Annotated in this window: 214 protein-coding genes, 1 pseudogene and 4 riboswitches (2 of these 219 running past the window's edge); of the genes and pseudogenes, 103 read left to right on the top strand and 112 right to left on the bottom strand. The window is 70.7% G+C overall.

Annotated features, from left to right (window positions below):
- Positions 1-541, top strand: partial view of an HDIG domain-containing metalloprotein gene (locus ACIA1L_RS16635; protein WP_396073570.1) — the 3' portion only. The gene continues 29 nt to the left of window position 1, outside the view; only the last 541 of its 570 coding nucleotides appear in the window; its start codon lies off the left edge, out of view; it ends in the stop codon at positions 539-541.
- Here ACIA1L_RS16635 and ACIA1L_RS16630 read toward each other — a convergent pair.
- Positions 517-1,881 (bottom strand): APC family permease, encoded by a 1,365-nt coding sequence (locus ACIA1L_RS16630; RefSeq protein ID WP_396073569.1) that lies wholly within the window; start codon positions 1,879-1,881, stop codon positions 517-519. The two genes, ACIA1L_RS16635 and ACIA1L_RS16630, sit on opposite strands and share 25 nt — an antisense overlap.
- Positions 1,882-1,960: 79 nt before the next feature.
- On the opposite strand from ACIA1L_RS16630, the gene ACIA1L_RS16625 reads away from it, so the two are divergent.
- Positions 1,961-2,377 carry a universal stress protein gene (locus tag ACIA1L_RS16625; protein WP_396073568.1) on the top strand — a complete coding sequence of 139 codons (417 nt, stop codon included), beginning with the start codon at positions 1,961-1,963 and terminating at the stop codon, positions 2,375-2,377.
- Between the two features lies 1 nt (position 2,378).
- On the opposite strand, the gene ACIA1L_RS16620 is transcribed toward ACIA1L_RS16625, so the two are convergent.
- The 3 genes from ACIA1L_RS16620 to ACIA1L_RS16610 all read right to left on the bottom strand — a co-directional run bounded on the left by ACIA1L_RS16620 (position 2,379) and on the right by ACIA1L_RS16610 (position 5,537).
- Positions 2,379-2,711, bottom strand: a complete 333-nt coding sequence (locus ACIA1L_RS16620; protein ID WP_396073567.1) for an STAS domain-containing protein — start codon at positions 2,709-2,711, stop codon at positions 2,379-2,381.
- A gap of 67 nt (positions 2,712-2,778) precedes the next feature.
- Positions 2,779-4,281 carry a serine/threonine-protein kinase gene (locus ACIA1L_RS16615; protein WP_396073566.1) on the bottom strand — a complete coding sequence of 501 codons (1,503 nt, stop codon included), beginning with the start codon at positions 4,279-4,281 and terminating at the stop codon, positions 2,779-2,781.
- An 83-nt stretch (positions 4,282-4,364) separates the two neighbouring features.
- A complete protein-coding gene (locus tag ACIA1L_RS16610; RefSeq protein WP_396073628.1) occupies positions 4,365-5,537 on the bottom strand; it encodes an aminotransferase class V-fold PLP-dependent enzyme in 1,173 nt (390 codons plus the stop codon).
- A 120-nt stretch (positions 5,538-5,657) separates the two neighbouring features.
- Positions 5,658-5,774: riboswitch (SAM riboswitch) on the bottom strand.
- A gap of 115 nt (positions 5,775-5,889) precedes the next feature.
- Here ACIA1L_RS16610 and ACIA1L_RS16605 point away from each other — a divergent pair.
- The 3 genes from ACIA1L_RS16605 (at position 5,890) to ACIA1L_RS16595 (ending at position 8,946) form a co-directional block, all read left to right on the top strand.
- Entirely contained in the window at positions 5,890-6,123 is a 234-nt protein-coding gene (locus ACIA1L_RS16605; RefSeq protein ID WP_396073565.1) for a chaplin family protein, read from the top strand.
- 166 nt (positions 6,124-6,289) lie between these two features.
- On the top strand, positions 6,290-7,894 hold the full coding sequence (locus tag ACIA1L_RS16600) for a methyl-accepting chemotaxis protein (RefSeq protein WP_396073564.1): 1,605 nt from the start codon (positions 6,290-6,292) through the stop codon (positions 7,892-7,894).
- 8 nt (positions 7,895-7,902) lie between these two features.
- Positions 7,903-8,946, top strand: a complete 1,044-nt coding sequence (locus ACIA1L_RS16595) for a BMP family protein (RefSeq protein WP_396073563.1) — start codon at positions 7,903-7,905, stop codon at positions 8,944-8,946.
- Here ACIA1L_RS16595 and ACIA1L_RS16590 read toward each other — a convergent pair.
- Positions 8,943-9,914 (bottom strand): DUF6461 domain-containing protein, encoded by a 972-nt coding sequence (locus ACIA1L_RS16590; RefSeq protein WP_396073562.1) that lies wholly within the window; start codon positions 9,912-9,914, stop codon positions 8,943-8,945. The genes ACIA1L_RS16595 and ACIA1L_RS16590 overlap by 4 nt on opposite strands.
- Positions 9,915-10,075: 161 nt before the next feature.
- Positions 10,076-11,152: a glutamate-cysteine ligase family protein gene (locus ACIA1L_RS16585; RefSeq protein WP_396073561.1), complete on the bottom strand. Its 1,077-nt coding sequence runs from the start codon at positions 11,150-11,152 to the stop codon at positions 10,076-10,078.
- A gap of 127 nt (positions 11,153-11,279) precedes the next feature.
- On the opposite strand from ACIA1L_RS16585, the gene ACIA1L_RS16580 reads away from it, so the two are divergent.
- From ACIA1L_RS16580 to ACIA1L_RS16560, 5 genes are all read left to right on the top strand, one after another.
- Complete coding sequence (locus tag ACIA1L_RS16580) at positions 11,280-12,977, top strand: ABC transporter substrate-binding protein (RefSeq protein WP_396073560.1); 1,698 nt, start codon at positions 11,280-11,282, stop codon at positions 12,975-12,977.
- Positions 12,974-13,864, top strand: coding sequence for an ABC transporter permease (locus ACIA1L_RS16575; RefSeq protein WP_396073559.1), 891 nt, complete (start codon positions 12,974-12,976; stop codon positions 13,862-13,864). The genes ACIA1L_RS16580 and ACIA1L_RS16575 overlap by 4 nt, the downstream gene beginning before the upstream one ends.
- Positions 13,861-14,850, top strand: a complete 990-nt coding sequence (locus ACIA1L_RS16570; RefSeq protein WP_396073558.1) for an ABC transporter permease — start codon at positions 13,861-13,863, stop codon at positions 14,848-14,850. The genes ACIA1L_RS16575 and ACIA1L_RS16570 overlap by 4 nt, the downstream gene beginning before the upstream one ends.
- A complete protein-coding gene (locus ACIA1L_RS16565) occupies positions 14,847-16,445 on the top strand; it encodes a dipeptide ABC transporter ATP-binding protein (protein WP_396073557.1) in 1,599 nt (532 codons plus the stop codon). Before ACIA1L_RS16570 ends, ACIA1L_RS16565 begins: the two co-directional genes overlap by 4 nt.
- 69 nt (positions 16,446-16,514) lie before the next feature.
- Positions 16,515-16,661 (top strand): hypothetical protein, encoded by a 147-nt coding sequence (locus ACIA1L_RS16560; RefSeq protein ID WP_396073556.1) that lies wholly within the window; start codon positions 16,515-16,517, stop codon positions 16,659-16,661.
- Here the strand turns inward: ACIA1L_RS16560 and ACIA1L_RS16555 are convergent.
- Together ACIA1L_RS16555 and ACIA1L_RS16550 are read right to left on the bottom strand one after the other, a co-directional pair.
- Entirely contained in the window at positions 16,658-18,385 is a 1,728-nt protein-coding gene (locus tag ACIA1L_RS16555; protein ID WP_396073555.1) for a DUF6114 domain-containing protein, read from the bottom strand. The genes ACIA1L_RS16560 and ACIA1L_RS16555 overlap by 4 nt on opposite strands.
- An 86-nt stretch (positions 18,386-18,471) precedes the next feature.
- Entirely contained in the window at positions 18,472-19,104 is a 633-nt protein-coding gene (locus ACIA1L_RS16550; RefSeq protein ID WP_396073554.1) for a DUF6230 family protein, read from the bottom strand.
- A gap of 437 nt (positions 19,105-19,541) precedes the next feature.
- On the opposite strand from ACIA1L_RS16550, the gene ACIA1L_RS16545 reads away from it, so the two are divergent.
- From ACIA1L_RS16545 to ACIA1L_RS16535, 3 genes are all read left to right on the top strand, one after another.
- Complete coding sequence (locus ACIA1L_RS16545) at positions 19,542-21,176, top strand: ATP-binding protein (protein ID WP_396073553.1); 1,635 nt, start codon at positions 19,542-19,544, stop codon at positions 21,174-21,176.
- A gap of 10 nt (positions 21,177-21,186) precedes the next feature.
- Entirely contained in the window at positions 21,187-23,097 is a 1,911-nt protein-coding gene (locus tag ACIA1L_RS16540) for an ATP-binding protein (RefSeq protein ID WP_396073552.1), read from the top strand.
- Positions 23,098-23,195: 98 nt separating this feature from the next.
- Positions 23,196-23,861, top strand: coding sequence for a hypothetical protein (locus ACIA1L_RS16535; RefSeq protein ID WP_396073551.1), 666 nt, complete (start codon positions 23,196-23,198; stop codon positions 23,859-23,861).
- Between the two features lie 76 nt (positions 23,862-23,937).
- Here the strand turns inward: ACIA1L_RS16535 and ACIA1L_RS16530 are convergent, their stop codons facing one another.
- The 4 genes from ACIA1L_RS16530 to ACIA1L_RS16515 form a co-directional block, all read right to left on the bottom strand.
- On the bottom strand, positions 23,938-24,852 hold the full coding sequence (locus tag ACIA1L_RS16530) for a carbohydrate ABC transporter permease (RefSeq protein WP_396073550.1): 915 nt from the start codon (positions 24,850-24,852) through the stop codon (positions 23,938-23,940).
- Positions 24,849-25,790 carry a carbohydrate ABC transporter permease gene (locus ACIA1L_RS16525; RefSeq protein ID WP_396073627.1) on the bottom strand — a complete coding sequence of 314 codons (942 nt, stop codon included), beginning with the start codon at positions 25,788-25,790 and terminating at the stop codon, positions 24,849-24,851. The genes ACIA1L_RS16530 and ACIA1L_RS16525 overlap by 4 nt, the downstream gene beginning before the upstream one ends.
- Before the next feature lie 110 nt (positions 25,791-25,900).
- Positions 25,901-27,268, bottom strand: a complete 1,368-nt coding sequence (locus ACIA1L_RS16520) for an ABC transporter substrate-binding protein (RefSeq protein WP_396073549.1) — start codon at positions 27,266-27,268, stop codon at positions 25,901-25,903.
- A gap of 379 nt (positions 27,269-27,647) precedes the next feature.
- Positions 27,648-28,622 (bottom strand): MHYT domain-containing protein, encoded by a 975-nt coding sequence (locus ACIA1L_RS16515; RefSeq protein ID WP_396073548.1) that lies wholly within the window; start codon positions 28,620-28,622, stop codon positions 27,648-27,650.
- A 209-nt stretch (positions 28,623-28,831) separates the two neighbouring features.
- Here ACIA1L_RS16515 and ACIA1L_RS16510 point away from each other — a divergent pair, with 209 nt between their 5' ends.
- The 12 genes from ACIA1L_RS16510 to ACIA1L_RS16455 all read left to right on the top strand — a co-directional run bounded on the left by ACIA1L_RS16510 (position 28,832) and on the right by ACIA1L_RS16455 (position 42,799).
- Positions 28,832-29,632 (top strand): SDR family NAD(P)-dependent oxidoreductase, encoded by an 801-nt coding sequence (locus ACIA1L_RS16510; protein ID WP_396073547.1) that lies wholly within the window; start codon positions 28,832-28,834, stop codon positions 29,630-29,632.
- A gap of 146 nt (positions 29,633-29,778) precedes the next feature.
- Positions 29,779-29,855, top strand: a riboswitch (S-adenosyl-L-homocysteine riboswitch).
- 19 nt (positions 29,856-29,874) lie between these two features.
- Entirely contained in the window at positions 29,875-33,513 is a 3,639-nt protein-coding gene (gene metH / locus ACIA1L_RS16505; protein ID WP_396073546.1) for a methionine synthase, read from the top strand.
- 3 nt (positions 33,514-33,516) lie between these two features.
- Positions 33,517-34,251, top strand: a complete 735-nt coding sequence (locus ACIA1L_RS16500; RefSeq protein ID WP_396073545.1) for a hypothetical protein — start codon at positions 33,517-33,519, stop codon at positions 34,249-34,251.
- Positions 34,252-34,284: 33 nt separating this feature from the next.
- Positions 34,285-34,917: a response regulator transcription factor gene (locus ACIA1L_RS16495; protein WP_396073544.1), complete on the top strand. Its 633-nt coding sequence runs from the start codon at positions 34,285-34,287 to the stop codon at positions 34,915-34,917.
- 172 nt (positions 34,918-35,089) lie between these two features.
- Entirely contained in the window at positions 35,090-36,232 is a 1,143-nt protein-coding gene (locus ACIA1L_RS16490; protein WP_396073543.1) for an inositol-3-phosphate synthase, read from the top strand.
- Positions 36,229-37,077 carry an SCO3242 family prenyltransferase gene (locus ACIA1L_RS16485; protein WP_396073542.1) on the top strand — a complete coding sequence of 283 codons (849 nt, stop codon included), beginning with the start codon at positions 36,229-36,231 and terminating at the stop codon, positions 37,075-37,077. The genes ACIA1L_RS16490 and ACIA1L_RS16485 overlap by 4 nt, the downstream gene beginning before the upstream one ends.
- Positions 37,074-37,919 (top strand): sugar phosphate isomerase/epimerase family protein, encoded by an 846-nt coding sequence (locus tag ACIA1L_RS16480; protein WP_396073541.1) that lies wholly within the window; start codon positions 37,074-37,076, stop codon positions 37,917-37,919. Before ACIA1L_RS16485 ends, ACIA1L_RS16480 begins: the two co-directional genes overlap by 4 nt.
- Positions 37,916-38,512: an EboA domain-containing protein gene (locus ACIA1L_RS16475; RefSeq protein ID WP_396073540.1), complete on the top strand. Its 597-nt coding sequence runs from the start codon at positions 37,916-37,918 to the stop codon at positions 38,510-38,512. The genes ACIA1L_RS16480 and ACIA1L_RS16475 overlap by 4 nt, the downstream gene beginning before the upstream one ends.
- The gene (locus ACIA1L_RS16470) at positions 38,512-39,360 is read left to right on the top strand and encodes a TatD family hydrolase (protein WP_396073539.1); all 849 of its coding nucleotides are present in this window, start codon (positions 38,512-38,514) and stop codon (positions 39,358-39,360) included. The genes ACIA1L_RS16475 and ACIA1L_RS16470 overlap by 1 nt, the downstream gene beginning before the upstream one ends.
- Positions 39,360-40,496 (top strand): metabolite traffic protein EboE, encoded by a 1,137-nt coding sequence (gene eboE, locus ACIA1L_RS16465; RefSeq protein WP_396073538.1) that lies wholly within the window; start codon positions 39,360-39,362, stop codon positions 40,494-40,496. Before ACIA1L_RS16470 ends, eboE begins: the two co-directional genes overlap by 1 nt.
- Positions 40,493-41,863 (top strand): nucleotide pyrophosphatase/phosphodiesterase family protein, encoded by a 1,371-nt coding sequence (locus ACIA1L_RS16460; RefSeq protein ID WP_396073537.1) that lies wholly within the window; start codon positions 40,493-40,495, stop codon positions 41,861-41,863. The genes eboE and ACIA1L_RS16460 overlap by 4 nt, the downstream gene beginning before the upstream one ends.
- 252 nt (positions 41,864-42,115) lie before the next feature.
- On the top strand, positions 42,116-42,799 hold the full coding sequence (locus tag ACIA1L_RS16455; protein WP_396073536.1) for an MBL fold metallo-hydrolase: 684 nt from the start codon (positions 42,116-42,118) through the stop codon (positions 42,797-42,799).
- Between the two features lie 53 nt (positions 42,800-42,852).
- On the opposite strand, the gene ACIA1L_RS16450 is transcribed toward ACIA1L_RS16455, so the two are convergent.
- Positions 42,853-43,005 (bottom strand): hypothetical protein, encoded by a 153-nt coding sequence (locus ACIA1L_RS16450; protein WP_396073535.1) that lies wholly within the window; start codon positions 43,003-43,005, stop codon positions 42,853-42,855.
- Between the two features lie 71 nt (positions 43,006-43,076).
- Between ACIA1L_RS16450 and ACIA1L_RS16445 the strand changes: the two genes are divergently transcribed.
- Positions 43,077-43,448 carry a hypothetical protein gene (locus ACIA1L_RS16445; protein ID WP_396073534.1) on the top strand — a complete coding sequence of 124 codons (372 nt, stop codon included), beginning with the start codon at positions 43,077-43,079 and terminating at the stop codon, positions 43,446-43,448.
- Positions 43,449-43,453: 5 nt separating this feature from the next.
- On the opposite strand, the gene ACIA1L_RS16440 is transcribed toward ACIA1L_RS16445, so the two are convergent.
- Positions 43,454-44,656 carry an aminotransferase class V-fold PLP-dependent enzyme gene (locus tag ACIA1L_RS16440; RefSeq protein WP_396073533.1) on the bottom strand — a complete coding sequence of 401 codons (1,203 nt, stop codon included), beginning with the start codon at positions 44,654-44,656 and terminating at the stop codon, positions 43,454-43,456.
- A gap of 108 nt (positions 44,657-44,764) precedes the next feature.
- Between ACIA1L_RS16440 and ACIA1L_RS16435 the strand changes: the two genes are divergently transcribed.
- Complete coding sequence (locus ACIA1L_RS16435; RefSeq protein WP_396073532.1) at positions 44,765-46,117, top strand: rhodanese-like domain-containing protein; 1,353 nt, start codon at positions 44,765-44,767, stop codon at positions 46,115-46,117.
- A 3-nt stretch (positions 46,118-46,120) separates the two neighbouring features.
- On the opposite strand, the gene ACIA1L_RS16430 is transcribed toward ACIA1L_RS16435, so the two are convergent.
- Positions 46,121-46,558: a CoxG family protein gene (locus ACIA1L_RS16430; protein WP_396073531.1), complete on the bottom strand. Its 438-nt coding sequence runs from the start codon at positions 46,556-46,558 to the stop codon at positions 46,121-46,123.
- Between the two features lie 182 nt (positions 46,559-46,740).
- On the opposite strand from ACIA1L_RS16430, the gene ACIA1L_RS16425 reads away from it, so the two are divergent.
- From ACIA1L_RS16425 to ACIA1L_RS16410, 4 genes are read left to right on the top strand one after another with little or no spacing between them, the layout of a single operon-like run.
- A complete protein-coding gene (locus ACIA1L_RS16425; protein WP_396073530.1) occupies positions 46,741-47,019 on the top strand; it encodes a hypothetical protein in 279 nt (92 codons plus the stop codon).
- Between the two features lie 14 nt (positions 47,020-47,033).
- Entirely contained in the window at positions 47,034-48,434 is a 1,401-nt protein-coding gene (locus tag ACIA1L_RS16420; RefSeq protein ID WP_396073529.1) for a DUF4331 domain-containing protein, read from the top strand.
- 5 nt (positions 48,435-48,439) lie between these two features.
- On the top strand, positions 48,440-48,781 hold the full coding sequence (locus ACIA1L_RS16415) for a phospholipase (RefSeq protein ID WP_396073528.1): 342 nt from the start codon (positions 48,440-48,442) through the stop codon (positions 48,779-48,781).
- Positions 48,782-48,817: 36 nt separating this feature from the next.
- Complete coding sequence (locus tag ACIA1L_RS16410; RefSeq protein ID WP_396073527.1) at positions 48,818-49,840, top strand: AraC family transcriptional regulator; 1,023 nt, start codon at positions 48,818-48,820, stop codon at positions 49,838-49,840.
- A 13-nt stretch (positions 49,841-49,853) separates the two neighbouring features.
- Here ACIA1L_RS16410 and ACIA1L_RS16405 read toward each other — a convergent pair whose 3' ends face one another.
- Both ACIA1L_RS16405 and glgC read right to left on the bottom strand, forming a co-directional pair.
- Positions 49,854-50,729, bottom strand: coding sequence for an acetyltransferase (locus tag ACIA1L_RS16405; RefSeq protein WP_396073526.1), 876 nt, complete (start codon positions 50,727-50,729; stop codon positions 49,854-49,856).
- Positions 50,730-50,947: 218 nt separating this feature from the next.
- Entirely contained in the window at positions 50,948-52,180 is a 1,233-nt protein-coding gene (gene glgC, locus ACIA1L_RS16400) for a glucose-1-phosphate adenylyltransferase (RefSeq protein WP_396073525.1), read from the bottom strand.
- 59 nt (positions 52,181-52,239) lie between these two features.
- Between glgC and glgA the strand changes: the two genes are divergently transcribed.
- Complete coding sequence (glgA, locus tag ACIA1L_RS16395; RefSeq protein ID WP_396073524.1) at positions 52,240-53,448, top strand: glycogen synthase; 1,209 nt, start codon at positions 52,240-52,242, stop codon at positions 53,446-53,448.
- Here glgA and ACIA1L_RS16390 read toward each other — a convergent pair.
- Positions 53,430-54,338 (bottom strand): NAD(P)/FAD-dependent oxidoreductase, encoded by a 909-nt coding sequence (locus tag ACIA1L_RS16390; protein WP_396073523.1) that lies wholly within the window; start codon positions 54,336-54,338, stop codon positions 53,430-53,432. The genes glgA and ACIA1L_RS16390 overlap by 19 nt on opposite strands.
- Before the next feature lie 17 nt (positions 54,339-54,355).
- Here ACIA1L_RS16390 and ACIA1L_RS16385 point away from each other — a divergent pair, with 17 nt between their 5' ends.
- On the top strand, positions 54,356-55,978 hold the full coding sequence (locus ACIA1L_RS16385; RefSeq protein ID WP_396073522.1) for a glycoside hydrolase family 10 protein: 1,623 nt from the start codon (positions 54,356-54,358) through the stop codon (positions 55,976-55,978).
- Here the strand turns inward: ACIA1L_RS16385 and ACIA1L_RS16380 are convergent.
- Together ACIA1L_RS16380 and ACIA1L_RS16375 are read right to left on the bottom strand one after the other, a co-directional pair.
- The gene (locus ACIA1L_RS16380) at positions 55,968-57,602 is read right to left on the bottom strand and encodes an ABC-F family ATP-binding cassette domain-containing protein (protein WP_396073521.1); all 1,635 of its coding nucleotides are present in this window, start codon (positions 57,600-57,602) and stop codon (positions 55,968-55,970) included. The two genes, ACIA1L_RS16385 and ACIA1L_RS16380, sit on opposite strands and share 11 nt — an antisense overlap.
- 24 nt (positions 57,603-57,626) lie before the next feature.
- A complete protein-coding gene (locus ACIA1L_RS16375; protein ID WP_396073520.1) occupies positions 57,627-58,466 on the bottom strand; it encodes a PhzF family phenazine biosynthesis protein in 840 nt (279 codons plus the stop codon).
- Between the two features lie 99 nt (positions 58,467-58,565).
- Here ACIA1L_RS16375 and ACIA1L_RS16370 point away from each other — a divergent pair, with 99 nt between their 5' ends.
- From ACIA1L_RS16370 to ACIA1L_RS16320, 11 genes are all read left to right on the top strand, one after another.
- Positions 58,566-59,990 carry a sigma 54-interacting transcriptional regulator gene (locus ACIA1L_RS16370; RefSeq protein ID WP_396073519.1) on the top strand — a complete coding sequence of 475 codons (1,425 nt, stop codon included), beginning with the start codon at positions 58,566-58,568 and terminating at the stop codon, positions 59,988-59,990.
- 3 nt (positions 59,991-59,993) lie between these two features.
- Complete coding sequence (locus ACIA1L_RS16365) at positions 59,994-61,955, top strand: VWA domain-containing protein (protein ID WP_396073518.1); 1,962 nt, start codon at positions 59,994-59,996, stop codon at positions 61,953-61,955.
- Between the two features lie 168 nt (positions 61,956-62,123).
- Positions 62,124-62,741, top strand: a complete 618-nt coding sequence (locus tag ACIA1L_RS16360; protein ID WP_396073517.1) for a CDP-alcohol phosphatidyltransferase family protein — start codon at positions 62,124-62,126, stop codon at positions 62,739-62,741.
- Positions 62,738-63,625 carry a DUF881 domain-containing protein gene (locus ACIA1L_RS16355; RefSeq protein WP_396073516.1) on the top strand — a complete coding sequence of 296 codons (888 nt, stop codon included), beginning with the start codon at positions 62,738-62,740 and terminating at the stop codon, positions 63,623-63,625. The genes ACIA1L_RS16360 and ACIA1L_RS16355 overlap by 4 nt, the downstream gene beginning before the upstream one ends.
- A complete protein-coding gene (locus ACIA1L_RS16350) occupies positions 63,622-63,954 on the top strand; it encodes a small basic family protein (protein ID WP_071803906.1) in 333 nt (110 codons plus the stop codon). Before ACIA1L_RS16355 ends, ACIA1L_RS16350 begins: the two co-directional genes overlap by 4 nt.
- Positions 63,955-64,650: 696 nt before the next feature.
- Positions 64,651-65,301: a DUF881 domain-containing protein gene (locus ACIA1L_RS16345; RefSeq protein ID WP_396073515.1), complete on the top strand. Its 651-nt coding sequence runs from the start codon at positions 64,651-64,653 to the stop codon at positions 65,299-65,301.
- Positions 65,302-65,329: 28 nt separating this feature from the next.
- Complete coding sequence (gcvH, locus tag ACIA1L_RS16340; RefSeq protein WP_396073514.1) at positions 65,330-65,710, top strand: glycine cleavage system protein GcvH; 381 nt, start codon at positions 65,330-65,332, stop codon at positions 65,708-65,710.
- 220 nt (positions 65,711-65,930) lie between these two features.
- On the top strand, positions 65,931-66,383 hold the full coding sequence (locus ACIA1L_RS16335) for an FHA domain-containing protein (RefSeq protein WP_067499957.1): 453 nt from the start codon (positions 65,931-65,933) through the stop codon (positions 66,381-66,383).
- A gap of 59 nt (positions 66,384-66,442) precedes the next feature.
- Positions 66,443-67,123: a MerR family transcriptional regulator gene (locus ACIA1L_RS16330; protein ID WP_396073513.1), complete on the top strand. Its 681-nt coding sequence runs from the start codon at positions 66,443-66,445 to the stop codon at positions 67,121-67,123.
- A 268-nt stretch (positions 67,124-67,391) separates the two neighbouring features.
- On the top strand, positions 67,392-67,856 hold the full coding sequence (locus ACIA1L_RS16325; protein ID WP_396073512.1) for a bifunctional nuclease family protein: 465 nt from the start codon (positions 67,392-67,394) through the stop codon (positions 67,854-67,856).
- Between the two features lie 152 nt (positions 67,857-68,008).
- On the top strand, positions 68,009-68,560 hold the full coding sequence (locus ACIA1L_RS16320; RefSeq protein ID WP_396073511.1) for a MerR family transcriptional regulator: 552 nt from the start codon (positions 68,009-68,011) through the stop codon (positions 68,558-68,560).
- Positions 68,561-68,565: 5 nt separating this feature from the next.
- On the opposite strand, the gene ACIA1L_RS16315 is transcribed toward ACIA1L_RS16320, so the two are convergent.
- Positions 68,566-69,432, bottom strand: coding sequence for a LysR family transcriptional regulator (locus tag ACIA1L_RS16315; RefSeq protein ID WP_396073510.1), 867 nt, complete (start codon positions 69,430-69,432; stop codon positions 68,566-68,568).
- Between the two features lie 83 nt (positions 69,433-69,515).
- On the opposite strand from ACIA1L_RS16315, the gene ACIA1L_RS16310 reads away from it, so the two are divergent.
- Positions 69,516-70,400, top strand: a complete 885-nt coding sequence (locus ACIA1L_RS16310; RefSeq protein ID WP_396073509.1) for an EamA family transporter — start codon at positions 69,516-69,518, stop codon at positions 70,398-70,400.
- Positions 70,401-70,466: 66 nt separating this feature from the next.
- Complete coding sequence (locus ACIA1L_RS16305) at positions 70,467-71,228, top strand: DUF3152 domain-containing protein (RefSeq protein WP_396073508.1); 762 nt, start codon at positions 70,467-70,469, stop codon at positions 71,226-71,228.
- Positions 71,229-71,236: 8 nt separating this feature from the next.
- Here ACIA1L_RS16305 and ACIA1L_RS16300 read toward each other — a convergent pair whose 3' ends face one another.
- The gene (locus ACIA1L_RS16300) at positions 71,237-72,025 is read right to left on the bottom strand and encodes a DUF3152 domain-containing protein (RefSeq protein WP_396073507.1); all 789 of its coding nucleotides are present in this window, start codon (positions 72,023-72,025) and stop codon (positions 71,237-71,239) included.
- A 173-nt stretch (positions 72,026-72,198) separates the two neighbouring features.
- Here ACIA1L_RS16300 and ACIA1L_RS16295 point away from each other — a divergent pair, with 173 nt between their 5' ends.
- Complete coding sequence (locus ACIA1L_RS16295; protein ID WP_396073506.1) at positions 72,199-72,846, top strand: nucleotidyl transferase AbiEii/AbiGii toxin family protein; 648 nt, start codon at positions 72,199-72,201, stop codon at positions 72,844-72,846.
- A 308-nt stretch (positions 72,847-73,154) separates the two neighbouring features.
- Positions 73,155-75,641 carry a DEAD/DEAH box helicase gene (locus ACIA1L_RS16290; RefSeq protein WP_396073505.1) on the top strand — a complete coding sequence of 829 codons (2,487 nt, stop codon included), beginning with the start codon at positions 73,155-73,157 and terminating at the stop codon, positions 75,639-75,641.
- Positions 75,642-75,658: 17 nt separating this feature from the next.
- Here the strand turns inward: ACIA1L_RS16290 and ACIA1L_RS16285 are convergent, their stop codons facing one another.
- From ACIA1L_RS16285 to ACIA1L_RS16265, 5 genes are all read right to left on the bottom strand, one after another.
- Entirely contained in the window at positions 75,659-77,353 is a 1,695-nt protein-coding gene (locus tag ACIA1L_RS16285) for a M16 family metallopeptidase (RefSeq protein WP_396073504.1), read from the bottom strand.
- Positions 77,350-78,303 (bottom strand): hypothetical protein, encoded by a 954-nt coding sequence (locus ACIA1L_RS16280; RefSeq protein ID WP_396073626.1) that lies wholly within the window; start codon positions 78,301-78,303, stop codon positions 77,350-77,352. Before ACIA1L_RS16280 ends, ACIA1L_RS16285 begins: the two co-directional genes overlap by 4 nt.
- 71 nt (positions 78,304-78,374) lie before the next feature.
- Positions 78,375-78,725 (bottom strand): hypothetical protein, encoded by a 351-nt coding sequence (locus ACIA1L_RS16275; RefSeq protein WP_396073503.1) that lies wholly within the window; start codon positions 78,723-78,725, stop codon positions 78,375-78,377.
- An 84-nt stretch (positions 78,726-78,809) separates the two neighbouring features.
- Positions 78,810-79,574 (bottom strand): DNA polymerase beta superfamily protein, encoded by a 765-nt coding sequence (locus ACIA1L_RS16270; RefSeq protein WP_396073502.1) that lies wholly within the window; start codon positions 79,572-79,574, stop codon positions 78,810-78,812.
- Positions 79,571-80,239, bottom strand: a complete 669-nt coding sequence (locus tag ACIA1L_RS16265; protein WP_396073501.1) for a DNA polymerase beta superfamily protein — start codon at positions 80,237-80,239, stop codon at positions 79,571-79,573. The genes ACIA1L_RS16270 and ACIA1L_RS16265 overlap by 4 nt, the downstream gene beginning before the upstream one ends.
- A gap of 59 nt (positions 80,240-80,298) precedes the next feature.
- Positions 80,299-80,392: riboswitch (glycine riboswitch) on the top strand.
- Positions 80,393-80,467: 75 nt separating this feature from the next.
- Here ACIA1L_RS16265 and gcvP point away from each other — a divergent pair.
- The gene (gene gcvP / locus ACIA1L_RS16260; protein WP_396073500.1) at positions 80,468-83,272 is read left to right on the top strand and encodes an aminomethyl-transferring glycine dehydrogenase; all 2,805 of its coding nucleotides are present in this window, start codon (positions 80,468-80,470) and stop codon (positions 83,270-83,272) included.
- A 76-nt stretch (positions 83,273-83,348) separates the two neighbouring features.
- Here the strand turns inward: gcvP and ACIA1L_RS16255 are convergent, their stop codons facing one another.
- Complete coding sequence (locus tag ACIA1L_RS16255; RefSeq protein ID WP_396073499.1) at positions 83,349-83,549, bottom strand: DUF5999 family protein; 201 nt, start codon at positions 83,547-83,549, stop codon at positions 83,349-83,351.
- Between the two features lie 122 nt (positions 83,550-83,671).
- Here ACIA1L_RS16255 and ACIA1L_RS16250 point away from each other — a divergent pair, with 122 nt between their 5' ends.
- Together ACIA1L_RS16250 and ACIA1L_RS16245 are read left to right on the top strand one after the other, a co-directional pair.
- Positions 83,672-84,943, top strand: a complete 1,272-nt coding sequence (locus tag ACIA1L_RS16250) for a chorismate-binding protein (protein WP_396073625.1) — start codon at positions 83,672-83,674, stop codon at positions 84,941-84,943.
- Positions 84,944-84,982: 39 nt separating this feature from the next.
- On the top strand, positions 84,983-85,483 hold the full coding sequence (locus tag ACIA1L_RS16245; RefSeq protein ID WP_396073498.1) for a peptide deformylase: 501 nt from the start codon (positions 84,983-84,985) through the stop codon (positions 85,481-85,483).
- Positions 85,484-85,489: 6 nt separating this feature from the next.
- On the opposite strand, the gene ACIA1L_RS16240 is transcribed toward ACIA1L_RS16245, so the two are convergent.
- The 5 genes from ACIA1L_RS16240 to ACIA1L_RS16220 all read right to left on the bottom strand — a co-directional run bounded on the left by ACIA1L_RS16240 (position 85,490) and on the right by ACIA1L_RS16220 (position 91,568).
- On the bottom strand, positions 85,490-85,927 hold the full coding sequence (locus ACIA1L_RS16240; protein ID WP_396073497.1) for an NUDIX hydrolase: 438 nt from the start codon (positions 85,925-85,927) through the stop codon (positions 85,490-85,492).
- Entirely contained in the window at positions 85,927-87,072 is a 1,146-nt protein-coding gene (locus ACIA1L_RS16235; protein WP_396073496.1) for an alanine racemase, read from the bottom strand. Before ACIA1L_RS16235 ends, ACIA1L_RS16240 begins: the two co-directional genes overlap by 1 nt.
- On the bottom strand, positions 87,059-88,675 hold the full coding sequence (locus ACIA1L_RS16230; protein WP_396073495.1) for an IucA/IucC family protein: 1,617 nt from the start codon (positions 88,673-88,675) through the stop codon (positions 87,059-87,061). The genes ACIA1L_RS16235 and ACIA1L_RS16230 overlap by 14 nt, the downstream gene beginning before the upstream one ends.
- Before the next feature lie 234 nt (positions 88,676-88,909).
- Positions 88,910-90,451 carry an IucA/IucC family protein gene (locus tag ACIA1L_RS16225; RefSeq protein WP_396073494.1) on the bottom strand — a complete coding sequence of 514 codons (1,542 nt, stop codon included), beginning with the start codon at positions 90,449-90,451 and terminating at the stop codon, positions 88,910-88,912.
- A 133-nt stretch (positions 90,452-90,584) separates the two neighbouring features.
- On the bottom strand, positions 90,585-91,568 hold the full coding sequence (locus ACIA1L_RS16220) for an NAD-dependent epimerase/dehydratase family protein (RefSeq protein ID WP_396073493.1): 984 nt from the start codon (positions 91,566-91,568) through the stop codon (positions 90,585-90,587).
- Positions 91,569-91,646: 78 nt separating this feature from the next.
- On the opposite strand from ACIA1L_RS16220, the gene ACIA1L_RS16215 reads away from it, so the two are divergent.
- From ACIA1L_RS16215 to ACIA1L_RS16195, 5 genes are all read left to right on the top strand, one after another.
- Positions 91,647-92,063 carry a VOC family protein gene (locus ACIA1L_RS16215; protein WP_396073492.1) on the top strand — a complete coding sequence of 139 codons (417 nt, stop codon included), beginning with the start codon at positions 91,647-91,649 and terminating at the stop codon, positions 92,061-92,063.
- A 199-nt stretch (positions 92,064-92,262) separates the two neighbouring features.
- A complete protein-coding gene (locus tag ACIA1L_RS16210; RefSeq protein ID WP_396073491.1) occupies positions 92,263-93,120 on the top strand; it encodes a sigma-70 family RNA polymerase sigma factor in 858 nt (285 codons plus the stop codon).
- Between the two features lie 211 nt (positions 93,121-93,331).
- Entirely contained in the window at positions 93,332-94,924 is a 1,593-nt protein-coding gene (locus ACIA1L_RS16205) for an ABC-F family ATP-binding cassette domain-containing protein (protein ID WP_396073490.1), read from the top strand.
- A 12-nt stretch (positions 94,925-94,936) separates the two neighbouring features.
- Complete coding sequence (locus ACIA1L_RS16200) at positions 94,937-95,905, top strand: tyrosine-type recombinase/integrase (protein ID WP_396073489.1); 969 nt, start codon at positions 94,937-94,939, stop codon at positions 95,903-95,905.
- Positions 95,906-95,961: 56 nt separating this feature from the next.
- A complete protein-coding gene (locus ACIA1L_RS16195; RefSeq protein WP_396073488.1) occupies positions 95,962-96,807 on the top strand; it encodes an undecaprenyl-diphosphate phosphatase in 846 nt (281 codons plus the stop codon).
- A 58-nt stretch (positions 96,808-96,865) separates the two neighbouring features.
- On the opposite strand, the gene ACIA1L_RS16190 is transcribed toward ACIA1L_RS16195, so the two are convergent.
- The 4 genes from ACIA1L_RS16190 to ACIA1L_RS16175 form a co-directional block, all read right to left on the bottom strand.
- Complete coding sequence (locus ACIA1L_RS16190) at positions 96,866-97,228, bottom strand: GntR family transcriptional regulator (RefSeq protein WP_396073487.1); 363 nt, start codon at positions 97,226-97,228, stop codon at positions 96,866-96,868.
- A gap of 105 nt (positions 97,229-97,333) precedes the next feature.
- Entirely contained in the window at positions 97,334-97,882 is a 549-nt protein-coding gene (locus ACIA1L_RS16185) for a hypothetical protein (RefSeq protein WP_396073486.1), read from the bottom strand.
- Positions 97,879-99,714, bottom strand: coding sequence for a dynamin family protein (locus ACIA1L_RS16180; protein ID WP_396073485.1), 1,836 nt, complete (start codon positions 99,712-99,714; stop codon positions 97,879-97,881). The genes ACIA1L_RS16185 and ACIA1L_RS16180 overlap by 4 nt, the downstream gene beginning before the upstream one ends.
- Positions 99,711-101,141: a dynamin family protein gene (locus tag ACIA1L_RS16175; protein WP_396073484.1), complete on the bottom strand. Its 1,431-nt coding sequence runs from the start codon at positions 101,139-101,141 to the stop codon at positions 99,711-99,713. Before ACIA1L_RS16175 ends, ACIA1L_RS16180 begins: the two co-directional genes overlap by 4 nt.
- 280 nt (positions 101,142-101,421) lie before the next feature.
- Here ACIA1L_RS16175 and ACIA1L_RS16170 point away from each other — a divergent pair, with 280 nt between their 5' ends.
- Entirely contained in the window at positions 101,422-103,881 is a 2,460-nt protein-coding gene (locus ACIA1L_RS16170; RefSeq protein ID WP_396073483.1) for a LuxR C-terminal-related transcriptional regulator, read from the top strand.
- Positions 103,878-104,417, top strand: coding sequence for a LuxR family transcriptional regulator (locus tag ACIA1L_RS16165; RefSeq protein ID WP_396073482.1), 540 nt, complete (start codon positions 103,878-103,880; stop codon positions 104,415-104,417). Before ACIA1L_RS16170 ends, ACIA1L_RS16165 begins: the two co-directional genes overlap by 4 nt.
- A 167-nt stretch (positions 104,418-104,584) precedes the next feature.
- Here the strand turns inward: ACIA1L_RS16165 and ACIA1L_RS16160 are convergent, their stop codons facing one another.
- The 3 genes from ACIA1L_RS16160 to ACIA1L_RS16150 form a co-directional block, all read right to left on the bottom strand.
- The gene (locus ACIA1L_RS16160; protein WP_396073481.1) at positions 104,585-105,145 is read right to left on the bottom strand and encodes a DUF2716 domain-containing protein; all 561 of its coding nucleotides are present in this window, start codon (positions 105,143-105,145) and stop codon (positions 104,585-104,587) included.
- Between the two features lie 167 nt (positions 105,146-105,312).
- On the bottom strand, positions 105,313-106,116 hold the full coding sequence (locus ACIA1L_RS16155) for a lysophospholipid acyltransferase family protein (RefSeq protein WP_396073480.1): 804 nt from the start codon (positions 106,114-106,116) through the stop codon (positions 105,313-105,315).
- 265 nt (positions 106,117-106,381) lie between these two features.
- Positions 106,382-107,113: a hypothetical protein gene (locus ACIA1L_RS16150; protein ID WP_396073479.1), complete on the bottom strand. Its 732-nt coding sequence runs from the start codon at positions 107,111-107,113 to the stop codon at positions 106,382-106,384.
- Positions 107,114-108,331: 1,218 nt separating this feature from the next.
- On the opposite strand from ACIA1L_RS16150, the gene ACIA1L_RS16145 reads away from it, so the two are divergent.
- Positions 108,332-109,282, top strand: a complete 951-nt coding sequence (locus ACIA1L_RS16145; protein ID WP_396073478.1) for a tyrosine-type recombinase/integrase — start codon at positions 108,332-108,334, stop codon at positions 109,280-109,282.
- Positions 109,283-109,316: 34 nt separating this feature from the next.
- Here the strand turns inward: ACIA1L_RS16145 and ACIA1L_RS16140 are convergent, their stop codons facing one another.
- Together ACIA1L_RS16140 and ACIA1L_RS16135 are read right to left on the bottom strand one after the other, a co-directional pair.
- Entirely contained in the window at positions 109,317-109,736 is a 420-nt protein-coding gene (locus ACIA1L_RS16140) for an organic hydroperoxide resistance protein (RefSeq protein ID WP_396073477.1), read from the bottom strand.
- Positions 109,733-110,167, bottom strand: a complete 435-nt coding sequence (locus ACIA1L_RS16135; RefSeq protein WP_396073476.1) for a MarR family winged helix-turn-helix transcriptional regulator — start codon at positions 110,165-110,167, stop codon at positions 109,733-109,735. The genes ACIA1L_RS16140 and ACIA1L_RS16135 overlap by 4 nt, the downstream gene beginning before the upstream one ends.
- A gap of 53 nt (positions 110,168-110,220) precedes the next feature.
- On the opposite strand from ACIA1L_RS16135, the gene ACIA1L_RS16130 reads away from it, so the two are divergent.
- A complete protein-coding gene (locus tag ACIA1L_RS16130) occupies positions 110,221-110,709 on the top strand; it encodes a GNAT family N-acetyltransferase (RefSeq protein ID WP_396073475.1) in 489 nt (162 codons plus the stop codon).
- Here ACIA1L_RS16130 and ACIA1L_RS16125 read toward each other — a convergent pair.
- Positions 110,691-111,491 carry an endonuclease/exonuclease/phosphatase family protein gene (locus tag ACIA1L_RS16125; RefSeq protein WP_396073474.1) on the bottom strand — a complete coding sequence of 267 codons (801 nt, stop codon included), beginning with the start codon at positions 111,489-111,491 and terminating at the stop codon, positions 110,691-110,693. The two genes, ACIA1L_RS16130 and ACIA1L_RS16125, sit on opposite strands and share 19 nt — an antisense overlap.
- Before the next feature lie 128 nt (positions 111,492-111,619).
- On the opposite strand from ACIA1L_RS16125, the gene ACIA1L_RS16120 reads away from it, so the two are divergent.
- Entirely contained in the window at positions 111,620-112,087 is a 468-nt protein-coding gene (locus ACIA1L_RS16120) for a heme-degrading domain-containing protein (protein ID WP_396073473.1), read from the top strand.
- Here ACIA1L_RS16120 and ACIA1L_RS16115 read toward each other — a convergent pair.
- Complete coding sequence (locus tag ACIA1L_RS16115) at positions 112,072-112,752, bottom strand: Clp protease N-terminal domain-containing protein (protein WP_396073472.1); 681 nt, start codon at positions 112,750-112,752, stop codon at positions 112,072-112,074. The genes ACIA1L_RS16120 and ACIA1L_RS16115 overlap by 16 nt on opposite strands.
- A 65-nt stretch (positions 112,753-112,817) precedes the next feature.
- On the opposite strand from ACIA1L_RS16115, the gene ACIA1L_RS16110 reads away from it, so the two are divergent.
- Both ACIA1L_RS16110 and ACIA1L_RS16105 read left to right on the top strand, forming a co-directional pair.
- Positions 112,818-113,297, top strand: coding sequence for a GNAT family N-acetyltransferase (locus ACIA1L_RS16110; RefSeq protein ID WP_396073471.1), 480 nt, complete (start codon positions 112,818-112,820; stop codon positions 113,295-113,297).
- A 30-nt stretch (positions 113,298-113,327) separates the two neighbouring features.
- Complete coding sequence (locus ACIA1L_RS16105; protein WP_396073470.1) at positions 113,328-114,440, top strand: hypothetical protein; 1,113 nt, start codon at positions 113,328-113,330, stop codon at positions 114,438-114,440.
- Here the strand turns inward: ACIA1L_RS16105 and ACIA1L_RS16100 are convergent.
- The gene (locus ACIA1L_RS16100) at positions 114,437-114,787 is read right to left on the bottom strand and encodes a DUF6204 family protein (protein WP_396073469.1); all 351 of its coding nucleotides are present in this window, start codon (positions 114,785-114,787) and stop codon (positions 114,437-114,439) included. The two genes, ACIA1L_RS16105 and ACIA1L_RS16100, sit on opposite strands and share 4 nt — an antisense overlap.
- Before the next feature lie 93 nt (positions 114,788-114,880).
- Here ACIA1L_RS16100 and ACIA1L_RS16095 point away from each other — a divergent pair, with 93 nt between their 5' ends.
- Positions 114,881-115,921, top strand: a complete 1,041-nt coding sequence (locus tag ACIA1L_RS16095) for a beta-ketoacyl-ACP synthase 3 (RefSeq protein WP_396073468.1) — start codon at positions 114,881-114,883, stop codon at positions 115,919-115,921.
- A 1-nt stretch (position 115,922) separates the two neighbouring features.
- Here the strand turns inward: ACIA1L_RS16095 and ACIA1L_RS16090 are convergent, their stop codons facing one another.
- From ACIA1L_RS16090 to ACIA1L_RS16075, 4 genes are all read right to left on the bottom strand, one after another.
- Positions 115,923-117,581: a sulfatase gene (locus ACIA1L_RS16090; RefSeq protein WP_396073467.1), complete on the bottom strand. Its 1,659-nt coding sequence runs from the start codon at positions 117,579-117,581 to the stop codon at positions 115,923-115,925.
- A 72-nt stretch (positions 117,582-117,653) separates the two neighbouring features.
- Complete coding sequence (locus ACIA1L_RS16085) at positions 117,654-118,517, bottom strand: lipoprotein (RefSeq protein ID WP_396073466.1); 864 nt, start codon at positions 118,515-118,517, stop codon at positions 117,654-117,656.
- A gap of 125 nt (positions 118,518-118,642) precedes the next feature.
- Positions 118,643-119,848: an MFS transporter gene (locus tag ACIA1L_RS16080; RefSeq protein WP_396073465.1), complete on the bottom strand. Its 1,206-nt coding sequence runs from the start codon at positions 119,846-119,848 to the stop codon at positions 118,643-118,645.
- A 37-nt stretch (positions 119,849-119,885) separates the two neighbouring features.
- A complete protein-coding gene (locus tag ACIA1L_RS16075; RefSeq protein ID WP_396073464.1) occupies positions 119,886-121,037 on the bottom strand; it encodes an erythromycin esterase family protein in 1,152 nt (383 codons plus the stop codon).
- Between the two features lie 61 nt (positions 121,038-121,098).
- Between ACIA1L_RS16075 and ACIA1L_RS16070 the strand changes: the two genes are divergently transcribed.
- Together ACIA1L_RS16070 and ACIA1L_RS16065 are read left to right on the top strand one after the other, a co-directional pair.
- Complete coding sequence (locus ACIA1L_RS16070) at positions 121,099-121,827, top strand: TioE family transcriptional regulator (protein WP_396073463.1); 729 nt, start codon at positions 121,099-121,101, stop codon at positions 121,825-121,827.
- A 39-nt stretch (positions 121,828-121,866) separates the two neighbouring features.
- Positions 121,867-122,727 (top strand): L,D-transpeptidase, encoded by an 861-nt coding sequence (locus ACIA1L_RS16065; protein ID WP_396073462.1) that lies wholly within the window; start codon positions 121,867-121,869, stop codon positions 122,725-122,727.
- Between the two features lie 85 nt (positions 122,728-122,812).
- On the opposite strand, the gene ACIA1L_RS16060 is transcribed toward ACIA1L_RS16065, so the two are convergent.
- The gene (locus ACIA1L_RS16060; protein ID WP_396073461.1) at positions 122,813-122,923 is read right to left on the bottom strand and encodes a hypothetical protein; all 111 of its coding nucleotides are present in this window, start codon (positions 122,921-122,923) and stop codon (positions 122,813-122,815) included.
- On the opposite strand from ACIA1L_RS16060, the gene ACIA1L_RS16055 reads away from it, so the two are divergent.
- On the top strand, positions 122,903-123,025 hold the full coding sequence (locus ACIA1L_RS16055; RefSeq protein ID WP_396073629.1) for a hypothetical protein: 123 nt from the start codon (positions 122,903-122,905) through the stop codon (positions 123,023-123,025). The genes ACIA1L_RS16060 and ACIA1L_RS16055 overlap by 21 nt on opposite strands.
- Before the next feature lie 409 nt (positions 123,026-123,434).
- Here ACIA1L_RS16055 and ACIA1L_RS16050 read toward each other — a convergent pair whose 3' ends face one another.
- Positions 123,435-123,728, bottom strand: coding sequence for a DUF1062 domain-containing protein (locus tag ACIA1L_RS16050; RefSeq protein ID WP_396073460.1), 294 nt, complete (start codon positions 123,726-123,728; stop codon positions 123,435-123,437).
- A 336-nt stretch (positions 123,729-124,064) separates the two neighbouring features.
- On the opposite strand from ACIA1L_RS16050, the gene ACIA1L_RS16045 reads away from it, so the two are divergent.
- Positions 124,065-124,841, top strand: a complete 777-nt coding sequence (locus ACIA1L_RS16045) for a maleylpyruvate isomerase family mycothiol-dependent enzyme (protein WP_396073459.1) — start codon at positions 124,065-124,067, stop codon at positions 124,839-124,841.
- Positions 124,842-124,896: 55 nt separating this feature from the next.
- Here ACIA1L_RS16045 and ACIA1L_RS16040 read toward each other — a convergent pair whose 3' ends face one another.
- Together ACIA1L_RS16040 and ACIA1L_RS16035 are read right to left on the bottom strand one after the other, a co-directional pair.
- Positions 124,897-125,559, bottom strand: coding sequence for a class I SAM-dependent methyltransferase (locus tag ACIA1L_RS16040; RefSeq protein WP_396073458.1), 663 nt, complete (start codon positions 125,557-125,559; stop codon positions 124,897-124,899).
- A gap of 32 nt (positions 125,560-125,591) precedes the next feature.
- Complete coding sequence (locus tag ACIA1L_RS16035; RefSeq protein ID WP_396073457.1) at positions 125,592-126,860, bottom strand: CoA transferase; 1,269 nt, start codon at positions 126,858-126,860, stop codon at positions 125,592-125,594.
- A gap of 159 nt (positions 126,861-127,019) precedes the next feature.
- Between ACIA1L_RS16035 and ACIA1L_RS16030 the strand changes: the two are divergent.
- Positions 127,020-127,755: pseudogene (locus tag ACIA1L_RS16030) on the top strand (class I SAM-dependent methyltransferase).
- Positions 127,756-127,762: 7 nt separating this feature from the next.
- Here the strand turns inward: ACIA1L_RS16030 and ACIA1L_RS16025 are convergent.
- Positions 127,763-128,155, bottom strand: coding sequence for a YccF domain-containing protein (locus ACIA1L_RS16025; protein WP_396073456.1), 393 nt, complete (start codon positions 128,153-128,155; stop codon positions 127,763-127,765).
- Positions 128,156-128,195: 40 nt separating this feature from the next.
- The gene (gene mycP / locus ACIA1L_RS16020; protein WP_396073455.1) at positions 128,196-129,416 is read right to left on the bottom strand and encodes a type VII secretion-associated serine protease mycosin; all 1,221 of its coding nucleotides are present in this window, start codon (positions 129,414-129,416) and stop codon (positions 128,196-128,198) included.
- Between the two features lie 143 nt (positions 129,417-129,559).
- A riboswitch (cobalamin riboswitch) is annotated at positions 129,560-129,636 on the top strand.
- A 61-nt stretch (positions 129,637-129,697) separates the two neighbouring features.
- On the opposite strand from mycP, the gene ACIA1L_RS16015 reads away from it, so the two are divergent.
- From ACIA1L_RS16015 to ACIA1L_RS15995, 5 genes are all read left to right on the top strand, one after another.
- Positions 129,698-129,901 (top strand): CbtB domain-containing protein, encoded by a 204-nt coding sequence (locus ACIA1L_RS16015; RefSeq protein WP_396073454.1) that lies wholly within the window; start codon positions 129,698-129,700, stop codon positions 129,899-129,901.
- Positions 129,892-130,695 (top strand): CbtA family protein, encoded by an 804-nt coding sequence (locus tag ACIA1L_RS16010; protein ID WP_396073453.1) that lies wholly within the window; start codon positions 129,892-129,894, stop codon positions 130,693-130,695. The genes ACIA1L_RS16015 and ACIA1L_RS16010 overlap by 10 nt, the downstream gene beginning before the upstream one ends.
- Positions 130,692-131,243: a histidine phosphatase family protein gene (locus ACIA1L_RS16005; protein WP_396073452.1), complete on the top strand. Its 552-nt coding sequence runs from the start codon at positions 130,692-130,694 to the stop codon at positions 131,241-131,243. The genes ACIA1L_RS16010 and ACIA1L_RS16005 overlap by 4 nt, the downstream gene beginning before the upstream one ends.
- 54 nt (positions 131,244-131,297) lie before the next feature.
- Complete coding sequence (locus ACIA1L_RS16000) at positions 131,298-132,506, top strand: serine/threonine protein kinase (RefSeq protein ID WP_396073451.1); 1,209 nt, start codon at positions 131,298-131,300, stop codon at positions 132,504-132,506.
- A gap of 279 nt (positions 132,507-132,785) precedes the next feature.
- Complete coding sequence (locus ACIA1L_RS15995; protein ID WP_015622005.1) at positions 132,786-133,124, top strand: RNA polymerase-binding protein RbpA; 339 nt, start codon at positions 132,786-132,788, stop codon at positions 133,122-133,124.
- Between the two features lie 78 nt (positions 133,125-133,202).
- Here the strand turns inward: ACIA1L_RS15995 and ACIA1L_RS15990 are convergent, their stop codons facing one another.
- From ACIA1L_RS15990 to ACIA1L_RS15970, 5 genes are all read right to left on the bottom strand, one after another.
- On the bottom strand, positions 133,203-133,724 hold the full coding sequence (locus tag ACIA1L_RS15990; protein WP_396073450.1) for an FxsA family protein: 522 nt from the start codon (positions 133,722-133,724) through the stop codon (positions 133,203-133,205).
- Between the two features lie 71 nt (positions 133,725-133,795).
- Complete coding sequence (locus ACIA1L_RS15985; protein WP_396073449.1) at positions 133,796-134,605, bottom strand: polyprenol monophosphomannose synthase; 810 nt, start codon at positions 134,603-134,605, stop codon at positions 133,796-133,798.
- On the bottom strand, positions 134,602-136,227 hold the full coding sequence (gene lnt, locus ACIA1L_RS15980) for an apolipoprotein N-acyltransferase (protein WP_396073448.1): 1,626 nt from the start codon (positions 136,225-136,227) through the stop codon (positions 134,602-134,604). Before lnt ends, ACIA1L_RS15985 begins: the two co-directional genes overlap by 4 nt.
- 530 nt (positions 136,228-136,757) lie before the next feature.
- Positions 136,758-138,305: an amidohydrolase gene (locus ACIA1L_RS15975; RefSeq protein ID WP_396073447.1), complete on the bottom strand. Its 1,548-nt coding sequence runs from the start codon at positions 138,303-138,305 to the stop codon at positions 136,758-136,760.
- A gap of 5 nt (positions 138,306-138,310) precedes the next feature.
- A complete protein-coding gene (locus ACIA1L_RS15970) occupies positions 138,311-139,369 on the bottom strand; it encodes an L-erythro-3,5-diaminohexanoate dehydrogenase (protein WP_396073446.1) in 1,059 nt (352 codons plus the stop codon).
- A gap of 130 nt (positions 139,370-139,499) precedes the next feature.
- Here ACIA1L_RS15970 and ACIA1L_RS15965 point away from each other — a divergent pair, with 130 nt between their 5' ends.
- On the top strand, positions 139,500-140,882 hold the full coding sequence (locus ACIA1L_RS15965) for a KamA family radical SAM protein (RefSeq protein ID WP_396073445.1): 1,383 nt from the start codon (positions 139,500-139,502) through the stop codon (positions 140,880-140,882).
- Between the two features lie 66 nt (positions 140,883-140,948).
- On the opposite strand, the gene ACIA1L_RS15960 is transcribed toward ACIA1L_RS15965, so the two are convergent.
- From ACIA1L_RS15960 to ACIA1L_RS15950, 3 genes are all read right to left on the bottom strand, one after another.
- Entirely contained in the window at positions 140,949-141,140 is a 192-nt protein-coding gene (locus ACIA1L_RS15960; RefSeq protein WP_396073444.1) for a CsbD family protein, read from the bottom strand.
- A gap of 156 nt (positions 141,141-141,296) precedes the next feature.
- Entirely contained in the window at positions 141,297-141,464 is a 168-nt protein-coding gene (locus tag ACIA1L_RS15955; protein ID WP_396073443.1) for a hypothetical protein, read from the bottom strand.
- Between the two features lie 39 nt (positions 141,465-141,503).
- On the bottom strand, positions 141,504-142,583 hold the full coding sequence (locus ACIA1L_RS15950) for a DNA glycosylase AlkZ-like family protein (protein WP_396073442.1): 1,080 nt from the start codon (positions 142,581-142,583) through the stop codon (positions 141,504-141,506).
- A gap of 212 nt (positions 142,584-142,795) precedes the next feature.
- On the opposite strand from ACIA1L_RS15950, the gene ACIA1L_RS15945 reads away from it, so the two are divergent.
- Positions 142,796-143,005, top strand: coding sequence for a hypothetical protein (locus tag ACIA1L_RS15945; protein ID WP_396073441.1), 210 nt, complete (start codon positions 142,796-142,798; stop codon positions 143,003-143,005).
- Positions 143,006-143,065: 60 nt separating this feature from the next.
- On the opposite strand, the gene ACIA1L_RS15940 is transcribed toward ACIA1L_RS15945, so the two are convergent.
- The 3 genes from ACIA1L_RS15940 to ACIA1L_RS15930 form a co-directional block, all read right to left on the bottom strand.
- Positions 143,066-143,518, bottom strand: coding sequence for an Lrp/AsnC family transcriptional regulator (locus tag ACIA1L_RS15940; RefSeq protein WP_396073440.1), 453 nt, complete (start codon positions 143,516-143,518; stop codon positions 143,066-143,068).
- Between the two features lie 77 nt (positions 143,519-143,595).
- Positions 143,596-144,738: an acyl-CoA dehydrogenase family protein gene (locus tag ACIA1L_RS15935; RefSeq protein WP_396073439.1), complete on the bottom strand. Its 1,143-nt coding sequence runs from the start codon at positions 144,736-144,738 to the stop codon at positions 143,596-143,598.
- 51 nt (positions 144,739-144,789) lie between these two features.
- Positions 144,790-145,704 (bottom strand): 5'-3' exonuclease H3TH domain-containing protein, encoded by a 915-nt coding sequence (locus ACIA1L_RS15930; RefSeq protein WP_396073438.1) that lies wholly within the window; start codon positions 145,702-145,704, stop codon positions 144,790-144,792.
- A 126-nt stretch (positions 145,705-145,830) separates the two neighbouring features.
- Here ACIA1L_RS15930 and ACIA1L_RS15925 point away from each other — a divergent pair, with 126 nt between their 5' ends.
- From ACIA1L_RS15925 to ACIA1L_RS15900, 6 genes are all read left to right on the top strand, one after another.
- On the top strand, positions 145,831-148,842 hold the full coding sequence (locus tag ACIA1L_RS15925; RefSeq protein ID WP_396073437.1) for a putative bifunctional diguanylate cyclase/phosphodiesterase: 3,012 nt from the start codon (positions 145,831-145,833) through the stop codon (positions 148,840-148,842).
- Positions 148,843-148,853: 11 nt separating this feature from the next.
- Positions 148,854-149,540 (top strand): GGDEF domain-containing protein, encoded by a 687-nt coding sequence (locus tag ACIA1L_RS15920; RefSeq protein WP_396073436.1) that lies wholly within the window; start codon positions 148,854-148,856, stop codon positions 149,538-149,540.
- 106 nt (positions 149,541-149,646) lie between these two features.
- Positions 149,647-150,651 carry a permease gene (locus ACIA1L_RS15915; RefSeq protein WP_396073624.1) on the top strand — a complete coding sequence of 335 codons (1,005 nt, stop codon included), beginning with the start codon at positions 149,647-149,649 and terminating at the stop codon, positions 150,649-150,651.
- A complete protein-coding gene (locus ACIA1L_RS15910) occupies positions 150,648-151,358 on the top strand; it encodes a TIGR03943 family putative permease subunit (RefSeq protein WP_396073435.1) in 711 nt (236 codons plus the stop codon). The genes ACIA1L_RS15915 and ACIA1L_RS15910 overlap by 4 nt, the downstream gene beginning before the upstream one ends.
- A complete protein-coding gene (locus ACIA1L_RS15905) occupies positions 151,355-152,440 on the top strand; it encodes a hypothetical protein (RefSeq protein WP_396073434.1) in 1,086 nt (361 codons plus the stop codon). The genes ACIA1L_RS15910 and ACIA1L_RS15905 overlap by 4 nt, the downstream gene beginning before the upstream one ends.
- A gap of 122 nt (positions 152,441-152,562) precedes the next feature.
- Positions 152,563-153,102 carry a hypothetical protein gene (locus ACIA1L_RS15900; protein ID WP_396073433.1) on the top strand — a complete coding sequence of 180 codons (540 nt, stop codon included), beginning with the start codon at positions 152,563-152,565 and terminating at the stop codon, positions 153,100-153,102.
- 7 nt (positions 153,103-153,109) lie between these two features.
- On the opposite strand, the gene ACIA1L_RS15895 is transcribed toward ACIA1L_RS15900, so the two are convergent.
- From ACIA1L_RS15895 to ACIA1L_RS15860, 8 genes are all read right to left on the bottom strand, one after another.
- Positions 153,110-153,565 carry a hypothetical protein gene (locus ACIA1L_RS15895; protein ID WP_396073432.1) on the bottom strand — a complete coding sequence of 152 codons (456 nt, stop codon included), beginning with the start codon at positions 153,563-153,565 and terminating at the stop codon, positions 153,110-153,112.
- Positions 153,544-153,846 carry a hypothetical protein gene (locus tag ACIA1L_RS15890; RefSeq protein ID WP_396073431.1) on the bottom strand — a complete coding sequence of 101 codons (303 nt, stop codon included), beginning with the start codon at positions 153,844-153,846 and terminating at the stop codon, positions 153,544-153,546. The genes ACIA1L_RS15895 and ACIA1L_RS15890 overlap by 22 nt, the downstream gene beginning before the upstream one ends.
- Positions 153,847-153,903: 57 nt before the next feature.
- Complete coding sequence (locus tag ACIA1L_RS15885) at positions 153,904-156,015, bottom strand: PhoX family protein (RefSeq protein WP_396073430.1); 2,112 nt, start codon at positions 156,013-156,015, stop codon at positions 153,904-153,906.
- A gap of 112 nt (positions 156,016-156,127) precedes the next feature.
- Positions 156,128-158,179 carry a PhoX family protein gene (locus ACIA1L_RS15880; protein ID WP_396073429.1) on the bottom strand — a complete coding sequence of 684 codons (2,052 nt, stop codon included), beginning with the start codon at positions 158,177-158,179 and terminating at the stop codon, positions 156,128-156,130.
- Positions 158,180-158,255: 76 nt separating this feature from the next.
- Complete coding sequence (locus ACIA1L_RS15875) at positions 158,256-159,185, bottom strand: FAD-dependent oxidoreductase (RefSeq protein ID WP_396073428.1); 930 nt, start codon at positions 159,183-159,185, stop codon at positions 158,256-158,258.
- Positions 159,186-159,344: 159 nt separating this feature from the next.
- Positions 159,345-160,079: a hypothetical protein gene (locus ACIA1L_RS15870; RefSeq protein ID WP_396073427.1), complete on the bottom strand. Its 735-nt coding sequence runs from the start codon at positions 160,077-160,079 to the stop codon at positions 159,345-159,347.
- Positions 160,080-160,192: 113 nt separating this feature from the next.
- Complete coding sequence (gene glgX / locus ACIA1L_RS15865; RefSeq protein WP_396073426.1) at positions 160,193-162,301, bottom strand: glycogen debranching protein GlgX; 2,109 nt, start codon at positions 162,299-162,301, stop codon at positions 160,193-160,195.
- Positions 162,298-163,755: an MFS transporter gene (locus ACIA1L_RS15860; protein ID WP_396073425.1), complete on the bottom strand. Its 1,458-nt coding sequence runs from the start codon at positions 163,753-163,755 to the stop codon at positions 162,298-162,300. The genes glgX and ACIA1L_RS15860 overlap by 4 nt, the downstream gene beginning before the upstream one ends.
- 43 nt (positions 163,756-163,798) lie before the next feature.
- On the opposite strand from ACIA1L_RS15860, the gene ACIA1L_RS15855 reads away from it, so the two are divergent.
- The 4 genes from ACIA1L_RS15855 (at position 163,799) to ACIA1L_RS15840 (ending at position 169,256) form a co-directional block, all read left to right on the top strand.
- Positions 163,799-164,872: a spore photoproduct lyase family protein gene (locus tag ACIA1L_RS15855; protein WP_396073424.1), complete on the top strand. Its 1,074-nt coding sequence runs from the start codon at positions 163,799-163,801 to the stop codon at positions 164,870-164,872.
- Between the two features lie 21 nt (positions 164,873-164,893).
- The gene (gene selA, locus ACIA1L_RS15850) at positions 164,894-166,186 is read left to right on the top strand and encodes an L-seryl-tRNA(Sec) selenium transferase (RefSeq protein WP_396073423.1); all 1,293 of its coding nucleotides are present in this window, start codon (positions 164,894-164,896) and stop codon (positions 166,184-166,186) included.
- A 2-nt stretch (positions 166,187-166,188) separates the two neighbouring features.
- The gene (selB, locus tag ACIA1L_RS15845) at positions 166,189-167,931 is read left to right on the top strand and encodes a selenocysteine-specific translation elongation factor (protein WP_396073422.1); all 1,743 of its coding nucleotides are present in this window, start codon (positions 166,189-166,191) and stop codon (positions 167,929-167,931) included.
- 71 nt (positions 167,932-168,002) lie between these two features.
- Positions 168,003-169,256: a saccharopine dehydrogenase family protein gene (locus ACIA1L_RS15840; RefSeq protein WP_396073421.1), complete on the top strand. Its 1,254-nt coding sequence runs from the start codon at positions 168,003-168,005 to the stop codon at positions 169,254-169,256.
- Between the two features lie 82 nt (positions 169,257-169,338).
- Here the strand turns inward: ACIA1L_RS15840 and ACIA1L_RS15835 are convergent, their stop codons facing one another.
- Both ACIA1L_RS15835 and ACIA1L_RS15830 read right to left on the bottom strand, forming a co-directional pair.
- Positions 169,339-170,358 (bottom strand): tetratricopeptide repeat protein, encoded by a 1,020-nt coding sequence (locus ACIA1L_RS15835; protein WP_396073420.1) that lies wholly within the window; start codon positions 170,356-170,358, stop codon positions 169,339-169,341.
- Between the two features lie 362 nt (positions 170,359-170,720).
- Positions 170,721-170,957 carry a DUF397 domain-containing protein gene (locus tag ACIA1L_RS15830; RefSeq protein ID WP_396073419.1) on the bottom strand — a complete coding sequence of 79 codons (237 nt, stop codon included), beginning with the start codon at positions 170,955-170,957 and terminating at the stop codon, positions 170,721-170,723.
- 334 nt (positions 170,958-171,291) lie between these two features.
- Between ACIA1L_RS15830 and ACIA1L_RS15825 the strand changes: the two genes are divergently transcribed.
- Positions 171,292-171,540 (top strand): hypothetical protein, encoded by a 249-nt coding sequence (locus ACIA1L_RS15825; RefSeq protein WP_396073418.1) that lies wholly within the window; start codon positions 171,292-171,294, stop codon positions 171,538-171,540.
- 241 nt (positions 171,541-171,781) lie between these two features.
- On the opposite strand, the gene ACIA1L_RS15820 is transcribed toward ACIA1L_RS15825, so the two are convergent.
- The 6 genes from ACIA1L_RS15820 to ACIA1L_RS15795 form a co-directional block, all read right to left on the bottom strand.
- Positions 171,782-172,081 (bottom strand): hypothetical protein, encoded by a 300-nt coding sequence (locus ACIA1L_RS15820; RefSeq protein ID WP_396073417.1) that lies wholly within the window; start codon positions 172,079-172,081, stop codon positions 171,782-171,784.
- A complete protein-coding gene (locus ACIA1L_RS15815; protein WP_396073416.1) occupies positions 172,074-172,247 on the bottom strand; it encodes a hypothetical protein in 174 nt (57 codons plus the stop codon). The genes ACIA1L_RS15820 and ACIA1L_RS15815 overlap by 8 nt, the downstream gene beginning before the upstream one ends.
- Before the next feature lie 53 nt (positions 172,248-172,300).
- Positions 172,301-173,206, bottom strand: coding sequence for a helix-turn-helix domain-containing protein (locus ACIA1L_RS15810; RefSeq protein ID WP_396073415.1), 906 nt, complete (start codon positions 173,204-173,206; stop codon positions 172,301-172,303).
- A 549-nt stretch (positions 173,207-173,755) separates the two neighbouring features.
- Entirely contained in the window at positions 173,756-174,382 is a 627-nt protein-coding gene (locus ACIA1L_RS15805; RefSeq protein WP_396073414.1) for an HAD family acid phosphatase, read from the bottom strand.
- A 110-nt stretch (positions 174,383-174,492) separates the two neighbouring features.
- Complete coding sequence (locus ACIA1L_RS15800) at positions 174,493-175,107, bottom strand: TetR/AcrR family transcriptional regulator (RefSeq protein WP_396073413.1); 615 nt, start codon at positions 175,105-175,107, stop codon at positions 174,493-174,495.
- A 45-nt stretch (positions 175,108-175,152) separates the two neighbouring features.
- A complete protein-coding gene (locus ACIA1L_RS15795; protein WP_396073412.1) occupies positions 175,153-176,742 on the bottom strand; it encodes an MFS transporter in 1,590 nt (529 codons plus the stop codon).
- Positions 176,743-176,937: 195 nt separating this feature from the next.
- Here ACIA1L_RS15795 and ACIA1L_RS15790 point away from each other — a divergent pair, with 195 nt between their 5' ends.
- The gene (locus tag ACIA1L_RS15790) at positions 176,938-177,702 is read left to right on the top strand and encodes a SigB/SigF/SigG family RNA polymerase sigma factor (protein ID WP_396073411.1); all 765 of its coding nucleotides are present in this window, start codon (positions 176,938-176,940) and stop codon (positions 177,700-177,702) included.
- Between the two features lie 39 nt (positions 177,703-177,741).
- On the opposite strand, the gene ACIA1L_RS15785 is transcribed toward ACIA1L_RS15790, so the two are convergent.
- Together ACIA1L_RS15785 and ACIA1L_RS15780 are read right to left on the bottom strand one after the other, a co-directional pair.
- Positions 177,742-178,065 carry an anti-sigma factor antagonist gene (locus tag ACIA1L_RS15785; protein ID WP_396073410.1) on the bottom strand — a complete coding sequence of 108 codons (324 nt, stop codon included), beginning with the start codon at positions 178,063-178,065 and terminating at the stop codon, positions 177,742-177,744.
- Positions 178,066-178,193: 128 nt separating this feature from the next.
- Positions 178,194-179,420, bottom strand: a complete 1,227-nt coding sequence (locus tag ACIA1L_RS15780) for a branched-chain amino acid ABC transporter substrate-binding protein (protein ID WP_396073409.1) — start codon at positions 179,418-179,420, stop codon at positions 178,194-178,196.
- 20 nt (positions 179,421-179,440) lie between these two features.
- Between ACIA1L_RS15780 and ACIA1L_RS15775 the strand changes: the two genes are divergently transcribed.
- Complete coding sequence (locus ACIA1L_RS15775) at positions 179,441-181,510, top strand: putative bifunctional diguanylate cyclase/phosphodiesterase (protein WP_396073408.1); 2,070 nt, start codon at positions 179,441-179,443, stop codon at positions 181,508-181,510.
- On the opposite strand, the gene ACIA1L_RS15770 is transcribed toward ACIA1L_RS15775, so the two are convergent.
- Positions 181,507-183,165, bottom strand: coding sequence for a phospholipid carrier-dependent glycosyltransferase (locus ACIA1L_RS15770; protein ID WP_396073407.1), 1,659 nt, complete (start codon positions 183,163-183,165; stop codon positions 181,507-181,509). The two genes, ACIA1L_RS15775 and ACIA1L_RS15770, sit on opposite strands and share 4 nt — an antisense overlap.
- Positions 183,166-183,200: 35 nt before the next feature.
- On the opposite strand from ACIA1L_RS15770, the gene ACIA1L_RS15765 reads away from it, so the two are divergent.
- Positions 183,201-183,470: a DUF2277 domain-containing protein gene (locus tag ACIA1L_RS15765; protein WP_396073406.1), complete on the top strand. Its 270-nt coding sequence runs from the start codon at positions 183,201-183,203 to the stop codon at positions 183,468-183,470.
- Between the two features lie 6 nt (positions 183,471-183,476).
- Here the strand turns inward: ACIA1L_RS15765 and ACIA1L_RS15760 are convergent, their stop codons facing one another.
- Positions 183,477-184,199: a hypothetical protein gene (locus tag ACIA1L_RS15760; RefSeq protein ID WP_396073405.1), complete on the bottom strand. Its 723-nt coding sequence runs from the start codon at positions 184,197-184,199 to the stop codon at positions 183,477-183,479.
- A gap of 82 nt (positions 184,200-184,281) precedes the next feature.
- On the opposite strand from ACIA1L_RS15760, the gene ACIA1L_RS15755 reads away from it, so the two are divergent.
- Both ACIA1L_RS15755 and ACIA1L_RS15750 read left to right on the top strand, forming a co-directional pair.
- Positions 184,282-184,650 carry an ArsR/SmtB family transcription factor gene (locus ACIA1L_RS15755; protein ID WP_396073404.1) on the top strand — a complete coding sequence of 123 codons (369 nt, stop codon included), beginning with the start codon at positions 184,282-184,284 and terminating at the stop codon, positions 184,648-184,650.
- Entirely contained in the window at positions 184,647-185,285 is a 639-nt protein-coding gene (locus tag ACIA1L_RS15750; protein ID WP_396073403.1) for an SRPBCC family protein, read from the top strand. Before ACIA1L_RS15755 ends, ACIA1L_RS15750 begins: the two co-directional genes overlap by 4 nt.
- 91 nt (positions 185,286-185,376) lie before the next feature.
- Here ACIA1L_RS15750 and ACIA1L_RS15745 read toward each other — a convergent pair whose 3' ends face one another.
- The 6 genes from ACIA1L_RS15745 to ACIA1L_RS15720 all read right to left on the bottom strand — a co-directional run bounded on the left by ACIA1L_RS15745 (position 185,377) and on the right by ACIA1L_RS15720 (position 190,952).
- Positions 185,377-185,934, bottom strand: coding sequence for a sigma-70 family RNA polymerase sigma factor (locus tag ACIA1L_RS15745; protein WP_396073402.1), 558 nt, complete (start codon positions 185,932-185,934; stop codon positions 185,377-185,379).
- Complete coding sequence (locus tag ACIA1L_RS15740) at positions 185,931-186,668, bottom strand: YcnI family protein (RefSeq protein ID WP_396073401.1); 738 nt, start codon at positions 186,666-186,668, stop codon at positions 185,931-185,933. The genes ACIA1L_RS15745 and ACIA1L_RS15740 overlap by 4 nt, the downstream gene beginning before the upstream one ends.
- Before the next feature lie 104 nt (positions 186,669-186,772).
- Entirely contained in the window at positions 186,773-188,140 is a 1,368-nt protein-coding gene (locus ACIA1L_RS15735; RefSeq protein ID WP_396073623.1) for a sensor histidine kinase, read from the bottom strand.
- Between the two features lie 56 nt (positions 188,141-188,196).
- Positions 188,197-188,868, bottom strand: a complete 672-nt coding sequence (locus ACIA1L_RS15730; protein WP_396073400.1) for a response regulator transcription factor — start codon at positions 188,866-188,868, stop codon at positions 188,197-188,199.
- A gap of 51 nt (positions 188,869-188,919) precedes the next feature.
- Entirely contained in the window at positions 188,920-189,243 is a 324-nt protein-coding gene (locus ACIA1L_RS15725; RefSeq protein WP_396073399.1) for a hypothetical protein, read from the bottom strand.
- A gap of 116 nt (positions 189,244-189,359) precedes the next feature.
- Positions 189,360-190,952, bottom strand: coding sequence for a methyl-accepting chemotaxis protein (locus ACIA1L_RS15720; protein WP_396073398.1), 1,593 nt, complete (start codon positions 190,950-190,952; stop codon positions 189,360-189,362).
- A gap of 129 nt (positions 190,953-191,081) precedes the next feature.
- On the opposite strand from ACIA1L_RS15720, the gene ACIA1L_RS15715 reads away from it, so the two are divergent.
- A complete protein-coding gene (locus ACIA1L_RS15715) occupies positions 191,082-192,218 on the top strand; it encodes an outer membrane lipoprotein carrier protein LolA (protein WP_396073397.1) in 1,137 nt (378 codons plus the stop codon).
- A gap of 81 nt (positions 192,219-192,299) precedes the next feature.
- A complete protein-coding gene (locus ACIA1L_RS15710; protein WP_396073396.1) occupies positions 192,300-192,896 on the top strand; it encodes a dihydrofolate reductase family protein in 597 nt (198 codons plus the stop codon).
- Positions 192,897-192,915: 19 nt separating this feature from the next.
- Here ACIA1L_RS15710 and ACIA1L_RS15705 read toward each other — a convergent pair whose 3' ends face one another.
- Entirely contained in the window at positions 192,916-194,109 is a 1,194-nt protein-coding gene (locus ACIA1L_RS15705) for a YibE/F family protein (RefSeq protein WP_396073395.1), read from the bottom strand.
- A gap of 107 nt (positions 194,110-194,216) precedes the next feature.
- Here ACIA1L_RS15705 and ACIA1L_RS15700 point away from each other — a divergent pair, with 107 nt between their 5' ends.
- Positions 194,217-195,662 (top strand): diguanylate cyclase domain-containing protein, encoded by a 1,446-nt coding sequence (locus ACIA1L_RS15700; protein WP_396073394.1) that lies wholly within the window; start codon positions 194,217-194,219, stop codon positions 195,660-195,662.
- A 4-nt stretch (positions 195,663-195,666) separates the two neighbouring features.
- On the opposite strand, the gene ACIA1L_RS15695 is transcribed toward ACIA1L_RS15700, so the two are convergent.
- The 4 genes from ACIA1L_RS15695 to ACIA1L_RS15680 form a co-directional block, all read right to left on the bottom strand.
- Complete coding sequence (locus ACIA1L_RS15695; RefSeq protein WP_396073393.1) at positions 195,667-196,563, bottom strand: aminoglycoside phosphotransferase family protein; 897 nt, start codon at positions 196,561-196,563, stop codon at positions 195,667-195,669.
- 8 nt (positions 196,564-196,571) lie between these two features.
- The gene (locus tag ACIA1L_RS15690; protein ID WP_396073392.1) at positions 196,572-197,537 is read right to left on the bottom strand and encodes an NlpC/P60 family protein; all 966 of its coding nucleotides are present in this window, start codon (positions 197,535-197,537) and stop codon (positions 196,572-196,574) included.
- 67 nt (positions 197,538-197,604) lie between these two features.
- Positions 197,605-198,525: a M56 family metallopeptidase gene (locus ACIA1L_RS15685; RefSeq protein WP_396073391.1), complete on the bottom strand. Its 921-nt coding sequence runs from the start codon at positions 198,523-198,525 to the stop codon at positions 197,605-197,607.
- Entirely contained in the window at positions 198,522-198,887 is a 366-nt protein-coding gene (locus ACIA1L_RS15680) for a BlaI/MecI/CopY family transcriptional regulator (protein ID WP_396073390.1), read from the bottom strand. Before ACIA1L_RS15680 ends, ACIA1L_RS15685 begins: the two co-directional genes overlap by 4 nt.
- 76 nt (positions 198,888-198,963) lie before the next feature.
- Here ACIA1L_RS15680 and ACIA1L_RS15675 point away from each other — a divergent pair, with 76 nt between their 5' ends.
- From ACIA1L_RS15675 to ACIA1L_RS15660, 4 genes are all read left to right on the top strand, one after another.
- Positions 198,964-200,343: a cytochrome ubiquinol oxidase subunit I gene (locus tag ACIA1L_RS15675; RefSeq protein WP_396073389.1), complete on the top strand. Its 1,380-nt coding sequence runs from the start codon at positions 198,964-198,966 to the stop codon at positions 200,341-200,343.
- 12 nt (positions 200,344-200,355) lie between these two features.
- A complete protein-coding gene (gene cydB, locus ACIA1L_RS15670; RefSeq protein ID WP_396073388.1) occupies positions 200,356-201,336 on the top strand; it encodes a cytochrome d ubiquinol oxidase subunit II in 981 nt (326 codons plus the stop codon).
- Complete coding sequence (cydC, locus tag ACIA1L_RS15665; RefSeq protein ID WP_396073387.1) at positions 201,333-204,680, top strand: thiol reductant ABC exporter subunit CydC; 3,348 nt, start codon at positions 201,333-201,335, stop codon at positions 204,678-204,680. The genes cydB and cydC overlap by 4 nt, the downstream gene beginning before the upstream one ends.
- Before the next feature lie 110 nt (positions 204,681-204,790).
- Positions 204,791-205,216 (top strand): STAS domain-containing protein, encoded by a 426-nt coding sequence (locus tag ACIA1L_RS15660; RefSeq protein ID WP_396073386.1) that lies wholly within the window; start codon positions 204,791-204,793, stop codon positions 205,214-205,216.
- On the opposite strand, the gene ACIA1L_RS15655 is transcribed toward ACIA1L_RS15660, so the two are convergent.
- Genes ACIA1L_RS15655 through ACIA1L_RS15615 form a run of 9 tightly spaced genes read right to left on the bottom strand, consistent with a single transcriptional unit; the run spans position 205,130 to position 213,990 of the window.
- Entirely contained in the window at positions 205,130-205,687 is a 558-nt protein-coding gene (locus ACIA1L_RS15655; RefSeq protein WP_396073385.1) for a hypothetical protein, read from the bottom strand. The genes ACIA1L_RS15660 and ACIA1L_RS15655 overlap by 87 nt on opposite strands.
- 16 nt (positions 205,688-205,703) lie before the next feature.
- Entirely contained in the window at positions 205,704-206,672 is a 969-nt protein-coding gene (locus ACIA1L_RS15650; RefSeq protein WP_396073384.1) for a DNA topoisomerase IB, read from the bottom strand.
- Complete coding sequence (locus ACIA1L_RS15645; RefSeq protein WP_396073383.1) at positions 206,656-207,585, bottom strand: glycosyltransferase family 9 protein; 930 nt, start codon at positions 207,583-207,585, stop codon at positions 206,656-206,658. Before ACIA1L_RS15645 ends, ACIA1L_RS15650 begins: the two co-directional genes overlap by 17 nt.
- Positions 207,582-208,262: an SDR family oxidoreductase gene (locus ACIA1L_RS15640; protein WP_396073382.1), complete on the bottom strand. Its 681-nt coding sequence runs from the start codon at positions 208,260-208,262 to the stop codon at positions 207,582-207,584. Before ACIA1L_RS15640 ends, ACIA1L_RS15645 begins: the two co-directional genes overlap by 4 nt.
- 2 nt (positions 208,263-208,264) lie before the next feature.
- Positions 208,265-209,659, bottom strand: a complete 1,395-nt coding sequence (locus ACIA1L_RS15635; RefSeq protein WP_396073381.1) for a PfkB family carbohydrate kinase — start codon at positions 209,657-209,659, stop codon at positions 208,265-208,267.
- Positions 209,656-210,270, bottom strand: a complete 615-nt coding sequence (locus ACIA1L_RS15630; protein WP_396073380.1) for an SIS domain-containing protein — start codon at positions 210,268-210,270, stop codon at positions 209,656-209,658. The genes ACIA1L_RS15635 and ACIA1L_RS15630 overlap by 4 nt, the downstream gene beginning before the upstream one ends.
- On the bottom strand, positions 210,270-211,496 hold the full coding sequence (locus ACIA1L_RS15625; protein WP_396073379.1) for a glycosyltransferase: 1,227 nt from the start codon (positions 211,494-211,496) through the stop codon (positions 210,270-210,272). The genes ACIA1L_RS15630 and ACIA1L_RS15625 overlap by 1 nt, the downstream gene beginning before the upstream one ends.
- Entirely contained in the window at positions 211,487-212,416 is a 930-nt protein-coding gene (locus ACIA1L_RS15620) for a glycosyltransferase (protein ID WP_396073378.1), read from the bottom strand. The genes ACIA1L_RS15625 and ACIA1L_RS15620 overlap by 10 nt, the downstream gene beginning before the upstream one ends.
- Positions 212,413-213,990: an HAD-IIIA family hydrolase gene (locus ACIA1L_RS15615; protein WP_396073377.1), complete on the bottom strand. Its 1,578-nt coding sequence runs from the start codon at positions 213,988-213,990 to the stop codon at positions 212,413-212,415. Before ACIA1L_RS15615 ends, ACIA1L_RS15620 begins: the two co-directional genes overlap by 4 nt.
- Before the next feature lie 232 nt (positions 213,991-214,222).
- On the opposite strand from ACIA1L_RS15615, the gene ACIA1L_RS15610 reads away from it, so the two are divergent.
- Positions 214,223-215,629: an aldehyde dehydrogenase family protein gene (locus tag ACIA1L_RS15610; RefSeq protein ID WP_396073376.1), complete on the top strand. Its 1,407-nt coding sequence runs from the start codon at positions 214,223-214,225 to the stop codon at positions 215,627-215,629.
- 42 nt (positions 215,630-215,671) lie between these two features.
- Complete coding sequence (locus ACIA1L_RS15605; protein WP_396073375.1) at positions 215,672-216,301, top strand: DUF899 family protein; 630 nt, start codon at positions 215,672-215,674, stop codon at positions 216,299-216,301.
- Here ACIA1L_RS15605 and ACIA1L_RS15600 read toward each other — a convergent pair.
- Positions 216,298-216,747 carry a group II truncated hemoglobin gene (locus ACIA1L_RS15600; protein WP_396073374.1) on the bottom strand — a complete coding sequence of 150 codons (450 nt, stop codon included), beginning with the start codon at positions 216,745-216,747 and terminating at the stop codon, positions 216,298-216,300. The genes ACIA1L_RS15605 and ACIA1L_RS15600 overlap by 4 nt on opposite strands.
- Positions 216,748-216,836: 89 nt before the next feature.
- Positions 216,837-217,292, bottom strand: a complete 456-nt coding sequence (locus ACIA1L_RS15595) for a pyridoxamine 5'-phosphate oxidase family protein (protein WP_396073373.1) — start codon at positions 217,290-217,292, stop codon at positions 216,837-216,839.
- A 27-nt stretch (positions 217,293-217,319) separates the two neighbouring features.
- Here ACIA1L_RS15595 and folP point away from each other — a divergent pair, with 27 nt between their 5' ends.
- A complete protein-coding gene (folP, locus tag ACIA1L_RS15590) occupies positions 217,320-218,204 on the top strand; it encodes a dihydropteroate synthase (protein WP_396073372.1) in 885 nt (294 codons plus the stop codon).
- Here folP and ACIA1L_RS15585 read toward each other — a convergent pair.
- Positions 218,201-218,746: a TetR/AcrR family transcriptional regulator gene (locus ACIA1L_RS15585; RefSeq protein WP_396073371.1), complete on the bottom strand. Its 546-nt coding sequence runs from the start codon at positions 218,744-218,746 to the stop codon at positions 218,201-218,203. The genes folP and ACIA1L_RS15585 overlap by 4 nt on opposite strands.
- 88 nt (positions 218,747-218,834) lie before the next feature.
- Here ACIA1L_RS15585 and ACIA1L_RS15580 point away from each other — a divergent pair, with 88 nt between their 5' ends.
- Entirely contained in the window at positions 218,835-220,241 is a 1,407-nt protein-coding gene (locus tag ACIA1L_RS15580; RefSeq protein WP_396073370.1) for an MFS transporter, read from the top strand.
- Positions 220,242-220,302: 61 nt separating this feature from the next.
- On the opposite strand, the gene ACIA1L_RS15575 is transcribed toward ACIA1L_RS15580, so the two are convergent.
- From ACIA1L_RS15575 to ACIA1L_RS15565, 3 genes are all read right to left on the bottom strand, one after another.
- The gene (locus ACIA1L_RS15575) at positions 220,303-222,126 is read right to left on the bottom strand and encodes a LamG-like jellyroll fold domain-containing protein (protein WP_396073369.1); all 1,824 of its coding nucleotides are present in this window, start codon (positions 222,124-222,126) and stop codon (positions 220,303-220,305) included.
- A gap of 156 nt (positions 222,127-222,282) precedes the next feature.
- Positions 222,283-223,323: a hypothetical protein gene (locus tag ACIA1L_RS15570; RefSeq protein ID WP_396073368.1), complete on the bottom strand. Its 1,041-nt coding sequence runs from the start codon at positions 223,321-223,323 to the stop codon at positions 222,283-222,285.
- Between the two features lie 76 nt (positions 223,324-223,399).
- Positions 223,400-225,442, bottom strand: partial view of a transglycosylase domain-containing protein gene (locus tag ACIA1L_RS15565; RefSeq protein ID WP_396073367.1) — the 3' portion only. Its footprint extends 102 nt past the window's final position; only the last 2,043 of its 2,145 coding nucleotides appear in the window; its start codon lies off the right edge, out of view; its stop codon occupies positions 223,400-223,402.

Genomic DNA, 225,442 nt, shown 5'->3' with positions numbered 1-225,442 from the left:
CGCCGCCCGTGAGATCGCATACGCCCTGCTCGGCGCCATGGGCGACCGTTGGCGGCACACCCAAGGCGTGGCCGAACGGGCCGCCGAGCTGGCCGGCCCGCTCGATCTCGACGCGGAAGTCCTGGTCGCCGCCGCCTGGCTGCATGACATCGGATACGCCGCGCCGGCCGTGGTGACCGGCTTTCACCCGCTCGACGGCGCGGAACATCTCGCCGCGCGCGGCTGGCCCCTGGCGATCGCCGCCCGCGTCGCCCACCACTCCGGTGCCCGCTTCGTCGCCGTCGCCCGTGGGCTGGCGGACCGGCTCGCGGCGTACCCGTACGAAGAGGGGCTGATGTCGGATGCGCTGACCTACGCCGATCAGACCGTGGGACCGCGCGGCGACCGGGTCACCCCCGCCACCCGGCACGCCGAGATGCTGCTTCGCCACGGTCCGGAGTCGTGGAACGGCAAGGTGGACCACGTGCGCGGACCCTATCTGCGGGAAGTGGCGGACCGGGTCGAGCTGTGCCTGCGTCAGCCGGCAGCTCTCCGGCGGTAGAGCCACGTGCCAGCCCACAGCACCACGCCGACAAGCAACAGGACGCCGGCGACTCGATAGTCGCTGCCGGCCCGGCCGGACAGCGGACTAGCCAGGTAGGCGCAGGTGATGGCGCCGATCACCGGGATGACCGTCGGCGCCTTGAAGTGGCGGTGCTCGACGCGGTCCCGGCGCAGCACCAGCACCGCGACGTTGACGATGGTGAAGACGCACAGCAGCAGCAGCGAGGTCGTGCCGCCCAGCGCGGTCAGGTCGGCGAACCAGATCAGGGCGAAAGCGACCATGGTGGTGAAGACAATCCCCACCCACGGGGTACGGCGGGTGCGGTGCACGAGGCCGAGCACCCTGGGCAGGACCCGCTCATTCGCCATGCCGTAGAGCAGCCGGCTCGCCATCAGCATGTTGATCAGAGCGGAGTTGGCCACCGCGAACATGGTGATGAAGGCGAAGATGGTCAGCGGGAACGCCGGGGCACCCGCCGACACCACCTTCAGCAGCGGGGCGTCGCCCTCGCCGAGGTCCGCCGGAGACACCAGGGCGACGGCTGAGATCGCCACCAGGACATAGATCAGGCCGGTGATGCACAGGCCGGTCAGCATCACCTTGGGGAAAACCCGGACCGGGTCGCGGGTCTCCTCCGCCATGTTGACCGAGTCCTCGAAGCCGACCATGGCGAAGAAGGCCAGCGCGGTCGCCGCGGTGACGGAGAAGAACGCACTCTCGCCCGGCGGCGTGTTGAAGTCGGTCAGCCGGGACAAGTCGCCATCACCGCCGCCGAGTGCCCACGCCCCGATGCCGATGACGATCAACAGGCCGGTCAGCTCGACCAGGGTCAGCACCACGTTGAGCTTGACGCTCTCGCCGACGCCGCGGAAGTTGACCAGGGCGATCAGCGTCATGAAGCCGACCGCGACCGCGGTGAGTCCCAGACCCTCGCCCATGGACAGGTCGAAGGCCTCCGCGAAGTTGCCCGCGAACGCCTTGGAGGCGCTGGACGCCGAGGTCAGGCCCGAGCACATCACCGCGAAGGTGACCATGAACGTCAGGAAATGCACCCCGAACGCCTTGTGCGTATAGAGCGCGGCACCCGCCGCCCGGGGGTACTTCGTCACGAGCTCGAGATAGCTGAAGGCGGTCAGCAGGGCCACGGCGAAGGCGAGCAGGAACGGCAACCACACCGCCCCGCCGACCTCGGACGCGACCTTGCCGGTGAGGGCGTACACGCCGGTGCCGAGAATGTCGCCGACCACGAAGAGCAGCAGCAGCCCCGGGCCGATGACCCGGTTGAGTGCGGGCTGTCCGGTCGCCTGGTCCGTTTCGGGGGAGCCCGCCTCTGCCATAGGTCCGAGCCTCGTACACCCGGCCCGATCTGTCGAGTGTGGGTTGTCCGCGGGCGCGCCGTGCAGCAGGATCGATGGCATGCGCATCGTGCTCGCCGCGAATCCGGAAGCCGATCAGCCCTGGGTCGCCGACGCCGCGGCGGGCCTGGCCAAACAGACCGGCGGGACGGTGGCGGTGGTCGCCGTCGATGAGGTGGAGTTGGAACGGCTGACGTCGGTGCCCCGTGCGGTGTTTGCGGAGCGCGCCGAGCGGGCCGCGACCGCGGCGGTGGATCGGCTGGCCGCCGCCGGGATCGAGGCCGCCCGGACGGTGCTGGCCGGGCGGGCGCTCGACCGCATCCTGGCGTTCGCCGACGAGCAGGAGGCCGACCTGATCGTGGTGGGTTCGAGCACCCGGCCCAAGGTGGCCGAGCGCCTCCTCGGCAGCGTCCCGCTCGATCTGATCAAGCGGTCACCGCGGCCGGTCGTGGTGGTGACCCACCCACAATCGACGTAGGTCAGATCTCCTCGGGGAGACCGAAGACGTCCGCGAGGCCGGTCACCAGGATGGCTTTGCGCACCGGCTGCGAGGGATTGGTCAGCGTCAGTGTGACGCCCTCCGCCGCCGTCGAGTTACGCGCGCTGACCAGAGCGCCGAGGGCGTAGGAATCGATGAAGGTCAGGCGGCTGACGTCCACGTGCAGATAGCGGCAGCCGGTGCCGCGGGCCGCCGAGACGAGACTGTCCCGCACTTCGTCGGCGCAGTCGAGGTCGAGGTCTCCGTCTAACGCCGCGGCGAGCAGTCCCTGCGGAGTGACCGGCTCGTACGCGACCAAGGTGTTCCTGGACATCTGAGAGAGGATAGCCGGGTTCGGTGGATCCGGCTCGCCGAGCGGCGCCGCCCCGACCCGACGGCGCTCACCGCGCGCCGCGATCCACCAGGCGAAAGCGCAGGCCGTCAGCGCTGGTTTTCAGCGGCGCGACAAAGACGACTTTGCGGTCGGCGTTCCACTGCACGGCGCCGTACTTGGCGCTGGCGATCCGGTAGCCCGGTCCGTCTGGAGCGCCCGTGTCCGCGAAGGCGAACAGCGTTTCCTGGGTGACGTCGCAGGCGGTGGCGACCAGCACGAGCAGACCCTCCGGAAGGAGGCGGACGCCGACGCACCGCGGCGCGCCGAAAGCGTCCGGAGTCGTCGACTGGATCAGGTAGTCGACGCCGGCCGGGACCAGGACGAACACCCCGTCCTCACCGGTGTCGTCGGCTGCCTTGGCCGGGCCCTCGATCGGCAGGGTGAGGTCCCGGTCGATGTCCGACATGCGCAGCCGGACCCGGCGTTTGCCGGCGAAAGCGTCACCGTCCCGGCTGGCCGCCGCGGCGCTGGGCGGCGGCGGTGCGGGCGCGGCGGCCGGTGCCGCTGGCGGTGCAGACTGCTGCAGCCGCAGCGGACCGGTGAGGACTCCGGCGACGACGAGCGCCGCGGCGCCCAGCATCGCCGCGGTCGCTACGACGATCTTGCGACGGTGCCACGCTCGGGGTGCATCGTCTGACGACCTCTCCGGCGCGGCGGACGAGCGCAGCAGAGTGGCGGATTCGGCTGCCGGTGGGGCGCCCGCCAGGAGCGTGTCGAGCAGCTCACGCGCGGTCGGCCGAGCCGCCGGGTCCTTCGCCAGGGCGCGCTCCACCAGGCCGTGCAGCAGGATCGGCAGGCCGGTCAGCTCGGGTGGCTCGGTCAGGATCCGCATGGCCGTGGCGGGCGGCGTGGGTGCCGCGAACGGGGTCCGTCCGGCAGCAGCGTGCGCGATCAGGACGCCCCAGGCGAACACGTCAGCCGGGAAGCCGACAATGTGCCGGTCGGCCGGCTCGAAGCGCTCCGGCGCCATGTAGGCGATCGTGCCGACCATGTGCCCGGTCGCGGTGTGGTGACTGGTGGCCTCCTGTGGTCGAGCGATGCCGAAGTCGATGACCTTGATGCCGCCGGGTGGAAGCAACACGTTGGCCGGTTTGAGGTCACGATGGATGACCCCGGCGCCGTGGATGGCGGCGAGTGCGGTGGCGGTGCCGATGGCGAGGCTGTGCAATGCGGAACCCTGCAGCGGTCCCCGTTCCTTGAGAACCGTGTCGAGGCTCGGCCCATCGACGTACTCGACGACCAGATAGGGCGGATCGTGATCGGGGTCGGCGTCGAGGACTTCGGCGGTGCTGAACGGAGGCACCTGCTGGGCGCGGTTGACCTCGCTGCGGAACCGGTTGCGGAAGCCGGGATCGTGGGCGAATTCGGGGCGGACCATCTTCAGAGCCACCAGGCGCCCATCGGGCGCCTCGCCGAGATACACGGCGCCCATGCCGCCGCGTCCGAGCCGGGCGCGCAACCGGTACCGGCCGATCCGGTGCGGATCGCCGGGCAGGAGCGGCCGGCTCATCAAGTCCTCATCTCAGGGCTCAGCGAAAGCGCCTGCGGGGCGCAGCGTTGGCACCCTACCGCCCGCGCGAGCGGTCCGGTCCGCTACGAACGGGTGCTGATCAGCGCCCCGAGAGCGGATACCAGCCGGTCCACGTCGTCGTCGCGGGTGCCGAGGCCGAAACTCACCCGCAGCAGCCCGGGGGTGCCGTCCCCACACGGTGTGGTGGCCTGCCCGGCGATGAGTCGCCGGGTCAGCGGGTGGGCGCAGAACTGGCCGGCGCGGACGCCGATGCCGTACCGGTCGGCGAGGTGGGTGGCGATGCGGGCCGGGTCGTGGCCGGGCAGGGCGAGCGACACGATGCCCACCCGCGGCGCTGCGCCGCGGAATGCGGTCACCTCGACCGCGCCGGGGATCGTGGTCAGCCCGTCGCGCAGGCGGGCCAGCAGTTCCTGCTCGCGCGCCTGCAGAGCCGCCCGATCGGCGCGGTGCAGGGCTGCGCACACCGCTCCGAGTGCGGCTGCGCCCAGCAGGTTAGGGGTGCCGCCTTCGTGCCGTGCCGGGCCGGTCGTCCAGGTCACGTCGCCGGGCTGGTCGCCGACCGCTGCGCTGGCGCCGCCGCCACTGAGGTACGGCGGTGCCGCGTCCAGCCAGTCGGACCGGCCGGCCAGCACTCCCGCGCCGAAGGGGGCGTACAGCTTGTGGCCGGAGAACGCCAGGTAGTCGACGCCCAGGTCGGTGAGCAGGACGGGGGAGTGCGGGGCGAGTTGAGCGGCGTCGACGGCGACCCGGGCACCGTGGGCGTGTGCCACGTCGGCGATGCGGCGCACCGGCCAGATCTCGCCGGTGACATTGCTGGCGGCGGTCACGGCGACGAGCGCGGGTCCGCGTACGGTCGCCAGGGCCCGCTCGACGGCAGCGACCGCCTCGTCCGGGGTCTCCGGGCAGGGCAGGCGCAGTTGCCGCGGCCACGGCAGCAGGTTGGCGTGGTGTTCGGTGTCGAACACGATCGTCGTGGTGCCGTCCGGCAACGCCCGAGCCAGCAGGTTCAGCGCATCCGTGGTGTTGCGGGTGAAGACGACGGCGTCGGCAGGGCGGGCACCCACGAAGGTGGCGACGCGCTCCCGGGCCCGCTCGTACGCCCGGGTCGAGGTGCGCGATCGGATGCCGGTGCCGCGGTGCACGCTGCCGCACCACGGGATGAGGTCCTGCACGGCGTCGGCGGCGGCGCGGACGCATGGCGCCGACGCGGCGTAGTCGAGGTGGGCGAAGCGGATGCTGTCGCCGTTGGCGAGGGCGACGTTCGCGTTGGGGTCGACGACGTCGAGGTCATGCCGAACGGCCCTGCCGACAGAAGTGGTGATCACAGATTGCTCCCCGGGTCGGGGGCCGGATGAGGCCCGCGCTTGCCCGCGCCGGAGTTGGCACAGGCCCGGTCTTCACCCGGGGCACCCCATCGCGGACGCAAGGGTTGCCGGCCAGCTAGCCGGGGCTCAGTGCTGGCACTCATGACCAATGCCGAACTTAGCAGACACCCCCGTAAGAGTGTTCTCTCGGCAGTGTGCCAACCGCCCGTGATCCGACAATTACCTTGAGTGTGCAGTTGTTGGAACAAACGGAAGGAAAGCTATGAAACTGGTCAAGGGATTGCTCGTCGCTACCGCGACTGCGGCCGCGGCCCTGGCGTTCAGCGCCGGACCCGCGAGTGCGCACGTCGCCGGGGACGACTGGGACACCACCAACGTCGGGCTGCTGAACGGCAACAGCTTCGACACGTCGCTGGAGATCCCGGTCAACATCTGCGGCAACAGCCTGGCGATCCTGGGCATCGCCAGCGGCAGTGCAATCTGCATCAACCACTGACGTCAATCGGTAGCACCGGCGTCCGGAACGGGGTGGCACGCAGGATCACCCAATCCGGACGCCGGGGTCGCCCGAACATCCGCTTAACCACTCAGTCGCGCTGTGCCGATGCCGAAGGGGGAAATGCGGCAGCTGTACGCCGCCACCCAAGCGGAGGGATGACCACGTGCGGCGGTTCTCTATCGGCACCCGTCTGTTCGGGACCTTCGCCGCTGTCCTCGTGCTGCTGCTCGGCGTTGCCGCGATGGGCTTCGCCACGATCGTCGCGCAGCGGGGTTCCGCGAACGACGTCCGCAGGCTCGAGGTGGCGACGCGACAGGCGGAGGAGATCAAGACCCACGCCGCCCTGCTCAACGGCTGGCAGGCCAGCTACATCAACGACATCTACCGGCTCGGCGCCGCCCGCGCGATCGGCGGCGACTCGGTCGCGTTCAAAGCCTGGCAGCAGGAGCGCGACACCTTCCGCACCTTCCTCTCCCAGGTGGACATCGGCAACTTCAACGGCACCGAGAAGGAGCTGTTCCAGCAGGTACGCGCCGAACTCAACACCTACATCGAGGTCAACGAGAAGCTGGGCACCGCGTACGAGCCGGGCACGCCGCAGGCGCTGTGGAACGCCGACCAGATCGCCATCAACGACAGCTTCAACAGCTACTACCGGATCATGGTCCACGCCCAGAAGCTCGCGACCTCCGTGGACGCCCGCAGCATCGAGGCCGTGCAGGCTTCCGCGGACTCCGCGCAGCGGGCACAGTGGGCGATCGGCCTGGCGACGATCCTGGCGCTGCTGCTCGGCGCCGGATCCGCGTGGGTCGTGACCCGCAGCATCGTGCGCCCCGTCGGCGCCGCCCGCGACGCGCTGCGCCGGGTGGCCGATGGTGACCTGACCGAGACGCCGAAGAGCAAGTGGCACGACGAGGTCGGCCAGATGGCGGTCGCGCTGGGGCAGGCGGTCGACTCCGTGCGTACCATCGTGTCCGACGTCGCGACCCAGGCGGACGCACTCACCCGGACCTCCGCGGACCTGGACGCCGTCTCGGCGGCCTTCAGCAAGAGCGTCGGCGACACGTCGCTGCAGGCGGACCTGGTCGCCGGGGCCGCGGAGGACGTCAACCGCAACGTGGACTCGATGGCCTCCGGCTCGGAGGAGATGGGCATCTCCATCCAGGAGATCTCGCGCAACGCCACCGACGCGGCCACCGTCGCCGCCGAAGCGGTCGCCGCCGCCGAGACCGCCAACGGCACCGTCGCCAACCTCGGCTCGTCGTCCTCAGCCATCAACGACGCCGTCCGACTGATCACCAGCATCGCGGAGCAGACCAACCTGCTCGCGCTGAACGCCACCATCGAGGCTGCCCGCGCCGGCGAGCTCGGCAAGGGCTTCGCCGTCGTCGCCGGTGAGGTCAAGGACCTGGCCCAGGAGAGCGCCAAAGCCGCTGAGGAGATCGACGGCCTGGTCAAGGCGATCCAGGGCGACACCGAGGCGGCCGTGGTCGCCATCGGGCACATCGGCGGGGTCATCGCGCGGATCAGTGACTACCAGACCAGCATCGCCGGAGCCGTCGAGGAGCAGACCGCCACCACCGTCGAGATGAGCCGGGGCGCGGTCGCCGCATCCAGCGGCACCGCCAGCATCGCCGAGAACATCCGCGCGGTCGCCGCCGCCACGTCGGTCACCTCGGCCGAGGTGGCCCGCGCCCGCGAGGCCGCGGCCGAGCTGACCCGCATGTCCACCACGCTGCGCGACGCTGTCGGGCAGTTCCGGTACTGAGGATGCAGATGCGCAGAAGGATCACCGCCGCCCTGCTGGCCGCCGCAGTCGGGCTGCTGTCGGCCTGCACCGCCGCGCCGGTCACCGGCACGACGGACACCAAGCTCATCGGCCTCGGCAAGGAAGCGATCCACGTCGGCATCGCGTACGACAGCGCGGGCCGCGGCGACAAGAGCTTCAACGACGCAGCAGGTCAGGGCATCGACCGGGCCAAGAAGGACCTGCTCATCCAGGCCACCGAGACGACCACCAAGTCCGAGGACGACGCGGGCCGGACGGCGGCGCTGAACGAACTCGTCACGGCCGGCGCCAACCCGGTCATCGCCGTCGGCTTCCTCTACGCAGGCGCGGTCAAGGCCGTCGCCGAGCAGCACCCGGACCGGCTCTTCGCGATCATCGACGACGACTCGGTGCAGGCCAAGAACGTGGTGTCGCTGATCTTCTCCGAGGAGCAGGGCTCGTACCTGGTCGGCGTGGCCGCGGGCCTGGCCACCAAGAGCGACCGGGTGGGCTTCATCGGCGGCGTCGAAGTGCCGGTCATCGGCAAGTTCGGCGCCGGCTTCGAGGCCGGCGTGCACAGCGTGGACCCGGATATCCGGGTCGAGTCCCGCTACCTGAGCAAGCCGCCGGACTTCAGCGGCTTCGGCGCCCCGGACAAAGGCAAGGCCGCGGCCGCCGCCATGATCCGCAACGGCGCGGACGTCATCTACACGGCCGCCGGCGGCTCCGGTGCGGGCTCCTTCGAGGCCGTGGCGGCCGCGGGCAAGGGCGTGTGGGCCATCGGCGTCGACACCGACCAGTACGCCACCGCCGACGCCAAGGTGAAGAACCAGATCCTCACCTCGATGCTCAAGCGCGTCGACAACAGCGTCTTCCAGGAGATCCAGGCGTTCATCAAGGGCGACCGCTCCGGCGGCTCCCGGCGCTACGACCTCAAGGTCGACGGCCTCGGGTACGCGACCTCGAACGGCGCGCTGAAGCCGTACGTGTCCCGGATGGAGAAGGCCCGTTACCGTATCCTCAGCGGCGCGGTGAAGGTGCCGCAGAGCTAGTTCTGCAGTGCTTTCTCGATGTCGGCGCGGAATCCGTCGTCCTCGCCGAGGCGGTCGCGCACCGGCAGCAGGGCGGCCCGCAGAGCCACCTGCGCATCGCGGCCGAGCACGCCCCGCAGGGCCATGGCTAGTGCCCGTAGCTCCCCGGCGGGTTCGTTCAGCCAACGCCGGACCTCGCGGCCCAGCGCGGAATCCCTAGCCACCGGTTGCCCGGCACCGCGTGCCGCCTGGGCCAGGGCTGCATCGAGTCCGGGAGTCTCGTCCACCGCTAGGGTGGTGGCGAGGCTGCGCACCTGCGCCACCGCGACCTCCCGGGTGCGCTCTGCGCCGGCCTGCTCTGCGGCGGCGAGCAGGTCCGCGAAGCGGCGTCCGGACGGCAGCAGATCGGCGGTCCGGACCGGGCCGGCGAACCACGGCTCGATCCGCGCGGACAGCCGGGGGGTGCCGAGCGGGTCCTCGGGGAGCCGCGAGCCGGTGAGTCGCTGGGCGAGGACCATCGCCTTGGCCTCGGCGTCGCGCCAGGTCTCCTCGTCCTCCGCGGCCGGCTCGTGCAGCCCGAGCGGGCGCATCAGGTGCCGCAGCAGCTCCGGATCGGCGCCCCAGGTCAACTCCGGAGACGGGTACGCCGGATCGAACGCCACCGTGGTGGTGCCCGCCACCGCGTAGGTGAACCGCAACGCAGTGTCGTCCCGCAGCACCGACAGCGCTTCGGTGCCGCGGGACACGGCTTCCAGCAGCGTGTGGTCCGCGCCCTCGGCGCTGTTCAGCTCGATCACCACGCTCCACCGGCCGAGTGACAGGGCAGCGGCCGCGCCGTCGAGGTCCGGGCCGGTACGCTCCGCGAACGTGTCCGGGTACGCCCCCATGCGCAGCAGGGCGGCCCGCTCGTCGGTGCCCTTGACGAAGGTCAGGCAGAACCGCGGTCCGAGTTCCGCCGCCCGGAGCTGGGCGTACGCGAGGTCATCCACGCCGCCAAGACTAGGGCACGTCTCACGGATCATGACGGCCTGCGCAGGGCCCAGCTTCCGCCTCGCAGCGCGATCCGTACGGCCGAATACCACCCCACGTGCGAGACGAAACCTGGACCTCGGCTCGGCATCGCCATGATCCGTAAGACGCACCCTCAAGCTCAGCGCGCGTGCGGCAGGGCGACACGGTCGAGTGCGTCGTCGGCGGGGCAGCGGCCGCGCATGACGTAGTTGTCGATGAAGGTCGCCACCGCGTCGCGCAGGTCGCGGGACGTTCCCTGCCGGGCCAGCGACTCGTACGCCGCCACGAAGCACAGCCGCCCGGCGGTAGCCAGCATCGGGTCGCTGAGTGCGTCCCGGGCCGCGCGATCCCACAGGCCCGGCGTCGTGCGCAGTGGCGCCGTGGCGGCGATCGCTTGGGCTGCGGCGGTCGGGTCGTCCAGCAGTGCTGCGGTGACGGCGATCGGGATGCGCCAACCGGTGCCCGGCTGCCGGTCGGCTACGTCGATCTCCAGGTGGCCGCGGGCGGCGACCGGTGGCCGGAAGGTGCGCAGGTGTCGGCTGAGTGCGGTGACGTCGGGGCGCTCGTCGGATCGGGTCCACGCGCGGAAGGTCCGGTCGGTGCCCGCCACCGGGGCGTCCAGCACGCGGGCGGCCCAGTCGGCCCGCGGATCGCCGCCGCACCGGGGGAGCCGGCGCAGCGCCTGGCGGTTGCTGCGCCAGCCGGTCGGCCGCCCGTGCCGCAGCGGAGAGTTGGCGAAGGCCGCCGCGAGCACCGGGGCAAGATCGTGGGCCAGGGTCCAACGGCGGTGCAGGCCGAGCAGACCGTCGGAATCGAGTCCGGCTTCCAGGCCGATCCGGACTCCGGCGGTTGCCCAGGCTGCGGAGGCGCCGGACGCGGCGGGGTCGACGGTGTCGGACGCCTCGTCAAGGAGCGCCAGGCCGTGCTCGTGGAGCAGGGGCAGCGGCATGGGCAGGTCGTCGGTCATCCGGGAGATCGCCGCGTCGATGCCGGGGGAGGGCGGGCCGCTCACCACGGCGACTCGGGGCGAGCGGGCGGTCAGAAAGCCGTGCCGCAGGCGCGGCTGCTGCGAGTGCAACGACCTGGTCAGCGGGCCGGGGAGGCCGGGCTGTGTCACCAGCAGGTCCACTGCCGCGCCGACGAATCCGGGCCGCGCGGGGGTGAACGCACTGGCGGCGAGGAGAACTTCGGCGGCTCGTTCGGTCAGCGTCAGCATGGCGCTAATCCTATCGCACCCATAGAGAATGTGGGAAAGATCATGTGACATCGACAGGCTTGCATCGCCTAGTGGTTTCATCGGTAAGGTGGGCTATTCCTTTCGCCGGATCGATCCGAGGACGGCCATGCGCAGACATCTGCCCCTCGCCCTAGCCGCAACGCTGCTGGCCGGCGGCCTGACCGCCTGCGGAAACGGCGGTGGCGGCGGCTCATCGACCGCCGCGTTCGATCCGGCCACCTGCCAGGGCGGCACCCTCGCGGTGCTCAACCAGGGCGGCATCACGCACCTCGACCCGGCCCGGCTCTACACCTCGGGCGGCGGCAACATCCCGTCGCTGCTCTTCCGCACCCTCACCACGCGCAACCGGCAGCCCGGCGACGCCGGCACCAAGCCCGCGCCCGACCTCGCCACCGACCTGGGCACGCCGTCGGACGGCGCGCGCACCTGGACCTACCGGCTGCGCGACGACATCTTCTTCGAGGACGGCACGCCGATCACGGCCGCGGACGTCAAATACGGCATCGAGCGGTCGTTTGCACCCGAGCTGCCCGGCGGTGCGCCGTACCTGCGGGACTGGCTGGCGGGGGCCAAGGACTATCAGGGGCCGTACAAGCAGCCCGACGGCATCAAGGCCATCGAGACCCCGGACCCGCGGACGATCATCTTCAAGCTCAGCAAGCCCGAGGGTGACTTCCCGTTCCTTGCCACGGCCACCCAGTTCGCGCCGGTGCCCAAGGCCAAGGACAAGGGCGCCGCGTACGAGCGCCACCCGATCTCCTCCGGGCCGTACATGGTGGCGTCGTATGAGCAGAAGAAATCGCTGTCGCTGGTCCGCAACCCCCACTGGAAGCGGTCGACGGACACCCTGCGCTACGCCTGCCCTGACAAGATCGAGGTGACCGCCGGGCTGGACGCCGCCGTGATCAACCAGCGCATCACCACCGGCGCTGGTGCGGATGCCAACGCGGTCACCACCGACGCCGTCGTCGGCCCCGAGCAGCTGGCCCAGCTCGGCACCGGCTCCGAGCTGGACGAGCGGGTGGCCCGCGGAGCTTTCCCGTCCACCACCTACCTCGCGTTCGACACCACGAAGCAGCCGTTCGACGACGAGCGGGTCCGCCAAGCGCTGTCGTACGCGATCAACCGCACCTCGGTCGTCAACGCGCTCGGCGGCAGCGCGGTCGCCGGACCGTCGACCACCTTCCTGCCCCCGCAGGCCGCCCTCGGCTATCAGCCCTACGACTATTTCCCGGCGGGGGAGTCCGGCGATCCGGCCAAGGCCAAGGATCTGCTCGCCGCGGCCGGGCAGAGCAGCCTCGCGATCGAACTGGCCCACGAGAACGACGACGCGCAGGGTCTCGGACCGAAGGTCGCCGCCGCCGTGCAGGAAGCGTTCCAGCAGGCCGGGGTGACCGTCACACTGACCGCGATCGACAGCGCCACCTACCGCGACGTCACCGGCAAGCCCGCCACCCAGCCCGGTCTGTCGCTGCAGAGCTGGGGAGCCGACTGGCCTTCCGGCGGCCCGTTCCTCATCCCGATCTTCGACGGCCGTCAGATCATCACCGCGGGTGGCAACTTCAACCTCGCTCAGTACAACGACGCGGGCGTCAACGCGGAGATCGACGCCATCAACGCGCTGACCGACCCGGCCGCGGCGGCGCAGCGCTGGGGTGCCCTGGACGCCAAGCTGGGCAAGCTCGCCCTGGTCCTCCCGCTGACCCACCCCAAGGACGTTTATCTGTACGGCAAGAACGTGAAGAACGCCGTGCCGGACGGCTGGCGGGGCACCTACGACCTGGCCCGGATCTCCGTCAAGTGACCGTTGCCCGTCGCCTGCTCGCCGACCGCGCCTTTCGGACGGGCGGGATCATCGGGGCGGTCATGGTGCTCGTCGCCCTGACCGCACCCCTGTTGACCGCCCTCGCCGGGCAGGACGCCACCACCTTTCACAACGAGCTGCTCGACTCGGCGCGCGGCGGCGTGCCACTCGGCCGGTTCGGCGGGATCAGCGCCGAGCATTGGCTCGGCGTCGAGCCCGGCACCGGCCGCGACCTGTTCGCCCGGGTCGTCTACGGCGCCCGCGTTTCGCTCGGCGTCGCGATTTCCGCGCTGGTCCTGCAACTGCTGCTCGGCGTGGGAGTGGGCGTCGCCGCAGGCCTCGGCGGGCGGTGGGCAGACGCCGCCCTGAGCCGGCTGTCCGACCTGGTGCTCGCCTTTCCCAGCCTGGTGCTCGCGATCGCCCTGCTCGCCATCGTGCCGCAGAGCTGGCCCCGCCCGGCGCTGCTCGCCGTGGTCATCGCGGTGCTCGGCTGGGGCGGCATGGCCCGCATCACTCGCGGCGAAACGCTCTCGCTGAAAACCCGTGATTACGTGGCCGCCGCCCGGGTTGCCGGGGCCAGCCCGCTGCGGGTGGCGCGCCGGGAGATCCTGCCGGGACTGGCCGCGCCGGTCCTCACGTACGCCGCACTGGTCCTGCCCGCCAACATGATCGCCGAGGCCGGGCTGTCGTTCCTCGGCGTCGGGGTCCGGCCGCCCACACCGTCGTGGGGGCAGATGCTGTCCAGCGCCACGACCTGGTTCCGCGCCGACCCGGCGTACGTGTGGATCCCGGGTGGTCTGCTCTTTCTCACCCTGCTGGCCTTTGTGCTGGTCGCCGACGGGGTACGCCGGGTCCTCGACCCTCGACAGAGCGAGCTGCTGCGATGATCGGCTATCTGATTCGCCGGATCGGCGGCGCGCTCCTCGTGTTGCTCGGGCTGTCCATCGTCGTCTACGGGCTGTTCTACCTCGCACCGCAGGATCCCGCCGTGCTGACCTGCGGCAAAGGGTGCACCCCCGAACGTCTCGCCGAAGTCCGCGCCGCGATGGGCCTCGATCAGCCGGTGCTCACCCAGTACGCCGAGTTCCTGCGCGGCCTGGTCCTCGGCCGCGACCAGGTCGCCGGGCCGGAAGTCGTGCACTGCCCGGCGCCGTGCCTCGGCTACTCCTTCGAGACCGGCCAGCCGGTCACCGCGTTGCTCGCCGACCGGCTGCCCGTCTCCGCGTCCCTGGCCATCGGCGCGGAATTCCTCTCGCTGGTGGTGGGCATCGGCGCCGGACTGCTCGCCGGACTGCGCCGCTTCCGCGTCCTCGACCGGTTCGTCAACGGCCTGGTGCTCGCGGGCTACGCCGTGCCGGTGTTCCTCGTCGGGCTGTTCCTGCTCATGCTCTTCTGCGTCCAACTGCAATGGCTGCCGTTCCCCACCTATGTGCCGTTCAGCACCGATCCGGTGGCGTGGGCGCAGAACCTGCTGCTGCCGTGGATCGCCCTGGCCGTGATCCAATCCGCCGCGTACGCCCGACTCACCCGGGCCGGCGTGCGGCAGACGCTCGGTGAGGACCACGTGCGTACCGCCCGGGCGTACGGCTTCACCGAGCGCCGCATCGTGGTCCGTCGAGCGCTGCGCGGCGCACTGATCCCGCTGATCACCCTCACCGCCGTCGACGTGGCCGCCATCATGGCGAGCGCGGTGCTCACCGAGACCATGTTCGGCCTGCCCGGCGTCGGTCAGCTGCTGGTCGGGGCGGTCAACCAGATCGACCTGCCGGTCGTCGTCGGGGTCACCCTGCTCACCGGCTTCCTCGTGGTCACGGCCAACGCCGTCGCCGACCTGCTCTACGCCGCCGCCGACCCGAGAGTGCAGCTGCGATGACGCTGCTGTCAGTGCGCGACCTGCGCATCAGCTTCGGCGCCACCCGGGCGGTCGACGGTCTCTCGTTCGAGCTGCCCGCCGGCGGCGCGCTCGGCATCGTCGGCGAATCCGGCTCCGGCAAGAGCGCCACCGCGCTGGCCCTGCTCGGCCTGCACCACGACGCCGACATCAGCGGGCAGATCTGTTTCGAGGACACGAATCTGCTCACCGCCACCGAGCGGCGGCTGCGGGAGCTGCGCGGTGCCGGCATCGCCATGGTGTTCCAAGAGCCGCTGACCGCGCTCAGCCCGTTCCACACCGTGGGCGACCAGATCGCCGAGGTCTACCGCCTGCACACCGGCGCGACCCGGCGGGCCGCCCGCGACCGCGCCGTCGACGTGCTGGGCCGGGTGCACATCCCGAATCCGGAACGCCGGGCGGCGGCGTACCCGCATCAGTTCTCCGGCGGCATGCGCCAGCGGGCACTGATCGCGATGGCCCTCGCCTGCCGACCACGACTGATCGTCGCCGACGAGCCGACCACCGCCCTCGACGTCACCGTGCAGGCGCAGATCCTCGACCTGCTCGACGAAGTGCGGACGACCACCGGCGCAGCGTTGCTGCTCATCAGTCACGACCTCGGCGTGGTCGCGGGCTCCACGGACTCGGTCGTGGTGCTGCGGAACGGTGTTGCGGTGGAGGAGGGGCCGACCACCACGGTACTGAGTACGCCGCGGGACGCGTACACGAAGGCCTTGCTCGCGGCCGTCCCCCGGCCCGGCCCGCCGCGGACGGTCGAGGGCGCCCCGCTGTTGCGCCTCAGCGGCGTCCGCAAGCATTTCCCGCAGCCGCGGCGGCGGTCCCTGCGCCGTCCCGAGCCGATCCGGGCCGTCGACGACGTGACCCTCGACGTGCGCGAAGGCGAGACGATGGGGCTGGTCGGCGAGAGCGGCACCGGCAAGACCACCCTCGCCCGCATGATGGTGGGCCTCACCCGCCCCAGCGCCGGCACGGTCACCTTCGCCGACGCGGACGTGGCCCGGCGCCGCGGCCGCTCGGTGCAGATGGTCTTCCAGGACCCGCTGTCCGCGCTCAATCCGCGCCGCACGGTGGGGGAGAGCATCGCGGACCCGCTGCGCCTTCGCGGCGAGTCTGCACCCCGTCCCACGGTCGAGGACCTGCTCGTCAGGGTCGGCCTCACCCCAGCCGTCTACGACCGCTATCCGCACCAGCTCTCCGGCGGCATGCGGCAGCGCGTCGGCATCGCCCGGGCGCTTGCCCCCCGGCCCCGGCTGATCGTCTGCGACGAGCCGGTGTCGTCCCTCGACGTCACCACGCAGGCCCAGGTCCTGGCGCTGCTCGAGGACGTCCGGCGCGAGTACGGCCTCACCCTGGTCTTCGTATCGCACGATCTCGCCGTGGTGCGCCAGATCGCCGACCGGGTCGCGGTGCTGCACGCCGGCACGGTGGTGGAGGTGGGCGACGTCGCCGAGGTGTACGAGCGGCCGCAGCACCCGTACACCCAGGAGTTGTTGGCGGCCGTACCGGTCACCGACCCGCAGGAGGCACGACGGCGCCGGGACCAGCGTCGCGCGCTTCTAGAATCGGGCTCATGACCGGCTACGAGTCGCACATCGACGCGGGATCTCCAGGAAACGGTCGACCGGCGCACCTCGGAAGCGGATGTGCGCCGGTACGTCGCGGATCTCAACGAGCAGCTGCGCAAGGCCCGGGCCGGAATGCTGGACGGTCCGCCGGTGCTGCTGCCGCCGCTGGACGCCGATGAGGTCGTCCGCGGGTGGCGCGAGCGTCGGGCGGGCCGGTCCGGCTAGGCCTTCTCGGTCAGCGTCAGCGGTTTGCCGGTGAGGGTGTCGCAGCGAACGAAGGAGAGCTGGATCTTCACGTCGGTGAACCAGAGGATCGGCAGGGTCAGCGGCGGCGGCCGTTCCGGGGTGAAGGTGACCGGGATCAGGCCGAAGAGCTTGCCCTGGAACTTCGGGGTGTAGAACCGGACGTTGCCTTCGGTGATCAATTCCTTGCTGGTGATCACCGTCTTGGCGCCACCGGCCTCGGGGACGGTCAGCGAGAACGGCTTGTTGACTGCCTTGCTCATGCTGAACTTCAGTGCCTTGATGATGGTGCCGTCGGCGGTCGGCAGGTCCTTCACACCGTCGTAGGTGGAGTTGTACATCGTCAGCGAGTCCGTCTCGAGCGTGCCACCGTTGCGCGACACCACCGGCACGTCGTCCGGCCCGGCCAGCTTGTTCAGGACCCGGGGCCCGAGGCAGGGCACGTCTTCCAGACCGGTGCTCGGCTTCGGCGCGGCCGATGCGGACGCGGACGGCGAGCCCGCCGATGCGCTGGGATCCGGCTGCTCCGGCGCCGGCTTCTCCGTGGGAGTCGCGCTGGGACCGGACGGCTTCGGCTGAGGAGCAGGCTCGACGGGCGCCGGCGCGGACGGTTCCGCGCTGGGCGTGGTTTCCGCCGGCTCGGCCGCCTTCTCGTCGCCCTTGGCCTCGTCGTCCGTGGCCGCCTCGTCGCCCTTTGCTTCGTCTGCCTTCGCTTCGTCGTCGCCCAGACCGAGCAGGTCACCGACGCCGTCGACCAGTTTGTTGAACCCGTCGACGAGGAGGTTGCCGGATTTCCCGTCTCCCTCCTCTGCCTCGTCGGCCTTCGCCGGCGAGGTCTTGCCCGCCGACGCGGACGGGGCGGCACCCTGGCGGGCCGCCTGCGGAGCGGTGGTCTTGGTGGCGGTGGCCTTCACCTGGGTCTTGGCCTTCGCGGCGGCGGAGGCGGACGCGGACGACTGTCGCGCGATCTCCTTCTTCGCGGCGGCGACCGGACGGGACGGCATGCCCTCGGGGCACTCCTCCTCGGCCCGGGCCGGGGACTTACTGCCCACCACGACGATGGCGCCGACCACCAGCGGAACGAGGGTGATCACGAGCGCCTTGCGGTGAAAGCCACCCGACTGGCGAGGCGGCTGACCGGGCTGTGCATCGTCCGGGTGCGCGCCAGCAAAACCCGGCACGATCCCGTTGTGCCCGGCCGGTCGCAGCACCGCGGTCTGGTCCGGGTCCGGCCCCTCGGCATGCGGGGCGTCGAACGGTGCGCCCGACTCCCGCGCCTCGCCGTCATCGGCGGGGTCGACGGCTTCGTCCACGTCGTCCGGGATGGCGACCTCGGGCTGCGGCTTCTGCGGGACCCAGGACAGCACCAGCGCGCCGCCGAGGATGCCGAACAGCATGCCCAGGATGAAGCCGCCGAAGTTCAGCCCGATCAGCGAGTAGACCGCGGTCAGCAGGCCGAGGATGCCGTAGAACAGCCGCTGGCCCGGCGTGAACCAGGACAGCAGGCCGCTGAGTACGAGCAAGAGCGGCAGCAGGTACGACAGGAATCCCTCGGGCCCGAAATGGACCTGAAGATCGCCCAGCGTCAGGTTGGCGCTGAGGAACAGCTCAATCCCGGCGATCAGGAACAAGAGCCCGCCCCAGAACGGCCGGGTGCGCCGCCAGTGACGGAAACCGCCGCCGGCCGAGGTCCTTGGTGTTGCCACGTACTCCTCCAGTCAAGGTGGTGCTTGCCGCCCCCGGCATGGGTGAGGCCCGCGGACGGTGCGTTCCGCGGGCCTCGGATCGTGCGTCAGAAACACTCCGCCGGCGCGTTGCCGTTGGCGTCGGGCAGGTTGACCTTCAGGTTGAGCCCGTTGAGCGTGAAGGTGCCCGCCGTCGTGGAGACCGCGGTCTGCTTCAGGCCGGTGATGGTCACCTTCTTGGCCTCCTGGCCGAACCCGCCCGCCTCGCCGTGGGCGTTCTTGCCGCCCAGGCCCAGCGTGCTGGCGTCCTGTCCAATGTTGATGTCGGTGAACTTGGCGTCGCCGCTGAGCTCGTTGACACCGATCAGCAGGTCGGTCGCCGAAGCCGGCTTACCGGCCTCCCGGCCGGCCCGGATGGTGAGGACGACGGGCAGGCCCGGCGTCTTCACCGACTGGCACAGGTTCGTCAGCTCGGCGGCGGCGATGCCCGACACGGCAACCGGGATCTTGGTCCCGTCCTTCTTGGTATCGAAGCCGCCGTACTGCGCGAAGCCGGTGCCCTCGAGGCGGTCGGCGGAAATCTTGAACGACTGACCAGAGACGGTGAACGAGGCGGCGAACGCCCCGTTGGCCATCCCGAAGATCAAGGCGCCGGCAGCCGCGGTGGGCACCACTGCCGCTACGGCGAAACGGCGCCAATTGGTGCGACCGTAAGCCGGATCGCCCTGCGCATCCTTCACGGATCCTCCTCGTACACAAATGAAACGGCCCGGCCGCACCGCCATGCGGTCCGCATCGCGGTCGACTAGGTCGGTCCGGAAGTGGCACCCGTCAATGCGGCCGTCTGAACGTGGGGGGAATGTTGCCTCTACCGGGTGACACGAACAAGTGGCTCCGCTACCCGCCGGTAACGTGCCGGACATGAAAGTGATCACGCTCGGTGACGGTCGATCCGGCGCGCCGCCCGAGGATGGGGTGATACTGGACACATGGGTCGGCTAACTCACATGTGACCGTCACCACACGTACGCAAATATCAAAGGTTACGGATAGGTAACAACTTTCAGGAAGCTCTCAGTTCTGTGCACTATTCGTGCGTTGACCACTCGTTCAGATCGGTGAGATACGTGCCGAAGTACCTCACGTCGGGTCTGCACGGGTAGGAGGACGACGGCGGGTGAAAACAGACGAGCGGCAGCGGCTAGCGGCGTTGCACGAGTACCGCCTGCTCGACGCGCCCGCCGACGACGAGCTCGAGGCAGTCGTCCGGGTAGCCGCGATGGTCGCCGGCGTCCCCACGGCCACGCTGAACCTCATCGACGAGCACCGCCAGTGCCAGCTCACCACCACCGGGTTCGAAGGCGGCGACTCCGCGCGCGAAGACTCCATGTGCGCCATCCGGTTCCAGACCGGCGAGTTCACCTACCTGCCCGACGCCAGCGTCGACCCCACGTACGCCGCCAACCCGTGGGTCACCGGGATCCTCGCCGACGTCCGCTTCTACGCCTCCGCGCCGCTGGTCACCCCACAGGGGTACGCCCTGGGCAGCCTGTGCGTCTTCGACTCGCAGCCGCGCGACCTCAGCGATGAGCAGATCGCCCGGCTCAAGGACCTGTCCCAGGTCATTTTGGCGCTGTTCGAGCGCCGTCGGCAGGCCCGGGTCAACGCCCAGCTGCTCGCCGAGACGGAGGACCGCCGGCAGTTCACCAACGCGGTCCTGGACACCATCGACGTGGCGGTGGTGGCCGCCGACCCGGACGGGCACGTGACCGTGTTCAACCGGACCAGCCGGGAGTGGCACGGCGGCCTCGACGCCGACCCGTCGGTCGAACCCGACGGCGTCGCCGAGCGCTACCAGCTTTTCCACACCGACGGCGTCACCCCGCTCCGGCAGGACGAGATCCCGCTCTTCCGGGCACTGCGCGGTGGGGCGGTCAGTGGCGCCGAGATGGTCATCCGTACGCCCGGCAACGAGCCCCGCCACGTCGTCGCCGGGGGGCAGGCCCTGCGCTCCACCGCCGGCGCCTCGCTCGGGGCCGTCGTCGCCATGTCCGACGTGACAGCGGACCGCAAGCAGCGCCGGGCCCTCGAGCAGGCGCACACCGACCTCGCCATCACCATCGCCGAGCTGCAGCGTTCGAACACCGAGCTGGAGCAGTTCGCCGGGGTGGTCAGCCACGACCTCGCCGCCCCGCTCGCCGTCGTCAACGGCTATCTCGAGTTGATCGCCGACGAATACCGCGAGCAACTCGACGCCCAGGCCGACAAGTGGATCAACTCCGCGACCCGGGCGGTCGCGCGGATGCAGGAGCTCATCCGGTCGCTGCTGAGCTACGCCCGGGCCGGCAGCGAGCCGTGCCGTCGAGAAAAGGCGAACCTCGGCGAAGTGGCCGCGCACGCCCTGATGGATCTGCGGGACAGCGTCGCCTCGGCCGGTGCCGAGGTGGAGATCGCCGCCGACATGCCCTGGCTGGGTGTGGACCCGACCCTGGTGCGCCAACTCCTGCAGAACCTCATCGGCAACGCCGTCAAATACCGCCACCCGGACCGGCCGAGCCGGGTGACGGTGGCCGCGGAGTCGCGCGAGTACGACTGGGTGATCACCGTGACGGACAACGGGATCGGCATCGCCGATGCCGACCGGCTCCGGGTGTTCGAGATGTTCGCCCAGCTCGACACCGGCGGTCGCGCGGGTCACGGCGTGGGCCTCGCTACCTGTCAGCGGATCGTCGAACGCCACGGCGGCCACATCTGGGCGGATGCGGCACCCGATGGTGGCACAGTCATCGCCTTCACGTTGCCGGGTGCCTGAGGTGGGCTCCATGCGCCGGCGGGCCGGCGCCGCTTTCCTCACCCTCGTCACGCTGTTCGTCGCCGTCGTGGCTCTGCAGATCGTGGTCAACGACCGGCTCCGGGTGCAGCAGGCCGAGCGGAGCGTCCGCACCGAGCAGGCCCGCGACGCCAACACCGCCGTGCTGCAGCACATGACCGATGCCGAGACCGGAGTCCGCGGCTTCCAGCTGACCGGGGCCCGCAGCTTCCTGGAACCGTACGACCAGGGCCGGGCGTCGGCCTTCACCGCCCTCGACTTGGTTGCCGCCCGGATGAATGACCCCGAGGTGCAGCGCCTGCTCACCGAGGAACGGGCGGCCGTCTCGCAGTGGCTCTACGCGTTCGCCACGCCGATCGTCATCGCCGGCAAGGCAGATCCGGCGTACTCGCAGACGGCCCGCGGCAAAGAGCTGTTCGACGAGATCCGCCGGGCCAACGCCGCCGTCGATGGCGCCATTGTGCTCCGGATGCGGGAGAACGCCGACGCTGACCGCGACGAGTCCACCATCGTGCAGCTGATCTTCGCCGCGCTGGCCGTGTCGGTGCTGATCCTGGCGTTGGCGCTGGGCTTCTGGGGGCGCCGGCACCTGCTGGCGCCGATCGACCACATCCGGGCAACCCTGGATCGGCTGGCCGGCGGGGAGCGGTCCGCCCGGGCCACCCCGGCGGGACCGGCGGAAACCCGTGCCGCCATTGGCACCCTGAATCGGCTGGCCGCCGAGACCGAGCGGTTGCACGCGGCCGACGAGGCCCGGCTGCGCCGTACCGAACTGCGGCAGGTCGTCGGCGCGGAGCTGCGCGACAGCCGGGACGCCGCGCTCGGTGGCGAGCGGGTCGCGCGGCTCATCGTCGAGGCAGTCGGCGCGGACGCCGTCTATGGGCGCAGCAGCGTGCGATCCGCCGAAGTCGTGGACGTCTGTTGGCCGCCGGGCGCGCCAGCGCTGCCGGATTCGGCGATGGCAGACGTGCTGGCGGCCGAGCCCGGCACGGTCATGCCCGTCACGGAGATCGACGGAGCGCTGGCTGTGTCGTTCGGCGGCGATGAGGAACACCAGCCGGGCTACGTCTGCGTGGTCCACCGCGGCCGGACCGAATGGAGCGCCGAGGAGCGCCGGCTGCTCGCGGCGCTGGCCCGGGAGATCGATCATTCCGTACGCCAGCACCGGCTGCGGGACCGCCAAGCCCGACTCATCACCGAACTGCGCGTCCTCGACGAGCGCAAGGACACCTTCGTAGCCACGGTCACCCACGAGTTGCGGACGCCGTTGTCCAGCATCCTCGGCTACGCGGAGATGCTGACGGAGGGCGATGCCGGCGACCTCGCCCCGATGCAACAGCGCGGCCTCGCGGCGATCCTGCGCAACGCTCACCGGCTGCACGACACTGTGTCCGACCTGCTGGTGCTCGACCCGGCGCAGCGCGCGACCGCGGTGCACTCCGTACCCGTGGACCTGTCTGCCGTCGCCGCGACGCTCGCGGCGGAGCTTGCGCCGCAGGCCGGCGCCCGGGACATCGGCCTGACCGGGGAGACCGAGCCGGTCTGGGTGGAGGGTGACGCCCGCCGCCTGGAGCGCGCCCTGCGCTGCTTGCTCGACAACGCCATCAAATTCTCGGGTACGGGCGGACAGGTCGACTACCGCGTGCACGCCTCCGAGGGCCGGGCGGTCGTCGTGGTCACCGACGCCGGCATCGGTATTCCGGACGGCGATCTGCCCGGGCTGTTCACCCCGTTCCACCGGGCCGCCAACGCGATGGATCGCGCGGTGCAGGGTTCGGGTCTGGGCCTGGCTATCGCCCGCAGCATCGTCGCGGAGCACGGCGGCACGATCACCGTCGAGTCCAAGCTCGACCAGGGCAGCACGTTCACGATCACCCTGCCCCGGTGTTCGCCGCCGGAGTGACTTTCGCACTGGCAACCGGAATACTCCGACCTCGGCAACCGGGTGGCAACCGGGGGCGTCGACAGTAAGGTTTCCCCCGATCCGAGGAGACCCGCTCGATGCGAATGCGCCGTGCCACCGTTGCCGCCCTGCTCGCCACCGGGATCGCCGTTCCCGTCGTCACGACCGCCGCCGCAGCGTTCGCGCAGTCGCCGGGCTCCGTCGCCGCCTCGGCTTCGAAGGGTGGCGCGAAGCCGTCCGCCAGCGCTACGCCCAAGGCCACGAAGACTCCGGCGCCGAAGCCCACCAAGACCACGAAGCCGGCCAAGTCCGTGCGGTTCGAGGTGGCCGGCACCATCACCGCCATCGACGCCGAGACGGCTACCGTCACCGTGCAGTCCAAGGTCACCGTCAAGGTGGGCAAGAAGCGCACCACGAAGACGGTGGTGACCAAGTTCGTCGTCGCCAAGGAAGCCAAGGTCGTCGTGAACGGCGCCAAGGGCACCCTGGAGAATGTCGCCGTCGGCCACCGGATCGTCGCTTCCGGCACCCGCTCGGGTTCCGCTGCCACCGCGACCAAGATGGTGACCACGGGCAAGAAGGTGGTGGCTCCTAAGCCGACCCCCAAGCCCAGCGTGACTCCGACGCCCGCGCCGACCGACGAGCCGAGCGACGAACCGACCGATGAGCCGACCGATGAGCCGTGGGACGAGCCGACCGATGAGCCGACCGACGAGCCCGCCGACGGCATGGCCGTGACGCCGTCGCCGTCGCCCAGCGCCTAGCCTGAGCGGTAACCCCAGACCACACAGAACCGCGGCCGCCCGGATGACCGGGCGGCCGCGGTTCTGTGTGGCGGGCTCAGCCCTTGACGCTGCCCGCGAGCAGGCCGCGGACGAAGTAGCGCTGGAGCAGCAGGAAGATGACCACCGGGACCAGGATGGAGACGAAGGAGCCGGCGGTCAGCAGATGCCAGGCCGTGCCGCGGGTGCCGTTGAGGTTGGCCAGCGCCACGGTGACCGGGGCGATGGACGTGCCCCCGCCACCGAAAACCAGTGCTACCAGCAGATCGTTCCAGACCCAGAGGAACTGGAAGATGCCGAACGCGGCCAATGCGGGGCGCAGCAGTGGCAGCAGGACCCGGAAGAAGATCGACACGTGTCCGGCGCCGTCGATCCGGGCCGCTTCCAGCAGGGTCGCCGGCACCTCCCGCATGAAGTTGTGCAGCAGGTAGATGGCCAGCGGGAGGCCGAAGATGGAGTGCGAGAGCCAGATCGTCCAGAAGGTGTTCGACAGCCCCGCGTCCACATAGAGGGTGAGCAGCGGAATCAGCGTCACCTGCAACGGGACGATCTGGAGGGCGAAGATCACCAGGAACAGGACGTTGCGGCCGGGAAACTTGATCCAGGCGAAGGCGTACGCCGCGATCGTTGCCAGGGTGATCGGGATGACCACCGAGGGAATGGTGATCACCAGTGAGTTGATGAAGTACGCCCCCAGCCCCTCCACGCCCTCCGAGCCGAGCACCGCCCGGTAGTTGTCGAGGGTGACGCGCGGGTCGGAGAAGAACGTCCACCAGCCGGTTGTCTTGATGGCCCGCTCGGGACGGAAGGACGACACGAGCAGGCCGAAGGTGGGCAGGGTCCACAGCACCGCGATGACGATCGCCGCCAGGGACGCCCAGGGCCTACTGAGTGCGCGCTTGGCGACGGCGGCGGGGGAGGGCTGCTCCGCGGCTGTCGGCGCCGTGGTCGTGGGCGGGGTGGTCGTGGTCATAGCGCCTCCGAACGACGGAGCTGCCGGATGTTGTAGACGACGATCGGGATCACCAGCAGGAACAGCAGGACTGCCAGCGCGGCGCCGAGACCCTGGTTGTCGCTGCGGAAGCTCTGGCTGTAGAACTCGTTGGCGATGACGCTGGTGTTGTACTGGCCGCCGGTGGCGGTGCGGACGATGTCGAAGACCTTGAGCGTGCCGATGCCGATGGTGGTCAGCACCACGACCACCGCCGGCCGGATCGCCGGCAGCGTGACGAAGCGGAACATGCCCCAGGCGGTGACGCCGTCGAGCCGTGCGGCCTCCACGATGTCGTCCGGGATGGCCTTGATGGCCGCCGACAGGACCGTCATCGCGAAGCCGGCCTGGATCCAGATCATGATCACGATCAGCAGGAACGTGTTGAGCGGAGACTCGACGATCCACTGCTGCGGGGTGCCGCCGAGCCAGACGACGATCTGGTTGAGCAGGCCGATCTGCTGGACGTTGCCCTGGTCCGGCCGGTACTCGTAGACAAACTTCCAGATGATCGAGGCGCCGACGAAGGAGATCGCCATGGGCAGGAAGATCAGCGCCTTGGCGGCGGCCTCGAACCGGGACTTGTCCACCAGGATGGCGTAGAGCAGGCCGACCGCGGTGGCGACGAAGGGTGTCACGACCACCCACAGCACCGTGTTGCGCAGGACGGTGAGCTGCTCGCTGTCGGTGAAGATCTTCTGATAGTTGTCGAGGCCGATGAACGAGGATCCGGCCGCGTCGAAGAAGGACTGGAAGATGGTGCGTACGCCCGGGTACAGCAGGCCGACCAGCAGCATCAGCAGGGTCGGGGTGAGGTAGGCGTACGCGACCCAGCGGTCGGCGCGGCGGCCGCGGAACAGGGTGGCGAGGAAGAGCATGATGCCCACGACCGCCGCGAACAGCAGGATCGCGAGGAGCATCAGCCCGATCTTGGCAGTGTTGGTCTCGGCGGTGAGCACGCGACGAGCACCTCCTTGGGGGCGGCGGGGCCGGTCACCCTGCGGCGACCGGCCCCGGAAGTGGCGTCAGCTCACTGAGGCCAGGCGTTCTCGATGTTGTCCACCGTGGTCTTGGTGTCCTGACCGGTGATCCAGTTCGTCGACTGCTTCCAGAAGGCGTTGGAGCCGATCGCGGCCGGCATCTGGTCCGAGCCGTCGAACCGGAAGACGGTCTTCGGGTCCTTGAGGATGGTCGCGGCGAGCTTGTCGATCGGGTTGCTCAGGTTGTTCGGGTCGATGCCCTTGTTGGCGCTGACCCAGCCCTGCGACACCTTCGCCTTGTTGTTGGCCCAGGTGTCGGTGGACAGGTAGAGCTGGAACGCCTTGACCTCGGGCCGGTCGGCGAAGGCCAGGTTGAACTCGCCGCCGCCGAGCACCGGCTTGGTGGTGGCGTCCTTGCCGGGCAGGTAGAACGCGAAGACGTCGCCGTCCTCGGCCACCTTGGTCTCCTTGTCGAAGTTCGCGGCGTAGAAACTCGCCTGGCGGTGCAGCGAGCAGGTGGCGCCGTCCACGATCGGCAGGCCGGCGTCCTGGAAGGTGACGGTCGCGATGCTCTTGACGTCGCCGAGGCCGCCGTTGACGTACTTGTCGTTCTTCAGGTAAGCGCCGACCGCATCCAGAGCGGCGGTGGACTCGGGGCCGTTGAACGGGATCTCGTGGTTGACCCACTTGTCGTAGGTCTCCGGCCCGGACAGCCGGAGCATCATGTCCTCCATCCAGTCGGTGACCGGCCAGCCCGTGGCCTCACCGCTGGAGATGCCGGCACACCACGGCTTACGGCCGTTGTCCGCGGCGATCTTGTCGGACAGCTCCTTGAGCTGGTCCAGCGTCGTCGGGATCTGGTAGCCCTTCTCCTGGAACTCGCTGGGCGAGTACCACACGAGGGACTTCACGCTGGCTCCGGACGGCGCGGCGTAGAACTTGCCGTCGACCGTGGCGTAGCCCTTCCACTCCTTGCCCCAGAACTTGTCGACGTTGGCGGCGACCTCTGCCGGCGCCTCGACCGCCTTGCCAGTGGCGACGAGCTGCTTGAGCAGGCCGGGCTGCGGAACGATGGCGATGTCCGCCGGGTTGCCGGCCTTGGCCTGGACCAGCACCTGCGTCTCGAAGGACTTGTCGCCCTGATAGACCACGTCGACGCCGGTGCAGTCCTCGAACGGCTTGTACGAGTCGGTGTACGCCTTGTCCTCCGGCGTCACGATGCTCGCGAAGACCGTGACCTTCTTGCCCTTCAGATCGCCGTACGAGCTGAACTGGGTGCAGTCGATGGTCTGCTTCGCGACGTTCTCGTCGGTGGAGTCGCCGCTGCTACTGCAGGCGGCCATGCCGAGCACCAGACCGGCGCCCAGGGTGCCGGCCAGCGCACCGCGAAGGCGCTGACTCCTGGTTTGACCGAACATGCCTCTCCTTCAGCCACATCACGCCGCGGCGTGACCATAACCGTCACGGATTTCGGTTCCCCCGGCTGTCAGTCAAGAGTGGGCAGCGGCTCTGCGCAATGACTCGGATCGATCAAGCAAGTAACGATTCGGCACCGACGCCTTCGGATGTCGGCATTCGCGTACGCATGTGAAATGCAAGATCCCTGATCAAGGGCAACTTATCAAAGAAGATCTTCGATGACGAAGATTGCGGTGCTCGCAAGATTTTTCTCGACTGATCGGGCGACGGCGTTTTTCGCGACGGTGGTGTAGAGCGGGCGAAACCGGTTAAACCAAAGACGCGCATGCAGAGCGGCCCCCGTCCGAGCGGACGGGGGCCGTGTGCTGAGAGCGGGGGCTACTGCCGTGGAGTGCGGTCCCGATAGGTCCAACTCGCGTCGCCCAGCGCGGAGCGACGCTGCTGCCGCGGCACGGGGCCCGTGTTGGTCGGGCCGGCGTGCGACCCGGAGTCTGCTGAGCCCGGCTGCCCCGGTCCCGCATTCGGCGACACAGGCGCCGGTCCACCGCCGAACACCGGGTGCGGCGCAGGGAGGGGAGCTGCCGCGGTGCGGCGCGGGGCATCCAGGAGTGCCGCAGCTTCGGGGCCCTCTTCGCGCTGTGGGGACATCAGTGCGGCAAACACGCCCAGGACGCCGATGAGAGCCGTGAGGCCGACCGGGATGAGCAGCGCTGTGCCGGTCGTCCCGGGCGGGGAGCCGTCGGGTGCCCCGGCCCGCACCGACATCGCTGCCATGCCGGTGTAGTGCATGCCGTTGACCGCGAGCCCCATGATCAGCGCTGCGCCGAAGACCGCGGCCGATGCGCGTACGGTGGCAGCCAGCCACAGGGCGGCGGTGGCCGCCAGAACGGCGATGGCGATGGAGGCGATGACCGGCAGGGTGGCGTAGTTGATCTCGCCATTCAGGTTCACGCCCGCCATGCTCAGGTAGTGCATGCCGACGGCGCCGAGCCCGGCCAGCACGCCGCCCAGGAGAATGCGGCTGGATCGCGCCCGTTCGCCGCGGAAAACGACCAGTATCCCGGCACCCACCGCCACCACGGCCACGGCGGCGCTGGCGACGGTCAGTGAGAGGTCATAGCGGATCGGTGTGCCCGGCACCGTGAAGCCGAGCAGGGCGACGAAGTGCATGGTCCAGATGCCGGTAGCGCCGAGAGCGAACGCGGACAGCGACAGCCACCAGGCGCGGCCGCCGGTGGTCGTCGCGGCACGCAGCCGCCGCGCGCACGACAGGCCGAGCAGTGCGCCGAGCACCGACAGCAGATAGCTGGCGGTCGGCGTCAGCCAACCGTGCTCGAAGTGGTGGATCTCCATGTCCGTCTCCTGAACAATCGCGCGGTACCGCAGCATCCTGCCTGTTGACCTAGCGGTACGTCGAAGCGGGGGAGGCGGAAGGCGGCGAGAACCGGCCGTTGGGACGACTGACCGCCGGCCGTCCGGGTGATCGTGACGGTGGGTCACCCGCGATGCACACTCTCCGTCATGATAGACACTCAGTGTCACAACTGACGTATGGTGTTGCGATGACGCCTGTCGACTATCGCGTGCAGACCACCCTCATCACCGGCGCCAGCTCGGGAATCGGCGCCGAGTTCGCCCGGCGGCTCGCCGCTCGTGGCTCGGATCTGGTTCTCGTCGCGCGCCGCGAAGACCGGCTGCGCGAGCTGGCGACAAAGCTCACCGACACACACGGCGTCTCGGTGGCCGTCATTGCGCAGGACCTGAGTCTCCCGGATGCCGGACCCACGCTCGCCGCAGCAACGGCGGCACGCGGACTGGCGGTGACCGGAGTGATCAACAACGCGGGCTTCGGCTGTTACGGACCGTTCCACACGGAGGATCCGGCCCGACTGGCGAGCATGATCAACGTCAACCTGGCCGCGCTGGTGGGGATCAGTCGAGCGTTCATCGCGCCGCTGCGCGCCGCGGGCACCGGAGTTCTCGTCAACGTCGCTAGCGTTGCCGGTTACCTGCCCCTACCGTCCATGGCCGTCTACGCCGCCGCCAAGGCCTTCGTCCTGCACTTCACTGAGGCGCTGTGGCAGGAGTCGCGCGGCACCGGGCTGCGCGTGCTCGCGCTGTCACCGGGGGCGACCAGCACGGAGTTCTTCGACGTCGTCGGGACCGACGCGGCCGACGGCGGCCAGCCCCGGCAGACGCCGGCCGAGGTGGTCGCCCGCGCGCTGCGTACCCTCGACCGCCGCAACCCGCCGCCGAGCGTGATTTCGGGTCGGCGCAACCGGCTCACCGTGGCGGCGAGCCGTCGGGCACCACGGCGCGTGGTTCTGGCTGTCGGAGCAGCGATTGCGGCCCGTAACGCCTGACCTGCCCGGTGGCGCCGCGTGACGCGGGGACGGCTCGCAACGCGTGACGTGAGCCCTCGGTGACGGCCCGGCAGCGGCTCGTCCACGGAGCGGGACGGCATCCGCCCGAGGCGGTGATACGACCGGCTTCCGGTAACCTTGTGCCCCAGACCGAGGGGCGCTGCGACGGGGACCACCCCGCCACGCTCGGACTGGATACACCGACCAAGGGCGCCTCCGAGATTTCCGCGGAGGTGGTCAGCATGAACGCAACAATGCCGAACCGGGACGCGACGGCGACGCTGCGCGAACTCATGGCGCAGCGGGTGCTGGTGCTCGACGGCGCGTGGGGCACGATGCTGCAAGGCGCGAAACTCACGCCCGCCGACTACCGCGGCGAGCTGATCACCGACGGCCACCCCAAGGACGTCACCGGCGATCCGGACCTGCTCAACCTCACCCGCCCCGACGTCATCCTCGACGTCCACCGGCAGTACCTCGCCGCCGGCGCCGACATCACGACGACGAACACGTTCACCGCGACGGGCATCGCTCAAGCCGACTACGGCCTCGAGTCGCTGGTGCGGGACATGAACGTCCGCGGCGCCCAGCTCGCCCGGCAGGCCGCCGACGAGGCCGGCGGCAAGTTCGTCGCTGGGTCCGTCGGCCCCCTCAACGTGACCCTCTCGCTCTCCCCGCGGGTCGAGGACCCCTCCTTCCGTACGGTCACCTTCGACCAGGTCAAAGCCACCTATGCGGAGCAGATCTCCGCGCTGGCCGAGGGCGGCGTGGACCTGCTGCTGGTCGAGACGATCTTCGACACCCTCAACGCCAAGGCCGCCATCGCCGCCGCCCGTGAGGTGGCACCCCAGCTGCCGCTCTGGATTTCGGTGACCATCGTCGACCTGTCCGGCCGCACCCTGTCCGGGCAGACCGTGGAGGCGTTCTGGCGCTCGATCGAACGGGCTGAGCCTCTGGTGGTCGGCGTCAACTGCTCGCTGGGCGCGGCCGAGATGCGCCCGCACGTCGCCGAGCTGTCCCGGATCGCCGGCGCGCATGTGGCCTGTCACCCCAACGCCGGTCTGCCGAACGCTTTCGGCGGATACGACGAAACGCCGGCCGAGACTGCCGGGCTGGTCGGCGAGTTCGCCGCCGCCGGCATGGTCAACGTTGTCGGTGGCTGCTGCGGCACCTCACCAGCGCACATCGCGGCGATCGCCGACGCCGTCCGGGGCAGCGCGCCCCGGCCGGTCGCCGAGCCGCCGCGTACCACCCGGTTCAGTGGTCTCGAGCCGTTCGCGATCGGGCCGGACACCGGATTCGTGATGATCGGTGAGCGCACCAATGTCACGGGCTCGGCCAAGTTCCGCCGGCTCATCGAGGCGGACGACCACCAGGCCGCCGTCGACGTCGCCCTCGAGCAGGTCCGCGGCGGCGCCAACCTGCTCGACGTGAACATGGATGCCGACCTGCTCGACAGCGAGCAGGCGATGACCACCTTCCTCAACCTGATCGCGACCGAGCCCGAGGTGGCCCGGATCCCGGTCATGATCGACAGCTCGAAGTGGACCGTGCTCGAGGCCGGCCTCAAGTGCGTGCAGGGCAAGGGCGTAGTCAACTCGATCAGCCTCAAGGAGGGCGAGGAACCGTTCCTCGCGCAGGCCCGCAAGATCAAGGACTACGGCGCCGGCGTGGTCGTCATGGCCTTCGACGAGCAGGGCCAGGCCGACACCACCGAGCGCAAGGTCGACATCTGCGCGCGGGCGTACGACCTGCTGGTCACCGCGGCCGGGTTCGCACCCGAGGACATCATCTTCGACCCCAACGTGCTGGCCGTGGCGACCGGCATCGCCGAGCACAACGGCTACGCCAAGGCGTTCATCGATGCTTTGCCGCAGATCAAACAGCGCTGCCCGGGCGCGCGCACCAGCGGCGGCATCTCCAACCTGTCCTTCGCGTTCCGCGGTAACGACGTCGTCCGGGAGGCCATGCACTCGGCGTTCCTGCTGCACGCCGTCCGCGCCGGGCTGGACATGGGCATCGTCAACGCCGGCCAGCTCGCTGTCTACGCCGACATTCCGGCCGACCTGCTCGAGCTGGTCGAGGACGTCATCTTCGATCGCCGCGAGGACGCCACCGACCGGCTGGTCACCTTCGCCTCCACGGTCACCGGTTCGGGCACCAAGCGCACCGTCGACCTTTCCTGGCGTGAGGGCCCGGTCGGCGAGCGGCTGTCGTACGCGCTGATCCACGGCATCGTCGACTTCGTCGAGGAGGACACCGAAGAGGCCCGGCAGCTGCTCGACCGGCCCCTCGACGTCATCGAGGGCCCGCTGATGGACGGCATGAAGGTCGTGGGCGACCTGTTCGGCTCCGGCAAGATGTTCCTGCCCCAGGTGGTCAAGAGCGCCCGGGTGATGAAGCGCTCGGTCGCCTACCTGGAACCCTTCATGGACAAGGAGAAGGCGGGCGGCCGTGGCCAGGGCAAGGTCGTGCTCGCCACGGTGAAGGGCGACGTGCACGACATCGGCAAGAACATCGTGGGCGTGGTGCTCGGCTGCAACAACTATGAGGTCGTGGACCTCGGGGTGATGGTGCCGGCCGCGAAGATTTTGGACACCGCGGTCGCCGAGGGCGCCGACGCGATCGGCCTGTCCGGCCTGATCACCCCGTCGCTGGACGAGATGGTCGCGGTCGGCGCCGAGATGCAGCGCCGCGGCATCAGCCTGCCGCTGCTCATCGGCGGTGCTACCACGTCGCGGCAGCACACGGCCGTGCGGATCGCCCCGGCGTACGAGGGGACGACCGTGCACGTGCTCGACGCTTCCCGGGTTGTCGGCGTGGTGTCCGACCTGCTCGACCCGGGTCGTGCGCGGACACTGGACACGAACAACCGGGCCGAGCAGGAGCGGCTGCGCGAGCAGCACGCCAATCGGCACGCCCAGCCGTTGCTCACCGTCGCGCAGGCCCGCGCCAACCGGGAGATCGTCGACTTCACCGACCTGCCGACGCCCACGTTCATCGGCGTCCGGACGGTCGAGCCGGAGATCGCCACGCTGCGGGAGATGATCGACTGGCAGTTCCTCTTCCTCGCCTGGGAGCTCAAGGGCAAGTACCCGGCGATCCTGGAGCAGCCGGTCGCCCGCGAGCTCTTCGACGACGCGAACACCCTGCTGGACAAGATCATCGCCGACAACGCGTTCCAGGCCCGCGGCACCTACGGCTTCTGGCCCGCCCACGCCGACGGCGACGACATCGTGCTGGCCGGCGGCGTCCGGTTCCCGATGCTGCGCCAGCAGACCGCCAAGCCGGAAGGCCGCGCCAACCGCTGCCTCGCCGACTACATCTCGCCTGCACTTCCCCGCGGCGGAAAACAGCAGGAAACCCCGGAAAAGGGCGACCACCTCGGCGGCTTCGCCGTCGCCATCCACGGCGCCGAGGAGCTGGCCGCCCAGTACGAGGCGGAACACGACGACTACCGCGCGATCATGGTCAAGGCCCTCGCCGACCGGCTCGCCGAGGCCTTCGCGGAGCATGTGCACCTGCAGGCCCGCCGCGACTGGTTCGAGCCGGACGCCCAGCCGGAGCTCGCGGACCTGCACGCCGAGCGCTTCCGGGGCATCCGGCCGGCGCTCGGCTACCCGGCCAGCCCCGACCACAGCGAAAAGGAAGACCTCTTCGCGCTGCTCGGCGCGCAGGAGCTGGGCATCGGCCTGACCGAGTCGTACGCGATGACCCCGGCGGCGGCGGTCAGCGGCCTGATCTTCGCCCACCCCCAGTCGCGCTACTTCACCGTGGGTCGGCTCGCGAAGGACCAGATCGAGGATTACGCCGCCCGCCGTGGGCTGGGTGTCGACGAGATCGAGCGCTGGCTGCGCCCCAACCTCGCCTACGAGATCTAGCGGATGGCGGAGCGCACGGTCGACGTGCTGGTCGTGCGCTGGTACGAACGCCGCCGGGACTCGCCGCCGATCGTGCCACGCTGGCTGGCGGCGGCACGGGAGCACCTGCCGGCGGCGATGCCTACGCGTTTCGGCAGTTCCGAGCCGTTGCGTGGCCGGTTCGACCGAGTGGGCGAGGCGGGGCTGCTGCAGGCGTACGCCAAGGCGGACTCACTGTTGGCGATGGACGGCGAGCCGCCGATCCACCACGCCACCTTTGCTGCCGCTGCGTCCTCGCCGTGCGGGCCGATCGACGTGCACTCGCTGCATGCGGAGGTCGGGGTGGACGACGAGCGGGTGCGCCGGTTCGCGCTCGCCCTGACCCACCCCGGCACGGTGTACGTCTCCGCGTCGATCGCCGGGGCCATGATTCTCGACGGGCGGGAGTTGGTGGGGCCGCCGGAGCGCCGGGAGGAGCCGTACCTCGCGCCGTTCGGGGACTGGCTGGGATTGCCGCCGCAGCCGCCGGCCTGGTGCTTCTTCGGCCCGGCGTACGCGAGCCGGGTCCGGCGGCGGATCGACGGGCAGGCGGTCGCGGGCGGGTTGCTCTCCACGGGCGGGCCGTGGGTCGACGAGCGGCTGCAAGCGCGGTTGGCTGAGCCGGAGTGGTGGCGCAGGAACGCGCGGCGGATGCCTCGGGGTCTGCGGCGCTCGGGGCTGCGCTGGCTGCTCGACAACCGCCGGACCAGGGTTCGGTGAACCGGGAAGGCCTCGGCATCCGTATCAGCGGGCATGAGGGTCCTGCTGGTGGCGCACGACGAGTCCTTGGCCGAACCGCTGGTGGGCGGCCTGTCCCGGTACGGCATCATGGCCGAGCACGTCACGACCGGCGCTGCCGCGCTGGCCGCCGCGCCCGCCGATCTGGTGCTGTTGGACGCCGGGTTGCCCGACCTGGATGGTGCCGCGATGCGCCGTCGGTGGGGGCGTGCCGGGGAGGCGCCGCTGATCATGCTGACCGCGCCGGGTGACGACGCGGAGCAGATTCTCGGCATGGCGCTGGGCTCCGGCGACTGCCTGCCGAAGCCGGTCGATGTCCAGCAGTTGGCGGACCGGGTCAAGGCGGCGAGTCGACCCGTACGCGTGTTCGGTCCGCTCGCGATCGACTCCCGGAACCGCCAGGTCCGCATTCATAAGATCCCGGTCTCGCTGAGTCCGAAGGAGTACGAGCTGCTCTCCGTGCTGGCCCGGACTCCCGGTGCGGTGCTGGCTCGGCGCCGGATTCTGGAGGCGGTGTGGGGGCCGGACTTTGCCGGTCCCAGCCGGACGCTGGACTTCCATGTGGCCAGCTTGCGCCGCAAGTTGGGCGATCCGGGCTGGATCGAGAACCGGCGTGGGGTGGGGTTCCGGTTGGCGGTGCCCGCCTGATCCCCGGCCTACTTTCGTAGCCCGAGGAGAAAGTTCGTTCGGCACGGAAAGAAGTTTCTCGATATCGAGGGTTTTCTTTGCCTGCCGGACTGCGTAGCGTCGCTTGACGTAACGCAGGAGACACTTCGTGTTATCTCGGGGTGGTCTCCGTCCTTTCTTGGAGGGATGCCGCATGCGTACCGGAGTCTGGCTCATCGGCGCTCGTGGCTCCGTTGCCGTCACTGCCCTCACCGGAGCCCTCGCCCTCCGCGCCGGGCTCGTCGCACCCACCGGCTGCGTCACCGAGCTGCCGGAGCTGCGCGGCGCCGACCTGCCCGGCTGGGCGGATCTCGAGTTCGGCGGGCACGACGTGGTCGCCCTGCCGGTGGTGAAGAAGGCCGAGTCCCTGGCCGACGCCGGTGTCCTGCCGGGCCGGCTGGTTGCCGCGCTCACCGACGATCTCGCCCGCGTCGAGCAGGAGCTGCGTCCGCTGCCGAGCGCCGACACCCAGGCGCAGACGGCCGCGGCGATCACCGCGGACCTGCGCGACTTCCAGCAGCGGCACGCCCTCGACCGGGTCGTGGTCGTGGACGTCGCCACCACGGAACCCGCCCCGGAACCGCATGCCGCGCACTGGTCACTCGCCGCCCTGCGGACTGCGCTTCGCGGTGCGCAGCCGGTGCTGCCCGCGAGTGCGCTCGCCGCGTACGCCGCCTTCGAGGCCGGGTGCGCCTTCGTGGACTTCACGCCCTCGACCGGGGCCCGGCTGCCCGCGCTCGCCGAGCTGGCGGCTGAGGCCGGCCTGCCGTACGCCGGCAACGACGGCAAGACCGGCGAGACTCTGGTCAAGTCGGTGCTGGCGCCCATGTTCGCCCTGCGCCATTTGCAGGTCACCAGCTGGTCCGGGCTGAACCTGCTGGGCGGCGGTGACGGTGCCAACCTCGCCGACCCGGCCGCCAACGCCGCCAAGGTCGCCAGCAAGCAACGGGTGCTCGGCGACGCGCTCGGCTACACGCCGGAGGGCACCAGCCGCATCGAGCACGTCGCCGAGATCGGTGACTTCAAGACCGCCTGGGACCTGATCACCTTCGCCGGCTTCCTCGGCACCGGCATGCGCATGGAGTTCACCTGGCACGGCTGCGACTCCGCGCTGGCCGCGCCGCTGGTCCTGGACCTCGCCCGGTTGACCGCCGCCGCGCACCGGGCCGGGCGGCACGGGCCGCTGACCGAGCTGGGCTTCTTCTTCAAAGATCCGCTGGGCGACGGTCCGGCCGGGCTCACCGCGCAATGGGACACCCTCGTATCGTTCAGCGCGAGCCTGGGACGGACGCGATGAAGGCGCCGTTGCGTACCCTCGCCGAGCTGGTTCGGGCACCCGCTGCGCTGTCGGTGCCGGGTGACGTCATCGCCGGCGCCGCCGCCGCGGGAACGCTCGGGCGGCGCAGCGCCGGCCTCGCCGCCGCGTCGGTCTGCCTTTACTGGGCCGGGATGGCCGCCAATGACTGGGCCGACAAGGACCTTGACGCCGTCGAACGTCCGGAGCGCCCGATCCCGTCCGGCCGGGTGTCGCCGCCCGTCGCGCTCGGCGTCGCCGGGTGGCTCACCGCCGCCGGGCTGGTCCTCGCGGGCCGGGCCGGGGGGCCTCGGGCGCTCGCCGTCGCGGTTCCGCTGGCAGCCGCGGTGTGGACCTACGACCTGCAGCTCAAGAACACCGCGGCCGGACCGCTCGGCATGGCCGCCTGCCGCGCGCTCGACGTGCTGCTGGGCGCCAGCGCCGGCGATCCCGTACGGGCACTGCCCGCGGCCGCCACCATCGCCGCGCACACCTTCGCGCTGACCGTCACCTCCCGGCACGAGGTCGCCGGCTGCCCCAACGCCTGGCAGCCCGCCCTGGCGCTCGCCACGACCACGGCGGTCACCGGCACCACCAGCCTCAGCGGGGGACCCGTCGCCGCTGTGCTCGCCGGTCGATACGCGGCCACCTACGGGCGGGCTCAGTCCGTCCTGCTGCGCGATGCCCGGCCGTCTCGCGTGCGTGCCGCCGTCGGGGCCGGCATCACCGCCCTGCCCACGCTGCAGGGCGCGCTTACCGCTCGGGCCGGAAACCCGCTCGTCGGACTGGTCGTCGCGGCTGCCGCGCCGCTCGGCCGGTTGCTCGCCCGCCGGGTGTCACCCACATGACCAGCCTGCGGTACGGCTACGGCACCAACGGTTTCGCCCACCACCGCCTCACCGAGGCGATCCGGGTCCTCGCCGACCTCGGCTACCACGGCGTCGCGCTCACCCTCGACCACGATCATCTCGACCCGTTCGCCCCCGGCCTGGCGCGCCGGGTCGCCGCCGTCGCCGACCAGGTGCGCGACCGCCACCTCGCGCTGGTCGTCGAAACCGGCGCCCGCTATCTGCTCGACCCGTGGCGCAAGCACGCGCCCACCCTGCTGCACGACGACCGCAAGCTGCGGCTCGACTTCCTGCGCCGGTCCCTCGCCGTCGCCGCCGACCTGGGCGCCGAAGCGTTGTCCTGCTGGTCCGGGGTCCGGCCCGCCGAGGTGGACCCCCGCACGGCCTGGTCTCGGCTGGTTGACGGGTGTGCCGAAATCACCAGCGCCGCCGCGACACTCGGCGTGCCGATCGGCTTCGAGCCCGAACCGGGCATGCTCGTCGAGGACCTGGCCGGGTGGCACCGGCTACGCGCCGCCCTGGGCGCTCCGGCTCACTTCGGGCTCACGCTCGACATCGGGCACTGCCGGTGCACCGAGACCGCGACCGTGCCGGATTGCGTGGCGGCGGCCGCGCCGTACCTGGTCAACGTGCAGATAGACGACATGCGTCGGGGCGTGCACGAGCATCTGGAGTTCGGCACCGGGGAGATCGATTTTCCGCCCGTGCTGCGGGCTTTGCGGGACGGCGGGTACCGCGGCCTGGTCGCCGTCGAGCTGCCCCGGCACTCACACGCTGCGCCTGCGGTCGCGCGGGACTCGCTCGCCTTCCTGCGCGCCGCCGAGCGGGAGGGCACCTCGTGAACGTCGACGAGTTGCGCGCGGTCGTGGCCGCCGTACCCGGAAAAGCCTGGCTGGATGACGCCGAGACCCGCGTGCGCGCCGACCCGGACTGCGCCGGGCCGCTGTTCGCCCGGGCCGGCCGCAAGCTCGGGCGGGCGCCGCTGCCGGACCGGCCGGGGTGGACCGCCGGGCAGGCCGGCCGGGTGCTGCTCCTGATCGCGCTGCACGACCCGGCCCGCATCGGTGACCTGTACTGGCATGGCGACCCCGCCGAACGGCTCGCGGTGCTGCACGCCCTGCCGCTGCTCGACATCGGCGCCGCCGGGGTGCCGTGGGCCGAGGACGCGTTGCGCACCAACGACCCGCGGCTGGTGCTGGCCGCCCTCGGGCCGTACGCGGCGCAGCTCGACGCCGCGACCTGGCGCCAGGGGGTCGTGAAGTGCGTCTTCATGGGCGTCCCGCTCAGCGGCGTCGACCGCCTCGAGGACCGGACCGACGCCGCCCTCACCGCCATGCTCACCGCCCTCGCGCGTGAGCGGGCCGCCGCTGGACGGCGCATGCCGGCCGACGCACTCGCGCTGCTCAACCGGCACCTGCTGCGCAAGGAGGACTGATGCGCGTCTTCGACCCGCACATCCACATGACCTCACGAACCACCGACGACTACCGGCGGATGGCGGAACACGGCGTGCAGGCAGTGGTCGAGCCCGCGTTCTGGCTCGGGCAGCCGCGCACCAACCCGGGGTCGTTCGCCGACTACTTCGACTCGTTGCTGGGCTGGGAGCCGTACCGGGCCGCGCAGTTCGGCATCCGGCACCACGCCACCCTCGCCCTCAACCCGAAAGAGGCCAACGACCCGCGCTGCAAGGGCGTGCTCGACCTGCTGCCGCGCTACCTGGACAAGGACGGCGTGGTCGCGGTCGGGGAGATCGGGTACGACGCCATGACCCCCGCCGAGGACGAGGCGTTCGCCGCCCAGCTCGAGCTCGCCCTGCGTTACGAACTGCCCGCCCTCGTGCACACCCCGCACCGGGACAAGCTGGCCGGCACCCGACGCAGCCTGGACGTGGTCGCCGCGTCGGGCCTCGACCCCGGCCTGGTCGCCGTCGACCACCTCAACGAGGTCACCGTCGCCGCCGTGCGCGACTCGGGCTGCTGGCTCGGCTTCTCGATCTACCCCGAGACCAAGATGTCGCCGCCGCGAATGGTGGAGATCCTCCGCGAGTACGGCACCGAGCGGGTCCTCATCAACTCGGCCGCCGACTGGGGCCACTCCGACCCGCTGCTCACCGTCGCCACCGGTCGGGCCATGCTGGCGGCCGGATTCACCGCCGACGACGTGGACCGCGTGCTGTGGCGCAACCCCGCCGAGTTCTACGGGCAGTCCGGCCGGCTCGACCTCACCCCACCCGACGGCACCGGCGCGTACGCGGGCAGCTCCATCGCGCGGGGCGGCAGCTGATGCGCCTCCGACACCGCGACGGTACGACGGTGCACCTGTCGTACTGCACCAACGTGCACGCTGCCGAGCGCCTGGACGGGATCCTCGAGCAGCTCGACACGTACGCCGTACCGATCCGGGAGCGCCTCGACGCCGACGTGCTGGGGCTGGGGCTCTGGCTTGCCGCACCGGTGGCTGCCGGGCTCGCCGGCGATCAGGCTGACCTGCGGCGGCTGCGTCAGGAGCTGGACGCGCGGGGACTGGAAGTGGTGACACTCAACGGGTTTCCGTACGAGGCGTTTCAGCAGCCGGTGGTCAAGCACGCCGTGTACCAGCCCGACTGGGCGGCGCCGCGGCGACTCGCGTACACGATGGATCTGGCCCGGGTGTTGATCGGGCTCCTGCCCGACGACGCGGTGCGCGGTTCGATCTCCACTTTGCCACTGGCCTGGCGGTCGCCGTGGGACGACGAACGGGCGAGCGCGTGCCGCCGCGCCCTCGACGAGCTCGCCCGCGGACTGCACGACCTGCCCCGACCCGTCCGGGTGGCGTTCGAGCCCGAACCGGGGTGCATCATCGAGAACACCACCGAGGCGGTCGCGCTGCTCGGCGACGTCGATACCTCGGTGCTCGGCATCTGCCTCGACCTCGCCCACCTGGCCTGCGCGTGGGAAGACCCGGGGGACGCCCTGAAACGGCTGCGCGCGGCGAACCTGCCGGTGGTGAAGACCCAGATCTCGGCGGCGCTAGCCAGTGCCGATCCGCGCCGGGACGCGGAAGTGCTCGACGCGTACGTGGAACCGCGCTTCCTGCACCAGACCCGGGGACCGGTGTGGCTGTCCACCGACGACCTGGACCAGGCCCTCGCCACCCCCGGCGGTGACGCCCAGCCGTGGCGGGTGCACTACCACGTGCCCCTGCACCAGGCACCGGTCCCGCCGCTGGCCGCCACCACCGACGTGCTGGATGACGCGCTGCGGGAACTGATCGGCGACCAGGCGGCGGACTGCGATCACTTCGACGTCGAGACGTACACCTGGCAGGTGCTGCCGCCGCAGTCCCGCCCGGCCGGACCGGCCGACCTGGCAGCCGGGATCGCCGCGGAGTTGGCCTTCGCCCGGGACCGGCTGCGGGCAATCCCCGGGATGTCGTCGTGACGCCGGTCGTGGTGCTCGACGTGGTCGGGCTGACGCCCCGACTGCTGCGGCACATGCCCCGGCTTTCTCGGCTCGCCGAGCACGGCTTCCAGGCCACACTCGGCACTGTGTTGCCCGCTGTGACCTGCACGGTGCAGTCGACGTTCCTCACCGGAACCCTGCCGAGCGAGCACGGGATCGTCGGCAACGGCTGGTACTTCCGCGACCTCGGCGAGGTGCTGCTCTGGCGCCAACACAACGCTTTGGTGCACGGCGAGAAGGTGTGGGATGCCGCGCGAAAGTGCGCCCCCGGCTACACCGTCGCCAACATCTGCTGGTGGTACGCGATGGGCGCGCAGGTGGACTGGACGGTGACACCGCGGCCGATCTACCGCGCAGACGGGCGCAAAGAGCCGGACTGCTACACCTACCCGCCGAGCCTGCACGACGAGCTCAGCACCTTTCCCCTCTTCAGCTACTGGGGGGCCAACGCTGGCCTTGCTTCGTCGGCCTGGATCTGCCGGACCGCCGAACAGATCATGGCCGCCCACCACCCCGACCTCACCCTGGTCTACGTGCCCCACCTCGACTACGACCTGCAACGGTACGGCCCCTCGTCGCCGCGCGCCGCCACAGCCGCCGCCGAGCTGGACGCCACCCTCGGCCCGCTGCTCGACGCCGCGGCCGCCCGGGGTGCCACCGTGGTCGTTCTCTCCGAATACGGCATCACCGACGTCTCCCGCCCCGCGGACATCAACCGACTGTTGCGCCGCGAGGGCCTGCTGCACGTGCACACCCAGGCGGGAATGGAATACCTCGACCCGTGGACGTCCCGCGCCTTCGCGGTGGCCGACCACCAGATCGCCCACGTCTACGTCGCGGCGCCGGACGACGTCCCCGCAGTCGCGAAACTGTGCGCCGCCCTGCCCGGAGTTGCCGACGTCCTGGACCGTCCCGCGCAGGCCGCGGCCGGCCTCCACCACGAACGCTCCGGCGAACTGGTGCTGGTTGCCGCACCAGACGCCTGGTTCACGTACTACTACTGGCTCGACGATGCGGCGGCGCCGGACTTCGCGCGGCTCGTCGACATCCACCGCAAACCCGGTTACGACCCCGCCGAGCTGTTCTTCGACCCGGCCGGACCGAACGCCGCCAAGGGCCGCGCCGCGCTGGCCCTGCTGCGGAAGAAGGTCGGCCTGCGGTACACCATGGACGTGGTCGGCCTGGACGCCGGCGCCCGCGCGGTCCGCGGCTCGCACGGGCGGCTGCCCACCGACCCTGCCGACGGCCCGGTGCTGCTCTGCTCCGACCCGGAAGCCGCCCGCCCGGTCGTCGCCGCCACCGACGTGAAGGGACTTCTCCTCGAACTCGCGGGGCTGACCCCGTGACCGTCGAAACGGCCGCCGCCACCGATGCGGCCGGGCTGGCCCGCCGCCACCGGCGCTCGGGACGGCATCGAGGACCTGATTCGTCGCCGCGCTTGCCACGGCCACCGCCGCCCTCGACTGGGCGCCGCTCACCCCCGAGGCGCGGACCGCGCTGGCTGCCCTGGCCGCGTCTGTCGTGGCGCGGCGTCGCTGATCTTTCACCGTACGGCGGGTCTCGATGCGTGCGACCGGTGTGGGTGGCATCATCGCGCCATGCGTGAAGTGGTGGACGGCGTCTTCGAGCTCGGTATCGGCTATGTCCACGTGCACCTCGTCATCACCGACAGTGGCGTGGTGCTCGTCGACACCGGACTGCCCGGCAAGTCGGCGCGGATCGGCAAAGCCCTGCACGGCCTGCGCCGCAAGATCGGCGACGTCACCACCGTGCTGCTCACCCACCACCACGCCGACCACACCGGCGGCCTCGCCGAAATCCGCCGCCGCTCGGGCGCCCGCGTGGTGGCCCACCGCGACGACGTCCCTTACGTGGCCGGCGCGAAGCAGCACGTCGTCGACCACCCGATCGTCAAAATCGTCGGCCGGATCATGGGCACGCCCGAACCGGCGACGGTCGACGACGTCGTGCATGAGGACGGCACGAGCGTTCTGCCCGGCTTCACCGCCCTGCACACGCCGGGACACACCCCCGGCCATCTGTCCTACCTGCTCGACCGCGACGGCGGGATCCTCTTCGCCGGCGATGCGGCAGCCGGCAAGCGCGGTGGCCGGATCGGCAGCACCCCGAAGATGGTGTCGGACGACCTCGACCAGCAGCGCCGCAGCGTGGAGAAGCTCGCCGGCCTCGACTTCGACCACGCCGTCTTCGGCCACGGCCCGGCCCTGACCGGACGCGCGGTCGATGCCTTTCGCGCGTACGCGATGACGGACGCCCGTTGACTGATGGGGTGACGGCCACCCCCGTGTCCCGGTGCTAGCTCGCGACGACGCTGTCACGGTGAGCCGGGGTCGCCGAAGAGGTCGCCACCCGCGCCGTCGCCCACAGTACGGCCGACGCCCGCCGCCTCTTCGAGCTGGGCGTGCGCATTCGCGCCCACCGCGCGGCCGCCCCGGAACTCCAAGGCCCGCAGATCTGATCTCCACATCCGACACAGCCTGGACGAGATCGGCAACTGTGAATGGGCTGCCGCCGGGCGGGGGCCGTAAGATTCTGGACATGCTGGCCGTCTCCTGGCGCGACATCATCCTTGCTGTTCTGCCCGAAGCGACCCTTTCCGGCGGTGCTTCCGGGCAAGCGATAGCGGCGGCTGAGGGCCGGCTCGGCCTGCCCCTGCCGCATGATCTCGTCGAGTTGCTGCGGGAGACCGATGGCATCCGTGCGGCCGACGGCACGCCGGTGGTGTGGGCGGCGGATCAGCTGGTCCGGGATGGCGACCTGCTGGTTGTCGGCGGGTGCGGCGGTGAGCGGTTCGCCTACGAGCTGGCCGACCCTGCGGCCGGCATTCTGCTGAAGGACCGGGTGGTCGGCACCGATCTTGCCGACTATGTGGTTCGAGCGCTCGGCCCGGACACCGAACGCTCCTGGTAGCCGGACTATCCGTGGGCCGCGAGGACGGCCAGCAGACGGTCGATGTGTTCCTCGGTGGTGCCGATGCCGGCGCTCGCGCGGATGGCGGCGCCCGGCGGCTCGGCGGCCGGGTCGAGGCGTGCGGTGGCTTCGGCGAGTAGGCGGCGGGTCAGCGGGTGGGCGCAGAACAGGCCGGTGCGGACCCCGATGGCGTGGTCACGGCCCAGGACGGTGTTGAGCTCGTCGGGATCGCGGCCGAGGACGGCGAAGGACACGATGCCGACGCGGGGGGCTTCCGGGCCGAACAGGCGCAGCTCTTCGACGTGCGGCAGGGCGGAGATGCCGGCGCGGAGCCGGGCCACGAGCCGGTGTTCTTCGCTCATGTCCACGTCGGCCAGCGCCCGAAAGGCGGTCGCGAGGGCGACGACGCCGATCAGGTTGGGAGTGCCGGCTTCGTGGCGGGCGGGGCCGTCATGCCAGCGTACGGTGAAGTCTGCCGAAACCGCCGCAGTAGCGCCACCGCCGGCGAGGTAGGGCGGCGCGGCGTCGAGCCAGTCGGCGCGTCCGGCGAGGACGCCAGCCCCGAAGGGGGCGTAGAGCTTGTGCCCGGACAGGGCGAGGTAGTCGACGTCGAGGGCGGTCATGTCGACGGCGGCGTGTGGGGCGAGCTGGGCGGCGTCGACGGCGATGCGGGCGCCGTGCCGGTGGGCGACCTCGGCGAGTTCGGCGATGGGCCAGAGTTCGCCGGTGACGTTGCTGGCGGCGGTGACCGCCACCAGGACGGGGCCGGTGAGCGTGGGCAGCGTTTCGGCGAGCGTGGCGACCGCTTCCGCGGCTGATCGGGGCACGCCGAGGCGCACGGGCTCCCGCCAGGGCAGCAGGTTGGCGTGGTGCTCGGCGTCGAAGGTGACCACGGTCGTGCCGGCGGGCACGGCGTGGGCGAGCAGGTTGAGCGCGTCGGTGGTGTTGCGGGTGAAGACGACGGTGTCGTGCGGTCCGCAGCCGAGGTGGTCGAAGACGGTTTCGCGGGCCTGCTCGTAGGCGAGGGTGCTGCGGCGGGCGAGCGCACCGGCACCGCGGTGCACGCTGCCGTACCAGGGGAGCAGGTCGGCGACGGCCTCGGCGACGACGTCGAGGCAGGGGGCGGTGGCCGCAATGTCGAGGTTGGCGAACTCGATGCTGCTGCCGTCGGGACGTTTGACCTCTGCGGGGCTCAGGACGCTCACCATGGGGCAGACGCTAGACCTTTCAAAGCCTACCTGCAAGATAGGGTTTAGGGTGTCGGGTCGGTTACTCTGACGGCACTGGCAACGGTGCCGGGTCGAAAGAGGGCAGCGATGACTTTCGGAACCGCAGTGGTGGAAACCTCATCTCTCGGCGATCGTAGCTACCTCGTGCACGACGGCGAGGTCGCGGTGGTCATCGACCCGCAGCGCGACATCGACCGGGTCCTGGCGGTCGCCGGCCGCCTCGGGCTCCGGATCACCCACGTCGCGGAAACCCACCTGCACAACGACTATGTCTCGGGCGGCCTCGCCCTGGCGCGGATCACCGGCGCGGCCTATCTCGTCGCCGCCGCGGAGGAGGTCGAGTTCGACCGCCACCCGGTCGCCGACGGCGACCGCATCGCGATCTCCGACCGGCTCGGCCTCACCGTCGTCGGCACACCGGGCCACACCTTCCACCACCTGTCCTACGTGGTCACCCAGGACGGCGCGGTGGCGGGTGTCTGCACCGGAGGATCGCTTCTCTTCGGTACGACCGGACGCACCGACCTGCTCGGCGCCGAGCACGCCCGCACCCTCGCCCAGCACCAGCACGCTTCGGCGCGACGGCTCGCGGACCTGCTGCCGGACGGGACCCCGGTGTGGCCGACGCACGGCTTCGGCAGCTTCTGCTCAGCCACCCCGCCGGATGCGGACACCTCGACGATCGGCCGGGAGAAGAACGTCAACCCGGTGCTGCGGTTGCACGCGGACGCGTACGTGGATCAGCTCCTGGCGGGACTTGGGGCATATCCGGCGTACTACGCGCACATGGGAGTTCGTAACGCCCAGGGCGCCGACCTGATCGACCTGAGCCCGGCTCGGCGCGCGGATCCGGCCGAGCTGCGCCAGCGGATCGACGCGGGGGAGTGGGTCGTCGACCTGCGCGCGCGCAAGGCGTACGCCTATCGACACCTCACTGGCACGCTGAGCTTCGGTGCGGACGGCCCGCTGGCGACCTGGCTCGGCTGGACCCTGCCGCACGGCACCCCGCTGACCCTGCTCGGCGACTCCCCACAACAGGTGGCGGACGCGCAGCGGGAGTTGGCCCGGATCGGCATCGACCGCCCGGCCGCCGCGGCCACCGGAACGCCGGACGACTGGGCGGCCCGCGGCCCCGCCGATCTCGCCGAGAGTCGCCGGGTGACCTTCGCCGACCTGGCCGCCGAGCGTCCCGAGGTAGTGCTGGACGTCCGTGCTGACGGAGAGTGGCATGCCGGTCACCTCTCCGGCGCGATGCACATTCCCCTGCCGCAGCTCACCGCTCGGCTCGCCGAAGTGCCGGCAGGCACGGTGTGGGTGCATTGCGCGGCCGGGTACCGTGCGGCGGCGGCCGCGAGCCTGCTGGCCCGCTCCGGCCGCGCCGCGGTGGCCGTCGACGACGACTGGGCCAATGCGGCCATCGCTGGCCTGCCGATCGTCTGATTCTTAGCCGGCCATTCGGCGAGCCAGCTCCGCCGCCCGGAATTCTTGCACCGACTGGGCCTGGCCGACGACAAAGCGGCGCAGCAGTCCGGGGAAGGTCACCGTCACGTCCTCGGTGACCCGGGTGCCCTCGCCGTCCGCTTCCAGCGTGACCGTGGCGACGAGGTGCACCCAGCCCGGGCTGCGCACATCGCTGACCAGCCGGCGCCCCGGCTCGGGGAACGTCATCGTCACCTTGATCAAGTTGTCCCAGCTCAGCGGCCCGAGCCGGAACCGCTCCACGGCGACGTACTGCACCGCGTCGCCGACCCGCCGGACATCGCGGACACCCACGATCAGCGGTGAAAGGCCCACGTAGCTCTCCGGCTGGCTGAGATGCGCGAAGACACGCTCCGGCGGACCCGACACTGCGACGCTGCGACTGAACTGTTCCCTCGACACGACGGGCATGGTCGCACGCCCGCGCCGAGCGCCAACCTGTGGGAAACCTTTGCTGGGAAATTGCTTTGAACCGCGCAGCCCACCTCTTCGTACTTGTGGCTGTCGACGACGTCCAACCGGGCACCATTCCCGATTTGCGCCGCCGGGGCCCATCCCCGTCAGTGCATGACGAAAGGCCGAAGATGAGTCGTTCCCACTACGGCACGCGGGCGGTTGCCCGCCTGTCGCGCCGTAAGGTTCTTACGATCGCCGCAACCGTGGGCGTCGGCACCGCCGCCGCGAGCGTGGCCGGCCTGAGCCTCGCCGGTGAGAAGCGCGGTAAGGCCGGCGACGGTGAGCCGCTGGTGCTGTCCCTGCGCGACGCCGAGAAGGGCACTTTCGACCTCTTCTCCGGCAGTTCCAAGGTGACCATCACCGACGCCGACCTGGCGAAGAAGCTGCTCGAAGCCGTCAAGCGCTGATCAGGAGATAAGACATGTCCTCGCACCGCGAAGCCCCGGAAATCAGCAAGGACCCGGTGGCCGACAGCTCCGACCTGTACGCGTTCGTCAGCCCGGACCACCCGGACACGGTGACGCTGATCGCCAACTATGTGCCGCTGCAATTGCCGGCGAGCGGGCCGAACTTCTTCGAATTCGGCGACGACGTGCTCTACGAGATTCACGTCGACAACAACGGTGACGGGCGCCCCGATCTGACCTACCAGTTCCGTTTCCGGACCGAACTGCGCAACGATCGGACATTCCTCTACAACACCGGCCCGATCGAATCGCTGGACAGCGAGAACTGGAACCGTCGGCAGTTCTTCTCGGTGACCCGGGTGGACATGCACGGCAAGCACGAGGTGCTCGCCGAGAAACTGCCCTGCCCGCCGTGCAATGTCGGCCCGCTGTCCATTCCGGATTACGACAAGCTGGCCGCGGACGCCGTCCATAAGCTGAAGAGCGGGGAAAAGGTCTTCGCCGGACAGCGCGCCGACCCGTTCTTCGTCGACCTCGGATCGATCTTCGACCTGGGCACGCTGCGCCCCTTCCAGGACAAGCACCTGGTCGGCCAGAAGCTGTTCAACTACGCCGGCAAGGCGGTCAACGCCACCGACAAGATGAACGTGCACAGCATCGCCATCCAGGTGCCGATGCACATGGTCCGCAAGGAAGGCAAAAAGAAGGTCCGCGGCCGCGACGCCGGCGCTGTCATCGGCGTGTGGACCTCCGCCAGCCGCCGTCAGGTCCAGGTCCGGCACGGCAAGAAGAACGACGACGTGTACGTCGGCCCGCACGTCCAGGTGTCCCGGCTGGGCAACCCGCTGTTCAACGAGGTCATCGTGCCGATGGCGCAGAAGGACCTGTGGAACAGCCTGCCGCCGACCGAGGACAAGCGCTTCGCCGAGTTCGTCGAGCAGCCCGAGCTGGCCCAGCTGCTCCCCGTCCTCTACCCCGGCTTGTTCGACAACCTGGACGAGCTGAACAAAGCGAAGACCCCCCGCGCCGACCTGCTCGCGATCCTGCTGACCGGCATCCCGGACGGCATCATCGACAACTTCCAGAACAACACCGGTGACGTCCAGGCCGACATGCTGCGGCTCAACACCGCGGTGCCGCCGGCCGACAAGGAGAACAAGTTCGGCGTCGTCGGCGGCGACCTGGCCGGCTTCCCGAACGGGCGACGCGTCGCCGACGACGTCGTCTCCATCTCGATCCGGGCGATCGCGGGCGTGACCGTCCCGCTGGTGGACGAGAAGTTCAAGCCCGACGCGGCCGCCGGCCTCGTCGAACAGGGCCTGAGCGTCAAGGACGGCAGCTCGAAGCTGCTCAAGAAGTTCCCCTACCTCGGTGTGCCGTTCGACGGCTTCAACACCCCCGACGGCAAGGACTGACCATCATGAGCGTCGGCGTGCACCACCACCACACCCTCGCCCCGTCCGGCCAGGGCACCGTAGTGCTCAACATCGGAGCCGGGATCGGCGCGCTGGTCATCCACACCCCGGGCAGCCTGCACGGGCACGAGATCGAGGTCAGCCCCGTCTCCGACGCCACCCGCCGTACCCACGCGGCGGTCCGCGCCCGCTACGTCAGCGACGGCGTTCTGTTCAGCGTCGTCATCGACAGCCTGCCTGCCGGCCGGTACGTCGTGTGGCGCGACCCGGTCACACCACTGGCCGAGGTGGACATCGCCAGCGGAGCCGTCACCGAGTACGACTGGCCGGAAGCGGCCATCCTGTAACTCCCGGTGACCCCTTCGCCGGTCTAGGGTGAACTGATGGATACGGCAGGGGAGGCCGATCGGGATCCGGGTCCGGCACCGCTGGATTCGGATGTGGCGGGGCGCGCTCTGCTCCGGACGACCGACGTGGACGAAGCACGGGCCTTCTGCCGCCGGATGTTCTACGGCCCGCTCGAGGTGAAGCCGGCCGGCAGCACGGAGGGATTCGCCTTCTCCGGCGATGTTGTCCAGCTCGGACCGCTGACGGTCGGCGAGGTCAGCTACGGCGTGGAAATCTGTGTGGCGGTCGGTGACCTTCGCTCGGCGTACCACGTGTTGGCCCCGCTCACCGGTCAGGTGCATGTCCTGCACCGCGGCGCGGCAACGACCGCGGACCCGGGCCGGGCCGCGGTCTTCCAGCCGGTCGGCGACATCGACCTGCGCTGGTCGGCCGACTGTCGGCTCTACAGCGTCAAAGTGGAACGGCTCGCCTTCGAACGCGAGCTGGAGGCCCTGGATCCCGGCGGCAGCTCCCCCCTGCCGCTGGGATCCACCTTCGGCACTGCCGCCGGCCCCGGCCGCAGCTGGATGAGCCTCATCCGGCTGCTGCACACCGAGTTGCGCCAGGCCGACGGCCTCACCACCCTGCCCTGGCTCCTGCGTCGCTGGCGCGACCTCGCCATCAGCACCCTGGCCGGTGCGGTCGAGCATTCCGGTGACGGCCATCCGGGCCAGCCCACCGCCCGCCGCCCCCGTACGGTCAAACGCACACTGGACGCGATGCACGCCGAACCGGGCCGAGCCTTCACCGCCACCGAGCTCGCCGGTATTGCGGGCGTCGGCATCCGCGTCCTGCAGGAGTCGTTCCGTCAGCACGTCGGCGTGCCCCCGCTGACCTATCTGCGTCGGCTGCGACTAGAAGGCGTCCACGCCGAGTTGAGCCGGGCGGACCGGCACGAGGTCAGCGTCAGCGAGGTGGCCTACCGCTGGGGTTTCACCCACCTGGGCCGCTTCGCCGGCGCCTACCGCGCCCGCTACGGCATCTCCCCGTCCCAGACCCTGCGCGGCGACCGCCTCTGACGCCATCCTGGCCTCACCCAATCGGTATGAAGGTCATCCTGGATCGCACCGGTCGGAACCCTGCACGTTCCAGACCGGCAACGACGCCGGTGCGCCAGGCGTCCACGTCAGCCACGACCTCCCTGGCGCCACCGGTGTGCAACACGCCGAGGACGTCGGCGAGCAGCGCGTCCAGCGCGTCCGGGTCGGTCAACCCGAGATAGGCGATCATCGGGTAACAGGCGTCGCCCGCGGCCGCTGCGAGACCGACCGGTGCTCCCTCGCGCAGGGCAACCCGCCAGGTCTCCGGCGGACCAGGAAGCCATGCCAATGGGTCGGTGGCGAGATCGATCCCGGCAACCGCCCGAGCCGTCTCCGACCCGGTCAGCAGCTGCGGGGCAGCGTTGCGGGCGACGAGGGTCACGATTTCTGCGCGGTCGGCGGCGGGGCGGAAAACGTATCGGTCGGACGGCGCTGCGCTCGGCGTGCCGGTCCACTTCCAGCGGAGCCGCTCACCTTGCTCGACCAACCCGGCGAGTCGCGCCGCCGCCATCGGTGGGTCGGCTGCCGGTTCGTCACGCCAGTCAGGCGGCAGTGCGGCGTAGTACAGCGTCGGACCCCCGAGAGCGGCGTGCGCGGTCCGCAGCAACACAGCACCTACGTCAGGCTCGGCGCTCAGGTCGAACCATTCCAGCCAGGGCCGGCCGACCGCCCCGGGCGGCAGCACCCAGGCGGCACGGGCGACCACCCGGCCGCCGCGCAAGGCAACCCAGGTGTGCTCCGGTCGATATCCGCCGCTGGCGAGACCGGCGGCATAACTGTTCCTGGGCACGCCCGGCAGCGGGTCGGGCATGGACGTGAAGAGGCTTTCCTCACCCGCAACGAGCGGACGAATGACCAGATCGGTCACGGCAGCATCCTTCGGCAGCGAGCGCCCTACTCAGACCCGCGAATACGCCGGACGGCGGGCGGGGCGCAGAACATCGGACATGGTGTTCTGACCTCCTTCCCGGCTCAACGGCGTTTCTTCACCGTACCCGACCCTTGATCTCCACCCGACGTGAGGTTCTACCGTACGAAAAGGAGCCGCACCCCGGCGATGATCGGGGGGCCGGGGTGCGGCGATCCTCAGAGCTCGATGCGTTGGCCTTTGCCGACGACGACGATGCCGCTGTCGCTGACTGTGTAGTGCTTGCGGTCTTTGTCGAGGTCGACGCCGATCTGGGCGCCCTCGGGGATGGTGACGTTCTTGTCGATGATGGCGTTGCGGACGACCGCACGCCGGCCCACCGAGACGCCCTCCATGATGACCGAGCCTTCGACGTGCGCCCAGGAGTTGACGCGGACGTTGGGGGAGATGACGGAGCGTTCCACCAGGGAGCCGGACACCACCACGCCGGGGGAAATCATCGATTCGACGGCGCGGCCCTGCCGGTCGTCGTAGCCGTGCACGAACTTGGCCGGGGGCCACGAGCCGTAGTTGGTGAAGATGGGCCAGTCCATGTTGTAGAGGTTGAAGACGGGCAGGGTGGCGATGAGGTCCATGTGGGCCTCGTAGAAGGAGTCCAACGTGCCCACGTCGCGCCAGTAGCCGCGGTCGCGTTCGGTGCTGCCGGGCACTTCGTTGTCGCGGAAGTCGTAGACGTTGGCTTCGCCCCGCTCCACCAGCATGGGGATGATGTTGCCGCCCATGTCGTGTTTGCTGTCCGGGTTCTGGGCGTCGGCGGTGACCGCCTCGCACAGGGCCCGGGTGGTGAAGACGTAGTTGCCCATGGAGGCGTAGATCTCGTCGGGGGAGTCCGGTAGGCCGTCGACGTCGGTCGGCTTCTCCCGGAAGGCGCGGATCCGCTTGCCGTCCTCGGCGACGTCGATGACGCCGAACTGGTCGGACATGGCTTTAGGCTGACGGATGCCGGCAACGGTCACCGCGGCGCCGGAAGCGATGTGGTCGTTGACCATCTGCTTCGGGTCCATCCGGTAGATGTGGTCGGCGCCGAACACGATGACGTAGTCGGGGTTCTCGTCGTTGATCAGGTTGAGACTCTGGTAGATGGCGTCGGCCGAGCCGGCGAACCAGCGCGGGCCGAGTCGCTGCTGCGCCGGCACCGGGGTCACGTAGTTGCCGAGCAGCGTCGACATCCGCCACGTCTTGGTGATGTGTCGGTCGAGCGAGTGCGACTTGTACTGGGTGAGCACGACGATCTTCAGGAAGCCGCCGTTGGCCAGGTTCGAGAGGACGAAGTCGATCATGCGGTAGATGCCGCCGAACGGAACGCCGGGCTTGGCCCGGTCCGCGGTGAGGGGCATCAGGCGCTTGCCCTCGCCCCCGGCCAGAACGATAGCGAGCACCTTGACAGCCATGTCGTGACGCTAACTTTCTAGCCGCGCTCCCGCCAGTCGAAAGGCTTATTCTTCCTGACGTGACCGACTCACGGACCCCGCTACGCGTCGACCTGTTCACCCGCGAGTATCCGCCGGAGGTGTACGGCGGCGCCGGCGTTCACGTGGAATACCTCGCCCGGGACCTGCGCCCGTTGACCGACGTCCGCGTGCACTGCTTCGGCGGCCCTCGTGACGAGCCGGGCGTGACCGCGTACCCGGATCCGGCCGGCCTGGCCGGTGCGAACGCGGCCCTGCGCACGATGGGTGTCGACCTGGCGATGGCCGCCGGCGCGGAGGGCACCGACCTCGTGCACAGCCACACCTGGTACGCCAACCTGGCCGGCCACACCGCCAAGCTGCTGTACGGCGTCCCTCACGTGGTCACCACGCACAGCCTGGAGCCACTGCGCCCGTGGAAGGCGGAGCAGTTGGGCGGCGGCTACGCGCTCTCGTCGTTCATCGAGCGCACGGCGATCGAGGCCGCCGACGCGGTCATCTCCGTCTCCGGCGGCATGCGGCGGGACGTGCTGGCGGCCTATCCCACCGTCGACCCGGACAAGATCCACGTGGTCTACAACGGCATCGACACCACGCAGTACGCCCCGGACCACGGCACGGACGTCATCGAGCGCCTGGGCATCGACCTGGACCGGCCCAGCGTGGTGTTCGTCGGGCGGATCACCCGGCAGAAGGGCCTGCCGTACCTGATGCGGGCCTGCCACGACCTGCCGCCGGAGACTCAGATCGTGCTGCTCGCCGGCGCTCCGGACACCAAGGAGATCGCGGCCGAAGTCGAGGGCCTGTCGATCCAGCTGCGCAATGCCCGTGACGCGCGCGGCGTGGTCTGGGTGCAGGAGATGTTGCCGAAGCACGAGGTCGTCCAGGTGTTGACGCACGCCACCGTGTTCGTCTGCCCGTCCGTGTACGAGCCGATGGGCATCGTGAACCTGGAGGCGATGGCCTGCGAGACGGCCGTCGTGGCGACCGCGACCGGCGGCATCCCCGAGGTGGTGGCGGACGGCGAGACCGGCCTGCTGGTGCCGATCGAACAGGTCGCCGACGGCACCGGCACGCCGGTCGACCCGGACAAGTTCGTGGCGGACCTGGCCGCGACGCTGACCCGATTGATCGAGGATCCAGCCCGGGCGCGCGAGATGGGCCTGGCCGGACGTCGCCGAGCGGTGGACAAGTTCTCCTGGGCCACGATCGCCAAGGACACCCTCGAGGTTTACCGCACGGTTCTCTGAAGGATCGCTGCTCTCTGAAGGATCGCGGCGCCGGCGGCGCGCCCGGACAGCCACGCCGTCTGGACGCGCGGCCGGCCGAACGCGTCGCCGGCGAGCCACACCCGCCCGTCCGAGGCGAAGGGCTCGCCGGTCGCGGCGGGCTGGGCGTGACTCCAGCGCAGTGCGTGGATCGACGGCTGCTCGGCGATCCCGAAGAGCTCGCCGACCGCAGCGGCCAGCACCGGCCCAGCAGCCTCCGGGTCGGCACCGGCCAGCGCGGCGGTGGAATGCGCGACCAGCACCGCCGCGCCGTCGCCGCGCCGGTCGCCGTCGTCGCACACCGAAGCCAGCACCGGGTGATCGTTGACGAAGGCGCCGTGAAAGTCAGCCCACACCCGCTCCGGGTACGTCAGCACCGCGGCGATCGCCGGCTGCCACTCCTGCCGCCGGGCAACGTCGGCGACCGCAGCCGGCAGCCCCAGCCGCAATGCCTGCGGCCCCGGCATCGCGCACACCACCGCGTCCGCCTGGCGCGGGATGGCGAACACTTCCCGATCCACGCGGACGTCCAGCCCGCAGGCGAGATCCTCGGCGAGCGAGCGCAGGCCGCCGGGGGCCGCCCACCGCATCGGTCCCCGTGCGGGTGAACCCGGGTGCACGGCGAACGTGTCAGTCCACGGCCGGGCCAGCCCGCGCGAGCGCCACTGCTCGGCCAGCGCCGCGAAGGCGGGGTCGTCGGCAACGAAGTACGCCGCCCCGATGTCCACGTACCGACCGTTGAGGTGCTTGCTGGCCAGGCGGCCACCGACCCTGCGGCCGCGTTCCAGGACCCGGACGCGGGCGCCGCGGGCGGCCAGCTCCCGCGCACAGGCCAGCCCGGCAATTCCGGCCCCGATCACCACCACATCCATCAGGTAACTTTAGGCGGGTGTTTCGTCCACCCGTACGGCTCCTGTCCGTCGCCGTCGCCGTGCTGCTCGCCGTTTCGGCGCTCGGATTCGGCCTGATCCGGGCCGCCACCTACGACGAACCCACGGATGCGCCGCTGGCCGGCCAGCAGGCTGAACCCGCCGCCGAGTCGACCGGGATCTGTGGTGCGGTGCCGGCCCGGGCCGCCCGCGAGCTGCGGGGCATGTGGCTGACCACGGTCTGGAACATCGACTGGCCGAGCAAGAAGGGTCTGCCGGAAGCGCAGGTCCGCGCGGAGTACCTCGCCTGGCTCGATCTCGCCGTCGCGCAGCGGCACAACGCGATCTTCGTGCACGTCCGGCCGTCCGGTGACGCGTTCTGGCCCTCGGCGTACGCCCCCTGGTCGGAGTGGCTCACCGGCAAGCGGGACGGCCAATCGCCGGGTTGGGACCCGATGGCGTTCATGGTCGCCGAGGCGCACGCCCGCAACCTGGAGTTCCACGCCTGGTTCAACCCGTACCGGGGGACGCAGCCGGGTCCGAGCGGGCCGGGCGCTGACTTCGCGAAGCTGGCCCCGAGCCATCCGCTGCGCCAGCATCGGGACTGGGCGATCGCCTACCCGGACGGCGAGCGCGCCCGGCTCTACTTCGACCCCGGCAACCCGGCGGCCCGCACGTTCGTCGAGGACGCCATGCTCGAGGCGGTGCAACGCTACGACGTGGACGGGGTGCACTTCGACGACTTCTTCTACCCGTACCCGGAGGGTGGCGGCAACGTCTTCCGCGACGACGCCAGTTTCGCGCAGCGGGCCGACAAGTCGCAGACCCGAGGGCAATGGCGGCGGCAGAACGTCAACACCATGGTGCAGGAGATGAGCGTACGCATCAAGCAGCTCAAGCCCTGGGTGAAGTTCGGGATCAGCCCGTTCGGCATCTGGCGCAACCGCGGCTCCGACAAGGCCGGCTCGGACAGCCGTGGCCTGGAGAGTTACGACGCCATCTACGCCGACACCCGCACCTGGGTGCGCGAGGGCTGGTTGGACTACGTGGTGCCGCAGCTCTATTGGACGATCGGCTTCGACAAGGCCGACTACGCGAAGCTGCTGCCGTGGTGGTCGGCGCTCGTCAAAGGCACCGGGGTGCATCTCTACATCGGGCAGGCCGACTACCGGGTCGGCGAGTCGGGGGCGTGGAGCGAGCCGGACCAGGTGGACCGTCAGCTCACCCTCAACGACAAGTACGGCGTGCAGGGCAGCGTCCATTTCAGCGCCAAGCAGGTCCGCGCCGACCGACTGGGTGCGGTCACCCGCTACCGCGACCACCATTACGCGTTGCCCGCGCTGCTGCCGACCATGGCTAAGCTTCCGGCCCAGCCGCCGGCCACGCCGGTGGCGACGGCGGCGGGGCGCAGCGACGCTGGCGTGACCGTTCAGTGGCAGGCCGGCGGGGACAGCAAGCCTGTCACCTGGGCGCTCTATCGGGTCGACGGACCGACGGCGAACCTGGTCGCGACCGGCCGGGCGGGCAGCCAACCGGTCGTGGACCCCACTCCGCCCGCCGGTGCTCTCACCTACTGCCTGAGCGCGTTGGACCGCTCCGGCAACGAGAGCGCCCTGAGCGGCCCGGTGACCGTCAGCTCGTGACCCGACCGTCGGCCACCTCGAAGTGCCGGTTGGTCTGGACCGCCTCCAGCATCCGCCGGTCGTGGGTGACCAGCAGCAGCGTCCCGGGATAGTCCGCCAGCGCCGATTCCAGCTGTTCGATGGCGGGCAGGTCGAGGTGGTTGGTCGGCTCGTCGAGGACCAGCAGGTTCACGCCGCGCGCCTGCAGCAGGGCCAGCGCCGCCCGGGTTCGCTCGCCCGGGGACAGGGTTGCGGCCGGGCGCAGCACGTGATCGCTCTTGAGACCGAACTTCGCCAGCAGCGTCCGGACGTCGGCGTCGGCGAGCTCCGGCACGGCCAGGCCGAACGCCGTCAGCAGCGGTTGGTCGCCCAGGAACAGCCCGCGTGCCTGGTCGACCTCGCCGACGACAACCTGCGGGCCGAGGTGCGCGATGCCCTCGTCCAGCGGCAGCCGGCCGAGCAGCGCCGCCAGCAGCGTCGACTTGCCGGCCCCGTTCGCGCCGGTGATCGCCACCCGGTCCGCCCAGTCCACCTGCAGGGTGACCGGGCCGAGGGTGAACGCTCCCCGCCGTACGACGGCATCGCGCAGTCCGGCCACGACGGCGCCGGAGCGGGGCGCGACGGCGATCTCCATCCGCAGCTCCCATTCCTTGCGCGGCTCCTCGACGACGTCGAGGCGTTCGATCATCCGCTGGGTCTGGCGGGCCTTCGCCGCCTGCTTCTCGGTCGACTCGGCGCGCATGCCCCGGCCGATCTTGTCGTTGTCCTTGCTCTTGCGGCGGGCGTTGCGGACGCCCTGTTCCATCCAGTTGCGCTGCATCTGGGCGCGATCCTCGAGTGCCGATACCCGCCCGGCGTACTCCTCGTAGTTGTCCCGGGCCTGCCGGCGCGCGGTCGCCCGCTCCTCGAGGTACGCCGCGTAGCCGCCGCCGTAGAGGTTGATCTGCTGCTGGGCGAGGTCGAGTTCGAGCACGTCGGTGACCGTCCGAGTGAGGAACTCCCGGTCGTGGCTGACCAGCACCACGCCGGCGCGGAGTCCGGTGACGAACTCCTCCAGCCGACGCAGGCCGGCCAGGTCCAGGTCGTTGGTGGGCTCGTCGAGCAGGAAGATGTCGTACCGGCTGAGCAGCAGCGACGCCATGCCCGCGCGGGCCGCCTGCCCGCCGGACAGGGCAGTCGTCGGGTGGTCCAGCGTGACGGCCAGGCCCAGGTCCGCGGTGACCTGCTCGGCCCGCTCGTCCAGGTCGGCGCCGCCCAGGTCCAGCCACCGCTCCAGCGCTGCGGCATAGGTGTCGTCGGCGCCGGCCGTCCCCGCGGCCAGCGCCTCCGCGGCCGCGTCCATCGCCACCTGCGCGGGTCCCACGCCGGTGCGCCGGGCCAGCAAATCGCGGACCGTCTCACCGGGCCGTGCCTCCCGCTCCTGCGGCAGATAGCCGACGTTCGCGGTGGGCGGGCTCAGCGACACCGTGCCGGACTCCACCGGGATCAGGCCGGCGAGGGTGCGTAACAGGGTCGTCTTTCCCGCCCCGTTGGCGCCGACCAGGCCGATCACATTGCCCGGGGCGACGACCAGGTCCAGGCCGGTGAACAGAGTGCGGTCGCCGTGCCCCGCGGCGAGGTCCCGGGCGATCATCGTGGCGCTCATCGAGGCCCGACTCTAGCGCCCGGCTCAGGCCGGGATCGGCACCGCCGTCCCGCTGACCCGCACGCCGGGTTCGCCGGGACCGAGCGTCACCGTCAGCCGACCTGGGCGACCCATGTCGGTGCCCTGGGTCAGCTCGATCACGGCGTCGCCCTCGACCAGCCACAGATCCCGCAGGTAGCCGCCGAGCGCGGCCGCCGCGGCACCGGTCGCCGGATCCTCGTAGACACCGCCGACCGGGAACGGGTTTCGCACGTCGAAATGGTGCTCGTCCGCCCGCCACACCAGCTGCACGGTCGTCCATCCGCGGCTTTCCATCAGCGCCTTCAGCGCCGCAACGTCATAGTCCAGGTCCGCGAGCCGCTGCCGGCTGGCCGCCGCCACGATCGGGTGATAGGCCCCCGCGTACGCGACCCGGGGCGGGAGTGCCGGATCGAGGTCGGTCCGCTCCCAGCGCAGTGCCGTCAGCAGCGCGGCCAGGTCTCCGTCGGCGAGTTCCGCGACTCGCGTTCCCACACTGGTCAGGGTTGCCCGCCGCCGCTCGTCCACGGTCACCGGCACCTCACCCGCGTTGGTGACGAACACGAAAGTGCCGGGTCCGCGCCGATCCGCCAGGGCAACGGCCGTGCCGACGGTCGCGTGCCCGCAGAACGGCACCTCGGCCAGCGGGCTGAAGTAGCGCACCCGCAGCACCCCGGCGTCGCGCTCCTCGGTCACGAAGGCGGTTTCGGAATAGCCGACCTCTGCCGCGATGGCGAGCATCTCGTCGTCGGTGAGGGCGGCCGCGTCCAGGACCACGCCTGCCGGGTTGCCGCCGGACGGGTCGGCGCTGAATGCCGCGTACCGAAGGATCTCGACGTCTGTCATGCCGTCGAGCCTGCCGCGCGCCGCTGGTGGGCGACCAGGGCCAATCGCCGGGCTCTGGTCTTCGTTGTTCTGCCCGAGCTGCGGGTAGCGTTCCCTGGTGTGACAGAGGCCCCCGCACCGCTCGTCCCCACCCCGCCGGCCGACCTGCCGCGCACCCTCGGCGAACTGCGTGCCGCCGGCCACGAGTTCCGTACGGTCAAAGCGGAACTGCGCCACAACCTGCTCGACCGGATGCGCCGCGGCGTGCCCCGCTTTCCCGGCATCGTTGGCTACGACGACACCGTGCTGCCCGAAGTGGAGCGGGCGCTGCTCGCCGGGCACGACATGGTGCTGCTCGGCGAGCGTGGCCAGGGCAAAACCCGGCTCCTGCGTGCCCTGTCCGGGTTGCTGGACGAGTGGACACCGGTCATCACGGGCTCCGAGCTGCGCGAGCACCCCTACCAGCCGCTCACCCCAGCGTCGCGGCGGCTCGCGGCTGAGGCCGGCGACCTGCTGCCGATCTCCTGGCTGCACCACTGCGAGCGGTACGCCGAGAAGCTCGCCACCCCGGACACCGGTGTCGGCGACCTGATTGGCGACGTCGACCCGATCAAGGTGGCGCAGGGCCGGGCGCTGGGCGACCCGGACACCATCCACTTCGGGCTCGTGCCGCGCACCAACCGCGGCATCTTCGCCGTCAACGAGCTGCCCGACCTGGCCGAGCGGATCCAGGTGTCGCTGCTCAACGTCCTCGAGGAACGCGACATCCAGGTCCGCGGCTACCAGCTGCGGCTGCCGCTGGACCTGCTGCTGGTCGCCTCGGCCAACCCGGAGGACTACACCAACCGGGGTCGGATCATCACGCCGCTCAAGGACCGGTTCGGCGCCGAGATCCGCACCCACTACCCGGTGGACCTCGACCTGGAGACCGAGCTGATCCGGCAGGAGGCCGCGCTGGTCGCGGCGGTGCCCGAGCACCTGCTCGACGTCCTGGCCCGCTACACCCGCTCGGTCCGGGAGTCGCCCGCGGTGGACGCCCGCTCCGGCGTCTCGGCACGGTTCGCCATCGCGGCGGCCGAAACCGTCGCCGCGTCCGCGTTGCGCCGGGCCGGGCTGCGTGGCGAGCCCGAGGCGGTCGCCCGGATCGGCGACACCGTCTCCGTCACCTCCACCCTGCGCGGCAAGGTCGAGTTCGACAGCGGCGAGGAAGGCCGCGAAACCGAAATCCTCGCCCATCTTTTGCGTACGGCCACCGCGGAGACCTTCCGCGCCCGGCTGTCCGGGCTCGACCTGTCCGGTTTCACCGCGCTGGTCGCCGAGGGAGCGGTCGTCGAGACGGGCGACCTGGTGCCGGCCGCGGAGCTGCTGGCCCAGATCGGCACCATCCCCGGCCTGGCGAAGGTCCTCGACCGGCTCGGCCTCGGCGACGCGCCCAGCCCGGCGGAGGCCGCCTCCGGGGTGGAGTTCGTCCTCGAAGGGCTGCACCTCACCCGCCGGCTCGCCAAGGAGCTGACCGGCGACGGCCGTACCCGCTACGGACGCTGACCCGTGGCCGGCAACCGCTACCGGTACGGCGCGTGGGACGACGGCCCGGACCCGCTCGCCCCGCCGTACGACGTCCGCGCCGCCGTCGACGCGGTCGGGGAGCGGGTGCTCGGCGGCGACAGCCTGCGCGACGCGCTTCGTGACCTGATCCGGCGCGGCCCCCGCGACGGGCGCGGGCTGGACGACCTGCGGGCCAGAGCTCAGCGGTTGCGTCGGGACGCCCTGCGCCGCGGCAACCTCGACGGCACGGTCACCCGGGCGCAGGCCCTGCTCGACCAGGCGCTCGCCGCTGAGCGGGACGCCCTGCGCGGGCGCGACGACCCGGACGCCCGCTTTTCCGAGGCAGTGCTCGACAACCTGCCCCGCTCGACGTCCCGCGCGGTCGAGGAGCTGTCCGGCTACGACTGGGCCAGCGCCGAGGCCCGCGACCGCTACCAGCAGATCCTCGACAACTTGCGGCGCGAAGTTGTCGAGCAGCGCTTCGCCGGTCTGCGCGAGGCACTGCAGAGCCGTGACCCGGCCACCGACGCCCGGGTCGCCGCGCTGATCGCCGACCTGAACGCCCTCCTCGCCAAGCACGCCCGCGACGAGGACACCAGCGACGCCTTCCAGGAGTTCATGGCTAAGCACGGCGAGTTCTTCCCCGACAATCCGCAGACCGTCGAAGAACTGATCGACTCGCTGGCCCGCAGCGCCGCCGCGGCCGAACGGCTGCTGCGTTCCCTGAATCCCCAGCAGCGCGACGAGCTGGCCCGGTTGATGGATCAGGCGCTGGGCGACGGGCCGCTGCGCGACCAGCTCGCCGAGTTGACCGACAACCTGCGGGCGCTGCGGCCGCACCTCGACTGGCGTCGCGGCGAGCGGATGCGTGGCCCCCAAGACCTGGGCTACAGCGACGCGACCGCGGCGTTGGGGGAGCTCGCCGAACTGGACGACCTGCTCGACCAGCTCGGCCAGGAACACCCTGGCGCCACCCTGGACGACGTCGACGTCCAGGCGGTGGAGCGACGCCTCGGCCGCGACGCCGCGGATGACGTCCGGCGTCTCCGCGAGCTGGAGCGGGAGCTCCGTAAGCAGGGCTGGGTGACCCGCGACGACGAGGGACTGACCCTCTCTCCCAAGGCACTGCGCCGGCTCGGGCACACCGCCCTGAGCCGGGTCTTCGACGACCTCGCCGGCAAGCGTGGCGGCGAGCACGACCTGCGCGACGCGGGTGCGGCCGGTGACCTGATCGGCTCGTCGCGGCGCTGGCAGTTCGGCGACGAGCAGCCCCTCGACGTGGTGCGCACGATCGGCAACGCGGTCCGCCGCCGGGCCGGACGCGGTGGGGGCACGCTGCCCGTACGCCTCGAAGTGGAGGATTTCGAGGTCGCGGAGACCGAGCGGCGCGCGTCAGCCGTGGTGGCGCTGTGCGTCGACCTGTCGTACTCGATGTTTGCCGATGGTCGCTGGGGCCCGATGAAGCAGACGGCGCTGGCGCTGTCGCATCTGGTGGCGACGCGCTTTCCGCAGGACGCGCTGCAGATCGTCGGCTTCGGCCGGCACGCGCTGCCGTTGTCCCAGGCGGAACTGGCCGGGATCGAGCCGGACCTGGTCCAGGGGACCAACCTGCAGCACGCGCTGAAGCTTGCCGCCCGGCACCTGCGGCGACACCCGGATGCCGAGCCGGTGGTGCTGGTGGTCACCGACGGCGAGCCGACCGCTCACCTGGAGCCGGACGGCGAGGCGTTCTTCACGTGGCCGTCCACCCCGGAGACGATCCGGCTGACGGTGCGCGAGGTGGATCAGCTCGCTCGGTACGGCGCCACTCTGAACCTGTTCATGCTGGGCGAGGACCCGGGTCTGCGCCGGTTCGTGGACGCGGTGGCCCAGCGCAGCGGCGGCCGGGTGTTCAGCCCCGACCTGGGCGAGCTGGGCCGCTACGTGGTCGACGACTACGTGCGCAGCCGTCGCGGCAAGCGCTGACCGCCCGGACAGCACCCGCAATGACCTATCTTCCTAGGATGGCCTACGCAACGTGCGCCCGGCCACGGGGTCGTTCTCGACCATGGCCGGGCTGGATATAGTGACTCGGCGAGTGCGCCCGGTTGCCCCACGGGCGACCGGACAGGTTTCGGGGGAGAGAGGGGCGCCATGTCGCAGCAGACTGCGCCCAACACCGCCAGCAATCGCATCTGGACCATCCCCAACGTCATCAGCTTCGTCCGACTCCTGGGCGTGCCGCTGTTCCTGTATCTCCTGCTCGGCCCCGAACACGACGTCGCAGCCGTCGTCGTTCTCGCGCTCGGCGGCACCACCGACTGGGTCGACGGGTACGTCGCCCGCCGCATGAACTCGGTCAGCCGACTGGGGGAGCTGCTCGATCCCTTCGCGGACCGGCTCTACATCCTCGCCACCCTCGTCGGCTTCACCCTGCGAGAGATCGTTCCGTGGTGGCTGACCGCCGCCCTGCTGCTGCGTGAAGCGTTCCTCGGCGTGGTCCTGCTCATCCTGCGCCGCCACGGCTACGGACCACCGCCGGTGCACTACGTCGGCAAGACCGGCACGTTCATGCTGCTCGCCGCGTTTCCCGTCCTCCTGTTGGCACATGCCGCGCCGTCGATCGACCACATCACCGCGCCGCTCGGCTGGGCCATCGCGTGGTGGGCGCTGGGTCTCTACTGGATCGCCGCAGTCCTCTACCTGATCCAGGCCCGGGCGATGCTGCGCGCCGACCGTGCCCGGCCCGGCGGCGAGGCAGTCACCGGATGACCCCGCCCGATGGCGGCAGCACCCCGCCCCGGACCTTCACCCCGGACTTCCTCACCGAGCTGTTCCGCAACCCCCTCGACCCCGGGTACGCCGAAGCAGCCGCGCGCAAAGCCCGCGGCGAGGGACCGTCCGGCCCGCGCCGACGACTCCTCAGTGGGATCAGCGCCCTGACCCTCGCTGGAGTTGGCTTCCTGCTGGTGGTGGCCTACCAGCAGACGGTCGCCGACGAGCCCGCCCGGGCGCAGGCCCGCGACACCCTCATCGAGCAGGTCCAGAACCGGCGCGACGACACCGCCGACCTGCAGGCGCACGCGGACCAGCTCCGCACCGAGGTAGCCGACCTGCGCGAACAACAGCTCGGCGGCGCCGCCGTGGCCCGGCTGCGGGAGCAGGAAGCGGAAACCGGGCTCGCCGCCGTCCGCGGCTCGGGCGCCCGGATCACCGTGGGCGACGGCCCGGCCCCGATCGACCCGGTCACCGGCGAACGGCGCAGCGAGTCCCGGGTCCGCGACACCGACCTGCAGCTGGCTACCAATGCGCTGTGGGCCGCCGGCGCCGAAGCGATCGCCGTCAACGGGCAACGGCTCACGTCCACCTCGACGATCCGGCAGGCCGGGCAAGCCATCCTGGTCGACTTCCGGCCGGTCACCACGCCGTACCAGGTCGTCGCGATCGGGCCCGACTCGCTCGTCGAGGACTTCCGCGACGGCACCGCCGGGCGTTTCTTCCGCGCCCTCAACAGCAAGTACGGCATGTCGTACGACGTCGCCGAGGTTCACGACGTGACCCTCGACGCCGCCACCGAGCCCCAACTGCGGCAGGCCGTCCCCTCCGCGCCGCCGTCCGCCGCACCGTCCAGCTCCCCGTCGAAAGGCGGCAGATGATCGCCGTACTCGCCCTGATCGCCGGCGTCGTGCTCGGCATCGTGTTCCACCCCACGGTGCCGCCGGCGCTGCAGCCGTACCTGCCCATTGCGGTCGTCGCCGCACTCGACGCGGTCTTCGGCGGAGTACGGGCGAAGCTCGACGGCATCTTCGACGACAAACAGTTCGTGGTGTCCTTCATCGCCAACGTGGTGGTGGCCGCCCTGATCGTCTACCTGGGTGACCAACTCGGCGTGGGCGGCCAGCTCTCCACGGGCGTTGTGGTGGTCCTCGGCGTCCGCATCTTCGGTAACGTGGCGGCCATCCGCCGGCACCTCTTCCGGGCTTAGGACGGGTCGATGACCGACGAGAAGGACCCGCACGACCGGGCCGAGCCCGTGCCGACTGACACCCCTGCCAACCCACCGGCGGCCGCGGCACCTGCCACGGCGTCGCCCGAGGCTCCGCAGCGACCGGATCCCGCGCCGACCGCAGCAGAAGAGGCCGCCACCGCTCCATCTCCTGGCGCACCTACACCGACTGCGCAGCGTTCTCCCGCCTCACCCTCGGCCGAGCCGCCCAGCGCCACGCCGCCTCCGGCAGCGTCGCCCCAAGCAGGTGCGCCACCCGACGCGCCGCTTTCGGTCGCGCCGGCTTCGGTCCCACTGTCCTCAGCTGAGCCTCCCCCCGCGGCCTCGTCCTCGGTCCCGCATCCCTTGACGGATTCGCGTCCCGCCGCGCAACCGGAAGCGACGGATGAGGGGTGGTTCGTATCCGGATCGGGGCAAGAACCGGCGCCGGCACCGGACGAACCCACCGTGTCGCTGACGGCGCTTCCACCGCGCGAGCCGTCTGAGCTGTCCGGCACTGAGGTCGCGTCAACGCCGTCTTCGGCTCCCGGAGATGCCTCCGGACCGGAACCGGCCGCACACATCGAGCCGCCTCCGCCCGTACCCGAGGAGAAGCCGTCACCCGAAAGGGTGAGCTCGCCGGCGCCGTGGCGCCGACTGTCGTCGGCAGGTGCGCTGATCTGGGTGTTGCTGGCGTTGTTCGGCTTCACCCTGGTGGTGCAGTTGCGTAGCAACGACGCTGATTCCGGCTTGGCGGCGGCCCGGCAGGAAGACCTGGTGCGGATCCTGTCCGATCTGGAGGCTCGGGATCAGCGCCTGCAGCAGGAGATCAACGCGTTGGAGGAGAGCCAGCGGCAGCTTACCTCCGGCGTGGCGGGCCGCCAGGCTGCGCTGGCTGAGGCCGGGAAGCGGGCGGAGGAGTTGGGCCTGTTGTCGGGCACGCTCCCGGCCCGGGGGCCGGGGCTGAAGATTGTGATCGATCCGCGGGGGCAGCCGATCAAAGCCTCGGCGATCCTCAACGCGGTGCAGGAGTTGCGGGGCGCCGGCGGCGAGGTCATGGAGCTGATCGGTGACAATGGCGTCGCCGTGCGTATTGTCGCCTCGTCGTACTTCGTCGATGCCGACGGTGGCGATGTGACGGTGGACGGCAAGCAGCTCAGCGGCCCGTACACGCTGTGGGTGATCGGTGTGCCGGCGACCATGCAGACGGCTTTGCAGATCCCCGGTGGGGTGGTGGCGTCGGTGAGTCAAGCCGGCGGTAACGTGACCATGGAGCAACGCACTACGGTCGAGGTGACCGCGGTGCGTCAGCCAGCCAGCCTGCAGTACGCGCGTCCGGTCTCTTGAGCGGGCGCGCTTCTCAACGGAGGAATGCGTGATTCCCGAGGACCTGCGGTACACCGCCGAGCACGAGTGGGTGTCCGGTGACGGCACCGGCCCCGTGCGGGTCGGCATCACCCACTTTGCGCAGGATGCGCTCGGCGACATCGTCTTCGTGCAGCTGCCCGAGGAGGGCACGACGGTGCAGGCCGGTGACAATATGGGCGAGATCGAGTCGACGAAGAGTGTGTCGGAGATCTATGCGCCGCTGGCGGGCACGGTGGTGGCCCGGAACGCGACGCTGGCCGACGAGCCTGAGTTGATCAACGCCGAGCCGTACGCGGCTGGTTGGCTCGTGGAGATCGCCCCGACGGACCCGGCGGACGTCGCGGGCCTGTTGACCGCCGAGGCGTATCAGGCGCTGACCGAGGGCTGAGTCGGGGCCGGTTCGGCCTTGCCCGCGCGTCTGGTTGCCCGGTATTTCGGTGCTGACTAGGCTCGCGGGGCACATGTAGAACTGTTATTACTTCGAAACCGATAGTCGTAGGTCCGGAGCACCGGACAGCGGCGGCGGGGGCGCTGCACGCCGGACAAAGGTCCGGTTTGCTCACCCTTCGTCGTCGGGCGGCGACCGAAACAGATCCGTGAGGTGGTCCATGACGCGCCCAGACGACGAGTTCCCCCCGCTCGACGTCACGTCCACGCTGAACCTCGGAGCGCTCGACGAGGTGCTCGAGGGACCCGAGACCGACGTGGTGCCGAGCCGGATGTCCGGTTCGTTGCCGCCCGGTATGGCCCTGCTGGTGGTGCGCCGGGGTCCCAATGCGGGTGCGCGGTTCCTGCTGGACCATGACGTGACCACGAGCGGGCGGCATCCCGACAGCGACATCTTCCTCGACGACGTGACGGTGTCGCGTCGGCACGCTGAGTTCCACCGCGACGGTGGCACGTTCACCGTCCGTGACGTGGGCTCGCTCAACGGGACGTACGTCAACCGCGAGCGGGTCGAGTCCGCGACCCTGAGCAACGGCGACGAAGTGCAGATCGGCAAGTTCCGCCTGGTCTTCATCGCCGGTCCGCGGCCGGAAGGCGAGGGCGGCGGGGCGTGAACCTGGCGGGGGCGGCCGCTTCCGACCCGGGCGCGCGCCCGGGTCGTGACGTTGCGCTGATGAGCATCGGGGAGGTGCTGGCCCAGCTGCGGACGGAGTTTCCCGACACCACGATCTCCAAGCTCCGGTTTTTGGAGGCGGAGGGGCTGGTCGACCCGCAGCGCACCGCCTCCGGCTACCGCAAGTATTCGTGGAATGACGTGGCCCGGCTGCGGTTCGTGCTGACCGCTCAGCGTGATCAGTATCTGCCGCTGCGGGTCATTCGGGAGCAGCTGGAAGCCCTGGAGCGGGGCGAGGATCCGCTGCATCGGCAGCGGCCTTCGCTGGTGGCGGTCGGCTCGGAGGCGGACGTCGCGGCGGATGCCGCCGATGCTCGGGTATCCCGGGCCGATCTGATCGAGCGGACCGGGATCGCGGAGTCGCTGCTGACCGAGCTGGAGCGGATCGGTTTGGTCACGTCCCGGCCGCCGGGTTGGTATGACGGCGACGCGGTGGTGATCGTGGAGGCGGTCATGGGTCTCACCCGGCATGGCTTGGAGGCCCGGCATCTGCGGGCGTTCCGGGCCGGCGCGGACCGCGAGGTGGGGTTGTTTGCTCAGCTGCTGGCGCCGCTGGTACGCCAGCAGGATCCGGCGGCGCAGGCCCGGGCCTCCGAGACGGCCCGGGAGTTGCAGGCGCTGTCGCAGCGCTTGCACGGCGCGTTGGTGCGGGCGGGGCTCCGGGACTCGCTGGGCCGCTGAGGTCACCGGTGTTACGCCGAGCGCTGAACCGTACGGCTCCGTCGCCGGCACCGGTCGGCCGGGCCGATGCCGGCGGTGATCCGGCCGCTGACCAGCGGTTCGGCCTGGTCCGGCGGGGTATGGGCAGGGTTGTCGGACACGGACCTCGTGTGGCGCTCGTGCCGGGGCGTCCGTGTACGGTGCAGGATAGGGCGAGAAACAGCCTGCCGGTCATCGCTGCCGCGGTGACCGAACGGGGCGGCGACGACGTGCGACACGGAGGCGGGCGGTGCGCGAGCTGAGCGTGGTCGGAGTTCGGGTGGAGCTGCCTAGCAACCAACCGATCGTCCTGCTCAGGGAGGTTGACGGCGACAGGTACCTGCCGATTTGGATCGGCGCGGTGGAGGCTACCGCCATCGCGTACGAGCAGCAGGGCGTCAAGCCGGCCCGGCCCCTGACCCATGACTTGCTGCGGGATGTGCTCGCGGCGTTGGAAGCGCCGTTGAAGGCTGTCGAGATCACGGAGCTCAAAGAAAACGTCTTCTACGCCGACCTGCTGATCGGTGAGGACCTGCGGATTTCGGCGCGCCCGAGCGACTCCATCGCGTTGGCGCTGCGGGTGGGTGCGCCGATTCGGTGCGCCGAGCAGGTGCTGACCGAGGCCGGCATCGTCATCCCGGACGAGCAGGAGGACGAGGTCGAGAAGTTCCGCGAGTTCCTCGACCAGGTGCGGCCGGAAGATTTCGCCGGCTGACCCGTTTCACCGGTGAATGTACGAGAAGACCCCGCATGTCCGGTCGTCCGTCCGCGGCGTGTCGCGGCATTACCTCCCTGTTTCCTGCAACGCTGAGTTATAGGCTCGCTAAGTCCAGGTGAAGCGGCACCGCGCAGCGGGGAGGTAGTCGCGTGCACGGCTCAGATCCTCAGGAGGGTCCTCTCGTCGGCGAGGACGGTGAGGTCGGTTATCGCGGGGTCACCGCATGCCAGGCGGTCGGGATCAGCTACCGCCAGCTCGACTACTGGGCGCGTACCACTCTTGTCGTGCCCAGCATCCGTGACGCATCCGGTTCTGGCACCCAACGGCTTTACTCGTTCCGCGACCTGGTGGTACTCAAGGTGGTGAAGCGGCTGCTCGACGCCGGGGTGTCCTTGCAGAACATCCGTAAGGCGATCGAGACCCTGCGCTCGCGCGGTGTCGAGGACCTGGCCGGCATCACGCTGATCTCCGATGGCACGACCGTGTACGAGTGTCGGTCGCCGGAGGAAGTCGTGGATCTTCTGCAGGGCGGCCAGGGCGTCTTCGGTATTGCCATTGGCGGCGCCTTCAAGGAGATCCAGGGCTCGCTGTCGCATCTGCCCGCCGAGCCTGCTGCCGCGCCGCAGCCGGTCGGCGCCCCCGCCGGCGCGGCTGCCGGTGATGAGCTTGCCGCTCGCCGCGCTCGCCGGCGGGCGGGATGACTTCCTCACCCGGCACGCTGTAACAGGCTCAGCAGGAGTGCGAGTGGCGGCCATGCTGCCCGTCCGCTGCGCACCACGGCATAGCTGCGGAGTGCGACGGATGTGCCCTGCAGCGGGATGAGCCGTACGCCTGCGGTGTGGGCCCGGTCAGCGGGCAGGAGCGCTACGCCCAGCCCGGCCACGATCAGGTCTTCGACCAGGTCGAGACTGTCGGCGCGGTGCACGATGCGGGCTTGAGCGCCTTCCACCGAGGCCAGGGTGCGCACTACCTCCTCGTCGGCGGTGCTGCGGGAATTGACGATCCAGTCGGCCGCGGCGAAGTCCGCGAAGTGGGTGCCAGTCGCGCCTGCTGGCACGGCGAGCACCCACGGCGCCGACCACAGCGGCACCGCTTCCAGGGTGGTGTCGAAGGCCGCCGGCGCGAGGTTGTAGTCGTAGGTCAGGGCCAGATCGACGGCGTCCGCGGCGAGCAGCGCAAACGCCTCGGCCGGCTCGTGTTCGTGGATAAGCAGTCGCACCCGCGGATGGTCGCGGGCGAGAACGACCGTGGCGGGCAGCAGCGAGCGGCGTACGGCGGTGGCGAAGCCAGCCACCCGTAGGTCACCGGACGGGTCGGCGTCGGGGTCTAGGTCCAGGCGTGCGGCGTCGACCGCGGCGAGGATGGTCACCGCGTGGGCCGCCAGGCGGTGACCAGCAGGGGTCAGTCGGACCCGTCGCCCGTCGGGTTCGGTGAGGGCCGCGCCGGCCTCCGTAGCGAGCACGGCGAGCTGCTGAGACACGGTCGAGGTGGTGACGTGCATCGCTTCGGCGACGGCACGCATCGAGCCTCGCCGCGATAGTTCGAGCAGGAGGCGCAGGCGGCGGGTGTCCATCGCTCGATTGTTCAGGACCTATGAACGATCTGTCCATGATTCTCACGTGGACGCGAACGGTCCTTCGCCCGTCTACTGGGCGCATGCGTAACGACGTCCGCACCGGAACGGCAATGGCCCTGGCTTCGATGCTGCTCGTCCAACTCGGTCTGGCCGCGTCGACCGGTCTGCTCGATCAGCTCGGGGCGGACGGGACCGCCTGGCTGCGCCTGGCCTGGGCCGCGGTGCTGCTGCTCGTGATCGTCCGGCCCCGGCCGCGATCGTTCACCCGACAGACGCTGCTGGCCTGTGTAGCGCTGGGGGTGGTCACCGCCGGCCTCACCATGCTGTTCATGGCGGCGGTCGCCCGGCTGCCGCTCGGCACGGCCAGCGCCTTGGAATTCTTGGGGCCGCTCGGCGTCGCGGTGGCCCGCGGCCGGCGGTCTGCGCGGCTGTGGCCGGCTCTCGCCGCGGTCGGCGTGGTGCTGCTGACCGAGCCGTGGCGCGGTGGCATCGACCCGGTCGGTACGGCGTACGCCCTCGGTGCGGCAGTCTGCTGGGCCGCGTACATCCTGCTCACCCAGCGGGTCGGGGACGGCGTCTCGGGGTTGCACGGTTTGTCGGTGTCCATGCCGGTCGCCGCGTTGGTCGCCACCCTGGTCGCCGGGCCGGCAGTGTTCAGCGCGTTGACCTGGCCGGTGGTGTTCGCCGGGCTCGGCCTGTCGGTGCTGCTGCCGGTGGTGCCTTTCGCGCTGGAGCTGCTGGCGCTGCGCCGGCTCACCACGGCGGCGTTCGGCACGCTGATGAGTGTGGAGCCGGCCCTGGCCCTGGTCATCGGCCTGATCGTGCTCGGTCAGCGGCCCGGTTGGGGTCCGGTCGTCGGGATCGCCTTCGTGGTGGCAGCCGGCATCGGCGCTGAACGCACCGGGCAACGGACCGCGGTGCAGCCCCGGACGAGTGAGCAGCCGGAAAGGTTGACGCTCGTATAGATCAACTTTTTCGGGTCCTCGGGTGTCTTACCTGTCGCACTGCCCCCGTGCGAAAGAGAGATCCCCATGCCCCTCCGTGGCACCGCCGTCCCCACCGCACTTGCCCTCGCCCTGGTGGCCGGCTGCGCCCCGCCGCCGTCGTCCGGCGACAACGTGGTGGCCGCCGCACCACGCCGACCGGCGGTTGCACCGGCGAGTAAAGTGCCGGTGCAGAAGATCAGCTACCCGGCGACCGGCAGCGGTACCTACGCCGCCGCGCCCAAGGAGTTCGCAGGTCCACGCTCCGGCGGCGAGGTACTGCGCTATCGGGTTCTGGTGGAGCAGGAGATCAACGGCATCGCTGTCGGCGAGTTCGCCGAGACTGTCCGCAGTACGCTGGCCGATCCGCGCGGCTGGACAGCGGGCGGCGACCGGTCGTTTCGTCGAGTGGGCCGGGGCGCGCAGGCCGACTTCACGATCTACCTCGTGACGCCCGGCACCCGCGATGACCTGTGTCAGGACGATGCCAACGGCTACACCTCCTGCCGCAACGGCGAAGCCGTCGTGATCAACGTGGCCCGCTGGGTGAAGGGCGTACCCCGGTACGCGCCGGGACTCGAGACCTACCGCCAGTACGTCATCAACCACGAGGTCGGTCATCGGCTCGGCTACGGCCATCAGCTGTGCCCCGGCAAGGGCGAACCAGCTCCGGTCATGCAGCAGCAGACCCTGGGCATGCACGGCTGCAAGCCCCATTCCTGGCCGTACCGTGACGACGAGCTCTACACCGGAGCTGCAGGCCAGTACAACGACAGTGCGCCGCCGCGCGAGGGCGCCGCGCAGCCGTGACGGGAGAGCTAGCGCGCGCCTTCGGGCTCGGGCACCGGGTCGTCGTACTGTCCGGGCTCCCCGGAGTACCGCTTGCCGTCGCGGTACGGCCACGAGTTCGCTTCGCAACCGTGTAGGCCCAGCGTCTGCTGTTGCATGACCGGTGCGGGTTCGCCCTTGCCCGGGCACTTTTCGTGGTTGTAGCCCAGCCGGTGCCCGACCTCGTGATTGATCACATACTGCCGGTACGCGGGCAGAGCAGCACCGTAGTCCGGAACGCCCTTCGCCCACCGGGCCACGTTGATCACGACGTCATCCTCCAGCCGGCAGGAGGTGTAGCTGTCGGCGCCGTATTTGCACAATGCGTCGCGGGTCCGCGGGGTGGCGAGGTAGATCGTGAAGTCGTACGACTGGCCCGGACCCACGCGCCGCAGCCGCAGCGAGCCGTCAGCCGTCCAGCCGCGCGGGTCGTCCAGGGCCGCGGACGCTTCCTTCGCGAAGGCGGCGGGGGAGACGCCCCCGATGTCCCGCTCCACCAACACCCGGTAGCGCAGCAGGTCGCCGCTCCTGCCAGCGGTCTGCGTGGCACCGGGCGCGATGTTCCAGTCGGCGCTGCCGCGGGCCGGATAGGTGATCTTTTCGACCCGGGTGGACCGGTCCGGCTGCGTCGCGGGCCGAGCAGGCGCGGCAGCTGTGGGCTCGGCGATCGCCCGCTGAGCGGCTGAGGTCTGCGGCCGGTAGACCGCGACCCCGATCAGGACGAGCCCGGGCAGGATGAGCAGCAGCAATGCCGCGAGCACCCACCGGGACCGATTCATGCCTGACCATCGGCTCGGGCGCCGGTGCCTTGAGCGGACGGTGACACGCCGCTCATGCATCAGTGCGCTCCTGTCATCGCCGGACGTTGCCTGGAAGGCAAACAAGGTAGGCAACCCGGTGTGAAGTCGACGTGAAAAACTTTTCTGTCGGTGGGTGAGGATACGGTCTGCCGGTGAGCGCGCAACCCCTCGACGACTTCTTCTCGGACGTCGCGACCATCGCCTTGGCAGCCGGTCACCGGCACGGCTTCGTGCTGGGCGGCGGCGTGGCCTGGTTGGTCAACGGCCTGGTCCGGCGGCACACCGAGGACATCGATCTGTTCACCGACACGGCAGGCGCGGTGGAGGCCGCTGCGACGGGGGTGACCACCGCGCTGACGGAGGCGGGCTACCAGGTGTTCCGCGAGGTCGGCGACGAGATGTTCGCGGGCATGGATGAAGATCTGCGGGAGTATCACGTCGCGGACGGCCGCCGGGCGCTGCGGCTGACCCTGACCCGGCTCGACCGGCGGCGGGCCCCGGTCGTCATGGATGTCGGCCCGGTTCTGCACCTCGACGACCTGATCGGCTCCAAGGTCGCCGCCCTGGTCAACCGGCGCGAGGTCCGCGACTACATCGACGTTGCCGCCGCCCTCGAGCGCTATCCGCTGGACCGCGTCTTGGCGTTGGCCCACGCACTCGACCCGACCCTGGAGCCGGACGACATCGCCGACGCGGGGCGCTACCTGGACCGCCTCGACGACGCTCGCTTCGCTGTCTACGGCCTGGGTCCCCGAGAGGTTGCCGACCTGCGCGCCCAGCTGGCGACCTGGCCCCGTTGACGCCCCGCAACCGGTTCGCAACCGAGCGGGTCCGACCCCGCAACCGCCGTGGCGGAATCTTCTCCCTGCGAGGCCACGTCACTCCCGAAAGGCTCCCAAAATGCGAGCAAAGATCGGTGCCACCATTGCCGTCTTCGCCGCCGCCCTCGGCCTCGCCGGCAGCGTCGCCGGCCCGATCTACGCAGCCTTCGCCGCGTAGGTCACGGTCCACTTCACAGCAGGGTCCCTTTCCGTGGCCGGGCGCGATGCGCGCCCGGTCACGGTGCTGTTCAGCCCCGGCACTGGCCTGCTCCTAGACTGATCGCATCATGAATCTGACCGAACGCCTGCCCGGTACCGCCGACCCCGACGCCGTCTTCGACGCCTTCCAGACCTGGGCGACCGAGCAGGGCCTGACGCTCTACCCGCACCAGGAAGAGGCGCTCATCGAGATCGCCACCGGGGCGAACGTCATCCTGAACACCCCGACCGGCTCGGGCAAGAGCCTGGTGGCTACCGGCGCGCACTTCGCCGCCCTGGCCGACAAGCGCACCACCTTCTACACCGCGCCGATCAAGGCCCTGGTGTCGGAAAAGTTCTTCGCCCTCTGCGCCCAGTTCGGCGCGCACAACGTGGGCATGCTGACCGGTGACGCCAGCGTCAACGCCGACGCGCCGATCATCTGCTGCACCGCGGAGATCCTCGCCAACCTGGCCCTGCGCGAGGGCGCCGACGCGGACGTCGGCCAGGTCGTGATGGACGAGTTCCACTTCTACGCCGAACCGGACCGCGGCTGGGCCTGGCAGGTGCCGCTCATCGAGCTGCCGCAGGCGCAGTTCGTCCTCATGTCGGCGACACTCGGCGACACCACCCGCTTCGTCGAGGATCTGACCCGGCGCACCGGCCGCGAGACCGCCGTGGTCGCCAACGCCGAGCGGCCGGTCCCGCTGCTCTTCGAGTACGCCATGACGCCGCTGCACGAGACGATCGAGGAGCTGCTCACCACCAAGCAGGCACCCGTGTACATCGTGCACTTCACGCAGGCCTCCGCGCTGGAGCGGGCGCAGTCGCTGATGAGTATCAACATGTGCACCCGCGCTGAGAAGGACGCGATCGGCGCCGCCCTCGGCAACTTCCGGTTCACCGCCGGTTTCGGGCGGACCCTGACCCGCCTCATCCGCCACGGCATCGGCGTGCACCACGCGGGCATGCTGCCCAAGTACCGCCGCCTGGTCGAGACCCTCGCGCAGGCCGGCCTGCTCAAGGTCATCTGCGGCACCGACACCCTCGGCGTGGGCATCAACGTCCCGATCCGCACGGTGCTGTTCACCGGCCTGTCCAAGTACGACGGCGTGCGCATCCGGCTGCTGAAGGCCCGCGAGTTCCACCAGATCGCCGGCCGGGCGGGCCGGGCCGGCTTCGACACCCTCGGCACCGTCATCGTGCAGGCCCCCGAGCACGTCATCGACAACGAGCGCATGTTGGCCAAGGCCGGCGAGGACCCCAAGAAGCGCCGCAAGGTGGTGCGCAAGAAACCGCCGGAGGGCACGATCGGCTGGGGCCAGCCCACCTTCGACCGGCTCGTCGCGGCCGACCCCGAGCCGCTCACCTCGTCCTTCCAGGTCTCGCACGCCATGTTGCTCAACGTCCTGGCCCGCGGCGGCGACCCGTTCGCCGCCATGCGGCACCTGCTCACCGACAACCACGAGGAGCCCGCCGCCCAACGCAAGCACATCCGCCGGACGATCGCCATCGCCCGGGCGTTGCTCGCCGGCGGCGTGATCGCCAAGTCCGAGGGCACGTACCGGCTGGTCGACGAGTTGCAGCTCGACTTCGCCCTCAACCAGGCGCTGTCGCCGTTCGCGCTGGCCTGCCTCGAGCTGTTGGACAAAGAATCGCCGGACTATCCCCTCGACGTCGTCTCCGTCATCGAGTCCACCCTCGAGGACCCCCGCCAGGTGCTCTCGGCCCAGCAGTTCAAGGCCAAGGGCGAAGCGGTGAACGCCATGAAGGCCGAAGGCATCGAGTACGACCAGCGGATGGAGCTGCTCGAAGAGGTCACCTACCCGAAGCCCCTCGTCGAGCTCCTCGAAGGCGCCTACGAGACGTACCGACGGGGACACCCCTGGGTGGCCGACCACGAGTTGAAGCCCAAGGCCGTCGTCCGCGACATGTACGAACGCGCGATGACTTTCACCGAGTACGTCTCCTTCTACGGCCTGTCCCGCTCCGAGGGTCTCGTGCTGCGCTACCTCGCCGACGCGTTCCGGGCGCTGCGGCAGACGGTGCCGGAGGACGCGCGTACCGAAGAATTGACGGACTTGATCGAATGGTTGGGTGAGCTGGTCCGGCAGGTCGACTCCAGCCTGCTCGACGAGTGGGAGCGCCTGCGCAACCCGGGCGCGGAGGTCGCCGAGCCGTCGCCGCTGGACGACAAGCCGCCGGCGGTCACCCGCAACGTGCGTGCCTTCCGCGTGCTCGTGCGCAACGCCCTGTTCCGCCGCGTGGAACTGTTCGCGCTGCGCCGCGCCGAAGACTTGGGAGAGTTGGACGCGCAGTCCGGCTGGACCACAGACCGCTGGATCGAAGCCCTCGAGGACTATTACGCCGAGTATCCGGTGGTCGGCACCGGCCCGGCAGCCCGCGGCCCGGCCTTCCTGCACATCGAGGCCGGCCCGACGATGTGGAAGGTCCGGCAGGTCTTCGAGGACCCCGAGGGCGACCACGACTGGGGCATCGACGCCGAGATCGACCTCGCCGAGAGCGACGAGGCCGGCGCCGCCGCGATCCGGATCGTGGCGGTGGGGCCGCACTGAGGGCCCGCCGCGCCCGGCTATCGCACCCGGAAGCGGCCCCAGCGGTGCCAGAGCAGCCCGGCACCGCCGATCAGGACGATCACCGTGGCGAGACCGATCAGGCCGGCGGTGGTGCCGTCCTCGACGAACTGCCGGCGGACCACGACCAGGCCCCGAAGCAGGGCGGTGCCGAGCAGGACCGCGACGATGACGCTCATCGTCCGGTTGCTGGTCCCTTCGCGGGACGCCCGCGGGGTGGGCCGGCGACTCGCGGCGGCCCGGGGATCGGGCCGGGGTATCTCGTCGGGTTCCCGCGGTGCCTCGTCGACGCGCAACGCCGGCGGGCAGTGGGCGTCCAGTCGGGACACGGCATGGTCGCCGTCGCGGTACAGCGTCGGTTCGACGGTGACGATGATGCCGTCGTTGCCGACGTAGCGGCGCGCACCGTCCGGCCAGGCGCGGACGACGGCGCAGTCGGCGAAGCGGACGGTCATCCGGTGGTTGCCCTTCACCAGGCTGACCCCGTCCGCGGCGACGATCAGGCGGACAGCGGGATCCTCCAGCGCGGCGAACGGCGAGCCGGTCACCGCGGTATCCGACGTGGTGGGCGCCGCGGTGAACCCGGCCCACGTGCCGGTGGACTCCGGCGGCGTCATGAGCAGGCCGGTCCTGGTCGCCTGCTGCGCGACCGCGGTGAGGTCGTCCGGGCTGACCTCGGCAAGCGACGCCAAGACGGTCTCGGTTGGCGTCACCGGGCGACCGGCCAGCAGCGCGCGCGCCTGCTCGGGCAGCCGGTCACCCTGCCGGTCCGCGAGCAGCATCGCCTCGTGCCGCTTGCGGATCACCGCCTCGACGTCGGCGGGGTCGATCCGGCCGACCCGTAGCGCCGCGAGTTCGTCGACGAACGCGCCCAGCACGGCACCCTGCCGGTCCGGGAGGCAGTCGGCGAGCGCGGTGACGAGGGCGGTGTCCGTACCCGTCGGCTGGTAGTCGGTGTGCGCCGCGTAGGACATGCCGGCTTCCTGGCGCAGGGTCCGGAACATCGTCCGTTGCAGCAGGTCGGCGAAGACGATGCCGGCCGGCTCGTGGTCCACCACGGCGCTCCAGCCCACGACGCCAGCGGGTCCGCCGAAGCAGGCCGGGGTGACGGGCAGCGCGGAGGACGGCGCCGGCGACGGACGCCGCGTGCCGCCCGGCAGGCTCAGCCGCAGGTCCGCGGGCACCTGGTCGCCGGCTACCCACAACACGGCGTTGTCCCGGGTGAAGTAGCGGGCCACCCAGTCGCGGAGGTCGTCCGCGGTGATGGCGGACAGGCCCCACTCCGGGTACGCACCCATGCCGTGGTCCCGGGCCCCGTGCCGCCACAGCGCCAGCGGCTCGTGCGCACTGTGCGACCGCGAGTGCGCCTCGGCCCGCAGGATGTCCTTCTCCGTGTCGAGGCGGTGCAGGGGCAGGTCGTGCAGGGCGGCACAGACGCCGTCGACGAATCCGGCCAGTTCGCTCGGCGTACCCGTCATATGGAAGGAGGTGAATTCAGTGCCGGTGGATCCGTTGTAGTGGAAGTCGGCGAATCCCAGCGGGGACAATGCCAGATGTTCGATCAGGTGGGTGATGCCCCGGCGGGTCAGCGGTTCGTCGGCGAAGCCGACCCGGAACACGAGTCCGGTCCGGGCTGGGCCGGTGGTCGGGCCGTGCAGAACTGGCACACCGCCGATCTCGCTCCGGGCGATCATCGGACGGCTCCGGAGGCCAGCGCGGCGCGTCGGTACCGGTGGATCGTGGTGACGACGTCGTCCTCCAGGCGGTTCCAGGGACGCTCGCTGGCTAGATCACCGAGCATGGCGAACATGGACGCGGCGGAGGTGTGGTCCCGGCCGAGGGCGAACACCATCGCGAAGGTGCTTGCGGTGTCGACCCAGCCCGGGTCCCGGCGGAAGCTGGGGTGCCACACCGACCGGTGCGCGGCTTGGTGCACGGCATCCCGGATGCTGATGTCACTGAGGTAGGCGCGGGCGGCCGTCGGGTTGTTGTTGTCGAGGTCGAGCATGTGTTCCAGGTGCGCCTCGGCGACCAGGACGCCCTGCGGCGCACCGGGCGGCGCGGCGAGCATGGCCTCCCACGCCCACTTGTGCAGGTGATCCCAGTTGCCGCCCCACTTCGGGCACACACCCTGCAGGTACTGCCGCTGACCCGTGAGGTGCTGCGGGTCGGCGGCGACGAGCCGGTCGTAGCGGCGGCGCGTCTCGGCCTGGCCCAGCTGGAGGCCGCGGGCTGTCGTCAGCCGGGCGGTCCACAGCGCCGGGTCTCTCGGCTGCCGCGCGGTCGCGTCGATCAGGATCCCCTCGGCGCGCCGCAGATGCTCGTGGAAGCGGTCGAACTGCTCTCGGCCGACGTCCGTGGCCCAGGCTCCGGAGCGGATCTGCCAGCCGGCCCGGATGAGGTGCAGGGCCAGCAGGGCCGCGGCGGTGCTATCCGTGACGTCGGAACCCCACAGCGCGTGCGCGAAGTCGCCGGCCGTCCCGTCGTCGGTAGCCCAGCGCAACAACAGGGAGCGGGCGTCCGGCGTTGCGGCGTCGAGCACCGCCCGGCAGCTTGCCCAGTCCCGGTTCGCCAGAGCGACCTGCAGGGTGGCCAGTTCGGGGTGGGCGGCGGCCGGGTCGAGGACCACATCGCCGGGGTTCATGAGCACCGGGAAAGGGTGGGGACCATCGGTTGCGAAACCGGGTGCGGTCGGGTTGCGGCCCGGTTGCCGCGTCAGCTGGCGAGCGCGGCCCGGCGCAGCGCGGGGTGGCGGGCCTCCCACGCGGCGCGCACGCCCCGGGGGAGGTTCAGTTCGGGCCACACGAGCAGGAGCGTGGCTCCGTCGAGGTGATTGCGCAACTCGTCGACACGGACGGCCTCGCGCAGCACGTTCTCATACATCCAGAGCAGCATCGTGTGCTGGTCGAGGTCGAAGGCCCGGTGTGGATGCCACCAGAGGCGCAGAGGTAGCTCTACGAGTCCACGCGTCGGCCCGGTGAGCTCGGCGAGCGTGCCAGCGACCAGCACGGGCCGGTGCGGCCGGGCCAGGTGGACGACGGGAGCGTCGGCCGTGCGGGTGGACATGACAACTAGCGTAGACCGCCAACCGCCTGGACGATTAACCCCTAGGTTCCTAGGATGCTGTACGCGGGGAGACCCCGCTAACCCTCAAACGACGGCTTCGCCGACTGACCCGGCCAGTCGGGCACGTACCACCAGCGCGTGCAGCTCCTCGACCGCTGCCGGTTCCGGTAGCGCGCGCAGCATCGACGAGTCCCGGGCCGCCTCCAGCTCGGCGCGCAGCCGAGCGACGTCCGCGGCCACCGTGTCGCTCAAGGCCGGGGGAAAGCTGCCGTGCTCGGCCGCGCGCTTCCTGTCGATCAGCTCTGGTACGTAAGGCAGATCGCTCAGCACGGACAGGTCCGCGATCACCTCGCCGGTCCGCATGAGGTGCAGCCCGGTGTGCAGGACACGCAGCGTGTACAAGGCCGGTTTGAGCTCGCCGGTCTTCGCGAACAACCGCTCCTGGGTGGCCGCGAAGCCCAGGTAGTGGTGGGCGTGGTGCCGGGTGATCAGCTCGGGTGCGAGCGCGATCAGATTCTGGTGCACGGGGGAGGTCGCCACGACCAGCGGGGAAAGCAGCTGTTCGAGGACGTAGCCGTTGCGGCTGTTCAGCAGGCGGGCGAACTTGAGCAGGTCGTGGCTGACCACGTCGAGCTCGACACCGTCGCGCCAGGTGTCGGTGGTGATGGTCTCGGGGCCGGTGCGCAGCCCGACTACCTCGTCGGCGGGGAGCAGGTGGCTGGCGCGCAGGTCGAGGTCGCTGTCGACGGAGGCGAACCCGTACAGGTGGGCGCCGCTGACGGTCACGAAGACGGTGGGGTAGGGCAGGACCGCGGCTTCCGCGGCCCAGGTGGGCACGTCGATGGTCACCGCAGACCCCTTTCCCGTACGCCGGTCAGCAGCGTGTCGATGGTGGCCCGGTCGGGTTCGTCCGGCAGTGTGCTGGCGGCCTGGGCGTCGGCCAAGTCGTTCAGGAGTTCGTCGGACCACGAGACCACGGATGCCCAGTCCACTCCACCGGATTTGATCGTGAGCAGGCGGTCGCGGTGTGCGGTGACGTCGAGCAGGACCTCACCGGTGCGCAGGACGTGAGCGCCGGCCAGGAGCAGCCGGATCATGTGCATGGCCTGCTTGTGGTTTGTTTCGCCGGTGCGGGACTGCCGGGCGGCGACCCGTTTGAGCTGGTCGCGGGCGTACGCTCCGTACGTGTCGGCGAGGCGGCGGGAGAGGAAGGCGTGTCGCGCCGCGCGTAGCTCATGGCCGTCGGAGGTGGCGTGTTCGACCAGCGGTGACCAGAGCACTTCGAGCACGGTGGGGTTGGCCTGCAGGGCGAGGGTGCAGAACCGTTCGATCTCCCAGGAGAACTGTTCCTCGCGGGGCCCGTCGAGATGGGTGGGCGGCTTGTCGAGGTGCCAGAAGTCGCGGGTCGGAGCGGCGAAGATGCCGCGCCGGTCGTAGTCGGAGCCGGGTTCGTCGAGGCCGTAGGCGCGGGAGCCGACCACCACCGCGAGGATGGTGTGGGGCGGATAGGTCACACCGACAGCCTAGGGCGGGGTGATCACGGAGACGGCGCTGGTAGGTTGGTCCCTGCCGTACCACCCACGCGGGAGAGACTGCCGGTTCGCCGGCGGCGCCGAAGGGGCAAATCCTCCCCGGAACCTCTCAGGCAAAAGGACCGCGGGGGCAGGCGACTCTGAAGTGCGCTCGTGGGTATGACAGAGGGGGAGGTTGTTTGTCGACCTCAGTAGCCCTCTGGAGCCGCCATGACGTTCGCATTCCGCCACATCGGTCCCGATTCGGACGCGCAGACCCAGATGCTGAAGGCGATCGGGTACGCGTCGCTCGAGGCGCTGATGGATGCTGCGATCCCTGAGGTGATCCGCTGGCACGGCACTCTCGCACTGCCGGCGGCGGCCTCCGAGGAGGAGACGATCGCTGAGCTGCGCGAGATCGCCGGGCGCAACTCGGTGTCCACGTCGATGATTGGCTTGGGCTATTACGGCACGCACACGCCGGCGGTGATCAAGCGCAATGTGCTGGAGAATCCCGCGTGGTACACGGCGTACACGCCGTACCAGCCGGAGATCAGTCAGGGGCGCCTGGAGGCGTTGCTGAACTTCCAGACGATGGTGACGGATCTGACCGGCATGACGACGGCGAACGCGTCGATGCTGGATGAGGGCACGGCGGTGGCGGAGGCGATGACGCTGGCCCGCCGCTCGTCGAAGAGCAAGAGCCCGGTGTACGCCGTGGACGCGGACACTCTGCCGCAGACCCTCGCGGTGTTGCGGACCCGGGCGGAGCCGCTGGGTATCGAGGTGCGCCTGGTGGATCTGGACGCGGGCGACGACCTGCCGGCGGAGTTCTTCGGTCTGCACCTGCAGTACCCGGGCGCGTCGGGCGCGGTCCGTGACCACGCTGCGCTGGTGGAGCGGGCGCACGCCGCGGGCGCTCTGGTGACGGTGGCGGCGGATCTGCTGGCCCTCGCGCTGCTGCGTTCGCCGGGGGAGATCGGCGCGGATATCGCTGCCGGCACCACGCAGCGGTTCGGTGTGCCGCTGGGCTTCGGTGGCCCGCACGCCGGCTACCTCGCGGTGCGTGCCGGGTTGGAGCGGTCGCTGCCGGGAAGGCTGGTGGGGGTGTCGCGGGACGCGGATGGTGCCCCGGCATACCGGTTGGCGTTGCAGACGCGGGAGCAGCACATCCGTCGCGAGCGGGCGACGAGCAACATTTGCACCGCGCAGGTGCTGCTCGCGGTGATGGCAAGCATGTACGCGGTGTATCACGGCCCGCGCGGTGTCAAGGCGATCGCGCAGCGGGTGCACGATCAGGCGTTGGCGTTGGCCGGTGGCTTGGCGGCGGCGGGTGTTCAGGTCGCGCATGCGGCGTTCTTCGACACGGTGACCGCGGTGGTGCCGGGGCGCGCGGCCGCGGTGGTGGCTGCGGCGGCCGAGTCCGGTATTGATCTGCGTCTGGTGGACGCGGACCGGGTGTCGGTGTCGTGTGACGAGACCACGACGGCGGCGGTGCTGGCGGACGTGTTGGCGGCGTTCGGTGCGGCTCCGGCGGCTGCCGCGGAGTCGGGCGTGCAGTCGCTGGCGCGGGCCACGGAATACCTGACCCATCCCGTGTTCTCGGCGCACCACTCGGAGACGGCGATGCTGCGCTACCTGCGCAAGCTGTCGGACCGGGACTACGCGCTGGACCGGGGCATGATTCCGCTGGGTTCGTGCACGATGAAGCTGAACGCGACGACCGAGATGGAGCCGGTGACCTGGCCGGAGTTCGCGAACATCCACCCGTACGCGCCGGCGTCGCGGACCGCGGGCTATGAGGCTCTGGTCGCGCAGTTGGAGTCGTGGCTGGCGGAGGTCACCGGCTACGACGCGGTGAGTGTGCAGCCGAACGCAGGTTCGCAGGGTGAGCTGGCGGGTCTGCTGGCGATCCGGGGCTATCACCGGTCGCGTGGCGAGCAGCACCGCGACGTGTGTCTGATTCCGTCCAGCGCGCACGGCACGAACGCGGCCAGTGCGGTGATGGCGGGCATGCGGGTGGTCGTGGTGGCCTGTGACGACAACGGCAACGTGGACTTGGCGGACCTGGACGCGAAGATCGCCAAGCACGCCGACGCCCTGTCGGCGATCATGGTGACCTACCCGTCGACGCACGGCGTGTACGAGCGCGGCATCGCCGATCTGTGCGGCAAGGTGCACGATGCGGGCGGCCAGGTGTACGTGGACGGCGCGAACCTGAACGCACTGGTCGGTTTTGCCCGGCCGGGCAAGTTCGGCGCGGATGTCTCGCACCTGAACCTGCACAAGACGTTCTGTATCCCGCACGGTGGCGGCGGCCCGGGTGTGGGTCCGGTGGCGGTGCGCGCGCACCTGTCGGAGTTCCTGCCGGGTGACCCGCTCGAGCCGGGCGATCACCACGCGGTGTCGGCGGCGGCGCACGGCTCGGCGGGCATTCTGCCGATCTCGTGGGCGTACCTGCGGATGATGGGTCCGGACGGCTTGGCGCAGGCCACGGCGGTGGCGGTGTTGGCGGCGAACTACGTGGCGGCGCGGCTGCGGGAGCACTACCCGGTGCTGTACGCGGGCAACGAGGGCCTGGTCGCGCACGAGTGCATCCTGGACCTGCGGCCGATCACGAAGGCCACGGGTGTGTCGGTGGACGACGTGGCGAAGCGGTTGATCGATTACGGCTTCCACGCGCCGACGATGTCTTTCCCGGTGGCCGGCACGTTGATGGTGGAGCCGACGGAGAGCGAGGATCTGGCCGAGCTGGACCGGTTCTGCGACGCGATGATCGCGATCAAGGGTGAGATCGACCGGGTGGCGGCGGGTGAGTGGCCGCGGGACGACAATCCGTTGCATCATGCCCCGCACACGGCGGCGGCGGTGGCAGCGGACGAGTGGTCGCATGCCTATCCGCGGTCGCTTGCGGGGTTCCCGGCGGGCGTGGACGCCACGGCGAAGTACTGGCCGCCGGTGCGGCGGATCGATGGGGCCTACGGGGATCGGAACCTGGTGTGTTCGTGCCCGTCGCCGGAGGCGTTCGAAGACTGAGCGGTGTCCAGGCCGGCGCGGGTGCGCCGGCCTGAGCCGCGGTGCCCTCGCGGTGGTCGCGAAGGGTGCTGCAGGCTCAGGCGGCGAGGGCGTGTCGGGCGGGGCCGCGGTGCGGTTCGATCTTGCTGCCGTCGGGCAGGAGTTCGCCCGTGTCCTCGAACAGGATGACGCCGTTGCAGAGCAGGCTCCACCCTTGTTCAGGGAAGGTAGCCACGATGCGGGCCGCTTCGCGGTCCATGGCGGCGGCGGAAGGGCAGGGGGTTCGGTGCTGGCACATCGGAAGTCTCCGGGTTGCTTGTTGTGTCGAGCTTCACATCAACGGTGGCGAACACTACTCCCATCGGAACGAGTCCCGCTGGAGCGAGTGACGGTGCCCCATTGAGCGAATCCACTGTTCAGATGTTCCACGGCGGCCGCGGATACGACCACTGTGCGACAGGCGCGCCAGCCGTTCCACCGGGTTCTCCGGCCTCCTGCCAGCGCAGTCACCGTCCGTCATCACGGTTCGAGTGGTATCTGAGTGACGGTGGTGACCCCGCTGAGCTTGTGTCAGCGTGGCTGTCCTCCAACGGACTGCCGGTGCGAAAATTGGGCCGTTCGGCTGAGGCATCTCACCCGAACGGTGCGGGGACGATCTGTGGATCATCACTCTACGTGTCGGCGACCGCCGGCTCGGTGATGGCCGGCGGGGCGGTGGGACAGCCGACGCCGGTTCCCGAAATCCCCGACGTGGTAGCAGTTCTCTACCGCCACACCGACCCGGCGGAAGTCGCCGGCGAGGCTCTCGCGGCGCTGCCGGACGGTGACGCGGAGTCATCGGAGCCGACGTGGTCGCTGGGGCCCTGGACGGACTCCTGGTCCGCCCGGGAGCATGCCAACGCGGTCAGGGCGGTCCACGACGCCATCCGAAGGGGTGACGTCTATCAGGTCAACGTCGTCGGGCATGCGAGCGCCCCGTATACGGGCGATCCCGGCGTGGCCCTACAGCGGGTGACGAAACTGCCGGGTGCGCGCTATGGCGGAATCCTGACAGGGCGGGACTGGGTGATCGCCACGGCCTCGCCGGAGACCCTCGTGGAGGTGCGTGCCGGCCGGGTGGTGACCCGGCCCATCAAGGGCACCCGCCCGGCGACGGCGGTGGGTCGCCGGGAGCTGCTGGCTTCCGCCAAGGAGCGGGCCGAGCACGTCATGATCGTCGACCTGGAGCGCAACGACCTGTCCCGGCTGCCCGGCACCGGCCCGGTCCGGGTGGACGAGTTGTTCGCCGTCCGCCGCTGGTCGGGGCTGTGGCAGGCCGAGTCCGAGGTGTCCGCCCCGATTGACGGTGATCTCGGCCTCGCGGACCTGCTGCGCGCCGTCTGCCCGGGTGGCTCGGTGACCGGCGCACCGAAGCTGGCCGCCCTGGACGTGATCGCCGCGTGTGAGCCGGTCGGGCGGGGCGCCGGCATGGGTGCGCTCGGCTGGATCGGCCCGGACCATGTCGACCTGGGCCTGACCATCCGCACGGTCGCGGTCACCGGCGGCCGCGTGCACTTGTGGGCGGGCGGTGGCATCACCATCGACAGCGATCCGGCCGCCGAGGTCGCGGAGGCCGCCGCCAAGGCCGCCCCGATCCGCGCCGCCCTGGCTGGGCCGGGCGCCGCCGGTGAGGACCGGCCACCGTGTGGGTAGGGTCCGCCGCTTGCGTCCCACCTGGGTAGGGTCGGCCGCATGACTGTGCGTCCCATCCGGCTGTTCGGCGACCCCGTGCTGCGCACTCCCTCCGTGCCCGTGACCGATTTCGATCACGACCTGCGGCAGCTCGTCGCCGACTTGGAAGACACCGTCCGGGTGCCGGGGCGTGCCGGCGTCGCCGCCCCCCAGATCGGCGTCAACCTGCGCGTCTTCTCCTACAACGTGGGTGGACACGTCGGTCACCTGGTCAACCCGGTTCTGTCCGACTTCGTCGGTGACCAGGACGACGAGGAAGGCTGCCTCTCCCTGCCCGACATGGGCTTCCCCACCCGGCGGGCGCTGACCGTCACCGCGACCGGCTTCACGCAGGACGGCGCACCACTGACCATCGCCGGCACCGGACTGCTGGCCCGAGCGCTGCAACACGAGACGGACCACCTCGACGGCCGCCTCTACATCGACACGCTGACCGGCGACCCCCGCCGCCAAGCCCTGCGCGAGCTCCGCCGCACCCGCCCCACCCCGGGCCGGCGCTGACCGCGGTCACCACCGGCGAATGATCTCCCGCAGGTCGGGCGGATCGAGGTCGGGCAGGCCGGGCAGCTCATCCAGCGGCACCCACCGGTGGCCGAGCAGCTCCTCCCGCTCGTAGGGGAGCAGCCCGTCACCCGTCAACGTCGGGCGGGACGTGGGATAGCGGGCCAGGAAAAACTGCTCCGGGCCGGTGAGCCGGCTGCCCTTCCAGACCACGTCGCGGTGCACCTCGACACCGCGGTCCCCGACGGCCGCCGGGTCGAGGCCGGTCTCCTCGGCCAGTTCCCGGCAGGCCGCCTCCCAGTGCGTCTCGCCGGGGTCCAGGCCGCCGCCCGGGGGCTCCCACACCTCATGACCGTCGACCGGGTCGCGCCAGTGCATGAGCAGGACCCGGCCGTCCACGTCGAGACAGATGACCCGCGCCGCGGGCCGATGGGTGATGTCCATCAGACCACGATGAACGACGGCGGCGGATGGCGCAGGAATTCATGGTGCGAGATATCCCATCCGTACGCGCCGGCGCGCCCGAAGACCAGCACGTCACCGATAGCCAGATCGGTCACCGGCTGGTCGCGGGCCAGGATGTCGCGCGGCGTGCACAGTTCGCCGGCTACGTCCACGGTCTGGTCGTTCCACCGTGGCCGCTCCCATGGATACGGCCACGCGGCACGGCTGAGCACGGTGCTGGGGTGGCTGTAGCCCCAGGCGGCGGGGAGCCGGAAATGGTGGGTGCCGCCGCGTACCACCGCGAACCGGCGGCCGTGTGCCTGCTTGAGGTCGACGACTTCGGCGGCGTACCAACCGGCGTCGGCGGCGAGCAGCCGGCCAGGCTCGACGATCAGCTCCACGCCGGCCGGCACGGTGACACCCGCGCCGACCGCGGCCAAGTCGATGGTGGCGTCGCTGAGATAGTCGACGCCGAACCCACCGCCGGCGTTGACCGTGCGCAGGTGGATGCCGTGCCGGGCGGCGGCCCGCACCGACCAGTCCAGCGCGTCGGCGAGGAACCGGGCGTGCGCGGGACCATCCAGGTTGTTGGACACGGCGTGCAGGTGGAACCCGGTGACGGTCACCTGGTCGTGCGGGAGTGCCAGCACCTCGCCGAGCTGCGACTCCTCGACGCCGAACGGGGTGGGTGCGCCCGTCATAGCATGGCTGCCGGGCAGGGCGGCGGTGGCACGGTTGACCCGTACGCAAGCGGATGCGACGACCCCCGCTTCCCGGGCAAGCCGATCCAGCCGGCGCAGCTCCTGGCCGCTCTCGATGTTGACCTGTGCGCCGGCGGCGAGAGCCGCGGCCAGCTCGGCGTCGGTCTTGGCCGGCCCACCGAACACGATCCGCCGGGCCCCGGCAGCCTGCGCGAGGAGCAGCTCCCCACCCGAAGCGACCTCGACCCCATCGCAGGCCGCGGCGAGGGTCCGCACCACGTCCGGATGCCCATTGGCCTTCACCGCGTAGAGCAGGGTGGCAAACGGCAGGGCGGCGCGGACAGCGTCGGCCCGGTCCCGCAACGCCTGCCGGTCATAAACGTACGCACACACCGGCGACGGCAGGTCGCGCAGCGCCGCGACGACCCGGTCAGGCGGCCGCATGCAGCGGATTCTGCACGAGTAGGTACTCGTCGCCGGTGCCGGACAACCGCATCCGCACCAGCGCCTTGTGCGGCACCCGCGCGGCGGTGAACGCGGCATGATCGGCGCGTCCCGCCCCACCCAACTCCTCGTACGTCTCGTCCACGACGGACCGCACGAGCCGCCAAGCCGCATCCTCGGCGAGTCCGTGCGATGCGCCGAGCCGCAGCACCAGCTCACCGAGGTGGGCTTGGAACGCGGTGTACCCCAGCTTGGCGCGGAGCACGTCGACATCGTCGGTGCCCACCACCGAGCCGGGCCACAACGCCACCTCATGCCCCGCGGCACCGAGCCGGCCGGGATGCAGCCGCAACCCCGCGAAGTCGCGAACCGCCAACCGGTGCGGCACCCCACCGACGAACGTCGGCAGGCAGTTCTGCAGGTGCGCCTCCAGCGCCACCCCACGGACGGTGAGCCGCAGCAACGGCGGCAGCAGCAGCCGAGCGTACGCGGCCAGGAACCCCGCGGCGGCCGACGCATCGTTGCGGCAGCCGGTGCTCGCGGCGTACGCCGTCACCAGTCCGGCGGCGAGCACGGGCAGCGCACCCCCGGCTACCGCCTGCTCACCCGGCTCGAGCCGCCCGGTGAGCCCGTCGCGCAGGATCGCCGACATGTCCCGCCCTGCGGCAGGAACGGCGCCACCCTCGGTCTCGGCCAGCAGGATCAGCCGTCCGGGGTCCGGGTCGTCGGCGACCAGCCGGTGCAGCAGCGCCGACACGCAAGGACCGTTGCGGGTGCTCGCCACCGAGATGCCCCGCCGCGTCGACGTGACCTGAATGTCGAGGGACAGCTTCAGATAGCGACGGCTGCCGTCCGCAGCGGCCGGCAGCAGCAGGGTGCGCAGCGCGGCCGTCGGGATCGCCGGCAGCTCCACGTCCAGGATCCGCACCGCGCCCGAGTCGGTCAGCCGCTGGTGCCGCCCGGCAACGATCGCGTCGCGCTGCCATGCGTGCACGGGCAGCAGCCGGTATCCGCGCGGCGGCTCCGGCAGCTCCGGATAGGCCGCGCGCAGCGTCACACCGAGGTCGTCGCCCAGGTACGCACCGGCACGCACCGCCAGAAACCCGATTCGGGTGTGCCCCGCCTCGAGATCGTGCGCCAAAACATCGGTGGTGTCCCAGCCGAGCCGAGTCCGCCCGCACGGATGCAGGTTGTGCCCGGCGACGGCCAGCCGTTCCCCCGCCACCGCCCGTTCGTCAGGGCCCGCAGGTTCGTCATCCGTCACCCGAGACAGGGCGATAGCAAGATTGACGACAGCGTTGCGCAGCTCGGCGGCGAACCCGGCGGTATTGCCGGGCAGCCCGGCCGGAATCAGGTCGGCCGGATCATCGGCCCCGGCGCTGGCATACTCCACCCGACGAAACGCGTGCACCCGATCGTGCCGCCCGGCCGCCGCCAGCCCCTCCCGAACCAGCGCCCCGCGCAGCCGCCGCCCAACGATGTCCGCCGCGACCGGCAGGTGCCGCATGAACGCATCGACCAGCTCCGGCGCATGCACCGCCAACGACGCGCCCGCATCCGCTGCCGCAGCCGGCAGCCGACGATCGGCCACTTCCGGAGTCACACCACACCTCCTCGACCCGCCATCACGACCCTGACCTGCGCTCCGATGTCGTCAGTCACGCCACACCTCCTGGGCATGCCTTCCTGGCGCTGCGCTGCGTTCCGGTGTAGTCAGTCATGCTGTGCTTGCGGGGGCATGCCTTCCTGGCCCTGCGCTGCGCTTCGGTGTAGTCAGTCATGCTGTGCTTGCGGGGGCATGCCTTCCTGGCCCTGCGCTGCGCTTCGGTGCAGTCAGTCATGCCGCTGCCGACAGGGGGTTGTCGAGGTGCGTCCAAATGTCGTCGAGCGGGTCGGCGGCGAGGCGCATCGCCGTGGTGGCTTTGACCGGCAGCGGTGAACGCAGGATGGCCGCCGCGTCGGCCGTGCCGGCGGACGCGAAAGCTGCGGCAGCCGTGGCCCAGAGCTTTGCCGGATCGGCGCCCGCGCGGGTCAGGACGGCGACAAGCTGCCCGACAATGGTGCCGACCGCGGCGGCGAGTTTGGTGCGCAAGACGACCGGGTCGTCGCTGGGCAGGTCACCGTCGAGCGGCGGCGCCTCGAAACCTGCGGCGCGCAGCCGGGCTGGGCTGACCCGGACCCCGCCGAAGTCGCGGTAGATGATGCGGGCCGGGCGGCCGCGGTCCAGCACGACGAGCGTGTTCTGGCCGTGCGCTTCCAACGCGACGCCGCGGTCCAAGACCGCCAGCAGCGGCGGGACCAGCAGGTGGGTGAGATCGTGCCACCATCCGTACGGGTCGGTCGCCGCGTGCAGCAGCACCGGCCGCCCATCGTACGGGTCGGCGGCTGCCAGCGCGGCCAGCGGCAACACGGTCTCGCCGGGGCCGACTACCGGTGCGGTGCGGTGCAGGTGGGCGAGTTGGCGGTCGGGTAGTCCGTCGTCGGTGCGGACTGCTCCGGGGCCGTACTCGGTGAGGACGCTCAACGGCAGACCGACAGCCACGTCCCGCAGCAGCTGAGACAGCCGCGGTCCGTTGTGGAGGGCAGCGGGGGAGACGGTCCGCACCGCCGAGGTCATCTGCACATTCAGCGCGGTTTTCACGTGCGCCGAAGCCCCGGCGACGGTTCGCAGTGACATCAGCGGCCGCACCGGTCCGGTCTCGCCGGCGTCGGTCAGGTACGGATATCGGTCGCGGAGCCGGTCCACTTGCCACGGGTGGGCCAGCAGCACCGGCGGCCCGTCGCCGTACCAGCGGTCCGGGGGCACCCGCAGCCGACGCAGCCGCAGGGTGGGCCGATGCTCGGGCGCGTACGCGAGAAGGTCGGCGATGCTCATGCCCGTGCGGGTGCGGCAGCCGGGGTGCAGGGGATGCCCGTCTGCGACGAGTTGTTCGTAGGTGGCGAGTGCGGTGGCGGCGTCGAGCAGCGGCCGTGCGGCTGCCGGGGGCGGGTTGGCGTATGCCAGGGCCAGGTTGGCGACACTGCCGGCGATTTCGTCGTGGAAGCCGGCAGCCCAGCCGAGTGCCGCCACCAGCGCCGCCGGGTCGGTGATCCGCCGCTGATCATCCACTGTGACCGTCAGTCCGGCCGCGACCTGCGCAAATGCCGTCGCGGCCGGAGCGGGATAGGTCAGGCGTCGACCGTCGGCGAGCTGCACGCTGCCGGGGGAGCGGGCAGCGACTCCGGGCAGGTTCTCGCGGTGCAGCGCGCCGAGCAGTCGGGTGAGGATCTCGGCGCGCGCCTGCGGTAGCGCCCGGTCGTAGGCGGGCACCAAGCCGGGATGCAGAGTGCCCAGTTCAGCGCGGGTCCGGTCGGTTTCGGCGAGGGGCACGGCTCCCATTGTCCGGTACCGCACCGGACAATGCTCCCCGCACCCCTAACATCCTAGGACGGCTTAGCGGGTGTGCGACCCGACACTGGCCGCACACCATCCAGGACCAAAGTCAAAACCACAAAGGAATTTCACCGACCCCTCAGAACAACAGGGCTGCTTCCCTGGCCGGGTCGAGGCCCACCACCGGCCGATCAGGGCGTTGGGGTGCCTGGCCGCCGATGCTGCGCAGCCAGGTCCAGGTGTCGGCGACGGTGTCGCGGACCGGCCGCACGGTCAGCCCGGCTGCTAGTGCCCGGCTGACGTCGCCGCAGTGCATGAAGTGGTGGTCGGGGCCGGGCGGCAACCAGATCGGCAGTTCGATCCACGGCTCGATGCCCGCGGCGAGAATCGCCTCCGGCGCCGTCCAGCGCAGGTCGGCTTTCCCGCCGGTGACCTCGTTGCCCACCTCGAGCACGTCGCCCATGCTGGCGTGCCCGGACGGGCTGACCACGTTGTAGGCGCCCGTATGCCCGGCCGCGGCGGCGTCGAGCAGGAAGTTCGCGAGGTCGCGGGCGTCGATGTACTGCAGGGGCAGGTCACGGGGGCCGGGCGCGAGGGTGGGGCCGCCGGCGGCGAGGCGGTGCAGCCACCAGGGCAGCCGGCCGATGTCTTCGTGCGGACCGAGGATGAGGCCGGCGCGGCCGAGCAGGACGGGGCCGTCGAAGAACTGTTCGGCGGCGAGTTCGGCGCCGCGTTTCGCTTCGGCGTATCCGGTGGTGCCGTCGCTGTGCGGGGAGGCGTCGACGACGGGTGCGTCTTCGGTGCAGGGGGCGTCGTCGCCGCCGGTGTAGACGCTGCGGCTGGAGACGTACGTGTAGTGCCCTGCGCGGCCGCGTAGGGCGGTGGCGGTGTCGCGGACGGCGGTGGGTGCGGCGGACCAGGTGTCGATGACGGCGTCCCAGGTGCCGCCTGCGAGGGCGGCGAGTCCGTCGGGGGCGGTGCGGTCGCCGGTGAGCGCGGTGACGCCGGGTGGTGGGGGTCGGTGGCCGCGGTTGAGGACGGTGACGTGGTGGGCGCGGGTGCGGGCTTCGTGGACGACGGCGCGGCCGACGAATCCGGTTCCCCCGAGGACGAGCAGCTTCATGGCCTTGACGATGCCGAGTGTCGTACCCGGGGCGGAAGATGGGATCGCTGTGAGCGGAACGGAGAAATGGGGTGTGTGGTGGCGGTGCGGATTGATCTGACGTTTGACTGCGTGCGGGCGTCGGTGTTGGCGGAGTTCTGGAAGGTGGCGCTGGGTTATGTCGATGAGCCGCCGCCGGCGCCGTTTGCGACGCGTGCGGAGTGGGTGGCGTCGTTTGGTGAGTCGGCGGATGAGGACGAGGACGATGGGGCGTGGTTGCACGATCCGGCGGGGGTGGGTCCTCGGTTGACGTTCTTGGCGGTGCCGGAGGCGAAGGTGGCGAAGAACCGGCTGCACCTTGATGTGCGGGTGGGCAAGGGGCCGGAGCAGTGGGCAGACATCTCGGCGAAGGTGGCGCAGTTGGTGGCGGCGGGTGGCCGGGTTGTCGCGTCGTTCGAGGGCCATCACGTGGTGATGGCTGATCCGGAGGGCAACGAGTTCTGTGTGGCGGCGTGAGACGCGTGGGGTGCGAATGTCGCTTTTTGCTGAGTGTCAGCTGTGGGTTGCTGGGAGGAGGCTGTGCGGACTTTAGCTTTTCTTGAGGTGCAACCTGGCGGCAACCGTTCGTGACCGCAACCTGCACCCGGCGCCACGAAAAGTTCCCCCTGTCAGCCGGTGAGCCGTCACCGGGCGACGGGATACGAGGGGGAACACCATGTTCGCAGCGACCGCGCCGAAGACCGTCAGTCGTGAGCTGGAGAACCTGATCCGCGAGAACATGCCGCTGGTTGGTCACCTGGTGCGCGAGATGCTGTTCAAGGTTCCGGCGCACGTGCACCGCGACGATCTTGCTTCGGCGGGGTATGCGGCGTTGGTGACGGCGGCGCAGGCGTTCGACGCGTCGCGCGGTATTCCGTTCGGCCGGTTCGCGGCGGTGCGGGTGCGGGGTGCGCTGCTGGATGAGCTGCGCAGCATGGACTGGGCGAGTCGGTCGGTGCGGGCGCGGGCGCGGCGTGCTGAGGTGGCGCGGCAGGAGTTGACGGCGAAGCTGGGGCGGACGCCGTCGCCGACGGAGTTGGCGGCGCTGCTGGGTGTGGGTGTGTCGGAGCTGGCGTCGGTGGATGACGATGTGCAGCGGGCGGCGGTGCTGTCGTTGCAGGGTTTCACGGCGGGCGCGGCGGAGGACATGGTCACTGAGGCGTCGCTGAACCCGGAGGAGATGCTGCTGCACCGGGAGCGGGTGGGTTACCTGCACGACGCGGTGTCGGTGTTGCCGGAGCGGCTGCGGTTTGTGGTGGAGGCGTCGTTCTTGCAGGAGCGTCCGCTGGTGGAGGTGGCTGCGGAGTTGGGTGTGACGGAGTCGCGGGTGTCGCAGCTGCGGACGGAGGCGTTGGCGTTGCTGCGGGACGGTTTGTCGACGCACATGGAGCAGCAGGCGGGTGCGGCGGCCAAGGATGGTGTGGTGGCGCGGCGGCGCGCGGCGTACGCGGCGCAGATCGCGGGTCGCAGCACGATGGCGTCGCGGCTGGCGGTGACGGACGCGCAGGGTGTGCAGCGTTCGTATGCCGCGTAAGGGATTGTGGGATCAGGCCGTCATCTCCGGTTGGGGGTGGCGGCCTTTTCTGGTTGCGGGGTGTGGGGTCTCGGGGCAGAGTGTTCGGGTAGCCGTCTGTGTGGGGAGCTGCTTCTTCCGTGTGATACCGACCCGGTCCGTGTGACGCCGCTGAGTTGTCGCGTGCGTACGGGCCGCCGTGTCGTGTCGGTGTGTTCTGCGGAGGTTTTTCGTGTTAAAGGCTGTGTCGTTGGGTGCCGCCCATGACGGCGATGTGTTGTTCGCGGATGCTGATCTGCTGGTGGGTGCCGGTGATCGGGTCGGGGTGGTGGGCCCGAACGGTGCTGGTAAGACCACGTTGTTGCGGGTGTTGGCGGATGAGTTGCGCCCGGTGGCCGGGTCGGTGACGTACGCGCCGGGTGTGCGGGTGGGTTATGTGCCGCAGCAGGTGGCGGGTGCGGACTGCACGGTTGACGAGTTCCTGGCGGCGGGGCTGGGTGAGGTGGCCGAGGTGACGGCGCGGATGCGGGGCCTTGCGCGGGAGTTGGCCGCTGGTGGTGACGTGCTGGCGGCGTACGGACAGGTGCAGGATCGGTGGTCGGCGCTGGAGGGTTGGACGGCCGAGACCAGGATGGCGGAGGTTCGCCAGCGGCTGGATGTGGCGCACTTGGCCGGGGATCGGCCGGTGGGTGCGGTGAGCGGCGGGGAGCAGGCCCGGTTGTTGTTGGCGCGGGCGTTGCTGGCGGAGCCGGACGTGCTGCTGTTGGACGAGCCGACGAATCATCTGGATGCGGACGGGGCGCGCTGGCTGGCCGATTGGCTGGCGGGGTTCGCGGGTGGTGTGGTGGCGGTGAGTCACGATCGGGCGTTTTTGGACGCGGTGGTGACGCGGATTGTCGAATTGGACGGCATTCACGATGTGCCGCAGGACTATCCGGGTGGGGGTTACCGGCACTTTCGGGCGGAGAAGCTGCGGCGTTGGCGCAAGCTGCTGCGTGATTTTGAGGCGCAGGAGAAGGATCGTCGGCGGTGGGAGGCCGATATCGCGCGGACGAAGGCGCAGTCGTTGCGGGTGGAGTTGACGGTGCGGTCCGGGGTGGAGGCGCCGCATCTGCGGAAGATCGCGAAGCGGGTGGCGCGGAAGGCGAAGGTGCGTGAGCGTCGGCTGCGTCGGCAGATGGATTCCGTGCGGTGGATGGATGAGCCGCAGTCCCGTCCGCCGCTGACCTTGGCTTTTCCGGACGATGAGGCGGATCCGGGCGAGGTGTTGATCGAGGCTGCCGGTCTGACGGTGGAGCGCGCTGGTCGGGTGGTGTTGGCCGGGGTGGATCTGCGGGTGCGCCGCGGTGACCGGATTCTGATCACGGGTCGTAACGGTTCGGGTAAGACGACGCTGGTGGAGGCGCTGCGGGAGTGTGCCGGGGTGCCGGTGGGCGTGTTGCCGCAGACGGATGCGGGTTTGCGGACGTCGGTGTCGGTGGTGGATTTCTTCCGGTCGCAGGTGCCGGTGTATGCCGAGGATGCGGAGCGGCTGCTGGCCGGGCATCAGTTCGGCCCGGAGCAGTGGGGTGCTGCGCTGCGGAGTTTGTCGGCGGGGGAGTTGCGGCGGCTGCTGCTGGCGGTGTTGGTGAACAGTCCGGCGCGGGTGTTGCTGCTGGACGAGCCGACGAACTTTTTGGACTTTGCCGCGCTCGATGTGGTGGAGGAGGCGTTGCGGGCTTATCGGGGGACGTTGGTGACGGTGACGCATGACCGGTTTTTCGCGGCGGCGGTCGGTCACACGGTTACCTGGCATGTCGCGGACGGTGCCGTGCGGGTGAGCTGAGATCATGGCGGCATGTCCCTGGTTCCGCGTCAGTCCGCCGGGACGGTCGCGGCCGTCGGCGGCGCCGAGCAGGTCACTGAGGCGTGGTTGCAGAACCGGCGGTTGTCGGCGCATACCCGCGACGCGTACCGGCGGGATGTGCATGCGTGGCTGTCGTGGTGTGCGCAGCGTGAGGTGGATCCGCTGCGGGCGTCGTTTTTGGACGTGAATGCGTACGCGCGGGGTCTGGAGGCGCGGGAGTTGGCGCCGGCGACGGTGGCGCGCAAATTGTCGGGTTTGTCGAGCTGGTACGACTTCCTGGCCAAGGTACGGGCGGTGGACGCGAACCCGGTGTCGGGGGCGGACCGCCCGTACGTGTCGCGCGACCATTCGGCGACGGTGGGGTTGAGCCCGGAGGAGGTCGACGCGGTGATCGCGGCGGCCGAGTCGGCGACGGGCGCATCGGCGGACCGGCATCGCGCGGTGATTGCTCTGCTGGCCGACCTGGGCTTGCGGGTGGGCGAGGTGGTGGGCCTGAACGTGGCTGACCTGGGGGTGGAGCGCGGGCATCGCAGTGTGCGGTTCATGGGCAAGGGTGGCCGGGCCCGGCGGCGGGCGCTGACACCGTACGTCGCGGAGACGCTGGACGCCTACCTGGCGGGGCGGGCCGCGGCGCAGGAGACGACCGCGGACCGGTTGGATGGGCCGCTGCTGGTGACGGCGTCGGGGGCGCGGCTGGACCGGCATGCGGTGTTTCGGCTGGTGCGGCGCCTGGCCCGGGAGGCGGGCATCGTCGGGTGGGCGCGGTTGTCGCCGCACTCGTTGCGGCACGCGTTCGCGACGTCGGCGCGGGCGGAGGGTGTGCCGCTGGAAGACGTGCAGGATGCGATGGGACACGCCGACCCGAGAACCACCCGAAGGTACGACCGGGACCGGCACAACCTGGACCGGGATCCGTCGTACACGCTCGCGGCGGCCCGTGCCCGGCGCAGCGCGACCTGACGCTACCCCCTATCCTCGACCGCGGTCCGGCAAGACGATCACGGGACGGGGTTGGGTTGAATATCTTCGAAGCGGTGCTGTTGGGCGCGGTGGAGGGTTTCACCGAGTTCCTGCCCATCTCCAGCACCGGCCACCTGACCATTCTGGAGAAGCTGCTCGGCTACCAGATCGACGCGCCGGACATTACGGCGTTCACGGCGATCATCCAGTCGGGCGCGGTGCTGGCCACGGTGATCTTCCTGCGGAACGACATTCTGCGGATCATCACGGCCTGGTTCCGGGGTGTGTTCAGCCGTGACCAGCGCGACAACGCCGACTACCGGTTCGGTTGGGCGGTGATCCTGGGCTCGATCCCGATCGGCATCGTGGGTCTGCTGTTCCAGGACCAGATCGAGACGACGCTGCGCAGCCTGTGGTTCGTGGCGGGCGCGCTCATCGTCTACAGCGGGGTGATGTGGTTCGCGGACCGGGCGGCGACGCAGATCCGGCACGTCGAGGACGTCACTTGGAAAGACACTTTGATCATCGGTACGGTGCAGTGTCTCGCCCTGATCCCGGGCGTCTCCCGCTCCGGCGCGACAATGACGGCGGGCCTGCTGCGCGACCTCGACCGGGTGACGGTCACGAAGTTGTCGTTCTTCCTCAGCATCCCGGCGCTGCTGGGCGCGACGGTGCTGCAGACGGTCACCGAGTTCGACAACATCTCCACCGACAACGGCGGGGTGGGCTGGCTGCCCACGATCGTGGCGACGGTGACGAGTTTCGTGGTGGGCTGGTTCGCGGTGTCGTGGCTGCTGAAGTTCATCGCCCGGCACTCGTACTCCATCTTCATCGGCTACCGCCTGGTGTTGGGCGCGGTCCTGATGGTCCTGCTGGCCACGAACGTCATCGAGCCGAAGTAGGCAGGTTCCAGCCCAGGACGCGGCGGACGGAGTGACACCGGTGGCGGGACCACGACGGTCAGCACGGATGGCGCAGAACGGCCTGGACCAGCGCTAACGCCGCTTCCGGTGTCAGTCCGAGGGATTTTGTCTCGTCCGCGTACCGTTGCGCCGCTGCTGCCGCCGCGGTGGGCGTGCCGGCGGCAGCGGCGGTGACCAGCGTGCCGGCCCGGCCGTGGGTTTCCACCAGGCCGGCCTGCTCGAGCTCGCGGTAGGCGCGGGCCACCGTGTTGACGGCCAAGCCCAGGTCGGCGGCGAGGTGCCGCACCGGCGGCAGGCGGGTGCCCGCCGCGAGGGTGCCGTCCGCGGCCAGGGCGGCGATCCGCAGCCGAACCTGCTCGTAGGGTGGCACCGGCGACGCCGGGTCGATGATGATGTCCACGGTTCGGCCCCTGTCGTCAGAGCAGCCGCGGCGGGGTGTTACCCGCGGCGGTGATGGCCCGGCGTATCGGGACCATTGCCAGCAGGATGCCAGGTGCCCGCTGTTTCAGCCGTTTGTGGACCACCACCGGGCCAGCGCCGCGGTGGCGGGATCGTCGGAGTCGGCCAGGGCTGCCCACGGGTCGACGGCCGGCGGCAGCTCTTCGGCGGCGTACTCGGCAAGCTCCTGCGGGGTGACCGGCGCGACCGGCTCGGCGGTGGGGGTCAGCGCGGCCAAGCCCAGGCTGCCGGTGTCGGTCCAGGGGAAACCGTCGATGGGCTCGGGCAGCGGCCCCACGTCGACGGCAGGTGGGAACAGGTCCGGTGGTGGGCCGCTGTCGGCGGCCGCGTCGGGGTCTGCGCCGATCGGCCCCAGCACCGGTGTGACGGTGGCTGCGGCGGGCTCGTCCGGCTCGGACGCGGGCAGGTCGGGCGGGGCGTCGACCGGCGTGATGTCCGGCTGGTGGTCGACGACGTCGTCGGCGAGGAACTCGTCGGGCTCATCGGGTACGCCGAAGACGTCGTCGTGGACCGCGCCGTCGAAGGGTTCCGGCAGTTCGTGCGGGGCGAAGGGGGTCGGGTCGTCGAAGTCCGACCAGCCGGGTTCGTCGCTCATGCGTGCTCCTGACCGATGGGGGCGGTGGTGGGTGCCAGCACCCGCGCTCGGGTGAGGACCTCGTCCACCTGGGTGAGCCGGGCCTGGAATTGCTGCCGCTCCGCGGCGGCGGCCGCCCGCCGGCGGGACCGCCCGGCGGCGTCTTCGGCTGCGGCCGTGTCGATGTCGGCGATGTGCGCGTCCAGTTCCCGCAGCCGGCGTTCCACGGCGTCGTCGACGGCGACACCCAACGCGTACTGCAGGTCGGTGAAGCGGTGCGCAATTTCGTCCTGCAGCGCCGCTCGGGCCTCGGACAGCACGTCGCGCAGCCACAGCCGGGCCTGCTGCCGATCGTTGTGCACCCGCCGCCGGTACAGCACGTAGCCGCCGGCGGCCAGGCCCAGACCCAGGCCGGCGACCGGCACCAGCAGGCCACCGGCGACCACGCCGCCCGCACCGAGCGCCGACGCGCCGAACATGGCACCCCGCCCGGCCATGAACGCGATCCCGCCCGCCGACAGCGCCACCAGCAGGTTGTCGCCGGAGCCACTGTGCGGGGTGCCCGCGGTCAATGTGTGCCGCAGGGTCGCGTTGAGCCGGTCCAGCAGGCCCGCCCGTTCCTCGTCGTCGAAGACCTGCGCCAACACCCGGTCGCCGACCTGCGCGAACGTGGCCCGCAGCTCCTCGGACAGCCCCACGGCCACCGCCTGCAGCTCGGTGTCCAGCTCATCGGGCAACGCCGCCAGCGCGGCCCCCCGCAAACCGTCGACGCGGGCGGTCAGCTGCTGTTGCAGGGCGGCGATGCGGGTCCGCAACGACCCCACCACGTCTACCCGGGCGCGCTGCGTCTCGGTGCTCAACAGCAGCGCCCACTGCCGCGATTCGGTGCGTTTACGAGCGGCCAACGCACTGCGTTGCGCGCGGACCCGGGCGGTTTCGCCGGCAGGTGCTTCGGCGGCCCGTACCCGCGCGTCGGCGCCCTGCTCCAGGCGGGCCAGTTCCGCGCGGGCGGCACGCAACACGTTCGCCAGTTGCAGTTGGTGGCCCCTGCCGGCCAACTCCACCAGGGCGTGTTGCAACACCGCGATCTGCGACGACTCGATCAGCGTGGCCTGCTCACCGGCCGGCACGCGCAGCGCCAACTCGGCGAGGCGCGCCGACACCGGGAACCAGGGCGCGTCGGCGAACCGGGGTGCCCGCGCCCGCAACAGCATCCGGTTGTCGTCGACGATGCGCCGCCAGCCCGCGAACGCGTCCACCTTCGTCAACACGAACACGACCGTGTCGACGCGCTGCCCGGCGGCGGCGAGAAAGTCCAGCTCCGGCTGCGACAGCGGCGCCGACGCGTCGGCGACGAACAGCAACGCGGTCGCCTGCTGCACGGCGTCCAACGCGACAGCGGCGTGCGCGGGGTCGAGTCCACCCGCGCCGGGCGTGTCGAGCAGGCTCACGTATTGCAGCAGCGGCGCCGGATGGGTGACCTCGATGCGCCGTGCCGCGCGGGGACCGCCCCGGCCGGTGGCCCACGCCCCGAGGGCATCCGGCGCCAGGTCGACCGGCTCCTGCCCAGGCACGTACGCGACCGCGCCGGGCCTGGTCCCGGGCGTGAAGTGCAGGTAGGCGGCGGTGGCGACGGCCGCGTCGACGGGCGACAGGCCGGGCACCCCCAGCAACGCGTTCACCAGCGAACTCTTGCCGCGTTTCGTTTCACCGACCAGCACCACCGACGGTCGGGTGACCCGCCGGCGGCGCAGCTCGGCCAGGTCGGCGCCGGCATCGGAGTCGGCAGCCGACACCGCGGCCACCGCGTCGCGCACCGCCGTGTCGAGCAGCTGCGCCAGCTCCCGGGTCACCGCAGGCCCTCCGGTGCCGCGCGCAGCGACTGGGCCAGCAGGTGGAACCCGCGGTGGGCGACCTGCGCGACGCGGGCCTGCGCGGGGCCGGCGCCCGCCACCGCATACACCCGCCACCGCCCGGCGGCCTCCACCGCGGCGGCGGCCAGCTCGGCGGTGCCCGCCTGCGGCAAACCCAGCACCGTACGCGGATCGTCGCTGGTAGCCAGCCGGGTCAGTTCCCGTTCCCACGCCACCGGCAGCTCGACCCGGCCGGTCGCGACGCGCTGCGCGGCCTCCAACAGCCGCAGCCGGTGGTACGCCGGGTCGCGCAGGACCTGCTCGGTCGCGTCGCGCAGCACCTCCCGGTCACGGCGCTCACCGGCGTGCCCGGCCAGACGCTCCAGCCGGGACAGCGCCCACCCCGCCTTGATCGCGTCGGCGCGCCACCGCAGCGACCGGTCCACCGAGTCGCGCAGCCGCGGCAGGCCGGAGGCCAGAATCAGCCGGCGGACCAGGTCCCCGGTGCCCAGCTGCGGTTGCGCCGCCAACTGCGCCAACGCGAACCCGATGCCGTACAGGTCGAGCAGCGCCAACAGCCGCTCGCGTTGCGGCACGCCGACCGGCGCCGGGCGGCTGCGGAACAGGTCCGCCGAAGCGAGCAGGACCTGCAGCTGGTCGCCGGGCAGCACGGCAAGCTCTTTTAGGGCGGCACAGTCCGCGGCGGTCAACCGGCCCGCCTCCGCGGTCTCGGCGAGCAACCCCACCACCGGCACCACCTGCGACACCGTACGGGCCAGCAACGCGGCCTGCTGCTCGGCGAGCGGACCGGCGACCGGCCACGGGTCCGCCACCCCACCGATCGTGTCGATCTTGCCCAGGACACCCAGTGCGTTGATCGGGCTGCTCGCCAGCCGCGCCGACGCCGCCCGGAAGGCATCCAACGCGTGCACGTCGTCGGTGCGTACCGCCTGGGTGAACACGTACACGACGGCTTCCGCGGCGGCGACCTCCGCGGCCGAATCGGCGTCGATGTCCGCGTCGAACGGGGCGGTGGGCTCACCCAACTCCGCCGCAGCCCGCGCCGACACCTGCGTGTCCGCCGACGCCAAACCCGGCGTGTCCACCACCGTCAGGTCGCGCAGCTTCTCACTCGTCAGCGTGACATCCACGTACGCGATCCGCGCCGCGCCCCGGCCCAACCGCTGCGGGATCATGCCGTCGTCGTCCAACGGCAGACTGGCCCGGCTGCCGTCACGGCCAACCACCTCGACCCGGTCGGCGGTGCCGTACCGGAACCGGGTGACCACCCGGGTGCATTCACCCACGGCGGTCGGGGCGACCCGCCGCCCGATCAACGCGTTGACGAGTGTCGACTTTCCGGCTTTCAACCGGCCGGCGATCGCTACCCGTAACGGCTCCGCCAGCCGGTCGCGAACCTGTCGCACCTGGCCAGCAGCCTGCGGCCCGACCGCTGCGACGACGTCGTCACACAAAGTCGCCACTCGGGCGGAGAGGGGTCCCACGGTCACGACTCGTCAGCCGAGCACACATTCGGCGAGAATGTGCAGACCGCGGCCGTCGACGCTGACAAAGCGAGTGACCTTCCCCTCCCGGGCAGGCCCGCTCGCCCGCCGCAGCACACACTACGGACACGGGAACACGCGCGGATCCCGAGTTCGTGCCAACGACTGGCAGCCGACCGGCGCGGCGGAGGAGGAGGTGCGGGTGGCACCGCAGGACCTGGCCGGCCTCGCCGCCGCGCACCTGCGCCGACCCGGCCTCGTCGTGCTCACCGGCGCGCCCGGAGCAGGCCGCAGCACCCTGCTGACGCGAATCGCCGCCGCCGCACCCGGGCCCGTCCACGCCGGCGGAGGCCTCGCCGCCCTCGCCGCCATGCCCGCCCTCGCCCTCTCCCGCGCGGTCAAGGCCCGCCTGCCCGCCCACGACATCCCGCTGCTCGCCGAAGCGGTCCGCTCCCGCGTGCGCACCGGCCTGCTCGTCCTCGACGACCTGCAGCACGCCGACCCGGCCACCCTCGCCGCCCTGCCGCTGCTCGCCACCCGGATCCGGGTCGTCGCCGCCCTGCGCACCCCACACCGCATCCCCGCCGCCACCGAATCCGCCCTCCGCGCCGCCGCCACCGCCTGGCTGCACCTGACCCCCCTCAGCCCGCACGACGCCGCCGACCTGGCCCGCCGTACCGCCCGGCACCTCACCGACGAGGCCGTCAGCGCGGTTGTCGCCCGCGCCGGAGGAAACCCGCTGGCCGTCACCGCCCTCGCCCGCCACGCCGCCGCCGGCCGCGGCACCCCCGGACCCGGCATCGACCACGTCGCATACGCCCTCGCCGCTGCCCTCGCTGATCTGCCCCGGCCTGCCCGTACCGCCCTGGCCGCCCTCGGCCTGCTCGGCCGCCCCGCACCCGCCGACCTGCTCGGCGCCGGCGCGAGCGCCCTGCGCGACGCCGGCCTGATCGACGACACCGACGGCGCTGTCGCGCCAGTGTCCGTCTACCTGGCGGAAACCGCTGCCGGGCTGCTCGACGCCGACGCGCGCACCGAACTGCACCGAGCCCTCGCCAGCGCCCTGCCCGACGCCGAAGCCGCCCGGCACCTCGCCGCCGCCGGCGACCACGCCCAGGCCTACCGCCGAGCCCTCACCGCCGCCGACCGCGCCGCCGGCAACGACCGCGCCGACCTGCTCCAATTCGCCTGCAACCTGCCCGGCACCGCCACCGCCCGAGTCCGCGTTGCCGCCGCCGACGCCCTGCTCGCCGCCGGCCGCCCCCACGCCGCCGCGCAGATCCTCACCACCGCCGCCCCGCTCGGCGTCGAAGCTGACGTCCTGCGCGGCGAAGCCCTGCTGCAAGCCGGCGACCCGTACGCCGCCCGCAGCGCCGTCACCGCCATACCCGACGCGGCCGCCGCCCCCGTCGTCGCCGCCCGCGACCGGATCCTGCTCCTCACCGACCTCGCCACCGACCCCCGCGCCGCCCGCGACACCGCCGACAAGATCACCGCCCGCTACCCGACACCCCCACCCGGCGTCGCCGCCGCCCTCGCCGCCGTCCACGCCGCCCACCGCACCCCCGGCTGGGAACAACGACTCGCCGCAGCCGCCACCGCCGCCACCGACCCCCTCACCGCCCGCTGGAGCGCCTGGCTGCTCGTCGAACACCTCCTCGCCGACGGCCGCCTCCCCGACGCCGCCCACGCTGCCCGCACCGCCGCCACCACCTGCGGCGCCGACCTCGCCTACAGCTGGCAGACCCGGTTCCTCGCCGCCGCCGGCTGGGCCGACGTCCTCCACGGCCACACACCACCCGGCACCGACACCATCGCCGACAACGTCGTGCACCACAGCACCGACCTCACCGACCGGGCACTGCCAGCCGACGCCCGCGCGTACGCCACCGCCGCGACCGCCCTCGTCGAAGCCGACAGCGGCCTACTCGCCGCCGCCCGCGCCCGCCTCGCCACCCCCGACGGCCACCCCGCCACCGCCTGGGTAGCCCGCGAAGCCGCCTGGCTCGACGGGCAACCCGACCGCGCCGGCGGGGGAGAACCCGCCCCGGCGGGCGGACTCCTCGCCGGCCTGCACCACATCACCGCCCGCTGGGCCGCCTACGACACCGGCGCCGGGTGGCACGGCGACACCCCCACCGGTATGCCCGCCGCCGCCCACCACACCCTCACCGCCTGGGCCACCGGCACCGGCTTCACCGCCGCCGCCCACACCTGGACCAGCACCGTCCACCGCGAACAAATCCGCTGCCTCATCGCCGCCGGCCTCCACGACACCGACCCCCACCAAGCCGTCGACGCCCTCCTGCACGCCGAACGCCTCGCCGACGCAGCCGGCCTCGTCGTCCTCGCCGGCCGAGCCCGCCGCGGCCTGCGCCGCCACCACGTGGCCCGCGACAACCGCAGCCCCCGCTCCGGCACCGCCCTCACCGGCCGCGAAATGGAAGTCCTGCACCTCGTCGCCGCCGGCGAACCCACCCGCCGCATCGCCGGACAACTCGGCATCTCCGCCGAAACCGTCGACACCCACATCCGCGCCGGCATGCGCAAACTCGGCGCCCGCACCCGCACCGAAGCAGCCGCCCGCGCCCTCACCCGCCCCACCCCCGCCGACCGCTTCGACCAGCCCGCTGACCGCTTCGACCATGAGGATGGCCGGTGAGCCGACAGCCCGAAGCCCCCCGCCACGTCGTCGCCACCACCGCCGACGCCGACACCGTCCTGCGCCGCCTGCACCGCGACGGCTGGACCGTCCGCGAGGGATACGCCCTCCCCGGCTCCGCCTGGGACGTCACCGCCGACAACCTCGTCCTCCACGGCCGCATCGCCGACCCCGACACCCTGCGCCTGGCCTTGCTCGCCGCCGCCCGCGGCGCCGGCATCGTCGCCGTCTGCGACACCGACAGCCCCCTCGGCCACGCCCTCGTCGACGACCTCAGCCGCCTCGGCACCGTCCACCTCGGCGCCACCCCCGCACCCGACGACCCCGGCGCCGCCCTCGCCGAACTCGTCCCCGAACAGCGCGCCCTGCTCGACCGGCTCGCCGCCGGCGACACCATCGCCGCAGCCGCCGCCGCCGAATTCCTCTCCCTGCGTACGGCCAACCGCCGCATCGCCGAAGCCCGCGCCCTGTTCGGCGTACGCACCACCCGCGAAGCCGTCCTCGCCTACCTGCGCCAACGCCACTCCACCGAATGACGCAGCAACCCCCGCAGTCCTCGCCATCCGGCCAGGTCCAGCAGCCATATCGTCAGTCGAGCCATGCCGGTCACCCCTGCGCCCACTGCGTCCATCGCACATCGGACACCAGCAGCAGGTGCAGCAACCCAGGTCGGTTCCGGAAGGCTCGGCTGACGGCGGTCGTGTCATCGCAGACGGTCGAGCTCCCCGCTGGGAACCGCCACGTTTCGCATCTCGCCCAGTGGCCGGCCGCCCTCACGAACCCGCTGGAGCAGGACGCTGTCCATGATGTCGGCGACCCGCTCCAGCAGCCCGCTACCCAGCACACAGATGGTTGACTCCCACGGATGCCCGAAAGTGCCGTAGCTGAAGTCCTCAGCCAGATGAATGTTGTAATCACCGTCCGGCATCATGCTCCGCGGCCACCTAGGCGCCAGTTCAGCCGTCATCAGGTGCGGCCTGATCCGGTAACAGGCGTGTTGCCAGTCCAGGACCAGCAACGTGCCATCAGCCGGAGTGCACGCCCACAGCCCGGCGTTGAGGGCCTCCACCATTGCATCCAGGGCCAGATATTCCGGGTCGTCATCGAGCGCATCCAGGCTCCAGGTGACCGAATCCACCGGCTCTGCGATGGCGGCCCGGGGCCTCATACTCGGCCGGAAAGAAAAATGCTGCCTGAAGCGGTCCCACACCCGTGTGTACTCGGGCCCTTCCAGCTCTTCCACCGGCAGCAGGCTCACCGGCACCGTCCCTCCCTCATCAGCACCACGTGCCGATCATGACTGGCCCACACGTTCGGCCACGCGCCAAAGCTCACTGGCAGCCATACGCCCGGATCCGATGCGCCGCCTCGATCCGATCGCCACAGACAGACAGTTCCGGACGGGTGTGCTTGAAAGGGAGCCCGAATCGGTCATTGACCGGGGGAGTCAGGCTGAACCAGCCGGGGAGAAGCCCCCGAGCGACCACGCCGGGCCCGCGCCAAATCCACCGGACGAGTCGCATCCACGAAATGCGGCACCTCCGGCTCGTCCGGCCGTAACGGCGCCAACGTGTCCGCGATCGCCTGCACGATCCGGTCCGTCGCCCGCATCGCCTGCGCCCCCGCCGAACCCGTCAACCCCGACAAATCAACCGGCTCACCGAACCGCACCAACACCACCGGCCGCCGCCACATAGCCCGCAACACCGCCCGCACAAGATCCTTCGGCGCCGAATACGGCAACACCGCATGCGAACCCCACTGCGCCACCGGCACCACCGGCGCCCCCGACAACGCCGCCATCCGCGCCACACCCGTCTTACCGCGCTCCGGCCACATCCACGGATCCAACCCGATCCGACCTTCCGGGTACACCAACACCACCGACCTGGCCCGCAACGCATCCGCCGCATTCGGCAACGCGTCAGCGACTTGCGCAGTATGCCGATCCACCCGCACATGCCCGGACGCCCGCATCACCCACCCGGCAATCGGCGCATCAAACAACCCACCCGTCGCCATAAACCGCGGCGCCAGCCCGGCAATGCTGCACGCCGCCGTCATGATCACCGGATCCACCGGGCTCACATGATTCGCCGCCACAATCAGCGGACCCCGCCGCAACTCCGCCGGCACCTGCCCAGAAACCCGCAACCGGCAAATCAACGGCACCACCACCCGCGAGAGCCGCAAAAGCCCTCGCCACACCACCGGCACCCGCCACGACGCATCCATCAGTCCGACATGATCGCACGACCCGCCACTCGCTCGCCCACCCTCCAACCCGCGCCCACACCGGGGGGCCGCGACCCTGCCGACCAGCACCGCTGCAACCGCCAGGCACCGGCCCACACCTCGCCTCCGCCGGCGCAGGGCACCCTCCCGCACACCCCGGCACCGCGCAGAAACACGACGAACTCGCGACCATCAGGCAATGGGGGACGAACGCGCCGGCTATGTGCGCGGGAATCGTGCTGACAGCTGCGTCCAACTCAACCCGTCAGCCCGTCTCAGTCAACTCCCGCAAACGCGCCTCCACCTCCGCCAACTCAGCCCGCAACCGCTCCGCCTGCTGCTGCGCCGACGCCCGCTCCGCCGCCACGATCTGCTCCACCGCTTCCTGCACCCCAGGCACATCCACCAACGCCACCATCCGCATCGCCTCCGCAGGCCGCACCACATAAGGCTTCGCCAACGACTTCGACCCCTGCTGCGCCGCCACCGTCCACTCACCCTCGGCATACGCCAACGTGACCGTCAAACCCGGCACCGGCCTAGGCCTAGCCGAACGGACAGCAGCCTTCCGCGGAGCCGGCGCCGCAGAGCCCTGCACCGCAGGAACAGAAGAATCTGCAGCCGGCTGAGCAGCCACAGCGGGGGAGACCCTGCTCCGAGCAGCCGGCACCGGCTTATCCATCACAAACTCCGGCTCCGGCCGTGCCACCACCGGCGCGGGAACAACCTTGCGCCCCGTCGCACCCTTCGGCGCCACCAACAAATCCCCCGGCGCAAACGGCAACTCGTCACGGCCAAACCGCACCACCACCCACTCGTCCGACTCCGCCGGATCCGTCAGCGCCACCACCTGACCCAACTGGCCCGCAATCTGACCCGCCGACTCGGTAAACACCACCTTCGGTTTCCGCCCAGCCGCCAGCGCATCCCGCATCACCTGCACCTGCTCGGAACTCAACCCCCGCACCTCGGCCTGCGCCACCATCGCCACCCTCATCCGTACGTGTGTTCCAACGGGTCAGTTCTACCAGCACCCACCGACACCAACGGCAGGGGAGCAGCTGACCCGCCGCCGCGCTAGACAAGTGCTCGAGGGAGGGGCACCAAGAAGTGACCCACCACCGACTCGTACGCATCCTGCGCTCCGTCTCGAAGGACCCAATAGACGGATACCTCATAGGGCGCGGACACAAATGGCTCCTCGTTCACGCCGTCGACGACGCGGGCTCCCTCGACGGATACACACTCATCCGCAATGACCACCTAGCCGAAGTCAGCGACCGCGGCAGCACCGGCCAATTCGTTCGGCGCCACCTCGAGCTACACCACCAATGGCCGCCAACGGGACCCAGCTTCCCCGTGGACCTCGACCGGACAAGAGCCCTAGCGGCCGCCCTGACGCAACAAGGCCTGGCCGTAGGAGTTCACATCGAAAAGGAAGACCCCGACGTCATATTCGTAGGCGTTCCCTTCCGGCACAAACGCAAGACACTGGGCCTACACGAGATCGACTCGGCAGGGGAGTGGCGCGCGGAAGACTCACGATGGCAACACCGACGGTTGACCCGGATTGACTTCAGCTCCCGCTACCTGATCCACCTGCTTGAGGTGGCGCGGCACTATCAAGCACCGGCACCGAACACGGGGCCGTGAGCACTCAGGGTGCCAAAGTCGCCGTGTCGCGCGACGAAGGAGGCACGACCGCGCGGTCGGCAAATGTCCGTGGGAAATGGGCCAGGTCTCGGCCCGATGCGCATCCCGCGCGAGCCAACGTCGGATCGTCCACCACGACACCAGCAGGGACCAGGGGCTAGCGCGTGACCGGCGGCTCGGCAGGGTCATCGCACCGCAGGGGAAGCCCTGCCAGCAACCAAGTCACTTGGTCGATAATTGACATTATGTCAACTTGAACGCGGAAAGGAGCGGTTCGAGTCAATCCTGAGCACTGTCCTTCGGAGATCTCCGCCGCGACGGTGTCGCAACCTAAGCCAGCGGTTTGGCTGCGGCGGGCACTGGCTGTTGCCCCGGACTCAAGACGTGCCCAGGCCGCCGACACGCGATGCCCGGGACGCCGCCTTCGGCCACACAGCATCCCCGTCGGCTGGCATCTGGCGTCCGCGGCGCGCCTCAAGGGCGCCTATTCCGCTACGCCCACGTGCAGAAAGCCGACCGCCAGCTATCCCATCAGACGGGACTTTCCTGCATAATATTCCTTATGCAGGACGAACAAGACATTTCAGCAGAAAGCCTCATCGAAGAGTTCCTCGCCGCCCGCGCCGTGCGGAAGCCCTCCGAGCACACCCTCCTCGCCTACCGCCGCGACCTGCACGCCGTCATACGCCTGATCGGTGAAGACGTCACGTTGCGTGACCTCTCCCCCCGTACGCTGCGCGCGGCTTTTGGGGCTTTCGCCGCGGGCCGCTCCCCCGCCTCGGTGTATCGCGCCTGGTCGAGTTGGAACTCGTTCTTCGGGTTCCTGGTGGTGGATGGCGTGGTGGCGGGCAATCCGATGCTGGCTGTGGGTAAGCCGCGGATGTCAGTGCCGTCCCCTAAGCCGTTGCGCGGTGAGGACACTCCGGAGCAGTTGTTGACGGCGGTGAATCAGGCGGATGAGCGGCAGCGGGATCCGTGGCCGGAGCGCGATGTGGCGGTGCTGGCGCTGGCTTTGTGTGCGGGTTTGCGGTTGTCGGAGCTGTTGGCGTTGCGGGCGGGGTCGTTTGTGGGGCGTCCGGGTGAGCGGCGGGTGGAGGTGGCGGGTAAGGGTGGTCGGCCGCGGGCGGTGCCGGTGGAGCCGGAGTTGGATGCGGTGGTGGGGCGCTATGTGGAGAGTCGGCGTGTGCGGTTCGGGCGGGTAGGGCCGGACGATGCGCTGTTGGTGGATCGTCAGGGCGCGCCGTTGAAGCGGGGTGGGTTGCAGTATCTGGTGCAGTCGTGTTTTCGGCGGGCGGGGGTGTCGGATCGGGTGCCGCGGGGTGCGCAGTTGCATGCGTTGCGGCATACGTTTGCGACGCGGTTGGCGGAGGACGGGGCGAACGCGTCGGAGATCATGCGGTTGTTGGGGCATGCGTCGTTGACGACGTCGCAGGGGTATATCGAGGTGACGGCGGCGCAGCAGCGGGCGGCGGTGCGGGCAAATAGAACGAATCGGGCGCTGGGTCGGCTGTGAGAGCCGAGCCAGCGCCCGTTTCGGTACTGACGCCTCAGGCGAGGGTGAGGGTGACGTCGACGTTGCCGCGGATGGCGTTGCTGTAGGGGCAGACCTGGTGGGCGGTGTCGAGGAGTTGGCGGGCGGTGGTTTCGTCGAGGCCGGGGAGTTCGGCTTCGATGGCGATGGTGAGGGCGAAGCCGCCGTTGCCGTTGGGGCCGATGCCGGCGTCGACGGTGATGGCGGTGTCGGTGAGGGTGATGTTTTGCTTGCTGGCGACGAGTTTGAGGGCGCCGTGGAAGCAGGCGGCGTAGCCGGCGGCGAAGAGTTGTTCGGGGTTGGTGAGGGCGCCGCCGGGGCCGCCGAGTTCCTTGGGGACGGCGAGGTCGTGGTTGAGGACGCCGTCGCTGCTGCGGGTGTGGCCGCCGCGGCCGTCTCCGGTGGCGGTGGCGGAGGCGGTGTAGAGGGTGTTCATTGGGGGGTCTCCTTGGTGGTGCGGATGCGGTTGAGGAGGTGGTGCAGGGTGGTGAGTTCGTCGTCGGTGAGGTCGAGGGTGCAGGCGAGGCGTTGGGGCAGGTCGGCGAGTCGGTCGCGGAGGGTGTTACCGGCGGCGGTGGGGCTGATCCAGACGGTGCGTTCGTCGTGGGTGCCGCGTTCGCGGTGGATGAGTCCTTGGGTTTCGAGGCGTTTGAGCAGGGGTGAGAGGGTGCCGCTGTCGAGGCGGAGTGCGGTGCCGAGGTCGCGGAGGGTGAGGCGTTCGCGGTGCCAGATGACGCGCAGGGCGGCGTATTGGGGGTAGGTGATGCCGTGGGTGTCGAGCGCCGGCCGGTAGAGGCTGGTCATGGCGCGGGAGGCGGCGTAGAGCTCGAAGCAGATCATCTGTTCGAGGCCGGTGCTCGGTGGCATGCACAGAACGGTAGTACGCGATTTAGTTGTGCACAACCTAATGGAGGGTGTGGGTGATCACTTTCGTCAGGCTGCCGGTGGCGGCAATGCGGGCGTTGATCTCGGGTGATCGGGCCGCGGCGAGCGTGGTGGCGGGCGTGCCGTTGTCGCCGTGGGTCGCCGAAGAGAAGTGGCTGTGGGAGATCCGGGTCGCGGACATTGAGCGGGATCCGGGCGCGGCAGAGTGGGTGGCGCGGCTGGCCGTGGTCGACGGTCAGGTGGTGGGGCATGGGGGCTTCCACGGGCCACCGGACGCGGACGGGCGGGTGGAGGTCGGTTACTCGGTCGATCCGGCGTACCGGAGGAAGGGTTTTGCGCGGGCGATGCTCGCGGAGCTGATCGCGCGGGCGGAGGGTGACCCGCGGGTCAAGGTCGTGCGGGCGAGCATCCGGCCGGCCAATGTGGCGTCGTTGGCGACGATCGCTGGGTTTGGGTTTGTGCAGGTGGGCGAGCAGTGGGACACCGAAGACGGCCTGGAGACGCTTTATGAGCGGGCGGTGTGAGCGGCGGGATCAAGGTGGACGACGAGCGGCCGGTGGTCGGAGATAGCGGCGGCCGGGGTGCGGATCTGCACGACGGGGCCGAGCCGGGCGGCGCCGCGGGGGTCGGCGAGGATGTGGTCGAGTTGGGCGCGCGGGTCCGGGCTGGGATAGGTGGGTTTGCGGCCGAGGCTGCGCCAGCCGGTGAAGGCGCGGACGGGTCCGGCGGGCATGTTGAGGTCGCCGAGCAGGATGCGCGGGGCGGGTAGGGCGCGCAGGGCACGGACGGCGGCGCGCAGTTGGCGGATGTTCCAGCCGGGCACGAAGGATAGGTGGGTGCAGGCGACGGTCATCGGTCCGGTGGGTGCGTCGATGACGGCGGCGATGAGGACGCGGGGTTCGTCTTTGAGCAGCAGCAGGCCACCGTCGGGGCCGGGCGCCCAGACGGGTGAGCGTACGGGGGCGCCGGGCAGCTGGGTGATCTGCCAGCGGGCGACCGGGTAGCGGCTGATCAGGGCGATGCCGTAGAGGGGGTGGACGTTGTCGGCTTCGGAGCGCCACGGCTGCCAGGTCTCCCCCGGTGTGCCGACGACGGCGGCGGCGAAGCGGTGGGCGGGGGCGCCGAGGGCGTCGGCGGCGATGGCGGTGAGGTCGAGGTGGCCGCTGCGGGGCTGGGCGCGGTCGACCTCTTGCAGGCCGAGGATGTCGGCGTCGAGGTCGGCGACTGATTCGGCGACGCGGTCGGCGTGTACTTTGCCGTCGGTGAGGGACCTGCCGTGCAGCAGGTTGAAGGTGGCGAGGCGCACGGCTCAAGAGTACGGAGGCTTGTGGTGGTGAAGGCGGTGTGTTGCGCGGCGTCGGTGTTTGTGCTGCTGGGGATGGTCGGGATCTGGTTGCGCCGCCGCCGGGGCTGATCCTGTTCCAGAATGGGCGGATGAGCGACGAGGATCTGATCGCCCGGTTGGAGGAGCAGGAGGAACGCCTGGTCTTTGGGCGTTTCGACAATGCGGATGCGTGGCATCTGGGCAGCCTGTTGGTGGATGTAGCTACCGGCCGGGATTTGCCGGTGGCTATCGATATCCGGCGGGGGCCTCAGCAGTTGTTTCATGCGGCGCTGCCGGGCAGTACGGCGGACAACGACCATTGGATTGTCCGCAAGGTGCGGGTGGTGGAGCGGTTCGCGGCGTCGTCGTACCTGGTGGGTCGGCGGTTGGCGGCGAAGGGCGACGCGTTGGACGCGAAGTTCGGCGTGGATCCTCGGGACTTCGCGGCGCACGGTGGGGCTTTTCCCGTACGCGTGGAGGGTGTGGGGGTGGTGGGCGTGGTGACGGTTTCGGGGTTGCCGCAGGCCGACGACCACGCCTTGGTGGTGGAAGCAATCGAGAGTTACTTGGCGGACTGAAGCGCGGCTTCGACGTCGGCTTTGGTGCTGCCGAGGCCGCCGAGAATGCCGCCGCCGTCGGCTTCTTCGAGCAGGGCGAGCAGCAGGTGGCCGGTGCCGACGTTGTCGTCGCCGAGGCGCAGGGCTTCGCGGAAGGTCAGTTCGAGGACCTTGCGGCTGCGGGCGTCGAACGGGATGAGGGTGGGCAGTTCCCCGCCGGGCGCCTCGGGTAGGTCGGCGTGGGCGGCGGCGCGGACCGCGGCGAAGTCGCCCAGGCAGGTGTGGGCCCAGGCTTCGGGAACGTCGAGCAGGCCGAGCAGCAGGTGGGCGGGGTGGATGTCGGGGTGGCCGGTGGCGCGGGCGGCGGTCATGGCGCCGACGACGGTGCTGCGGGCGTGTTCGGTGAAGCGGCTGAAGCCTTGGGACGGGTCGAGGTCGGGTTTGGGCACGAAGCGTTTCTGGGCGGCTTGTTTGCTGACGCCCATGCTGCGGCCGATGTCGGTCCAGGAGGCGCCGGAGCGGCGGGCCTGGTCGACGAAGTGGCCGATGAGGTGGTCGGCGAGTTCGCCGAGGTGGTCGGCGAGCAGCACGGCGTCGGAGAGTCGTTCGAGGGGTTCTTCGGGTCGGTTGGCGGTGATGGCGTGGATGAGGTCGTCGAGCCGGACGGGCGGCGAAAGCTGGGTCATGTCGTCAACTTTAGGTTGACGATCCGACGGTCGTCAACCACTGGTTGACGTCTAGAGTTCTGGTCATGATCACCCTGCGGCGCTGGCACGCGCGTGACACCGATGCTCTCCTCGCCGTCGCGGACGACGCGGAACTGCGCCGCTGGACGTCGCTGCGGGTCACCGACTCCGACGAGGCCGCCGCCTGGCTGCAGGCCCAGCACGACGCGTGGGAAGCCGGCACCCGCTACGCCTTCGCTGTCGAAACCGACGAATCTTCGCTGCTCGGGCACGTCGTCCTCAAGGATCCGCACGGCGAGGCCGAGGTCGGCTACTGGACGGCCGCCGCCGCCCGCGGACACGGCGTTGCCCCCGCCGCGGTGCGCGAACTGACCGGCTGGGCGTTCACCGAATTCCCGAACCTGCCGCGGCTGCGGCTACTGCATCAGGTCGGCAACACCGGGTCGTGCCGGGTCGCGCTCAAAGCCGGCTACGGGTACGCGCGGACGCTGCCGCCGCTGGCCCCGTACACCGGGGAGGGGCACCTGCACCTCCGCGAGCGTTGAGGTTTTCTTGAGTTACGGGGAACACGGCCGATGAGCAGAGCCGTGAATCTCAAGCCGGCACTCGCCGTGGTCACTGCCGCTGTCGTGGCCGCGACAGGGCTGCCCACCGGAGCTTCGGCGGCGCCGACGTACTCTGCCGCCGACGTCACCGTCACCCGCGACAGCGACCTCCACGTCGTTCCCGGCGAGTTCGGCCACATCGGCTTCACGCTGCAGCCGCCCAAGGCTGCCAAGCACGGCCGGCTGGGCTTCTCCCTGCCCTTGACCGGACTCCCCCAGGGCTTCCAGATCCTGAGCATGAAACACGGCCTGACCGAGGACTGCGAGGTCGACCAGGTCGCCCTGCGGGCGCGGTGCACGAACGTGGAGGTCTTCGAAACCGGTCTGGGGATCGTGACGCTGACGGTGTCCGTCGCGGCGCAGGCGCCCCGGGACCTGGACTGGGTCGACGTGCCGGTCACCATCAGCACGGCCACCGGTTCGGCCGTGTCGGTCCAGGACTTCGCCTCGACCCGACCCTGCGACGACCCGCCCGTCCCGCCCGGCCCCCGCGCGCCGAACAAGGCCGTCCTCACGCTGGAGCCGGGCCGCAGCGACCACTACAGCCGGGCCAGCGGCCGGCGGCTGCCGATCTGCGCCAGCCTGGCCGGCCCGGCCCCGGGCGCGAAGGCGACCGTCGAGTTCCAGCCCGTCGGGTCGAGCACCTGGACCGAGCTCCGTGTCGTGACCAGCGACGAGTACTACTCCTACTTCTGCACCGAACTCCGTCAGCGGATCAACGGCAAGGCCCGGATCCGGTTCGACGGTGACGCCGACTATCCGGCCGCCAGCCTGGAGAAGGCGTTGCCGGTCGTCGCTGCCGGGCTGACCGGCTGGGCCCCGTCAGGGACCTCGCGGCTGGGGCAGACCATCACCATGACCCCGACCGTCGTCCCGTCGCCGCGCAAGGTGCTGCTGCAGTGGCGTACGACCGCGCAGTCGAAGTGGAAGACCGCGCAGACGGTGACGTCCTCAGCGAACGGTCGCATCACGCTGAAGTTCAAGCCGCCCGCGAAGGGCAAGTACTGGCTGCGCGCCTACCCGCTCGGCGACGCGAAGGCGGGAGCGGCCGACACGTACGTCCGCGCCCAGCAGGTCAACTAGCGGGCGGCCTCGCGCCGGCCGCGTTTACCCAGCGGCGTCAGTGACAGATCCACCGTCTGGCTCGTCAGGTTCCTGAAGTCGTAGCCCCGTGAGCCCAGCCACTGCTGCGCGGCAGCTTCCGCGCGGGCCGTCACCGCCGGGATGTCGCTCTCCTGCTCCACCGTCGCGGCATACCGGAACGTGAAGAACGGCCGGGCCGCGATGTCGTAGGTCATCGTCCCGTCGGCGGTGAACGCCGCGTACGCCACATCGTGCGCGGCGGCGTCGGCAAGGAGTGCATCGCGTTGTTCCGGGGTCAGGGCGTGGAACGCGCCGCGTACGGTGACTCGGATGGTGCGTGCTGGCATGGATCCGACCGTAGTGGCGCACGCCGCCCACCCACCACCGAATTCGCGGTCCCTCGTTGGTATCGCGACGCCTCACGGTGCGAAGGAGAGAGCATGCAGACAGCGGCCGTAGTCGAGGGCCTCGGGGCGGTGCTGCCCGCCCGTATGGTGCCCAACACGGAGCTGGAAGCGGAGCTCGGCGTCACCGACGAGTGGATCCGGCGGCGGACCGGCATCGCCCGGCGCCACGTCGTCGAGCCCGGCACGACCACCGCCGACCTGGCCAGCACGGCCGCCCGCAACGCGCTGAAGTCGGCGGGTACCGACACCGTCGACGCGGTGGTGGTGGCCACCACCACCCCGGACCGGCTCAGCCCGGCCACTGCCCCCGAGGTGGCGTGGCGCTGTGGCGTGGCACCCGCGGCGGCGTTCGACCTGGCCGCCGTATGCAGTGGGTTCGTGTACGGCCTGGCGACCTGCGCCGGGCTGATCACGGCGGGCATCGCGCAGCGGGTGCTGCTGGTCGGCGCGGAGACCAACTCGTACTTTCTGCGCCGTACCCCGGCCGACCGTGGCCCGGCGATCCTGTTCGGTGACGGGGCGGGCGCGGTGGTGTTACGCGCCGGAGCCGCGGACGAGCCGGGCGCTGTCGGCCCGTTCGACCTGGGCAGCGACGGCGGCGCCGCCGACCTGATCCGGATCGAGGCCGGCGGCAGCCGGCAGCGGGCCCGCAGCGCGGCGGGCTGCCGACCGGCCGAAGGCGATCCGTACGACGACCTGTACTGGGCGGTGTCCGGGCAGGAGGTGTATCGGCGCGCCGTGGAGCAGATGACCCGGTCGTCGCAGCGGGTGCTCGCGGCCGCCGGCGTTGCCGTCGCCGACGTGGACCGGTTCGTCGCGCACCAGGCCAACCAGCGGATCCTGGACCGGGTCGCCGAGGAGGTGGGCGTGGTGGAGGACCGGCGGCTCGGCAACGTGGCCAGGGTCGGCAACACCGGTGCCGCGTCGATTCCGCTGGCGCTGGCCGACGCGGTCCGCGACGGCGGCCTCGCCGCGGGACACCGGTTGCTGATGACGTCCTTCGGCGGCGGTCTCACCTGGGGGTCCACCCTGCTGACCTGGCCCGGCGTGGAAGCGATCCTGACCGAGCAGTGAGTCAGCGCGGCTGCGGGTGGTCGCCGCCCGCGCCGAACGCGGTCAGGAACCGGTCCCGGAAGGTGTCCATCCGCCACACGGGCGCCTGCGGGTCCGGCTTCAGCCCGTCGGTCCAACCCCAGTCGGCGACCCGGTCCAGCACCGTGCGGTCGCGGGCCACGATCGTGATCGGCACGTCGTAGCTGGCGGTGTCGCCGACCACGATCGGGGCGGCCTGGTGGTCGCCCAGCATGACGAGCACCAGGTCGTCGTTGCCGTACTCGCGCACCCAGGAGATCAGGCTGCCGACCGAATACGTGACCGCCTGCGTATAGCCGGCACGGACCTTGGCCGGGTTTTTCCACACCTTCGCCGCGGACGGGCCCGCCCGGTGTTGGGCCGCGAACAGCGACCCGTCGCCGAGCTCGTCCCAGCCGACCAACGACGGGACCGGCGCCCACGGGGTGTGACTGGACACCAGGGTGATCTCGGCCAGCAGCGGACCGCGGCCCGGCCGCAGGTACTCCCGGTCGGTGAACGTCTTCAGGGTGAACTGGTCCGGCACCGGCGCCCAGCCGAACGCCGGACCGGCGTAGCCCAGCGTGCGCGAGTCGTAGAGCTTTTCGAAGCCGTAGAAATTCGCCTCCGGCCATGCGAACGTGATGCCCGGTTCCACCCCGACCGTCGACCAGGCCCCGGTCTTGCGGAACGCGCCGGTCAACGTGAGCCGGTCGGTGGCGACCAGCGACCGGTAGCGCTGCTCGTTGTCGACCCACACCCCGGAATGCAGCGTCGAGTGCGCCAGCCAGCTTCCGCCGCTGGTGGTCGGCGAGGTGAGGAACCCGCTGCGGGACGCGTACCCGGCGTCGGCAAGTTGGGCCGTGCCGGCCGCCAACACCTCGTTGACCTGCTGGTTGAGCCGCGGATCTTCGAGGGCTGACCGGCCGTAACTCTCCACGAACGCGAAGATGACGTCCTTGCCGCGCAGCGCGGTCAGCAGCGACGCCGGCGGCGCGTCTCTGAACGCGTCCGCGGCCGCCTCCGACGTGAACTCACGTCGGTCGTGTGCCGCCGCCGGAACCCGCAGCACCTGATCGCGGGCCAACACGGCGGCGCTGTCCGACGCCACGGCGACGCCCGGCACCAGTGACACCCCGAACACTGCCAGCGCCAGCCATGCCACCGCGGCGACACCCACCCCGGCGCGGGCCCGGCGGTCATGCCGGGCCGCGACCGCGGCCAACCGCCGCACCGCATACACCATGGACACGGGTACGCCCGCAGCCAGCAGAACCGCCCCCACGGCCGCGCCGATGGCGCCCGCCGTCCCGAACGAGTCCCGCACGAACCGGTACGCGTCGGCGAACAGCGGCCAGTCCAGCAGCGGATCGAACGGGCGCGCCCACACCGCCAGGAACCCCACGTCGATGATCTTCACCACGGTGAGCAGCCCGAGCACCCCACCCAAGGCGACAGCCGCCGCGTTGCGCATCCGCGCCGGCAGCACCAGCAGGATCGCCGCGGCCAGCAGCGCCTCCACCGGCAGCCGCAGCAGCGCAACCCACGGCGAGGCACCCGCGGGCAGCTGAGCGATCTGCTCCGGCACCACCAGGGCGAGGTACACGAGAAGCGCCGCGAGGGCAGTGACAGCCCCCGCGGCGACACGACGCGGACGAGACAACCGGGTGATCCTTAACGCTGGCGGGCGAGAACGAACCTCCACCCAGAGTAAGCGCCCTTCGGTGCGGGTGGCTCAGCCCACCGTCAGCGTCTTCTTCGCCACCTCGTACGCGGGCAGCACGTTGTCGTACTCGTCGGCTCCGAACGGCGACAACTTCACGACGACCATGCCCTTCGGCGTGGACACGGCGAACGCCGAGTACTTGCTCAGGTGGTCCAGTGCCTTGTTGTTCGCCTCCCACGTCACCTCGGCGGCAGGCTGCCCGGCGATCGTGACGTCCGAGTACTGAATCTTCGTGACCTCGTAGTTGCCTTTCTTGCGGGCCTCCGGTGCCTCCGCCTCGACGAAAGCCTCCACGCTCGCCCGCGGGCTACCGGTCGGCGTCTTCGCGGCGTAGACCCGCAGGAACGCGACCTCCCCGGCCGGCTTGCCGTCGATCTCACACACCCCGGTGAACGGCCCGTTGCTGGCCAGGCTGCCCAACGCGTCGACCGTGGCGGCGTCGACCGCCTTCGGCTTCCACAGCGCCACCAGGTCGAACGACACCGGCAGCGGGCAGGCGCTGTCCGCGGTCCCGACCCGGACGGTCGGCGTGCCCGGCCCCACCGTCGGTGTGAGGGCGTTCGCACAAACCTTCTCGAGATCGCTGGTCGCCTTCTCGAACGCCGGGGTCTCCATGTCGGTGGGGTCCTTGGCCTTCGACAACTGCTCGGCGGCCGCCGCCTGCTGCTCCACGGCGGTCCGCAGGCCAGCGTCGGTGAAGCCGGCGGCCTGCGAACGTGCGGTGGCGGCGTACCCGGCCAACGCCTTGCGCAGGCCGGCGTAGTCATCCTTCGCCCCGGCCGCCATCTGCGTGATCATGTCTTTGATCAGGGTCCGGACCGATTCGGCCGCGGCCTGGCAGTCCTTGGTCAGCCCGGTGGCGACGGCCGGCACCGCGGCAGAGGCTGGCGCAGCCGGCGCTGTTTCATCGGTGGATTGACATGCGGTCAGGGAAAGGATCGACACAGCGGTAGCCGCCGCCACGATTGCTCGCCCCCGGACAAGATTCATGGTGATCGTCACGGGGTCCGGAGCTTAGACGCGTCCCGGCTGGGAAGCAGGAGCGGGGTGGCGAGCAGCACGATCCCGGCCGCGGCGATCGCGGTCCGCAAGCTGGTGACGGTGGCCAGCACACCCCAGACGGCAGTCAGGGCGGCGATCGTCGCGCTGCTGGTGACCGACCACGCGGCCAGGGTGCGCGCCACCCGGTCGCTGGCGGTCTGCTCGAGCCGGTAGGTGGCAAACACCGGGTTGAACACCCCCATGCAGGCCACGAGGCCGAACTGGACGGCCACGACCAGGACCAGCCCGCCGGTGCCCGCGCCGATGAACGCAAGCCCGAGCGGCCAGCAGGCACGCAGCGTCCCCGCAACGCGCAACACCCGGTGCTGGCCGTACCGCTCGACCAGCGGGCCGGCCAGTCGGGCGCCGAGCAGTCCGCCGAGGCAGGGAGCGCCGAACGCGAGGCCGTACTGCCAGGGCGGATAGCCGAGCCGGTCCAGCATGAGCACGGCCAGCAGCGGTGCACTCGCCATGATCAGGCCGTTCACGAGGACTGTGTTGGCGAACAGCGGGCGCAGCGTCGGATGGCGCAGGAGATAACGCCAACCGTCCAGCAGGTCGCGGGCTTGCCAGCGGGGACTGTCCGGTCGGACAGGCCGCCTTTCGTCGCCACCGATCGCGCGCAGACCCGCAGCCGACAGGATGAAGCTGAGCGCGTCCGCCGTCACCGCTGTCACGGGCCCGAACACGCTCAGCGCGGCGTTGCCGAGCGGCGGCCCGACCACGGTGGCGGTCCAGGTGGTCGCTTCGAAGCGCGCATTCGCGGCCAGCAGCTCAGTCCGCGGCACCAGACCTTTCAGGTACGCCCCACTGGCGGCCTTGAACGCGATGTCAGCGGCAGCCGTGCCCACCGACACGACCACCAGCTGGGCGAAGGTGAGCCAGCCCAACGCGTACGCGATCGGGATGCTGAGCAGGGCGGCGCACCGCAGCAGATCCATCGTCATCATGACCGGCCGTTTGCGGCGGAACTCCACCCACGGCCCGAGCGGCACCGCGACCAGGGCACCGACCGCAAGTCCCGCCGCCGACAGCAGCGACACCTGCGCCGGCCCGGCGTCCAGCACCAGGATCGCGAGCACGCCGAGCGCGCCGAAGCCGAGCCACGTGCCGGCCGTACTGACCGTGTACGCCGCCCACAGCCACCGGAACTGCCGACTCACCCGGCAGATCCAAGCAGAGACCAGCCGCCGGTACGCCCTAGGACACGGCGTCCTTGACGAACACCACACCGTCGGCCTGGCCCAGGTATGCCGGGTCCAGCGGGGCGTAGCCGAACCACGGCGATTCGCGGGCCACCAAGGCGGCGCCGGCAAGCTCAGCAACAGCCGCCAGGCACCGCTGCGCTGGTCGGGCGTACAGAACACCTTCAAGAGTGTCCGGCGGCGGGACGTCCACGCCGCGGTGCGTGATCGTGCCGACTGCGGTGGCGAGGAACGCGTAGTCGGCGCCGAGCTCCGTGCTGAGGTGCGCACCCGCGCTCCACCACTGCACCGGTTGCCCGCCCATCCGCATCGAGCTTTGGTGCCGCTGAAGGTGACTGTTGTGGGCGTACACCAGGATCGGTTCCCGCTCGGCGAGCGCCCGCAGATGAGCCGCCATCATGGCGTCGCGGACAGCGAGCAAACGGCCCATCCGACCAGGCGACGAGTCGGCCATCCAGTGGTGGTAGCGCAACAACCCCGTCGCGGTCCGCGCGTACAGTCGCGCTCTTTCCCAGTCCTGCGCGGTCGACGTCGCGATCAGCCGAGGGCGCTGTTCATCGAGCAACGCAGCCAGGTCATCAGCCAACAGCCGCAGCTGCACCGCGTCGCCGGTGCGGCCGACCGACTTCGCCGGATCCCCCATCGCAGCCGGATCCGGCCACCGCTCATCGGCGCCGATGAGCTGGTCCAGCACGTGCACCGAGCAGGGCACCTCAACCCGATCTTTCAGGTACGCGTGCAGCGCCGTGAGCGCCTGCCGGGGACTGGCCGCGCCGGAAATCTCCAACGGCCCGTCGAACCCGGCGAAGCGCACCTGGTCGGCGGCGGCCCGGCCCTCGTTGTGGCCGCGCATCCAGCGCACGAGCTCCCGGTTGCCGGCAAAGGCACCCCACTCGTGGCTGAACCCGCGCGCCACGACATCATCCAGCTCGCCCACGCCCGCGGTGACGTAGTCGTCCACGATCAGGCCCGCTAGGCAGTCACTCTCGACCGCAATCGTGCGGTAGAGCCCCAGCTCCACGAACTGCCGAAACATCTCGTTGCGCAAGTCGAGCAGCGTCTCCTCGCCATGAGTGGGCTCACCCAGCGCCAACACCCGCGGCGTGCGTTCCAGCAAAGTCACGACATCCCTGGCCCCAACAGTCATGCCCTCAACGCTATCGTTGAACCAACGGTTGAGACTTCCTTCGACGTTTGCCGGGAAAAGCATGCCAAACCCTCAAAGCACGGTACGGCTGAGGCCGATCGACCTGGCCCGGGAACACGGCCTGTCCACCCAGGCGGTCCGCAACTACGAGGCGGACGGCATCCTCCCGGCGGCGCACCGCACCCCACACGGCTACCGCACCTACACGCCGCGGCACGCGCAGGCATTGCGCGCCTTCCTCGCCCTCCTGCCAGGACACGGCCACCCGACCGCCACCTCGATCATGCAGGCGGTGCACCGAGCCGACATCGCCGCGGCGCTGCACTTCATCGACGAAAGCCACGCCCAGCTGCTGGACGACCGGCGCACCCTGCGGGCCGTCGAAGCCGCCCTCACCGACCTCGCTCCGGCAGGCCCCACCCGCGGCGACACCTTCGTCGGCCCGCTGGCGCGACGCCTCGGCATCCGCCCCGCCACCCTGCGCACATGGGAAACCGCCGGCGTGCTCCGCCCGACCCGCGACCCGCACACCGGCTACCGCGTCTACACCGAGGCCGACATCCGCGACGCGCTCCTCACCCACCAACTCCGCCGCGGCGGCTACCTCCTCGACCAGATCGCACCCCTGATCGCCCAGGTCCGTACGGCCGGCGGCGTCGCACCCCTCGAAGCCACCCTGCACGACTGGCACACCCGCCTCACCACCCGAAGCCGCGCCCTGCTCACCGGCGCCGCCGCCCTACACACCTACCTCGACCAGTACTCCTATGTGGGTGGCTCTGCTCGCTGACCGGACAGCCGGCCCGGCATCAGCCGGTACCCTCAGCGGGTGCCATGTGGCCGAAACATCCCGTTCGCCCGCGTCGCGCCGATCCTGCTGAGCGTCGTCGCGGGGTGCGTCGCCGTCGCGGTGCTGACCGCGTCCACCGATGCGCTGCCGAGACAGACGTCCGCGCCCGTGCCGACCCAGACCGCCGTACCGTCCGCCACGGCGAAGGCTCGCCCGGTGGTGCCGGCCCCTGCTGACCTGCAAGTCATCGACTATTGGACGCCCGTGCGGGGCCTGCCCGCCGACCCGACACCGACGTCCACCATGCCGCTTCCCGACGGCCTGCACCCCACCCGACGGGTCGCCGTATACGACGCGCCCGGCGGGCAACCCCGCGCCTTCCTGCCGCCATCGATCAGCGCCATGCCGGTCACGGTGCCGATCGTGCAACGACAGCCGGGCTGGGTGGCCGTGCTCCTGCCATCGGTCAACCGGACGATCGGGTGGCTGCCCGAGCACAGCGGATGGCAGGCCACACCGCTACGGGACCAGCTCGTGCTGCGGCGGCGTACCCACGAACTGACCTGGCTGCGCGACGGCCTCCCCCACGCCACGTGGACGGTAGCCACCGGCGCGCCGGCGACGCCCACCCCACGCGGCCGCACCTTCGTGCTCGGCCGTACCCAAACGGCCGGTGCCGTCTACGCCGGCCTGGACGCGCTGGTGCTGGGCTCGGTCCCCGACGACCCCGACTCGGTGCCGAAATCCCTGCGTGGCGGCCACACCGCCTTCCACAGCTGGCACCGCAACGCCGCATTCGGCCACAGCATCTCCAACGGCTGCATCCGGGTGCCCCGGGCCGGTCAACGGGCGCTGCTGAACACCATCACACCCGGGACCGCCGTCATCGTCCTCAACTGACAGAGCGCTCCGGGAGCGGTCCCGCACGCAACGGTGAACGACTCGCCCAGTGCGGGCCACGTCGACAACCTCCTGCGAGGCGTTGCTACGCCTCGCTGTGGCGTGCCAGGTAGGTCCGCACGGCGTCGAGAAGGGTCGGATTTTCCTCGACTGCCCACGTGACCACATTGCATCGATGGCACAGGAGCTGCCGCACCGCGCCGCTGCGATGGTCGTGGTCGACGGCAAGTCGCCGGGGGTCGCACCCCGACCTTTCACGGTTTCCGCCCTGCCGCAGATCGCACACAAGCCCCGTTGATCCGCCACCATCCGGTCGTAGTCCGCCGGCGTCAGCTGGTACTTCCCTCGAAGGGCCTGGGCGTGTGACGCCCGGTCACCGTCCTTTGCCGCGTAACGCGCTCTCTTGTATGCGCTGATGCAGGTCTTACACGGACGGCGCGGCAGAGTGCTGTGCAGCTGGTCATAGAACGCATCGCGCGGCTTCGTCTCGCCACACTTCGTGCAGAACACCGACACACCATAACTGTCATTATGGTGTGTCGGCGTTATGTCCGATTTTGGATTGCAGGATTGCCAGTAACAGTAATCCGATAATTAGGGGCGACGGAGACCGCCGGACCGCCGGTGCAGAAACCCGGCGCTCCACAGTCACCGGAGCGCCGGGAAATCTCAGTCCAACTCGGAGGACGGCGGTGATGTGATGCCGACTAGAAAGGTGGAGTCGTCGCGGGCCTTGGCGTCCAGAGGCAGGGGCAGGCGAATGCGTCCGGGCTGACCACGCGACGCACGGGGATTTTCGACGTACGGCCGCAGGAATCGCAGCAGATCAGCAGCCACACGTCGAGCAGCTTGTGGTGGGCGTTGACTCGGATCTTGCCGGTGGGGCGGTGGCGGGTGGACGGGCAGGACACGCAGATTTTGACGATGGTGGGCAGTCCGAGCTCGCTGACCACCCACAGGGCTTTGCGGTCAGCGCCGCGGATCGGGCGGGAACTACTCATGGTTCGGCAATTCCAAGGTCTGAGAGCGCGCCGCGGAGGCATCGCGGATCCAGTGGTGGGCAACCGGCCTGAGAGTTCGCCGGCTGGCGCGACGGCGCAGATCACGTCGCGTGACGCCGAACCCGCACCGGTGCGGCGATGCGGGTTCGGCTGGCACGGTGCACGGAGACGGGGAGGCTGACTCAGACCCGTCTTCGTCGCGCGCGTGGGCCACTGGTCACTGATCCATGCGCGTCAGCATGGTCAACCCGAGGACAGCTGGGCAACGGGATTTCCGCGGCCGGCGGTGGGGAAAATCCGCTGTCCATCATCGGAGGGCGGTGGTACAAAGCCGCGGTGGAACAGACTTTGGACTTTGCTGACCTGTTGCGGCTGATGGACGAGCGGTCGTCCGCGTTCCGGGCCGCCGTCGCCGCCGCACCCAGCCTCGACGTGCAGGTGCTGACCTGCCCCGAGTGGACGTTGTTCGACCTGGTCCAGCACTTGGGAGAGGGCCGTCGCAGGTGGGCCGCCATCGTCGCCGCAGGCCCGGCTGACGCTCCGCCGGCGGTGACGGCTCCAGCAGCGCCTCGGGAACGTGCGGCGCTGCTGGACTGGTTCACCGCGTCGACGACGGAGTTGCTGGACGCGCTGCGGGCGGCCGGACCGGATCGTGGGTGTTGGACGTGGTGGGGTCCGTCGCAGTCGCCGCAGACGACGGGTGCCGTAGCCCGCCATCAGCTCCAGCAGGTTGCCGTGCACACCTATGACGCCCAGGTTACGGTGGGCGCTCCGGAGCCGCTGCCGGCCGAGGTGGCTCTGGACGGCGTCGACGAGTTCGTGACGACGTGCGTCGCGACGACGGCCGCGTGGCCGCACCAGCCCGCGGTCATCGACTATCACGCCAGTGAGGGACGTTCCTGGCGGCTTTGGTTCTCCGCCGATGGCGCGCGGGCCGAGCCCGTTCCCATGCCGGTCGCCGACGTGGGCCCGGAGGTGGCATACGCCTCCGCCCGTGGCACGGCCCACGAGTTGGTCATGTTCTGCTACGGCCGCATCGCGATGGACTCGCTGCAGCTCAGCGGCGACCGGCGCGTCTTCGATCAGCTGATCGCCTGGGAACCCGAGGTGTAGGCACCCCGATCCCCAGCGGCGCTGGCCGCCCCTGAATCCCGGCGGCGTCGCCGGCTCAGCGGTGCCGCGGCTGTGCCCGGCGCGCGATCAGCACCACGTCTTCGTGGTGGTGGGCGCCCGCACCGCCGCCGGGGTCGACCCGGGGCCGCTGTTCGTCGACGAGGACTTCCCAGTCCTCGTCGAGCAGCGCCGCCACCATCTGCGGCCATACATAGTCCGCCGGGTCGAAACCGCCGCTGTCCTCGGCCGTCCGGTGCTCCATGCCCGCATGATGCACCAGCAGCAGAGTCCCGCCGGGCGCCACCGCGGCCAGCAGTGCCCGTTCCGCGGCGGCATCGGGCGTCCGCAACAGGGCCGGGTACTGCGCGGAGACAAGGTCGTACGACGCGGGCGGCACCGGCGCCCCGACCAGTTCGGCGTGCACCCACCGTACGGACACGCCGGCGTCGCGGGCGTGTCCGGCGGCCCGGTTCAGTGCCACACCCGACACGTCGAGGGCGGTCACGTCCCACCCTCGGGCGGCGAGCCAGACGGCGTCTGCGCCCTCTCCGCAGCCGACATCGAGGACTCGGCCGGGCGCCACCCCGTCGGTTGCAGCGACCAGCGCACCGTTGGGGCGGCCGCTCCAGAGTTGCTCGCGTTCGGCGTACCGGTTGTCCCAATCGGTTTTGACGGTCGGGTCGCCGCGGTAGGGCTCGATCACGTTGTCGTCGATCACTCGACCACTGTGCGCCTCCGGTGGTCGAACACCTATCCTCGTTGCCGATTTGGCAACGGAAGGGGGAACCGCCAGGCCGGCGGCGCCGATCCGTACGCGGCGGGCAGCTGCGGCCACCGCAGGGGTTGCCCGTCGAGCGAACCGGGCGGGCTGATACCGGTCCACCCACCGCCGAGCGGCACCCGGTAGTGTTCCGCGTCGGCTTCGAGCTGGGCAGCGTCGGGTTCAGCGTCCATGAGCCAGCGGGCCGTACGTTCCAGCGACACGGACACCTGCGCGGCCACACCGGAACGGGCGCGGGCGCTCAGGGCGTTCAACACGCCGGCGGCCAGGAAGTAGCCGGTGGCGTGGTCGAGCAGCTGGCACGGCAGCGCCCCAGGGCGGATGCCGTCCGGGCTGGTCAGGGCGCCGATGCCGGTGGCGATTTGGACGAGGCTGTCAAAGCCGCGCCGTCCGGACCAGGCCGGTGCCGTGCCCCAGGCGCAGAGGGTAGCCACGACGGTGCCGGGGCTGCGTTCGGCGATCAGCGCGGGCGACAGCCCGAGCCGGTCGAGCGCACCGGGGCGACCGGCGGTGACAACCACGTCGGCCTGCGTCACCAGCCGGTCGAGCACGGCCCGCCCCTCGGGGGTACGCCCGTCGACGAGCGTGCTGGCCTTCCCGATGATGCCTTCGACCCGCAGCGAGTCCAGTTCGGGCCGCGTCGGATCGTCGACGCGCAGCACGTCGGCACCGAGCGCGGCCAGCATGCGGGTGGCGACCGGGCCGGCGAGGACCCGGGTCAGGTCGAGCACCCGCAATCCTGACGCGGGCAGGTCTCCAGCCGCCGGAAGCGTGGGGGCCGGCCCCAGCACCGAGGTGTTGATCAGTGGCGTGTGGTCCGGCGGGTTCTCCGCCCGCCATTGTTCGGGGGTGCGCGCGGCGACGGCGAGGCCGCCCGCGGCGTACACCCGCTGTTCGATGTCGGTCGCCGTCGACGCGGCGATCGCCGCGCCCACCGCCGCGTCGTCACTCACCCCGAGTGCCGTGCGCAGCGCTGCGCGATGCCAGTCATAGTTCGCATGGGTACGGACCCAGCCGTCGGCGGCCGGCCACAGCCGCGACAGCGGCGCGAACCCGGGCACCCCGGCGCCCGTGGGGTCCCGCAGCAGGAGCTCGCTGCGCACTGCGGCGGCGGCGTGCCCCGGGTCGACGCTGACGTCGGGCCGGTGGCCGGTCCGCGTCTCGGCCAGCTCGGCAGCGGCCGTCAGGCAGGCCGATACAGCTTCCGCGGCGCACGCGTCGACTGGTAGCCCCGTCATGGGGCGAACACGCGCTGCGTTTCGGACCTCTGCTCGCGCGAGCAGACCTGCCCTCCACTGTCGATGCTCATGGCAGCACGCTACTGCTCAGCAGACCCGGCGACGGTGTGATCCTGCGCTCGTTGCGCGTCGGGGTCGCCGCCGGGTTGAGTGCGGGTCATGGCTCTCATCGCGTACGACGATGCGGATGCTGCCGCCTTCGCGGCGACCCCGCCACCTCGCTGACGGTGCGCTGGACGCCTGGCGGGAGGTGATCAGCCGGCACGTGGACCCGCGGTCGGGCCTGCGGCTGCTCGATCTCGGCAGCGGCACGGGGAGTTGGTCGCGGGCCTTCCGCACCTGGTGGCCCGGCGTAGCGGTGGTTGCCGTCGAACCGTCGGCTGCCATGCGGGAGCGGTCCGTGGAGCAACCAGTCCTGCCAGGACATGCCGGCAACATTCCTGCTGAGGACGCGAGCGTCGACGCGGTGTGGCTTTCGACAGTCATCCACCATGTGTCGGACCTGCCGGCCGCGGCCCGCGAGATCCGCCGTGTTCTGCGCCCGGGCTGCCCGGTGCTCGTCCGGTCCGCCTTCCCGGGCCGACACGAGGGGATCACGGTGTGCCGTTACTGGCCGGAAGCGGCAGCGGTGTTGGCTGCTCGCTATCCGAGCGTTGCGGCTGTCCGGGACGCCTTCGCCGACGCGGGATTCACGGCGGCCAGCCTGACCGCGGTCGAGCAAGTGTCCGCGTCGTCGCTGCCTGAGGCCGTCGCGGGGCTCCGTCGCGAGGCGCACACGTTGTTGCAGTTGATCAGCGATGCGGCGTACGCGGAAGGGGTCGAACGAATCCGCGCCGCGGCACGAACCGAGACCGGGCCGCTGGTGGATGTCCTGGATCTGCTGGTGCTGCGCTGAGTAGCGCTCAGGCGGTCGTCGGCCGGTCGAGGTCGGCGATCTCCCGGCCGAGCGGCCAGAACGCGGCCGGGACGAGTTTGAAGTTGGCGATGCCGAACGGAATGCCGATGATCGTGATGCACTGCGCTACGCCCGCGACGATGTGCGCGAGCGCGAGCCACCAGCCGGCCAGCACGACCCACAGCACGTTGGCGAGGCCGGAGGCGATCCCCGCGTCCGGGCGGCTGACGATCGTACGCCCGAACGGCCACAGCGAGTAGACGGCCAGCCGCAGTGCGGCGACACCGAACGGGATGGTGACGATGAGCGCGAAGCAGAGCACGGCGGCGATGCCGTAGCCGATGGCGAGCAGCAGGCCGCTGCCGAAGAAGAACCAGAGAACGTTCAGGATCAATCGCACGCCTCAAGCATGCCTGATCGCCGCTACCGCGAGGCCTGCCTCACGGGTGGGGGTCTGCCGGGGTGGCCGGCTGCCAGTCCCGGCGGCGGCCCCGGCGGGCGGCGGCGGCCAACGGGATGACGAGCAGGACCGCCCCGATGCCGACGGCGGCCACGATCAGGGACTGGCTTTGGGCGCGGTCGCGGCGCGCGGCCTGGGCGACGGCCGCCGGGTCCTCCGGCACGACGGTGGTGGCGGGCGGGGATGGCGGGGTGTCCGGGCCGAGGGTTTCCGTGATGGCCCGGTAGGGGTTCAGCACGCCGAAGCCGTACCGGTCGCTGCGGGCTCCGCCGGGCGCCGGGTCGGTGGTGGCCAGGATGCGGCGGGTGACCTGGGCCGGCGTGGAGGCGGGGAAACGCTGCATGACCAGGGCGGCCGTCGCGGCGACGTACGGCGTGGCGTAGCTGGTGCCTCGGCCGGATGTGTGGCCGCCGCGGCGGGCGGCGACCGTGACGTCGACGCCGGGGGCCATGACGTCCACATAGGTGCCGTGCTGGGAGAAGTCGCCGCGGACGCCGCTTGCGTCGATGGCGCCGACGCCGATCACACCGGGATAGGCGGCCGGGTAGGGCGTGGGGTTGGGCTCGCCGTCGCGCCCGGAGTTGCCGACCGCGGCGACGATGACGACGCCGCGGTCGGTGGCGCGTTCGACCGCCTCCCGCACAGCGGTGCTGGGGTCTGTCATGACCAGCGACATGTTGATGATGTCAGCGTTGCCGCCGGTGGGGCTGGCGGCCCAGTCGATGGCTGCCGCGAACGCGCCGGGGCTGGCCGGCTCACCGTTGTCGGGGCCTTCGGTGCCGGTTCGTTCGCTGACCCGGACCGGGACGATGATGGCGGCCGGGGCGAGCCCGCGCAGGCCGGACGCGGCGTCGGGGCGGGCGGCGATGATGCTCGCGACGGCGGTGCCGTGGCCCACGCAGTCTTGGCGACCGTCGGCGTTGCCGTGCAGGAAGTCGCGGCCGCGGTCAACCTGTCCTTGCAGCTGCGGGTGGGTGTCGTCGACGCCCGAGTCGAGCACCGCAACCCGGATGCCGGCGCCGGTGGCGAACGGCCGGAGCCGGTCCGGGGCGAACATCCGGTCCTCGTACGGCGCGGCCTTGCTGACCTGGGCGACGCCGGGTTGCTCACGGCAGGTGAACGCCTTCGCCTGGGCGGGCGTGGCGGGTATCAGCCCGGCGGCCATCACGGCGGCAGCGACCACCGCCTGTCTCATGCGCATGTCTTCCCCCCGTGCAACGACCGGATTGGATGCTACCGGCGCCGGGATCGCCGCGGGGAGCCGCCTTGGTGGGGACCGGGGGCGCGATTGACCGGCTCATCCACACGCCAGTAGGTTGGGGGAACCATCTGCGGCGTCGTGAGGGAAACCGGTGAAATTCCGGTGCGGTCGCGCCACTGTAAACGGTTCCTCCGCCGGAGGGGTCCGTGAGTCAGAACGCTCTCGCGCCGCAGGCCTGTCAATACGGGACGCGTCATCCCGCTAGGAGGGTCCTCTCCGTCATGTCCAAGATTCAGGCGGTTCGTCCGCTGAGTCCCGCCGCACTGCCGGCCCGGGTGTTGTGGGCCGCGTTCGCCGTGGTCGCGACCATGCTTCTGCTCACCTATCTGGTCGCCTTCGACCAGGGCGCGGTGTCGCAGAGCGGCATGTTCCTGCACGAGCTCATGCACGACGGCCGTCACCTGCTTGGCGTCCCGTGTCACTGACCGCGTCTCGCACCACGCCGACCTACGGCGCCATTCTGCTCCGGGGCCTGCTGGCGGGCCTCATCGCCGGACTGCTGGCCGGAGTTTTCGCCTACGCGCTCGGCGAGCCGAAGGTGGACGCGGCGATCGCGATCGAGGAAGCCGCGGCCGCGCAGGCCGAACCGGCAGCCGCGGAACCCGCTGACGATCACCACGGTGACGACGCTGCGGTGTCGCGTCCCGGGCAGAAGGGTGGGTTGTTCCTCGCCACGGCCCTGTTCGGGGTGGCGATGGGCGGTCTGCTCGCCACGGCGTACACCCTGCTGCGCCGCCGGCTGCGCACCTCGCACGACCACCGCGCCGCCCTGGGGCTCGCCGCGGCTGCGCTGCTCGGCATGGTGCTCGTGCCGTTCGTGAAGTATCCGCCGAATCCGCCCGCTGTCGGCGACCCGGAGACGATCAACCAGCGCACGATCAGCTACCTCGCGATCGTGGTGATCGGGCTGGTCGCGGTCTGGGCCGGTGTTGTCGCCGCCCGCGCTCCGCGCGCCGGTGCGGCCGAGTGGGTGCGTGCTGCTGCGGGGATCGGCGGGTTCCTGGTCGTGGTGGTGGTCGGCTACGTCTTGCTGCCGAACATCGACGAGGTGTCGGACACCTTCCCGCCGAGCCTGCTGTGGAACTTCCGCATCACGTCGCTGGGAACTCAGGTGACGTTGTGGGCAGTGCTGGGCCTGGCGTTCGCGGCGCTGATCACCAAGCTCACCGCGGGTGACCGCGCTGCGGTGCAGGGCCGGTCGGAGTCCGTGCCGGTGTGAGTGGCCTGCGGCTGCTCGCGTACGCCCCGACTGCGGCCCTGCGGGGTGCGCTGTTCGGCGGCGATGACGACGTGGACGAGGGTGGCCGGCAGGCCGCCCTCGCCATGGCGCCGTTCGGCCGCGGTGATCTGTGGGTGTGCGCTCCGTCGCGGGCAGCCCGCGAAACCGCGCAGGCACTGGGCCATTCGGCGGCCGTCGAGCAGGCTTTGGCGGACCCGAACTTCGGCGCCTGGAACGGCCGCAGCTTCGACGAGGTGGCGGCGGCTGACCCCCACGGTGTGCAGCAGTGGCTCACTGACGCCGGTGCCGCCCCGCACGGCGGCGAATCCCTGGCCCAGGTCCGGGCGCGCGCGGGAGCATGGCTGGACGCGATGGCGGGTCAGCGGGTGGTGGCCGTCGCCCATCCCATCGTCGTCCGCGCGGCCCTCGCTCATGCGTTGGCACTGGCCGATGACGCCGTGTGGTGTCTGGACGTGGCGCCGCTCGCGTTGTCCCGCCTCACGTATCGCGCGAACCGCTGGCACCTGCACTTTCCGGCAGCGACCTGATCATCGGCGCGGTGGCCCGAGGATGTCGGTGGGTGGCGTTAGGGTCGGTGCGCCATGGCAGAACACGCAGAACACGATGTGGCTCCGGCGGCGCAGCCGGTGCCGAAGCAGCCCATGCTGGCCGCCGCCGAGAACGACCCGCCGGAGACGCGGCCGTGCGCACACTGCGGCCGCCCTGTGCCGCAGCGGGTGTCGGCCGGCCGGCCGTTTCGCTACTGCCGCGACAACGACGGCGAGTGTCAGCGCGCCTCCCGCAACGTCCGGATGCGGCATCGCTCGTCTCCCGGCCTGGCGGGGCAGGTGGCCCGGTCGTGGGAGCTGGTCGACCGGCTCGACCAGTTCGTGGGCACCTTGAGTGAGGCCTTGCACGCCGAGATGTCGCCGGCGGGGGTGGAGCGGCAGGTCGCCGAGGTCCGCGCCGAAACGTCACGGCAGGTTGCCGCCGCGCACACCGACCGCGACGACGCCCGCCGCGACGCTGATCGGGCCGCCGAAGCCGCCGCAACCGCCCTGCAGGAAGCAGTGGCGGCTAGGGCAGAGCGGGACGACGCCGCGCTGGCCGCTCAGGCGGCACATCGGTTGGCTGAGTCCGCCGCGGACGACGCACGGCGGGCCGTCGAGTCCCGCGACGCGGCGTTGGCCGCCGCGCAGACCGCCGCCGAGCTGCGCACGCGGGCAGAAGCGGACCGCGACGCGGCCCGCCGGGAGACCGACGGCATCCGCCAGGAGCGCGATGACACCCGCAACACCCTTGATTCCGTACGCCGGGAGCTCACCGACAGCCGACACGAGTCCGCGACCCGCGCCCGCGACCTCGACCAGGCTCGGTCCGAGCTGCAGGCGGCGCGCGGCGAACGGGACACCGCCCACGCGGCTCGTGACCTGGCAATGCGGGAGCGCGACGAGGCCCGCACCGCGCGAGACGGTGCCGCCGCCGCGGCGGAAGACGCCCGTGGCGCGGCAGAGCAGGCCGGTCAGCAGGTCGCCGAAGCGCGGGCTGCTGCGGCCAGCACTGCTGAAGAAGCGACCGCAGCGCAGCGGGCCCTGGCCCAGGCGCGGGCTGACGCCGACCGAGACCGGGATCGCGCCGCGGCCGAGGTCACGGCAGTTCGGGAGGCTGCCGGCCGCGAAGCGGACGAGTTGCGGCGCCGGTTGGACGCGGCCCGTGCGGAGGCCACCGCCGCTCAGGACCGGGTGGCGCAGCTGGCGGCGCAGGTCAGCGACCTCGCCTCCGCGTTGGCGACGCTCGGCGCGAACCGGTGAGGGCACGAACCCGTGCGGGGCAGGGCGGACTTCGCGCGATAAACTACTAGGGCAGCGGTGCAGACGTGACCAACTTTGCGTTATCGGTAGGTTTCGCAAAGTCCGATAAACTGGACCAAGGTCCACTTCAGGACGGGCTGAACCGGCCGATAGGGGACCCCGCCGGTTACGCTCGATGCGTCAACACCGCCGACGAACCGGCGGTCGCCAGGAATCTCGCGACCGCCCCTGTCGTTACACCAACGGCAATGAGCACCACGAGCGAGGGGAAAGCCGATCATGGGCGAACGCATGCTGCGCGGCAGCCGGCTGGGCGCAGTCAGCTACGAGTCCGACCGCAACACGGAGCTGGCGCCCCGGCAGACCCGCGAGTACCTGTGCGTGAAGGGTCACCAGTTCGAGGTGCCGTTCGCCGTCGACGCCGAGGTGCCGATCACCTGGGAATGCAAGTTCGACGGCAGCGTCGCGCGGCTGGTCGACGGCAATGAGCCGGAGCAGAAGAAGGCGAAGCCGCCGCGTACCCACTGGGACATGCTGCTGGAGCGCCGCTCCATTTCCGAGCTGGAAGACATCCTCAACGAGCGTCTGCAGGAAGTCCGCACTCGCCGCGGCCGCTGACCTCCAGCACCACCACCATCGCCGTTTCTCCCGTGACCGGGAGAAACGGCGATGTTTTTGTGCCCGGCGGCAACCGGCTCAGCGGACGATCTCGCCCTCGACGACCTCGCCGGTCACCGCCGCGCGGGTCACGGTCTGCGCAGCGTCGGACGGTGCCGGGTCGTTGATCGGGTCGGACTGGTGCACGCGGACGTGGCGCGGCCCGAACAGGTCACCGGCCACGACGCCCGACACGCGACGCTCCGTGAACCGGGTCACGGCGTGCCGGGCCAGGATCCGCCCGGGCGGGACAATCAGGAGCAGACCGGCCACCGCGGTGACGAAACCGGGCGCGGCCAGCAGAATGGCGCCCAACAGCCCCACCAGGGAGTCGCTGACCTGCCGGCCCGGCGGCTGCCCGGCCTGCGCAGCCGTCCGGAACGCCCGCCAACCGCGGATCCCTTCCCGGCGCAACAGGATCAGCCCGCCCACGCTGGACAGGGCGATGAGCAGCACAGCCCAGCCAGCGCCCAGGGCATGCGCCACGGCAACGAAAACGGCGATCTCCGCTGCCGCCAACAGCAGCAGTCCCAGCGGAAGCAGTGTCAGACCTCGACGCACCTCGTCCACCCCTCATCGCTCGGGTGCGAAGACCACCCGGACGACTTCCAGCATGACACGACGGGCGGCGGTCACGGCCAGGTCGACGGCTGCTTCGGCGTACGCCCGATCTTGTTCAGCAACGACTCCTTGCGCGCCGAAATCCCCCACATGGTGACCCTCAGCAGCTGTTCTTTGAAGATGTTGCCGCTCATCTTGCTGACGCCGTGTTCGCGCTCGGTGAACGTGATCGGCACCTCGATCATCCGGAAGCCGTGTCGGAATGTGCGCCAGGTCATCTCCACCTGGAACGAGTAGCCCTGCGACGCCACGGTCGACACGTCGATCGCGTCGAGGACCGGCATCCGATAGGCGCGGTAGCCGCCCGTAGCGTCCTTGAAGGGCATGCCCAAGGCCATCCGAATGTAGATGTTGCCGCCACGCGACAGCAGCAGCCGGTGGATGGGCCAGTTGTGCACGCTGCCGCCGGGAATGTAGCGGGTGCCGAGCACGGCGTCGTTCTCGCGCAGCGCGTTGAGGAGCTTGTGCAGCTCTTCCGGGGCGTGCGAGCCGTCCGCGTCCATCTCCACGACCGCGTCGTAGCCCTTGTCCTTCGCCCAGGCGAACCCGGCCACGTACGCGGCGCCGAGACCTTCCTTGCCGGCACGGTGCAGCACGAAAACGTGGTCGTCGGAGGCGGCGATCTCATCGGCGAGGGCGCCGGTGCCGTCCGGGGAGTTGTCGTCGGCGACCAGAATGTCCACCGACGGCACGGCGCTGCGCACCCGTCCGGTGATCAGCCGGATGTTGTCCGCCTCGTTGTACGTGGGGATGACCACGAGGACCCGGCCGATGCCCGGGTATCCCTCCGAGCCCGCTGCCGTCGGGTTCGCGTCGCTCACCGTTCCTCCGTCTTTCCGTGTGCTTCGGTCGTTTCCATGATGCGGCGCCGACGTCGGTGCAGCACTGCACCGGACAGGACCAGCAAAGTCACGACGACTGCGGCAATCTCGGGCCACTGTCCCAGCCGAGTGGCAAGCGTACGCGGTCCACCGATCCGCATGTCACGCAGGATCGTTGCGTCCACATTGAAGCCAGTTTCGGCGTATACCCGGCCGTCCGTGCCGACGAACGCTGACACGCCGACGGTAGAGACCATCAGCGCCTCGCGGCCATGTTCGACGGCCCGCAGCCGCACCATAGCGAGCTGCTGACGTGCCTCGGCCTCGTTGAAGGTGGCGTTGTTCGTCTGCACGGCGAGCAGCTGTGCGCCGCCGGTGACCGTGTCGCGCACGACCCCGTCGTAGGCCACCTCGAAACAGATGACGTCGCCGATGACCGCGGCCGCGGTCCGGATCACGCCGGGCGTGTCACCGGCCAGCATGTTCTGCACCAGATCCACTTTTGCGGACACGAACCGCGCGATCGGTCGCAGCGGCATGTACTCGGCGAACGGCACCGGATGCCGTTTCACGTACACCTGGTGGAGGTCGGGTCCAGTGACGGGCAGCCACAGCAGACCCGCGTTGCGGATCTCCCCCGGAACGTCGGTGCGCAGCACCGTGCCGACCAGGATCGGCACGCCGATCGCGTTCGCCGCACCGGCGATGCGCTGCGCCGCGTCCTGGTCACGCAGCGGATCGATGTCGCTGGAGTTCTCCGGCCAGATCACCAACGCCGGCTGCGCCGCGCGGCCCTGCCGCACATCGGCGGCCAATTTCTCGGTGGCCCGGACGTGGTTGTTGAGCACGGCGGCGCGTTGGGCGTTGAAGTCCAAGCCGAGGCGCGGGACGTTGCCCTGCACGATCGCCACCGTCCGGGTGTCGCCAGCCGGCGCGGCCGTGGGCACCACCAGCGGGCCAGCGACGATCAGCGCAGCCGCAGCGGCAAACCCGGCGGCAGCCGCCCACGTGCCCGGCCGGCGCCACTGGCGCCACGCCAACGCCACCACCGCGCCACCGGCGGCGGCGACGGCGAACGTCACCAGCGGGGCACCACCCCAGGCGGCGAGCCGCAGCGCGGGGGCGTCACCGGCGGCGAAGGCGAGCCGGCCCCACGGGAACCCGCCGAACGGCGCCCGGTCACGCAACGCCTCCTGGGTCACCCACAGCAGCCCGGTGAGCAACGGCCATGCCGCCCGGAACCGGTCGACCACCGGCGACAGCAGCGCCGACGCCAACCCCACCAGCCCCAGATAGGTGGCTTGGGCGAGCGACAGCAGAATCCACGGCAGCCAGCCCCCGGCAATGTTGGTCCAGTCCAACAACGGCACGAACAGCACCAGCCCGGCCAGCAGTCCCACACCGAACCCGGCACGCAGCCGCCGTCGGTGTGCCGCCGCGGCCAGCAACGCCACCGACACCGGCGACAACCACCACGCGTCATACGGCGGGAAGGACAGCAACAGCCCGGCGCCAGCGGCGAGGCCGAACACCACGGACAACCAGCGCGGCAACGGCCCGGGCCGGGTCGCCACCGCGGCGCTCACCGGCGCTGCTGTCGGCTGACGTGTCACGAGATCCACCCGCGGAAGGCTACCCGGAAGAGACAACGAGACTAGCGCGCCGGTCGGGCGGAACCCGGCAACCGGACGGCCGGGAACAGGACGAAGGCACGGCCCGTGAGCCGTGCCTTCGTGCGGTGCTTGCTGGATGTCCCGTTCCGAGCCGGTGCGCCTGCGGGGTGTGGCGTGACCTTCGGACCGACGCGCCGCCGGCTGGCTGCCGCCGTCGTGCCGTTGTCTACTGGCCCCGTTCCACCCCGTCCGCACCGGAAGAAGACGCGGCAGGTCCGCGCCGCCCCGTCGACCCCCACCCCCTGGACCTGGCGTACGCGCGCGATTCGGGTCTTGCCGCGTGGCCATTGAGCGAAGGAACGAAGCGAACAACAACCGCTTCCCGGAAAAGGACCCGTCGACGGTACGTCGCACCCCCGGCGCCTTGTCAACCGGGTCACCCATACCTGGGCGTGTCGCGTTTCCCGGCGTGTCACAAACCGTTCACCAATGCCGCCGCCGCGCCCGGATGATCTTCGACGAGGACCACCAGCCGCACGTCACCCCGCATAGATGCTCACCCCGGACAACACCGTCCGGCGGCACACCGGCCGCGCCGGCACCGCACCATCCGGACCCGCCAGCAACGCCGGCAGACCCTCCACCACACCCGCAGGGGTGTCCCACACCGCAAACGTCGCCTGCGCCCCGGGCGCCAACACCCCCGCGTCATCCACCCCCACCGCACGCCAACCACCGGTCGTCGACGCCGCAAACGCCGCCCGCACCCCCATCCGGAACACCGGATTCCGCGGCGCCACCGCCGCCGCCACCGCCGCCCACGGAGAAAGCGGCGTCACCGGCGCATCCGAACCAAACGCCAACGCCACCCCCGTCGCGTGCATCGCCCCGATCGGATTCGTGGCCAACGCCCGCTCGACCCCCAGGCGCTGCGCATACATCCGGTCCGGGCCGCCCCACAACGCGTCGAACACCGGCTGCACGCTGGCCACCACCCCGAACTCGACCATCCGGGCGATCATCGCCTTGTCCGCCAACTCCACATGTTCCATCCGATGCCGACCCGCCCGCAGCCGATCCACCCCGACACTGCGCGCCGCGATCGCGAACCCCTCCAACACACTGGCAATCGCCGCATCCCCAATCGCGTGAAAGCCGCCCTGCACACCCAGCTCCACGCACTCCACCAGATGGGCGCCGGCCTGCTCCGCCGACACGAACGCCTCACCACAACCGCCGGCACCATCCAGGTACGGCACACACACCGACGCGGTCCGCGACCCCAACGCCCCATCCGCATACAGGTCGCCACCCGCACCCACCGCACCCAGGTCCTTCGCCCGCTGCGCACCGCCCAGCTCACCCCAGTAGCCGAACACCCGCGGCAAACCCTGCCCCGACAAGGCCAGCACCGACACCAGATCCTGCTCGCTCGACGTCCCCGGGCCACCGCACTCGTGCACCGCCGCCACCCCACGAGACGCAGCCAGCCGCAACGCCGACCGCTGCGCCGCCTCCCGCTGCGCGGATGTCAACGAACCCAACGCCACCGCACGCACCGCATGATGAGCGTGCTCGCGCACCCAGCCCGACGCGTCATACCCGCCGGAACCCTCGATCCCCGGACACACCGCCAGCAACGACCGCGACGCCAACGCCGAATGCACCGACGCCTGCGACAAATACACCCGCCGGCCCTGCGCCGCCCGCTCCAACGCGTCCGCGTCCGGCGGCGTCTGCGCAACCCACGTCGATTCGTCCCAGCCGTGCCCGTGCACCACCGCGTCCGCCGCCCGGGTCCGCGCAAACGCCGCCACCGCCGCCAGCAGCTCCGGCGCCGACCGCACCCCCGAAAGATCCAGGCCATCCGCCGCCAAGCCGGTATCTGTGGCGTGCACATGCGCGTCCACGAACGCCGGCGTCACCAACGCACCCCCGAGGTCCACCGTGGCGTCCGCCGCCGGCGCATCCCCCACGTCGCCCAGCCACGCGATCCGCCCGTCCCGGACCAGCAACGCCGAAGCGCGCGGATCCGCCGACGAATAAAACCGGCCATGGCGGTACAACACCGAGGGAGAAAAAGTCATGGACGTCAGTGTGCCGCGATCCGTGCCTCGAACATCGCCCGCACCGCCGGAGTGCGCCGCAGAACGTCCAGCGCGAACTCCGCATGCCCCGGCACGTACCCGTTGCCCACCAGCATCGTCACGTCCGCAGCCAGGCTCTCCGCGCCCAACGCCGCCGCCGGGAAGCTCGTCGCCAGCGAGAAGAAGACGACCGTGCCACCCGAACCCGTCGACAAGATCGCGCCGTGCTCACACCCCGGCACGTCTACACAGACGACCGTCACCGTCGCCGGCCCGCCCAAGGCATCCGACACCGCCGCCGACACCGCCACCGGATCCCGCGCATCCGCGACCGCGACATGATCGGCCAACCCGGCCTGCGTCAACGCGTCCCGCTCCGCCTCGCTCACCACCACGCCGACCGTACGGGCACCCGCCAGCCGCGCCGCCGTCAACGACAACGTGCCGCTCTTACCCGCACCACCCAGCACCGCCACCGACACCGGCGCCTCATCGTGCGCGATCGCCGCCGCACCCACGTACGCCTTCACCACCCGGTCCGTCAACGCCGGCGCCCCACACACGTCGAACACCGCAAGGGCCAACTCCGGCGCCACATCGTCCGGCAACACCGCCACCACCGAGCGGCCGAACAAGATCGCATGACCCGACGCGGGCACTCGCTCACCCAGGCCGTCCCAACCCGCCAACTCGTCATCGATCACCAACGGCGTCAGCGTCAACGACATCAGCGTCGCCACCCGATCGCCCACCTTGACCGGCAGCGGCGACTCCGTGCCCACCTCGTCCACGACACCGATCAACGTGCCGCCCGAACCCGTCACCGGGTTGTGCATCTTGCCGCGGGTCCGCACGATCTCCAGCACCTCAGCACGCACCGCAGCGCCGTCACCGTCATGTTTGCCGGCCAACTGCCGATAACTGGCTGCGTCCAGGTTCAACCGCTCCACCCGGATCCGCACCTCATCCGGCCCGATTTCGCCACGCGCGTCCAGCCGCCATGCCGCCTGCGGCAGTACCCCCGCCGGCTCGACCACCCGAGACAGACCCACCGCAACCGACATAACCACCATCCTCACAAGAAACAAACCGTCTCAACGCCGCCTTACCGCAAATCCTTCGGACCAGCAGTTCCTTGGCCGAAGAATCTCCAGTATCGTGAAGCTCACCACCCCGACACCCAGGAGGCCTCCGTTGGCTCACCCGGCCACCGCACCGGAAACCCCCGCCGGCCAGCCGTACGAGTACCGGCGCCGGCCCCTCGTCGAACCCGACTGGACCCGATTCCCCGGCTGGCGCGACATCACCGCCGCCCAGTGGGAATCCAGCCAGTGGCAGCGCGTCAACTGCGTCAAGAACATCAAGCAGCTCCGCACCGTCATGGGCGACCTGCTCGACGAAAACTTCTACACCGACCTCGAAACCGACATGGCACACCACGCCACCATGTCGATGCTGATCCCGCCGCAGATGTTCAACACCATGGTGCCCGACCGCACCCCCGACACGGAGTCGTTCTACGCAGACCCCATCCGTCGGTACATGCTCCCGGTCGCCAGCGACCGCCGCACCGACTGGCCGTCCCACCCGCACGCCAGCCGCGACAGCCTCCACGAGCACGACATGTGGGTCGCCGAAGGCCTCACCCACCGCTACCCGACCAAGGTCCTCGCCGAACTCCTCAGCACCTGCCCGCAATACTGCGGCCACTGCACCCGCATGGACCTCGTCGGCAACAGCACCCCCGTCGTCGACAAGCTCAAGCTCTCCCTCAAGCCCGTCGACCGCTACGACGCCCACCTCGCCTACCTCAAGGCCCACCCCGGCGTCCGCGACGTGGTCGTCTCCGGCGGCGACGTCGCCAACGTGCCCTGGAAGCAGCTCGAGAACTACCTCATGGGCCTGCTCTCCGTACCCACCGTGCGCGACATCCGCCTCGCCACCAAAGCACTCATGGGCCTGCCCCAGCACTGGCTGCAGCCCGACGTCGTCGAAGGCATGCACCGCGTCGCCATCACCGCCGAACGGCGCGGCGTCAACCTCGCGGTCCACACCCACGTCAACCACGTCAACTCGCTGACGCCCCTGGTCGCCCGCGCCGCCCGTACCCTCATCGAGGTCGGCGTCCGTGACGTCCGCAACCAGGGCGTGCTCATGCGCGGCGTCAACGCCACCAGCACCGACCTGCTCGACCTGTGCTTCGGACTGCAGGGCGAAGCGGGCATCCTGCCGTACTACTTCTACATGTGCGACATGATCCCCAACGCCGAGCACTGGCGCGTCCCCGTCTGGCACGCCCAGCAGCTGCAGCACGACATCATGGGCTACCTGCCCGGCTACGCCACCCCGCGCATCGTGTGCGACGTGCCGTTCGTCGGCAAGCGCTGGGTGCACATGGTCTCCGAGTACGACCGCGAGAACGGCATCTCGTACTGGAGCAAGAACTACCGCACCTCGATCGAGCACGACGACGCCGAGGCTTTGAACAAGACCTACGCGTACTACGACCCGATCGACACGCTGCCCGAGTCCGGCCAGGACTGGTGGCGCAAGCAGTCGGCCGACACCGCCGAGTAAGACCACATGCTGAAGCCCCCAGGAGATTCTCCTGGGGGCTTCAGCATGTCTGGGGGTGGTACGGGCTCAGCTGAACGCGTCGCGGACGTCCTTACCGGCGTCCTTCACGTGCTCGCCGGCCTGCTTGGCGTGCGCGGCCGTTTCCTGCGCCTGGCCCTCGGCAACGAGCCGCTCGTTGTTCGTCGCGTCGCCGATGCCCTGCTTCGCCTTACCGGTCAGCTCTTCAGCCTTGTTCTTGACCTTGTCAGTGAAGCTCATCGTCAACACCTCTCACCACTCAAGTTCTTTTTGTTCTTGCTGGTGAGTGCAGTGCCCGAAGGGCTCGCTTCTGAAACACCGCTTTGTTCGCGGCGAGTGACCGGTCGCACCGCGCGTAAGGCATCCTAGGATCCTGAGATATAAGGTAAGGGCTGGTTAGCCCGCCCAGCCGTTCCGGAGGTCCCACTCCGCTGTGTTGCCGTTCGTCGGGTCATGCTTGGCCTGAACTACCGGCTGGACCAGGATCATCTCCTCAGGGGTGACCCGAGGGGGCAGGTGCCGAAAGTCCTGCTCTCGCTCAGTGCCGTGCTCGCGCTTCTCCATAGATCTCAGAGTAGGGCACACGACACTGCTTCCGGCGTCCTAGGATGAAAGCTGGAGCCAGTCCCCCAGCGCGGCAATCTCCGCACGTACTGACGTCGCCTGCTGCTTCGTGAACGGCTCGTCCTCGTGGATCGCATGGACGCGAAGGACGCCCGCCTTGCGGTCCGCGGCAGCGTCGAGCTTGCCGACCAGTCGGTCGCCCACCAGGATCGGCAGGGCGTAGTAACCCCACCGGCGCTGGGCCGCGGGTTTGTACATCTCCAGGCCATAGTCGAAGCCGAACAGCTCGAGAGTGCGCCGCCGGTCATGGATCAGCCGATCAAACGGAGACAGCAGCGCGGTACGGCCGGTGAATGGCTGGGCCAGCTGGGCCGGATCGACCCGCCACTCCCCCTTGACGCCCTCCACCACCGCCGGCTCACCCGCCTGCCCCACGTCGTACGGTTCGATCGGCACCTTCGTGGTCTTGGCCCGGGCGATCCCCAACGCCCGCAGCCGGCGCTCGTCACGGCGCCGCATCGCTTCCTCCGCCGGCACGGCGGGCTCGTCCGGATAGACGCGCTCGGCCAGGTCCCAGAGCCGGTCGCGGCCCTGTCGGCCGGCCACCGCGACCTCGCCCCGCGCGGCCATCAGGTCGAGCAGGCGGATGACGTTCTTGTCGTTGGTCCAGCCGGTCGACGTCCACGGCACCGCGCAGGTGTCCGGCAGCCGGCGCGAAGGCTGGGGCCCCTCCGCTGTCAGCCGCGCGAGGATGTCCAGACGGCAGCGGTCATTGGCGAGAATCCACTCGTGCAGGCGGGCGCTGAGCTTGCCTTCGCGCACCTGCCGCATCTCGGCGCGATACAGGGTCACGTCCTCAGCGGGGCGGATCGTCGCCCACAATTCGACGAGGGACCGGTCGGCGAGCGCCGCAGTGAGCTCAACGGGCGCGTAGGTCGGGCCGAGGCGGCTCCAGGCCACGAGATCAGCGGTCGGCGCGATGGCGGCGGTCGGGTCGATCTGCAAGAGGGTCACCTGCCGGACCAGGGCGAGCAGGTTCGCGGGCCGATTCCGGTCCAGGAGCTGGGCGCGTACGGCGATGCGACGCGCGTCGGTGCGGGACAGCTCGTGGACGGTCACCGCACCGAGGCTAGACCCGGTGCGGTAAATACGCCGCAATGTTCACGCCGCAATCCGGGCGTAGGCTGCCCCGGTCATAACGTTCCGCACATGTGCAATTACGTGCAGTCGGACGGATGGCGGCCCAAACTGGCGGCAGAGGAGGCTCTCATGGCGAAAAAGGCGAAGCGGGGCAAGCGGCACCACAAGCAGGCCAAGAAGAAGTAGCGGCCATGCACGGCGAGATCCTCGCGGTACTGGACGCCCATCTGGCCGAGTTGCAGGCGCTGCGGCGGCAACTCGTCGCCGCGCGGCCGATCGGCCCCGGCCAACGGTGGGCGATCGCCGCCGACGCCGCGGCATCGAGCCGGCAGTGCGCGAGCCGGCTCACCACGCTCCTAGCCGACGACGCCTCGGTGGACGACGCGAGCATGCGCGTATGACAGAGCAGCCGGAGGCGATGAGGACGTCTTCGGCCACTCTGCGTACGGCGTCCTAGGAGGCTAGTCTGTGTCGACGATCCGTGGCGGCCGGTTCTCGTACGGCGTACTGAGCACCACCGTGGTCCGAGTCGTCACGTTCGCCGCCGTCCGGATCTCCTGGAGCAGCCGTTCCAGATCACTCGGACTCGCCACTCGCACAAGCAGCAGGTAGAAGTCCTCCCCCGCCACCGAGTAGCAGGAGTCGATCTCCTTCAGGTGGGCCAGCCGCTCCGGCGCATCGTCCGGCTGTGACGGGTCAAACGGGCGGATCGCCACGAAGGCGGTCATCGGCAGGTCCAACGCCTCGTACGAGACCACCGCCGTGTAACCGTTGATGACGCCCCGCTGCTCGAGCCGGCGCACCCGCTGGTGCACCGCCGACACGCTCAGCCCGACCCGCTCGGCCAGCACGGTGTAGGACAGCCGGCCGTCCGCGGTGAGGGCGCCCACGATCGCCCGGTCGATCTCTTCCACGGCGTCAAGATACCGGTCGAGGCTGAGACCGCACGCACCCGTCCGGCCGGCGAGCGAAAACGTCCACAGGGGACGGTTCAGTCCCGGGTCAGTGCCCGGGCGATCACCAGGCGCTGGATCTGGTTGGTGCCCTCCACGATTTGCAGCACCTTGGCCTCCCGGAACCAGCGCTCGACCGGGTGGTCACTCACATAACCCGAGCCGCCCAGCACCTGAACCGCGTCGGTCGTCACCTTCATCGCCACATCGGTCGCGAAGAGTTTCGCCTTGGCCGCCTCCACTGAGAACGGGCGGCCCGCATCCTTCAGCCGTGCGGCGCTCAGCATCAGCGCCCGGGCCGCCGACACCTGGGTAGCCATGTCGGCCAGCAGGAAGCCCAGGCCCTGGAAAGAGGCGATCGGCTTGCCGAACTGGGTGCGTTCCTTCGCGTACGCCGCGGCGTAGTCCACCGCCGCCTGGGCGAGACCGACCGCGCACGCCGCGATGCCGAGCCGGCCCGCATCCAGGGCCTGCATGGCGATCCGGAAGCCGCCGTTCTCCTCGCCGACCAGTCGGTCCACCGGGACCCGGGCGTCCTCGAGCACGATCTGCGCCGGCGCCGACGAGCGCAGACCCATCAACCGCTCCGGAGCCTGCGGCAACAGGCCTTCGGTGCTGGCGTCGGCGAGCACACACGAGATGCCGCCGGCGCCGGGACCGCCGGTACGGCAGAAGATGTTGTAGAAATCCGCCTTACCGCCGTGCGTGATCCACGCCTTGGTGCCGTTCAGCACGTAGTCGTTGCCGTCGCGCTCGGCCCGGGTGGCCAGGGCCGCCGCGTCGCTGCCACCCTGCGGCTCGGAGAGGCAGTACGCCCCCAGCAGCTCACCACCCAGCATCTCGGGCAGGGACTTGCGCTGCTGCTCGGTGCCGAACGCGGCCACCGGGAAACAGGACAGGGTGTGCACGCTGACCGCCTCAGCGATGGCTACCCAGGACGACGCGAGAGTCTCCAGCACCTGCAGATAGACCTCGTAGGGCTGGCCTGCACCGCCGTCCGACTCGGGATACGGCAGGCCGAGCAGACCGGCCCGTCCGATCGTCTTCAGCAGTTCGCGGGGGAACTCGCCACGCTGCTCGAACCCGGCGACCTGCGGGGCGAGCTCGCCCTGCGCGATCTCCCGGGTCAGCCCGAGCAACTCGTACGCTTCTTCGGTGGGAAGGATCCGCTCGACCGTCACCGGGTCAGCTTAACGGCAGTTAAGGACTGGACGGCAGCCCCGCCCCACCCGTCACTGTGTGGCCAGCGCATCCACCAGACGCCTTGCCGACCCGGCTAGGTTCCACCGCTCGGCGAGGGCCAGCAGCGCGTCGGCGTCCCGCGGCGCGGAGGGCAGCACCGGGTCGAACTCGGGCAGGGCGACGTCCAGCGCCACCCGGCACACCGGCAGGGCTGCGGCCAGGTAGTCCTTGGCCGCGACCAGCTTGGTCCGCAGGCCTGGAGCGAAGCCCGCATCCGGATCGTCCAGGGCCGCGACGATGTCCTGCACGCCGCCGTAGCGGGCGATCAGGCGCGCCGCCGTCTTCTCCCCCACCCCGGGCACGCCGGGCAGACCGTCGCTGGGGTCGCCGCGCATCGCCGCGAAGTCCGCGTACCAACGGGCGGGGACGCCGTACTTGGCTTGGACCGCCGCGTCGTCGCTGTCCTCGAGCTTGGCGACGCCACGGCCGCAGTAGAGCAGGCGGGTGCGGCGGGCGTCGTCGACGAGCTGGAACAGGTCCCGGTCGCCGGAGACCACCTCGACCGGGCCGGGCTGGGTGGCGGCGAGCGTGCCGAGCACGTCGTCGGCCTCGTAGCCGGCGACGCCGAACGCCGGGATGCCGATAGCCCGCAGCACCTCCAGCAACACCGGCACCTGCTTTTCCAGCGAGGCGGGCACCTCTTCCACGTCGCCGTGGGCAACCCGATGCTTTTTGTACGACGGCACGAGCTCGACCCGCCACGCTGGGCGCCAGTCGGCGTCGAGCGCGCACACCACCCGGTCCGGCCGCCGGGTGCGGATCAGCTGCGCCAGCATGTCCAGGAAGCCGCGGATCGCGTTCACCGGCTCCCCGGCGTCGGTCTTGGCAGCCGACTCGGGGATGCCGTGGAAGGCACGGAAGTACAGGCTCGGCGCGTCCACCGCCAGCAAAGGTCGTTCGCTCACCGCACGACCTTAGCGCCGGGGTGTGTTTCGCGACGCAATCCGGATGCGGAGCGTACGGCGGGTCAGAATCACCGCCCGGTCGCCGATGGGTAATAAGTCCACGACCAGAGCCGGAACGGAGCCCGCATGACCACGCGACTCGCGCGCGGCTGCTTCGTCGCCTGGTTCACGGTCCTGGCCGGGATCTTCTACGCATGGCCAGCGTCGCACGTCTGGTCGTGGGGTGCGATCGGGATGACCGGTTTCGCCTGCGTCCTGCTGGGTGTGCACCTGCACCGGCCCGAGCGGCGAACAGCCTGGTATCTGCTGGCTACCGCGCTGCTGTTCTTCAGCCTAGGCGACACCTTCGGTTGGCTGGCGCTCTCGCACGGCCGAACCGGCTGGATGGCTGTGCTGTCCGACGTGCTCTACATCGCGGTCTACCCGCTGCTCGCCGCGGCATTGTCGCTGTTCGTCCGGGCCCGCTCCGGCGACCGAAACCGGGCTGCGCTGCTCGACGGGTTGGTGCCGACGGTCAGCCTCGGCCTGCTGTGCTGGATCTGGCTGATCGCGCCGTACACCCGGGCCACCGATCTCACGCTGATGGAAAAGACGATCTCCATCGCGTACCCGCTGGGCGACGTGCTGGCGCTGGCGATGATGCTGCGGTTGCTCGCCGTGCCCGGCCGCAAGCCGAGGGCCGTCTGGCTGCTGTGCATCGGCGTGGTCGGCGTGCTCGTCTCCGACGTGGTCTACGGCCTCGCCCGCCTGGAGAACAGCTGGATTGCGGGCGGCCCGATCGACCTCGGCTGGGTCTTCTTCTATGCCGCCATCGGCCTCGCCGCGCTGCACCCGTCCATGACCTGGTTCACCGCCGAGGGCACACCCGCCACTATCTCGGTGTCCGCCGGCTGGCGTCGGCTCACCCTGATGACGACCGCCGCACTGATCGCCCCGGGCGTTTTGCTCACCGAGCATCTGATGGGCGAGGTCGTCGACGCCCCCGTCATCGCGGCCGGCTCCACCGCGCTGATCCTGCTGGTCATGGCCCGCGTCGGCGGGCTGCTGACCGACCAGCGGCGGGCCAACCACCGCGAACGCGCCCTGCGCCGCACCGCCGCCGCCCTGGCGGGAGCCGCCACCACCGCCGACGTCGTCGCCGCGGTCCGCGATGCGGTCTCCGCGATCATGCCGAACGAGCGGTACACGCTCATCATCGGCGAATCGGCGCCCCTCGAGGACTACGGGCCGGTCGAACCCGGCGTGGTCCTCGGCCTCGCCACCGCGGACGGCGCCGGATATCCGTACGCGCTGCACGCGGCGATCTGTGAGCCCGGTACGCCGGTGATGTGCACGCCGATCCAGCTCGCCGCGCCGATCGGGGTGCTGCGCTCGGTACGGCGTACGTTGCAGGCACTCGCAGGGCAGGCCGGACTGGTGCTGGACCGGATCGCGTTGGCCTCCGAAATCAGCCGCCGCGACGGTGAGGCGTACTTCCGGACCCTGATCCAGAGCGCCTCCGACGTGATCCTCATCGTCGGCGACGACGACCACATCACCTACTCGAGCCCGTCCGCACGGACCGTCCTGGGCCGGCTGGACCTGAAGGGCACACCGCTGGCGAAGCTCATCGCCGACACGCACCACGACACGCTCGCCGCCCTGCTCGACCGGGCCCGGGCCGGACACACCGACGGCACCGACCTCACCGCGGTCTGCGCCGACCGCCGGTTGCTCCAGGTCGAGTGCACCGCTCGCGACCTGCGCGACGATCCGACCGTACGCGGACTCGTGTTGACCGTGCGCGACGTGACCGAGCGGCGCCGCCTGGAGAACGACCTCGCTCACCAGGCATTCCATGACGGACTGACCGGCCTGGCCAACCGAGTGCTCTTCCGGGACCGGCTCGAGCAGGCGTTCACCGCCGCCGTGTGCGACGGCGGCGAACTGGGTGTGCTCTTCGTCGACCTCGACGACTTCAAAGAGGTCAACGACTCGCTCGGCCACGCCGTAGGCGACCAGTTGCTGGTGGCCGTCGGGCAGCGCATCGCCAGTGCCATCGGCGCCCGCGACACCGCGGCTCGGATGGGCGGCGACGAGTTCGCGGTCCTCGTGGCCGCGGCGCCGGACGCGGGAGCGGCCGAAACGGTCGCCGAGCGCATCGTTGCCGCGCTCAGCACCCCGATCGAGATCTCGGACGGGCTCGGCGGCAGCCACATCATCAGCGGCGCCGCGAGCGTCGGCGTGGCAACCAGCCGGGACGCGGACAGCCCGACCGGGCTGCTGCGCCACGCTGACCTGGCCCTCTACCTGGCCAAGGGTGCGGGCAAGGCGACCTGGCAGCGGTACCGCAGCGAGCTGCACACCGCCATGGTGGAACGGCTCGCCCTGCGGACCGCGCTACACGAGGCGGTCGAGGCGGGCCAGTTCGTGCTGCAGTACCAGCCCATCGTGGACATCGACAGTCGGGAACTGATCAGCGTCGAGTCGCTGGTGCGGTGGCAGCACCCGGAGCGGGGGCTGCTGGGGCCGTACCACTTCATCGAGCTGGCCGAGGAGAGTGGCGCGATCGTCGGCCTCGGCGCCTGGGTGTTGCGCGAGTCGCTGCGCCAGCTGGCGCAGTGGAAGGACGACGACGCCAGCACGGCCCCGCGCTACGTCAGCGTGAACGTGTCGGCCCGGCAGTTCCGTCAGCCCGGCTTCGTCGACCAGGTGCGCGCCGCTCTCACCGACGCGGGTGCCGAGCCCGGTTGGCTCCAGCTGGAGATCACCGAGAGCCTGGTGCTGCGCGACGTCGAGCAGGTCAGTGCCGACCTGGAAGAGCTGCGCGCCCTCGGCGTACGGGTGGCGATCGACGACTTCGGCACCGGCTACTCCTCGCTGAGTTACCTTCGGCAGATACCGGTCGACGTTCTCAAGATCGACAAGTCGTTCATCGACGACATCGTCGGCAGTGAACAGCAGCGGGCGCTGGTGGACGCGATCGTGACACTCGCCCGCAACCTCGATCTGTCGGTGGTCGCCGAGGGCATCGAGGACCCCGAACAACGGGCCGTCCTCGCCGGGATGGGCTGCCCGTACGGCCAGGGTTACCTGTTCTCCCGCCCGGTGTGGGCGGCCGAGGTGCCCGCGCTGTCCAGCGCGGTGGTGCCGGCGTGAAAGGTGGATCGATGCGTAAGTACGGCTGGGTGGCTACCGCCGCCGCTCTGGCGATCCTGATCGCCGGCTACCGGCTGTTCCCGGACGGTCCGGCCTGGATTACCGGCTGGCAGGTCGCCACCATGGCGCTGCTGCTCGTGCTGGCCGGGCAAACCGCACAGCTGGCCCGCCGGGTCAAGCAGCAGTCCGGGCAGATCGTCGACCTGTCCCGCACCGATGAACTCACCGGCCTGCCGAACCGGCGGGCCTGGGACGACGAGCTGCCTCGGGCTCTGGAGCATGCCCGCCGGGAACACACCACGGTCTGCGTCGCGGTGCTCGACCTGGACGAGTTCGCCCAGTACACCACCACCTACGGCCGGGGCGCCGGTGACCAGCTCCTCAAGTCGGCCGGAGCCGCCTGGCACGGCGCGCTGCGCCGGGTGGACACGATCGCCCGGGACCAGAACCAGCTCTTCGCCGTCCTGTTGCCCGGAGCGAACCTCGACGAGGCCCAGGCGGCGGTCGGCCGGGCGCTGGCCGCGACGCCGCTCGGGCAGACCTTCTCGGCCGGAGTAGCCATCTGGGACGGCGCCGAGACGCCGGAAGAGCTGGTCGGGCGGGCAGACGCCGCGCTGTACGCCGCGAAGGGCGCCGGGCGCAGCCACATCGTCGCCGCCGGTTCCGGCCCGGATGCACATATGCGCAGCTCAGCATAGGCAACACCCGGGGTTGACGACCCGCGGTCCGCGCGGCCGCAGCGGGTAGGGTGGGGCGCGCCCGCACCCAAGGTTGACCCGGAGAGCGTCCTTGCCAGCCGATCAGATCGACGAGGCCCCGCCCGCGGCCACCCCACCCGCGCCCGCCCAGCCAGCACCGCAGCGCCGGATCGGCTCGGTCGAGGTGCTCGCCGTGGTCCTCGTGCTGCTGGTGGTCTTCCGCGGCCCGCTGGCCGCCCTGATTTCCAACCCGCGGCTGCAGACCTGGACGACGGTCTTCGTGTCGGTGCTGGTGCAGGCCGTGCCGTTCCTCGTCTTCGGCGTGGCGCTCTCCGCCGTCATCGCCGTCTTCGTCCCGCGCTCCTTCTGGGCGCGGGCTTTGCCGAAACACCCGGCGTTGGCCGTGCCCGCCGCCGGGCTCGCGGGTGTGGTGCTGCCCGGCTGCGAATGCGGCAGCGTGCCGATCGCCGGCTCGCTGATCCGCCGCGGCGTCACCCCGGCGGCAGCCCTGGCGTTCCTGCTCGCCGCGCCCGCGATCAACCCGATCGTGCTGACCGCCACCGCGGTCGCCTTCCCCGACGACCCCATGATGGTGGTCGCCCGGGGCGGCGCCAGCCTCATCGTCGCCGTTGCCATGGGCTGGCTCTGGCTGCGCCTCGGCAAAGCCGAATGGATCAAGCTGCCGCACCGGCCTGATCTTGACGGCATGAGCCGCGGTAACGCGTTCTGGGCAGCGGCGCGGCACGACGTGATGCACGCGGGAGGCTTCCTCGTCCTGGGCGCCGCGGCTGCTGCGACGATCAACGTCGTGGTGCCCGAGGCCTGGCTCACCACCCTGGCGAGCGACCCGGTGCTGTCCGTCCTCGCGTTGGCCGTGCTCGCCGTCCTGCTGTCCATCTGCAGTGAGGCCGACGCGTTCGTTGCCGCCTCACTGTCGCAGTTCTCGCTCACCTCGCGGCTGGTGTTCCTGGTCGTCGGCCCGATGGTCGACCTCAAGCTCATCAGCATGCAGACCGGCGTGTTCGGCCGCCGGTTCGCGATGCGATTCGCCCCGGTGACCTTCGTCGTGGCCGTCAGCATCGGCACGATCGCCGGGGTGGTGCTGCTGTGAACCGGCAAGCCCAAGCGGTGATCATGCTGCTGTTCGGCGGGGCGATCCTCAAGGCCAGCCTCGGCGACCTCTACCTGCGCTACGTCAAAGCGGGCCTGCAGCCCTTCCTCATCGGCGCCGGGTTACTGCTGGTCGCCGCGGGCGCGATGACCCTCTGGTACGAGCTACGCCCGCGTCCCGCCCCCGAGGACGAGCACGGGCACCACCACGAGCCGCGGGTGGGCTGGCTGCTCATCCTGCCCGTGCTCGGCCTGCTGCTGGTGGCGCCGCCGGCCCTGGGGTCGTACGCGGCGGGGCAGGCGGGCAGCGTCCTCAGCGCGCAGACGTCCGACTCGGACTATCCAGCGCTCGAGGCCGGCGATCCGGTCGACGTGGGCTTGCTCGACTATGCGTCCCGGGCAGTGTTCGACGAGGGGCGCAGCCTCACCGGCCGGACGGTGCGGCTGACCGGCTTCGTGGCGGCCGGACCGGACGGCGAGCCGATGCTGGCCCGCATGGTCATGTCCTGCTGCGCTGCCGATGGCCGCCCGATCAAGGTGGGGCTGGCCGGCGACGGGCCGACCGGGCTCGCACCGGACACCTGGGTGCAGGTCGTCGGCGGCTACACCGAACGAGTCGGCAAGGACCCGGTGAACGGTGCCGTCGTGCCGTACCTGCAGGTGCAGAGCTGGCAGGAGATTACTGCGCCGAAGCAGCAGTACGAATGAGCGGCCCGCGGCGGCTGCGCAGGCCGGCTGGGGTGGCACTGGCAATCGCGCTGGTCGCGGGTGGGCTGCTGGTCGCGTACCCGCAGAAGTCCCCGCAGACCGCGCCCCCCGCCCGGCTGGGGTTGACGACGGCCTGGCCCCACGCGGCCCGGGCTGACATCCCCGGCAATCTCTCCGACGGTCCGGTGTACCACCCGCTGCTCTTCCTGGATGCGCAGGTCAGCGTGGGCACAGCGCCGAGCCCGGACGGCACGTCGTCCCGGCTGGTGCTGCGCGCGGCCGACGGTTCGGTCCGGGAGTTGCGCCGCCGGCCGCTGGACTCGCTCCCCGAGTTCGGCACGCTGGCCGTGGCCGGCACCGACCTGGTGTGGACCGAGTCGGCGAACGGCGAGGCCACCGAGGTGTGGACGGCCACCACCACCGGCGACCGGGTACGCCGGCTCACTCAGGACACGGGCAACCCGGTCTTCGCGGGCTCACAGTGGGATGTCGTGCTCGCGGACGGGCGGGCTTGGTGGGTTGCCACGGCCCGGGACCCCAAGGTCACCGAGATCCGGTCGGTCGCGCTGACCGGCGGGGCTGTCACCGTACGCAAGGAGCCCGGCACCTGGTCGCTGACAGCCTGGCCGTGGCTGACCGACGGCGGCGGCGACGCGACTGGTACCTCGGTGCTGCGCTCCCTGACCGAGAACAAGGAGCAGCGGGTCGCGTCGACCGGAACCGAGCTGACCACCTGCGGTCCCGTCTGGTGCCGGGTGCTGGTGCTGACCGCTGATGGTCTCGCCCGCATCGACGCCATGCACCCGGACGGTTCGGCCCGGCGGCGGATTGCGGGCGGCGAAGCGGGCGCAGCCATCACCGACGTGGCGGTGCTGGACCGCTTCGAGATCCTGTCGGAGGCCCGACCGGACTCGGACCTGACCGGCACCGAGGGACTGCTGATCTACGACCTCTCGGACGGGCGCACCATCGACGTCAGCGAGGCGGTGCGGGGTGCGTTCGCGCGGGGCGGGGTGCTGTGGTGGTCCACCGGCGACCAGGACTCCCTGCTCTGGCACACAGTGGACCTGCGCACCGTGTAGCTCTGACAACCGTCAAGAAATTGTCAGACAGCAATCATTAGGGTGAACGGTGTAGAACCGGACGCCCGTCGTTCGGCACGATGCATCCCAGGGCCGAGAAGATGCTTCGTGAAGGGATCGGCATGAGGCCGGAGCAAGATTTCGGTTGGGCAGATTCGCTGTCCCGACTGCAGCTGCTGCTGCAGGCGGTAGCCGCCGCGCCCACCGACGCGAGCGTGTTGGAACTGGGCCTCACCCAGGTCATCGCCGCGACCGGGGCCGGCAGCGCGGTCCTCGGCACCATGCGCGACCACGGCACGCTCGAACTGGCGATGGTGACCGGGATCGGCGGCAGCATCAGCCCCTGCGGTGTCCTGCGGGTCGGGTCCCGGTATCCCCTCACCGACGCCATCGCCCGAGAACGGGCGGTATGGCTGTCCTCATCGGCCGAGATCGCCGCGTCGTATCCGGCTGCCAGCGGCCTGTGGGGACGCGCGTTCGCTGCCGTACCGGTAATGTCCCGCGGCATGCCCCTCGGGGCGATCGGCGTCATCTATGACGACGGCGCCCACGCTTTCACCGGCGCGGAACGCTTGTGTCTGCGCGGCGTCGCCGACATCTGCGCCATCGTCCTGGCGCACCGCCAGGCAATCGGCATGCCACGGCCCCTTCCGGTGCCCTGACCCGCCGTCAGCTCACCCCGGCACGCCAAGCCTCATCGAGATCGGCGAGGACCTGCAGGGTTTCCTCGTCGTCGGCCGAGTCGACGGCGGCGAACACGATGACCTGCAGCTCAGGGCTGAACAGCCAGGTGAGAACCTGTTCGGCCTGGGTGGCACGCTCGGCCCAGAACGAGTTGGTGAGTCGCCGCCGGCCCTTGCGCAGCTCGCAGCCATGCTGGAGCAGGTCCCGCAGCTGCATCGCCGCGGTCAGGCGGGTCGCCGGGCGGGTCAGCGCCGCGGCCCAGGCATCGAGGTACGGCTGCAGGTCGCCCTCGGCGTTGCCCAGCCCACACAGCACGGTGTCCGGTTCCCGCTCGCCATCGACCAGCACGGACTCCCACAACGCCGCCAGGACGTGACGGACGGCCGCAACCTGAACCGCCGGCCAGGAGTGCCACTCGGCTATCCGCAGCCGGCTGAGCACGGGTTCCAGGTCGGGCCAGTCGAAACCTCGCCCACGGCGATTTCGAGGATCCGCGGCAGGAAGTACCGGAAGTCGTCGACACCGCCGACCGTGAGCAGGACATTGGCGGCGTACCGGCGCAAGGTCGCTGCCGGAAGCTCCCGCACCGGGACGGTCGCGAGCACCGCCCGGCGCTCCTCCTCCTCGAAACAGCACTCGCAGTAATCCAAGGACGAAGGCCGGCGGTAATCGGCAAACGCGTCGTACAAGGTGTCGATTGCCGCGGGCAGGGGCGTGGTCATCCGGCCAGGCTAACCGGGGGTCGGCAGTCAGTGCCGGCTGCCGACCCCCGGCTGCGCTCAACTGCCGACCGGGCCGCCGTCCAGGCGCCAGGTGACCACGACGGCGGGCTTGGCAAAGTCGCCGTCAGGCCAGGTGGACGCCGGCTTCTCCAGGGACGCGCCGCTGATCTCGCCCGGGTGCTGCACCGCGACGAAGACCGAGCGGTCGTCACCCGTCACGAACGGACCGCAGGTTTCCGCGCCCAGTGGCACGGTCAGGAACTGCTTCAGATGTCCACGCTCGGGACCTTCGATCGCGGTGGCGAACAGGCCGTCGTTGCTGCCCAGCGCGTTGCCGTCCGTGGAAATCCACAGGTTGCCGGCGCTGTCGAAGGCGACGTTGTCCGGGCAGGAGATCGGCGACACGGCCTTCTTGTCGTAGCCGGCGAAGTAGGTCGACGGGTCGGCCGGGTCGCCGCACAGGATCGGCAGGGACCAGGTGAAGCTGTCACCGGTGTGATCGCCGCGGTCCTCCACCAACTCGAAGATGTGGCCGTGCTTGTTGGCCGCGCGCGGGTTCGCCTCGTCCACGCCGGGGTTGCTGCCCACCGCCCGGTTGGTGTTGTTGGTCATCGCGGCGTAGACCTTGCCGGTGCGCAGGCTGGGTTGCACGTCCTCCGGGCGGTCCAGCTTGGTCGCCAGCACCGCGTCGCCGGCAAGGCGGGTGAAGGTCAACACCTCGGCGGCGGTCATGCCGGGCACGTACGAGCGGTCGCCGGAGACGAGCTTGATCCAGCGGCCGGTGCCGTCGAACCCGCCGTCCGCGGGCAGCTTGCCGGTGCCGTCGATCTCGGTGGCCGGGCTGTCGCCGGTCAGCTTCGCGACGTACAGGGTGCCGGACTCCAGCAGGGTCAGGTTGTGCCGCCGGTCGTGGGCGCGGAACTTCTTCGCCGACACGAACTTGTAGAGGTAGTCGAAGCGCTCGTCGTCACCCATGTACGCCACGACGTGGCCGCTCTTCGCGACGATGACGTTCGCACCCTCATGCTTGAACCGACCCATCGCCGTGTGCTTCCGCGGCCGGCCGTGCGGATCCTGCGGGTCCACCTCGACGATCCAGCCGAAACGGTGCGCCTCGTTGGGGTGCTTGGCGAGGTCGAAACGCTCCTGTGCGCGCTCCCAGCGGCGCGAGCCGGACGGGTAGCGGGCGGTGGTAGCGAAGCCGTACCGGGCGAGCTTCGGCTTCAGCGTCTCCGGGGCCTGGTCGGCGCCGACGAAGTACTGGTTGAAGTTCTCCTCGCCGGACAGCACGGTGCCCCACGGGGTGACGCCACCGGCGCAGTTGTTGAGCGTACCGATGGCAGTCGTGCCCTTGGGGTCTGCCTTGGTGCGCAGCAGCGCGGACCCGGCGGCGGGGCCGGTGAAGGCGAACGACGTGCGCAGGGCAGTGATCCGCCGGTTGTAGGGCAGCCGCCCGCTGCGCACCGGACGCCACTGGCCGGAGTGACCGACCCGCTCGATCTCCACCACCGACAGCCCGTGCGCGGCCATCGCGGTCTCGACCTGGCCGACGGTCATCGCCTCGAGGGTGGTGAAGCCGGGGAACATCAGTTCCTCGTTGGTGTACTCGTGGTTGACCACGAGCAGCGCCCGCCGCCCGTCCCGACCCAGCGGCAGGACCCCGACGAAGTCGTTGTTGTAGCCGAACTGCGCGGACTGCCGGTCGGCGCTCTGCCGGTGCACGTTCAAGCCGGGGGCGCCGGGCAGCACCGGGTCGCCCCAGCGCATGACGACCGAGCTGTCGTACCCGTTCGGCACGACCAGGTTGTCGAGCTTGTTCGGCGGGATCGCCTTGAAGGTCAACGCACCGGCGCGGCCCTTCACGAGGCCGGTGAGCAGTTCCTCGGCGACGGGAGCGGCGGCGGGGACTGCCGCGGGAGCGGCGGCGGCGGGCTTCGCGGCGGCGGCCGCCGAGGCGCCGAAGCCGAGAACCAGGGCACCGGCCGCACCGGCGCCCACCACACCACGGCGGGTCATGCCCTTGACGACGTCGCCCAGGTACGGGTTGCCCGACTCGTTCGGCACCGGGTGGGCACACGCGTTGCCGCAGCGGTAGAGGCAGGTCATCGCGTCACGTCCGCCGTGCCCGGCCGGGCCGAGCAGCGGAAGCAGACGGGGTCGTTCGGTCATCGGGATGGAACTCCTCGCAGGCAGGAAGCGGATCGCCGGCCTGTGACGCTAGGAGACGGGAGTGAGTCCCAACCCGACACACGATGAACGCCTGATGAACGCCGCACTCGTCTCAGGTGCCGATGGCGCCGCCGTCCGGCCGCCACGTCACCACTACGGCGGGTTTGGCGAAATCGCCGTCCGGCCAGGTGGAGGCGGGATCGTCCACGGTGGCGCCGGTGATCTCCCCGGGGTGCTGGACCGCGACGAAGACCGAGCGGCCGTCACCGGTGATGAACGGGCCGCAGGTCTCCGCGCCCGGCGGCACGGTCAGGAACTGCCTGAGGTGACCGCGCTCGGGACCCTCGATCGGGGTCGCGAACAGGCCGTCGTTGCTGCCCAGGGCGTTGCCGTCGGTGGAGATCCAGAGGTTGCCCGTACGGTCGAACGCGACGTTGTCCGGACAGGAGATCGGCGACACCGCGTCCTTGTCGTAGCCGGCGAAGTACGTCGCCGGGTCGGCGGGGTCGCCGCAGACGATCGGCAGCGACCAGGTGAAGGTCTCCCCGGTGTGGTCGCCCCGGTCCTCGGTGAGCTCGAAGATCTGCCCGTGGCGGTTTCCGACCCGCGGATTCGCCTCGTCCACCCCCGGGTAGGTGCCGACGCCCCGGTTGGTGTTGTTGGTGAGCGCCGCGTACACCTTCCCGGTGACCAGGCTGGGCTGCACGTCCTCGGGGCGGTCCAGCTTCGTCGCGCCCACGCTGTCGCCGGCGATCCGGGCGTAGGTGAGAACCTCGACGACGTCCATGCCCGGCACGAAGGACGTGTTGCCGGAGGCAAGCTTGATCCACCGGCCGGTGCCGTCGAAGGCCCCGTCGGACGGCAGCGCGCCGGTGCCGTCGATCTCGGCAGCCGGGCTGTCGCCGGTCAGCTTCGCCACGTAGAGCGTGCCGGATTCCAGCAGGGTGAGGTTGTGCCGCCGGTTGCCGGGGATGAACCGCTTCGCCGACACGAATTTGTAGAGGTAGTCGAAGCGCTCGTCGTCACCCATGTACGCCACGACGTGGCCGCTCTTCGCGACGATGACGTTGGCGCCTTCGTGCTTGAACCGGCCCATCGCCGTGTGCTTGCGCGGGCGAGACTGCGGGTCCAGGGGGTCGACCTCGACGATCCAGCCGAACCGGTGCGCCTCGTTCGGGTGCTTCGCCAGATCGAAACGCTCCTGTGCACGCTCCCAGCGGCGCGAGCCGGACGGATAGCGGGCAGTGGTGAGAATGCCGTACCGGGCGAGGGTGGGCTTGAGGGCGTTGGGGGCCTGGTCACCGCCGACGAAGTACTGGTTGAAGTTCTCCTCGCCGGACAGGGCCGTACCCCACGGGGTGACGCCGCCCGAGCAGTTGTTCAGGGTGCCGATCGGAGTCATGCCGGCCGGATCCTCGGCGGTCCGCAGCAGCGCCGAGCCGGCGGCTGGGCCGGTGAACCGGAACGGCGATTCCAGCATGGTGAGCCGCCGGTTGTACGGCAACCGACCGCCGCGCGCGGGCCGCCAGCGACCGGACCGGCCCACCCGCTCCAGTTCCACCACCGACATGCCGTGCGCCGCCATCGCGATCCGGACCTGTTCGACGCTCAGGGCTTCCTGACTGGTGAAGCCCGGGAACATCAGCTCTTCGTTGGTGTACTCGTGGTTGGACACGAGTAGCGCCCGCCGGCCGTCATCGCCGAGCGGGAACACGGCCAGGAAGTCGTTGTTGTAGCCGAACTGACCGAGCTGCCGGTCCGCGCTCTGCTGGTGCACGTCGAACGGGGGCGCGCCGGGCAGGATCGGGTCACCCCAGCGCAGGACGACGGCATGGTCGTAGCCGTTCGGCACGATCACGGCGTCCACCGTGTTTGGCGGGACCGGGGTGAAGGTCAGGTCGCCGGGTTTAGTGGGCTGGGTGGCCGCGGCTGCGGCTGGAGTGCCGGCGCCGATGCCGAGCACCAGGACACCGGCGGCGCCGAGCTGGACGAGCCCGCGCCGGGTCAGCCCGGCCCGGACCAGATCGCCGAGGTACGGGTTGTCCGACGTGTTCGGCACGGGGTGGTCGCAGGCGTTGCCGCAGCGGAAGAGGCAGGTCTTGGGATCGCGCCCGCTGTGCCCGGTCGGGGCGATCAGCGGCAGGAGTGGGGGTCGTCCGGACATCGCCAAAGCTCCTCACAGATCGACTGCGGTGAGTTTAAGCGGGACGCAGGGTAAACGGAAGGTTAACGATCCGTGATCAAAGGGCCAGGTCGGCGACCTCGTCAGCGCACCCCCAGGAAAGCGTCATCCCGGCGCCGCCGTGACCGTACGCGTGCACGACCGTTCCGCCGGACAGCTTCTCCACCTCCACCCGCGGACCGCCGCGCCGGGCCGGGCGCAGCCCCACCTTCTCCCCCAGCACCGGCGCGCCGGCCAACTCCGGGACCAGGGCGAGGCAGCGTTCGAGGATGGCGGTGCGGGTCGCCGGGTCCGGGGTCGTGTTCCAGCTGTTCTCCTCGAAGGTGCCGCCGAGCACCACGTCCCGGGTGCGCGGATGCACGTACGTGCTGGGCCGGCCCAGGTCGCGGACCGAGGCAAAGACACCGGTGTTGGCGACGAGCACGATCTGCCCGCGTACGGGATAGACGTCCGGGTCGCCGCAGAGCGACCCGGCAGCCAGCCCGGTGGCGTTGACGATCACCGGAGCCTCGGCCAGGGCTTCTTCGAGGCGGTCCACCCGCCGGCGCACCACCCGGCCGCCGAGCCGCTCGAACTGCTCCCGCAGCCAGGGCAGGTAGACGCTCATGTCGACCGCCGGAGCCTCGAAGCGCACCTCTCGGGTCCACGGCGGACCCAGCGGCCGATAGCGCACCCGGCCGGCAGCGGCAGCCCACCACGGCTCGGCGGTCGTGCCGTCGCGTTCCAGGTTGCGGGTCTCGCGGACCTGGACACCGGGCACGCCGTCGTGGGCCTGCCGGCGAAACTCCCGGTACGCGCCCGCGGCCCAGCCGAGCACCCGCGGCTCGAAGGTGATGCCGGTTGGATACCAGACCGCCGCGGCGACGGCGGAGACCGTGTCGAGCGGCCCGTCCGGACTCCAGAGCGTCACGTCGGCACCGCGCTCGCGCAGCCGCACCGCCGCCGTCATCCCGATGATCCCGCCGCCGACCACGATGACGTCCGCCATGGCACCATCCTCCGCCACCGCGCAGCGCCGAGCCCGCCCGCTGTCGGGTTGGCGACGGTTGCTCGACGCCGGGCGTTCCGCGTGGCACAGCACACGGAAACGCCCGGCCGGGGGAGGCCGGGCGTTCCTCGGGGGGATGAGAGCGAAGTACGGGGTGGGTCAGTTGGCCTTGAGCAGGACCCGGCCGAGCTGGGCGGCGCAGCTGCCCCACTTGTTGGAGTTGGTGATCTTCAAGACGTAGGCGCGCTGCGGGTCCAGGCCGGAGAAGCTCTGGCTGCGGGACTTGGTCCAGGTGGCACCGGTGAAGGTGTTGGTGGCGATGACCTTGCCGTCGATGACGCGGATGAGCTGGGTGGTGCTGGTGAAGCTCATCTTCGGGTTCGCGGTGTTGTCCGGCGTCGCCCCGCCGGTCGGGCCGCCGAGGTAGCCCTTCCACTGCGGCGCGGTGTAGGTGAACGTCGCCTTGGTCTTGTCGGTGCCGCGGACCGCCTTGGCCCGGATCACGATGGTCGGCGCCAGCGACTTCTCGACGATGGCGATCGCGGTGCCCTGGCCCCGGGCGTCCCGCGAGGCGACGGTGATCACGTAACGGGAGCACTTGTCCGGCGTGGCAACCGTGACCTGGTGCGTGCCACCGGCGTTCAGCGGCTGAGTCGCCTGGACGGTGTAGCTCCGGGTGTAGGCACCGTCGCTCACCATCACCCGGTAGTGGGTGGCACCGGCGACCGGCTTCCAGTACACGGTGCTCTCCGCGGCGTTCACGGTCGAGCGGACATCACGCAGACCCATCGGCGTGCCCGGGATGGGCGCGCTCGCGGCCGACGCCGGGTGCGGGGCCACAAGGGCGGCCGAGAGGACCGCTCCGAGGATCGCGGCCAGGCGTACGAGCTTCATCTTCTTCGTCCTCACGTTCTGCTTGCTGACCTGAGAAACGATGCCTGGCGAAGCTCAAGCCGACCGCAAGCCGACGTCCACGTTCCCGCAAAGGCCGGCTGCGGCCAATACTCTCAGTAACTGCAGCGCAACACCACCATGGCGTGCCCGGCGACCTCCAGCGGCCCGGTGGCACGGACCGAGCGCTTGCGGCCGGCCAGCAGCGGGTCGGCCGTGTCGATCGCTTTCTCCCAGGTCCTTCCGTACGCCTTCGGCGGCATGGTGAAGGTGACCCGGTCCGGCAGGGGGTTGAACAGCACCAGGAACGAGTCGTCGATGATCGGCTCGCCCAGCGCGTCCCGCTCCGGGATGCCATGCCCGTTCAGGAAGACGGTCATCGTCATACCGGAGCGCTCATTCCAGTCCTGCGGGGTCATCGGCTCGCCGTCGCGCCGCAGCCAGGCAATGTCCGGCAGCTCGGAGTCCCCTGCCGGCCGCCCGGTGAAGAAGCGGCGGCGCCGGAAGATCGGGTGATCGGCCCGCAGCCGGGTCAGCCGCCGGGTGAATACGGTGAGCACGTCGTGATGCCGGGCGTCGGTCCAGTCGATCCAGCTGAGCTCGTTGTCCTGGGCGTACACGTTGTTGTTGCCCTGCTGGGTGCGACCCAACTCGTCACCGTGCGCAATCATCGGCACACCCTGGGACAGCAGGAGCGTGGCGAGGAAGTTGCGCTTCTGCCGTTCGCGCAGCGCGGTAACCTCGGGGTCGTCCGCGGGACCCTCGACACCGCAGTTCCACGACCGGTTGTGGCTCTCGCCGTCTCGGTTGTCCTCGCCGTTGGCGTCGTTGTGCTTCTCGTTGTACGAGACCAGGTCGTGCAGCGTGAACCCGTCATGCGCGGTGACGAAGTTGATCGAGGCGATGGGACGGCGGCCGTCGATCTCGTACAGGTCCGAGGAGCCGGTGAACCGGGAGGCGAACTCACCCAGGCTGGCCGGCTCGCCCCGCCAGAAGTCCCGGACGCTGTCGCGGTACTTGCCGTTCCACTCGGTCCAGAGCGGCGGAAACCCGCCCACCTGATAACCCCCGTCGCCGACGTCCCACGGCTCGGCGATGAGCTTCACCTGGCTGACCACCGGGTCCTGGTTCACCAGGTCGAAGAACGCGGCCAGCCGATTGACCTCGTGGAACTCGCGGGCCAGTGCCGAGGCCAGGTCGAACCGGAACCCGTCGACGTGCATCTCGGTCACCCAGTAGCGCAGCGAGTCCATGATCAGCCGCAGCGACTCGTGGTGCCGCACGTTGAGACTGTTCCCGGTGCCGGTCGTGTCGTAGTAGTACTGCTTGTCCTCGTCGACGAGCCGGTAGTAAGCCGGGTTGTCGATGCCGCGGAACGACAGGGTCGGGCCGAGATGGTTGCCTTCGGCCGTGTGGTTGTAGACGACGTCCAGAATGACCTCGATGCCCGCGGCGTGCAGCGCCTTGACCATCGACTTGAACTCCTGCACCTGCCCGCCCCGGCCGCCGAACGACGCGTAGTCGTTGTGCGGGGCGAAGAAGCCGATGGTGTTGTAACCCCAGTAGTTGCTCAGGCCCCGCTCGATCAGCCCACTGTCGTGCACGAACTGGTGCACCGGCATCAGCTCGACAGCGGTCACCCCGAGCTCGTGGAAATGCTTGATCATCTCGGGGTGGGCCAGGCCGGAATAGGTACCCCGGACGTCCTCGGGGATCTTCGGGTTGTTCGCGGTCATGCCCTTCACGTGGGCTTCGTAGATGACCGTCTGGTGGAACGGGATGCGCAGCGGCCGGTCGTTGGCCCAGTCGAAATACGGGTTCACCACCACCGACCGCATCGCGTACGCCGCGGAATCCGACTCGTTGAACGACTCGGGACTGCCGAAGTGGTACGAGAACAGCGCGTTGTCCCACTCGTTGTGCCCCTCGATCGCTTTCGCGTACGGGTCGAGCAGCAGCTTGCCCGGATTGCACCGCAGCCCCCGCGCCGGGTCGTACGGCCCGTGCACGCGGTAGCCGTAGCGCTGGCCCGGCACAATCCGCGGCAGGTAGCCGTGCCACACCAGGGCCTCCCGCTCGGGCAGGTCGATGCGGGTCTCCTTGCCGTCGTCGTCGAACAGGCACAGCTCGACCCGCTCGGCCACCTCGGAGAACAGGGCGAAGTTGGTGCCGCCGCCGTCGTAGGTGGCGCCCAGCGGGTAGGGGTTGCCCGGCCAGATCTTCATGCGGAGTGCTCCTTGACGGCGCTCAGTGGGGTGGCAAGCTGTTCGAGGCTCTGCCGTTCGGCCTTGACGCCGAGGAACGCCTCGACCAGTCCGGCGGCGATCATCAGGACGGCACCGATGACGAAGGCGAGCACGGTGTCACCGACTTTGCCGGTGCCGACCAGCTCGGCGAAGAGCAGTGGGCCGCTGACGCCGCCGACGGCCGTACCGATGGCATAGAAGAAAGCGATGGCCAGCGCGCGGGTCTCCATCGGAAAGATCTCGCTCACCGTGAGGTACGCCGAGCTGGCTCCGGCCGAGGCGAAGAACAGCACGACACACCAGCAGGCGGTCATCGTAACCGCGCTGAGCGTGCCGGTGGAGAACAGCCAGGCGGTGCCGAGCAGCAGCACGCCGGAGCTGACATACGATCCGGTGATCATGATCTTGCGGCCGACGGAGTCGAAGAACGGGGCCAGCACGACCGGCCCGACCAGGTTGCCGACGGCGATCACCGCGAAGTAGTAGCCGGTGTTGCCCGCCGGCACGCCGAAGAACGTTTGCAGGATCTGCGCGTACCCGAAGGTGATGGCGTTATAGAGGAACGCCTGGCCGATGAAGAGCGACAGGCCCAGCGCGGCCCGCTTCGGGTACTTGCGGATCAGGGTCCGGGCGATCTCGCCGAAGCCGATCGTGCGGCGAGTGTGGATCGTGATCGCCTGGTCGTCGGCGACCGGCTCCAGGGTGACCTTGTCCTCCCGCTCGACGGTCCGCTCCACGTCACCGACCAGCCGCTCGGCCTCCTCGCCACGGCCGTGGATGAACATCCAGCGCGGGCTTTCCGGCACGTGCCGGCGGACCAGCAGGATGACCAACCCCAGCACCGCGCCGAGGGCGAACGCCGCGCGCCAGCCCCACGACGCCGGCAGCTGGGTCAGGATCGGCACGGTCAGCAGGGCGCCCAGCGCGGCACCGGCCCAGAACGTGCCGTTGATGATGATGTCGACGCGACCGCGGTGTCGGGCCGGGATCAGCTCGTCGATCGCCGAGTTGATGGCCGCGTACTCGCCGCCGATGCCGGCGCCGGTGACGAAGCGGAACAGGAAGAACCACCAGGGGTCGAAGCTGAGGGCGGTCATCGCCGTACCGAACAGGTAGACGCCCAGCGTCAGCATGAACAGCTTCTTGCGACCGAACCGGTCGGTGAGCCAGCCGAAGAACAGCGCGCCGAAACAGGCACCGAGCACGTAGGTGGCCGCGCCGAGCCCGGTGACCTGGCTCTGGGTGATCGACAGGCCGCTGCCCGGCTCGGACAGCCGCCCGGACAGGTTGCCGACGATCGTCACCTCGAGGCCGTCGAGCACCCACACCGTGCCGAGGCCGATGACGATCATCCAGTGCCAGCGGGCCCAGGGCAGGCGATCCAGGCGCGCGGGCACTTTCGTGCGCACCGTCGCCGTGTCGGAGGTGGTCATGCGACGCCTCTACCCCACCGCATGCGGCATCATTCCTCGTGACATGAGTGACCTCCTGGACAGTGCCCTCCTCGACATCCGGCGCATCTACCTCGAGCCCGAGGCCGCCGCCCTGCCCCGCGGTCGGGAGGTCCTGGCCCGTTTTCCGGGTGCCGACCTGGTCGAGATCGAGAGCCACCACCGCATCCCCGAGCTCTACGGCAACGAGACCAACGTCTCCCGCTGGGTCCGGATCAAGCGCGAGGCCCTGGTCCTCGGGGTGAAGAAGTCGCTCACCGCGCGCCCCAACGGCCGCTCGGCTGACTTCATCGCGCCCTCCACGGCCAACGGCTGCGCGATGGCCTGCGCCTATTGCTACGTGCCCCGCCGCAAGGGCTACTCCAACCCCATCACGGTCTTCGCCAACATCGACAAGATCAGCGGGTACGTCCAGCGCCATGTCGCCCGGCAGGGCAGCAAACCCGCGCCCAACGAGTGCGACCCGCAGGCCTGGGTCTATGACATCGGCGAGAACTCCGACTGCTCGCTCGACGCCCGGATCAGCGACAACGTGCGCGACCTGGTCGAGTTGTTCCGCTGGCTGCCCACGGCCAAAGCCAGCTTCGCCACCAAGCACGTCAACCGTGACCTGCTCGACTGGGACCCGCAGGGGCGTACCCGGATCCGCTTCTCGCTGATGCCGCACCGCGACGCGAAGCTGCTCGACATCCGCACCAGCCCGGTCGCCGAGCGCATCGCGGCCATCGACGACTTCGTCGCCGCGGGCTACGAGGTGCACGTCAACTTCAGCCCGGTCGTGGTCCGGGACGGCTGGCTCGACGACTGGGCCGCCCTGCTCGCCGACCTGGACGCGGGCATCGGCGCGGCCGCCAAGGCGCAACTGGCGGCGGAGGTCATCTTCCTGACGCACAACCGGGACCTGCACGAAGTCAACCTCGGCTGGCACCCCAAGGCCGAGGAGGTGCTCTGGCGCCCCGACCTCCAGCAGGTCAAGCGCTCGGAGAATGGCGCCCTGAACGTGCGCTACCGCACCGGCGACAAAGGTCGACACGTGACAGCACTGAGCGAGCTGATCGCGCGAGTCACACCGTACTGCCGCATCCGTTACGCGTTCTGATGTCCCCGATAGGTTGACCCTGTGGAACTTGATCCGCGCCGGCAGATTCCGCGTACGGACGCCCTGCTCGCCGACCCCCGGCTCGTCGCCGCGGCCAGCCGGTTGGGCCGGGACCTGGTCAAAGCCGCCGTCCTGGCGGCTCAGGAGCGGGCGCGGTCCGGCGACATCCCGCCTGCCGCCGTGGCCGAGGCGGCGGTGGCGGCGCTCCCGGCGGCACCGGGCGGGCTGCGGAGCGTCCTGAACGCGACCGGCGTCGTGCTGCACACCAACCTGGGCCGGGCCGCCCTGTCCCCGGCTGCCGTCCAGGCCGTCGCCGCCGCCGGCGGGCACACCGACGTCGAGCTGGATCTCGGCACCGGCCAGCGGGCCCGCCGCGGCCGAGAAACCCTCGCCGCGTTGGCAGCGGCCGCGCCCGTCGCCGCGGCCGTCCACGTGGTCAACAACGGCGCTGCCGCGCTGGTGCTGGCCGCGACAGTGCTGGCCGCCGGGCGGGAAATCGTGGTCAGCCGCGGTGAGCTGGTCGAGATCGGTGACGGATTCCGACTGCCCGACCTGCTCGTCTCCACCGGGGCACGGCTGCGCGAGGTCGGCACCACCAACCGCACCTCCGCCGCCGACTATGCCGCGGCGGTAGGACCGGAAACTGGCTTCGTCCTCAAGGTGCATCCGTCCAATTTCGTCGTGCGAGGCTTCACGAGATCCGTGCCGGTGCCGGAACTGACCGGCCTCGGCGTGCCCGTTGTCGCCGACATCGGTTCCGGACTGCTGGCATCCGACCCGCTGCTGCCGGACGAGCCGGACGCAGCCACCACCCTGCGCCACGGCGCTGACCTCGTCATCGCCAGCGGCGACAAGCTCCTCGGCGGCCCGCAGGCCGGGCTGCTGCTCGGCGACGCCACGCTCATCGAACGGCTCCGCCGGCACCCGCTCGCGCGGGCACTGCGGGTCGACAAACTCACCCTGGCCGCGCTGCATGCCACCCTCACCGGTCCGGCGACGCCGACCTGGGTCGCACTGCGGACAGATCCAGAAACTCTCCGGGTACGCACCCAGCAAGCCACCGCCGCGCTGGCCTCCACGGGCATACCCGCCGAACTGGTCGCCTCGGTAGCCTTCGTGGGCGCAGGTGGGGCCCCGGAGCTCGAACTTCCTTCCTGGGCCATCGCGCTGCCCGAGTCGTACGCCCGGCCCCTGCGCTGCGGCGACCCTGCAGTCCTCGGCCGGGTGACGCGCGGCCGGTTGCTGCTGGACCTGCGCTGCGTGCCGGCCGAGCAGGACCACGCTGTGCTGGCTGCGGTTCGCGCGGTGGCCTGACAGTGCACGTCATCGCCACCGCAGGACACGTCGACCACGGCAAATCGACCCTCGTCCGGGCGTTGACCGGGATGGAACCCGACCGGCTGGCCGAGGAACGCCGCCGCGGCATGACGATCGACCTCGGCTACGCCTGGACCACACTGGACCCCGGCGGCACGGTCGCGTTCGTGGATGTTCCGGGACACGAACGGTTCGTCCCGACCATGCTGGCCGGTGTCGGTCCGGCGCCCGCCGCCATGATCGTCGTGGCTGCCGACGAGGGCTGGATGCCGCAGTCGGCGGAACACCTCGCCGCCCTGGACGCGCTCGGCGTACGGCACGGGCTGCTGGTCGTCTCCCGGGCCGACCTCGCCGATCCCGCACCGGCGCTACGCTCGGCCACCGCCCACCTCGCCGCATCGTCGCTGGGTACGGTCGAGGGCGTCGCCGTCAGCGCGGTCACCGGCGCCGGCCTGACCGACCTGCGGGCCGCGCTCGGGCGGCTCGTCCAGCGCATCCCGGCTCCCCCGCCCGGCCCGGTCCGGTTGTGGATCGACCGTGCCTTCACCATCCGCGGCGCCGGCACTGTCGTCACCGGCACCTTAGGCGCGGGCACCCTGCGCGCCGGTGACGAACTGGAAATGGCCGGCGCAAGTCGACCGGTGCGCGTCCGGGGCCTGCAAGCACTCGGTGAGCCGGTGCCGGAAATCCACGGCACCGGCCGGGTGGCTGTCAACTTGCGCGGCGTACCTCGCGCAGACATCAGCCGCGGCGCTGCCCTGCTGACACCGGGGCGGTTCCTGCTCACCGACCTCATCGACGTCCGTGTGCACGGGGACCCCACCGCGGATCTTCCGGCGACGCTGACGCTGCACATGGGCTCGGCGGCCGTCCCGGTGCACGTACGGCCGTTGGGCAGAGACACGGCACGGTTGCGCTTGTCCCAGCGGCTGCCGCTGAGGCTCGGCGATCGGGCTCTGTTGCGCGATCCGGGCCGCCAGCATGTCGCCGGTGGTGTGACTGTGCTCGACGTCGTACCGCCGGGCCTGCAGCGCCGAGGTGCGGCGGTGGCTCGGGCAGCGGTGCTGGCCGGGTTGGACGGCTCCGCGAACCTCGCCAGTGAGCTACGCCGCCGCGGCCTGTGTCACCGCGACGAGCTGGCCCGCATGGGCGTGGTGGTGGACGGTCCCCCGGTGGCAGGCGGGTGGTTCGCGGATCCGGGACATTGGCAGGAGCTGCGGGAGCGGCTGACAGCGGCCGTCGCCGACCATGCGGCGCAACGCCCCCTCGAGCCGGGTGCGCCGGTCGAGGCGTTGCGACACCAGCTCGGCCTGCCCGACCGCTCCCTGGTGGAGGCCCTGGTCACGGCGCCGCTCGCGCTCCGCTCCGGTCGGGTCTCCGCCGGCGGGGCACAGGTTCCCGGCGACCTCGTCGCTGCGGTGCAGCGTGCCTGGGACACCGACCGTCCCTTCGTGGCACCGGAAGCCTATCGACTCACGGAGCTCGGACTCGGTGCCCGTCAGCTCGCCGCCGCGGTGCGCGCCGGCCTGCTCGTTCGCCTCGCCGACACTGTGGTGCTGCCCGCGGACGCCCCCGATCGGGCAGTGCAGCTGCTCGCCGGGCTACCGCAGCCGTTCACGCTCAGCGAAGCCCGCCAAGCACTGCACACGACCCGCCGGGTGGCGGTGCCGCTGCTGGAGCTCCTCGACCGCACCGGCGCCACCCGCCGGCACCCCGACGACCGTCGCACGCTGGTCACCTAGCGTCCGCACCCACCAGGCCTTCATCGAATGGGATGATTCTCCCGCGAAACCTCGATCATGAGGCAGAATCGATGACCATGCGGGAATACGACATCGTCGTCTACGGCGCCACCGGGTTCGTCGGCGTGCTCGTAGCGGAATATCTGGCAGCGCACGCCCCCGACGGCACCCGCCTGGCGCTGGCCGGGCGCTCGGCGGCGCGACTGGAGGCGGTCCGGCGGCGGCTGGGGGTCGACTGGCCGGTTGTCGTCGCCGACGCTGCGGACACCGATGCGCTGGGCAAACTGGCCGCGTCCAGCCGGGTGGTGGTGACGACGGTCGGACCTTATGCGAAGTACGGGCGTACGCTCGCTCACGCTTGTGCCGCCGCGGGCACCGACTACACCGATCTGACCGGCGAGGTCTTGTTCGTCCGGCGCAGCATCGATGAGAACCACGAGCTGGCCCGCTCCACCGGCGCTCGGATCGTGCACTCGTGCGGTTTCGACTCCATCCCGTCCGACCTGGGCGTCCACGTGTTGCACCAGCAGGTCGCCGCGGACGACGCCGGAGACTTGACCGACACCACGCTCGTCGTCAGCAGCATGCGCGGGGGCATCAGTGGCGGCACGATCGACTCGCTGCGCCACCAGATCGACGCCGTCCGCAAGGACCGGGCGCTGCGGCGGCTCGCTGCCAGCCCGTACTCCCTGAGTCCGGACCGCGCCGCGGAGCCTGACGTCGGCCGGCAGAGTGACCTGACGTCGCTACGCGGCACGGACGTCGACCCCTCGCTGCGGGGCAGTCTCGCACCGTTCTTCATGGGGCCCTACAACACCCGGATCGTGCGGCGCAGCAATGCCCTGCGCGGCTATGCGTACGGCCGGAGCTTCCGGTACCGCGAGACGATGAGCACCGGCACGTCACCGCTGTCTCCCCTGCTGGCCGCCGCGATGAAAGTGGGGCTTGGGGCGCTGGTGGTCGGCCTTTCGCTGCCGCCGACCCGCTTCGTGCTCGACCGTTTGCTGCCCATGCCGGGCGAGGGGCCGAGCGAGCGCGCCCGCAAAGCGGGTCACTTCACCATCGACATCTACACCCGGACCAGCACCGGCGCCCGCTACTCGGCCCGCTTCCGCGCCCAGGGCGACCCCGGCTACGCCGCCACCGCGCTGATGCTCGGCGAATCAGCGCTCGCCCTGGCCCTCGACCGGGAGCGGCTCGCGCCCTCCGAGGGCGGTGTCCTGACCCCCGCGACCGGTATCGGCGACGCGCTCACCGACCGGCTCCGCGCGGCCGGGGTCGAGATCAGCGCCCGGGCCCGATCCGGTCGCCCAACCCCGCGATAGCCGGCGCACCGACCCCATGGGGAGTCAACCGGCCACGCTCCTCCTGCCGTGAACGATCCGCTGCCCGTGGCGCAGCCTGAACTCAGCCGGTCGGGGAATCGCGGTCCCGACGGCCGCGACGGTCTCGGGTGGGCAGGGTGAGGCCGCCGCGCCGGGGCGGCGCAGAGCCGGCCGCGGGGTCGGCGTCTTCGTGACGGAGGTCGTCCATGGACGGCAGAGACGCCTGGATGGCCTCGATCGCGTCGAGATCGCCGAGCTGGTGCAGAACGACGAGCAGCTTGCCGGCCGTGTAATCGAGCCGGTTGAGGGCTTGCTGGTGTTCGGCGGCCGGGCTGTTGGACAGGATGCGACGTCGATGATCCAGGCAGTCCGTGAGCAACCTGCGGGCGGTGCTGTGTTCGCCCAGTTCGGCATGGGCGGTGGCGAGCGCGTCCATGGACGACAACGTGGAGGGGTGGCCGGCGCCGAGCGTGTCACGGCGGGCCTCGAAGGTGGCGTGCAGCACGCGGCGGGCCGTGGCGAAGTCTTCCAACTGGCCCAGGACCACGCCCAGGTTGTGGGCAGCGTGCAGGGTTTGCGCGTCACGTTCGCCGAGCAGTTCGCGTCGGGTCGCCAGCACGTGCTCGTAGAGCGCCCGCGCTGATGGCAGCGCGTTCTCCTCGGTCATCCGGCCGGCGATGTCCGCCATGACACGCAGCGTGGCGAGGTGCCGATCGCGCTCCGCCGGACCATGGTCGACCAGGTCGCCGTCCGCGGCCCGAGGTCCCGGGACACGGGGATCACCGCCGGAGTCCTGTCCACGCAGCCTTTCCCACGCCGCTTCGACGTCACCGATCCGGTCCTCGGGCACGCCACAGTAGCGAGCCAGGGGCAGCAGCACGGCGCGTTCCCCGATGGGCTTGCGGCCGGCCAGCAGGTTGTTGACGCTGCTCCGGGACAGCCCACGCGTCTGGGCGGCCCGTTCGGCTATCTGCCGCTGGGTGCGCTCATGCTTCTCCCGGACCCAGTCCAGCACCTGCGCCAACGCCGACAGCGATGGCGCCTCCTGCAGCTTGTGGGTCAGTTCCGCACCCCACCGCCGCGAGAACTCCTCTTCTCTCATGACCGATCAACGCTTCGGACGGCTGTCCCGCAGCGACCACGAGTGCGTCTCAGGGCGACTTCGCGTGTCTCGAAGACACGGCGCAGCCGTCCCGTGGCCGACCGCGGCTGACCTTGCGGGGCGCGGAGACACCGAGACACCGGCAGTGGTCGGCTTCGCTGTCCACACTCGCGAACGCCAGCCGGGACAGCCGCACATTTCTTGCTATCGGCGGTCCGACCGCACGACACGAAATGAAGGGTCCTCTGGTGATCCACTCGCTCGTCCACGTGGTGCCCTCCCGTCCGTCCAGACCGGCCCGAGGCCGCAGCTCACCCGATCGAGGGTGCGGCCCTTCAACCGAACCGGGGTATGTGGCCGTATCAAGCACCGAACCCCGGATCGCGCAGCGTCGAAAGGAAGCAAGACCACTGTCGGAAGTCGAACTCCAGGACCGGACCGGATGGATCTTTACCGTCTCGCATCCGGACGATGAAATCGGAGGTGAATACTTCGACACAGTTACCGGTGCCGCAGCGGGAACTCTTTCGCCACACGGCCTGCGGCGACGGCTTATCGCGCAACGTGCCTCCTTGATGGGCGGCCGGCCGTTCACGCATGCGCCGGTCAGCGATCTGCGCTTGGCGCGCGACGATCGGCGTCCCGATGTACCAGAAAAGCGTGATCGCCGACGGTCAAGTATCTGGCAGGCAAGAGTGTAGATTCCTTTCGATGGCGCGGCTAGTCTGATGAGGACGGTGCAAGAACAGAAAATGGTCGTCCCCGATCGTGGTACGCCGTAGGGACGCAAAATGACGTAGTGGCCTGGTCTTTCTTATACGATCCAGGTCGTCAGGTGGGGCGGCCGCCACACGCGGTCGCGGTGCGATGGGGTGGCTGGTGCGCAGTAGCTCTACCAACGGGTGGACGCCCGTGCGACGGAAGGAGCCACGTATGCCGCCACAGCCGAAGGACGATCCGGCCTCCCCCGTCCGACTCGCCGTCTACGGCACCTGCGCGGGCACCGCCGCCATCGGCTTGGGCCAGGGGCTCGGCTCTGCGTTGTTCAGCGCGGCCGCGGCGAGAACGATCGCCCTCGCCGTCATCGCCACCCTGGTCAGCATCGCCGCGGGCATGATCTGCGACCCGGTCCTGTCGCGCTGGCAGCGACTCGCAGACCAGCTGCACCGACGCAGCAGCTGATCCTGCGGCCCCACCGGCAAGCACACACCCGCCCCCAGCAGCTGGCTTCCCGCCACGCGCGTCCAGCCGCCACGCCGCCTGCGGCAGTACCCCCGCTGCCGCCTTAGCGCGCTCACCGGGGCAAACCCCGCGCAGCCAGCTCCGCGCTGCCGCTTTCCCGACCGGCCAGCTCGCGCTGACGCTCAATCCGGTGGACCAGCTCGCACCGCCATTTGATCCGACCGGCCAGCTCGCACTGCGCTTATTCCGGCGGGCAGTTGCGGCGGGCGGCGTCCTCCTGACGGGCGCGCCGCAGTGCCCAGACGATGAGGGTCAGCATCGCGGCCACCATCACGGCCAGGATCTCCGGCGAACCCAGCAGCGCCGCGACCAGCAGAACGAAGGGGCAGATCAGCGCCAGCGCGTGCACCAGCATGCGGGCGTTGGTGAGCACCCCGTGCAGCAGGCCGACGAAGCCACCCGGGGCGTGCTGGGCTGCCGGCTCGCCGTTGAGCCGTGGGGTGGGCTTGCGGAAACCGAGCTCCCGGTCCGTTTCAGCCACCGTCGGCCACCGGTTCGCGGTTGCGCACCGGCGGACGCGAGCCGAAGCCGGCGTTGACGGGCAGCGCGGCGGCCAGAACGGACGAGCCGGCCCTACGGAGCACCACGGACGAACCGGTTCTGCGGCGCACCGTGCAGGGGTTCGCGTCGATGTCGGTCCAGGTCATCCGCGCTTCCTCCGGTCAGTTCACCCTGGTCGCCCGCGGTCGGTCGGGCCCGGTCAGCCGATGGCAGCCGCCGCGTCGTCCAGCACAGCCTCCAGCTCCGGTCCGCGCAGCGCGCAGGCCTGGAGGCTTTCGAAGTTGGCGGCGAACCGCCGTACCTGTCGCTGATCGTGCTTGGTCAGGAACTCGCCCGCCGCGTTCTCCAGATAGAGCAGCGGAAAATCATCCGGGTCGGGGAAGCTCAGGATCACGAACGGCCCACTCATGCCCACGTGGCTGCCCGCGCCGAACGGCACGACGCCCAGGTCCACCCGCGGGTGGCGGCTCATCTTCTTGAGGTGGTCAAGCTGGGCGCGCATGACTGCGGCGTCACCGGTCTCCGCGCCGACGACTCGGCGGAGCACCGCCTCGTCCAGCACGAACGCGGCTTTGGTGATGCCGCCCTCGTCGAAGATCTGTCGCCGCAGGGCGCGGAGCTCCACCATCCGTCGAATGCGTTCCACCACCGCGGGCCGCTCATCGTCGGACAGGGAGCCGGTCTGCAGCAGGGTGTGCAATACGGCGTTGGCGTAGGCCGAGGTTTGCAGCAGGCCGGGGACGTACGAATTCTCGAACTCCCGCATGGTTTCCGCGATGATCTCGGCCTCGAGAAAGTCTCGGAAATCTTTGGAATGGATGTCGCTGATTTCGGGGAGGCTGCGCTGACGGGCCGTGTTGGCCATTTCCGCCAATTCCTCTACAAGGTCGTTCTCGCGGATGTCGTAAATTTTGAGTAAGGCGAGGAGGTCGGTATAGGAAATGCCATTCTCGCCGCTCTCGATGCGGTGCACCTTCGACTGCGACCAACGCAGTTTTCCGGCGACCTGAGCCTGAGTGAAACCGATTTTCTGCCGAATGGCGAACAGTCTTCGGACCAGGCGCTTGCGCTCCAACGCGGATCTGCGCCGCTCTCCAATGCTCATGTCATATCCCGCTACTCTCCGTACGCACGCTCGGGTGCGGGTCGGCACCGTACGCTCAGCCTAGCTCAGCGAGGCACCGGGTATCGCCATCTGCATATCGCACCTCGCATGTCGCAGAAAGAAGCGACCAGCACGTTTGACTGCCTCGCGCCCGGGTACAGCCCGAGCCGCAGCACGGATCAAGTGACGTCGCAGCCGCACAAGGGGTACAGGCGCACGGGGCACCCGGCCGCTGCAAGAAGCCCCGACATCCCGCTTCCACCCGTACCGGAGAAGGCATTTCCGCCAGGTCAGCGCCGGACGGCCGAAACAAACCCAGGAAGCCGAAACTCTCAGGGTTTTCTCAGCTACTCAGGCCGCAGGTGAAAGGGATTCAAGTATGCGAATGTCCGTAGGCGATCGCGCCGGTGAAACGGGCGCCCGATTGGCTGCTCCGTTCCCCGGCGACCTCGACGCCGGAGGCCAGGACGGCCTCCGGCGGAGGAGTGCACTGACGACGGGCGGATCGCCGACGCCAAGGCGGGGTGTTGCTGGTGGAATCGGCCGTATTTAGATCAGTGCGCCGTCGTAGTCAGGCAGCTTGAACGTCCGGTCGGCGTGCCCACCGGCCAGATCGCTCGGGCTGTTGCCGATGTTGGCGACGATGCGGTAGCCCTGCGCCTCGATGGCTTTGCGGGCGTCGGTCTTCAGCTCGGCATCCGGCTGCGTGTTGAACCAGGGCCGCGGGTAGATGCGCTCGACCGGGTAGCCGACGAGATCCAGGTTGATCTCGGTCTGCCAGAGCAGGATCTCCGGCCGTGCGGTGACGAAGAAGACCTTCGCGCCGTCCGCCGCGGCCTGGCGGGCAACGTCCAGGATCGGACCGGTCGCCGGGGAGGTCAGCCCCGGACGGTACGTGGTCTGCAGCGCGGTGTTGTCGATGTCGAGCACGATCGCGGGCCGGATCGCGCTGTTGGGCAGAACGCTGTCCAGGTAGCTCGAGGCCTGACCGGCGACGGCGGTGACGTCAGCGACCCAGGTCGAGTAGGGCGGCAGTCCCCTGAGGGACGTGGTGGCCGCCGGAGCGGCAGCGACGGGTGCAGCGACGGCCGGGGCAGGAGCGAGTAGGCCGAGGGCGGCGGTGACGGTCGCGGTGGCAACGGCGGCGGTGAGGCCCGCACGGGCTCGGATCTTCATGACGTTCAAGATAGATAGTTATGCATGTACGTAGCGCGAACTTCACATAGCGGCAAAGTTTCCGGCACCCGGCGGTCTTGCTGTCGCCTACCGCGAGACGGTGTCGGGTCTCAGGCGGCTGCGCCGCGCAGGATGGCGTCGACGAGCGCCTCGGCATAGCCCTCGATCGGCACCGCGGGATTCCAGTGCAGCATGTTCTGCGCGATCGACGGACCGGCGAGCATCAGCAGCGTCAGCTCGACGTCGAGATCCGCGCGCAATTCTCCGGTCGCGATGCCGCGCAGCAGCACCTGACGGGTGACATCGCGGCGGGGCTCGGTCACGGCCTGGAAGACGGCGTGCATCTCCGGGCTGCGCACCAACTCGGGCACCAGGCAGGCGGTGGCCCGACCGTAATGTTCCATGTGCGGATGACGCGCCAGCCCGACCAGCATGATCAGGTCTTCCCGGACCGACGTGCCGGCGGGGACCGGCAGCGGGCCCTTCATCCGGGCTACCGCGTCGATGAGCAGGGCTTCCTTGTTGGGCCAGCGCCGATAGATCGTCGCCTTGCCCACGCCGGCCCGCGTGGCGACCGCCTCGATCGAGATCGCGTCGGCGCTGAGGCCCTCGCCGAGCAGGTCGGTCACCGCATCAAGGATGGCCTCCGCGGCCCGGGCATCGCGGGGCCGGCCGGGTGCCTTACGGCCCCGGCCGGCGTCCTCATCCACGCTGACCGTCGTCATGCGCTCCATTGTTACCGAGCCCGTGCATCCCGACCACGTCGCCCATCACGCCTTGACCAATTCCACACCCTGTTCCTCGGCCAGGCTCTCGGCGATGCCCGCAGGCGGGGCGTCGGCGGGCCGGCGGCCGGGCAGCCAGATCACCGCGACCAGGGCACCGAGCAGCGCGAACACCGTGGTGCCGATGGACGCGTAGTGCATCGCGGTGAGGAAGGAGTCGTTCGCCTGCGCGATCAGTGCGGGGCCGGCGGGACCCGCCTGGGCTGCGACACCGTAGGCGCCGGAGATCGACTCGGTGGCGGCGTCCCGGGCGGCTTCCGGCAGCGCGCCTGCGGTGCCCGCCATCCCGTTGCGGTACGCGGACGACAGCACGGCCCCGAGGACGGCGACACCCAGCGCACCGCCGACCTGACGGACGGTGTTGCTGACTGCCGAACCGACGCCGGCCTTCTCCCGGGGCAGCGCCGCCATGATCGCCTCGGTCGCCGGCGGCATCACGTTGGCCATGCCGACGCCCATCACGAAGAACAGCGCGCCGATGATCCACAGCGGCGTGGTGGCGCCGACGAACAGCCAGCCGGCGAGTCCGGCGGCCACCAGCAGCAGGCCGACGGTGCTGACCGCCTTGGGACCGAAGCGGGCAACCATCGCCGCACTGCGCGGCGCGAACACCATCTGACCGACCGCGAACGGCACGAACAGCGCGCCCGATGCCAGCGGACCGAGATCCCGGACCAGCTGCAGGTAGAAGGCGCTGAAGAACATCGAGCCCATCGCGGCGAAGAAGACCAGACCGATCATGCCGGTCGACGCGGAGAACCTGCGGTTGGCGAAGAGCCGAACATCAAGCGACGGGTGGGCGATCCGACGCTCGTAGAGCACGAACAGCGCCAGCACCAGCACGCCACCGGCCAGGGTGGCCCAGGCGCGCGGTTCACCGAAGCCGGCCTCGCCGCCCTCGATCACGCCGTAGGTCAGCAGGCTCAGGCCGAGGATCGACAGCAGGACGCCGACGACGTCGATCTTGCCCGGCTTCGGGTCGCGCGACTCGGGGATCAGGACCCGGACCAGGATCACGCCGGCGATCACGACGGGCACGTTGATCAGGAAGACCGAACCCCACCAGAAGTGCTCGAGCAGCACGCCGCCGACGATGGGGCCGATCGCGACGCCCAGCCCGACCGCGCCAGCCCAGACGCCGATGGCGCGGCCGCGCTCCTGCGGGTCGAAGACGTTGGCGATGATCGACAGGGTGGCGGGCATGACGCCGGCAGCCCCGAGGCCCATCAGTGCGCGCGCCCAGATGAGCTGGTCGGGCGTCTGGGCGTACGCGGAAAGCAGCGAAGCGATCCCGAAGAGCGCGAGTCCGACCATCAGGGTGACCCGCCGGCCCAGCCGGTCAGCCAGGATGCCGGCGGTGAAGAGCAGACCCGCGAAGACCAGGGTGTACGAGTTGATCGCCCACTCGAGCTGGCCCTGGCTGGCACCCAGCCCCGCGTGCGGGTCGGCGATGGTGCGCATCGCGACGTTGAGAACGGTGTTGTCCAGGACGACGACGAGCAGGCTGATGACCAGCACGCCCAGGATGGCCCAGCGGCGCGGGTGCCCGGCCTGCTGTGGTTGTGGATTGTTCATGACGGCGTTCCCCCGTAGCGAGGACTAACGATACGGAACAGTTCCGTATCCGTCGTTCACTGTAGGGCCCGTCGCCGCGATACGGAACGGGACCGTTTCGTATGTGGTCACCGTCACGGCTGGTCTTGGCCCGAACGAGTTGCGTCGGTTCCTGCGTCGATTACTCTGAATCGAAAGCCGCCGAAGGGATCCGGAATGACGACGATGACCAGGCGAGTACCCCACGACGGTTCCGCGCTGCTGCGTGCGATGGCAGCAACTCCACCCGGCCCAGCCCGTGCGCGCCTGCGCGACGAGGCCATCCGCGCCTGGCTCCCCCTCGTTCACCACCTCGCCCACCGATACAGCGGCCGCGGCGAGCCGGAGGACGATCTGGTGCAGACCGCGACGGTCGGCCTGATCAAGGCCATCGACCGCTTCGACCCCGACCGTGGCGTGGACTTCGCCGGCTTCGCGATCCCCACCGTCCTCGGCGAGGTCCGCCGGCACTTCCGCGACCGCACGTGGTCAGTCCGCGTTCCTCGCCGCATGCAGGAGCTGCGCCTGGCGATCACCGAAGCTGGCAACGTCCTTCCCCAGACGCTGGGCCGCTCCCCCACCGTCGCCGACATGGCAACCCACCTCAACATCACTGAGGAAGAGGTGCTGGAAGGCCTCGAGGGCGCCCGCGCCTACAGCGCCAAGAGCCTCTCCACCCCGGTGACCGAGGACGGCGCGACGGCGCTCGGCGACCTGCTCGGCTCCGACGACCACGACTTGGAGCTGGCGGAACTGCGGGTGGCGCTCGGGCCCGCACTGGCGGCGCTCGACGAGCGCGAACGCATGATCCTGTCGCTGCGGTTCTACGGCAACCTGACCCAGGCGGATATTGCCGCACGGATCGGGGTGTCGCAGATGCACGTCTCCCGGCTGATCGCCCGCACGCTGCTCAAACTCCGGTCGGCACTCACCGACGACTGAGCAGCGGCTGCTCGGGATTGGACGGTCCGCCACCGAGCATCAGCGGGAGTGCAGCCATTCGCCGACGCCGGTGATGTCGAGGACGCGGCAGACGATGCCGGTGGCATTCTCCGTGCGCAGTTGGACGCCGGCCGCGGTGGCGGCGAGAGCGGCACGGACCACGCCCGCCACGCCGGCGGCGTCGAGGAAGGTCAGGCTGGTCAGATCCAGGATGACGGCGCGCACGCCCGGCGCTCGGCGGGCGACCGCCACCGCGCCCTCAAGATTGCTGGCGGCTTCGAGGTCGAGCTCGCCGTGGACGCGCAGGCGGGCAACCCCGGGCTCGGCGGGGTGCTCGGTGATGGCGAAGGGCGGCGTGAGCATCGAGGTGCACTGTAGATGCTGAGTCCTTGCTATAGAGCAACGATTGGGCATCGACGCGCCCACGCTCGCCCGAACGGGGTCCCCTCGACGGTGCAAACTGTCCCGCTGAGCAGCCGCTCGCCCCACCATCAGGAACCGGGCGGCTGCTGCACCAGGGTGAAGCCCGTACCGGTCGCGTGCAGCAACAGGAAGCGGGGTGTCGTGCGGGAACCGTCCTTGTTGAAGCTCACCCGCCCCGACATTGCGGTCATGTTCGTCTCCGCGATCGCCTTGCGCACGGCCGCGCTGTCCGTGCTACCCGCCCGACGGATCGCATCCAGCGCCACGTTCACCGCGTCGTACGCCTCGACCGTTGACGGGCCCGGCTCGGTGCCGACAGCATCCTGGTAACGCTGCGACCAGTCCTTGAGCTCCGGCATCAGCTCGGGCCAGAGCATCGCGGTGCCGTACAGGTCCTTGGTCTGGTCCGGGCCGAGACCATCGAGGAGCGGGCCGTCGGTGGCGCCGTCACCGACCAGGATCTTGCCTTTGAAGCCGCGCGCCCGCAGGTCAGCAATGAACTGGTTGGCCTCGGCGTAGTAGCCGGTGTAGTAGGCGACGTCCGCGCCACCGCTCATCACCGCGTCGGCGATCCGGGTGTAACTCGGGGCGCCCTGGCTCAACTCCAGCTCGCTGGTCACGGTCAGGTCCTTCGCCTTCGCCGCCGCGACCGTCGATGTGGCGAGGGTGACCGGGAAGCTCGTGCCGTCATGCACCACCGCCAGCTTGGTGCCACCGAGCTGCTTGGCCCAGTCGACGGCGAACACCCCCTCCGCCTCCACGGTGCCGCAGATCAGGAAGACGCTGTCGTACTTCGGGGCCAGCAGGTCGGTGGAGTTCGACTGGGCGACCACCATCGGTACCTTCGCCTCACGGAAGATCTTCAGCGTCGGTACGGTCGCACTGGAGCAATACCCGCCCACCGACACCACGATGTTCTGGGCAACCAGGTCACGAGCGGCCGTGACCGCCGTACCCGGGTCGCAGGCGTCGTCACCCACCACAAGTTCGATCTTGCGGTTGAGCACCCCGCCCTTCGCGTTCGCCTCGTCGACCGCCATTCGGGCGGCGTTCACCATCGCCTCGCCGGACGGGCTGCTGCGGCCACTGATCGGCACGAGGGTGCCCAGCCGGATCGGCTCCGCCGCGGGGGCGGGATTCGTGCTCTCGCCGCCGCCGGAGCTCGCGCAGCCGGACGTCACCACCAGCAGGAGTGCCGCCACGGCACCGGTCACCAAGCGCATGTTCTGCCATTCGGCGCATTCCTTCTGCACCTGAGCGGCAACCCGGGCCGCATTCGCCTTGACCGCGGCCACCGATTGCCGATCAATGCGGCGTGGTCAGGCCCCTCCGCGGCGCGTTGCGCACCCGCGTCACCGGCTTCGTACGCCGTGGCGCCGTGACCATCGCTGCCCTCGCGGCGGTTCTGCTGGCCCTGGCCGCGTACGTGCTGCACGGGACGTTGCACACGACTCGCGCCACCGAAGAGCAACAGCAGGCACTCGTGGTGGCCGCGCTGTTCACCGAGGCGCGCATCGCGATCGCCATGGAAGAGGTGAACCTGCGCCACTACCAGGTGGAGCCGTCCGTGGCGATCAAGCAGCGGTTCGACAAGGTGGCGGCCAACGCGGACCGCGCCCTCACCGACGTCATCGCGACCGGTGTCGCGCAGGCAGGCGTCGACGCCAAGCGCCTGCGTGAGCAGCAGGCCGCCTACCGAGACCTCGCCGAGCACCTCATGGTGCTCGTCGCCGACAGCGATCCCCGGCAGGCGCAGCTCGACCGGCTGGAGGTGACGCCCGCTTTCTACTCGTTGCAGGACGACGTCGATGACGTGGCGCGGGCCTACCACGATTCGGCGCAGCAGCAGGTGAGCGCGCTGCGGCGTACCCAAGGACAGCTCTTGGCGGGCACCGCCGTCGGTTTCGCGGCGGGGTTGGCCCTGGTCGGGATGATCATGCGGCTGGTGCTGGGCTATCAGCGCCGCTTGCTGGCGCAGGCCGACGAGAGCCGACACCAGGCATTGCACGATCCGCTGACCGGCCTGCCCAACCGGAACCTGTTCGGGCTGCGCCTCGATGAGGCGTTGCGGGCCGCAGCCACCGACAACGGGCACCAGGTTGCCCTGATGGTGGTCGACCTGGACGGCTTCAAAGCCGTCAACGACACGCTGGGACACCACGCCGGCGACCAGGTGCTGCTGGAGGCCGGTCGGCGGCTCAGCGCGGCCGCCGGTGACGAGGGGATCGTGGCGCGACTCGGCGGCGACGAGTTCGCGGTGCTGCTGCCCCGGGTGCCGGACCTAGGCACAGCGACCGTCCTGGCCGAGCGCATGGTGGCGGACCTGCGGCGCAACTTCGTGCTGGATGAGGGCCCGGCAGCGATCAGCGGCAGCCTCGGCATCGCGCTGGGCCGTGCCGAGCTGTCCGGCGCGGATCTGTTCCGCAACGCGGACGGTGCCATGTACCGGGCGAAAGCCGGCGGCGGCGGGGTGACCGTCTTCGACGCCCTGGCGGACACCTGCACGCAGGACCGCATGCAGCTCCTCGCGGAGCTGCGCGGCCTCCTCGACGATGGCGACCCGCAAGGCCGGCTGCGGCTGCACTACCAGCCCCAGGTCCGCCTCAGCGACGGCACCGTCACCTCCGTGGAGGCGTTGGTCCGCTGGGAACACCCGGAGCGCGGGCTGCTGCCCCCGGCGGAATTCCTGACCATCGCCGAAAGCAGCGGCCTCGAAGTACGCCTCACCTGCCACCTGCTCGCCCTGGCCGTCCGTCAGGCTGCGACCTGGGCGCAGGCCGGCACGCCGTACTGCGTGGCGGTGAACGTGTCGCCGGGCTGTCTCATCGACCGGGACTTCGTGCCCACGGTCCTCGCCGCCGTGTCCGCGGCCGGGCTGTCGCCGCAGCTGCTGCGCCTGGAACTGACCGAAACCAGCATCATGGCCGACCCGGCGAGCACCGTACGCGCGCTGTGCGCCATCCGGGATCACGGCATCAGCGTCTCGGTGGACGACTTCGGCACCGGCTTCAGTTCACTCGCGCAACTGCGGCACGTCCCGGCCGACGAGCTGAAGATCGACCGGATGTTCATCAAGGATCTGGGCAAGGACCCGGCGGAACGTACGCCGGACGCGGTGATGGTCCGCAGCGCCGTCGACCTGGGTCACAACCTGGGTCTGTCGGTGGTAGCCGAGGGTGTGGAGGACATCAGCGCTCTCCTGCACCTGCGCGACATGACGTGCGACTACGCCCAGGGGTACGCGCTGAGCCGGCCCGTCCCCGCGGACGACCTGCCCGAGGCCTGCGCCCGGGCCGAACACACCGCTCGTACGGCCATTGCCGCGGTCGAGAGCACCGACCGTGAGGGACCCCGGATCGGCCGCCACCGCGCCCTGGTGGGCTAGCCCCGCCGATAGATCCGCATCGAATGGCCGACCTCGTCGATCGGCTGACCGCTGGTTTCCAGCAGCGCCGCCAGCCGCCCGGTGGCCTTCGCGACCGAGCTGTCCGAGACCACGAGCAGCCCACGCACCTGCTCAGCGGGCACTTTGAGCGGATTTTCCGCGTCGATGCCATAGGCGGCGGGCACTCCGGCGCCCTTGTACACCAACCACACCTGCTCGCCGGGGTAGCGCTCGCGGAGGTGGTCGGCGAGCCGGCCCAGGTCCTGCCCCCAGTCGACGTTCGAGTCGTGCAGCAGCAGGTGGGTCCGGGTGGGTCCGCCGAACGCCTCGTTGGCGTACGGCAGGTAGTACGGGAAGGTCAGCATCGAGCTCACCGCCACCCAGCCGGCGAGCACCCCGGCGGCGGGTCGCACCCAGCGCCACCGCAGGGTCAGCACGGCCGCGGCGGCGACAGCGAGGAACATCGGCAGGAAGATGGTGTACCGGGTGCCGAAGTCGCGGGCGCCGGTCATCGCCACGGCGAACAGCAGCGCGGGAAGCACGAGGACGTACGGCGCTGCGGCGCGCAGCCGGGGGACGGTCAGCATCGCCGCGCTGCCCACAGCCCAGAGCACCAGCATGCCGATCGGCGTCTTCACGAGCAGCGCTGCGGGCAGGTAGTACCAGAGGGAGCCCTGGTAGTGCCGCCCGAAGAGGAACCCGCTGAACGTCGAGTCCTCGAAGGCGAACTGGATGCGCATCCCGTCGCGGTACGCCTCCGGCAGCGGGAGCAGGCTGGTGAGCAGGCCCCGCAGCCCGGACATGGCGGGCAGGCCGGTGGGCTCGGTCCAACGCAGCGCGGGGTCGACGGCGAGGTAACTGAGCCATACCACCGCGATGGCGACAGCGCCCGCCCCGGCAACCAGGGCAAGCCCCTGCAAACGTTCCCGAATTGCCACCCCGCGCCGCCAGGCCGTCGTGGCGAGTAGGGCGAGCAGCAGCACGACGGGCACGGCGGGAAGCACGCTCATTCGGGTGGCGAGCGCCGCACCGAGGGCCAGCCCGGCGAGCCCCAGCAGCAGCGGGACGCGGGGGCTGTGTCGGGCACGCCAGGTCAGCCACACCGCCGTCAGCAGGAAACCGACTGCGGGCACGTCCAGCGTCGCCAGCGAACCGTGGGTGATCACGTCGGGCGAGAAGGCGTACAAGGCCAACGCCAGCAGCCCGCCAGCCCGACCGACGAGATCCCGGGCGAACCCGAACACGACCAGGCCGAACAGCAGCGTCAGCACGATCAACGGCAACCGCGCCCAGAACATCATTTCGTACGGGTCGTTGCCCGCTTCGTACAGCACGTGGCGGCCGAGCGCGGTCTGGTCGCCGCGAAATGCGGGATCCAGCTTCGGTGCCGCGACGGCCAGGCCCGCGGCGATGAGCAGCTTGCCCAGCGGCGGGTGCTCGGGGTTGTAGTGGAAGCTGTGTTGCTCGAGGTAGGTGACCGCGGTGCCGACGTACACCGGCTCGTCGATGGTGGGCGTCTGCTGCACCGCGGTGGTGACCATCGCGACCGCCATCTGCGCGAGCATGAGCACCACGAGCAGCGGCGTCAGCCAGCGCCGGCGGGGCCGGGTGGGCGCCGATCCGCCGGTCGTACGCTGCTCGAGGTCCGCGGTCACCGCTGAAACCTACCCGGCGCGGTTAGGCTCGGCCCATGTGCCGAAACATCCGTCAGCTGCACAACTTCGAGCCGCCGGCCACCGGTGACGAGGTCCATGCGGCCGCCCTGCAGTACGTCCGCAAGGTTGCCGGGTCGACCAAACCGTCGCAGGCGAATCAGGCCGCCTTCGACAAGGCGGTGGCTGCGGTGGCCGCCGCGACGGCCGAGCTGCTCGCCGAGTTGGTCACCAACGCCCCGCCGAAGGACCGCGAGGTGGAGGCGGCCAAGGCCCGCGAGCGGTCCCGGCAGCGCTACGCCTCGTAGTCGGCTCTACTCAGCTTGCAGCGTCGCGTCGTACAGGGTGAGGTACCAGGGCGAGGACGTGAAGTCGGGTCCGGTCTGCTCGCCGATGTAGGCGTCGATGTGTTTGTCGCCGCCGAGGCCCGGGGTGAACTCGTCGGTGACGGTCCAGGTGGCGGCGCGCAGGGCCGCGCAGACCTCGGTCGCGGCGCCGGAGCCGTCGTCCTGGTGGCCGCAGCCGGTGATTCGGAAGCGAGCGCCCCGGGTCAACACGCCGGGGTCGGCGGCGGCGGAGACGAAGGGCTGCAGCGCCCGGCCGGCGGTGTCGCGCGGCTGGGTGTCGAGCCAGAAGCCGATGTCGTAGGACCAGTTCAGGTAGCTGCCGTCCGCTGTGCGCCCGGTCCCCTCGTCCTCGACCGCCTGAATGAAATCGGCCTTGTACTCGCCCAGATCCTCGTCCCCGTGTTCGCAGTCCAACCCGGGGCATCCGGTGACCGTCTCGGTGTCGCCGGTGTGGTAGTCCTCGACGGCGGTGTAATAGACGGTCACTTCCCAGCCGCCACTCACCGTCCCGGCGGGGGTGGTGGCTGCAGCGGGGGTCCGCAGCGCGGTGACGCTGGGAGCGGGACCGGAGGGCAGGAGGAGATCGGTGGGCAGCGAGGGTCGAGGCAGCGGCACCGGCTCGGCCCGGGGTTCGTCCTTGGCACACCCGGCGAGCAGCAGAAGGGCCGCGCAGGCCAGGGACAGGCGCATGGGCCGATCCTCCCAAGCCGCCCGCGGCCGCACCGTTGATTCAGTCCTGGCTTATATAAGACTGGACTGATAACTTGGCCGGGTGCATGCGTTCGACGTGCTCGGCGACCCGGTGCGCCGCCGCCTCCTGGAACTGCTCGCCGACGGCGAGCGGTCCTCCGGCGCGCTCACCGACGTCATCCGGGCCGAGTTCGGCATTTCTCAGCCCGCCGTTTCCCAACACCTGCGGGTGCTGCGCGACAACGGCTTCGCGACGGTACGCCCGGACGGCACCCGCCGGCTCTACGCGGTGGACGACACTGCGCTGCGCGCGGCGGACGCCTGGCTGGACCGGTTTCGACGGTTCTGGACGCCGCACCTTTCCGCGCTGGCCACCGAGGTGGCCCGCGGCAAACGACAGCGGCGCCTCGCCGCACCGCACGACGATGACAACCCGGGAGCGACCCCATGATTCAGGTCAAGCAGCAGATCAGCGCGGTCCGGCGGACCCTCGGCAGCCGGCAGCTCGAGGCGGGCGAGGCGAAGGTGGCGACGATCACGCAGGTCTACGACACCGACATCGACGACCTGTGGGAGGCCGTGACCAGCGCCGGACGGATCCCGCGGTGGTTCATGCCCATCACCGGCGACCTGCGCGAGGGCGGCACCTATCAGCTGCAGGGCAACGCGGGCGGCACGATCACTCGCTGCGAGCGCCCGACCAGCTTCGCCGCCACGTGGGAGTACAACAACGAGGTCAGCTGGATCGAGGTCCGGCTGACCGCTGAGGGTGCCGAGCGCACCCGCTTCGAGTTGGAACACGTGGCCCACGTTTCCGCCGAACTGTGGGAGAAATATGGTCCCGCCGCGACCGGCCTCGGGTGGGACCTTGGCATCATGGGTCTCAGCCTGCATCTCGCCAACCCGGACACGGCCCTCAAGCCAGAGGACGGGCCGGCGTGGATGCAGTCGCCGGAAGGCCTCGAATTCATGCGACTCAGCGCCGACGCCTGGGTCGATGCCGCTATCGCCAGCGGCGACGACCCGACCCAGGCGCGGGCGAGTGCCGACCGGACCTTCGCTGCCTACACCGGCGCCGAGAGCTGATCCACGCCGGCGGCAACGAATGTCGACTGCCCGCCGGATTGCAAGCGACGTCGCGCGCCGGCGGGCAGGTGGGGCCGGCTGTGGCTGCCGGTCAGCCCGTGCCGGTGCCCCGGTCGTCCGCCGCCAGGTGGGTCATCAGGTCCTCGCGGGCGCGGGCGACCCGGGAGCGGATCGTGCCCACCGGGCAGTCGCAGATCTCGGCTGCTTCGGCGTAGGAGAGGCCGAGGACCTGGGTCGCCACGAACGCCTCCCGGCGCTCCGGGGCGAGGCCGGCGAGCAGATCCTGCAGGGCGACGTGCTCCTCGAAACGGGGGCGGTCCGCGGCGGTTGCCACGTCGGCCGCGGACTGCCAGTCCTCCACCGGGGCGAGCCGGGGCCGGACCACCGCGGCGCGAACCTGATCGACGGCCACCCGACGGGCGATCGTATACAGCCAGGTGCGCGCGTGGGACCGGCCGGCAAAGCCAGGCAGGCTGCGCAACGCCCGCAGATAGGTCTCCTGGACCAGGTCGTCCAATTCACCGGGGCCGGCCAGGTGCGCCAGGAAGCGACGCACCTGGCGCTGGGTGGCCCGGACGAACGCCGCCGCCGCGGCCGCGTCGCCGCGGCCGGCGGCCAGCGCCCACCCGGTCACCTCGTCGTCGGTCACTCCGCCGAGGTGGTGCTCGCCGGCGTCGCGGCGGCCGCGGTGGACTTGCCGGCCCGCTGGTAGGCCAGCAGACCCATGATCAGCGCCACCAGACCCAGCCCGATGCCGACAATGCCGGTCCACGACGTGCCACCGGTGTCCTTGGCGTCGTCGGCCGTCGCGGTGACGGTGGCGCCGGGCGCTGCAGCGGGCGTGTCGGTGGCAGCGGCGAGCTTCAGCACCGGCGCGGGCTTCTCCGGCTCGGTGCCGTCCGTGGTGGGCTCGTCGATCCAACGCACGATCGTGCCGTCGGAGTACGTCTGCAACGCCTTGAAGACGACCTGGTCGACCTTCGGCAGCGGGCCGAGCGACACGTCGAACTCCTGGAACTGACCGGTCTTGATCGCGGCGTCGCCGGACGCGGTCCAGGTGATCTTCGTGACGGCCTCGGTGATCGGCGAACCGTGCGACTCGATCGGCGTCGCCAGCTTGGTCTTCTCGGCCGCCATGGTCCAGCCCGGGATCGGCTTCAGCGAGACCGACGCGAACGGCGTGCCGGCCGGCAGGTTGACCTCCAGCTTCGTGGTCGTGGCCTCGTCCGACTCGTTCGGCACCCGGAAGGTGACCTTGGCATAGCCGCCCTGGACGGCGGAGGCCGAGCTGACCGACACGTGCGCGGCAGCGGGGGCCGCCAGGACGAGGGAGAGCACGGCGACGGCAGCGCCCACCGCAGCCGTACGCTTCAACAGGGACATCTCGAGGCCTTCCGATTCGACCCGGGCCGGGGTGCCGGGCACGTCATTGGTCGGCCGAAGGCCCGGAAAAGTTCCAGCGATCTCACGGTAATCCCGCAGCCGCGTTACCCGGCGTCGAACTCCGCAGCCGCGCCGGACGCGCGCGGCCCGGGCAACGATCCCGGCAGCCGCACCTCGGCATGCAAGCCGGGCGGCGGAACGGTGCCGCGCAGCGTGACCGTGCCATCGTGCCGGCGAACCAGCTCACGCACGATGGCCAGCCCGAGGCCGGAGCCACCGGCGTCGCGGGCCCGCGCATCGTCCAGCCGGGTGAACCGGTCGAACACCCGATCCCGGTCCGCGGCCGGGATGCCCGGGCCGTCGTCCACCACCGCGATCCGGTGCGAGTCGCCGTCCGCCGCCACCTCCAGCCGCACCGTCGACCGGGCATGCCGGACGGCGTTGTCGAGCAGGTTCGCGACCACCCGGCTCAGCGCATCCCGCTCGCCGATCACCCACAGCGGGCCGGTCGCAGGCGCGTACGCGACGTCGGGATAGCGGGCCGCCACCTCGGCCAGCAGAGCGCCCAACTCCACCTCCTCGGTGGCCGGCCGTACCGCGCGGGTGGTCGCGTCGTCGGCCCGGGCGAGCAGCAGCAGGTCGTCGACCAGGCGACTGAGCCGGTGCACGTCAGTGAGGAGGTCGCCGGCCAACTCGGGCCAGTCGGTGCTGTCCGGCAGGCGCTGCGCCACCTCCAGCTCCGTACGCATGTTGGTCAAGGGGCTGCGCAGCTCGTGGGCGGCGTCGGCGACGAACGACCGTTGCCTGGCCCGCGCCGCCTCCAGGCGGTGCAGCATGTCGTTGAGGGTCACCGCGAGGCGGTGGATCTCGTCGCGCGAGTCCGGCACCGGCAGCCGCCCCGGCCGGGCTCCGCCGGTGATCTCTTCCGCACCGGTTCGCAAGGCCTCCACCGGGCGCAGCGCCGCACCGACGACCCGCCACGCCACCAGGGCGAGCAGGATCACCAACGGCGGGAAGGTCACCAGCAGCGTGGTCCGCAGCAGGTTCACGCTCTGGGTCAACTCGTCGACCGGCCGGGCGACCAGGACCATGACGCGGGCATCGGCCGGTCCCGCCGCCCGGGCCACCACGAGGACCTGCCCGGTGAACCCGATCCGCGTGCCGGGGATGAAGGTGCCCGCGCCGTCCGGCAACCCGGTCAGCTCCCGGGGATAGAGGATCGGGACCAGCCGGTCGGCGCCCGCGGAGCCGTACAGCACCTGGCCGCCGGCGTTGACGACCTGTACGCGTACGGTCGGGGCGGCCGGTAGCGGATCGGCGAGCGATCCGGTGTCCACCAGCTCGGCCACCGATCGGGCTGTCTCGCGGGCCTCGGTGCCGGCGGTGCGCATCAGGACGTATTTCATCGTGACGATCAGCACGACGCCGCCCGCGGACAGGCCGACGAACAACACGACGACCGAGACGAGCAGCAGCCGGGCCCGCAGGCTGAGCCGGCGCAGGCCGAACCGGCGCGGCGAGGTCACGCTCAGGCTCCGGCGCTCGGGGCGGCAAGCCGGTAACCGGCGCCGCGAACCGTTTCCAGGTGCTCCCGGCCGATCTTGCGGCGCAGGTAGCCGGCGTAGACCTCGACGGCATTGGGAGCCGTCTCGTCCGCCGCGTCCCACACGTGGTCCAGCAGCTCGGTCTTGGAGACCACCTCGCCCGGGCGGCGAATCAAATATTCCAGCAGGGCGAACTCGCGGGCGGTCAGCACCACTTCCGCCCCGGCAACGGTGACTCGGCGCAGGGCCGGGTCAAGCTCGACGTCGCCGTGGCGCAACACGGTCGGCCGTTGCGGGCTGCCGCGGCGCAGCAGGGCCCGCAGGCGGGCCAACAGCACCACGTAGGAGAACGGCTTGGTCAGGTAGTCGTCGGCGCCGCAGTCGAGCCCGTCGGCCTGGTCGTATTCGCCGTCCTTGGCCGAGAGCATGAGCACCGGCAGCCATTTCTGCTCGGCGCGCAGCTGGCGCACCACGCGATAGCCGGAGAGCCGGGGCAGCATGACGTCGAGGATCATCGCGTCGTACTCGCCGTGCCGAGCCATCTCCAGGCCGTCCGCGCCGTCCGCGGCGACGTCCACCGCGAAGCCCTCGGCCTGCAGTCCCCGCTGCAAGGCACTCGCAAGCCGCGCCTCGTCTTCCACTACCAGCAACCGCACTCCCCTACCTTGGCATGTGCCGCCCAGCGGGAGAATCGGTTCTCAGCACGGTCACAGCGCCGGGCGCAGTCCCACGGTCGCGGTCCGGGCGATCATGTCCTTGACGGTGGCGAGCGCGCTGTACGCGTTGAGCCGGATGTTCAGGGCGCTGCCGCACATCGCGACGCCGCCGCCCCGGCCAAGCATCGCCTTGATCATGGTGGCTACCGCGTCGGTGGTCTTCTCCGAGCCAGTGAGGCCGCTCGCCGTGAGCAGCTCGGCCCACACGGCGTCGGGGTTGTCGACGGCGCCGCGCAGGCTGCCCTGGGCGTCGCCGAGGGTCGGGCGGCGCAGGCCGTAGACCGAGCTGTCGGTGAGTTCGGCGACGTTCGACATGGTGGACTCCTTCGCGATTTCTTCCCCGTTGCTGACAGGAGAAGAGATCGGAGCGGAGTCTCAGCGCCGGCTCAAGGCCGGCTCTCGGCTCGGTACAGCTTGAAAATTGCCTACGCCTAGTGCCGGAAGCCCTCCACGACCTTGGTCAGATCGGAGGCCAGGCGGGTCAGGTCGGCCGCGGCCTGCTGGGTGGCACGGGCTCCGTCTGCGGTGGCTCCGGCCACCTCGGCGACCCCGGCTACGGTGTGCGCCACGTCGCCGCTGCCAGTAGCGGCCTCGGCGACCGAGCGGCTCATCTCGCTGGTGGTCGCGGTCTGCTCCTCGACCGCGGACGCGATCGTGGTGGTGTAGTCGCCGATCTGGCCGATGACCGCGGTGATCTCCTCGATCGCCTGCGCCGCGGTGCCGCTGGACGCCTGAATGTTGGTGATCCGATTGGTGATCTCCTCGGTGGCCCGGGCGGTCTGCTGGGCCAGTTCCTTGACCTCGCCCGCGACCACGGCGAAGCCCTTGCCCAGCTCACCGGCGCGGGCAGCCTCGATGGTGGCGTTCAGGGCGAGCAGGTTGGTCTGCTCCGCGATGGTCGTGATCAGCTTGACCACGTCGCCGATCTCGGCGCTGGCGGTCCCCAGCTCAGCGACCTGGGAGTTGGTCCGCTCGGCGACGGTCAGGCCCTGCAGGGAAATCTCGGCGGCACGGGAGGCGTTGACGGCGATCTCGGCGATGGACGCGCGCATCTGCTCGGCGCCGGCGGCGATCGCCTGCACACCGGCGTTCACCTCCTCGGTGGAAGCGCTGGCGCTGGTCGCCCGGGTGGCTACGTCCCCGGCGCCGGACTGCAGTTGAGTGCTGACCGCGGACAGCTCTTCCGACGCGGCGGACAGCGTCACCGCCGAACCGCCGATCGTCGTGACGGTCTCCCGGAGCCGTTCGACTGCGGTGTCCAGGGCGGCGCCCATCTGGCCCGGCTCGTCCTTCGAGGTGAGTCCGGTGGTCCGGGTCAGGTCGCCCGCGGCGAGGCTGTCGCAGACGTCGCGGACGCGATGCAGCGGGCGGACGATCTGCTTAGCCACGAGCAGCCCGACGCCGACCGCGATCACCGCGCCGACCAGCATGACCAGGATCGAGACCAGACGGCTCATCTCGTACGCGGACTCGGCGGACTTGGCAGACTCGGAGGCGTCGCCGGCCTCGGCGGCGGCCAATCCGTCGAGGTGCTCGTTGATCTCGGCGAAGAGCGGGAGAACCTCCGCGTCGCGGATCTCCTGCCAGGCTTGCAGGTCGCCGCGCTCACCGTTGGGAATCTGCTTGTCCAGGGCGATCTTCGTCCAGGCGGCCCAGTCCTTCTGCAGCTCGGCGATGTCGGCGTCGCTGCTGGCCGGTTCGCCGGATCGGTAGATCGTGAACGCCGAGTCGACGGCCTTGAGGTCGTTGGTGAACGCCTCGCGGTACTTGTCCATGTGCTCCTTGTCCTGCGAGAGCGCATGGTTGGCGATGTCCAGTCGGGCCTGCATCATGGCCTGACGGATGCCACTGACCGCATCGATGCCCGAGATATTGGTCTTGTAGATGTCCTGGGCGGCTTGACTCGCTCCGCCCAGCGCCAGCAGGCCGACTATGCCAACCACCAGCGAGACGACCGTCCCGACCAGGACCGCTGACAGGATCTTCACATTGACGCTGAGGTCAGCGACAGCACGCCGATTCACACCCACGACATCCTGTTCGGCACTGGAGTCCCATCACTGAGCCGCACGGGACCTCCCTTAGGGGTCTCTCTCAGCGGCGTCACAGCGGCGGCCGGGCAGGATAGCGGCAACAAACTCGAGGGGGACATCGTGAAGGTTCTGAAGTCGAGGCCGGCCCTGCGCTGGCTGGTTCCGGCGGCCGCGGCGGTCGTCGTGATCGGCGGCGGCGCGGCGGCCGGCACGATCGTGGCGAACGCCGACCCGGCTCTGCCCGAGCGCAGCGCAGCCCAGCTGCTGGTGGACGTGCAGAACGCCAAGGTCGACGGCCTGTCCGGCACGATCGTGCAGACGGCAGACCTGGGCCTGCCGGCGCTGCCCGGCATCACCGGCGGCTCGGGCGCCAGCCCGGACCTGATGAAGCTGGTCGCGGGCAGCAACACCGCCCGAGTCTGGTATGCAGGCGAGGACAAGGTCCGCCTGGCCGTGCTCGGCGCTTTGGGCGAAACGGACGTCATCCGCAACGGCTCGGACGTGTGGGTGTGGCGCAGTTCCGGCGGTTCGGCCACGCACTATCGGATTCCGGCGGGTAAGGGCGAGCACGAGCAGCAGAAGCCGGCGCTGGGTGTGCCGACGACGCCCAAGGAAGCCGCTGACGCTGCTTTGGCCGCGATCGACCCGACCACGGCGGTCAGCACGACCGGCGCGGCGAAGGTGGCGGGGCGCGACGCGTACGAGCTGGTGTTGGCGCCGAAGGACACCGCGTCGCTGGTCGGCCAGGTACGGCTCGCGATCGACGCGGAGAAGCACATCCCGCTGGGCGTGGACGTGTATGCCAAGGGTGCCAACGCCCCGGCGGTCCGGATCGCGTTCCAGCAGGTCAGCTTCGCGGTGCCGGACGCGGAGCAGTTCACCTTCAACCCGCCGCCCGGCACGAAGGTGGAGACGCCCAGCGAGTCCGAGCTGCGCGACAAGCAGAAGCAGGCCGCCGAGGAACTCCAGCGCGAGGCCGGCAAGGCTGAGGCGGAGGCACCCGAGGGCACGAAGGTGGTGGGTAAGGGCTGGGCGTCCGTGTTCGTCGCCAAGCTGCCCACCGGTGACCAGGAGGCCGGTGCTGGCCTGAAGCAGCTCACCACCGTGGCCGGAGCCCTGCCGCAGGTCAACGGCACCTGGGGCAGCGGCCGGCTGCTGCAGAGCGCCCTGTTCAGCGCCCTGCTCACCGACGACGGCCGGATTCTCGTCGGCGCGGTCGCCCCGGAGAAGCTGTACGAGGCCGCCGCACAGAAGTAGCACCAGCAGCAAGACACTGAACCGGGTCGTGGCGGTCGCCACGGCCCGGTTTTGTCGGTGCCGGCCGCTACGGTCTGACGCATGGCTTATGTGACTTGCGATGTGGGCATCTCAGCCGACGGATACGCGGCGGGACCACACCAGCGGCTCGACCACCCGCTGGGTGAGGGCGGCACGGAGCGCCTACACCGCTGGATGTTCGAGACCCCCGACGAGAACCGGGCCGAGCTGGACGCGATCACCGCCGCGGACGCATTCATCATGGGCCGCAACATGTTCAGCCCGGGCCGCGGCGAGTGGGACCTGCAGTGGCAGGGCTGGTGGGGGGACGACCCGCCCTATCACCAGCCGGTCTACGTCCTCACCCACTACCCCCGCGCTGACCTGGTGATGGCGGGCGGCACCACCTTCTCCTTCGTCACCGGCGGCATCCAGGAGGCGTTCGACCGGGCCCGCGAGAGCTCGGGTGACGGGCGCATCTCGGTCGCCGGCGGGGCCGCGACCATCAACCAGTTCCTGACCGCGGGACTGATCGACGAGCTGCGGCTGCACATTGCGCCGCTCACGCTCGGCGCGGGTGAACGGGTGTTCGACGGCGTGCCGGCCCTGCGCCTCGAGCAGATGTCCAGCCGATCCGCCTCGCTGGTCACCCACGTCACCTACCGGGTGCTGCGCTAACCCGAGCGCGCCGCGCCCCTCACATCCGGTGGCGGGCGCGGACCGGTTCCCCCCGCAGCTCCGCCACCAGGACCGCCAGTCCGGTCGTGATCGGCACCGACGCGACGAGCCCGATCGTGCCGACCGCGCTGCGCAGGATCTCCTGCGCGAGGAACTCGCTGGTCAGCAGCTCACCCAACGGAGCGTTGCCCGCCGCGATCAACAGCAACAACGGCAGGGACGCCCCCGCGTACGCGAGCACGATCGTGTTCACCGCCAATGCCACATGCGCCCGGCCCACCCGGATCGCCGCCTGGAACAGTGCCCAGCGGCTGGTCGCAGCGGGCGTCAGCTCGGCAACCGTGACGGCCTGGGTGACCGTCACATCGTCCAGCACCCCCAGCGCGCCGATCACGATGCCCGCGAGCAGCAGGCCGCGCAGGTCGAGCCCGGCCCGGGTCACCGACAGGTAGGCGCTGTCGTCGCTGCCCGCCCCGCTCAGGTGCATCGCGGAGGTGAACACCGCGCCGAGCACCCCGGTCAGCACCAGGCTCGCCAGCGTTCCCGCTACCGCGACCGAAGTGTGCACGTTGACGCCGTGGGTCAGATACAGCGCGGCAAACATGATCGCCGATGCGCCGACCACCGCGACCAGCAACGGCGCTGATCCGTCGAGGATCGCCGGAACCACGAACAACAGCAGGACGCCGAAGCTCACCGCGAGCCCGGCCAGCGACGACACACCGCGGCGGCGGCCGAACGCGAGGATCACCCCGACGGCCAGGACCAGCAGCCAGATCATGGGGGCGGCCCGCTGGCGGTCGACCACCGCGTACGCGCGTCCGCCCGGCACCGCTTCCGGGAAGTGCAGGAGCACCACGTCGTCGTCCACGTGCAGGGCCGTCGTGCCCGGCCCCTGCGGCAGATCGACCTGCTGATCGGTGCCCGCGCCGGGGCCGTCGATGACGCGTACGGTCGCCGCACCGCACCGCCGCTGGGGAGCATCGGCCGGGCAGGCCTGCTCGGCGACCGCGACGACCGTGCCCAGCGCCCGTTCGCCGTCTGCGGCGGTGGGCTCGCCGCGCACGCTGCCCGGCCAGAGCACGACGAGGGCTACCAGGGTGAGCAGGGCCGCCGGGACGAGGACGGCGGTGAGGATCCGCCTGGTCCGCCGGGAGGCTGTGGGCAGCGTTGCGACGTCGACGCCGTGGCTGTGGCCGTGCCCATGACTCATCGGGTGAGGTTAAGCCCGGCCGGATCCTTGGGTCTGCGCCGGGCCGGTCGATGGTGGGTCTACCGCGTGCACCGCCGCGGGCCCGGCGACCTGGCGAGGACGACGACGTGAGCAACCCGAACGTGGTGAGAGCGGCAGCGTTCGTCCGCAACGGGGCGCCCCACCTGCTGGTGTTGGCCGCCATCCTGGTGCTGCACCCGCTCGGCCTCGCCGGTGAGCTGCCGGTGTGGCTCGTCGCGATACCACTGCTGGTCAGCACGGTGTGGACGCAGCCTCGGGTGCAACGCCGGATCTCCGGTGGCGACCCGCACCGGCGGCTGTGGGTCCGGGTGCCCGTCGCCATTTTCGCGACCACCGCCACGATGTACCTGATCGGGTGGGGTGCGCTGCTCGCGGTCGCCCACCTGCACATCCTGTCGGTCTACCTGCAGACCTCCGGTTCGCGGGCGTGGAAGCCCGCTGCGGTTTCCGGCGTGGCCTCGCTGGCAGTCGGGCAACTGCTCGTCGCCGTGGGCGCCGTCCCCAGCTACCTCGGCGGTTTTCGCTCGCACGGGCTGGCCCTGTTGGTCGCGATCGGCATCGCTACCACCGCGCGGACGTTGGGTCGCCTCGTGGCGCAGCGCGAGCAGGTCGAGATCGACGCGAAGCTCAGCGAGGACCGGTTCCGGGCGCTGGTGCGCGACGGCTCCGAAGTCATCACGTTGAGTGACGCCGCGGGCGATGTCTCGTGGGTCAGCCCGGCGGCCCGCCCGGTCATGGGCTACCAGCCGGAGGAACTGCGCGGCAAGGTGCTCCGCGGTCTGTTCCACCCGGAAGATACGGCCGCTTCGGTCGAGCTGTTCACCCGGCTGCTGGCTTCCGACAGCACGGTGGAGCATTCCGCCGAGCTGCGGGTGCGGCACGCCAACGGGTCCTGGCAGTGGCACGAGATCATCGCCCGCAACATGCTGGCTCACCCGGCGGTGCACGCCATCGTCAGCCACCACCGCGACATCACCGGCCGCCGGGTCACCAGCGACGGCAAGGCGTACGCGGCCTCGCACGACGGACTGACCGGCCTGGCGAACGGCCCGACCCTGGAGCGGGACCTCGAGCGCGCTCTCGCACACGGCACCCGCTACCAGTACCCGGTGGCGTTGATCTGCTGCGATCTCGACGGCTTCAAGGCGGTCAACGACACGTACGGCCACGACGTCGGCGACCGCCTGCTGCAGACGGTCGGCCAGATCATCAAGCGCACCACCCGGGAAACCGACACGGTGGCGCGGCTGGGCAACGACGAGTACGGCGTCCTGCTCACCCGGATCCGGGACGCGGGCGAGGCCATGCACGTGGCTCGCCGCATCGTGGAGGGCATCGAGGCCCATGCCTCCGTCGCGGGACTGCGGTTCGACGTGGGCGTCAGCCTCGGTGTGGCGCTGGCGTATCCGGGTGGCACCGACGCCAAGACGTTGCTGTTGCACGGCGACACCGCGATGTACCGCTCGAAGCGCCGCGGCCGCAACAACGTCACCGTCTACACGCAGGACGAGGTCACCGCGCCCTGGATGTGACCGGTCAGGCCAGTAACGGCCGCAGGGCGAGCGCCACGGCGTGAGCCCGTCCGGGCCGGGTGCTTCCCCCCTCGGCGTCCCACACTTCGGAGAGCACGGCTTGCACGAACCCCCAGGCGACCACCCGGTCCAGGGGCAGGTCCAGACCGTCCGCGAACTGCTCGACCCGGCGCTGCAGCAGGCTGAGGACCGGTTCAGCACCGTCGAGCGGGTTGTAGAGCACCGGGCCGATCTCGGCGCACGGGTCACCGACCACGCCGTGGGGGTCGATAGCCAGCCACGGCTCCCGGTCGGCGGCGAGGACGTTGTCGTGGTGCAGGTCGCCGTGCAGTACGACGCGGGTCGGCGCCGAGGCGCACAGGTCCGCGTACCGGTGCATCGCCTCGGCGACCAGGTCGTGGGGTAGCCGGCCGGTCGGCCGGTCGAGGTAGGCGGCGAAGTCAGCGGTGCGGTCTGCGAGATCCGACAGCCGCAGACCGGCGGGTGCCGGCCGGTGGAGTCGACGCATGACGTCGATGAGGACGCCCGTCGCGCGTTCGTCCTCGTGCTGGACCAGGGTGCGCAGCGTGGTGCCGGGCGTGAGGCGTTCCAGCAGCAGCGCGCCCGCGGCGGCGTCGGAGTCCAGCAACCGCGCCGCGGCCCGGCCGTCGAACCAGGCGAGGGCGGTGGCCTCCGCCACCAGATGACCCGACTCGGCGAGGCCCAGTTTGAGCACTGCAGGGGAACCATCGGCCCGGCGGACCGGCGCGACCCAGTTGAAGCTCAGCGGGTACGCCGGCCCGACCGTGAGGTCCCACCGCCGGGCCACCGCCGCGATCCGCTCCGGCAGGTCCGCGAGCCAGGCGCGGCCGGCGTCGCCCCAGGTGCCGGTGACGTTGCGGACGAAGGCGGCGGGAAACACGGCCAGGCTCAGCCCGCGGGTCTGCGGATGCCGCTGATGGCTCCCACGTAGTCGATCGATGCCATCCGGACATGATCGCCGGAGTGCGGCGCGTGCACCATCGTGTTTCCGCCGACGTAGATGCCGACGTGATGCACGGGACTGCCGTAGAACACGAGGTCGCCCGGCTGCAGATCGGCGCGGTCCACCGAGCGGCCCGAGCGGATCTGGTCCCCGGTGTAGTGGGCGAGCCCTACGCCGACCGCCGCCCAGGCGACCTTGGTGAGGCCGGAGCAGTCGTAACTGTTCGGGCCTTCGGCGCCGAAGACGTACGGCTTGCCGATCAATGCGCACGCTCGTTGCGCCGCGCGCCCGCCCTGGTCGTTGGTGTACTTCACCGGGCACGGACCGGTACGGAAGGGCCCTTGCTTCGCGCCTGACGCGCCGTACGCCTGGGTGCGAAGTTTTTGCAGCTCGTCGACCTTGCGTTGGATGGCCGCCTTGCGGGTGGCGAGGTCGGCGTCGCGGGCCGCGACGGTGTTGGTGAGGGTGGCTAAGGCCTTGCGGTCCGCGGCGTACCGGTCGCGCAGTTTGACCACACCCGCCACCTGCCTGTGCTGGTGGCGGGCGAGTTGGTCGAGCAGGGTGAGCTTCTCCGTGAGGCCGGTGGCCGAGCCGCTGACCACCATGGCCTGGACGGCACCGGGTGACCCCTGGCGGTAGGCGTCGCCGGCCAGCCCGCGCACGCTCACCAGGGCCAGGTCGACCTGGTGCTGCAGCGGGGCAAGGCGCGCGCTGATCGCCTTCAGCCTGGTCCGGTTCTTGATGAGCTGGTTGTGGGTGTCGTTGTACTGCTCGATGACCGGTTCGAGCTTGTTCCACTGCTCGTCGATCCGCTTTTCGATGGTCGAGGGTGACGGCACGCCGATGGCGGCCGTGGGAGCGAGCAGCACGCTCAGCCCGACCAGGACGCCGAGCAGGCTGCGGAGGATCATGGCGCCACCGTACGCTGCGTTACCCGCAAATCCCAACAGAGCGTGATCAAACTGGCCGAATGGCTGGTCAGAACGGCCAGGTTGTCACCGCCTCGGTGAGCCACGGGACGACGAGAATCACTGTGGGTAACACCAGCAGGCTCGCCGCGGCGGCTAGCGCCAGCGCTGTCCAGGCCCGGGACCGAACGTCCGCTCCGGCGAGCCGCTCGGCCCGGCGGTGGCGCTCCAGCTCCGCGTCGCCACCCGCCTCGGCGGGCGTGTCCGGACGCACCGCGTCGCCGAGCACGGTCAGAGCCGCCCGCAACGGTTCCGCTCCGCAGCGGCGCCGGGCCGCATCGTCGGCCACCATCTCCAACAACAGGTGTACGGCATCCAGCGGCGCCCGACTCCGCAACGGCCGCGGCACCGCACGGTAGAACGCGGTGAACGACTCCATCACCAGGTCATGCCGATGCCGCAGGTGGGCCTGCTCGTGCGCGATCACCGCCGAAACCTGCGCCGCGTCGAGGATCTTCAGTGCTCCCCCGCTGACCACCACCCGCGGGTCCCGCCCGGGCAGGCAGTAGGCGAACGGCAGGGGGCCGTCGAGCACCCGCAATCCGGGCGGCACCTCGCCCGGCAACTCGCCGTGGCGTTCGGCAGCGTCCAGCAGGTCGACCAGCAGGCGGTGCCGGGCCCGTCGGGTCCGCGACCGGTGGGTGACTCCCACGAGCGAGACCAGCAGCCGGACGATGATCAGGGCGGCGACGGCCAGCGCGGCGATCAGCGCGGCGGCGCGTACGGGGGCGCCGGAGCCCAACTCGTGCACCAACTCCTGCGGTGCGGCGAGCACGACGCCGAGCGCGCACAGAATGCCGGCCAAAGTGATGCTCTGCCACAGCGCGACAGCCGCAGCCGGGGCACGGTCCGGCCAGCGAGCCGCGGCGAGGGCACCCGGCACCGCCAGGGACAGGGTGAGTCCCAGCGCGCCGAGCAGCAGCGCGGTCACCCGGCGGCCGGTCCCTTCCGGGCCGCCTCGATGGCGGCGGTCAGCGCGGACGGGTCGATGCGTCCGACGAAATGGGCCAGCGCCGCGTCCCGTACGCCATCGGGGGCGGCACTGAGCGCGTCGAGCATCAGCGCCGCGGTCATCTCCTCGCGGGACTGTGCGGGGGCGTACCGGTAGGCCCGGTCGGCTTTCTGCTGGATGACGACGCCCTTCTTGGCGAGCCGGTCCAGCACGGTCATCACCGTCGTGTACGCGAGGTCGCGGTCGGCGCTGAGCCGATCGTGCACCTGGCGCACGGTCAGCGGCTCTCCCGCGGTCCACAACTGCTGCATGACCTCGCGTTCGAGGTCTCCCAAAGCCATGTGAGCCACTCTACTGCACAACGTCGTACTACGCGTCGTAGTATCTACTACGATTCGTCGTAGATGGGGGTGCCGCATGGACGTGCTCGACCTGACCCGGCTGCAGTTCGCGGTCGTGACGATCTACCACTACTTTTTCGTCCCGCTGTCGATCAGCCTCGCCGCCACCGCGGCCGGGCTGGAGATCGCCTGGCTGCGTACCAAAAAGGAGCGCTACCGCGACCTCACGCTCTTCGTCGGCAAGCTGTTGATCGTGACGTTCGCCGTCGGCGTGGTCACCGGGCTGGTCCAGGAATTCCAGTTCGGCATGGGCTGGAGCGCGTTCGCCCGCTTCTACGGCGACGTCTTCGGGCCGACGCTCGCCATCGAGGGCATGCTCGCGTTCTTCCTCGAGGCCACGTTCCTCGCCCTGTGGTACTTCGGCCGCGACCGCATGCCCCGCGCCCTGCACGCCGCCACCATCGTCATCGTCGCGATCGGCACCGTGCTCTCGGCGTTCATCATCCTGGCCGCCAACTCGTTCATGCAGAACCCGGTCGCCTACTCGCTCGACCCGGAAACCGGCCGGGCCCGCCTCGACGACTTCGGCGCCCTGCTGTTCAACGAGGTCAACCTGGCCGCGTTCCCGCACACCCTGGCCGGCGCCGCCATGGCCGGCGGCTCGCTCCTGCTCGGCATCGGCGCGTGGCGGCTGCGGCACGGCGGCGAGCCCACACACCGGACGCTGGCGCGACTGGGTGCCTGGATCACCGTCACAGGCGGCGCGCTCACCGCCCTGACCGGCGACCACCTGGGCAAAGTCATCACCGAGGTGCAGCCGATGAAGATGGCCGCCGCGGAAGCCCTCTACCGCACCACCACCGGCGCACCCTTCTCACTCTTCGCGCTCGGCTCCCCCGACGGCGGCGAGCCCTTCCTCAGCATCGAGATCCCCCACCTGCTGTCCATCCTCACCACCGGCGACCCAGGCGCCACCGTCCAGGGCATCGACGACCTTCAAGCCCAATACACCGCACAGTACGGCCCTGGCAGCTACATCCCGATGATCCCGGTGGCGTTCTGGTCGTTCCGGCTGATGATCGGCATCGGCGTCCTGGCCGCAGCGGTCGCCGGGTACTACCTCTGGCGCACCCGCCGGGGCCGCACCGCCCATCCGCTCCTGCTGCGCCTGCTGCCGCTGATCCCGGTGTTGCCCGCCGCCGCGAACACCTTCGGCTGGATCTTCACCGAGACCGCCCGGCAGCCCTGGCTCGCCTTCGGCATCTCCCGGGTCGCCGACGGCATCACGCCCGGCCTCACCCGTGCTGAGGTCATCGCCTCCCTGATCGGCTTCACCGTCGTCTACGGGATCCTCGCCGTCGTCTGGGTGCGCCTCGTCCGGCACCTGTCCCGACAACCTCTCGCCCCGCAACCGGCCGACACCGCCACCGAGCCGGTCCCGGCTCCCGTCTACTGAGGAGACGCCGGAATGATCACCGTCTGGTTCTCGCTCGTCGTCCTCTGCTGGGTGCTGTTCTTCGTCCTCGAAGGCTTCGACTTCGGCGTCGGCATCCTCAGCCCCGTCCTCGGCCGCGACGACCACGAGCGCGGCGCGGTCGTCCGCACCGTCGGGCCATTCTGGGACGGCAACGAGGTGTGGCTCGTCGCCGCCATCGGCGTCACCTTCGCCGCTTTCCCCGACTGGTACGCCGCCCTGCTCGCCGGTCTCTACCTCCCCATGGCCGCCCTGCTCCTACTGCTCGCCGTCCGCGGCGTCGCCCTGGAATTCCGCGGCAAGGGCGATGGCCCGCGCTGGCGGCGCCGCTGCGACCTGGCCCTGGCTGCCAGCTCAGCAGGGATCGTGGCCCTGTTCGGTGCCGTCCTCGGCGCCCTCACGCACGGCCTCGCCCTCGGCGCCGACGGCGAGGTCACCGGCACCGGCGCGGCGCGCAGCCTCGCACCCCTCGCCACACTGCCCGCCCTCGCCGGCGCTGCCGCCGCACTCTTCGCCGCCCTGCTCATCGGCGCCACCTTCCTCGCCCTGCGCACCACCGGACCGATCCACGCCCGGGCCCGGACGGCGAGCGTGCGGCTGGCCGCGGCCGGAACGCTCGGATTCGGCGTCATCGGCACTCTCGGCGGCTACCGTCCGGTGCTCGTCGCCGCCGTCCTCTGCCTCGGCGTCACCCTCGTCGCCCGGCACGGACGGGAGCTTGTCGCCTTCACCGTCACCGCCGCCGGTGTCGCTGCCGCCGTCGTCGCGACCTTCACCGCCCACGGCGACGTCGTGCTCCGCAGCACGCTCGACCCGACCTGGTCCCTCACGATGACCAGCGCCGCTGCCACCGGCGAAACGCTGCAGCTGATCAGCATCGCCGGCATCGTGATCCTCCCCGGAGTCCTGGTCTACCAGGCCTACTCCTACTGGGTGTTCCGCCGCCGGGTCGCCAGCGAGCGGGTGGCCTCGTGAACCGGGCGCCGATCGATCCCCGACTGCTGCGACAGGCGCGCTCCGGGCGTACCGGAATCGGGATCCTGGCGGTGCTCGGCGCCGGACAGGCCGCCGCGACCGTCGCCGTCGCTGCTGCCCTGGCCCGCATCCTGACCGGCCACGACGCACTCGCGTTGCTCGCCGCAGCGTTCCTGGTGCGGGCCGCACTCACCTGGGCCGAACAAGTCGTCGCCCAACGGACCGCCGCCCGGGTCACCGACGAACTGCGCCGCACCACCCTGCACGCGGCCCTGCGCCAAGGTCCGGCCCGCGTCGCCTCCGCCGGCAGCGGCCGCCTCACCGCGGCGCTGACCGACGGCGTCGACGCGCTGCGGCCCTGGTTCACCGGATATCTGCCCGCCCTGGTGCTCGCCCTGGCACTGCCACCCCTCGTGGTCATCGCGATGGCGCTCATCGACCCCGCCTCGGCGATCGTCACCCTGGTCACGCTGCCGCTCGTCCCCGTGCTCGGCGCCCTCATCGGCTGGGCGACGCAGCACCGGGCCCGCCAGGCCTGGACGGCGAACACCCGCTTGGCGGGTCACTTTCTCGACGTCGTGCGCGGGCTCGCCACCCTGCGGGTCTTCGGGCGGGCGCAGCGGCAGATCTCCGCGGTGCGCGAGCTCACCGACCACCACCGGACCGCCACCGTACGGGTGTTGCGCGTCGCATTCCTCTCCTCCACCGCACTCGACCTGCTCGGCACCCTGTCTGTCGGGCTCATCGCGGTCGGCGCCGGACTCCGGGTCGCCGCCGGAGACCTGGACCTGGGCACCGCCCTCCTGGTGATCCTGCTGGCGCCCGAGGCGTACCGGCCGCTGCGCGAGGTGGCGGCAAGATTCCATGCGAGCGCTGACGCGTCCGCGGTGATCGGGGACCTGGACGAGGTCATCCGCGACGACGCCGTGTACATCCCAGCGTTTTCCGGTGACGGCGAGCGGCCCGGCGTGGTCGCTTCCCGGCTGCGGGTGCGCTACGCCGGGTCGGCAGTAGACGCTCTCACGCTGGATTCCCTCGTGGTCCGAGACGGGGAGATCGTCGCCGTCAGCGGACCGTCCGGAGCCGGCAAGACGACACTGCTGCGGGTCTTGGCGGGGCTGCATCCGGCGGACGAAGGACGGGTCGTCCGCAGCGGACCGGGCGTGCTCTACCTGCCCCAACGACCGGCGTTGCCACACGTCCGCACGGTCGCGGACGTGTTTGCCCGCGCCGAACCTGACGAGATCCGGGCAGCGCTGCGGACAGTGGGGCTCGATGAGGAGATCACTGCGGAAACGGTGCTCGGCGAACACGGGTCCGGGGTATCCGCCGGACAGCGGCAACGCCTTGCCCTGGCGGCAGTGCTCCGCGCGGCAGAGCGGCGGCCGGCTCTGCTCCTGCTGGACGAGCCCACCGCCCACCTGGACGCCGCGGCGGAACAAGACGTTATTGCGCAGCTCCGGGCGGCGGCGGCGCGTGGGTGTGCGGTCCTGGTCGTGGCACACCGCCCGGCCCTGCTGGCCGCCGCCGACCGTCTCGCGCCTGTGCTCCCACCGGACCCAGCTCCGGGCGGCATGCCGGACGCCGGCATTGCAGGTCCGGACCCGGCGATGAGCCGGGACGCTCCAGGAGTTTCCGCCAACTGCCGGTCGACGGATCAGATGTGGTCAGAGCCGCTCTGCGTACGCCGTCCTAGGAAGATAGGTGGCTGGCGAAGGAGCAGCGCGTCTCGGGCGGCCGGGCGGGTGGAGACGGCGGTCGGGCTCGGGGCGGCGGCGTGGTTCGCCGGGTTGGTCCTGACCGCGGCAGCGGCATGGTTACTGGTACGGGCCGCGTCCCAGCCCCCGGTGCTGACCTTGTCCACCGCGGTGGTGCTGGTCCGCGGCTCGGCGGTTGCCCGACCCCTGCTGCGATACCTGGAACGCCTCGTCGCGCACCACGTGGCGTTCGCGCAGCTCGGGCGGTGGCGGTCGCGGGTCTACGCCGACCTCGTCCCGCGGGTGCCCGGGCCGCGGACCCGGCGCCGGGGCGACCTCCTGACCCGGATCGGCGCCGACGTCGACGCGCGGGTCGACGGGTTGCTGCGGGGCAGGCTACCCGCCCTGAGCGCAGTGATCGCTCTGGGCGTGGGAACGGCGGCAGCGGTCGCTGTCGTGCCTGCGCTGGCGCTACCCCTGGGGGCCGGACTCCTGATCTCGGCAGGTGCCGCTCCCCTGCTCGCCGGGTGGCTGTCCGAGCGGGTGGAAGCGGCGACGGGCCGGGCCCGGGCGGAGCTGCGGGACGCCGTCGTGGAAACCATCGACGGCATCGAGGAGTTGGCCGGGCTTGGGGCGGACGCTCTGGGCGTACCCGAGCGACGCAGCCGCACCCTGGCCCGGTTGGAAGCGCGAGCGGCAACCGGGGCCGGGGCCGCCGCAGCACTGAGCCTGCTGGGCTGGGGGCTGGCCGTCGTGGGTACGGCCGTCGTGCTGCACGATGCCACCCTCGCACCGGAGTGGACGGCCGTCCTGCTCCTCGGCGTCGTCGTCCTCGGCGAGCCGGTGGCCGTCCTCACCGACGCGTCGATCGCCCGACGCCGGGCGGCCGTGGCGCGGGACCGGCTGGCCGAGATCCAGACTCAGGCGGCACCGGCGACGCACCTGCCCGCGCCCTCGGCCGGCGTGAGCGTGCGGAATCTCGTCGCGGGCTGGGAGCCGCAGCGGGAGCCGGCGCTGCGCGGTATCGACATGGAACTGCCGCCAGGCGCCCGGGTGGCGGTGCTCGGCCCCTCCGGCGGCGGCAAGTCCACCCTGGCCGCGGTCCTGGCCGGGCTGCTCGACCCGCGTGGCGGGACAGTCCGGCGCCCGGCGCGCACGGTGCTGGTCAGCGACGAGACCGATCACGTGTTCGCGTCGACCGTACGGGAGAATCTGCGTCTTGCCGATCCTGCCGCGACGGACCGGGACCTGATCGCTGCCTTGACCCGGGTGGGTCTGCATCCGTGGCTGTCGGGGCTGCCCGCCGGGTTGGACACGTGGCTGGGCACCGGCGGGAGCACGATCTCGGGCGGACAGCGGCGACGGCTGGCGACCGCCCGCGCGCTGCTCGCCCACCCGGATCTTCTGCTCCTCGACGAGCCGACCGAAGGTTTGGACGAGGCGGGAGCGGCGGCGCTGATGGCCGATCTCCTCGCCGCCGCCGGGCCCTGCACGGTGCTGCTGTTCACCCACCGCACGGAGGGGTTGGACCGGGTGGATGACATGTACGAGCTGCGCCGCGGACAGTTGACCCGCACAGAATCGGTCCGGATGTGTGACAACCGGGCCACAACCCTGGTGGATCCGGCCGGAAGGGAGAAGGATTGACCCGGAGCTGTCTATCCGGGAGTGTTTGTCGTGAACAGACCGTTTCTCATGGTGGACAGTCCCCCGATCCGCTCATCGGCGACCCCGGCCAGCCGACCGGGACCGGCCGCATGACCCACGTCATCGACGGCGGAGGCCGACTGCGCGCGGCGGTGTCCTCCGACGACGATCAGGTTGTCGTCACCCTCACCGGCGAGATCGACGTCGCCAGCGGGCCGCCCCTGGCGGAGCTGCTCGGCGCCGCGCTGGACTGCGGGGTGGGCCGCCTCCAGGTGTGGCTGGCCCAGGTCGGCTTCGTCGATGTCTACGGCCTGCGGGTGCTCCGACAGGTGCACCGGCAGGGCGCGGACCGGGGCATCATGGTCACCCTGCACGAGCCCCAGCCGCACATTCGCTGGCTCATCGAGGTCGCCGGCGCCGCCCCGCTGCTGGCTGACCATGCGGCGCAGTCAGCGCCCGACCCCCAGATCGGCGTACCGGATGATGTGCGCACCCAACGCGAGCACGAGCAGCAGTTCCGCCACCGAGACGGCTAGCAGGTCGCCCCGCGCCGGGCCGAGTACCCAGAACACCACCAGCGCGCTCACCGCGGGCAGGCAGAAGGTGCCAAGGTCAACGATGAGCTGGGAAACCTTGCGCAGCCGGCGGTCCGGGTCCGAGCGGTGCGCGGTCTCCCAGCCGAAGATCCCCGCCGCGTCGTCCTCCGACGCACCGGCCAGCTCCGCGAGCTTCGGCGCCAGGGTCAGCCGCATGTACCGGCCGAGCGCGGACACCTTCTCGTCGTTGACCAGGTATGTCCAGCCGAGCACCACGCACACCGGCGGCAGCAGCAGAAGCACGCCGGTGTTCCCCCGCGGTGCGAGCGTTGCCGCCACGACGCCCGCCATCGAGGCCAACGTCGCATAGATCAGATTGTCGCGGAAGCCGATCCGGGTCTTCTGCTCGTCCTTGAGCCGCTCGTACTCGACGAGCAACAACTTGCCGGTGGTCACTGAGGAATCGCTCACCCCGCCATCCTGCCGGTCAGTCGGTGAGCAGGTCGAGGACGGCGGCCTCGGTCGGCTCGTCCACGGTGCGGCCCTGCTCGTACGCCTCGACGACGCGCGGGTCCACGTACGAGCTGCGGGCCACGGCCGGGGTGTTGCCGAGCAGGCCGGCGACCTCCTTCATCGCGTGGGACACCGCGCGTTTGCGGGCCGTCTTCGTCTCCTGCGGTCCCGCCTCGGCGAGCACGCCGGCGGCTTTGACAGTGCCGTGCCAGGTCCGGAACACCTTTGCCGTCATCTCCTCGCCGCTGACCTCGCGCAGGTAGTCGTTGACGTCGTCGGCGCGGATCTCCCGCCAGGTGCGCGCCGACGGATCCCAGTACGCGAAGAGCCGGTCGGCGTCCTTGCGTCGCCGTTTCAGGTCGCGCAGCACCTGGCAGACCTCGCCGTCGTCGACTCCGGTGGTGTGCTCGACGCCCGACTTGCCGGTGAACTCGAGCACGACACAGCCGCCGCGGGTGCGGACGTGGTCCGGGCGCAGGGTGGACAGGCCGTAGGAGGGGTCGTCGTCGCGTCGGGCGTACTGATCGCTGCCGACCCGGAACATGCCCATGTCGAGCAGCCGGGTGATCGCCGCCAGCACCCGGTCCCGGGTGAGGCCGCGGCCGCTGAGGTCGGTGCAGAGCCGGGACCGGATCTCGGGCAGCCGTTCGGCGATGTCGAGGGCATGGTCGAACTTTTTCTCGTCGCGGGCGGTGCGCCACTGCGGGTGATAGATGTACTGCTTACGCCCGGCAGCATCCACCCCGGTGGCCTGGATGTGGCCGCGCTCATCGGTGCTGATCCACACGTCGGTCCAGGCCGGCGGGATGACGAGCGCCTTGATCCGGGCCACGGCCTGCTTGTCCGTCAGCGTCTTGGCCGCGGCGTCCAGATAGCGGAAACCCGTGCCGTGGCGCCGGCGGGAGAAACCGGGCCTGCCGAGGTCGCTACGCCGTAACCGCATAGCGGTGCACCTCGCGAACCGCGGCAAGCACCTCGTCGACGTCGATGGCCGCCAGCGCCGGGTGGACGTCGGGTCCGGGCAGGTCGCCGCGCTCCGCCCGGGTGCCATGCCAGATCGCCCGATGGTACGGACGCTCCGGCGGCGGACCCCACCGGCGCGGCGGCACCGGGCCGAAGAGCACCACGGACGGCGTCCGGTAGGCGGTAGCCAGGTGCGCGATGCCGGTGTCGCCGCTCACCACCAGCCGGGCGTGGGCCACCAGTCCGGCCAGCTCACCCAGCCCGGTGCGGACCGCGGCGGACGGGGCAAGTCCGGCGCGGGCGGCCACGTCGGTGGTGAGTGCCCGTTCGGTGGCCGAGCCGGTGACGAGCACGCGGTGCCCGGCTGCGGCCAGGCCTTTCGCGACGGCGGCGTACCGGTCGGGGGGCCAGCGCCGGGCTGGCGATTTGGCGCCGGGGTGCACCAACGTGACGCCACGCACGGCGGCGCCGGGGTCGATCAGCGCGAGATCGGACGGATCGGCAGCGACGCCGTAGTGGCGCAGCATCCGGCACCAGCGTTGCACCTCGTGTTCCTCCTCGGCCCAGGGCGGACCGTCCAGATGCCCCGCCGCGGGAGCGGCAAACCCCCACAGACGCGCTGGACCGGCGGCCTGCAACAGCCGGTGCGACTGCGGGCCACGGCCGTGCAGGTTGACCGCCAGCTCAAGCGGCGGCAGCGTGGGCAGCGGCACGTCGAGCCCGGCGAGCGGGACGACCCGATCAATGCCGCCGACCAGCGCGATCAGCGGGTGGAGCCAGCTCGGCGCGGCTAGCGCCAGGGTGCGGGCCGGGAACGCAGCCCGCACCGCCCGCAGCGTCGGGACAGCCGCGGCGAGGTCGCCGACGCCGAGCGCCCGCAACAGCAGGATCACGGGTACGAGCTCTCCTGCTCGGCGGCGATCACGAGTTCCCGAACGGCACATCCGGCGGGCTGACCGAGCGCGAACATGATGGCGTTCGCGACGTGCGCCGGGTCGTTGAGGACCGCGTCCGGCCCCGGTTTGTACCGCTCGTCGCGGTCGTCGAAGAACTTCGTGTGCATGCCACCGGGGACCACCAGGGTGACGTTGACCTGCCCGGCCAGTTCGGCGGCGAGGGCCCGGGTGAACCCCACGACCCCGAACTTCGCGGCGCAGTACGCCGTCGCGTCGCTGACCGCCTTGACGCCCAGCGTGGAGGCGATGGTCACCACCGCGCCATGCGACTCTTTGAGCGCGGGGACGGCGGCCCGGATCACCGCGGCCGTGGCGAGCAGGTCGATGGTCACGATCCGGTCCCACACCTCCCCCGGGACGTCGGCGAGCGCACCGGGCACGTCCATCCCCGCGGCGGTCACCACCCCGTCGATCCTCCCGCCAGCACGGGCGATGAGGTCCCGGGTGGCCGCCTCCGCGGCACGGGTGTCCGCGAGATCGCATGCGATCCACTCCACCCCCGCCGCGGGCGGCTGTCGGTCGATGACGAAGGGTCGGCCCCCGGCCTGGGCGACGGCGGCGGCGACCGCGGCGCCGAGGCCGCTCGATCCGCCGGTCACGATGACTGCGTCCATGATTACCTCCTGGTGGCGGCACGCGCCGCGGCGATGGTTCCGGTGGTGGAACGGCCGTCGAGATAGGGAACGATCACGGCCTGACCGCCCCAGTGCTGCAGCAGGGCGGCCTCGGGCAGGTCCGGCCCGCCGTCTGCGTAGTCACCGCCCTTGACCCACACGTCCGGGCGCAGCCCGGCCAGCACCGCCTCCGGGGTCGGCTCGTCGAAGATCACCACGGCGTCGACGCAGTCCAGCGCGGCGAGCAGCCGGGCCCGGTCGGCCTGGGCGGTCAATGGCCGCTCCGGCCCCTTCAGCGCGGCGACGCTGCGGTCCGAATTGAGGCAGACGATCAGGCAGTCACCGAGCTTCCGGGCGGCCTGCAGGGTAGCCAGGTGTCCGATGTGGAGCAGATCGAAACAGCCGCCGGTCGCTACGACGGTGCCGCCGAGCGCCCGCGTCTCGGCGGCCAGCTGGCCCGCCGCGGCAGCGCCGATCCGCTGAGGCGGTTGCGCCGCGCGGTCGGGGGCCAGGGCGGCGGCCACCCCACCGGCGGCCACGTACGCGGTGGCGGCGGCGACCGCCTCCTGGACTGCCTCGGAGACCAGAGCGCCCCGAGCCAGCGCAAGCGCGGCAGCGACGGCGAACCGGTCGCCGGCGCCGCACGTGTCGCCCGCCGCTTCCAGGGGAGCGGGCACCACCAGCGGAGTCGGACCTTGATGACACAGCACTGCTCCTGCACTGCCGATGGTGACGGCCACCGCCCCGGCCCGCCAGCGCTGCCGCAGCAACTGCCCGGCACGCTGCGCGGTGACCAACACAGAGCCGCCGCCCGCATCGCCGCTCCAGGCCCGAAGCTCGACCTCGTTCGGGGTGATCAGGCGTGCGCCGGGCACTGGAGCTGCCCCGAACGGGTGCGGATCCCACACGATCGGTGCCTTCGTTGCCGCCAGCGCCTGACGGAGGTCCCGCTGCTGGGTGACACCGCGGCCGTAGTCGCTGACCAGGACAGCCGCAGCCGCGCGCAACACGTCGAGCGCGGCCTGCGGCACGGCTCCCGGCGGTTCCGGCTCGCCACCGCGGTCGAGGCGTACGAGGACCTGAGTTCCGGCGCGCAGGCGAATCTTCTCCGGTGTGCCGCCCGGCAACGGCAGCGCGTAGACGGCGATGCCCGCAGCCGTCAGCAACTCGCTCAGCCGCACCGCGGCGGAGTCGTCGGCGAGGGCAGTGATCAGGGCGACGTCGTGGTCACCCCCGGCGGCGAGCAGCGCGGATAGGCCGGCACCGCCGGGACGGTCGGTGACCGACCGCTCCTCCAACACCGGGGCCGGGGCGTCCGGAGCCACCCGACGAACCGTGCCGTCGACGTCGCGGTCGAGCAGCGTGTCGCCGACCACGACGAGCAGCGGGCGGCTCACGACACCAACACCGCCTCCCGACGGTCCACCCCGGCTTTTCCCAGCACGGCCGGCAACGCCCGATCCAGGTACTCGCACAGCACATGCACCGAGATCAGCTGCAGTTCCTGCACCAGCTGCGCGTCCGCGGACGGGCAGCACAGCGCCTCGTCACAGGCGTCAGCGAGTGGGTTTCGACCAGGGCCGACCAGTGCCCACGACCGCACCCCCACCTCCCGGGCGACGTGCGCGGCCCGAAGCAGGTTTGGACTGCGCCCGCTCGTCGACATCAGCAGGAGGATGTCCCCCACCCGGCCGTGCGCCCGGACCTGCCGGGCGAACACCTCGTCGTAGCCGTAGTCGTTGCTGATCGCCGTCACCGTCGACGAGTCCGGCGTGAGCGCGATGGCGGACAACGGCACCCGTTCGTCGCGCAGCCGGCCCACCAGTTCGGCGGCCAGGTGCTGGGCCTCGGCCGCGCTGCCGCCGTTGCCGGCGATCAGCAACCGGCCGCCGGTGCCCAGATGGTCCGCCAGCGCGGCGCCCCAGCGCGCGAGCAGCCCGGACGCGGCGACTCGGAACGGTCCCAGCGCCGCCGCCATGCCGCGCACGTGGGTGTCCAACGGATCCATCACACAACCACCTCTCGAGGAAACTTCGGGCTGGTCGGGCGCCGGTCGGCGACGCTCGTGTAGACGGCGACGAGCAGAGTGGCGATGCGCTGCCACGAATAGGAGTGCACGGCCCGGTCCGCCGCGGCTGCGCCGTACGCCACCCGGCGCAGGTCGTCGCCGAGCATGCGGCGCAGGGCGATGCCCAGCCCGCGCGGGTCGCGAGGCGCGACAAGGTCGCCGGTGATGCCGTCGACGACCGTGTCGGTGAGGCCCCCGACGGCGGTCGCCACGACGGGTACGCCGCACGCCATCGCCTCCAGCGGTGTGAGCCCGAACGGCTCGTACCAGGGGGTTGCGGCGAGCACGTCCGCCGACCGGTACCAGCGCGGCATCTCTGCGGCGGCGACCGCGCCACACAGGTGCACCCGTTCGGCCACCCGGTGCTGCTCGGCCAGGGCACGCAGGCGCTGGGCGTACGGGTCGGCGTGGAGCCGCTCGGCCGGTGGGCCGCCGACCACCACCAGCTCGGTGTCCGGCACCGCCGGCAGCGCTCGGATCAGGTCCTCGTAGCCCTTGCGCTCGACCAGGCGGCCGACGGTGAGGACCCGTGACCGGTGGTTCCCGCGCGGTTCGGCGGGCCCGTCGGCGCGGAACCGGACGATGTCGACGCCGGAGGGCACGAGCGTCATCCGGCTGCGGGGCACGCCCAGGAGCAGCAGCTCCGCCACCTCGTCCTGGCACTGCACCACGACCCGGTCGACGACCCGGCCGAGCTCGCGCTCGTACGCGATCCGCTGCGCGGGACTGGTGTCGGCGGCACCCTGGTGGCGGCGCTTGACCGAGCCGAGCGCATGGTAGGTGAGCACGACCGGCACGTCGCAGGCACGGGCGGCGGTGACCGCGGCGAGCCCGCTCATCCAGAAGTGGGCGTGCACCACGTCGGGCTGCCAGTGCTCCCGCCAGTCGGCGGCGGTCCACTGTGCAAAGGCACCCATGTACGGCAGCAGTTCGTCCTTACCCAGGGTCGTGGCGGGTCCCGCAGCCACCTGCACCACTTCGAAGCCGTGCGCGGCGACTACGGGCGGCGCCGCGGCGTCGTCTCTGCGGGTGTAGACCCGGACCTGGTGTCCCAGCTCGGCGAGTGCGGCGGCCAACGCCGCGACGTGCGCGTTCTGACCGCCCGCGTCGACGCCACCGAGTGCCGACAGGGGACTGGCATGCTCGGAGATCATCGCTATCCGCATGTTTCCTCTTCCAGGAGTCGATCCCAGTCCGCGAGGAAGCGGTCGAGGCCGTAGCGGGTCAGGGCGACCTGCCGGGCGCGCTCGCCCAGCCGCCGGGCCGCCGCCGGCTCGTCGATCAGCCACCGCGCCGCCTCGACCAGGGTGTCCACCCGGGTAGCGAGCACGCCGGCATCGTCCGGTATGGCGGCGACGGCCTCGGTGGTTGCCAACGCCAGAACCGGCATGCCCAGCTGCATGGCCTCGATCAGGCTGAGGCCCAGCGACGTCCACCGGCACAGGTGCAGATAGGCCCGCCGCTGGGCGATTGCCGCATGCATTTGTGCCTGCGGCGGATCGTCGTAGCCGGTGACACCGGCGATCCGCAGTTCAGCGACGCCCATGCCGTACACGTCGAGCGGGGCGACCGCCGCGAACCGCGGCAGGAGATCGGTGCCGGTGACCCGGTGCCGGCGGACCGGTTCGTTGGTGACCACGCAGAGTCGGTCGAGCTCGCCCGTCCAGCGGGCGGCGGGTTCGACGATGCCGTGTTCGATGACGGTGGTCCGGGTGGCACCGGTGTCCCAGAACAGCTCATTGAAGTGGGTCACGTGGGCGATGACGAGGTCGTCGCGGTCGGCCAGCGGGTGCCGGGTGTTCGGGACGTCGCCCCGCGGGGTGTTGTGTTCGACGTAGATTTTCGGTACGCGCAGGTGCGCCACCCGGTCGAGCTCAGCGGGACGTTGGAGGACGACGATGTCGATGTCGTCGGACCGCAGGGCGCCCACGTCGATCTCCTCGACGGTGTCCGGCCAGTCGAACGTGCGGGCCCGGCCGCGCCCCCACTCGTCGCGCCCGGCATTGACCGGCACCAGGTACCGGTGCTTGCCCTGAACGAACGACGTCGCCCAGGAGCCGTGCACGTGCCAGAGCAGAATGTTCACGCGGCTACCTCTTCTCTTCGCTGTTCGGGCGCCCGTACGCCGAGCAGCCGCAGGGCAGCGAGCACCTCGGCGGGACGGATCGTCGTGAGGCAGGGGTGGCCGGGCACGGCGCAGCGGGTGTCCCGGGTGTCTCGGCACGGGGCTTCGGCGTCACCAAGACGCACGTGCGGCACTCGGTAGGGCCCCCACTGCCCGAAGGGGACGGTGGGTGCGAAGAGGCTGACCACGGGGGTGCCGACGGCAGCGGCGAGGTGGGCGGGTCCGGTGTTCCCCACGATGACGCAGGCTGCGCCCGCGAGCAGGTCAGCAAGGGCGGGCAAGCTGAGCAGTCCCGCGTCGGCGGCCACCTGGGCGGCGACGAAGGCGGCCAGGTCCCGTTCCTCGGGGCCGCCGGTCACGACGACGCGGTGGCCGGCGGCGGCGAGGGCGGCGACGACCGCCCGCATCGTCTCCGGCGGGCAGGACCGCGCGGCGACCGAGGCGCCGGGGTGCACGACGATGTAGTCCCCACGGTCGCGGACCGGGCCGGGCACGATGCGCATCCCACCGTCGTCGGTGTCCGGCAGCGCGAAACCCGCGGCGGCAGCAACCGAGCGGGCCCGTTCCGCTTCCGGCAGACCCACGGGTACGCGGTGCCGCACGTCCAGCAGCGACCCGGGGTAGTCCTCGCTGATCGCCGTGATCCGACCGATCCCCACGGCGCGAAGCAGCAACGCCAGCGGCAGCGCCGACTGATGGTATGAGGTGAAGATGATGGCCTCGTCCGCGCCGATCCCGGCGAGTTGGGCGGTGAGCTCCCGGACGTACGCGGCGTCCACGGGTGCCGGTCGGGGGTCGATCCAGGGCAGCCGAGCCTCGACGATCTCGGCAACGCCGGGCAGCAACTCGGCCGCGGCGCGACCGCGTGGCCCACAGAGGAGGACCACGCGCTCTGCACTGGCGGCGACCGCACGAATGCCCGGACCGGTCACCAGCACGTCACCCGCCGAGTCGGCGCGGACCACCAGCACCGTTCCGGCGCGTTCGCGCACGCTGCACGGTGTCACCAGGCGCTGCCGTTCGAGGATCAGCTCGGCGGCGGCGGGGAGGTCCGCGACCACGGCGGGGGCGGCGGCGATCTCGGGCGGCAGCGTCACCGGCGTGGGTATGAGGATCCCGGCGGCGCCCGCAGCCCCGGCGGCGACCATGTCCCGGCCGATGTCGCCGACGACGATGCACCGCTGCGGAACCGTGCCGAGGGCCGCCGCGGCGTCCTCGATCAGCCCCGGCGCGGGTTTGCGGCAGCGGCAGCCGGCTGCGTCGTCGTGCGGGCAGATCCGCCAGACGTGGAACGGTCCGAGGAGCTCTTCGACGCGGGAGTGCACCGCCTCAAGTTGCGCCCGGGTGAACCGGCCCCGGGCCAGCCCGGACTGGTTGGTGACGACGCCGAGCCGCAGTCCGGCGGACCGCAGCCGATCCAGTGCGGCTCGCGCGCCGGGCATGGGCCGCACCAGTGCCGGGTCCCCGTTGTAGGGGACGTCGACCACCAGCGTGCCGTCCCGGTCAAAGAGGACGGCATCATGCAGGGCCCTCACCGATCAAGCTCTACCGGCCGGGTTCTGCGCTCGGGCAACCGTTGCAGGGTGGCGGGATCCCGGCAGATCGAGGTGTTTCCCAGGGCTCGCATGGCGCGCCGGGTACCCGGAGAAGATCCACTTACTCGCCCGAGCACCGACTTCTTCCAAGATTCACTCTTTGGGTCCCCGACCTGCACAAATAGATGCACGACGAGGTTAGATCCGGCCGGTCGCGGGCATCCGGCGCGCCATGTACGACGTCACACACTTCATCGACGGCCGCGCGTGTAACGGCAGCGGGACACAGATCCACACGGTCCGGAATCCGGCGAACGGCGAGCCGGTCAGCGCCGTACGGATCGCCGCACCAACCGACGTGTCCGACGCTGTACGGGCTGCTCGCGCGGCCGGTCCCGGGTGGGCACGGACGGCTCCGACGAACCGGGCCGCGGCGCTGCATGCTGCGGCCGACGCGGTCGAGACGGCAGCCGACGAACTGGCTCACCTCATGCACTCGGAAATGGGCAAGCCGGTGGCCGGTGCACGGGATTCGGTCGATGCCGGAGTCGCCACCCTGCGGCAGTACGCCGAACTCGGCCCCGCTCACCGGGGGCGTGCCCTGGCCGGACAGCACGACGCGATCGACCTGATGGCGTACGGCCCACGGGGTGTCGTCGCCGCGATCACCCCGTGGAACGATCCGGTAGCGATCTCCTGTGGTGTGCTCGGCGCGGCCCTGGTCACCGGCAACACCGTGATCGCCAAGCCGAGCGAGCGCACCCCGGCGACCAGCCAACGCCTCGTGCAGATCCTCGCACCGCACTTCCCCACCGCAGTGCTGTCCCTCCTCAGCGGGGACGGCACCGTCGGCGCCGCACTCTGCGCCGAGAACGTGGCCGTCGTGGCGCATATCGGCTCCTCGGCGACCGGTCGGGCCGTCGCTGCGGCGTGTGCGCGTACGGGAGCAAAGGCCCTGCTGGAGAACGGCGGCAGCGATCCGTTCATCGTGGACGACGGGGTGGATCCGGTGTGGGCGGCCGAGCAGGCGGCGCTGGGCGCTTTCGCCAACTCCGGCCAGATCTGCGTGGCGGTCGAACGGATCTACGTGCACCGCCGGGTGGTGGAGCCGTTCCTGGCGGCACTGTGCAAGGAGGCCGCGCGGTGGGCCACCGACCTCGGCCCCCTCGTCGACACCCGACTTCGTGAGGCGGTGCACGACCAGGTCAGGGCGGCCGTGGCCGCGGGCGCCCGGGTGCTCACCGGCGGCACGGTTCCGGACGGGCCAGGCGCGTACTATCCGCCCACCGTGCTCGCCGACTGCCGGGACGAGATGGCCGTCGTGCGCGAGGAGACGTTCGGTCCGGTGGCGCCGGTGGTGCCGGTGGCGTCGTTCGACGAGGCTCTGGCCCGGGCCACGGATTCGGCGTACGGGCTCGCCGCGACCGTCCTGACTCCGTCGATGAGCCACGCCCAGCGCGCCTGGCGCGACCTGCCGGTCGGCACCGTGAAGATCAACGCGGTCTTCGGCGGTGCCCCGGCCGGTGCCGCCCACCCGCGTCGCGGCAGCGGACAAGGCTTCGGGTACGGCCCCGAGCTGCTCGACGAGCTGACGGTGACCAAGGCGGTCCACCTGGAGGCCCCGCCCACCGGCTGGTAGTTCACCGGTTTCCGCGCGGCCTCCGGGGGCACCCTCGATGCTATGGAGAAACCAGTCGTAGTGAGCCCGGCGGAGTGGGAAGCCGCCCGGGCGGAGCTGCTCAAGGCGGAGAAGGAAGCAACCCGGAGCTTGGACGCGCTCGCCGCGCGACGACGGCGCCTGCCGATGGTCCGGTTCGCCACCACGTACACCTTCGACGCGCCGGCCGGCCCACGGTCGCTCATCGACCTGTTCGAGGGTCGCGACCAACTCGCCGTGTACCAGTTCATGGACAACGGGCCCGACCACTTCTGCCCCGGCTGCACGGCGTTCACCGACAACGTGCCGCCCGCTGCCCTGGCGATGTTGGCCGAGCACGGCATCAGCTGGGCCACCGTCTCTGACATGCCGCTGCGCCAGATCGAGGCGTACCAGGCCGAGCGCGGTTGGACGGTCCCGTTCGTGTCGTCGCGGGACACGACGTTTGCCGCGGACTGTGGTGCGGACGGCGGCTTCCTGCTCAGCATGTTCCTGCGGGACGGCAGCGAGGTGTACCGGACGTACAGCACCACCGCGCGGGGCGTCGACCGGTTGCTGTTCTCGCACAACATCCGCGACCTCAGCGTGTACGGCCGCCAGGAGGATTGGGAGGACTCCCCCGCCGGTTGGCCGCAGCACCCCACGTACGGCTAGTCCGGCTGCAGCCCGTCCCAGGACCAGCGCGGCACAGTCAGGCCCGCAGGCACGTCGGCCACCGCGTCGTAGCGGTGATTCAGTGCCTCGGTGGCCCAGGCGAAGTAGTCGTGCAGGACCTGGCGGAGCGGTTCGACGGTAAGCCCCGCATCCACCAGCGCCGCATCGAAGCAGGCGAGCGCCCGCCGGTCCATGTCGTCGTGCGGGCCGTTGCCGCTGTGCATGCGGACGACCGAGGACTCGTCGCCGTACCGGCCGGTGAAGGCGGCCGGTCCGCCGAGCGCCTCAGCCCAGTACGCCGCCAGTCGCTCGGTGTGCTGCGGATGGAAGCCGTGCCGGAAGGCGTGGCTTACTTCCTCGTCGACGAGCACCCGGGCGTGCCAGGCGGCGGCGAGCCGCTGCAGCCCTGCCGCACCGCCCGCGGCGTCGTACACGCTGGTCGCCAACGACCCCCCTCGGTTGTCCGCGTGGCACGTCCATCAGTGCGGCTACCAGCAGATCACCCCGGTCGAGCAGGTGGAGCGCGACGCGCCGGCTAGATCACCCAGGTGCCGGAACGCATGAGTGTGCGGCCCGGCAGCTCGTTCACCTCGCGCCAGGCTTGGATGCGGTCCGGGCGGAGCACGAGGAAGACATAGTCCGGCCCTGCGGTCCGCGGGTCCCAGTCGTTCTGCGCCGCGTAGACCGCGCCCAGCTCCTGCGCTTCCGCGACCGGCACGGTCTGCTCCCGCACCGCGTCGATCAGCACGACGTCGCGGGTGTGGCCCAGCGCCAGGCGGGCGGTGCCCTGCGCCTCGAGCGCACGCGCTGTCGGCGCGTTGCGGTCGGTTGCCAGCACGATCCGGTCGTCGTGCCACGCGAGGGTCAGCGGCACCAGATGGGGTCGCCCGTCCGACGCCGTCGCCACCCAGGCATCCACGACCCGGGCGTTCAGTTTCGCCAACACGTCGGCTTTACGCTGCACCTTTGTCCGGGGCTCGTCGCTGGTCACGCGATCATTCTCGCGTAGTCTCCCGGCGTGACCGACTACCTGCCCCCGCTGCTCCACGCCGAACGGGTCATCGGCGGCCGCCGGTTCGACTTTTCCCGTCGGGTGGCGGTGATGGCGATCGTGAACCGTACGCCGGACTCGTTCCACGACCGCGGCCGGACGTTCGCGCTGGACCGGGCCACCGAGGCGGTCCGGGCGGCGGCTGAGGCCGGTGCCGACTGGATCGACATCGGCGGGGTGCCGTTTGCGCCCGGCCCCGAGGTCAGCGCGGCGGAGGAGCTGGACCGGGTGCTGCCGGTGGTCGAGGCTGCGCAGGGGTTGGCCGTCGTGTCGGTGGACACGTTCCGCCCGGAGGTGGCCCGGGCGGTCGTCAAGGCGGGCGCCGGGGTGGTCAACGACACGTCGGGCCTGCGGGACCCGGAGATGGCCGACGTGGTGGCGGGCACGGATGCCAGCTTGGTGATCACGCACAGCTTGGCTGCGCCGCGGACGGCGTACCCGGGACCGACCTACGGCGACGTCACCACCGAGGTGGCGGACTTCCTGCGCCAGCGGGTGCAGCTGGCGCTGGATCGGGGCGTACGGCCGGAGCAGATCATCATCGACCCGGGCCACGACTTGAACAAGAACACCCTGCACACGCTGGAGGTGACGCGGCGTCTGCACGAGGTCGCGGACATCGGCCACCCCCTGCTGGCCGCGGTCAGCAACAAGGATTTCATCGGGGAGACTCTCGACCTGCCCCAGCGGGAACGCCTGTCCGGCACCCTGGCCGCGGTCGTGTTCTGTGTGCTGCGGGGCGCGCGCATCGTCCGGGTGCACGATGTCCGCCCGGCGGTGGAGGCGGTTCGGATGACCGAGGCCATGCTGGGCTTGCGCCCGCCCGCGTACACCCGGCACAACCTGCCCTAATCGCCCTCGGTCCTGCCGAGAAGCTCGGTCATCCACGGCTCGCGGGGCACCGCTTCCGGGCCGACGACGCGCATCGCGCCCAGGCAAGTGAGGAGCATGCCCATGGCGAGGAACTCGCGTGCTTCGACGTCGGTCGCGCCGGTCAGGTCGCGGATCGTGCGGTAGATCCGGCCGAAGCAGTCGCGCACCACCGGGCCGATGGCGGGGTCGGCGCTGGCCGTGAAGCCGTGCAGCAGCACGGTGATGAGCTCCTGCTGGGCGAGCAGGTCGTCGTAGGCGGCGCCGAGGCTGTCCAGGGTGGGCGTCTCGGCGGCGGCCTCGCGGAACCGCTGTTCGATGCGGTCGCCCGCGCGGCGCACGGTGGCGAGAAACAGCTGCTGCTTGGTGCCGAAGATCCGGATGACGTACGGCTGGGACACCCCGGACAGCCGCGCGACCTGGTCGGTGGTGGTGCCGGTGTATCCGCCGGTGGAGAACGCGGTGAGCGCCGCGTCGAGCAGTTGCTCCTGGCGCTCCTCGGCAGTGAGGCGAGTTCTGGGCACGAGGTCGACCGTACCTTGCCAAGGCATCAGTTGATAACTAAGGTGGCATCGTCGTTAGTTATCAGTGAATAACAACTAGGAGCACGCGATGACCGCCGTCCTCACCCGGCCTCAGGCTCCCCCCGCCGCCCGGCCGCTCGCTGCGGTGCTGGCCGCCGTCGGCATCCCGGTCTTCATGGTCACGCTCGACAACCTCGTCGTGACCACCGCGCTGCCCGTGATCAAGTCCGAGCTGGGTGCATCCCTCACCGACCTGCAGTGGTTCGTCAACGCGTACACCCTGCCGTTCGCCGCGTTCCTGCTCACGGCCGCGGCGCTGGGTGACCGGCTCGGGCGGCGGCGGATGTTCGTGGCCGGGATCGCCGTCTTCACCCTCGCGTCGGCAGCCGCAGCGCTGGCGAGCGAGCCGTGGATGCTCACCGCGGCGCGGGCGGTGCAGGGCCTGGCGGGCGCCGCTGTCGCTCCCCTGTCGCTGACGTTGCTGGCTCAGGCCGTACCCGCGGACAAGCGCAACGCCGCAGTCGGCGTGTGGGGCGGGATCAGCGGCCTGGGCGTCGCGGTCGGCCCGGTCGTCGGCGGAGCCGTGGTCGAGGGCCTGCACTGGTCCTGGATCTTCTGGCTGAACGTGCCCGTCGGCGTCGTCGCCGTCCTCCTCGCCACCACTGTGCTGCGCGAGTCGCGCGGCGGCGCACCCCGGCTCGACCCGCTCGGCCTGCTGCTCTCCGCGACCGGGATGCTCTCGCTGGTCTGGGGCGTGGTGGACGGGCCGGACCACGGTTGGACGTCCGGCCGGGTGCTCGGCATGCTCGGCGCGGGCGTCGGCCTGCTCGGCCTGTTCCTGGCCTGGCAGCGCCGCAATCCCACCCCGATGCTGCCGCTCTCGCTCTACCGGTCGCGCGGTTTCGCGCTGGTCACCGCGGTCACCTTGACCTTCTCGGCGGGCACGTTCGGCTCGGTGTTCCTGCTTTCCCAGTTCTTCCAGGTGGTGCAGGGACTCAGCCCGCTGGAAGCAGGCGTCCGCACCCTGCCGTGGACGATGGCGCCGATGGTGGTCGCGCCGCTGGCCGGCATCTTCGCCGACCGGATCGGCGTGCGAAACCTGATCGTCGCCGGTCAGGCACTGATCGCCGCGGGCATCCTCTGGATCGCTCTTGCCACCACCACCGGCGTGTCCTACCGAGACCTGGTGGTCGCCTTCGCCCTGGCCGGCGTGGGCATGGGCCTGACGTTCGCACCAATCAGCACGATGGCGCTCGGCAGCGTGCCCGCCGACCAGAGCGGGGTGGCCTCAGGGGCCAACAACACCATGCGCGAGCTGGGCGTCGCCGTCGGCGTCGCGGTTCTCGCCTCGGTCTTCAGCGAGAACGGTGGCTACACGTCCCCACAGTCGTTCGTGGACGGCCTGGTCCCCGCAGCGATCGTCGGCGCCGCCATCGTCGCGGTGGGAACGCTCGTGGCGCTGCGACTGCCGCGCCGCCCCACCCCGCGGGGCTGAACTGACGAACGGGCGGCGACCTCGCGTCGCCGCCCGTCCGCACGTCCGCACGTCCGTGGGCTCAGCCGATGCTGACCCAGACGTCGTCGATGCTGCCGTAGAACTGGTCGTTGTTGGCACCCGTACCCTTGCCGCCCAGGCTGAGCGGCTGCGTGCTGACCACCGACAGGGCCGCCGGAACCGTCGTGCTGCCCTGCACCTTGTCGTCCACCAGAATGGTCAGCGCAGTGCCGACCCGGCGGCACTCGATGGCGTGCCAGCTGCCATCGGCCATCGAAGTACTGCTCTTAGCGATATAGATGGTGGCCTCCTTGCCGCTCATGACGCAGCTCGGCTTGCCGGACACCCCGTCGACCTGCAGCTTGTACTGGCCGCCCGCGGTCGAATAGCCCTTCTGCAGGACGTTCTCACCGGACGACGTCTCCGCGGGCGACAGCAGGACGCCAGCGCCGTACCGCAGGTCCTTGGCACCCGGGTTGAGGCCCGGCGCGTCGGCAGCCTGCAGGACGACCCGGCCGCAGGTCGCCCCCGCGCACTTCGGCGGGAACGCGAGGGCCTGACCGCTGCCGTGCGGCACGGTCTTGAGGACACCACCGTTGACCGCGAGAGTCTTGAGCAGGTGCCCGTTACCGGAACCGTCGTCGTACGTGCCGTCAGCCACCGTCGAGTCGAAGTTGTACGACGCCACGTACGGCGACGGCGGCGCGGGCGGGACCGGCTGCCGGGAGGTCGGGCCACCGAAGGCCGCGTACCGCTTCTGGGTCACACCACCGACCGTGGTGAAGTCGCCGCCGACACTGAGCAGGCCGGAGGCGGGATTCGTGGCGAGCGTACGGACACCCACGACGCCGTTGGCCTGCGGTCCCCATTCGAGCAGGTTGCCCGCGTTGTCGACCGCGGCCAGCTTGACCCGGGCCACCGACCCGTCCGTGCAGGCGCCCTTGGCGCCGTTGTTGGTGGTCGTGCAGGCACGGTCGAAGTGGCCGCCGACATAGGTGGTGTCGCCGAGAACCGCGATCGCCTGGGCGTCACCGTCGAAGACGCGGGTCCAGCGGGCCGCACCGGCGAAGGTATAGGAGATGGCCCGGCCGCCCTGGCCGCCGAGCGCCGCGTACACCCCGGTGGGGCTGGTGGTCAGCGCGAACACCTGCGACACCGGCTTCGGCAGGAAGGTCTTGTCCAGCACGCCGGTGACGCCGTCGACCGCGGTGAGCCGCAGTGTGGACTTCACGTCGTTGGTCTTGTGGAAACTGCCACCCAGATAGACCTTGCCGTTCGCGGTCGCGAGCGCGTTGACCGTGTCGTCGGTCTTCGGCGCCCAGGCGTCGAGCGCGCCGGTCGCCGTCTGGAAGGCGGCCAGGTTCGCGCGAGCGGCACCGTCCACGGAGGTGATGCGGCCGCCCACATACAGGCGCCCGTTGGCAACGGCGAGCGCGTTGGGCTGACCCAGCACCGTGTGCTTGAGCGCGCCGAGTGCACCGGTGGTGGCGTCGATCCCGGCAACCGCATCGCGGGACATCCCGGCGACCTTGTCGAAGTCCCCGGCGGCGAAAACGGTGGCGTTGTCGACGGCGAGCGCCCGGACCGTCGCGTCGGCACCGGGGTTCCAGCCGAGCAACGTGCCCGTACGCGAGTCGTAGGCGGCGAGCCGTTCGCGGCCGATCTGCTTGCCGTTGACCACGGCGGCGGTGAACGAGCCACCGACGTAGACCACGTCGCCGCGGTGGGCGACGGCGTAGACCGGGCCGTTGAAGGACGGGGTTGCTGCGGGCGTACTGGAGACGACCTCGGCCAGAGCGGCGCCGCCCGCGGTGACCAGTGCGGCCGCCACGCCGAGGGTGATCAGTTTGCGCCTGGCGGATGTCAGGCTTCGGTTATTCAGCACACCAGCAGTCAACGGCGCTCGCGCCCCGCAGGTCGCGAGCACCGGTCCGGCGATCAGGTCACATTGTCGGCCTAACGGGTAATTCGCACCACTATGGTGTGGTCGGCCGGATCGGCGGTCACGAACCGTCCGGCTTGATCGTTTCCCGCCGCGCTTTCAGTCGACCACCGGCGGCGCCGTCCGCGCGGCTTCCGTCAGCTCCGCTGCGGCTTCCGAGTACGGGTTGTAGCTGTACGACCGGGCCAGCGTCCCCGGCACCGTGAAGTACTCCGCCATGAGCTTGGCCGGATCGATGGCGATCTCGCCCCGCCCGGGCAGGTCGTTGCCGTCATCCCAACCCCAGGGCGCGTTCGCCGAGTTGGTGCCGCAGGAGTAGGTGCCGGTGCCACAGCCGCCGGAAGTGTCCCCCGCAAACGTGCCGAGCTGGGCAAACAGGCTGGTGTTCGTCCGCTGCGCCCACAGTCCGTCGACGGAGAAGATGTCGATCAGGGCGTAGCGCACATCTCGGTCGTCGGCGTTGCCCGGCGTCTCCGCGACCGTCGACGGGTAGTAGACGATGCCGTCGCCGTTGATCGCATACTGCGGGTACGCCTTGAGTCCGTGCCCGCCGCGTTCCTGCGCCGTCACCGGGTGGGTGAATCCGTCGTGCGGCGACGACTGCATCCGCAGCGTCCCGTCGACCGTCTCGCGGCCGCCCGTCCAGCTGCCGCCGGCGGGCGTGTAGGAATAGAAGTTGGCGTGCGCCACGGTGACCGCGGCGCGCAACACGCCGTAGTCGCTGCCGTCGCGCTCGACCGCGAGCGTCAGCCCCTCGCCGTCGTTCTCGTGCTCAGCCTCGAAGAACGGGTGGTCGATCCAGTCGCGCGGGTGGAAGAAGAAATACGTGAGGTACCAGTGGCTGGCCGTCTCGGTCACCGAGTAGTAGACGTGGGCGGCGAATGACGCGTTCGCCGATCCGGCGTTGTCCCAGTTGTCCCGCCCGTTCAGGTTCCCGTCGAAGTCCACCCGGGTGAGGTAGTCCGACTTCCCGCCGAGCGCATGACTGCCGGTCGTGTCCACGTCCTGGTAATGCACGGGCGCCCAGCGCAACGCCAGCTGAGCCCGACTGACCGCCGCTTGGGCGGGCGCCGGAACGGCCAGCCCGGCACCGGCGAGCGCAGCGACCAGCACGGCCGCGAACCTGCCCCTGACCACCATGCACCCTCCCCGCGCCCCATGAGATAGACAAAAATCAATCTATGGGTACGCGAGGAGCCTTGTATAGCCGCCCGAGCTATTCGCCGGGTCGTTTGAACTGCACCTCGGGCTTGCCCTCCATGGCACCGGCCAGCGCCTCGTACGTCGCCGGGTTGACGATGCCGTGATCCATCTGGTCGGTGTGGTTGGCCCAGTCCGGGTTCACCAGATAACCGGCGAACACCAGCGACGAGGTGCCCACCACCAGCGAAGCCGTCCGGAACGCGTCAGTGGTGCCCGTCTTGCCGAAGATCGGGTGACCCACAGCCGGCCGGGCGGCGGGCTCGGTCGAGCCGCCACAGTTACCGAGCTGCGCCTGGTCGCCGACCGGGCAACGCGCCGCGTCGAGCGCCTTCCGCGCCACCTCCGTGCTGGTCACCCGCTTGCACTGCGGCTGACCTGCGTCGATCTGGGTGCCGTCGGCCGAGGTGATCTTCTCGACCGGGGTCGGCTTGCAGTACATGCCGTCACCGGCCAGCGTCGCGTACGCATTGGCGACGTCCAACGGCGTCGACGCCGACACACCGAGGGTGAACGCACCCCACTGGTGGGCGGCCTCCTCATTGTTGGCCTTTTCCGCGTCCTGCTGCGCACGGAACTGGATGCCGAAGCGCTTCGCCACGTCGACGACCTTCTCCGCGCCGACCTGTTCCTGCAACGGCACGAAGTAGGTGTTCACCGACTTCGCGAAGCCGCTCCACATGTTGAACGTGCCCTTGAGGCCCGCGTACGCGTTCTCCGGGCAGTAGAAGTTCGTGCCCTTGCAGGCCGCCGGCGAGTTGTACTCGATGATGTAGCCCGACTTGTAGGTGTTGCCCTGGGTGATCGAGTGGTCCAGCCCGAAGCCGTTCTCCAGCGCCGCCACCATGGTCAACATCTTGAACACCGAGCCCGACTGGTAACCGACGATGTCCCCGCCGCCGGTGATGATCGGGTTGGTGGTGTTCGGGTAGGTGCCGCGGATGCCCTTGGCCGCCAACTCCGGATTCGAGCTGATCTCGTTCTGCGGATCCTCGGGGTTGTCCAGCTTGAACTTGCGGTTCGTGGCGAGTGAACGGACCTTTCCGGTGCCCGGCTCGATGCCCGCGAGCAGCAGCGCGTTGCGGTTCTTGTCGCTGATCCGCTCGGTGATCTGCTTACGGGCGGCCGACTGCGCTTGGATGTCCAGCGACGTGACGACCTGGTAACCGCCGCTCTTCAGCTGCCGTTCGCGCTCATAGGTGGTCGCGCCGAACGCCTCCTGGCTCAGCCACCAGCGGTAGAAGTAGTCGCAGAAGAAGCCCCAGTTGTTCTTCGCCACCGACACGCAGCCGTTACCCGGCCGGTTCGTGGTCCGGCCGAGCTTCACTTCCTTGGCCTTCTTGGCCTGCTCCGGCGTGACATACTTCAGCTCGACCATGTTGTCGATGATGTAGTCCCGCCGGGTCACTGCCTGCGGATAGCCCGTCGTGGTGGTCGGGTCGAACGACGTCGGCGCCTTCACCATCCCGGCCAGCAGCGCCGCCTCCGGCACCGTCAGGTCCTTCGGCTTCTTCTTGAAGTAGACCTGGCTGCCCGCGTAGACGCCGTAGGCGCCGTTACCGAACGGGGCCATGTTCAGGTAGCGCTCGAGAATCTGCTCCTTGGTGAGCTCCTTCTCGACCTGCATGGCGTACTTCATTTCGGTGAGCTTGCGCTCCGGGCTGTCCTTCGTCGCGTCGATCGCCTGCTGGGGCGTCTTCGCCGAGTACGCCAGCGACATCCGCACGTATTGCATGGTCAGCGTGGATGCGCCCTGCTGCGCGCCGCCGTTGCGGTTGTTGACGAACGCCCGCGCGACGCCCTTGAGGTCGACACCGTTGTGCTGGTAGAACTGGTGGTCCTCGGCGGCGACGATCGCGTCCTGCATGTTCTTCGAAATGTCCTTCAGCGGGACATCGCTGCGGAACTCGTCATACATGACCGCCAGCTGGGTCTTGCCGTCCGAGGCGAAGATCCGGGTCACCTGTGGTGCCGACTGCTGCTCCAACTCGCTGGGCAGCTCCGCGAAACCCTTCGAACCCGCTTTCGCCGCCAACCCGGACATCGCCACCGCCGGGAA

Origin of the sequence: Actinoplanes sp. NPDC051859, assembly GCF_044452725.1 — a bacterium.
Classification (GTDB): Bacteria; Actinomycetota; Actinomycetes; order Mycobacteriales; family Micromonosporaceae; genus Actinoplanes.
The sequence above is the reverse complement of the archived record's forward strand: the minus strand, read 5'-3'. Positions and strand labels throughout refer to the sequence as shown.

What these genes read in the sequence shown, in the direction of transcription:
- ACIA1L_RS16585 (WP_396073561.1), bottom strand. Translation starts at nt 11,152, where the DNA reads ATGCTGACGCTGACCGAACGAGCCGCCGAAGTTCTCCTCGCCGCCAGT.
- ACIA1L_RS16445 (WP_396073534.1), top strand. Translation starts at nt 43,077, where the DNA reads ATGCTGGCCGTCTCCTGGCGCGACATCATCCTTGCTGTTCTGCCCGAA.
- ACIA1L_RS16275 (WP_396073503.1), bottom strand. Translation starts at nt 78,725, where the DNA reads ATGTCCACCCGCACGGCCGACGCTCCCGTCGTCCACCTGGCCCGGCCG.
- ACIA1L_RS16145 (WP_396073478.1), top strand. Translation starts at nt 108,332, where the DNA reads ATGCAGGACGAACAAGACATTTCAGCAGAAAGCCTCATCGAAGAGTTC.
- ACIA1L_RS16155 (WP_396073480.1), bottom strand. Translation starts at nt 106,116, where the DNA reads ATGGATGCGTCGTGGCGGGTGCCGGTGGTGTGGCGAGGGCTTTTGCGG.
- ACIA1L_RS15640 (WP_396073382.1), bottom strand. Translation starts at nt 208,262, where the DNA reads ATGGACGCAGTCATCGTGACCGGCGGATCGAGCGGCCTCGGCGCCGCG.
- ACIA1L_RS15870 (WP_396073427.1), bottom strand. Translation starts at nt 160,079, where the DNA reads ATGAAGCTCGTACGCCTGGCCGCGATCCTCGGAGCGGTCCTCTCGGCC.
- ACIA1L_RS16240 (WP_396073497.1), bottom strand. Translation starts at nt 85,927, where the DNA reads ATGGACATCACCCATCGGCCCGCGGCGCGGGTCATCTGTCTCGACGTG.
- ACIA1L_RS16605 (WP_396073565.1), top strand. Translation starts at nt 5,890, where the DNA reads ATGAAACTGGTCAAGGGATTGCTCGTCGCTACCGCGACTGCGGCCGCG.
- ACIA1L_RS15580 (WP_396073370.1), top strand. Translation starts at nt 218,835, where the DNA reads ATGACCGCCGTCCTCACCCGGCCTCAGGCTCCCCCCGCCGCCCGGCCG.
- ACIA1L_RS15680 (WP_396073390.1), bottom strand. Translation starts at nt 198,887, where the DNA reads ATGGCTTTGGGAGACCTCGAACGCGAGGTCATGCAGCAGTTGTGGACC.
- ACIA1L_RS15765 (WP_396073406.1), top strand. Translation starts at nt 183,201, where the DNA reads ATGTGCCGAAACATCCGTCAGCTGCACAACTTCGAGCCGCCGGCCACC.
- ACIA1L_RS16595 (WP_396073563.1), top strand. Translation starts at nt 7,903, where the DNA reads ATGCGCAGAAGGATCACCGCCGCCCTGCTGGCCGCCGCAGTCGGGCTG.
- ACIA1L_RS15660 (WP_396073386.1), top strand. Translation starts at nt 204,791, where the DNA reads ATGACCCACGTCATCGACGGCGGAGGCCGACTGCGCGCGGCGGTGTCC.
- ACIA1L_RS16055 (WP_396073629.1), top strand. Translation starts at nt 122,903, where the DNA reads ATGGCACAGGAGCTGCCGCACCGCGCCGCTGCGATGGTCGTGGTCGAC.
- ACIA1L_RS15995 (WP_015622005.1), top strand. Translation starts at nt 132,786, where the DNA reads ATGGGCGAACGCATGCTGCGCGGCAGCCGGCTGGGCGCAGTCAGCTAC.
- ACIA1L_RS16580 (WP_396073560.1), top strand. Translation starts at nt 11,280, where the DNA reads ATGCGCAGACATCTGCCCCTCGCCCTAGCCGCAACGCTGCTGGCCGGC.
- ACIA1L_RS15795 (WP_396073412.1), bottom strand. Translation starts at nt 176,742, where the DNA reads ATGAACAATCCACAACCACAGCAGGCCGGGCACCCGCGCCGCTGGGCC.
- ACIA1L_RS16250 (WP_396073625.1), top strand. Translation starts at nt 83,672, where the DNA reads ATGTTCCACGGCGGCCGCGGATACGACCACTGTGCGACAGGCGCGCCA.
- ACIA1L_RS15710 (WP_396073396.1), top strand. Translation starts at nt 192,300, where the DNA reads ATGGCTTATGTGACTTGCGATGTGGGCATCTCAGCCGACGGATACGCG.
- ACIA1L_RS15760 (WP_396073405.1), bottom strand. Translation starts at nt 184,199, where the DNA reads ATGCGCCTGTCCCTGGCCTGCGCGGCCCTTCTGCTGCTCGCCGGGTGT.
- ACIA1L_RS16070 (WP_396073463.1), top strand. Translation starts at nt 121,099, where the DNA reads ATGCCAAACCCTCAAAGCACGGTACGGCTGAGGCCGATCGACCTGGCC.
- ACIA1L_RS16100 (WP_396073469.1), bottom strand. Translation starts at nt 114,787, where the DNA reads ATGCCAGCACGCACCATCCGAGTCACCGTACGCGGCGCGTTCCACGCC.
- ACIA1L_RS16280 (WP_396073626.1), bottom strand. Translation starts at nt 78,303, where the DNA reads ATGAACCCCGGCGATGTGGTCCTCGACCCGGCCGCCGCCCACCCCGAA.
- ACIA1L_RS16140 (WP_396073477.1), bottom strand. Translation starts at nt 109,736, where the DNA reads ATGAACACCCTCTACACCGCCTCCGCCACCGCCACCGGAGACGGCCGC.
- ACIA1L_RS16410 (WP_396073527.1), top strand. Translation starts at nt 48,818, where the DNA reads ATGGATACGGCAGGGGAGGCCGATCGGGATCCGGGTCCGGCACCGCTG.
- metH (WP_396073546.1), top strand. Translation starts at nt 29,875, where the DNA reads ATGAACGCAACAATGCCGAACCGGGACGCGACGGCGACGCTGCGCGAA.
- ACIA1L_RS15830 (WP_396073419.1), bottom strand. Translation starts at nt 170,957, where the DNA reads ATGCGTGAACGGCCGGCCGCCCATCAAGGAGGCACGTTGCGCGATAAG.
- ACIA1L_RS15880 (WP_396073429.1), bottom strand. Translation starts at nt 158,179, where the DNA reads ATGTCCGGACGACCCCCACTCCTGCCGCTGATCGCCCCGACCGGGCAC.
- ACIA1L_RS16525 (WP_396073627.1), bottom strand. Translation starts at nt 25,790, where the DNA reads ATGCTCCTCGCGATCCTGCTGTTCGCGGCGGTCGTGGGCATCATGCTC.
- ACIA1L_RS16210 (WP_396073491.1), top strand. Translation starts at nt 92,263, where the DNA reads ATGTTCGCAGCGACCGCGCCGAAGACCGTCAGTCGTGAGCTGGAGAAC.
- ACIA1L_RS16185 (WP_396073486.1), bottom strand. Translation starts at nt 97,882, where the DNA reads ATGAGCGACGAACCCGGCTGGTCGGACTTCGACGACCCGACCCCCTTC.
- ACIA1L_RS16450 (WP_396073535.1), bottom strand. Translation starts at nt 43,005, where the DNA reads ATGTGGAGATCAGATCTGCGGGCCTTGGAGTTCCGGGGCGGCCGCGCG.
- ACIA1L_RS15825 (WP_396073418.1), top strand. Translation starts at nt 171,292, where the DNA reads ATGCCGCCACAGCCGAAGGACGATCCGGCCTCCCCCGTCCGACTCGCC.
- ACIA1L_RS15605 (WP_396073375.1), top strand. Translation starts at nt 215,672, where the DNA reads ATGGAGAAACCAGTCGTAGTGAGCCCGGCGGAGTGGGAAGCCGCCCGG.
- ACIA1L_RS16015 (WP_396073454.1), top strand. Translation starts at nt 129,698, where the DNA reads ATGTCCAAGATTCAGGCGGTTCGTCCGCTGAGTCCCGCCGCACTGCCG.
- ACIA1L_RS15955 (WP_396073443.1), bottom strand. Translation starts at nt 141,464, where the DNA reads ATGGAGAAGCGCGAGCACGGCACTGAGCGAGAGCAGGACTTTCGGCAC.
- ACIA1L_RS16245 (WP_396073498.1), top strand. Translation starts at nt 84,983, where the DNA reads ATGACTGTGCGTCCCATCCGGCTGTTCGGCGACCCCGTGCTGCGCACT.
- ACIA1L_RS15855 (WP_396073424.1), top strand. Translation starts at nt 163,799, where the DNA reads ATGAGTGACCTCCTGGACAGTGCCCTCCTCGACATCCGGCGCATCTAC.
- ACIA1L_RS15725 (WP_396073399.1), bottom strand. Translation starts at nt 189,243, where the DNA reads ATGTCGAACGTCGCCGAACTCACCGACAGCTCGGTCTACGGCCTGCGC.
- ACIA1L_RS16050 (WP_396073460.1), bottom strand. Translation starts at nt 123,728, where the DNA reads ATGAGTAGTTCCCGCCCGATCCGCGGCGCTGACCGCAAAGCCCTGTGG.
- ACIA1L_RS16290 (WP_396073505.1), top strand. Translation starts at nt 73,155, where the DNA reads ATGAATCTGACCGAACGCCTGCCCGGTACCGCCGACCCCGACGCCGTC.
- ACIA1L_RS15625 (WP_396073379.1), bottom strand. Translation starts at nt 211,496, where the DNA reads ATGCGGATAGCGATGATCTCCGAGCATGCCAGTCCCCTGTCGGCACTC.
- ACIA1L_RS16360 (WP_396073517.1), top strand. Translation starts at nt 62,124, where the DNA reads ATGTCGCAGCAGACTGCGCCCAACACCGCCAGCAATCGCATCTGGACC.
- ACIA1L_RS15815 (WP_396073416.1), bottom strand. Translation starts at nt 172,247, where the DNA reads ATGACCTGGACCGACATCGACGCGAACCCCTGCACGGTGCGCCGCAGA.
- ACIA1L_RS15875 (WP_396073428.1), bottom strand. Translation starts at nt 159,185, where the DNA reads ATGGCGGACGTCATCGTGGTCGGCGGCGGGATCATCGGGATGACGGCG.
- ACIA1L_RS16490 (WP_396073543.1), top strand. Translation starts at nt 35,090, where the DNA reads ATGCGTACCGGAGTCTGGCTCATCGGCGCTCGTGGCTCCGTTGCCGTC.
- ACIA1L_RS16220 (WP_396073493.1), bottom strand. Translation starts at nt 91,568, where the DNA reads ATGAAGCTGCTCGTCCTCGGGGGAACCGGATTCGTCGGCCGCGCCGTC.
- ACIA1L_RS16305 (WP_396073508.1), top strand. Translation starts at nt 70,467, where the DNA reads ATGCCCCTCCGTGGCACCGCCGTCCCCACCGCACTTGCCCTCGCCCTG.
- gcvP (WP_396073500.1), top strand. Translation starts at nt 80,468, where the DNA reads ATGACGTTCGCATTCCGCCACATCGGTCCCGATTCGGACGCGCAGACC.
- ACIA1L_RS16470 (WP_396073539.1), top strand. Translation starts at nt 38,512, where the DNA reads ATGCGCGTCTTCGACCCGCACATCCACATGACCTCACGAACCACCGAC.
- ACIA1L_RS16415 (WP_396073528.1), top strand. Translation starts at nt 48,440, where the DNA reads ATGAGCGTCGGCGTGCACCACCACCACACCCTCGCCCCGTCCGGCCAG.
- ACIA1L_RS16035 (WP_396073457.1), bottom strand. Translation starts at nt 126,860, where the DNA reads ATGACGGGGCTACCAGTCGACGCGTGCGCCGCGGAAGCTGTATCGGCC.
- ACIA1L_RS16435 (WP_396073532.1), top strand. Translation starts at nt 44,765, where the DNA reads ATGACTTTCGGAACCGCAGTGGTGGAAACCTCATCTCTCGGCGATCGT.
- ACIA1L_RS16455 (WP_396073536.1), top strand. Translation starts at nt 42,116, where the DNA reads ATGCGTGAAGTGGTGGACGGCGTCTTCGAGCTCGGTATCGGCTATGTC.
- ACIA1L_RS15840 (WP_396073421.1), top strand. Translation starts at nt 168,003, where the DNA reads ATGACCATGCGGGAATACGACATCGTCGTCTACGGCGCCACCGGGTTC.
- ACIA1L_RS15945 (WP_396073441.1), top strand. Translation starts at nt 142,796, where the DNA reads ATGCACGGCGAGATCCTCGCGGTACTGGACGCCCATCTGGCCGAGTTG.
- ACIA1L_RS16235 (WP_396073496.1), bottom strand. Translation starts at nt 87,072, where the DNA reads ATGCGGCCGCCTGACCGGGTCGTCGCGGCGCTGCGCGACCTGCCGTCG.
- ACIA1L_RS15690 (WP_396073392.1), bottom strand. Translation starts at nt 197,537, where the DNA reads ATGATCCTCCGCAGCCTGCTCGGCGTCCTGGTCGGGCTGAGCGTGCTG.
- ACIA1L_RS16375 (WP_396073520.1), bottom strand. Translation starts at nt 58,466, where the DNA reads ATGACAGACGTCGAGATCCTTCGGTACGCGGCATTCAGCGCCGACCCG.
- ACIA1L_RS15885 (WP_396073430.1), bottom strand. Translation starts at nt 156,015, where the DNA reads ATGACCGAACGACCCCGTCTGCTTCCGCTGCTCGGCCCGGCCGGGCAC.
- ACIA1L_RS15975 (WP_396073447.1), bottom strand. Translation starts at nt 138,305, where the DNA reads ATGACTTTTTCTCCCTCGGTGTTGTACCGCCATGGCCGGTTTTATTCG.
- ACIA1L_RS16615 (WP_396073566.1), bottom strand. Translation starts at nt 4,281, where the DNA reads ATGAGCCGGCCGCTCCTGCCCGGCGATCCGCACCGGATCGGCCGGTAC.
- ACIA1L_RS16520 (WP_396073549.1), bottom strand. Translation starts at nt 27,268, where the DNA reads ATGTTCGGTCAAACCAGGAGTCAGCGCCTTCGCGGTGCGCTGGCCGGC.
- cydB (WP_396073388.1), top strand. Translation starts at nt 200,356, where the DNA reads ATGATCACCGTCTGGTTCTCGCTCGTCGTCCTCTGCTGGGTGCTGTTC.
- ACIA1L_RS15890 (WP_396073431.1), bottom strand. Translation starts at nt 153,846, where the DNA reads ATGACCACGCCCCTGCCCGCGGCAATCGACACCTTGTACGACGCGTTT.
- ACIA1L_RS16420 (WP_396073529.1), top strand. Translation starts at nt 47,034, where the DNA reads ATGTCCTCGCACCGCGAAGCCCCGGAAATCAGCAAGGACCCGGTGGCC.
- ACIA1L_RS16315 (WP_396073510.1), bottom strand. Translation starts at nt 69,432, where the DNA reads ATGGACACCCGCCGCCTGCGCCTCCTGCTCGAACTATCGCGGCGAGGC.
- ACIA1L_RS16620 (WP_396073567.1), bottom strand. Translation starts at nt 2,711, where the DNA reads ATGTCCAGGAACACCTTGGTCGCGTACGAGCCGGTCACTCCGCAGGGA.
- ACIA1L_RS15960 (WP_396073444.1), bottom strand. Translation starts at nt 141,140, where the DNA reads ATGAGCTTCACTGACAAGGTCAAGAACAAGGCTGAAGAGCTGACCGGT.
- ACIA1L_RS16135 (WP_396073476.1), bottom strand. Translation starts at nt 110,167, where the DNA reads ATGCCACCGAGCACCGGCCTCGAACAGATGATCTGCTTCGAGCTCTAC.
- ACIA1L_RS16540 (WP_396073552.1), top strand. Translation starts at nt 21,187, where the DNA reads ATGCGCCGGCGGGCCGGCGCCGCTTTCCTCACCCTCGTCACGCTGTTC.
- ACIA1L_RS15610 (WP_396073376.1), top strand. Translation starts at nt 214,223, where the DNA reads ATGTACGACGTCACACACTTCATCGACGGCCGCGCGTGTAACGGCAGC.
- ACIA1L_RS16630 (WP_396073569.1), bottom strand. Translation starts at nt 1,881, where the DNA reads ATGGCAGAGGCGGGCTCCCCCGAAACGGACCAGGCGACCGGACAGCCC.
- ACIA1L_RS16535 (WP_396073551.1), top strand. Translation starts at nt 23,196, where the DNA reads ATGCGAATGCGCCGTGCCACCGTTGCCGCCCTGCTCGCCACCGGGATC.
- ACIA1L_RS16530 (WP_396073550.1), bottom strand. Translation starts at nt 24,852, where the DNA reads ATGACCACGACCACCCCGCCCACGACCACGGCGCCGACAGCCGCGGAG.
- ACIA1L_RS15785 (WP_396073410.1), bottom strand. Translation starts at nt 178,065, where the DNA reads ATGCTCACGCCGCCCTTCGCCATCACCGAGCACCCCGCCGAGCCCGGG.
- ACIA1L_RS16225 (WP_396073494.1), bottom strand. Translation starts at nt 90,451, where the DNA reads ATGGGAGCCGTGCCCCTCGCCGAAACCGACCGGACCCGCGCTGAACTG.
- ACIA1L_RS16390 (WP_396073523.1), bottom strand. Translation starts at nt 54,338, where the DNA reads ATGGATGTGGTGGTGATCGGGGCCGGAATTGCCGGGCTGGCCTGTGCG.
- ACIA1L_RS16095 (WP_396073468.1), top strand. Translation starts at nt 114,881, where the DNA reads ATGCAGACAGCGGCCGTAGTCGAGGGCCTCGGGGCGGTGCTGCCCGCC.
- ACIA1L_RS15740 (WP_396073401.1), bottom strand. Translation starts at nt 186,668, where the DNA reads ATGTCCCTGTTGAAGCGTACGGCTGCGGTGGGCGCTGCCGTCGCCGTG.
- ACIA1L_RS16105 (WP_396073470.1), top strand. Translation starts at nt 113,328, where the DNA reads ATGAGCAGAGCCGTGAATCTCAAGCCGGCACTCGCCGTGGTCACTGCC.
- ACIA1L_RS15905 (WP_396073434.1), top strand. Translation starts at nt 151,355, where the DNA reads ATGAGCGGCCCGCGGCGGCTGCGCAGGCCGGCTGGGGTGGCACTGGCA.
- ACIA1L_RS16300 (WP_396073507.1), bottom strand. Translation starts at nt 72,025, where the DNA reads ATGAATCGGTCCCGGTGGGTGCTCGCGGCATTGCTGCTGCTCATCCTG.
- ACIA1L_RS15630 (WP_396073380.1), bottom strand. Translation starts at nt 210,270, where the DNA reads ATGGATCCGTTGGACACCCACGTGCGCGGCATGGCGGCGGCGCTGGGA.
- ACIA1L_RS16500 (WP_396073545.1), top strand. Translation starts at nt 33,517, where the DNA reads ATGGCGGAGCGCACGGTCGACGTGCTGGTCGTGCGCTGGTACGAACGC.
- ACIA1L_RS16570 (WP_396073558.1), top strand. Translation starts at nt 13,861, where the DNA reads ATGATCGGCTATCTGATTCGCCGGATCGGCGGCGCGCTCCTCGTGTTG.
- ACIA1L_RS15835 (WP_396073420.1), bottom strand. Translation starts at nt 170,358, where the DNA reads ATGAGAGAAGAGGAGTTCTCGCGGCGGTGGGGTGCGGAACTGACCCAC.
- ACIA1L_RS16380 (WP_396073521.1), bottom strand. Translation starts at nt 57,602, where the DNA reads ATGAGCGCCACGATGATCGCCCGGGACCTCGCCGCGGGGCACGGCGAC.
- ACIA1L_RS15750 (WP_396073403.1), top strand. Translation starts at nt 184,647, where the DNA reads ATGATTCAGGTCAAGCAGCAGATCAGCGCGGTCCGGCGGACCCTCGGC.
- ACIA1L_RS16285 (WP_396073504.1), bottom strand. Translation starts at nt 77,353, where the DNA reads ATGATCGCCCGGAGCGAGATCGGCGGTGTGCCAGTTCTGCACGGCCCG.
- ACIA1L_RS16485 (WP_396073542.1), top strand. Translation starts at nt 36,229, where the DNA reads ATGAAGGCGCCGTTGCGTACCCTCGCCGAGCTGGTTCGGGCACCCGCT.
- ACIA1L_RS15650 (WP_396073384.1), bottom strand. Translation starts at nt 206,672, where the DNA reads ATGCGGTTACGGCGTAGCGACCTCGGCAGGCCCGGTTTCTCCCGCCGG.
- ACIA1L_RS16480 (WP_396073541.1), top strand. Translation starts at nt 37,074, where the DNA reads ATGACCAGCCTGCGGTACGGCTACGGCACCAACGGTTTCGCCCACCAC.
- ACIA1L_RS16515 (WP_396073548.1), bottom strand. Translation starts at nt 28,622, where the DNA reads ATGGAGATCCACCACTTCGAGCACGGTTGGCTGACGCCGACCGCCAGC.
- ACIA1L_RS15790 (WP_396073411.1), top strand. Translation starts at nt 176,938, where the DNA reads ATGACGACGATGACCAGGCGAGTACCCCACGACGGTTCCGCGCTGCTG.
- ACIA1L_RS15860 (WP_396073425.1), bottom strand. Translation starts at nt 163,755, where the DNA reads ATGACCACCTCCGACACGGCGACGGTGCGCACGAAAGTGCCCGCGCGC.
- ACIA1L_RS15675 (WP_396073389.1), top strand. Translation starts at nt 198,964, where the DNA reads ATGGACGTGCTCGACCTGACCCGGCTGCAGTTCGCGGTCGTGACGATC.
- ACIA1L_RS16330 (WP_396073513.1), top strand. Translation starts at nt 66,443, where the DNA reads ATGAGCATCGGGGAGGTGCTGGCCCAGCTGCGGACGGAGTTTCCCGAC.
- ACIA1L_RS15970 (WP_396073446.1), bottom strand. Translation starts at nt 139,369, where the DNA reads ATGTCGGTTGCGGTGGGTCTGTCTCGGGTGGTCGAGCCGGCGGGGGTA.
- ACIA1L_RS16355 (WP_396073516.1), top strand. Translation starts at nt 62,738, where the DNA reads ATGACCCCGCCCGATGGCGGCAGCACCCCGCCCCGGACCTTCACCCCG.
- ACIA1L_RS16425 (WP_396073530.1), top strand. Translation starts at nt 46,741, where the DNA reads ATGAGTCGTTCCCACTACGGCACGCGGGCGGTTGCCCGCCTGTCGCGC.
- ACIA1L_RS16625 (WP_396073568.1), top strand. Translation starts at nt 1,961, where the DNA reads ATGCGCATCGTGCTCGCCGCGAATCCGGAAGCCGATCAGCCCTGGGTC.
- ACIA1L_RS15810 (WP_396073415.1), bottom strand. Translation starts at nt 173,206, where the DNA reads ATGAGCATTGGAGAGCGGCGCAGATCCGCGTTGGAGCGCAAGCGCCTG.
- ACIA1L_RS16495 (WP_396073544.1), top strand. Translation starts at nt 34,285, where the DNA reads ATGAGGGTCCTGCTGGTGGCGCACGACGAGTCCTTGGCCGAACCGCTG.
- ACIA1L_RS16255 (WP_396073499.1), bottom strand. Translation starts at nt 83,549, where the DNA reads ATGTGCCAGCACCGAACCCCCTGCCCTTCCGCCGCCGCCATGGACCGC.
- ACIA1L_RS16350 (WP_071803906.1), top strand. Translation starts at nt 63,622, where the DNA reads ATGATCGCCGTACTCGCCCTGATCGCCGGCGTCGTGCTCGGCATCGTG.
- ACIA1L_RS16000 (WP_396073451.1), top strand. Translation starts at nt 131,298, where the DNA reads ATGGCAGAACACGCAGAACACGATGTGGCTCCGGCGGCGCAGCCGGTG.
- ACIA1L_RS16200 (WP_396073489.1), top strand. Translation starts at nt 94,937, where the DNA reads ATGTCCCTGGTTCCGCGTCAGTCCGCCGGGACGGTCGCGGCCGTCGGC.
- eboE (WP_396073538.1), top strand. Translation starts at nt 39,360, where the DNA reads ATGCGCCTCCGACACCGCGACGGTACGACGGTGCACCTGTCGTACTGC.
- ACIA1L_RS16335 (WP_067499957.1), top strand. Translation starts at nt 65,931, where the DNA reads ATGACGCGCCCAGACGACGAGTTCCCCCCGCTCGACGTCACGTCCACG.
- ACIA1L_RS15920 (WP_396073436.1), top strand. Translation starts at nt 148,854, where the DNA reads ATGCGTAAGTACGGCTGGGTGGCTACCGCCGCCGCTCTGGCGATCCTG.
- ACIA1L_RS15925 (WP_396073437.1), top strand. Translation starts at nt 145,831, where the DNA reads ATGACCACGCGACTCGCGCGCGGCTGCTTCGTCGCCTGGTTCACGGTC.
- ACIA1L_RS16565 (WP_396073557.1), top strand. Translation starts at nt 14,847, where the DNA reads ATGACGCTGCTGTCAGTGCGCGACCTGCGCATCAGCTTCGGCGCCACC.
- ACIA1L_RS16310 (WP_396073509.1), top strand. Translation starts at nt 69,516, where the DNA reads ATGCGTAACGACGTCCGCACCGGAACGGCAATGGCCCTGGCTTCGATG.
- ACIA1L_RS16075 (WP_396073464.1), bottom strand. Translation starts at nt 121,037, where the DNA reads ATGACTGTTGGGGCCAGGGATGTCGTGACTTTGCTGGAACGCACGCCG.
- mycP (WP_396073455.1), bottom strand. Translation starts at nt 129,416, where the DNA reads ATGCGCATGAGACAGGCGGTGGTCGCTGCCGCCGTGATGGCCGCCGGG.
- ACIA1L_RS16510 (WP_396073547.1), top strand. Translation starts at nt 28,832, where the DNA reads ATGACGCCTGTCGACTATCGCGTGCAGACCACCCTCATCACCGGCGCC.
- ACIA1L_RS15900 (WP_396073433.1), top strand. Translation starts at nt 152,563, where the DNA reads ATGAGGCCGGAGCAAGATTTCGGTTGGGCAGATTCGCTGTCCCGACTG.
- ACIA1L_RS16440 (WP_396073533.1), bottom strand. Translation starts at nt 44,656, where the DNA reads ATGGTGAGCGTCCTGAGCCCCGCAGAGGTCAAACGTCCCGACGGCAGC.
- ACIA1L_RS15570 (WP_396073368.1), bottom strand. Translation starts at nt 223,323, where the DNA reads ATGGTGGTCAGGGGCAGGTTCGCGGCCGTGCTGGTCGCTGCGCTCGCC.
- glgC (WP_396073525.1), bottom strand. Translation starts at nt 52,180, where the DNA reads ATGGCTGTCAAGGTGCTCGCTATCGTTCTGGCCGGGGGCGAGGGCAAG.
- ACIA1L_RS16110 (WP_396073471.1), top strand. Translation starts at nt 112,818, where the DNA reads ATGATCACCCTGCGGCGCTGGCACGCGCGTGACACCGATGCTCTCCTC.
- ACIA1L_RS16120 (WP_396073473.1), top strand. Translation starts at nt 111,620, where the DNA reads ATGAGCGACGAGGATCTGATCGCCCGGTTGGAGGAGCAGGAGGAACGC.
- ACIA1L_RS16150 (WP_396073479.1), bottom strand. Translation starts at nt 107,113, where the DNA reads ATGAGGGTGGCGATGGTGGCGCAGGCCGAGGTGCGGGGGTTGAGTTCC.
- ACIA1L_RS15800 (WP_396073413.1), bottom strand. Translation starts at nt 175,107, where the DNA reads ATGACGACGGTCAGCGTGGATGAGGACGCCGGCCGGGGCCGTAAGGCA.
- ACIA1L_RS15805 (WP_396073414.1), bottom strand. Translation starts at nt 174,382, where the DNA reads ATGAAGATCCGAGCCCGTGCGGGCCTCACCGCCGCCGTTGCCACCGCG.
- glgX (WP_396073426.1), bottom strand. Translation starts at nt 162,301, where the DNA reads ATGAAGATCTGGCCGGGCAACCCCTACCCGCTGGGCGCCACCTACGAC.
- ACIA1L_RS16115 (WP_396073472.1), bottom strand. Translation starts at nt 112,752, where the DNA reads ATGACCCAGCTTTCGCCGCCCGTCCGGCTCGACGACCTCATCCACGCC.
- ACIA1L_RS15705 (WP_396073395.1), bottom strand. Translation starts at nt 194,109, where the DNA reads ATGAGTCATGGGCACGGCCACAGCCACGGCGTCGACGTCGCAACGCTG.